This window comes from Allonocardiopsis opalescens, from assembly GCF_003002095.1.
Classification (GTDB): Bacteria; Actinomycetota; Actinomycetes; order Streptosporangiales; family Streptosporangiaceae; genus Allonocardiopsis; species Allonocardiopsis opalescens.
On record NZ_PVZC01000009.1, the window covers coordinates 56,729 to 278,909 of the forward strand.

Below are 222,181 nucleotides of genomic sequence, written 5' to 3' on the forward strand. Positions count from 1 at the left end.
CGCGGACCGACCTCGCCTTCGCGCGCGCAGCGCGGGGAGAACTGGAAGGAGCCGAGGAAGCCATATCACCCGTCTTGGAGCTACCCGTTGAGCAACGGGTGGCTGGCGTGGTCGCCAGCGCGATGCGGGTCCACGGGGTGCTCCGGAGCGCGCAGTACGCCGGAAACCGGCGGGCCGGACAAGTGCGTCAGGCAATCGAGTCGTACAGCCGGACACCGGCCGCCTCGATCACGTCGGGGCGTTAACCTCTGAGACCGTGTACCCGATCGATCTGTCCAGTGCCCGCCTTCAGCTGCGTGAGTTGGTCCCTTCGGACGTCGCGGATCTGGTGAAGGTCTACGGGGACGATGCCACCGTTCGGCACCTGTCCTTCACCCCGCGAACCGTCGACCAGTGCACTGTGATCGTCGACTCTGCGGTCGCGGACGCGGCGGCTGAGCCGCGAACGGTGTACATGCTCGCCGTGGCGAAGGAAGGCGGACTGGTCGGAACGGGACGGCTCGGGATCGATGACCGGCCCCACAGCGCCCAGATCGGCTTCGCCGTGCGATCGGACCTGTGGGGTCAGGGCCTGGGCGCGGAGACCGTCCGGCTCCTCTTGCGCCTAGGGTTCGACGTCCTCGGGCTCAAGCGGATCTGGGGCGCGCGATCCCCGCTCAACGAAGCGTCGGCGCGCGTAATGAACGGGGCCGGGATGGTCGAGGAAGGGCGCATTCGCCGACACCTGTGGACGCGCGGAGCATGGCGCGATTCCGTCGTCCACTCGATTCTGGACGACGAGTGGCACAGGGACAGCGCTCCCGAGCGCCAGCGCCTCTGATCTGAGCCAACTCCTTCTGAGCCAGCAGTCTGACCTGTGCCACTTCCGCCTCCGGCACGCCGACGGGCCGCGCGCCGGAGCGGGCGGCCCGTCATGCGGTCCGGGAGGCCGGTGGGTCAGGCGCCGGCGACCGGGGCGTTGTTGCCCGGGTCGGCGGTGGTGCCGGCCAGCTTCCAGTTCGGGTTGGCGAAGTAGGCGCGGGTCTCGCGCGCCACCAGGCCGGAGAGCAGCACCAGGCCGATCAGGTTCGGCAGCGCCATCAGGCCGTTGGCGATGTCGGAGAAGAGCCAGACGGTGTTCAGCGGGATCACCGAGCCGACGAAGACGACGAGTACGAACACGACCCGGAAGGGCACGACGGCGACCCGCCCGAAGAGGCGGTCCATGCACCGCTCGCCGTAGTAGCACCAGCCCACCAGGGTGGTGAAGGCGAAGAACACCAGGGCGATCGCCACGATCATCTCGCCCGAGGTACCGGGCAGGCCGACGGAGAAGCCCTCGGCGGTCAGCGGAGCACCGGTCAGCAGCACTCCTTCGTCGTCGGTCCGCGTCCACACCCCGGTGGTGACGATGACCAGGCCGGTGATGGTGACGACGATCAGGGTGTCGATGAAGGTCTGCGTCATCGACACGAGCGCCTGCCGGACCGGGTTGGTGGTCTTGGCGGCCGCGGCCGCGATACCGCCGGTGCCCAGGCCGGACTCGTTGGAGAACACGCCGCGCGCCACACCGTACTGGATGGCGAGCAGGATGCCGGAGCCGACGAAGCCGCCCGCGGCGGCGGTGCCGGTGAAGGCGTCGGTGAAGACCTGCCCCAGCGCGGCCGGCAGGTTGCCGATCTGCAGCACGATGACGGCCAGGCCGCCCAGGATGTAGGCGATGATCATGAACGGCACCACGCCCGCGGCGAAGCGGCCGATGCTCTTGATGCCGCCGAGCAGCACCGCGCCGGCCAGCACCATCATGACCGCGCCCGACAGCCAGAACGGCACGTTGAAGGTGCTGTTGAGCTGGTCGGCGACGGAGTTGGCCTGCGACATGTTGCCGATGCCGAAGGCCGCGATACCGCCGAAGACCGCGAAGGCGATGCCCAGCACCGTACCCAGGCCCGCGCCCCAGCCGGGGAAGACCTCCTTGAGGCCGTAGGTCAGGTAGAACATCGGGCCGCCGCTCTGCTCGCCCTTGGCGTCGGTGCGGCGGTAGCGCACGCCGAGGAAGGCCTCGGAGTACTTGGTGGCCATGCCGACCAATCCGGTGACCCACATCCAGAACAGCGCGCCGGGGCCGCCGATGGAGATGGCCGTGGCCACACCGGCGATATTGCCGACGCCGACCGTGGCGGCGAGCGCGGTGGCCAGCGCCTGGTAGTGCGAGATGTCGCCTTCGACGCCGTCGCCGGGCTCCTTGCGCTTGATGAGCGCGTACCAGAGCGCGTAGCCGAGCTTGTGGAACTGCAGGCCGCGCAGCATGACCGTGAGGTACAGGCCCGCGCCGACCAGCAGCGGGATGAGCAGGAAGGGACCCCAGACGAAGCCGCTGACTTCGCCGAGGACCGCGTCGATGGCTTCCAAGTGGTTCCCTCCGAGTCAGTGTCTCCGACACCGTGCATGGGACCCACCGAACGTTAACGGCCCTTCCGGGCTGATGCACTACACGCGCGGTCTCTTTGCGTCACTACTTGGTCGCGTTCCCATAAAGGCCGAAACGCCCCGATCGCGCCGCACGTTGGTAACGACCGCCCCGCACCGGGCGGAAGGCTGACACACTGCGGTCATGGCCGAGCACGCAGCAGCGCGCGGCGGGCGGGCCGGGGAGCGCGGACATCCCGCCCCCGGGGCGCTCCGCCCCGCCGCGGCGCTGGCGCCGTGGGGGCTGGTGCCCGAGCGCGCGCAGCGGGTTCCGGGCGGCGAGCTGAAGGAGACCTGGCTGGTCGACTGCGCCGAGGGCCGCTTCGCGCTGCAGGCGTACCCGCCCGGGTCCGGCACCGAGGTGGCGGTGATGGCCGGCTGGCAGCGCCGGCTGGCCGAGGAGCTGCCCTTCGTGCCCCCACCGCGCCCCACCCGCGCCGGCGCGCTGTCCGCCGCTGCCGGCGGCCGCCCCGTCACCCTCGTCCCCCATGTCGGCGGTGCGCCCGCCGACGTGCGCCGCCCGGCCGAGGTCGCCGCCGCCGCCCGGGCGCTGGCCGCGGTGCACGCCCGCACGGCGGCCTGGACCGGTGCCGCGCCGCGCCCGCCCTACGCCCGGTTCGCCGACCTGGACTGGTGGCGCAACCCGCTGTGGGACCTGGCCGAGGTCGAAGGGCTCTGCCGGGCGGCCGGGCGCAGCGGCCTGTGGCTGCGGCTGCGGGCCGGGGTCGGCGCCGCCGTCCTCGAACTGTCGGCCTTCGCCGCGCTCGACCTGGTCGAGCAGGTGGTGCACAACGACTTCCACCCGGGCAATGTGCTGGTCGACGGCGGCCGGGTGGCCGGGGTGCTGGACTGGGCCGAGGCGACGGTGCAGTGGCGGGTGCTGGAGGTGGCCGACGCCGCCTGGGCCTTCGGCGGCCGCGCGCCGGACGGGAGCCTGGACGCGTCCGCGGCCCGCGCCTTCCTGGACGCCTACACCGGCGCGGGCGGGCGGATCACCGGGGTGGAGGCGGGGCTGCTGGTGCGGGCGCTGCGGCTGCGCCGGCTCTGGGAGTCCTGCTACCAGCTCGGCCTGGCCTGCCGCGAGGCCGAGCCGCCCGCCCCGGAGCGGCTGTCGGCGGTGGAGCGGCTGCTGACGGCGCTGGACGCCGTCCCCGACGACGCCCTGCGCTGAGCCGGGCCGCCCGGCCGGAACGGACACGGGCCGCGCCGGAGCGGTGCTCCGCTCCGGCGCGGCCCGCACGTGACCGGCCCCTCGGGCTCAGCCCTCCCGCTTCTCGCCGTCCTCGCTCCCCGCCTGCGCCAGCGCCAGCCGCGACAGGGCGGCCGCCGCCTGCTCGGGGTCGGCGCCGCGGCCCACCGCGATGCCGAGCAGGTAGGCGGTGAGCGGCGCGGACGGGCGCGCCACCGAGTGCGCGGCGTCCTTGGCCAGGTCGAGCACACGGTCGACGTCGGCGCGGGTCATCTCCTCGTCGAGCCCCAGTTCCGCCGAGACCAGCGCGGCCCAGTCCGTCAGCTTCATCTGCGCGCTCCTCCTCAGGTCCGGCCGGGCACCGGCCGGGTCGGGTGGACGCCTCAGCCGGTGAACAGCTGGGACGCCGTGATCACGATGTTTACCACGCCGTACCCCAGCAGCAGCGCCACCAGGGTCCAGGCCACGACCAGCAGCACCCGGTACCGCGGCGCGATACCGGTGGTCTCGGTCCCGTCCTGCCCATCGCCGGACACCTCGTCGGCCATCGGCTCCGTCCTCCGCTCGGGTCGCGGTTCCTGGTCGGTCATTCCGCCTCCTTGCCCGCGCCGGCGCCGGACGCGGCCGGCTCCGGCTCGTGGAAGCGCGCGGCCACCGGCCGCACCAGCAGATTGGCCACGAAGCCGACGGCCAGGATCCCGACCATCGTCAGCAGCGGCAGGGTGTAGGCGTCGTAGGTGAGGGTGCCGGGCTCGCCTTCGGCGTCCAGGAAGGTGTTGACGATGGTGGGCCCGGCGATGCCCGCCGCCGACCAGGCGGTGAGCAGCCGACCGTGGATGGCGCCCACCTGGTAGGTGCCGAACATGTCGCGCAGATAGGCGGGGATGGTGGCGAAGCCGCCGCCGTAGAAGGAGAGGATCACGCACGCGAAGAGCACGAACAGGGCGACGGAGACGTGGCCGAAGAGGGCCAGCAGCACGTAGAGCACCATGCCCAGGCCCAGGTACAGCATGTAGATGGGCTTGCGGCCGATCACGTCGGAGGTGGAGGACCACACGAAGCGCCCGGCCATGTTGAAGATCGACAGCAGCCCCACGAAGCCGCCCGCCGCGGCCGGAGCCACCGCCGAGACGCCGCCCTCGCGGAAGAAGTCCTGGATCATCGGGCTGGCCTGCTCCAGGATGCCGATGCCCGCGGTGACATTGGTGAACAGCACCACCCACAGCAGCCAGAACTGCGGGGTGCGGATCGCGTTGTTCGCCGAGACGTTGGCGGTGGTGATCATCGGGGCGGCGCGGAGCTTGGCCGGGTCGAAGCCGGCCGGCCGCCAGCCCGCCGGCGGCACCCGCACGACGGCCACACCGACCATCATCAGCACGAAGTAGACCACGCCGAGCGTGGCGAAGAGCCCCACGAGCGCGCCGCCCGACGCGACCGAACCCGACTGCCCGGCCACGTACTGGGGGTCGTAGAGCGCCATCAGCTGGCCCGATAGCGGAGTGGCCACCAGGGCGCCGCCGCCGAAGCCCATGATCGCCAGGCCGGTGGCCAGGCCAGGGCGGTCGGGGAACCACTTGATCAGGGTGGAGACCGGGGAGATGTAGCCGAGGCCGAGCCCGATGCCGCCGAGGAAGCCGTAGCCGAGGTAGACCAGCCACAGCTGGCTGGTGGCGATGCCCAGCGCGCCGACCAGGAAGCCGCCGGCCCAGAAGCAGGCGGAGGCGAACATGGCCCGCCTCGGCCCGTTGTTCTCCACCCAGGTGCCGCCGATGGCGGCCGAGAGGCCGAGCATCACGATCGCGATGCTGAAGATGACGCCGATCGCCGTCTGGCTCGCGTCGAAGTGCTCCACCAGCGAGGTCCGGTAGACGCTGGTGGCGTAGACCTGCCCGATGGACAGGTGCACCGCGAGCGCGGCGGGCGGGATCAGCCAGCGGCTGTAGCCGGTCGGTGCCACCGCGTGGTCGCGCCGGAGCGCGGTGATGCCGAGCACACGCCACCTCCCCTAGACCGTCACGGACGGTCGCTCGTGTATGCGGAATACGGCAAGCAACGATCATCCACCCGACGCAAGCGAAGCGCCACCCCCTGTGCGCGTCCCGGCGCGTCGCGGCCCGGCCGACCGGCCGTCCCCGCCGCAGCGGCGAAGCCGGCCCGGCGCGGAGCGGCCGGTACCGCCGACGTGCGCGGCGGGGAGCGCGCCCTTCCCCGCCGGCGGCCGGACCAGGCCCGATGCCGGGGGCGGGCCGCCGGCGGCCGCATTCGCGGGAACGGCACACAGCCGGTGCCGCGCGTTCACGAACTGGACCGCGGCGTGTTCGCTTCGCTCTTTAGCGTCATAGCCGCGGGCCCAGGCCCGTCCGCCGGCGGGCGCCCGGCCCGGCCGGCCCTCCTCCCGACCGCCCGTTCGAGGAGAAGCCCGATGGCCACCCCCACCGCACTCCCCGCGCTCCCCACGGCCGCGCCCGCGCACGGCGACCGGCCGCTGCGCGTCGCGATCGTCACCGAGTCATTCCTCCCCCAGGTCAACGGCGTCACGAACTCCGTGTGCCGGATCCTCGACCACCTCGCCGACAACGGGCACCAGGCCATCGTGCTGGCCCCGGGCCAGGGCCAGGACGTGTACCGGGGCTTCCCGGTGCTGCGGCTGCCCGGCCTGCCCCTGCCGCTGTACCGCTCCTTCCAGCTGGGGCTGCCGTCCCGGCGGCTGATCGCCACCGCGCTGCGCAGCTTCGCCCCCGACGTGGTGCATCTGGCCTCGCCGGTGGTCTTCGGCCACGCAGCGGTGGCCGTGGCGCGGCGGCTCGCGCTGCCCACCGTCGCGGTCTTCCAGACCGACCTGGTCGGTTTCTCGCGCCGCTACGGCCTGCCCTACGCCGACCGGGTGCTCTGGCCGCACCTGCGGCAGCTGCACGCCGCGGTGGACCGCACCCTGGTTCCCTCGGTGGCGACCCTGCGGCAGCTCGCCGACCAGCGCGTCCCCCGGCTGTCGCTGTGGCAGCGCGGGGTGGACACCGAGCGCTTCCACCCACGCGAGCGCAGCGAGGAGCTGCGGCGCCGGCTGGCCCCCGACGGCCGGGCCCTGGTCGGCTACGTCGGCCGGCTGGCCAGGGACAAGCGGGTCGACCTGCTGGCCCACGTCGCCAAGCTGCGCGGGCTGCGGCTGGTGATCACCGGGGACGGCCCCGACCGCAGACGGCTGCGCGCGCTGCTGCCCGACGCGGTCTTCCTCGGGCAGCGCACCGGCCGGGAGCTGGCCCGCGTCTACGCCTCGCTGGACGTGTTCGTGCACACCGGCGCGGACGAGACCTTCTGCCAGGCGGTGCAGGAGGCGCTGGCCTCCGGGGTGCCGGTGGTGGCGCCCGCGGCCGGCGGCCCGCTCGACCTGGTCGACCCCGAGCGCACCGGCCTGCTGTACGAGCCGGACTCCGTCACGCAGCTGCGCTGCGCGGTGGGGCGGCTGGTGCACAGCCCGCAGCTGCGCGCCCGGCTGGCCGCCGCCACCCGCGACTCGGTCGAGCACCGCACCTGGCATCGGGTCAACGCCGAACTGGTGGAGCACTACCGCCAGGTGGCGGGTCTGGGCGCCCCGCTGGGCGTCACCCCGCCGGTGGTCATGCCCTCGCGCGGGCCCGGCGCGCGCTGACGGCGCGGTCCCGGCCGCCGGTCCGCACCTGCACCGGCGGCCGGGCCGCGGCTCAGGGCCGGGCCAGCAGGTCCAGCGCGACAGCGGCCGACCAGGACTGCGGCTGGGCGCCCAGCGGCCGGCCGGTGAAGGGCTCGTAGTACTCCGCGAAGAGCCCGTCGGCGAGCTGGGCGGAGGTGGCGGCGCGCAGCCGCGCGGCGGCCGCCGGCTCGCCGCAGCGCTCCAGGCCCCAGGCCAGCAGCCAGTTCATCGGCGGCCACTGCGGGCCCCGCCAGTAGCGGCCGGGATCGAAGCCCTCGGCGCCGGGACGGGTGCTCGGCGGCACCGCGAAGGCCAGCGACGGGTTCCCGCACCACTGCGGGCCCTCCAGCAGCTCCACCAGCGCGCGCTGGCGGGGCGCGTCCAGGCCGCCGCAGATGAGCGGCGCGAAGCCCGCGATGGTCGGCGCGGGCACCGCCTGCTCGGTGCGCAGGTCGATGTCGGCGGCGAAGCCGTCGTCGCCGGCGGTGCCGACGACGCCCTTGCGGTAGCGGTCGGCGTACTCCAGCAGCTCGCCGGTGGCGCCCAGGCCCAGCTCGTCGCCGATGGCGGCCAGCTCTTCGTTGGCGGCGGCGAAGATCGCGCTCATGAACACGTCGCCGACCCGGAAGCTGAGGGTCCGCGCGGCCGCGGCGTCGTCGTAGCGGGCGGCCCGCAGCTCCTCCACCAGCCACAGATAGCGGTCGTACTCGGCGTCGCTGGGCCGCTGCCGGCTCTCGCCCAGCGCGCTGAGGTCGGCGCGGCGGTAGGGCGGCAGGCCGGGGCCGGGGCGGACGGCCGCGTAGGGCCCGTCCCAGCGCGGCGAGTTGTCCATGCCGCTCTCCCAGCTGTGGTAGATCGTGACCAGCCCGCTTGAGCCGGGATCGCGCTGTTCGGCCAGGTAGCGGTGCCAGGCCAGCAGCCTGGGCCACAGCAGCCGGATGCGCAGAGTGACCTGGCGGCGCTCGGCCGGGGTGGCGTAGCGGGTGGCCTCCAGGATGCGGCGCACCGCGATGGCGTGCACCGGCGGCTGGATCAGGCCGCTGGTGGCGCGGGTGCGCGGCGCGTCGGTGCAGACCTGCTGGCAGCGCCAGCGGTCGGGGCCGGGCACGTAGTCGTGGATGGTGTCGGCGAAGACGATGTGCGGCACCATGCCGGTGCGCCACTGCGCGCCGAACAGGGTCTCCAGTTCGGCCAGGGCGCGGCCGGGCGAGAGCCTGGCCAGGCCGATGGCGATGAAGGCCGCGTCCCAGCTCCACATGTGCGGGTACAGCCGCGGCGCGGCGACGGTCAGGGCGCCCTGGTCGTGGGCGCGCAGCACGTAGGCGGCGCGGGCGGCCACCTCGGCCGAGGTGCGGTGCGCCGGTGCCCCGGCGTCCACGGTCATCGCGCGGTCACCGATTCGGACACGCGGGGTCGGCAGGCAGGAACTGTGCGAGTGAACCCAGCCACGATGGCGCTCCTTGGGAACGACGCGGACGCAACGGATGCAGAAGTGGTGCGGAAGCTACGGAGACCGGAGAAACCGAAGAAACCGTGGAGTATCCGAGAGGATCCGAAAAATCTGCCGGTGCATCTACAGAGAGGAACGATAGGTATCAGCTTGAGAATCAGGCACTTCGTCCGCGATGTAGGACATAGTGACGCGAAGGAGCGCCTTAAGTCAACATATTGAAACCTGCGTTAACACGCCAGCAACACAAGGACACCGGAGCGTTTCGTGGCGTGTCGCGAATGCGCGTTCACGCGACCGTTTGATTACGGCTCGCCCCAGATGCCCCACCGGAACCGGGGCCGGGCGGAAAGGAGCGGATCCGGGCCGGTCAGCGGCCCGCCGCCGGCTCAGGCCGGACGGACCAGGGTGGACTCCGCTTCGACGCCAAGCAGCCGGGCGTCCACGGCCTCGGCCGACAGCACCCGGTCCACCACCATCGCCACCGTGCCGACCACGCCGGCCCGCTCGGCCAGCCGGCCCTGGATGATGCGCAGGCCGTGGGTCGAACGGTGCTGGGCGGCCTGGAAGATGACCTCGCTGACCCCGCCGAGCAGCACCTCGCCAGTGCGCGCCAGCGCGCCGGAGACGATCAGGGTGCCGGGGTTGACCACGCTGACCACCGTGGCCAGCACCTCGCCGAGCACCTGGCCCGCCTCGCGGGTGAGCCGCACCGCCCGCGGGTCGCCCTCGGCCACCAGCCGCACCACCGCGTGGGTTCCGCCCACGCCCAGCCGCCGGGCCAGCGCCGCACCGCCGGCCACCGCCACCAGGCAGCCGGAGGCGCCGCACTCGCAGCGGACGTCGTCGTGGCCGCGCACCCGGACGTGCCCGATCTCGCCGGCCGCGCCGCCCACGCCGTGCAGCAGCCGCCCGTCGGCCACGATGCCCGAGCCGATCGCGGTGCCCACCTTGACCAGCAGCAGGGTGGACCAGTCGGGATCGGCCACGGTGTACTCGCCGAGCGCCATCACATTGGCGTCGTTGTCGACCAACACCGGACCGGGGAAGGCCTCGCCCAGCGCGGCCCGCAGGTCGAAGCCCGGCCATTCGGGCATCAGCGCGGTCGGCATCACCCGGCCGGTGTGCGGGTTGACCGGGCCGGGCACGCCGACGCCCACCCCGCACACCTCGTCGACGGAGCGGCCGACCCGGTCCAGCAGCACGGCGAAGCGCTCGGTCATCCACCGCACCACCGGCTCGGGCCCGTCGCGCAGGCTCAGCGGACTGGCCGACTCGGCCAGGTTCCGGCCGCCCAGGTCCATCACGGCCAGCCGCCCGTGGGTGGCGCCGATGTCGGCGGCCAGCACCACGGCGGAGTCCTCGTCCACGTGCAGCACATTGGGGCGGCGCCCGCCAGTGGAGACGTCGACGCCGCCCTCGCGCAGGTAGCCGGCGGTGACGAGCTGGTCGACCCGCTGCGCCACGGTGGAGCGGGCCAGGCCGGTCAGCTCCATCAGGTCGCGGCGGGTGCGCGCCTGGCCCCGCCGGATGTACTGCAGCAGGTGGCCTGCTGACACTCCGCTGACCTGGGGCATCGCCCTCACCCTCCGCTACGGCGGCGAACCGCCTCGCGGCGGCGGCGCGCCCGGCGCCGCGCCGCCGCCCTTCCGTCCGCCGTCAACAGCCTCGCATGCGGCCGAAACGGTACGGCCGCCGGGATCAGACGGTAAGGGCTTCACGTTAACGGCGAAGGCGCCGTATGCAACGCGGCCGATACATTCGGTGCGATCGGCCGCCGGAGGGTGTGGCCTCGGTCACAGAACGTGCCGGCGGCCGAGGGCGCCGGCCTCCGGGTCAGCCGGCCACGTCGGCCAGCACCTCGCTCAGCCGGTCCAGGGAGCCGGCGATCCACGGCAGCGCGACCGGGTCGTCGGCGGCCAGCGCCTCCTCGCGCTGCTCGGCCGTCTCGCCGTACAGCAGGCTGGTGGCGACCCGCAGCCGCAGCGCCCGCTCCCCCTCGCCGAACTCCACGGCCGGCAGCACGCCCAGGCCGTAGGCGCGCAACAGGTGCCTGCTCAGCCCGGCGCCGGTGTCGATGCCGTGGTCGGCGCCCAGGCGGGCGCGCCAGGCCTCCAGGTCGGGATACAGGTAGAAAGCGGCCTGCGGCGGCACCACGATGGCGCCGGAGCCGACGAAGCGGTCGGTGACCGCCGCGGCGACCCGGGCGTGCAGCCGCCGGCTGGCCGCCACCCGCGCCACCACCTCCGGTGGCTCCGCGAAGGCGTAGGCGGCGGCCTGCTGGACCGGGCCCGAGGCGCTGGACCAGATCTCGCTGCCGATGCCGAGCAGTTCGGCGCGCAGGGCCTCGCCCAGCTCGCTGTCGGGCAGCCGGGCCACGCCGAGCCGCCAGCCGCCCAGGGCGAGGTTCTTGCTGAGCGCGGTGGTGACCACGGTGCGCTCCGGCGCGAAGGCGGTGGGGCTGACGAACGGGGGCTGCCCCTCGTACACGAGGTCGCGGTAGATCTCGTCGGAGATGACCACCAGGTCCAGGTCTCGGGCGGCGCCGCACAGCCGGCGCACCGCGCCCCGCGAGGCGAGCGTCCCGGTGGGGTTGTCGGGCAGCGTGACGATCACCGACCGCACGGTGCGGCCCGCCCTGCGGGCCTCGACCACCGCCCGGGTCAGCAACTCCGGCTCGGGCACCCCGCCCTGGCCGGGCGGAGTGGGCACCCCGATCGGCCGGCCGCCCAGCATCCGGGCCTGAGCGGCGTAGCTGACCCAGCTGGGACGCGGTACCACCACATCGCCGCCCAGGGCGAGCAGCAGCGCGAACAGCAGCGGCTTGCTGCCCGGGCCGCTCACCACCTGGCCGGGGTCGGTGGGCAGGCCGCGCCGCTCCCAGTACCCGGCCGCGGCGGCGCGCAGGTCGGGGCCGCCGGCCACCGGACCATAGGCGTTGCGGTCGCCGCCCGCGGCCAGCGCCTCGCGCAGCTCGGGCAGCACCGGCAGCCCGGCCTCGCCGAAGGCCATCGGCAGCACCGGCGCGCCGGCGCGGCGCCGTTCGGCGATCTCCTCATTGGCGGCAAGAGTGGCGGACACGGTCACAGGCATGAGAACTCCGTTTGGAGATAGAGGATCGTTCGGGACGGCCGCGCCTGCCCGGGCCCAGGCCCCCGCGAAAAACCAACCGGTTGCCTACCACACTGCCCCGTAGAATCCGTCAGTACCAGCGAGTCTTCACGACGGTGACTTTAAGGAAAACTGATGCTCGATCTACGGCGGCTCCGCCTGCTGCGGGAGTTCGCCCACCGGGGGACCATCGCGGCCACCGCCGCGGCCCTGGGCTACACGCCCTCGGCCGTCTCCCAGCAGCTGGCCTCCCTCGAGCGCGAGGCCGGCACCCCGCTGCTGGACCGCACCGCGCGCAGCGCCGCGCTCACCGACTCCGGGCGCCGGCTGGCCGAGCACGCCGAGCGCATCCTGGCGATGGTGGAGGCGGCAGAGGCGGACCTGCTCGCGCAGAACACGATGCCGCTGGGCCGGGTGGAGGTCACCGCCTTCCCGACCGCCGCCGTCGCCTTCGCCCCCGCCCTGGCGCACAGCCTGCGCGACCACCCCGGCCTCCAGCTGCTGCTGCGCCAGACCGGCCAGGACAGCGGCGCGCGCCAGGTGCGGTCGGGCGAGGTGGACATCGCGCTGGTCGACGACTGGACCGGCACCCTGGCCGGACGGCGCGCCAACGGCCTGCAGTTCGTGCACCTGTGCCGTGATCCGCTGGTCCTCGTGGTCCCGCTCGGCCACCGGATGGCCGACCCGGACGTGCCGGTGGACCTGCGCGAGCTGCGCGACGAGCCGTGGATGGCGGCACCCGAGGGCGAGCCCTCGCGCCAGGCGGTCGACCGGCTGCTGGCCGACGTCGGCGGGGCGCGGCCGGTGCCCTGGGAGTTCGAGGGGCTCGGCACGATCCTCAGCCTGGTGGCGCGCGGTATCGGCATCGCCGCGGTGCCCGCGCTGGCGCTGTCGGCGGGCGACGCGGGGGTGGCCGTGCGCGAGCTGCCCGACGCGCTCGCACGCGACGTGTGGGCGGTCGTGCGCACCTCCAGCGTGCGCCGCCCTTCGGTGGCCGTCACCCTGCGTGCGCTGCGCTCGGTGGCCGCCGGCCACTCCGGACCGGATTCGCAGCCGTAACGGTCGGCTAACGGTCGGGCGTCGATGCCGCCGCGGCGGCATCGACGCCCGCGCCTCCCACGTTGTCCGGGTGGAGGTTATGGGGCGATCCGGGGCGACCCCGGCACCGCATCGGGGACGAATCGGGGCTTTCCAGGGAGTCCACCCGATGCGCGGACGTCCGGGGAAAAGCCATCGTGAACACCGTGAACAGCATGGACACCGAGGACGGCGGACCGCCGTTCGCCGCCCATACCGCTCGCGAGCGGCGCAGGGCCCGGCTGCTGGCCAGGATCGCCGCCGGCGGTATCGCCGTCTCCGTGCTGGCCGTGGTGCTGGTGCACCTCACCGCCGGGCCCGGCTACAGCATCCTCGACAACGTCATGAGCGAGTTCGTCTACTCGCCCAACGGCACCCTCATCGCGCTGGCCATGTTCACGATGGGCCTCGGCTCGCTCGCCCTGCTGCTCGGCCTGCACCTGCTGCGGCTGATCCACCGCCCGCTGGTCACCGTGCTGCTGGCCGTGTGGGGCGGCGGGCTGGTGATCGCCTCGGTGATCCCGGCCGACCCGCCCGGCTCGGTGCAGACCGGGCTGACCCTCACCGCCGAGATCCACCGCTGGGCCTCCACCGGCGGCTTCATCTGCCTGCCGCTGGCCGCCCTGATGATGACCGGCCAGCTGCGCGCCTCGCCCGACTGGCGGCTAACGGCCGGGCGGATGCGCGGCCTGGCGCTGTGCGCCGCGGCGATCCTGCTGCTGATGGCGCTGGTGAACTGGCCGGGCGGCCGCGTGATGATCGGCCTGGTGCAGCGGGTGCTGCTGGCCATCGAGGCGGGACTGGTGACCGTGCTGGTGATCGGGGTGCTGCGCGCCACCCGGCCCGGCCGGCGCGACCGGGTTGCGACGCCGCCGGCGGCCGGCCGACTGGACCCGCCGCGGGACGCCGCCCCGGCCGCCGGGTCCGAGGAGTGCGGCGCCGGCAGCGCCGGCTCTAGCGGTCCGGCCGGTCCGGCGCCACGGTGAACCTGCGGTGGCGCAGGCTGGGCAGCTTCGCGCGCACCTCGGCCAGGCGCTCGCGGTCGACCTCGGCCATCGCCCAGCCCGGCGTCTCGCCGAGGCCCGCCAGCACCACGCCGAAGGGGTCCACCAGCGTGCTGCGGCCGCAGTTGGCCGGGCTCACCTCGCCCGAGCCCGCGACGTAGACGGTGTTCTCGATCGCACGGGCGCGCAGCAGGGTGGTCCAGTGGTCCTCCTTGTACGGGCCCGCCACCCACGCGGCCGAGACGGCGACCAGTTCGGCCCCCGCGTCGGCCAGCCGCCGGTACAGCTCGGGGAAGCGCAGGTCGTAGCAGGTGCTCAGGCCCACCACCGTGCCGTCGAGCGTGAAGGTGACCGCGTCGGGCCCGCCGGGGGTGACGTTGTCGGACTCGCGGAAGCCCAGGGCGTCGTAGAGGTGCATCTTGGTGTAGGAGGCGAGCAGTTCCCCGCCGTCGACCGCGACCGAGGTGTTGAGCACCCGGCCGGCGCCGCCGCCGTCGTCGGGCCGGTGCATGCCGGCCACGATCGCGATGCCGTGCTCGCGGCTCAGCGCCCGCAGCCGGGTGGTGAAGGGGCCGTCCAGCGGCTCGGCGGCCGCCCTGATCGCCTCGGCGCCGGTCCAGAAGCGGGCCATGGAGCCCTCGGGGAAGACCGCCAGCCGCGAGCCGGCCGCCGCGGCCGCGCGCACGCCCTCGGCGATCCGCTCCAGGTTCGCCGCCTTGTCCTCGCCGACGGCGAACTGGTGCACGCTGACCCGCATACCGCCTCCCATCGGACGGGCGCCGCCCCCAGCGGCGGCACCGCGCCTCAAGGGTACGCGCGGACGCGGCGGGCCGGGCGGCGCCGCGGTCAGCCGACCCTGCGGGGCCGCCCGCGCAGCCGGGCGATCCGGCGGTGCAGCCGCCGGATCAGGTGGTGGGCGTGGTCCCGGTCCTCGCGGGCCTGCCACCACTCCCGGTAGTGCCGCCTGGCCTCGTCGCGGGCCAGCGCCAGTTCGCGTTCGAGCTCGGCGACCCGGGCGCGCCCCTCGGCCTGCCGCCGCTCGTAGGCGGCCATGGCGCCTTCGCGGCACCAGACCTCTTCCTGTGCACGCCCCAGTTCCGCGGCCAGCTCACGCAGCCAGGCGGACCGCTCCGTGCGAAATCCCCCGACAAACCACACAGCTGCCATCTAGCCCGCGCGTTCGGCGCGTAACCGGCGCCCACCGGCAAGAACACCCAAGTACGGGCAAGAAAGCGGCAAGCCCACCGCTCCGGGCCGCGCCGCGCCCGCTCCGGCGGGGCGGCGCGGCCCGGGCGGTCAGCGGGTCAGCTCGCGGGCGCGGGCGCGCTCCACCACCACCGGCGAGCCGGAGCTGACCGCCACCCGGCGGCGCCTGCGGTCGATGCCCACCCCGGGGCGCACGGTGTCGTAGATCTCCTCGAAGCGCGCCAGCGAGCGCTCGTGGTCGTGCCGGCGGGCGATCTCCAGGCTGGCCTCGGCCATCGCGGCCCGCTTCGGCCCGGACTCCAGGATGCTCAGCACCCGGTGCGCGAAGGCGCCGTGGTCGCCGGGCGGGTACAGGTAGCCGTTGCGGTCCTCGTCGACCAGGTGCGGCAGGGCCATGGCGTCGGCGGCCACGACGGGCAGGCCGCTGGCCATCGCCTCCAGGGTCGCGATGCTCTGCAGCTCGGCGATGCTGGCGATGCCGAACACGTCGGCGGCCTGGTAGGCCATCGGCAGCTCGTCGTCGGGTACGAAGCCGAGGAAGCGCACCCGGTCGGCCACGCCCAGGCTCGCGGCCAGCTGCTCCAGCGCGGCGCGGCGCGAGCCGGTGCCGACCAGGGCCAGCTGCGCGTCGCGCACCTTGGCGATCATCGGCAGGGCGCGGACCATGTCGTCGATGCGCTTCTCGTCGTCCAGGCGGCCGACGAACATGACGGTCTCGCGCTCGGGCAGGCCCAGCATGGCGCGGGCCTTGGCGCCGCGCTCGGGGCGCGGGTGGAAGCGGGACAGGTCGATGCCGCAGGACACCGCCTCGACCGGGTGGCCGAAGCCCTTGTCCAGCAGCAGCCGGGCCGCCTTGGCGGTGGGGGTGGTGACGTGGTCGACCGTGCCCATCACCCGGACGAAGTCGCGCCAGGCCAGCCCGCCGGTGGGGCCCTGGAGCGGGCCGGGCACGTGGGCGTAGTGGAACAGGTTCTCCGGCATGAAGTGGTTGGTGAGCACCACCGGAGTGCCGTTGCGGCGGCCCGCGGAGATGAGGGTGCGGCCGATCACGAAGTGACCCTGGGCGTGGATCACGTGCGGGGCGAAGCGGTCGAGCAGCCGCCGCAGCGTGCCGGCCAGGCCGAGCGGCAGCGCGGTGCGCATCGTCGGGTGCACCAGCACCGAGGCGGAGCGCACCCGGTGCAGGGTGACGCCGTTGCGCCGCTCGATCCGCGGCGGCCCGTCGGGCGACGGGCAGACCACATGCACGTCGTTGCCCCGGGCGGACAGCCCCTCGGCCAGGCGGGCGGTGAAGTAGGCGGCCCCGTTGACGTCCGGCGGGTAGGTGTCGGTGCCGATCAGGATCCTCTTGCGGGTGGGCTCGGCCGGCACGGCCTGGTCCACCGCCGACATGCGCGGCGCGGAGGAACCGGAAGGGGAGGTCATGAGTGGTCTCCAGAGAAGAATGTGGTCAGGTTGGTGTCCGAGGACCCCGGGCGCTGTTCGGACGCACCGCGCTCCGGCGCGGTCGCGTCCGGCGCGCCGGGGCGGGCGCCGCCCTCCTCGGACGCCGGTTCGGGATCGGGATGCGTGCCGCGGGTCGCCCTCGCCAGGCCGACCGTGCCGGCCACCGCGACGACCGCCGAGACGGCGGCGACCACCCGGGCGGGCAGGTCGCCCGGCAGCGGCTCGCCGAGGACCAGGGCGCCGATGCCCACGCCGGTGACCGGGTCCATCACCATCAGGGTCGCGTAGGCGGCGGCGAAATAGCCGGTGCGGTAGGCGTTCTGGATCAGCAGCCCGCCGAAGACCGCCAGTCCGATCGGGGCGAGCGTCATCCAGCCGATCAGGCTCGCCGGATCCTGCGTCGCCTCGTAGCCGAGCACCCGGGCGAACGCCGAGGTGGCGCCCATCGCGAGCCCGGCCAGCACGGCGAGCAGCAGCGCCCGCCGCGCCCCGTGCACCCAGTGCGCCGCGGCGAAGCCCCCCACGCCCACCGCGACGACCGAGAGCAGCAGCACCCACGCCTCCGTCGTGCTCAGGTCCGGCGCGATGCTGACGTGCGGGAAGGCGAGCAGCAGGCCGGTGAGGCCGAGCATCACCGCGACCGAGGCGACGACGTCGCCCAGGTGCACTCTGTGGCCTTTCAGCACGGCGGCGAAGACCACCGCGAAGAGCAGGGCCGACACTCCGATGGGCTGCACCACGGTGAGCGTGCCGTGGCTCAGCGCGAACAGGTGCAGCCCCACGCCCACCGCCACCGACGCCGTGCCGATCAGCCAGCGCGGCCGGCTCAGCAGGTGCAGCAGCAGGCTGAGCCGGGCCAGGGTGCGGCCCGGCGCGCCCACGGCGTCGCGCTCCTGCAGCGCCGACCCGAACGCGAAGAAGAACGCGCCCGCGAAGGCCGAGCCGATGGCCCATACCGACATGTCAGCTACCTCGCGCTCAGTGAAGTGGACGGCGGGACACGGGGACGGGCGGGCACCAGGCCGGCGCCGCCGCTCCCACGGCGCGGGGGCGGCTGGCGAACACTGGTACCACCGGCAGCGGGCCGGCCGGCGGCGCCCCGGTGGTGCCGAGCTGAAGTTCCGGCGTCGGGAGGGTCAACGCGCCGGCTCGGCCGGCACGCCACCGGCCTGCCCGAAGATCGGTCATGTTCCTAGCTATGTCCATCCGCGGCGCCATCGTCAACGCGCTCCGAAGGAGGTCAGGGAAAGCTCAGGGGCGGGTGCGGACCGGGCCTCAGGGGTTCCCCGATGCCGGCCTCCGGCACCGCCCCGCGCACCGCGCGGGCGGGGTGCCGCCGCGGCGGCCGGTGCCGGTGGAGAGTCGCCGTGTCCGGCGCTAGGGCGCCGCATAGCCCTCCCCGTCGTTCGACCGTGCCGTCTCGCGGACCGCCCCCGCGGTCACGGGCGACGGCGGGCTGCGGCCGCCGCGCCGCAGGGTCCATGATGCCCCTCGCGTCCGGCGTTACACGCGCGGCCGCGCCGCTCAGCCGCTGTGGCGCGCGGCGGAGATCTCGGCCGCCGGACCCGCGTCAGAGCTGGACGAACCGGTGTTGGTGCTGGTCAGACCAAGGATAATCGCGATGATCAGCGAGAGGATCAGCGCCCCGGTGCCGACGGCGGCGATGATGACGGGGACCCGGCTCTGCCGGACGGGCGGCGGCGCGGACGAGGGGCGCACCGCCGCCGGGAAGTGCGGGCCGGTGCCGCCGAAGGGGACGGGCCGGGCGGCCGGATGCGGTCCGGACGGGCCCGCGGGGTAGCCGGGGACCGTCCGCATCGGCGGGCCCGCGGGGTAGGCGGCGGGCGGCGGGGTGTGCGGGCCGGTGCGGGCCGGCTGGGGCCCAGTGCCGGGCCGGACGGTCTGCGGACCCGTGGGCGCGCGGCCGCCCTGCGGCGGGGCGGGCGGTGGTGCGGGGCCGTCGTCGCCGATCAGCCGGGACAGCAGCGTGGCGGCGGACGGGCGCGCGGCGGGCCGCTTGTCCAGGCAGGCCAGCACGATGCCGCGCAGCGGTTCCTCCAGGGCACCGAGATCGGGGCGGCCGTTGAGCACCCTGTTGATGACCGCGGGCACACTGTCGGAACCGAAAGGAGCCTTTCCAGTGGCGGCGAAGGCGATCACGCAGCCCCAGGCGAAGATGTCGGCCGGGCGGCCCAGTTCGCCGCCCTCGATCTGCTCGGGCGCCATGTAGGACGGGGTGCCCAGCACCGAGCTGGTCTGGGTGGCGGCGCCGTCGACGGCGCGGGCGATGCCGAAGTCGATTACGCGGGGCCCGTCGGGGCCCAGCAGCACGTTGGCGGGCTTGAAGTCGCGGTGCACCACCCCGGCCTTGTGGATGGCGACCAGCGCCGTCGCGGTGGCGACCGCGAGGCGGTCCAGGGCCGAGCCGGTGCGCGGCCCGCCGTCGGCCACGGCCTGCTGGAGCGAGGGGCCGTCGATGAACTCGCTGACGATGTAGGGGAACTGCGCCTGGAGGTCGGCGTCGAGCACGGCGGCGGTGCAGAAGGCCGACACCCGCTTGGCCGCCTCGACCTCCTTGGCGAAGCGCTGCCGCAGCCGCGGCTCCTCGGCCCACTCCCGGTTGAGGACCTTCACGGCGACCTTGGCCGCGGTGCCGTCGCCGGAGTCGCGGTGCCCCAGGTAGACCACGCCCTGGCCGCCCTGGCCGAGCCGGGCGGTGAGCTGGTAGGCACCGAGCCGAGTGGGATCACCGGCCCGCAGCGGCTCCGGCATCGGGCTCCTCCACGGGGGCTGTGCGGGGATTCGTCCCGGCAGTCACGATTTCGTGCGGACTACCACAGTACCGGCCGGTCCGTGCCGATCCGCGGCGCTCGCCGCGCCGGGGGGCGGCCGGTACGGGCCGGGGGGTGACGGGCACCCGGCGCCGTGGCAGGATTCCGGGAAGTCCGGTCTAGACCAGGGACCGTTCCGCGCCGACGACCCCAGGAGCCGCAGCAGCCATGGTCATCCCCCTTCCGATGAGCAGCGCCCCCGAGCAGGGCCGGTTCACCCTCACCGCGGACACCCGGCTGGCGGCCGACCCGGGGCTGGCCGCGGCCGCGCGCCGGCTGCGCGCCGCGGTCGGCCCGGCCACCGGCTTCGCGCTGGCCGACGGCGAGCCGGGCCCCGGCGCCGTCGTGCTCGCCCTCGCCGCGCCCGCCGCGGCCGAGGAGCTGGGCCCCGAGGGCTACGAACTGGACGCCGGCCCCGACGGCGTCCAGGTGCGCGCGGGCGGTCCGGCCGGCGCCTTCTACGCCGTGCAGTCGCTGCTCCAGCTGCTGCCGCCGGGGATCCACCGCCGGGCGCCGGTCGAGGGCGCCGACTGGAGCGTGCCCGCCGTCCGGATGCGCGACCGGCCCCGCTTCGGCTGGCGCGGCTGCATGATCGACGTCGCCCGCCACTTCCTGCCCAAGGCCGCCCTGCTGCGCGTCATCGACCTGCTCGCCCTGCACAAGATCAACGTGCTGCACCTGCACCTGACCGACGACCAGGGCTGGCGGATCGAGATCCGCCGCTACCCCAGGCTCACCGAGGTCGGCGGCTGGCGGCGTGAGACCCAGATCGGCGGGCGGCGCGACTCCCCCGGCGACGGGCGGCCGCACGGCGGCTTCTACACCCAGGACGACATCCGCGAGATAGTCGCCTACGCGGCCGAGCGCTTCATCACGGTCGTGCCCGAGGTCGACGTGCCCGGCCACTCCCAGGCCGCCATCGCCGCCTACCCGGAGCTGGGCAATCCGGCGGCCGACGGGCGCTCTGAGCCGCTGGAGACCGGCACCCGCTGGGGCATCATCGAGACCGTCCTCAACGTCGAGGACGCCACCGTCGACTTCTACCGGAACGTGTTCGACGAGGTCATGGAGCTGTTCCCCGGCAGCTACCTGTGCGTGGGCGGCGACGAGTGCCCCAAGGGCGAGTGGCGCGCCAGCCCGCGTGCGCAGCAGCGGATGCGCGAGCTGGGCCTGGCCGACGAGGACGAGCTGCAGAGCTGGTTCATCCGCCGCTTCGACGGCTACTTCGCCGAGCGCGGTCGCCGCCTGATCGGCTGGGACGAGATCCTGGAGGGCGGGCTGGCGCCCGGCGCCACCGTGCTGTCCTGGCGCGGCACCGAGGGCGGGATCACGGCCGCCAGGGCCGGGCACGACGTGGTGATGTGCCCGGTCGACACGGCCTACCTCAACTACCGCCAGGCCGACTCCGAGGCCGAGCCCGTCCCGGTGGGCACGGTGGTGGACCTGGCCACCGTGCACGGCTACGAACCGGTCCCGGCCGAGCTGACCGAGGCCGAGGCCGCCCACGTCCTGGGCACGCAGGTGAACCTGTGGACCGAGCACATCGACTCCCCGCGCGGCGTCGACTACATGCTCTTCCCGCGGCTGGCCGCCTTCGCCGACATCGCCTGGGCGCAGCGCACCGCCGACGGCGTGCGCGACCACGCCGGGTTCCTGGACCGCCTCGGCCCGCACCTGGAGCGCCTGGACGCCCTCGGTGTGGAGTACCGGCCGCTGGACGGCCCGCGCCCCTGGCAGCGCAGGCCCGGCGTGCCCGGCTGGCCGCCGCACTAGCGTCCCGGCGGCGCCGCGCCGCGGCCGCCCGCGCACGGCCGTGGCGGTATATGAGAGCCTGCCGAGGGTACGGTCGGCGGCGACCCGGGAGGCACCTGTGACGGAACAGCGGGCGGCGCTGGTGCGCATGGAGGTCGAGCGCGGCGCCGCGAGGATCGTGCTCGACTCCCCGCGCAACCGGAACGCGCTGTCCGCGCGGCTGCGCACCGAACTGGCCGCCCGGCTGCGCGAGGCGGCCGCCGACCCCGGGGTGCGCGCGGTCGTGCTGACCGGCGCGGGCCCGGCCTTCTGCTCCGGCATGGACCTGTCGGAGGTCGAGGCCGAGCTGCGCGGCGAGTCCCCCGATCCGTCGGCGCCCACCCTGCCCGAGCTCATCGAGCAGGTGATGGACTGCCCGGTCCCGGTGGTGGTCCTGCTGAACGGGCCGGTGCGGGCCGGCGGGGTGGGCCTGGTCGCGGCGGCCGACATCGCCATCGCGCCCGACACGGTCACCTTCGCCTTCACCGAGGTGCGCATCGGCGTGGTGCCCGCGATCATCTCGGTCCCGGTCGCGGCGCGGATGCACGACCGCCAGCTCAGCCGCTACCTGCTGACCGGCGAGACCTTCGGCGCGGCCGAGGCCGCCGCGGCCGGCCTGCTGACCGCGGCCGTCCCAGCGGAGGCCGTCGACGCCGCCGTCGAGGGAGTGCTCGACGGCCTGCGGCTGGCCGCCCCCCGGGCGGCGGCGCGCACCAAGGAGCTGCTGCGCGAGCTGCGCGGGATGGACCGGACGGCGGCACTCCACCTGGCCGAGCGGATCTCGGCCGAGTTCTTCGCGAGCGACGACGCCGCCGAGGGGCGCGCGGCCTTCTTCGGCAGGCGACCACCACGATGGGCGGTATAACGGCGTGGACCAGCGACTCTCCGATTCCCCGGCCGGCGGCGAGCGGACCCGTGTGTACGTCGGCGGCTACACCGACGGGCTGCCCGAATCCGGCGCGGGCGTGTGGGCCTTCGACCAGGACCCCGCCACCGGCGCGCTGTCGCCGGCGGAGCCCGGCTCCGAGGCGCCGGCCGTGCGGGCGTCGAACCCGTCCTACCTCGCGCTCAACGCCGACGGCACCGTGCTCTACGCGGTGCACGAGGACGCCCCCGGCACCGTCTCCGGCTTCGCGGTGTCCGAGGGCGGGCTGCGCGCGATCGGCCGGGCGCCCACCGGCGGCGACGGGCCCTGCCACCTGGCGGTGACCGAGGACGGCCGCCACCTGCTCACCGCCAACTACGACTCGGGCGGCTTCAGCCTGCACCCCCTCGACGACGACGGCGCGCCGGGAGCGCCGCTGCAGACCGTGTACGGCGACGGGCCGCGCGGACCGCGCGAGGACCGCCAGGACGGGCCGCACGCCCACCAGGTGGTAGTGGCCGCGGCCGGCGCGGGCGGCCCGCTGCTCGCGGTGGACCTCGGCACCGACTCCGTGTACGCCTTCCGGCTCGACCCCGCGGCCGGGCGGCTCGAAGCCTCGGCCGCGTCCCGGCTGGCGCCGGGCAGCGGACCGCGCCACCTCGCCGCCGCCTCCTCGGGACTGGCCTACGTCCTGGGCGAGCTGGACTCCACGGTGACCACGGTGCGGATCGACCCGGCCACCGGCGCGCTCGACCCGCTCGGGTCCGTTCCGGCCAGCCCGGCGGCCGTCGGCACGAACCACCCGGCGGCGATCCGGCTCTCCCCCGACGAGCGGTTCTGCTACGTGACCAACCGCGGCAGCGACACCGTGGCGGTCTTCGCGGTCGAGGGCAGCGGGCTGCGGTTCGCGGCGGAGGTGCCGTGCGGCGGCGCCTGGCCGCGCGACATCGCCCTGGTCGGCGGCTTCGCGTACGTGGCGAACCAGCACTCCGACCAGGTCGCGGTCTTCCGGTGCGGCGCCGACGGCAGCCTCGCCCCCACCGGCGCGGCCGCCGCCGTCCCCCGGCCCGCCTGCGTGCTGGCCGCCGCGGTGTGAGCGGGGCGGGCGCTGTCCCCCCGTCGGGGGTCATGCGGCCGTCGAACGGACTTCTCCATACTCGGCTCGGAAGGCGGGGACGGGTGCCGGGGACGGCGGCATCCGCTCCCGCCCGACTGCTTTTCGCGGCGCGGCAGCCCCGGCCCGACACCGCGATCCGCGAGAGGCGGCCCGGATGACACGGCCACCGCCGCCCCGCCCGTCGCCGGCCGCCGCGGCCACCGGGCTCGGCGAACTGGAGCAGGCTCTCAGCCGCATCGCCGTCCTGCTGCGCGCCGGGTCCACCGCGGCCGGAGCGGTGATCGCCCTCGCCGGCCTGGCGCCCCCGGCCGAGACGGCGCCGACCCTCGCCGCACTGGGGCTGCTGGCGGTGTGGACCTGCGTGTTCGCCGCGCGGGTACGGGTGGGCGGGCTCACCCCCGCGCTGTGCTGGCTGGACCTCGGTGTGGTGTCGGCCGTGGTGCTGGCCGAGTCCCGCGTCACCTCGGCCGCGGCGAACGGCACCGGCGGCAGCTGGGTGATCATGGTCGCCACCGCCTCGGTCTTCATCCTCCAGGGCCGCTTTCCCGACACCCTGTCGCCCTGGGCGTGGCTGCTGCCGCTGGCCGGCGGGCCGGTGCTCGGCATCGCCTGGTACGCCGGATCCGGCGGGCACGCCGCCATGCCCGTGGTGCTGGTCGTACAGGCCGTGCTGTGCCGGCTGGTCGCCTACACGCTGTACCGGGCGGCGACGAGCCTGGACCGCTCGCTGGACCGGCGCACCCGGGTGCAGGCCGAGGCGGCGGTGCGCGCCGCCGTCCGGGCGGCCGAGCGCGACCGCCGGCGCGAGCTGCACGACACCGTGCTGGCCACGCTGACGATGGTCGCCACGGGCGCCGTGCGCTCCTCCTCCGCCCAGCTGCGGGAGCGGGCCCGGCTCGACCTGGCCGTGCTGGACGCCGTCGCCGCCGGGGGCGGCGCGGCCCCGCCCGAGGGGCCCGCCCGGCTCGACCTGGCGCTGCGCGGCGCGGTCCGGGCGCGCGGGGCCGATGCCGGGCTGCGGGTGGCGCTGGACGCGCCGCCCGTCGAGCTGCCCGGCCGGGTGGTGGCGGCGATCGTCGGCGGCGTCACGGAGGCGCTCACCAACGCGGTCCGGCACTCCGGCGCCCCGTCGGTGGACGTCCGGGTGGCCGAGCCGCCCGGCGCGGGTCCCCGGCACGGGGTGCTGGTGACCGTCAGCGACGCCGGACGCGGCTTCCGGCCGGAGGCGGTGGCCGGGCACCGGCGCGGCGTGCGGGAGTCGATCCTCGGCCGGATGAGCGACGTCGGCGGGCACGCGCGGGTGCTGGCGGAGCCGGGAGTCGGCACCCGCGTCGAACTGCGCTGGCCGGCGCCGGATTCGGAGGCCGAGGACCGCGGCGGGGCCGCCGCGGCGGAGCCCGCCCCGTGACAGCCGGGCGGGCCGCTCCGGCCGGCGCCGCGCCCGAGGACGGCGGCTCGGAGCCGTCCGGGCGGTTCACCCGCGGCATCGCGCTGAGCGCGGCCACCATCACCTGCGTCTGGCACGCCACCATCGACACCGTCAACCTCGCCGCCACCTGGTCCGAGCACCGCTCGCAGGCCGGGCAGCTCGCCGCCTGGCTGGCGGTCGCCGCGCTGGCCGCCGTCGGCACCTGGATCCTGGTGCGCTCGCCGGCGGGAGAGGAGCGGCCGGGGGCGTCGCGGGCGGACACCGCCCGGATCTGCGCGGTGCTGGCGCTACTGGCCGGGGTGCTGGCCGGGCTGAGCGCGCCGCACGGCGACGCGATCGGGGTCGGCGGCTGGGCGTGGAGCGGGGTCGGCTGGCTCGGGGTGCTGTTCCTGCTCTTCCACCCGCTGCGGGAGCTGATCGCCTTCCTGGCCGCGCACCTGGCGCTGACGGCCGGGGTGCTGCTGGCCGACGGGGTGCTCGACGGCGCGATGGCGCCGCTGCTGGCGGTGAACGTCATCACCACGTCGGGTGTCTTCCTCAGCCTGCGGTGGGTGGCCGGGGTGCTGGCCAGGGGCGAGGAGCGGGCCCGCGCGGCCGTACGCGACCGCGCCGCCGTGCTCGCCCGGGCGCGCGCCTCCGACGAGCTGCACGCCGGGCGCGGTGAGCGGTACGCCGAGGTGCGCGAGGGGGCCGGGGCGGTGCTGGCCGGGCTGGCCGGTGGAAGGCTCGACGCGGCGGCGCCCGAGGTGCGGCAGCTCGCCGCGCTGGAGGCGGCCCGGCTGCGCCGGCTGTTCGCCGAGTCCGACGACGCGCCCGACCCGCTGCTGCACGAGCTGCGCGCCTGCGCCGACGTCGCCACCGTACGGGGCGTACTGGTCGACATCGCGGTGGTGGGCGAACCGCCCGAGCTGCCGCCGGGCGTGCGCCGCGCGCTGGTGGAGGCGCCGATGCGGGCGCTGGCGACCGCACGCGCCGGCGCGCGGGTCACGGTGGCGGCCCTGCCGGGCGAACTCGCCGTCGCTGTGGTGGCCGACTGCGATCCGGCGGCCCTGGCGCAGGTCAGCCGGGCCGTGCTGAGCGAAGAAGGCTCTGGGAGCGCCGACGGGATCGGCGATGGGGGTCGGCCCGGTGGCGGCGGCTCGCTACGATCGGGACGTCGGAATGGGGCCGACGCCGCCGGTGCTGACGGCGTTGTGTCCGTGACCATCCAGGCCGGGGAGGCGCAGTGCTGGGTGGAGGCCCGCTGGAGCCGCCCGGGGGTGTGAGCCCGCGGCCGCCGGGTCGCTCGCGTGCCGTTCTCGACGGCGAGGTGCGGGTCGCGCTGGTCGACGACCATCCGGTGGTGCTCGACGGGGTGGCGGCCTGGCTGTCGGCCGAGGACCGGCTGCGGGTGGTGGCCACCGGCGACAGCGTCTCGGCCGTGCTGGAGGCCTGCGCCCAGTGCCCCGACGTGCTGCTGCTCGACCTCAACCTGCACGGCGACCTGGTGGTCGGCGAGGTGGAGCGGCTGGCCGGGCGGGGCGTGCGCGTCGTGGTGTACTCCCAGCACGCCGAACCCGAGCTGGTGCTGGCGGTGATGGACGCCGGCGCGAGCTCGTTCGTCGCCAAGCACGAGGGGCGGGGCGAGCTGGTGCAGGCGGTGCTGGCCGCCGCCGCCGACCGGCCGCACGTCTCCCCGACCACCGCAGGCGCCCTCGCGGCCGACCAGCGCCCGCAGCGGCCCCGGCTGTCGCGGCGCGAGCTCGAAGCGCTGCTGCTGTGGTTCCAGTCGATGTCGCGCGAGTCGGTGGCGCGGCGGATGGGGATCTCCCCGCACACCGTCAAGGAGTACATCGACCGGGCGCGGGTGAAGTACGCCGAGGTGGGGCGGCCCGCGCCGACGAAGTCCGACATGCTGGCGCGGGCGATCGAGGACGAGCTCATCGAGGCCGACGACGTGCGGGGCTACCGCTCGTGGGCGGCGCGCGGCCGCTGAGCCGAGCGGGCGCCGCCGTCCGCCCCGTTTCACAAACCCGGCATTTCCCGCAAAGGCCGAATAGGGCTGAACAGCGGGGAAATTTCACTAATCACCGCACATAATGGCAATCGCCCTGGGCTGCTTGCGCCATAGCGGGCTCCGCGTTTCATTTGGCGGAAGTTTTCCCGATCACCTTGCTCGCCGCCCTGGCCACGGCCTATGTTGTCCGCATCGGCAGCCGTTCCATTACCGGGTCAGCCCCGGTAATGGAACTCGAAACGGGATGCGGCTTCCGGCCTCTGTTTGTCTCCTCCTCCCGGCCGGTAGCAGCATCGCGGTGTCCACGGGCCTCGGCAGCCCGGGTTGTCCGATTCAGAAGCGTCCCCGCCGCACCCAAATCCCCTCCTGGGCGGCGGGGGCGCTTTCCGCTCTCCCCTCCCCGGCGGCATCTAGCACGCCCTTCGGCCCGGCACCAGGCACCGCCCGGTTTTCCACAGATTCGGGCGGCCGGCGGGTGCAGTCGTCCACAGGCCGCCGCGCTCCGGTACCGGTGCGCGACCGCCCCGGACAGGCTTCTCCCAATGCCGGCCCGCGAGGGGCCGGCGATGAGGAAAGGCACCCCATGTCCCCTTCCGTCCGCGGCCTGCTGGTCGCGATCTCCGCTCTGCTCGTCCTCTCCGCCGCCGGGCCGGCCGCACCGGCGCTCGCTTCCCCGCCCGCCCGGGCCCAGGCGCTCCCGGGCGGTGTGCTCGACGGCTTCGGGATCGGCCGGCTGCCGCCGGGCACCGGCGGGCTCGTCACCGACTTCGCCTTCGAATGGGGCGGCACCCGCTTCGCCAGCCGGGTCTGGGAGAGCGGCCCCGGCCCGTCTGGCGGTTACCGCGTCGACGTCAACATCAAGGTGCTCCGCTCGCCCGGACTCGACTCACCACAGGCGCTGCGCGACTTCCTGCTCGGCTACTACGACGTCCACCTCTCGGTCGCCGAATGGGGCCTGCACCCGTTCGGCGCCGACGGCTACACGGCCGAGGGCGAGGTCTTCTGGCTCGCGGCACCCGGGGTGGGGGTCTCGGTGCGCACCGATCCGCGCCGCTTCGACCGGGCCGACCTCCTCGCCACCGCCTGCGGCGTGCGCCCCTGGCCCGCCGCGGCACCGGCTCCGGGCGGCTGTGCGGGACATCCCTGAGTTTCCCCTAGGTTCAGCGTTCGCGCCGGTCAGTGGGGGTAAATCCCAGAGGTGAAGGGCATAGCCTGCCCGCGGGACGAGCGAAGACGAGTACGAGGAGGTGCTCATGGGTCTGCCGATCGTGTTCGTGCACGGCATCCGGTTGAGCGGCACCATGTGGCGCCCGCAGATCGAGGCGCTGGAAGCGCGCGGGCACCGGGCCGTGGCGCTGGACATGCCCGGCCACGGATCGCTGCTCGACGAGGTCTTCAGCGCCGACGCGGCCGTCGAACTGATCGCGCGCAGCATCGACGAACTCGGCGGCCGGGCGCTGCTGGTCGGGCTGTCCATGGGCGGCTATCTGGGCATCGCCGCCGCGGCCGCCCACCCCGACCGGGTGGCCGGGCTGGTGGCCGCCAGCTGCACCGTGCGGCTGCGGCGGTCGATGACCCTGCCGTACCGGTGGGCCACCTCGGCGCTGCAGCGGCTCCCCGACCACGGCGAGGCGGTCAGCCGGCGGCTGATGGCCCTCACCCTCGCCCGCGAGGCCAGTGAGGCGCTGCACGCCGGAGGCATCGCCACCGCCGCCAGCCCGGTGGCCGCCCGCGAACTCGCCGATCTGGACCCCATTGGATCACTGCGCCAGTACCTGGGCCCCGTCTGGCTGGTGAACGGCGCCCGCGACACCTTCCGGCTGGACGAGCAGCGCTTCCTGAACGCCTGCTTCGACGGGCGGCTGCTGGTCGTGCGGCGGGCCGGGCACCTGGTCAACCTCAACCAGCCGGAGCGCTTCACCTCGATCGTCACCCAGGCCGCCGAGGAGGTTGACCGGATCTACGCGTGAACGGGCGCCGCGCGCCGCCCCGGCGGCGCGCGGCGGCGGGCTCAGACCTGCGGGGTGATCCGGACGATCCCGGCGAAGTTCGGGCCCAGCTCGACCTCGCGGATCTTCACCACGTCACCGGTGCGCGGCGACTCCAGCATCATGCCCTCGCCGAGGTAGAGGGCGACGTGGGAGATGTAGTTGGGGCGGGCGGGGTCGTGCCGCCAGAAGATGAGGTCGCCGCGGCGGGCGTCCTCGTAGGACACCTGGACGCCGGTCTCCCACTGCTGGTGGGTGACCCGCGGCATCATCACCCCGGCCTGCCGGTAGGCCCACTGCACGATGCCGGAGCAGTCGAACGCGCCCGGCGCGGCGCCGCCCCACACGTACGGGGTGCCGAGCTGGCTCTCGGCCGCCTCGATGGCGATCTCGATCCGCTCGGAGCTCAGGCCGTCGGCGGTGTCGGTCTCCCGTACCTCGGCGCCGCCGCCCGGCTCTTCCACCTCGACGTCTCCGCCGCCACCCGGCAGCACCTGCACGCCCGCGCCCTCGGGCAGGATCTCGGCCAGCTCCTCCTTGAGCGCGAAGGCGTCGCCCCGCGGCGCGCTGATCACCAGCGCGTTGCCCTCGGGCAGGCCCAGCTGCCGGGAGAGCTCGGCGGAGACCATGGCGTCGATGCCGGCCAGGCCGGTCTCGGCGTATTCGGCGAGCGGCACCTCGCGGGTGGTGGCGCCCTCGACGGCGGCGTCGGCGCCCGGTTCGAGCTCGTGCTCGGCACCGAAGTCCTCGGTGACGGCGATCTGGCCCTCGGCCAGGCCCTGCCAGAGCTCGTCGGACTCCGCGTGCTCGGTGGGCGCGTAGGCGCGGAAGGCCGAGGGCTCGACACCGAGCAGCGACAGTTCCTCGCCGTCGATCCGCAGCCGCGCCGCGTCCACCTGCTCGACCTCGTCGACGCCGTCGAGTTCGCGGATCTCGGCCACCACGTCACTGGGCAGGCTGCGCTGCGCCGCGACGAAGAGGTCGGCGCTGCGGGTCTCGTCCAGCGGCGCCACCTCGGTGGCCGAGGGCGAGGGGGTGCCGTTCGGCGCGGGCGTGCCCTCGGCGGCGGAGCCGGGGGCCGGGGCGGGCTGGCCCGCCGGGGCCACGACCGGTTCGCGCTGGTCGGCGGCGGCCGGCTGCGGCAGCACCGCGACCGCCGCGGCGCCCACCAGGAAGGTGGCGACCCATGCGGACCTGCGACCCGTCAGCGAACGTGCCTGGCGATCTGCTTCCCGCACAGTCCACGGCCCTTTCGTCGTTCCACCGCCCGCCGCGGCGGGCCCCAGACCGGTCTTCGTGCCGTGGCGGTCGGCGCCAGGCCGTCCGATGGGCACGTAGCAACGGTGCCGCAACATCGGCGCGCAGGCAACCGGCAGGGCCGAAATCCGGCTGTGATTCACCGTCGATTCCCGCCGCGGTCCACCGTCCGACATGGTCGGCCCTGCGCGGCGGCCGGGTCCGGCCGCCGGGGTGTCAGCCGCGGGGCGGCCGCTCGTCGTCGCCGCGCACCCAGGCGCGGTACTCCTCGGGCACCAGCGGCAGGTACTCGTCGCCCCGCTTGCGGATGAAGCGGGTGATGAACGGGCACACCGGCGCCACGGAGAGTCCGGCGGCGCGGATGTCGTCCAGCGCCCCCGACGCCAGCTTGCCGCCGATGCCCTGGCCCTCGTAGCCGCCGAAGACCTCGGTGTGGATCAGCGCCACCCGGTCGCCGCTGCGCCGGTAGGCGACATATCCGGCCACCTTGCCGTCGACCGTGATCTCGTATCGGGATTCCGCCGTGTTGTCCGCTACCTGAGTCGTCACGGCCCCCACGCTAACCCGCGGCGGCCGCCGCCGCGCGGGCGGGGAGTGTTCCCGCGCGCCGCGGCGGCCGCCGGGCGGCTAGCCGCCCAGGGCGCCGGGCCCGCCCACCACGGGCAGGGTGATCCGGCTGTGCCCCGGCGTGACGGTGAAGCGGGTGCCGGGCGCGGGCCGCTGGGTGTACTCCCGGTCGGAGGCGATCACGACCAGACCGATGCGGTGGCCGGCCTCGAACACGTAGTCGTCGGGCTGCATCTCCACGGTGAACCGGTAGTCGGCGCCCTGCCGCACCGGGGAGGTGAAGGCCGGGGAGTGCCGGTTGTTGGGATCGGTCCAGCCCCGGGTGACGATCTCGTAGTCGGTGCTGCGCAGCTCGCCGGAGCCGGCGTCGTAGTCGAGTCGCTCGGCCGTGCCGTAGTCGACCAGCAGCGCGGTCAGATTGGCCGCCGGGCGGTTGTCCAGGGAGGCGCGCAGTTCGACGGTGGGCGTGCCGCTGATGCGGACGTCCTCGGCCAGCGGCGGCGAGAGGTAGGCGAGCCGGTTGGGGTCGGCCGCCTCCGGATCGGCGGCCAGTTCCTCGGCGGTCCGCGCGGCGTCGTCGGTGAGCGGCTGCCCGCCGGAGGCCGCGCGGCCGGGGACCGGGCCGATGGCGCCGGCGCCGCCGGTGCCGGCGGTCAGGCCGAGCCGGACGTCGCGGGTGCCCGCCGCGGGCCATGCGTCGGCGGTGGTCCAGCTGAGGTCCTCGCGCTGGATCTCGACGGCGGGCTCGGCCATGACGCCGTTGTCGACGCCGTACAGCCAGTGGTCCATCCAGCGGGTGATCGCGGTGAGCCATTCGTCGCGCCGGACGCTCGCCGGGTCGGCGTGGCCCGACTGGTGCAGCCAGAGCCTGCGGTCGACGCCGTTGCGGCCGAGCGCGTCCCACCACTGCGCGAAGTGGCGGGTCTTGACGTTCCAGTCGTTGAGGCCGTGCACGACGAACACGCTCGCCTCGACGCGGTCGGCGTCGCCGAGGTAGTCGCGCTCACGCCAGAAGCCGGTGAGGTCGCCGCTGTCGCGGTCCTGCCCGGCCTCCAGTTCGTCCATCAGCGCGGCGCAGACCTCGCGGTCCTCGCGGGTGTAGACGGCGCGGGCCAGGACGTCGGCGTCCTCGCCCTGGTACCCGCCCGGTGCCACCACCAGGCCGTCGGAGCGGTAGTAGTCGTACCAGCTGGAGATGGCGGCGATCGGCACGATGGTGCGCAGCCCCTCCACTCCGGTGGCGGCGACGGCGTTGGGCAGGGTGCCGTTGTAGGAGACGCCCATCATGCCCACGGCGCCGGTGGTCCAGTCGGCGGTCAGCGGCTCGCCCGCCGCGGTGAAGCCTTCGGCCCGGCCGTTGAGCCAGTCGACGACTGCCGCGGCCGCCAGGGTCTCGCTGCGGTCGCCCGCGGTCGGGCAGCCCTCGGAGGCGCCGGTGCCGATGCTCTCGGCCAGCACGACGGCGTAGCCGCGCGGCACGAAGTGGTCGTCGTAGTAGGTCTGGGTGAACAGGTCGCGCTGCTGGGCGCGGAGCACGGACGGCGCCGGCTCGGGGCGGCGCTGGCCGGGCGGCGGCAGCTCCCGGTCGACGTCGTGGAACTCCAGCTCGTTCAGGCCGGCGCGGTACGGCGACATCTCGTACACGACCGGCACCCGCATGCCCTCGGCGGTCTCGGCGGGCCGCATGATCTGGGCGTAGACGCGGTCGGGGCTGCCGTCGGCGTCGCTGTCGACGCCGGTCTCGACGTAGACCTCCTCGCGGATCGCCTCGGCGTGGGAGAACACCGGCTGGGTGGTTCCGCCGACGACGGAGACGCCGCCGGTGTCGGAGCGCGCGGCCGCCGGGGCGGGGGCGGCGAGGCCGGCCGCCAGGGCGGTGACGAGGATGATCACGGGGAGTGGTCGCTTGGGCACGGGGCAAGCGTGGCGGGTCCGCCCGGGCAAGTCAATGCCGGATACGAGCGCCGCGCACCGTGTCGCCGCTCAGTGCTGTCGGACCCGGGCGGGACAATCGCGGCATGCGGATCGCGGTGGTGCCCACGTGGGACGGCGGGGGCGTGCTCCGTCCGCTGGCCCCCCACGGCACCCCGCTGGGACCGCCCGAGCCGGTCGCCGACCTCGCCGCGGCGGTGGCCGAGCGGGAGCGGGCCGGGGTCGACCGCTGGGTGTGGGCCGACGCCGACGACGTCTACCCGCCGCTGCTCGCCGCCGGGGTGCGGGTGGAGCGCTGCCACGACGTCGCGCTGGTCGAGGCGCTGCTCCTCGGCCACGAGCGGCGCTTCGGCGAGCCACGCTCGCTCGGCGCCGCCTGGGCCCGGCTGCACGGCCGCCCGGTGCCCAAGGACGTCGGCCTGCCCGCCACCCACGGCGCCGACGAACCGGCCACCCTGTTCCTGCCCGACCGCTCCACCCTGCCGCCCGGCACCGACCGCCTGGACGCGCTGGTCGAGGTGCACGCCGACCAGCTGCGGCGCATCGCGGCCGCCGGCCGGCCCGGGCGCTTCGCGCTGCTGTGCGCGGTGGAGTCGGCGGGTGCGCTGGTCGCGGCCGAGATGACCCGCACCGGCCTGCCATGGCGTCCCGACGTGCACGACCAGGTCCTCACCGGGCTGCTGGGGCCCAGGCCGTCGGGTGGACGCCGCCCCGACCGGCTGGAGGAGCTGGCCGGCCGGATCTCGGCGGCCCTGGGCCGGCAGGTGAACCCCGACTCCCCCGCCCAGCTGCGGGCCGCCTTCGGCGCGGCCGGGCACCCGGTCGAATCCACCCGGTCCTGGGTGCTCAAGCAGGTCGACCACCCCGCCGTGGCGCCGCTGCTGGAGTACAAGGAGCTGGCCCGGGTGCACGCGGCGCACGGCTGGAACTGGCTGGACGCCTGGGTGCGCGGCGGCCGCTTCCGCCCCGACTACGTGGTGGGCGGGGTGGTGTCGGGCCGGTGGGCCACCCGGGGCGGCGGCGCCCTCCAGATCCCCCGGCCGCTGCGGCGGGCCGTGGTGGCCGATCCGGGCTGGCGCCTGGTGGTGGCCGACGCGGGGCAGCTGGAGCCCCGGGTGCTCGCCGCCGTCTCCGGCGACCGTGGGCTGGCCGAGGCGGCGCGGGCCGACGACCTCTACACCGTGCTGGGCGGCGCCTTCGGCGGCGACCGGCAGCGCGCCAAGATCGGGCTGCTGGCCGCCATGTACGGCCAGACCGGCGGCGACGCCGCCCAGGTGCTGCCGGTGATGCGCTCGCGCTTCCCCGACGCGATGGCCTACGTCGACAGCGCCGCCCGCACCGGTGAGGACGGCGGCGTGGTCCGGTCCTGGTTGGGCCGCACCAGTCCGCCGGGCGACGCCTGGGAGCCGTCGGGCTCCGACCCCGCCGCCGACGACGGCGCCCGGCGCCAGGGGCGCGCCGCGCGGGGCCGGTTCACCCGCAACTTCGTGGTGCAGGCGACCGCGGCGGAGTGGGCTCTGGTGCTGCTGGCAGCGCTGCGCCGCGGCCTGTCGGCGCTCCCGTCCGACGACGGCCGCCCTGAACTGGTCTTCTACCAGCACGACGAGGTCATCGTGCACTGCCCGGCCGTCCGCGCCCCCGATGTGGTGGCCGCCCTGCGGGCGGCCGAGGCCGAGGCCCGCCGCCTGCTGTTCGGCGACACCCCGGTGCGGTTCCCGCTGGAGGCCGCCGTGGTCGACTGCTACGCCGACGCGAAGTAGGACCCCGCTTCAGGCGCCGTCGGAGAGTTCGGCGGTCGCGTCGCGCTGCCGGGCGGCCGCCTCGCGCAGGAAGCCGGTGATCAGCTCCAGTTCCGCGTCCGTGTACCGGTCGTACAGGGTGCCGAGCCGCCGGGCGAGCCCGGTGAGGTGCCGCTCCATGTCGGCGATGGCCGCGTCGTCGATCCGCACCACCACCCGGCGCCGGTCGCGCGGATCGCGCTCCCTGCTGACGAAGCCGCGCCGCTCCAGCCGGTCGATCACCCCCGTGACCGACGCGGGCGCCAGCCCCGAGCGGAGGCCCAGTTCTCCGGCGGTGAGCGGACCGTGCTGCTGCAGCAGCCCGAGCGTCTTCTCCTCACTCGCCCCCAAGCCCAGCCGCGCCGCCACCACGGCGTGGAACATGACCGCCGCGTCGCTCAGCTCCCGCCCCGCCGCGGCGACCGCCCTCGTCCGCTCGGACCGCCCGCGCGCCACCCGCTCCTCCACATTTCGTTCGCCCAAAAGAAACACTCACTCTTGAGGCTAGCACGCGACGCCGAAGGGCCTCGGGCGCTGATCCGCACCGGTCGGGGCGCCATCGCGGAGCGGTGACGCGCCGCCGTGCGGCGCGCCAGGCGCGATGCCTCAGGCGGGTCGGGAGCCCGCCTCACCTGGCGGACCTGAGCCACGGCGCCGTCGGCCTCGTGGTGGGGACGCCGGAGTCCGGCACCGATGCGCGCGGGTACGGGCGCCGCCGACTACGGTCCAGGCGATGCGGTCGGCGTCCATCACCGGCGCTCCTGACCGCAGCACCGTCCGAGCGATCATCACGGCGCCCGGAGCCCGGGCTCGGGCATCGGCTCGGTGGAGAACACGACCGGGCGGGCACGTCTCCCGGCTCTCCCAGCCGGAGAGCAGGTCGACCCATATGCCACCCCGGTCGAACGGCCATCCGCGATACCGGGAGTCCAAGCCGAGGCATCGGCTCGGCGCAGCACTCCGCGGCGCGTACCCGTGCACGGCGCCGCCGTTTCGCTGCGGACGCCGGCTCCCGCTCCGGTACCGCACGCGATCAGGCGCCGGGCCCGAGGATGTACCGCTTCCGCCGCCTCACGCCCCCGCCGCGATGAGGCGCAGCACCTCGTCCGTCGGACGTACGTCGCCGAAGGAGCGGTAGACGGTCCGCAGCGAGGCGTTGTGCAGCCGGTCGGCACCGCCCGCGGTCGCGTCGGCGACCACGATCACCCGGTAGCCGAGGGTGCTCGCGTCGCGTGCGGACGACTCGCAGCACACACCGGTCACCGTCCCGGTGATCAGGACCGTGTCCACACCGCGTTCCCGCAGCAGCTCCGGCACAGGAGACCGTCCGGGGAAGAAGGCGCTGGACGCGGACTTGTCGGCCCACAGGTCGCCCGCCTCCGGCCTCAGCCCCGGCCACAGGCGTGCGGAGGGCGTCCCGCTGCCGCCCGACCGGGCGTAGGCGGCGGCCACGCGCGGGCCGAAGAAGCCGACCGCCCAGTCCGACGGGACCGCGTCCGCTTCGGGCAGCACCCACACCACGGTGCCGCCCGCGCTCCGCAGCGTGCGGGCGAGCCGGTCGACATTGGGCACGATGCCCCGGCAGTAGGCGTCTCCGGCGACGAAGAAGGCGACCATGTCCACGACGACCAGCGCCGTGCGCGCCGGGTCCAGGTCCTCGTAGGCGTACCGGCGACCGCGCCGTGCCTCATGGCGGGCGTACTCCTCGGCGTCGATACGCCAGTCGTGCAGCTTCGGCACGATCCCGGACTCCGTGCCCCCCGCGTCCGCCATAGCCGCCGTCCACCTCCTTGCTCGGCCCGCCGCCGGCCACCGCGTGCCCGCTGCGCCCCGAGCGGCCCCGTACCGGCCAGCGTCGCACGGCACCGAGCCGCACTGCCCGCACCGACGCGGCCCACCAGCACATTCGGTCCTTCCGCGGCGTGCTGACGCCCTCGCCGCACCCGCGAGCCGGCCCGCACGCCGTCCGCCGTACCCGCGGGCCGGAGATGACAGGCGGCGGTTGCCGGACGCTTCTGCTTCGGCGGACGAGCGCGGCATGTGCGGGAGGACGAGCACCGGCCCACACGTCCGGCCCACCGCGCGGGCCGAGGAGGCGGCGCCCGGCGATCTCACCCGTACGGATGTCATGTGATCATGTGACGCGGCCTCGGAGCCGGACGCGGATCGGGGCGAGGTCCGCCCTGCGCCGGTGGATGCGTCGGCGCTGCGGTCGCGGCAGGCATCCCGCTCCGCAGGGTGGCGCCGTCCTCCTTGGGCGCCGCGGTCGAGCCGGTGGGCGGCCCGGTCCCTCCCAGCGAACATGACGGCCTCAATACTGTCGGCGCTTGCGGCGGGATGAACGGGCCGGGTCGGTCAGGACGCGGGCGGACCGGGTCCCGCCCGCCGCCTCAACGCGGCCGGTGGGATCCGGTCAGCATTCGCGCCCGGCTTCCGTCCAGGGCGTCGCCGAGGCCGGTTGCCGATCTTCCGGTCCTTCCATGACGCGCGGGCAGCTCGCGTCAGGTACACGACATCCGGAATCACGGTCACCGCCGGGTGGTCGCGCGATCGACGCGCCCCGAACCGCGTTCGCCTACCGCGGTAACCGCCTCTGATCGGCCGGGTGAGGGGGCATCAGAGCGTCCTCATCGGCAAGGACCGGCCCGCTCTAGGAGAGGCGGGCCAGCAGGTGGGCGTCGAGGAAGCCCCGCTCGGAGACCGGGTCGTGCACCAGCCGGGTGAAGGGGACGAGCCCGGCCCCGGCCAGCAGTTCGGCGAACCGGTCCACCGGCCAGCTGTAGGCGGGCGACACCTTGTGGTCGAAGCGGACCGGCTCGGCTCCGTCGGTCGCGAAGAACGAGACCAGCAGCAGCCCACCTGGTGCCAGGACACGCACCTGCTCCGCGAGCAGCGCGGGCAGCTCGCCGGGCGGGGTATGGATCATCGAGTAGCGGGCCAGCACACCGCCGAGCACCCGGTCTCCGACCGGCAGGGCCTCCATCCGCGCCTCTTCGAACCGCAGCGCCGGATGCGCCCGCCGGGCGTGCTCGACCATGGCCGGGGAGAGGTCGAGCCCGAAGGCGTCCAGCCCGAGGTCGTGCAGCATGGCCGTCAGATGCCCCGGCCCGCACCCGACGTCGGCCACCCGCGGGTTCCCCGTCCCGCGCACCAACTCGGCGAAGGTCCCGACCATGACCCGCGCGTACGGCTGCGACTCCAGCCGGTCGGCGAACATCGACGCGTACAGCTCCACGACCCCGTCATAGGCCGCCCTGGTCTCCTCCTGATGCCCCAACACAGCCAGGAAGCTAGCACCCGCGCACGTCCGGTGGTCCCCCGGCCCGTGCCGACCCCGCGCCCGGAGACCAGCCGTCCGATCACCTGGTCACGAGACAGACCCAGGCGCGCCGGGCCGCGACAGTTCCTGTCCCGTTTACTCGGCACGGCCGACACGTCCCGAGAGACTGCGCCTTACAAGTCGGTCTGGACCGATCCGCGCCTCCGCTCCGAACACAGCCGCAACGCCTCAGCCGGGAAGGGCCACGCGTCGCCTGCCAAGCACCGCTCACTCCGGGAGCCATCGACGGCACGCGTCGGCAGTACGAGTACCGATCCACCCGTGCCACGCATCGTGCGACCGAGGAAACCGCGCCTGACTACCGCGCCCGCACGGAGCCCGAACACGGACGATCCGACCGAGTACCCCGCAGCGCTCCGTGTCGCGGCGGCCCGAGCGCAAGTGACGTTCCACTCTGGCGATGACGTCCGCTGCCGAACGCCAGCCCGCTCCAGCGTCCATCGACGGCATGCCGGCAGGACGAGCACCGATCCGCCTGCGCCTCTCATCGTGCGGCAGAGCGGACCATGCCTGACGCCCCACACCCCCGGACCACGGGCGCGGGGGGTTTCGGCGATCGCGCACGCGCCAGGCGATGCGACCGGGAATCCGTAGCGCTCCCTGTCGCGGCGCTGCGACCGCACGCACGTCCCGCCTCTGGCGATGTCTTCCGCCGCCAAGCGCGCTGCTCGCTTCGGCATCCATCGATGGCGCGCCGGAAGGACGAACACCGACCCGCAAGTACGCCACACCGCGTGACAACCATGGGGACCTCACCGCACGACCACACCCCCGCACGGATCACGAACGCGGTGCACGTCGGCGATCGCACACGTGCCGGGTGGTCCGACCGGATACTCGCGGCTCTCCGTGTCGCGACGTTCCGCCCACGGAGACGCCCACGCTGCCAAGCAGGTCGGATGGCCCGCGCGGGTGATCCGTGTGGGTGCGGGTTCGTCTGGCGGTCCCTCGGCCGCGGTGTGGCGTACATGAGGATCGCTGCCCGTCCTGCCGGTGCGTGCCGTCGACGGCTGCCGGACTGAGCGGCGCCCGTAGCGCTCCGACCGCGCGCACGTTCGCTTCTGGGCGGCGACTCCCGCTCACGTGCGGTTCGCGCGGTGGAGGCACGTCCTCCGCAGCGCTCTCCAGACAGAGTCGGGTGTTCCTCGGAGCGAAACACTCTCCCCCGGGCGAGACGGCTGCCGTGGCACGCCAGTTGGTCCCGGCACGTCGGACGGTCCAGCGGTGCGCGGCGGCGCGGTCACCCACGATTCGGTCGCACGGGGCCGGAGGCCGTCCGGTCAGCCCGTTCTGACCACGTTGGCGAGCGGCTCACCGGTGGCGAAGCGGCGCAGCTGCTCGGCCACCAGCCGCTTGGCGCGCGGGTAGAAACTGGCCGAGCCGCCCGCGACGTGGGGGGTGATGAACACCCCGGGCGCGTGCCAGAGCGGGTGGTCGGCGGGAAGCGGTTCGGGGTCGGTGACGTCGAGGGCGGCCCGGACGCGGCCGTTCTCGGCGAGCAGCGCGGCGGTGTCGAGCACCGGGCCGCGGCCGACGTTCACCACCAGGGCGTCGTCGCGCAGCAGGGCCAGCTCGCGGCTACCGATCAGGCCGCGGGTGTCGGCGGTGAGCGGGGCGATGAGCACCACGATGTCGGCGCTGGGCAGCAGCCGGGGCAGGTCGGCGATGCCGTGCACGTCCTCGGCGGGACGGGGGCGGCGCGCCACGCGGACCACCTCGGCCTCGCAGGCGCGCAATCTCGTGTCGAGCGCCGCCCCGATCGAGCCGTACCCGATGATCAGCACCCGGCTGTCGGTGAGCGAGCGGGTGTGCTCGGTGTCCCAGCGGCCTTCGCGCTGGGCGTCGCGCCAGCGGGGGAAATCCCGCTGGGAGGCGAGGATCAGGCCCAGCGCGTGCTCGGCCGTGCTGGCGTCGTGCAGACCGCGGCCGTTGCAGAGGGTGACGCCCGGACGCAGCAGCGGAAGGAGGTCGTCGTAGCCCGCGTTGAGCGTCTGGAGCACGCGGAGGCGGGGCATCGAGGGAACCAGCTTGGGCGCCTGGCGGCGGTAGTACGGCAGTACGAAGAACACCACGTCGGACAGGTCGCCCGGCGGCTCGGAGTCCCCGTCGTAGACGTCGACGGCGAGGTCGCCGGGCGCCCCCTCCCGCGTCTCCTGCCACGGCACCAGCACCCGCTCGTCCACTGCGCCCCTCCGTTCCGACCCGCGCCGCCCTCCGGCCACAGGCTCCAGTGATCCCGGCACCACACCGCACCACATCGTGCCGTACGACATCACACCAGGCCACACCGCATCACAGCGTGCCACATCACACCACGCCGCCACCTCGCGCCACCGCACCACCCCCGGCCGGCCAACCCCGCCCCATCCACCGCCCCGGCCCATGCCCCACCCCTACCGGGGGCAGACCACCCCAGGCAACGCGATCGCGGGCTCAGTCTGGCGGGCGACCGGGCCGCGGCGCCACCGCGGACCGGCGCGCCTGTGGAAAGCGCCGGAGTTGTCCACAGGCACGGCCTGCGCGCCGCGGGCGCCGCGACGGGCTGGGAGACTGGACCGGATGGGCACCACTGAGATCACCGATCCGGCCGACCCCCGGCTCGCCGACTACGTCCGGCTGCGCGATGTGAGCCTGCGCCGCAGCCTCGAAGCCGAACACGGTCTCTTCCTGGCCGAGGGGGAGACCACCATCGAGCGGGCCCGCACCGCGGGCTACCGGCCCCGCTCGTTCCTGTTCACCTCGCGGCGCGCGGCGTACGCGGGACACGTGGCCGCGAGCACCGACGCGCCCGTGTACCTGGTGCCCGACTCGGTCGCCGAAGGGCTGACCGGCTTCCCGGTGCACCGGGGGGCGCTCGCGTCCTTCCACCGAAGACGGCTGCCCGAGGTCGCCGACGTGCTCGCCGGTCGGCGCACCGCCGGGGTGCCCGGCCGGGCCCCCGCCGGCCCGGCGCGCCGCGTCTTGGTCCTAGAGGACCTGGTCGACCACGGCAACGTCGGAGCGGTGTTCCGCTGCGCCGCGGCGCTGGGCGTGGACGCGGTCGTCCTCGCGCCGCGCTGCGCCGATCCGCTGTACCGCCGGTCGGTGAAAGTCTCGATGGGCGCCGTCTTCGCGATCCCCTACGCCCGGATGGCCGACTGGCACGGCGGGCTGGCCGAGATCAGGGCGCACGGCTTCCAACTGCTCGCGCTCACCCCCGCCCCCTCCGCATGCTCCTTCGACGATGTCGCGCTGGACGAGCGGGTCGCGCTCATGCTCGGCTCGGAGGGGGACGGCCTGTCCTCGCACTGGCTGGAGGAGGCGGACCTCCCGGTGCGCATCCCGATGAGCGCCGAGGCGATGTCGATGGGCGTCGACTCCCTCAACGTGGTGGCCGCCGCCGCGATCGCCTGCCATAGTTTGACCCGCTGAACACCCGGCCGAGCCGCCCCGACGCGAACCGCTCGACCCCGCGACCGCGGTCGGCACCACCCCGCCGCCGGCGCTCTTCATGTCGCGGAGTTGCACGATCGTTGTTGTTCAACAGGGGCGTATCCAGCCGTTCGCTGGACGTGGTGACCTCTGTGTCGTCAAGCTGATCGCTATGCGTGTTTGGCGGCGGATACTCCGGGGGCGTCGGGAACGTGATCCGGTCGGGGACGTGGACGGTGCGCGGACCGCGCGTGCGCGGAACGGCGCCGCGCCCGGCCCCGAGGCCGCCGACACCGCCGCCGTCTGGGCGCTGATCACCGCCGGACTGCTCGCGAGCGGCCGGCCCGAGCTGCGCCGTACCGCGCTGCGGGCCGGACTGGCCGTGGCGGTCGCGGCGCCGGCCGCCTACCTGGTGGGCCGGCGGATGCTGCGCGGCGGAGCGGGCACGGCCGCCTGGCCGGCCAGCCATGCCGCCGCCACCGCTGCCTTCGCCGGGTCACTCCTGGGCGGCGGGCACCCCGCGCTGAGCCTGCCGGCCGCCGGACTGGCCGGCGCCACCGGCTACGTCCGGATGTACGACCACGGCCACCGTCCGCTCGACGTGCTGAGCGGCGTCGCCCTCGGCGGCGCGGCGGCGGTACTGGCGCACCGGGTGCTGCCCGGCGGGCCCCCGGTCGATTCCCAGGTACGGGTCGGCGAGGCGCTGCGCACCCCGCAGGACGCCGACGGCGCGGGCGTGGTCGTGGTGGTCGACGCGTTCTCCGGCCCCGACGCGCCCACCGGCCCGGCCGACCGCGCCGAAGCGGTGGCCACTGCGATGCGCTACCTGCTGCCCATGGCCGAGGTCGTCCCGGTGCACGACGCCGACGGCCTGGCCGACGCGCTCGACGAGGCGGCCGTGCGCGCCAAGGTGCTCGCGGTGGCGGGCGGCGACATCCAGGCCGGCGACGCGGCACAGGCGGCGCTGCGCCACGGCCGCCCGCTCCTGGTGCTTCCCGTCGGCCCGGACACCGCCTTCGCCTCCGCCCTCGGCCTCAACTCGATCGAGGACGCGGTCCACAGCTACCAGCGCGGGCGCCTCGGCCGGGTCGACGTCGGCGAGGTCGACGGCCGTGTCTTCCTCAACAGCGCCGGGATCGGCGAGCACCCGGGGTCGGCGGCGCACCCGCACCCGGCCGTGCGGCTGCCCGGCGGCGCCTGGACCGCTGAGGCGCTGGCGCTCGGCCGGCGGCTGAGCACCGCCGAACCGTTCTCGCTCATCATCGACGGGCGGCGCAGGCAGGTGTGGGGGCTCTTCGTGGGCAACGGCCGGTACCACTCGGACGCGCTGCTTCCGTCGGGTCGCGACCGGTTGGAGGACGGGCTCCTCGACATCCGCGTCCTGGAGGCGGCCTACCCGTTCCCCCGGGCCAGGGCGGTCGCTGCGGTGCTGCTCAACCGGCTCGGTCTGAGCACGCACTACCGCACCTGGTTCGCCGACACCCTCTCGGTCCAGCCGGTCACCGACCGGATGCCGCTGGTGCGCGACGGCGGCGCGGAGGTCTCGTGCGGGCCGGTGACCTTCCGCAAGCAGCCGCGCGAGCTGCGGGTGTTCACCGGATTCGGCGACTGAGCCGCACCCCCTCCGAGCGGTGGCCGCTCAGCGGTCCAGCAGCGCGCGGATGGTGGCGTGGTGCGCCTTCCAGGCGTCCCACACCGACCAGGCCCAGGCGCGCACGGCCGCGTGGTGCGCCTCGGCGTCGGCGGCCGACAGCGGGTGCTCCACGGTAAGCGTGCCGCTCAGCTGCGGCGCGGCCAGCGCTTCGAGCGGCGCGCCGGAGCGGCGGTGCGCCACCATCCACCGGGTGGCGGCGACCGGGCTGAGCTCGCGCTCCAGCACCTGGCACAGGGCCATCAGGTGCACGGTGACCTGCTCCGCGGAGGCCATCGGGGTGCCGTGCGGATGCTGGCACACATAGGCGTCCACCGTGAGCCGCTGCGCGCTGGCGTAGTCGGCGTCGCGATAGCCGCGGGCCAGCAGCCGGACGTAGGCGCGCCAGCATGCCGGGGCGGGCGTCGCCGCGGCCGGTCCTCGACCGGCCGCGGCCGACGTGGCGTCCTTGCGTGCGGACCGGCGGCTCGGGACGAAGGCCGCACAGGTGCCGCAGCGCACACCGTCATCGGGGGTCACACCGGCATTCCATCCGTAAGCCGCCGATGAGCGCAACTGTAGGGACATCCGAGCCGCGCGGGCGATGTGCGCTCATCGGTACAGGAGGTGCCGTTCACGCAGCCGGCGGAAGGCGGCGAGCTCGCCCTGCCAGCTCGCCACGATCTCGGGCACGCCGAGCCCGGCGTCGATCTGGGTACGCAGCCGGTCGGATCCGGAGAGCCGGTCGATCCAGTTGTCGGGCCGCCAGGCGAAGAGGTCGGGGTAGAGCTCCTTCGCGGTGACCAGGAGGGCGACGCCGGTGCGCACCGCGTCGAAGCGGGCGGGGTCGGACAGGTGCAGCTGGACGCCGCCGCAGACCTCGCCCCGGTGCTTGCTGCTGGTCGGCGAGAAGTACGCCTCGCGGAACAGCACCCCCGGGAGGTCCAGTTCGTTGAGGCGGCGGGCCCACCGCCAGTCGACCCCGGGGGCGCCGAGCAGCTCGAACGGACGGGTGGTGCCGCGCCCCTCCGACCAGGTGGTGCCCTCGAACAGGCAGCAGCCCGGATAGACCAGCGCGGTGTCGGGAGTGGGCATATTCGGGCTCGGCAGGATCCAGTGCAGGCCGGTGTCGGCGAAGAGCTCGCGTCGGCGCCAGCCGCGCACCTCCACCACGTCGAGCCGGTCCAGGCGGCCGCCCTCGTCGCCGGGCAGGAACTCCGCGTCGAAGAGCCGTGCGAGTTCGCCGACGGTCATACCGTGCTGCTGGACGATGGGCTTGAGGCCGACGAAGGTGGCGTAGGCGGGGTCGAGGGTGGGGCCGTAGGCGGTGCCGCCCACCGGGTTGGGCCGGTCGAGCACCACGAAGCGGGCGCCCACGCGCACGGCGGCCCGCATGGCCAGGTACAGGGTCCAGATGTAGGTGTAGAAGCGGGCGCCGACATCGGCGATGTCGAAGACGACCGCCTCCACCTCGGCCTCGCGGTACATCGCCTCAAGCCCGTCGACGTCGGCGCCGTAGGCGTCGTAGACCTGGATACCGGTACGGGGGTCGATGTGGTCGCCCTCGGACCCGCCGGCCTGCGCGGTGCCGCGGAAGCCGTGCTCGGGGCCGAAGACGGCGGCGATGTCGGCCCGACCGCCGGCGTGCAGGGAGTCCACCACGTGGGTGAAGTCGCGCAGCACGCCGGTGGGGTTGGTGACGATGCCGAGCCGGTCGCCGCTGAGCTGGGCCCAGTCGGCGGCCGCGGCGACGTCCGCTCCGGTGCTGACCTGCCGGCCGCCGGGCGAGGCCGCGGCCGGAACCGCCGCCCATGAGGCGCCGGCGACCGCGGCGCCGCCCAGCACCGAGCCGGTAAGAAACCTACGTCTGTTCACCTGATCCACGGCGGTTTCCTTCGTTCGGGGGTGTGGAGGCTGTACCCGTGGCGCGCCGCTTCGAATCCCGTCCGGGCGCCGAGCCACCGGGCACCGGATCAGGGCGGCGGGACGCGAGCGGTGTCCAGGACCAGTGCGGGCGCGACGGTCTCTGCCGCCGAGCGGGCGACGGTGAGGGTGTAGCCCTCGGGGTCGAGCCGCCAGCCCACCCCCGGCAGGTAGCGGGCGAGCGAGCGCCAGGCCACCCCGATCTCCGCGTCGGCGAAGCCGCCCGCCTCGGCGTGCACCGAGGCGAAGCCCACCAGCCGCGCCGGCTCGTCGGGACCGCCGACCGGACGGGCGTACACCTGGATCACCTCGCGGCCCGCCCGGTCGCCGGTGTTGTGCAGCCGCAGCCGTACGTGCGCCGCCAGAGTGCCGGGCTCCGCGCCCAGGGCGTCGGGGTCGGCCCCGATCGCGGCGAGATCTTCGGTGCCGCCGTCGGCGGACACCAGCACCGCCTCCTCGAAGGCCCAGGTGGTGTACCCGAGGCCGTGCCCGAACCAGAAGAGCGGCTCGGTCCCGCGGGCCGCGTAAGCCCGGTAGCCGATCTCGGTGCCCTCGCCGTAGTCCAGACGGCCCGCCACGGGCCGGGCGTGCAGCACCGGGGCGTCGTGCTCCTCGACCGGCAGGGTGGTGGGCAGCCGCCCGCCCGGCTCGGCCGCACCGAGCAGGACGTCGGCCAGGGCCGCCCCGTACTCCTGGCCGCCGAACCAGGTCCACAGCAGCGCCGGCACCTCTTGCGCCCAGGGCATCAGCACCGGGCCGCCCGCGTTCACGACCACGACGGTGCGAGGGTTGGCGGCCAGGACGGCGCTCACCAGTTCGTCCTGGCGCCCGGGCAGGCCCAGGCCGGTGCGGTCGCGCCCCTCCGTCTCGGTCTCGTCGTCGGTGCCGACGACCACCACCGCGGCGTCGGCCGCGCGGGCCGCCGCCACGGCCGCGGCGAACTCCTCCTCCGCGCTCGGGCCGGGACCGGCGTGGCCGAGGCCGATCGAGAACAGTACGTGCCCTTCGACCGGCTCCCGCACAAGGGTGAGTTCGGCGCTCGCGTCGGCACCGAGATCGGCCTCCGTGATCGCCAGCTCGAAGCGCTCCTCCACCGGGGTGGTGATGAGGTCGACCTGGTCGGCCGGATCGACGGACGCCTCGTAGCGGTGCACCTCGCTTCCGTTGAGCAGCACCCGGGTGCGGCCCGCGCCCAGCACGCCGAAGCTGTGGCGGCCGGGGCCGCCGAGCCGGACGCGGGACCGCCAGCTCATCCTCGCCGTGCCGGCCGGGACGTCGCCGAGCCACAGCAGCCGCCCGCCGCCCCGCCGCTCCGACAGGAGCGGGCGGTCGGCGGCGTCGAAGAACTCCACGCGCGCCCCGGGCAGGCCGTCGACCGGATCGGTGAGCTCGGCCGGCTCGAACGGATCGAGCGTTCTGCGGTACCGGACGCCGCGATGGACGGTGGGCGGCGCGGCCTCCGGCGAAACCGCGGCCAGCGCCTCGGCGAGCGCGTAGGCCGGGGTGACCATATGGGGCGGGCTGACCTGCGCCGACCCGCCGCCCTGCGGAGTGGGCTTGACGGCGTTCTCGCCGATCAGCGCGATGCGGGCGGTGCTCGGCAGCGGCAGCAGCGGCGCCGCGCTCCCAGTGGGCACGCGGTTGGCCAGCAGGACGAAGGACCGGGCCGTCAGCTCCCGGATCGCGGGGCGCACGCTCTCGGGCGGGGGCGCGAGGGTGTCCTCGGCGACCGGGGCGGCCGCACGGCTCGGGGAGTCGAGCGGACGCAGCGCACCGGTGCGGGCCGCCAGCCGCAGCAGCCGCAGCACCTTGTCGTCGACGACCTCGATGCCGACCCGGCCGGCCTCGACAGCGGCGGCCAGGGCCTCGCCCCACGGCCCGCGGGGACCCGGCATGACGAGGTCGAGCCCGGCCAGCGCGCTCGCCTCGGTGGAGTGGGTGGCCGACCAGTCGGACATGACCACTCCGTCGAAACCCCACTCGCCCTTCAGCACCCCGCCGAGCAGCTTCTCGTTCTGGGTCATCGGAGCCCCGTTGACGCCGTTGTAGGCGGCCATGACCGCCCAGGCGCCGGCCCGGCGCACCGCCGCCTCGAAGGGCGCGAGGTACACCTCGCGCAGGGTCGGCTCGGCGACGGAGGCGTCATAGCTCATGCGCTCGGTCTCGGAGTCGTTGGCGACGTAGTGCTTGGCGGTGGCCGCGACCCCCTCGAACTGCACGCCCTCGATGTAGGCGGCGCCGAGTTCGGCGGTGAGCAGGGGGTCCTCGGAGAAGTTCTCGAAATGGCGGCCGCCCAGCGGGGTGCGGTGCAGGTTCAGGGTGGGGGCGAGCAGGACGTGCACGCCCCTGCGGCGCGCCTCCGCGCCGAACAGCCGGCCCGCCTCACGCACCGCGGCGGCGTCCCAGGTGGCGGCGAGGGCGCTGGCGCAAGGCAGCAGCAGGGCGTGGTCGCGCTCGTCCCAGCGGCGGCCGCGCACGCCGTTGGGCCCGTCGGAGAGCACGAGGGCGTCCAGACCGATCTCCGGCACGGCGTTGAGGGTCCAGAAGTCGGCGCCGGTGACCAGCGCGACCTTCTGCTCCAGGGTGAGCCGCCCGACGCGGTACCGGAGATCGGTCTCGTCGATGTCGCTGGCTCCGTTGGTTGGCACTGCTACCTCCCTGGTGGTCGGCGGACACGGCAAGTCTTGCACCGGTCCGCTCACACGAGGTGCGCAGCGTTCCACGGATTTCCGCGAGTCTCGCCGGCGCCCGCCCGACGGCGGCGCAGGCCGCGAACGCCGCCGCGCGGCGCGGCTCCGGCTGTCGGCGCCCCCTGCCACGCTGTCCGTATGACCCCGAATCCGCCGAAGCACACCTCGCCGCTGTGGGCCGACGACACCCGCACCCCGCCGCCCCTGGCCGCCGACGAGCGCACGACCCTGACCGCGTATCTGGACTGGCACCGGGAGACCTTCGCGCTGAAGTGCTCGGGCGTCGCGCCCGAGCGCCTGTCCGAGCGCGCGGTGCCGCCGTCGTCGCTCAGCCTGCACGGCCTCATCCGCCACCTGGCCGGAGTCGAGCGCTGGTGGTTCCGTATTCAGTTCGCCGGCGAGGACGTGTCGATGCTGTACTACTCCGACGACGACCCGGACCAGGACTTCGACCGCCTGGACGGCGATCCGGGACGGGCCCTGGAGCTGTGGCGGTCGGAGTGCGCGCTCTCCCGTGAGATCACCGCCTCCGCGGCGTCACTCGACGCGACCGGCACCCATCTCGCCTCGGGCGAGCCCGTCGCGCTGCGCAGGGTCCTGGTGCACCTGATCGCCGAGTACGCACGGCACAACGGCCACGCCGACCTGCTCCGCGAACGCCTCGACGGCGCCACCGGCCAGTGAGGCGGAGCGGCTCAGCCGCGCTCCAGCAGGCCGCTCAGGCGCTGCCAGCGCTCCTCCTCGCACGACCCGGCCCGCGTCACGGTCGTGCTGACCGCGCGGCCCTGCCACACCCCGGAGACGTCGGCGCGCTCGGTGCCGTAGACGCGCTGCAGGCAGACGGCGTCGGCGGGCACCTCGGCGAAGGGGTCCTCATGGCGGGCCAGGTCCTGGCAGAGTTCGGCGTCGGCGGCGCCCATCGGCCCCGCCTCGCACAGCAGCAACTCTTCACGGGTGCCGCCGTCGGCGTGCACGACCGCGCGGATCGCGCCGCTGACCGCCACCGCGCCCGCGTCCCCGATGCCGTCGATCGCCTCAGCGGGGCGGGCGACCAGCCACGCGCCGGCGATGACCGCCGCGAACAGCCCGCTCAGGGCGAAGGCGGCGACGCGGACGGTGTTCGTCATTCTCCACACGGCGAGAACTCTAGGGGCGCTCATGGCCTGACCAGGCCGGAACGCCGATTTCTGATCAACAAGGACTATGCCGCAGCGGCTCGCGGCTACCGTTCGTGCCATGACATTCACCGCGTCGCGGGCGTCCGGCGCATTCGGCGCACACCGTGCCGACGGCACTCTCCCCCCTTCTCGGACGGATCGCTCTGCCAGTACAGTTCGCAATCGACTCCGCTGAACCGGTAGCAGACCCGACGGAGATGGCGTGGCCACTGGACGGCACCGGATCGATCCGCGCACACGGCGGCGCGTCGCGATCACCGTCGCCACCGCCACCGCTGTGGCCGTGCTGCTCGTCGCCGGGGGCGCGGCGCTGCTGTCGCGCTGGCCCTTCGGCTGCGGCGAGACCCGGTACCTCAGGGTCGCCGCGACGGTCAGCATGGCACCGGTGCTGCAGGAAGCGGCGAGGGAGTTCAACGACGACCCGCCCACCTACGGCGGCGTGTGCGTCTACGCGCAGGTCAACGAGGCGCAGTCGGCCACCGTGCTCAACGGCCTGGCCGGGGCCGCCGGCACCGACCCCGCCGTGCCCGACGTGTGGATCCCGGAGTCGTCCGGCTGGGTGGAGCTGGCGCGCACCTCCGAACGCGGGGCTGAGGTGCTCAGCACCAGTCCCGTCCCGCTCGCCACCTCGCCGATCGTGGTGGCCGCGCCCGCATCGGCCGACGGGCTGCCCGACCCCGAGCGCGCCGACTGGGAGATGGTGCTGCCCGACGCCCTCGAACCCGACCGCGACCTGCGCCTGGTCGACCCCAACCGGGGGGTGTCCGGAATGGCCGCGGTCCACGCCGCCCGAGACCTGCTCGGCGACGACGACGCGGCCGACGTCGCCCTGACGGAGTTCGTCCGCGACGCCCAGCCCAGGGCCGCGGTCACCAGCGACATCGACCTGCGGTCGGTCTACGGCGCCGAGCCCGACCCCTCGGGTCCGCTGACCGTGGTGCCCGAGCAGTCGGTCTGGCAGTACAACGCCGGCGCCTACCCCGCGGGCCGCACCCCCGGCGGCGCGCTGGCCGCGCACTATCCCGACGGGCTCTTCCAGCTGGACTTCCCCTACGTCCGCGCCTCCACCGACCCGGTGAAGGTGCGCGCGACCGACGACTTCTACGCCCTGCTGCGCACCGAGCGCTACACGCAGGCGCTGCTCGCGGCCGGTTTCCGCACCCCCGAGGGCGAGCCGGGTGCCGCGCTGCGCTCCGCCGGCGGACTCGCCGAGGACCTGCCTTTCCCTGCCACCGGGCTCCCCGGCTCCGACCTGGTCGACGCGCTGTTCGACTGGAACCAGCTGGCCATGCCCACCCGCGCGCTCATCCTGGCCGACGTCTCCGAGCAGACCGGCGAACCGCTGTCGGACTCCGACTCCCGCAGCCGGCTGGAGATCGCCGTCGACGCGGCCCGGCTCGGGCTGCGGCTGTTCCCCGACGACACCGACATGGGCCTGTGGCTGTTCGCCGACGGGGTCGACGCCGACGACGGCCACAGCGAGGTGGTCGAACTCGGCCCACTGCGCGACGACGACCCGGGCACCGAACGCGACGACCGCCGCGAGCGGCTGCTCGACGCCGCGGACGGGATCGCCGTCGAGGGGGGCGGTTCACGGCTGTACGACACCCTGCTCGACGGCTACGAGGAGGCGACGGAGAACTTCCACGCGGGGCGCGTCAACAGCCTGATCGTGCTCACCGCGGGACGCGACGGCGGCAGCAGCGACATCACCGGCGACGAACTGGTCGAGGAGCTGTCGGAGCGCTTCGACCCGCAGCGGCCGGTGACCCTGTTCATCATCGCCTTCGGCGACCAGGGCGAACGCTCCGACCTGGAGCGGATCGCCGACGCCACCAGCGGCACGGTCTACGTCACCGACGACGCCTCCGAGATCGGCGACATCTTCGTCAACGCGATCTCCCGGCGACTGTGCGTGCCCGACTGCTCGAACTGAGCCCGCGGCGGCGGCGCTCCGCAGCGGGCACCGCGATAACGAATCAACCACAAATCGGTTCCCCATCCGATCGCTTTGCCCGCCGCCGGATCGGACCGGAATATCGGCACCGCCGCCGCTGAAGCCCTTTTCCGCTGATCGTCCGGTATCGACTGGACACGCCCGCTACGCACCGCTACAACAAGGTCACTTCGCAGCACTGCCCGTCGCCCCCGTCCGTTGAGTACGGTCCGTCCAATACGGCCGAACGGCCACCGGCGCGCCCCTCGGCGCCGGCCGACCGAACGCGAGGTCACTGTGGGACGCCACGACAGCAGCGACGACTACGGCCGCCGCGACGGCTCGCCCAACCGGCGCCGACGACGGCGGCGCGGCGGCGCGGCCGTGGGACTGCTGGTCCTGGCCGCGGTGATCGTGCTCGCGCTCGGCGCGGGCGGCTGGGTGCTGCTCAGCGGCGGCGAGGGCTGCCGTGGCGCCGCCATCCCCGTGCAGGTCGCCGCCTCCCCCGACATCGCGCCCGCCCTCACCAGCGCCGCCACCGCGTTCAACTCCGAGCAGCACCGCATCGACGGCCAGTGCGTGGAGGCGTCAGTGCGCCCGGTCGACTCGGCCACCGTCGCCTACAGCGTCACCGGCTCCGGCCCCACCCTGGGCGACCTCGACCCCGACGTGTGGGTGCCCGACTCCTCGCTGTGGGCCGAGTACGCCTCCAGCGCCGCAGCGAGCGACCAGCCGGTCAGCCTCACCGGCACCTCGCTCGCCAGCACCCCCTTGGTGCTGGCGTCCGCCTCGGCCGACGACGAGCTGTTCGCCGAGCCCTCCTGGGAGCTGCTGCTGCTCGATCCCACGGCGCCGGCGCCCCCGTACTCGGTGCAGCTGCTCGAACCCACCCGCTACTCCGCCGGCGTCGCGACCCTCACCATGATCCGGCGCGGCATCGGCGACACCCCCGACGCCGACAGCCGGCTCACCGCCGCCATCCGCTCGCTGCAGCAGTCCGTCGCCGCCAACGAGGAGGCGGCGCGCGGCCTGCTCTCCGCCGAGGACGGCGACACCCTGATGGTGCTGCCCGAGCAGCTGGTCTGGCAGCACAACCAGGACGCCGAGCGCACCGCGCGGGCCCTGTACCCGCGCGAGGGCACCGTCCTGCTCGACTACCCCTACACGGTGGTGACGGACGACAGCGTGCGGCAGCGCGCCGCCGAGGAGTTCCGGCGCTCGCTCGCGGCGGGCGCCGCCGACCGCCACATCCAGGCCGACGGGTTCCGCCGGCCCGACGGCTCGGCCGGCTCGGCGCTGGCCGAGGCGGAGGGCTTCCGCGCCGAGCCGCCCGAGCAGCTGCCTGCCCCCGGCTCCGACACCTTCGGCGAGGTCACCCAGGCGTGGAACCGGCTCAAGCTCGGCACCAGGATGCTGACCCTGATCGACGTCTCCGGTTCGATGCTGGAGACCATCCCCGGCAGCGAGATCACCCGCATCCAGGCGACGGTCGCGGCCGCCCAGGAGGGCCTGGAACTGTTCCCCGACGACTCCGAGATCGGCACCTGGACCTTCTCGGTCCGGCTCAACAACCAGCTGGACTACCAGGAGATCTCACCGCTGGTCCCGCTCTCCCAGCAGACCGAGGGCGGCGGCACCGCCCGCGACGAACTGCTCGCGGCGCTCAACTCCATCCAGGTCGACCCCGACGGCGACACCGGGCTGTACGACTCGATCCTGGCCGGCTTCCGCGAGGTGTCGCGCGGCTACCAGCCCGACAAGATCAACACGGTGCTGATCTTCACCGACGGCGTGAACGAGGACGACGACAGCATCTCGCTCGAAGACCTGGTCGCCACCCTGGAGAACGAGTTCGATCCCGAGCGCCCGGTCAGCATCATCGCGATCGCCTTCGGGCCCGACACCGACGCCGCGCCGCTACGCGAGATCACCACGGCGACCAACGGCGCCACCTACACCACCGAGGACCCCAGCGAGATCGGCGCCATCTTCCTCGACAGCATCGCCCTGCGCATCTGCGCGCCGAACTGCACCCCGCGCGACGGCGACTAGCGCTTCTGCCGTAGGCGGCTCGCGGCCGCACACCGCGCACGGCCGGGGCGCTACAGTCGTCCCGTCATTTCGCTGAGGACCACGAACGGGGCCGCGGCACCGGCCGAGCCGGCAGGGAGGGAGAACCGTGCGCACGCGTCGCATCGGCACGTCCATCGCGGCCGCGTCGGCGCTGCTCCTGGGCGGCTGCCAGGGCCAGGAGCTCGAGGCGGCCGAACCGGGTGCCGGAGCCGAGACCGGTGCCCTGACCACGGAGGTCGACGGCCGGCCGCTGCTGACAAACGCGCCCGACGCCTGCGCGCTGGTCCCGCCCGACCTGGTCTCCGACGCCCTCGGGGCCACTGCGGAGGGCGCCCCCCGAGAGCCGCGCGAGACCGTCGGACCCTACTCGGGCTGCACCTGGAGCGTCGGAGGCGCCCCCCAAGCTCCGCCCTCTGGCGGCGCCGCGGCCGAGCCGGGCGCGACGCGCACCCTGCACGTCGAGATCCACGTGTACGAGCCGCAGGACGGCATCGAGTACGGCGCGCTGGCCGCCTCCGACGACCTGGAGCGGCTGAACCTGAGCCACTATTTCGGCCGTCCCGTCGACGGCCTGGGCGAGGGCGCCTACTTCACCGACGCCCACCCGTTCGAGTTCGGCGGCGTCGGCTCGCTGCGCACCCTGTGGGCGAACACCGTGGTCGAGGTCTCCCTGGGCGGCGCGCTGCCGCCCGATGCCGAAGGCCGGATCGAGCAGGCCATGGAGCCCGAGCAGATGGAGGCGGCGTCGGTCGAGATCGCACAAGCGGTCCTGGACGGCATGCCCACCTGAGCTGCTCTGACGCGCGAGAGGCCCATTCGGTTTACCGCCGCATCGAAGATGTCCGGACCCGGCCGCGGTGGTAGCCCTGCGTGCACGATCGCCCGGCTCCGGTTCGGATGCCGGGCTTGTCGCGGGTCCGGCCCGCGCGGCGCCGTCACTCAGGGTCATCCAAGCGAATTCGTAGGTGCCGTCCAGTTTCGGACGGGGTATGCCTCCCCGCGTCCCCATGGGCGGGGTCCGCCTGCCGTCGACCGGTCCGCTGATATTCGGGCGGTGCACGTATGGACTCGGTCGGCACCTTGGCGTACTCAGGAATGACACGACCCACCGTCGCGAGAGGTGCCATCGTGCCCGAAGCGTGGATGCCGGCAGTCGGACGTCTTCGGAACGGCCAGGACGGAGGACCGGCCGGGACAGGCGCCCCGCGGGTCGTCTGGCAGGCGACGGAGAGCGACCCGCACGCCGTGTCGGCCCGCTCCGCGGCCGAGCGGCTGCACGCCGACGGCCTGGACGTCCACCTGGTCTGGAACCCGGTCACAGGCGAGACCGTGCAGATGCTCCCCGCCACCACCGCCGGGCTCGGGCTGCGCGGCGACGGCGGCGACCCCGGTCCCGGCCGGGAGGGCCGGGTGTGCTTACAGATCAAGGTGGTCGCGCAGTCCGCCCGCCCGTTCACGGCGGGGCCGCTGCTGGGCCTGGATCCGATCATGCGCTGGATCGACTCCTGGGCGGTGGTCCGCCGGTGGCGCGGTGGTCCGCCGATGGCGGCGCCCTCCGCCTACGACGACCCCGGCAGCCTGCGGCTGTGGGCGCTCGGCGGGCACTTCGGACACTCCCAGGTGCCGGGCCGCACCGCGATGGGCCCCGGCTCGGTCGACATCAGCAAGATCATCGGCCCCGCCCCGGCGGCTCCCTCCCCCGCGCTGCCCACGTTCTCGACCCGGCCGCACCACCATTCGGGCAACGGCCACGCCAACGGCAGGCTGCGCACCGCCGCCGGCGAGGGTCAGCGCAAGGAGCACCACCTGCTCGATCACGGCGCACGGATCCCGGTGTCCAGCGCCGCCGACAGAGGCGGCGACTGACACGCAGGGCAAGCGTGCCGAAACGGGCGTGCGCGGGGATCGAACGCGTCGTGACCGCCACAGCGCCCAGCGGGAGCCGTAGGGTTACACCATGAACGATCGTTTGGTGTGGATCGACTGCGAGATGACCGGTCTCGACCTTCATCACGACGCGCTGATCGAGGTCGCCGTCCTGATCACCGATGGCGAGCTCAATCAACTGGGTGAGGGTCTGGACGTCGTCATCCGCCCTCCCCAGGCGGCCCTCGACCAGATGAGCGAGGTCGTGCGGACGATGCACACCCACTCCGGTCTGCTCGACGTGCTCAGCGAGGGCGTCACGGCCGAGGACGCCGAGCAGCAGGTGCTCGACCACGTACGCGCCTTCATCCCCGACCCCAAGAAGGCGCCGCTGTGCGGCAACTCCATCGCCACCGACCGCTCGTTCCTCGCCCGCGACATGCCCAAGCTCGACAGCCACCTCCACTACCGGATGGTCGACGTCTCCGGCATCAAGGAGCTGGTGCGGCGCTGGTACCCGCGGGTGTACTTCGCCAGCCCGGAGAAGAAGGGCGGCCACCGCGCCCTGGCCGACATCACCGAGAGCATCCTGGAGCTGCGCTACTACCGGGCCGCCGTGTTCGTCCCGCAGCCGGGGCCCGACTCCGCGACGGCCCGCGACTACGCCGACAAGATCACCGCCTGGGGGCTCTCGGCCGGAGGCCCGGGCGGCAGCGGCGCCGCCGCGCACGGTTAAACGCGTATCGGTCCACTCCATCGGACCGCTACACTGATTTCTGCCGCCGCGACGGCGGTGCATGTACATGGTGGGTGTAGCTCAGTCGGCAGAGCACCTGGTTGTGGTCCAGGGTGTCGGGGGTTCAAGTCCCCTCACTCACCCCAGTCGAGAAGGGCGTACCGTTCCGGTACGCCCTTTCGCTTGCGCTCTCGCAGGTCACCGCCACTGTGAATCACCGAAACGCGCAGGCGTCAAGGTGATCGGCATGCCCTATTTCGGCCATCCGCGACCACAGCCCTCCCAGGCTGGCACGTCACGTGACGGGTAGGCTGATGCGGTCTCCCTCACACCACGTACTGTCATCGATTCGCCTGGGACAGCCGTCTGCCGAATGACCCTTCGTGCCCGAACTATCACCGGATGTGCCGCGCTCGTACCCACCGGAGCGAGCCCAGCCCGATGAGCACGCACGGAGCGTTCTGGTTGATATTTGAACGATCTTCACCGGGCGTCCCGGTGAATTCGTTCCGTGACGGGAGCGGGGGCCGAATGCGGCCGCCCCACGGCGACTGTTAGCCGGCCGGTCATCGATCGTTACCCTCCGGCGACGTCGAAGCGGCCCTGCGGTCACGTTTACGATTGCCCGGTTATCGGAGCGAGGGTGCCGCTTCACACAGGCGCACCTTGTTGCCCCTGTAAGTGACTAACATGCCATTCCAAACGACCCTATTCCCAGCCCAGGGAACCACCCCGGAGGTCGCGACGTCCCAACTCCTGTCCGCGCCCATGCCCTCACCAACCGTACTTCCCCTGCCCGACGACCAGCCCTCTCGCCCACCAAGGAGCCGGACGTGACCAGGCGGAGCACCCGCTCATGAAAGCCGCAGTACTGCTGCTGGCCGATGCCCCCACCACGGGGTACCTCGGCGCGGCCAGCGCGCAACGGCTCCCCCCGGGCGAGTTCGAGGAGACCTTCTCCTCCCTGATCGAGGTCACCGCCGCACGGCTGAACGAAGGCCTGGGCGTGGTCGCCCTCTACCCCTCCTGGCGCGGAGCGGAGCCCGAGCGCATCATCCAGCGGACCCGCAGGTACCTGCACACCGACAAGCTGGCCGGAGTCCCCGTGCCGCTCCCCCCGCTGGCTCTCTCGCTCATCGCCGACCAGCTCGCCTACCTCTCGCCGTACCTCCCGGCGGGCGTGATCGCCGCCCTGGCCGAGACCCTTCCGTACGAGATCATCGCGGGTGCCTGGCTGAACAGCGTCACCGGTCTGGAGCACATCCCCACCTCCGTCACCTCGCACCTGCGCTCCTACCTGCCGGGCAAGTCCTTCGTCGCCTTCGCCGCGCCCCGCCCCGAGCTGCGCAAGGCCAAGAAGGACGGCACCTTCGGCGTACTGCCCACCCAGATCCTCGACCCCGTGCACGTCCTCGCCTTCACCAGCGAGGGCAAGCCGCCCAAGTCCGACTGGTTCAACCAGCACCTGCTCCGCGGCCTGAACACCGCCAACAAGCAGATGCTCACCGACCAGCCCCTCTCCCGCGAGTACTGGGGCAAGGGCCAGTACATCGAGTTCGTCGCCTTCAGCGCCCACCCCCAGGCCCTCGCCAACGCGGCCAACTCCCTCCCCCTGGTCGACTGCACCTGGTGCGGCGTGCCCACCGTCGCCCAGACCTGCCTCTTCTGCGGCATGACCGGCGGCCGCTCCCCCATGATCAGCCAGCCCCTACGCCCCTGGCCCGGCCAACAGCCCGCCGCCCAGCAGCCCCCGTCCACACCAGGCACCCAGCACCAGCCGTCCACCCAACCCCCTCCCGCCGGCCCGCCCCCTCCCGCCGGCCACCAGCCCACTTCCCCACCTCCCGGCCCTTGGCCCGGCCAACAGCCCGAGCCCGCCTGGCCCGGCCGACCCGGCGCCCAGCCCACCCACCCACCCGCCGCCCCCCAACCGGCCCCGGGCGCATACCCCCCTGCCCACCCGCACCACCCCCCGTCGCCCCACCCTCCCGCCCCGGGCCCGCACGCGGCACCGGTTCCTCCTCACGCACCGCAGGGTCCGCACGGCCCTGGTCCCCGGACACCGGCCTCAGCGCCCCACGGTCCCGGCGCGGAAGGGCAGGTGCCGCCCCCGGCGCTCCACCGGCCCGACTCGGGCCCACAGGCGCCGTTCCCCTCGAACGTCCGTCCCGTCTCCGGACCGCAGGCACCCTTCGCGTCGCCGCCGCCTGCGCCCGCCGCCGAACCGCGGGTTCCGCCCCCGCCGCCTCAGGGCCCGCCCCAGGAGCCCCGCCCCGAACCCGCGTGGCCGGGTTGGCAGCCCCCTGCGGCACCGCCCCCCCAGCCGCCCGCCACGGCACCGCGGACGCCCGACCGCCCCCGGGCGTCCGAACCCGAGACCGAGCCGCCCGGCCACCACCACCGCGCCAACGGCACCGCCGACGGCGCACCGGAGGGCCGGGTCAACGGCGCCTCTCATCCCCAACCCCCGGGCGCGCCGGAGGAGTCGCAACCCACACGAACCCAGCCAGTCCGCGGCGTCCGCCCCCGCATCAGCGGTCGCGGCTCCCCGCCCCCGGCCCGCCCGGACTGGCGCTCCAAGTAGCGCCTCCTCCGCCCGACCGCCCGAACCACCCATCCCCGAGAAAGCAGGAGCGTCATGAACCCCCGTCAACGGCGTGGTGTGCTGCTGATGATCATCGCCGGGATCATCGCCATCGCCGTCTTCTTCACCACGCTCAGCTACATCAACAGCGCAAGGGCTCAGTGGGGCGAGACAGGAACGGTGCTGCAGCTGACCACCGATGTACCGGCGAACCAACGTCTCGACCCCAGCCAGGTCGTCGAGGTCTCCGTTCCGCAGCAGTTCATCGAGGAATCCTTCATCCTCAATCCGGAGGACCTCAGCGGCATGATCGCCGCCGGCGACTTGACCGCGGGCTCGTACATGCAGCGCGGCATGGTCATCCCCCAGCCCGACCTGGACCGGGGCGAGCGCGAGATCGCCATCATGATCGACGTCGAGACCGGCGTGGCCGGCCAGGTCGTGCCGCGCTCGCGAGTGGACATCTACGCGACCTACGCCGGCGACGGTGACCAGCGCCCGAGCTGCGCCACCCGCGTTCTCACCGACGTCGAGGTACTGCAGGTCGGTGTGAGCCGTGAAGAGGTCGACGGCCAGACGGGCGAGGTCGGCGAGGCCCTTCCGGTCACCTTCCGGCTGAGCCAGGCCGACACCCTTCGACTGATCTACGCCGAGGCATTCGCACAGAACACCCGTCTGGGTCTGATCAGCGCGGCCGGTGCCGGCGAGCCCAGCAATGTGCAGTACTGCGGCGAAGACAACGAGGACTCCGAAAGCACGGAACCGCAGGGAGGAGGGGCCCAACAGTGAACTACCGGGTCATCCTCGGATCGCCGACCGCGGAGATCGAGGCGTCGTTGATCTCCAAGTTCGCCGAACTGGGCGACTGGGAGATCCTGAGCACGTACCGGTCCTCCCGCGACCTCGCGGAGGCGTCGGGGCGGCATGCCCAGCTCGACGTGGCGCTGGTCCACGAGGAGCTCGGGCCGCTGCCGGTGCTCGATCTCATCCGCGACCTCTCCCGCAGCTTCCCGCAGCTCGCCGTCATCCTGGTGGTCAACGAGGTCCTGCCGGACACCTTCAACGGAGCCATGGAGGCGGGCGCCCGGGGCGTGCTGTCCGTCGACGCGTCACTGGAGGAACTGGGCACCCGCGTCACCACGGCCGCCGAGTGGTCGCGGACGCTCCGCCAGCACCTGGACGCGGCGTCGTCCAATGTGCCGGTCGCCGGCCGCCGTGGCTCGATCGTCGCGCTCAGTGGCGCGAAGGGAGGTGTCGGCACCACTACCGTGGCGCTGCACCTGGCGCTGAACGCGGCCCGCGCCGGTCGTACGGTCTGCCTTGTCGACCTCGATCTGCAGACCGGCGACGTCCCGACCTATCTGGACGTGACCCACCGGCGCAGCAGCGTGGACCTGGTGGAGGGCGCGGAGACGATCAGTGGCTCCATGCTCGCCGACACCTTGTACGTCCACCCGAGCGGCATGCACGTACTGCTCGCCCCCCACGACGGTGAGCGGGCCGAGGACGTCAGCGCCCGGGCCACCCGGCTCATCCTGGGAGCGCTGCGCTCCCGCTACGAGGTCGTGATCGTCGACTGCGGCTCACACCTGACCGAGGCCGGCGCGATGGCCATCGAACTGGCGGACCGCATCGTACTTCTGGTGACGCCGGACCTTCCCGCGATCCGGGCGGCGCTTCGCACCCTGGAGTTCTGGGGTCGGCTGGAGGTGCGCAACCGGAGCGACGTCGAGGCGCTGCTCACCCGCCACAACAAGAAGAACGAGGTCCAGCCCGACTTCGTTCGCAAGCTTCTCGGGATCAAGCTGCTTGATACCAAGCTGCCGGCGGCGTACCGGCTGCTGGAGGAGGCGGCGAACACCGGGAAACCGGACCGGCTGACCGACGAGGCGATGCGCAAGGCCCTGACCCAGCTCGGCGGCGAACTCGGCACTCTGGACACCCCGTCCGAGAACGACACGGACGAGAAGAAGCCCGGTGAGACCGGCGTGCTCGGCGCCGTAGGCGACCGCGGCGCGACTCTGGTCGAGTTCGCGGCTCTCGTGCCCATGTTCGTGTTCACCGCGATGCTCGGCTTCCAGCTCATCCTCTTCGGTCTGGGCGGTATGTACGCCAGCCACGCCGCCGCCGAAGGCGCCCGGCAGGCCGGTGTGACTCCCTACAGCATCACCCGGATCACCGAGGAGGCGCAGCGGCGCATCCACCCGCCGTGGAACGAAGACGACCGCTTCCAGGTCGAATTCAACGGCGACCAGGTCCAGGTCACCATCCGGGTTCCCAGCGTGCTTCCCGGAGTGGACACGCCCTGGGACGTGTCCGCGCAGGCCGCAGTCGTGAACGAACGGACCAGGTACTGACCATGTCCACCCCCGCATGCCCCCCTCGCAGGCGCGATGACCGCGGAGCCGAAATGGTCGGCTACGCCTCGATGATGCTGGTCTTCCTCACCTGCTTCGTGATGTTCTTCGAGGCGTTCGCCGCCTTCACCGCGATCGAGCGCGCCGAGAACGCGGCCAGGACCGGCGCCCGGGTGGCGGCGCGGCAGGGGTCACTGCCGGCCGGCGAGGCCGCGATCGGCGCGGCGCTCCCCGGTTGGCTGCGTGCACAGAGCCAGTACTCGCTCGAGGACTCCGGCGACGGCTTCATCGCGAGGGTCAGTTTCGACGTGCCCCTGCTGTGGAGCAACGCCCCACTCGACATCACCATCGATCGAGAGGTTGAAATGCCCAACGTCGGCTGACGGACGAGGGAAACCATTCATCTCATTCGAGTAGGTCAAGGGGCGTCATGGGACTGAAGGACCGGCTGGACGAGGATCGGCAACTCGATCAGCAGGATGAACGGCTCGGCGTCAGCCACTGGCGGCGCCGGCTACTGGATGAAGTCAACCTTGACGACCTGGCACTGCTCAACCTCGCTCAGCGGCGCGTGCGGCTGGAGAAGGTCGTCGGACACATCCTCTCGCGCGAGGGGCCGGTGCTGTCCGACCGCGAACGCGGCAGCCTCATCCGCCGGGTCGTCGACGAGGCTCTCGGCCTCGGTGTGCTCGAGCCGCTGCTCGCGGACGAGACCGTCACCGAGATCATGGTGAACGGCCCGAACACGATCTACATCGAGCGCCGCGGCCAGGTGCAGAAGAACGAGATCGTCTTCGCCAACGAAGACCAGCTCATGCAGACGATCGACCGCATCGTCTCCACGGTCAACCGGCGTGTCGACGAGTCCAGCCCCATGGTGGACGCGCGCCTGCCCACCGGCGAACGCGTCAACGTCATCATTCCGCCGCTGTCGCTGTCCGGCCCGATCATCACCATCCGGCGGTTCCCGCGGGCGTACACGCTCGAGGAGCTGATGCAGCGCGGCGCCCTGGACCAGCAGACGAGCGTACTGCTCGCCTCCCTGGTACGGGCCCGCTTCAACATCGTGGTCGCGGGCGGTACCGGTACCGGTAAGACGACGTTCCTGAATGCCCTCTCCGGGTTCATCCCCGGGGACGACCGCATCATCACGATCGAGGACTCCGCCGAACTGCAACTCCAGCAGGAGCACGTCATCCGGTTGGAGACCCGCCCGGCCAACATCGAGGGCAAGGGCCAGATCACCATCCGCGACCTGGTCCGCAACTCGCTGCGTATGCGCCCCGACCGCATCATCGTGGGTGAGGTCCGAGGCGCCGAGACCCTCGACATGCTGCAGGCGATGAACACCGGACACGACGGCTCACTGGTGACGGTGCACGCGAACACCGCCTTCGACGCGGTCCACCGCCTGGAGACGCTGGCCTCGATGAGCGAGGTCAAGATCCCGTACGAGGCGATCCGCGACCAGGTGAACAGTGCCATCGACTGCATCGTGCACCTTGGCCGCTGGCCGGACGGCAGCCGACGGATCAACGAGCTCGCCGTCGTGTCCTCGTCGCACCGCGAGCAGTTCAAGCTCGAGACACTGATGAAATTCGAGGCCGAGCCCATGAGCCCCGACCGGAAGGTGCGCGGCAAGTTCCGCACGTTCCCGATCCCGCGCACCGTGGCCAACCGCATCATCAACGCCGGCGAAGTCGTGCCCGCCGCCTTCGGTGTCGCCCCGGCCGAACCGGTCTTTCCGCCCGCACGCCCCGCACACTGACGAGGAACGCCAGTGAACAACTATCTGCTGATCATGATCGGCCTGCTGGTCACCGTGGTTCTCGCGGCGTGGGGGAGCATCGACTACCTGCTCGGCCTCCAGCAGCGCCGCGAACTGGCGTCCCGCAGTGCGCTGGCCCATGTCGAGTACCGGGCGAGCCATCCGCTGGAGCGTCTCGACGTGCTGCTGCGGCGGTACAAGTGGGGCAAGCAGATCGAGCTGCGAGTCGCCCGTTCCGGCATCAAGATGAGGACCTCGGCCTTCGTACTGCTCCTGGCCGCCGGCGCGCTCGCCTCCATCGTGATCGTCTGGAACCTGCTCGCGCCGCTCTTCGGCATCGCTTCCGCGGTCGGCGTGGGCTTCCTGTTCTTCAGCTTCCTGCGGAACGCCGAGCAGCGCCGGGTCGAGCTGTTCACCCAGCAGCTGCCCGATCTGGCCCGCGTGCTGTCCAACGCCACGTCGGCGGGCTTGTCGCTGCCGACCGCGATGGCCATCGCAGCCGATGAACTGGAGGATCCCGCGGGCAGCGAACTGCGGCGCATCTCCGAATCGCTGAAGGTCGGGCAGCCGTTCGAAACCGCCGTCAACGACCTCCGTGAGCGGATGCCCTCCCGCGAGCTGGGCGTGCTGATGAGCACCCTGCTCGTCGCCGCCCGGTCGGGCGGTGGCCTGGTCACCGCGCTCCGGCACATCTCCGAGACGCTCGAGGACCGCAAGGAGACCCGTCGCGAGGTCCGCACCATTCTCAACGAGTCGGCGACGACCGCCTGGGCCCTCGGCTTCCTCGGTCTGGGCAGCGTCTTCCTGATGAGCTTCCTGATGCCTGACGCCGTACGGAACATGACATCGTCATTCATCGGCCAGCTCGTGCTCGGTGCGTCGGTCGCCTTTTTCGTCGTCGGTCTGATCGCCGCCCGCAGGATGACCCGGATCAAGTTCTAGGAGCACGTGTCCCGGCCATGTTCACTCTCATGCCGACCTACCTTCCCACCTGGGCCGTACTACTCATATCCAGCGCCGGTTTCGCCTGCGTGATCCTTGCGGCCTGGGGCCACCATCTCGCGACCGCAGAGAGCCGGGTCGCCGCCAGCGCTCAGTTCGAATTGCAGAAGCCGAAGAAGAAGGAAGAAGAGATCTTCATCCTTTACCGGATCACCGAGCTTCTCGGAAAGCCTTTCGGTGACACGGTCCTGCGCTTCTTCAATACCGAGCAGCAGCGCAAGCTCCGACGGCGTATCGAGGCCGCCGGCCGGCCTGAAGGGCTGACCAGCGTCGAGCGCTACGCGCAGCGGAAGGCCGGCGAGATCATCCTCTACGGGATCTTCGCCCTGCTCATTTCGCTCAGCCAGGGACCGATCGGCCTGGCGCTGCTGATGTTCATCTTCATGAGCGACATGCTGCTCTGGCAGGCGGCCCGCAAGCGCCAGGACGAGATCCAGCAGCAACTGCCCGACTTCCTCGACGTCCTGGCGGTGACGGTCGGGGCCGGCCTGTCCTTCCGTCAGGCCCTCGACCGCACCACCGAGTCGATGCCCGGCGCGATGGCCGAGGAGTTCAACATCGCGCTCCGGCAGATGGATCTCGGCACCCCGCGGCGCGAGGCCTTCGCCGCCCTCCGGGAGCGCAACAGCAACGAGGCGCTGGCCAAGTTCATCTCGGCGCTCCAGCAGTCCGAGGAACTCGGCGCACCGCTGGCCACCACGCTCAACACCATCAGCGAGGACATGCGTCGCTCCGACGCCCAGTTCATGCGGCAGAAGGCGCAGAAGCTCAATCCGCAGGTCACCATGGTGAGCGCGTTCTTCCTGGTACCGGGGCTGATTCTGCTGGTCATCGGGGTGATGATCTTCGGTCTGAACACCGAGGAGGGAGGCTTCTCGCAGATCTTCGGCGGCCAGGGCCTCTAGCCGCGGTCCGCTCCGTCGGACGTACTTTCAGGGACGGTGATTCGCACGGCAAGGCACTGCGGAGGCGCCCGGAATCATTCCTTAGGGAACCCATACGGATCGACCATCGTCCGAGAACGGGAGGAGCTGATCCGTGTCTGACGTAACGGCGGCCACCCGTTTCGGTGGCACACTGCAACTACTCATGCATCTGCGGTTGATCCTGTCGGGAATCGGACTTCTCCTCATTCCCCAAGCCAGGGTCAGCCTGACCCTGCTGTGCGTGGTGTCCGGATTCGCCGTGCTCACCTGGCTGGTCTCACGCTATTGGGAACGCCTGACGCCCTATTTGGTACACCACCCGCTGCTCACCGTTCTCGACGCGTTCATCGCCGCGGTCGTCCTCACCGTCGCGGGTCCGAGCAGCCCGTTCTTCATCGCGACAGTACTGACCGCGACCGTCGCCGGTCTACTGCTGAACGGGTGGGGTGTACTCATCATCGTCGGATTCCAGACGATGTGCTATGCCGCCGCGCTCACCTTCTATCTCCTACTGGTAAGTCCTGGTCCAGACATTCTGAGCATCCAAGACGTGCTCATCAATCCGGTGCTCTATCCGGTGGCCGGATTCGTCGGACTGCGGCTGCGCCGGATCTTCGACGAACTGGAGTCAGAACAGCGCGGCCGGCAGATCGCGGAGCGCGACGCGGCGGCCGCCCAGGAACGCGCCAGACTGGCCCGGGAAATGCACGATTCCCTGGCGAAGACTCTCCGCGGCATCGCGATGACCGCTCAGGCCCTGCCCGTCTGGATCACCAAGAATCCGGAGCGGGCGGCGACCGAGGCCGCACGGATCGCCTCCGCCACCGAACTCGCCTCCGCGGAGGCGCGCGAGTTGATCAGCGAACTGCGGATCGACAATGTGCCGCAGCCGTTCGGCGAGACGGTCCGGCAGATCGCGACGGAATGGGCCTCCACCGGTTCGGTCGAACTGGACCTGCGGGTGGATGAGCTGAGCGATGCCCTGCAACTCGAAGCACTGGTGCGGCACGAGGCCGTGTCGATCCTGCGCGAAGCCCTGGTGAACGTGGATCGACACTCCGACGCCACCAGTGTCTCCGTCAGCCTGGAGACGACCCAGACCGAGGCGACCTTGCACATCCACGACAACGGCTCGGGCTTCGTTCTCGACGACGGCGCTGCGGAGTGGTTCCGAAAGGGCCATTACGGCCTGGTGGGGATGTACGAACGGGCCGAGCGGGCCAAGGCCCGCCTCGACATCGACTCCGCCCCCGGGAAGGGCACTTCGGTGCGTCTTCAACTGCCCGGCACGGTCGATGGACTCAAGCTCAGCGATCCCGTCGCGCCGCCGCGCGCGATCTCCCCCATGCCGATCGCACCGGGGCTCCTGCGGGACGAGTTGACGGAATCCTCAATCTCCACGGAGGCCAGATGAGTGCGACACGCCCCGATCCCATCCGCGTTCTCGCCGTCGATGACAACCCCGTGGTACGCGCGGGCCTGGTCGCGCTATTGGAGATCAACGATGACATCTCCGTCATCGCCGAGGCGGGAAACGGCCAAGAGGCACTGGAACTGGCGGAACGGCTGCGCCCTGACGTCACCCTGCTGGACGTGCGGATGCCGCTGGTGGACGGAGTCACCGCTCTGGAACGGCTGACGCAGTTCACCACCGTCATCATGCTCACCCACACCGAGGACCCGCAGGTCATCCAGACCGCGCTACGCCGCGGCGCCAAGGGATACCTGGTGCACGGAGCCTTCACCGCGGCCGAACTCAGCAATGCCGTCCATGGCGTGGTCGATGGCAATGCCAATCCGCTGTCGCCGATCGCGGTGCAGGCCCTGCTGAGCGCCGTCCAGGCCGGACCGGCCGAACCGCCGCCGTCTCCCGCCACAGCCGGAAACCACGGCGTGATGCTGGGCCTGTCGCGCCGGGAGACGGAGGTCATGGGCTTGATCGCCCAAGGACTCTCCAACGCCGCCATCGCCCACGAGCTCTACCTGTCCGAAAAGACCGTCAAGAACCACGTCAACCGGATCTACGCCAAGCTGCAGGTCGAGTCGCGCGCCGCCGCGGTCGCCCATTGGCACCGCTCGGCGGACAGGTCCGACGCACGCCGGGACGGCCCGGTTCCACCGTCCAGGACCCAGAAATCTTGGGCCCCCTGACCGCAGCGCAATTGGGTCCATGGACCCTTGGGGCCACTTCGCCACTCGCGTAGATTCTCCTTAACAGCAGCAAAGAGACGAAAAACAAAGCAGCAGTCGGAACCACATTCTTGACGAGGCCAGCAATGAAGATGATCACTCTCCTCCAGATCCAGGCCAGCAACTTCATCTACGAGCGCAAGCAGGCCCTCCGCAGCGCACTGCACCGCGACGGTGAGCGCGGCGCCGGCATCGTCGAATACGGCGCCCTGATCGTCCTCGCCGGCCTCCTCATGCTGCTCCTGTACAACGCCTTCGACGACACCATCCAGGACGCCGTCGAGGACGGCCTGGAGAACCTGTTCGACATGGACGAGTTCTAAACGAGCCTTCTAAACGAAGGAAAGGTTTCCTTTCCTTCATTCCAGATCTCGCCCGGCTACCGAGTCAATGAGGCCAGCAATGAAGATGATCACTCTCCTCCAGATCCAGGCCAGCAACTTCATCTACGAGCGCAAGCAGGCCCTCCGCAGCGCACTGCACCGCGACGGTGAGCGCGGCGCCGGCATCGTCGAATACGGCGCCCTGATCGTCCTCGCCGGCCTCCTCATGCTGCTCCTGTACAACGCCTTCGACGACACCATCCAGGACGCCGTCGAGGACGGCCTGGAGAACCTGTTCGACATGGACGAGTTCTAGGATTCTCCCGACTCGGGCAGATGACCAGATGCCGAGCCGGTGCGGGGGAGCGGTACACCGCTCCCCCGCACCGGCATGTCCCGTACCCGTATCCGATTCCTTGAGTTGCACGCCCCAGCATGCGTTCCGGCAGTGGACGAACGGTCGGCTGCCTCCCCTACCAGGGACCGCTCATGATTTTTCGCTTTCCCAGCTCGTCCTCGCGTGACCAGGGCAACGCGTCGATCCTGTTGATGACCGGACTGACACTGGCGCTGGTCGCGCTCTCTGTGCTGTTCGTCCGGATCGGTAATGCCAACGACATGCGCAGCAATGCTCAGACGGCTGCCGACGCCGCGGCGCTGGCCGGCGCTCAGGCGATCCGTGACGCGAGCGCCGAGATCATGGCAGACAGCGGCTTTCTGCACTTTGCCATGGTCAGCGAGGGCATGGTCGAGACTCGGGCGAGCCAGTATGCCGAGCGCAATGGTGCCGTCCTGCAGGATGTGCGGCTCAGTTCAGGGCTCGGTACGGCCGTGCGAGTCGAGGTGACCGGACCGGGCTGTCAACGCTCGCTGGAAGAGGGCGGCGAACGTGAGTGGGGGGACACCGAGTGCCAGGGAAACGAGGAGGAGGACGACATCCCGACGATCGGCAGCAATGCCGCCGCGGTGGCCCGAGTGATCATGCCGGACTGTGAGCCGGTATGGAATCAGGTACTCAACCGCTTCGTATCGTACTGCAACGGTATCCCCATCTTCCAAGCGTCGACCGCGTACCCGTTCTTCGAAGTCGAACTCGTTGACGAGGAGGAGCCGTACGCTTACTCGGCACTCGCCAATCTCGGATCACATGTGATGCCTGGCAGCCCGATGGGGAATTGCACCGCCCCTGACCCCTATAACGTCACCGGCCAGGTCACCGCCCAGATGTGCGCGACCCACAACGTCATCGTCTCCAATTTCGACTTTCCGCACGGCGTGGGCTGCTTTCGCCATGGTCCACCTGAGCACGGCATCGGCCAGGCGTGCGACTACATGATCTCCAATTACACCACACCGACCCAAGAGCAGTTGGCGTACGGAGACCAGGTCGCGCTTTCCATTATGCACAGCGCTGCAGGGCTAGGAATCAAGTACATTATTTGGCGACAGCGTATCTGGAATCACGAGAACCTCGAACCACCCACCCAGTCGGTCGATCAATGGCGGCTGATGGAGGACCGTGGCAGTGTCACGCAGAACCACTACGACCACATCCACGTCTCAGTGGTTCGTTAGGCTCGCGATCGACTTACGAGTACCGTATGACTGCCATGACGAGATCCGAGGGAGAGGGAACAAGACCGTGCTGATCCCCAACCGGCCCTTGCACACCGAACGCCATCGGTTGCGCACGCTCAAGGTAGGAGTAGCACTCACACTCACCACCCTCGTGCTTAGTAGCTGTGTATCAGGCTCTGAGGGTGGTGCTGACCCCAATGGCACCGCGTCACCTGGTGCCCCATCTGGAGAGGGACAGAGCCAGGCGATCGCGACGACCAGCATCTCCTCGCTCTCTCAACCCGCGAGGATCGAAGTACAGGCCCTGGAACGCGGCGGGGAAGACATGGTGACGCTGCGCTTCGAGGTCTTCAATGACGGTGACGACCAACTGAACCTTCAACGCGCCTTCACTGGCGACGAAGGCAGCGGCCGACGGCCGAGCGATGTCACGTTGGTTGATACCAGGAATGCACAGCGCTATCTGCCTCTCCAGACCGACGACGGTGAATGTTACTGCAACGAGTTCGAAGCCCGAATCGACCCCGGCCAGAGCCAGGAAGCGTGGGTGACTTTCCCTGCACCACCCGCCGACCTGGACTATCTCACCGCGCTTATTCCTCCTGCTGCACCGTTCTTTGACCTTCCGGTAAGCGAGGGAAGTGGTCCGCCTGAGGAGCCCGCTGGCTCTTTGCAGGATCCCCGTATCCTTGATCTGCGTTTCCTCCAAGACGACCTCAGTGGTGAGAGCTCTACTGATCAGACAGGTGATCAGCTAAGCATCATGCTTTCGTCTGACGTCTTGTTCGACACAAACGAATCGACCCTCACGAACCGCGCCCAGGAAGCGATCGCGGAAGCTGCTGGCCAGATCGACGAATCGGGAGCGACGCAGGTTCAAATCGACGGCCACACCGATGACACCGGCGATGACGATATCAATGACCCACTATCCGAAGCCCGGGCCGAATCTGTAGAAGCTGAACTTAGCAGCGCAGTGACAAACGACGTCACCTTCGAGACCGCCGGTCATGGTTCTTCGGACCCTGTGGCCACGAACGAGACCGAGGAGGGGCGGCAGCGCAACCGACGAGTCACCATCACGTTCGAACGTGCCCAGGCCCCTACGTCGAGCAGCCCTTCCGCGGCCATTCCATCGTCCGGGACCGCCGCACCGCCCAACACCGCAGGTCCACAGGTCAACCAAGGGGAACTTCCGGTTCTGGGTACCTCGGAACATGAGGAGCAGGCCGGCGTCAATGCCCAGGTGAACCATTTCTCGCGTTCCCGTGACGGATACGTGGCGCTTCTGTGGACCATTCAAAACGAAGGTACCGAGCGACTCAACACCGGTGCCGGCTTCCGCAACGAAGTGTACGAATACAGTCCCGACGCTGACAGCGGCGCCACGATCACCGATCCGACAGCGCAGTTGCGCTATCACCCGTTGATGGATGCCGAAACCGGATGTCTCTGTTCACCAGATCTCGGCCGCGGTGAGACCAACTCTGTAGAACCAGGACAGTCGGTGGTGCGGTGGAGTATGTACCGGTTGCCGGCTGCGGTTGCGAGTTCGAGCATTGATATTGAGCATTTCGGAACCATTGAAGACATAGCGATCCCGTAAATCTTCACCTGTGAAGCCAGGAGTGTGGACCGTGTCACCCCCTAGATATTGCGCCCATGATGACAGGGGCGCTGGCATGGTTGAGACCGCCAGTGCTGTGCTGCTCGTTTCGGTGATCATCGCCGGGGTTCTGGCGACCGGTGCCGGCGACACGCTCAATGATGGTGTTCGCTCGGCGGTCTGCCTGGTCCAGGGACCCGCCTGCGACGAGACATGGGTGGATGAGTTGCGTCCTGAGGAGCCCGAGCAGGCCTTCTTGCCGCTCGGGATTCCTCCGGGGGGCGTTCAGAATGAAGGGAACCGGCAGCTCGGGCGGCAGATGGCGCTTGAGCGGGGTTGGGACGGGGCCGAGTGGGAGTGCCTGGACAACCTGTGGCAGCGGGAGAGCGGGTGGAACCATGAGGCGGAGAATCCGTCTTCAGGGGCCTACGGCATTCCGCAGGCGCTGCCGCCGGACAAGCTCGCCACCGCGGGGTCTGACTGGCAGAGCAATCCGGCAACCCAGATCACCTGGGGGCTGGACTACATCGAGGATCGGTACACGACTCCATGCCAGGCTTGGGCGTTCTGGCTGAATCCGGACGACTCCGTGCCGGGAGCCAGTACCCACTGGTACTGAGCTGCCGGATAGGAGAGTCACTGGAAGAGTGTTGTCCGATGGACGGCCCCCTACAGCAGATGGGCCGATCAATAGAGCTTTTCCAATGACTCCCCAGGAAACACGAAAGGGCTCCCCGATAACATCGGGGAGCCCTTTCTCTGTTCTTCTGTCAGCGCCGGTTGCGGAATACCGGGCCGAGCAGCCAGCCGGCGATCGCGCCGACCGCGGCGAGAAGGCCGTTGACGATGACCACAGGGGGGTTGCCGCCGATCGGGGTGGCCAGAGCGACCAGTTCGATGACGATGGCGAGCAGGGGGATGGCGAAGACGGCGAGTGCGTGCCTGCCGGCGCGAGTGCGCTCAGGACGCCGGTGTACCAGGCCGGCGGCGAGGGCGACGAACAGACCGACGGCGAACTGGACCGGACCGGTCCACATGATCTCGCCGCCGACGGTGTCCATGGCGGCCGGGTCACCGTTGAAGATGACCACGCCCAGGCCGATGAAGGCGACGAGGAACCAGGTGACGATGCCGACGAGCCATGACCAGAACAGGTCCATGCGCTTCTTTCCTTCGGGTGTCTGCGGGGATCGGCTCAGCCCTCGAGGGCGACGCTGCCGGTGATCTGGTCGAACAGGGCGTCGTTGGTGTGCTCGGCCAGCGCGGTGATGCGCAGCAGCCAGTAGGTGCCCTGGTCGTTGACCATCGTGAGGTCGAGGCCGCGCCGGTCGAGAGGCGGCTCCTCGTCGAAGAGGGTGTAGGTGTAGTGGACCTCGTGGGCGCTCGAAGCGCCCGGCACGATGGCTTCGCCGCGTTCGCCGCGGTCCATCCGGACCTCCAGGGCGAGAGCCGACATGATGCCCTCACCGCGGGACCGGGCATCTTCGTTGGCTTCGGTCGGGCCGCTGAGGACGGTCACTCGGGCGATCTCCTGATCGCCTTCGAAGCCCGCGTAGCCGCCGACGACCGGGGATTCCAGCTCCTCCGAGGCCGTCTCAGTCCACCCCTCGGGGACCGCGAAGCTCAGGCGGTCGACGGTGACCGGGGTGAAGCCCTCAGGGACCTCCACCTGTCCGGCCGCTTCCGGGGGCGCTTCCTCGCCGGCCGTACCGGCGGCCGGAGGGGCCGGGTCGGCACCGGACGAGCAGCCGCCGGCGAGCAGGACCCCGAGGGCCAGCACTGTGGCGGATACGGCGGTCGTACGCATCTTCAGAGACTTCCGTTCTGGTGAGGGCTGTGGGGTGCCGGTCATCAGGCGCAGGCTTCCCAGTCGACGTACTCGCGGCTGCCGTCCCGCGGCGCTCCGAGGTACTCGGCACCGGTGACGTCCCAGTTCTCGCTCGTGACCCCGCCGGAGAGGCCGAGCTTCAGACCGAGCTTGATCGACGCTCCGATCGTGAACTCGTCGCCTTCGACGTCATAGGTGACCCGGGAACTCCGCCCATTATTGAACAGCAGCTGCTCGAACTCGGAGGCATTGGGGTCGAGCTCGGTGGGAGCCATGTCATCCCAGGTCAGACCGAGTGCGTCGTCGTGGCCCATGTTGCCGACCCAGTCTTGCAGGATCGCCCGCTCCTCATCGGTCTCGGCCCGGACCTCGGTGCTGACGACTTCGGCCTCCCCGTTGACGATCGTCGTCTGCACCAGGGTCACACCGACGACGTTTCCGTCGGCGTCGTAGTCGACCTTGAGTGCGCCTTCGCGGGCTGCGTCGCCTTCAGGGCCCACGGATTCGGTGCCGAGACTCGCGGTGGCGCCACCGGCGACATTGCCGCCGATGGTGTAGGTGTGCGAGTAGCTCCCGTCGCGGTTCTCCTCGACGCTGTATACGGCGTTGCCCTCACCGTTCACTTCGAGTGCGACCTCGGGAAGCCCGTCTTCCACCTGCCAATCGCCTTCCTGCTCACCTTCCTGGTTTTCCCCGTTCTCGGTGTTCTCGCCGTTCTCCGTGTTCTCGCCGTTCTCGTTGTTGTTGTCGTTGTTGTTATTATTGTTGTCGTTATTGCCGTTACCGTTACCGTTGCCGTTGACGTTGCCGCCGACGTCGACCCCGGCGTTGACGCCGGCGTCGCCCTGTACCGAGAGCTCGCCCTCGTAGCGGGTGACGTCGGGCTCGGGCAGGTCGGCGCCGCCGAAGAGGTCCCAGGCACCGCCGATGAGCCAGCCCACCGGTCCGCCGTCCTGAACGGCCTCGATCTGTGCGTACTCCTGGAAGTCGCTCTCGAAGCTGTCCGCCTCGCCGGCCGGCACGATCCAGGTGTCACCGAGGCGGAGCGAACCCGAGACACCGATGTTCGCCTCGGCTCCGAGGCCGACGGGCCCGGCCTCCAGTTCGGCGCCGATGCCGGCACTCACACCGATCATGCTCTCGTCGACGAGCGTGAACTGGCTGGTGCCGTCGGAGAAGTCCTCACGGATGAGGTGGTAGCCGCGGCCGAGATCGACGATCAGGATCTCGACGCCCGCCTGGTAGCTGTCGCTGTCGCGGTTCTGCATACAGGAGCTGGGCTCGTAGTAGTCATCGAGCACCGCCTCGCAGTTCTCGTCCGGGCTGAAAAGTTGGCAGAGCGCCACTTCGACGCGCGGTTGGAAGTTCGGGTAGACGATGGGAATGGTCACGAGACCAACGAGGGCGCCGGCCAAGGTGATGAGCGCCGCATACTGGAGGGTGCTCGCTCCAGTGTCCCTGAACCTGTGCCGCGCTGACCACATCTTCCCGCCACTTCCGCTAGACCAGAAATCTGCGCGATCAACCTATCGGCGGCAGAATGACCTTGACAGGGCCTACGGTCCCGTTCCGGTTTGGGCCCCTGTCGGCACTGATAGAGTTCTGCGTTATCGGGATACTTGCTTCGCTTTCAGGGGATGCGGATGGAGCGGTTTCGAGCCGTAGCGCTCATCGTGCTGGCACTGATGGCCGAGGTGGTCATCATGGTGACGGGCCTGGTGCTGTTCTCGATCGGGGCGCTTGTCGTTGCCACTGGGGGTTCACCGGCGCCGAGCGCTGATTCGTTCAATCTCGGTGTCGCGGTCGCCGGCTTCCTGGTGATCGCGGTGTCGAGTGCGCTCGCGGCCTTGGTGGCGGTGCTGCTGCTGCGGTTCGCTCGCTCGCTGTCGGGTGTCGCGGTCGCCGCGACGGCGATGGCGGGGCCGCTCGCCACGGCGCTCGCCAGCGTTCTCATGTTCGGTGGCGCGGCAGGCGAGGTGGTCCTCTACGTCGGCGCCACCGTGGTCGGCTGCGCGCCGGTGGCGGTGTTCGCGGCGCGGAGGCGCCGCTGACCCGGCATGGACTCTGGGCCCTGATTTGGGTCCCCTCCTCACGGCATTGGGTCTACGGACACTGCTCTTGAGTATCCGATAAACGATACAGTCAGACTGTCTTATCCGATTCGCGACGATCCTGTTTGATCCGTCGCTCCCCCTCGGGTTTGGGACTCTCTGATGTCTGCTTCCGTCCGCCGCCGGGTCCGTGACGAGGGCGCCTCCAGTGTGCAGTACGCGGGGCTGATCGTCCTGTCCGGTGTCCTCGTCGTCGCTGTCGGCACCGCGGCCACCGTGCCGACGGTGCGCGACGGGGTCGCGAACGCCTTGTGCCAGTTGTTCAGCGGGATCACCGGAGCCGAATGCGAAGGCGGGGAGCAGGCCGGGCCGCCCCGACCACCCGAGAACCACACCTGCACGCTCAGCTACACCGACACCGGGGCGACGGCATCGGTGCGGTTCCCGGTGCGTTATGTGGACATCGGCGTGGGGGTCACGGCTGCGGTGCAGACGACGCAGGTGGTCCGGCCCGACGGCTCGATCGGGTACGACGTCACGATCTCCCTGCAGGGGGAAGGGCTTGTCGCACTGCCTCGGACGCAGATGCAGAACATCGATCCGGACCTGTATGGGGGTCTGCTGGCCGGAGGGTCCCAGAAATGGGAGTTCGCGTCCGAGGCCGACGCTGAGGCCCTCCCCGCCCTGTTCGCCGAACGGATGGCGCACGATGTCGCGCGGGCGAACCTTCTCACCGGTCCCGGCCTCGCCGTCGCGGACCGGGTACCGGGTCTGCGTGAGGCCGTGGCGCCGCCGGAGCTGCCGCCTGTCACGGAGACCAGTGGACAGGGCGGGATCTTCATCGGCGGTGGCGTCGAATTGGAGGGGGCACCCGGTGATCTCGAGATCCAGGCGGCAGTGGAAGCGCGCGGTGCCCTGGTTCTGGGCGGCACCCACAACCACACCACCGGCGAGACCAAGGTGAGAATGGAACTGGGTGCTGAGGGCTCGGGCTCGGCTGGGGTGAATATCGGCAGCCTGTACGAGAATCTTCCGGAAGCCGCGCGGAACGCGAGCGGCACCGCGGTCAGCGGCGCCATCACCGCACTGGAGGCGGCCGCCTCGGCCTCGGCCGGATACCCCGTCACCTTCCCACCTCAGGTCGTCACCTATCTGTCCGATAACTGGCCCAACGTCGAAGGCGCCATCTCCGGAAAGATCACCACTACTACGGAGCTCACCTTCAATGACCAGGGTGAACTCATCGGAGAGCAGCGTCAGACCGATATACAGTGGAACTTCGCCGTGGGAGCCGATATCGCCCCGGCCGAACTGGAGAACCTCGACGAACTCGAGTTCGGCGCCAATATGGTCCTGGCGGGCAGCCGGTCCCAGGAGACCGAGACGGTCGACCTCTCGGACCCCGCCGACCGTGAGATCGTCGAAGACTACTACGGCCAGTCTGTCACCACCTCCCAACCCGACGCCTTCGGTGACGCCGCCGACGCAAGGGAGAGCCTCTACGACCGGGAAGGGGAACGGACCCGTCAGGAGTGGGACCTGTCCGGTGGCAATGGTTTCATCGGAGCCGACCGCAACAGCGTCGCCGCCGACGCAGGGCTTACCCAGTCCACGGGCGAACTGAGTAGTGCCGAGTACTACGACCGTTCCACTGGATCATGGATTCCATGGGACGGCTGCACGCTATAGGGCGGATATGCGAGTTCTCTATCTGATTGTTTCGGCAACCCGACTCGTCTTCATCGTCGGAATCTTTCCGGTCTTCCTGCTGATCTGCGTGAACGAGTTCGTCCGGCCCTTCACGGAGACGCGCGTCATTGGAGCGGTCTTCTGCGGCGCCGTTGCTTTCATCCTCTGGCAGGAGATGCTGGTCGGCGCTCCGGTGAACCGGTACATCGAGCGTCGTCAGGTGCCTTCGACGGCCGAGGTCGTCGATGTGCGACTCGTCAATAACGGCCGCAACCGCTACACCCTGAGCTACATCGACTTGGCCGGCGCGCAACGTACCCGCAAGGTGCGGTACCCGACTCTTCTCCGCGTCGGGCAGACGGTGCCGATCTTTCTCGAACCGAACCGGCCCGATTTCGTGAAGGTCGTTCGCCCGAAGCCGACCGCGATCGGGTGGACCCTGTGGCTCCTGGCCCCGATCGGGTTCACCACGGCCACAGTGCTACTGCTGGCCTCGGGGCCATGAGCGAGGACCCCGGCTCTACTCCAATAGGTCTCCAGACCCAAGGGAAGGGGCGCGATCATTGGGTCCGGAGGCCGTACCACCGCGGCTAGGAAAGGTTTACCGTTGGTTCATTCCAACGGTCCCCGCTCCCGTTTGAGGCGAATCTATGCTCTTCTCCGCTCAGTTTCGTGTACGCCGTCGCCGTTCGCGTCGCGCGGCGGCGGACGGCGGTGCGCTGAGCGTGGAGGGTGTGCTCGGCACCCTCTTCGTGCTCGTGCTGGCCGTCGCGCTGTTTCTGCATTTCTTTCCGATGGAGTTGTGAGGGGCGGGACGCGCCCGAAGTGAGCGGTGCCCGCCGGAGTCGCTCCGGCGGGCACCGTTCGTGTGCTGGTGTTCAGTTGTGCGACGGGGGATGCGTCACTGGGCGACGCGGCCGATGTCCTGGTAGCGGATGCTGGCCAGGCCGCGGGCTCCGTAGTTGACCACGTCGGAGTCCACCGCGAAGATGCCGGGGCGCTGGAAGAGGGGCAGGCTCATGCCGTTCTCCCAGAGCATCTGGTCGATCTCGTTGATGGTGGCGGCGCGGGCGGCCGGGTCGGCCTCGGTGAGCGCCTCGGCGAAGGTGGCGTCGATCTCCGGGGTGCCGGTGAAGCCGGTGTTGTTGCCCCAGTCCTCGGAGCCCTCCGGCGGCATGACCCAGTTCTCCTCGGAGTCCGACTGGAAGGGGTTGGAGGAGATGAGGACGAAGCCGGCGATGTCGAAGTTCGCGGCGTAGATGTAGTCGGTGAAGTAGACGTTGACGTCCTGGGCCTCCGGCTCCACCGCGATGCCGATCTCGGCCAGCATGGCCTGGACCAGCTCGGCCTCGTTCTGCGAGGTCTGGATGCCGGCCGGGTAGACGTAGCGCAGCCGCAGCTCCTCGCCCTCGGCGTTGGTGCGCACCTCGGCGCCCTCGGCCAGGGTCCAGCCGGCCTCGTCCAGCTTGGCGCCCGCCTCCTCGGGGTTGTACTCGGCCAGGTCGCCGCCGTTGTCCTGGTAGTGCTCGGCCGTGCTCAGCAGCAGCCGGTTGTTGAGCAGCACGCTCGGCCAGTCCAGGCCCTCGAAGGTCGAGGAGGCGATGGCCTCGCGGTTGATGCCCTGCGAGACGGCCTGGCGGACCAGCGGGTCGGACATGATCTCGCTGCTGCCGTTGTACTGCAGGAAGCGGAAGCCGTTGTCCGGGGCGCGGCGGATCACGCCGTGCGGTGCCTCCTCCTGGACGCGCTGGTACGCGGTGGCGTCCGTGGCGATCTCGAAGGCGTCGATCTCCTCGTTGATGAAGGCGCCGGCCATGGCGTCGGTCGCCATGCCGCGGAAGATCAGCCGGTCGAGGAGGGCCGGGTCGCCCCAGAAGTCCTCGTTGCGCTCCAGCGTGATGGTCTGGGAGGTGTCGTCCCGCTCGACGAAGTTGAACGGGCCCGCCGTGACGGGGATGTCCTCCAGGTAGCCCTCGTTGAAGCGTTCGGGGTCGGAGGTGTACTCGCGCGGGTACAGCTGCGCGAAGGTGTGCTGGTACTCGCCGAACGGCTCGGCGTAGGTGACGACGACCTGGTACTCGTCCTCGCCCTGCTCGATGCTCTCGATCCGGTCGTAGCCGGTGGTCGAGCCGACCTGGTAGCCGTCGTCGGCCCCCATGACGGCCTCCCACTGGGACTGGAAGTCCTCCCAGGTGATGGGGTCGCCGTTGCTCCACACGCCCTCGGGGTTGAGGGTGAGGGTCAGCACGGGGGTCTCGCCCGACTCGTCGTACTCGAAGTCGACGAGGTAGTCGGGGTCGGGGGTGACGGCGCCGGTCTCGTCGTAGTCCCAGATGGTGGGCAGCACCGCGTTCATGATGCGGTCCACATTGGCGAGGTTGCCGTCGGGGTGGAGCAGGTTGTACTGCGAGTCGTACGCGCTGAGCGCCCACACGAACTCGCCGCCCGGCTCGATCTCCTCGCGGGGGGTCGCGGCGATGTCGATGATGGGGATGTCACCGAAGTCGGGGCCCTGGGACTCGGCCTCGCCGCTCTCGCCACCACCGCCGCCGCAGGCGCTGGCCAGCAGCGCCAACGCGGCCACGGGCGCCGCGAACGACACCCATCGGCGATACCTTCTCATCTGCTCCTCCTGAATGGGGTTCCGCTTGGACTGCCCCAGCGCGGGATGCGGGCCGGCCGGGTCAGGTTCTTCGAGCCGCCGGGGTTCAGACGACTTCCCTCTCCTCGGCGTAGTGGCAGGCCGCGCCGTGGTCGGTGTCGCCGATCCCGCGGAGGGGCGGCTCCGTGTCGATGCACGCCGTCCGCTCGTCCTCGGAGAGGGTGAGGAACTTCGGGCAGCGGGTGCGGAAGCGGCAGCCGGACGGGGGGTTCGCCGGGCTCGGCAGGTCGCCGGAGAGCAGGATGCGGGAGCGGCCGCGCTCCTTCTCCGGGTCGGGGATCGGGATGGCCGACAGCAGCGCCTGGGTGTAGGGGTGCGCGGGCGCGCCGTAGACCCTGTCGACCTCGCCCTGCTCGACGATCTTGCCGAGGTACATCACGGCGACCCGGTCGGCGATGTGGCGGACCACGGAGAGGTCGTGCGCGACGAACAGGTACGACAGGCGCAGCCGGGCCTTGAGGTCTTCGAGCAGGTTGATGATGCCGGCCTGGATCGATACGTCGAGGGCCGACACCGGCTCGTCCAGCACCACCAGTTTGGGCTCCAGGGCCAGGGCGCGGGCGATCCCGATGCGCTGGCGCTGGCCGCCGGAGAACTCCTGCGGGTAGCGGCCGGCGTACTCGGCCGACAGGCCGACCAGGTCGAGCAGTTCCATCACCCGGGAGCGCAGCCGGTCCTTGGGGTGGTTGTGGGCCAGCAGCGGCTCGGCGATGATGTCGTAGGCGGTCATCCGGGGGTCCAGGGAGGCCATCGGGTCCTGGAAGACGACCGAGAGGTCGCGGCGCACCCTCATCCGCTCGCCGGCGCCGATCCGGTCGGTGGAGCGGCCGAGCACCACGACCCTGCCCCTGGCCGGCCTGCGCAGCTCCAGGATCTCCATCAGGGTGGTCGTCTTGCCGCAGCCGGACTCGCCGACCAGCCCCAGGGTCTCGCCCTCGCGGATCTCCAGGTCGATGCCGTCGACGGCGTAGACGGTGCCGACGCGGCGCCGGAAGACCACTCCCTTGGTGAGCGGGTGGTGCTTGATCAGCCCCTCGATGTCCAGCACGACCTGGCGGTCGGCCCTGGGCACCTGGGCGATGGTGTCCTCGGGGATCTCCGGCACCGGGTAGATGTCGGTGACGCCCCAGTTGTTGGCCTCGATCTCGCCCGCCCGGATGCAGGCGGCCTGGTGGTCGGAGCCGGGCACCGCGACCAGCTCGGGCTCACGCTCGCCGCAGGCGTCGATGGCCAGCGGGCAGCGCGGCTGGAAGGGGCAGCCCGGCGGCAGCCGGGTCAGCGAGGGCGGGTTGCCCTCGATCGGCACCAGCGGAGCCCGCTCGCCCAGGTCGAGCCGGGGCACCGAGCCGAGCAGGCCCATGGTGTAAGGCATCCGGCCCCGGTAGTAGATGTCGTCGACGGCGCCGGTCTCGACCGGACGGCCCGCGTACATCACCAGCACCCGGTCCACGAAGCCGGCGATGACCCCGAGGTCGTGGGTGATCATGACGATCGCGGCGCCGGTCTCGCGCTGCGCGGCCTTCAGCACCTCCAGCACCTGCGCCTGGATGGTGACGTCGAGGGCGGTGGTCGGCTCGTCGCAGATGATGACGTCGGGGTCGTTGGCGATCGCCATCGCGATCATGACCCGCTGCCGCATGCCGCCGGAGAACTCGTGCGGGAAGGCCTTGGCCCGCTGCTCGGCGTTGGGGATGCCCACCAGTTTCAGCAGTTCGACCGCGCGGGCCCAGGCCTGCGCCTTGGTGCGGCGGGAGTGGATCAGCACCGCCTCGGCGATCTGGTCGCCCACGGTGTAGACGGGGGTGAGGGCCTGCAGCGGGTCCTGGAAGACCATCGCGATGCGCTTGCCGCGCACCTTGGCCAGCTGCTCGTCGGACCGCCCCAGCAGCTCCTCGCCGTGCAGCCGCACCGAGCCGGTCACCTCGGCCCCCTCGGGCAGCAGCCCCATGACCGCCAGCGAGGTGACGGACTTGCCTGAGCCGGACTCCCCCACGATGCCCAGGACCTCGCCCTTGCGCAGCTGGTAGCTGACGCCGCGCACGGCCCGCACGTCGTCGGGCTCGCCGGGGAAGGTGACGTGCAGGTCGGTCACCTCCAGCACGGGGCCGTCGGCTCCGACGGTGTCCGCCGCCGCGGTGATGCCGGTCTCTGTGGTCGTCACGGTGCCTTCCCCGCTGCCTTCTCGCTGGTTCCCTGGACTCGGCCGGTGCCGGCGGCCGGGCGGACGGGCCCGGCCGCAGCCGCCGGGGCGGGCCGCCGCCGCTTGCGGCGGCGCGCCTTGGCCCTGGGGTCGAGCGCGTCGCGCAGTCCGTCGCCGACCAGGTTCACGGCGAGCACCGTGACGATGAGCAGCACGGCGGCGAACCAGAAGGTCCACGGGTGGGTGGGGGCCGGCCGGGTGCCCGCGGCGATGAGGCTGCCGAGTGAGACGTCGGGCGGCTGGATGCCGAAGCCGAAGTAGGAGAGGCTGGTCTCGGCCAGGATCGCGGCGACCACGTTGATGGTGGCGTCCACGATCAGCAGCGAGGACATGTTCGGGATGATGTGCCGGAAGATGATCTTCCAGGCGGGCAGCCCCATGTACCGGGCGGCCAGCACGTACTCGCGCTCCTTCAGCGAGATGGCCATGCCGCGCACCATCTTGGCGGTGACCATCCACAGGAAGGCCGAGAGCAGCACCACGAAGATCAGCCATGAGCCGCTGTCGAGCCGCGGCGCCAGGATGGACAGGATCACGAAGGTCGGCAGCACCAGCAGCAGGTCGGTGACCCACATCAGCGCCTTGTCGGTGAGGCCGAGCAGGTAGCCCGCGAAGGCGCCGACCACGGCGGCGACGGTGGTCGACACCACCGCCACCAGCAGGCCGATGATCAGCGACTTCTGCAGGCCGACCATGGTGCTGGTGAAGATGTCCTGCCCGGTCTGGGTGGTGCCCCACCAGTGCTCGGGCGAGGGCGGCTGGTAGAAGGCGGTGAAGTCGGGTTCGCCGAACTCCCACGGGCTGATCAGCGGCCCGATGTAGGCCATCAGGAAGAGTACGGCAAGGACGGCGAGGCCGATCATGGCCTGGCGGCTCTTGAGCAGCTGGCGCCAGACCGTGCGCCAGCGGCCCGGGGTCTCGAACTCGCTCTCCGGCCCCTTCTCCTGGTCGTCGACCAGGAGTTCGGCTTGCTGGGTCATGGCGTCTCCGGCGGGGTCGCTGCGGCTGCGGAACTGCGGTCGGGCATCTCAGCTCACCCGCACCCTGGGGTCCAGCCACGCGTAGGCGACATCGGAGGCGAGGGCGGCCAGGAGCACGCAGACGGCGGAGAATCCGGCCACCGCGACCACCGAGTTGATGTCGTTGCCCGCGATGGAGTGGACCAGCAGTTCGCCCATGCCGTGCCAGGCGAAGATGGTCTCGGTGAAGATCGCTCCCGCCATCAGCACACCGAAGGTGAAGGCGAAGTAGGTGACCACCGGGATGAGCGCGGTGCGCAGGGCGTGCCTGCGCATGGCGACCCGGCGGGTGAGCCCCTTGGCCATCGCGGTGCGCACGAAGTCGGCGTCGAGCACGTCGAGCATCATGTTGCGCTGGTAGCGCATGTAGGCGGCGAGCTGGCCGAGGGCGAGGCTGAGGGTGGGCAGGATGAGGTGCTGCAGGCGGTCCACCAGGGTGCCCCACCAGTCGGCCTGCAGCCCGGCGGAGTACTCCCCTGAGTACAGCAGCAGCCGCATCCCGAGCAGATCGTTGATCATGACCGCGCCGATCTGCAGGATGACGGCGAGCACGACGGTGGGGATGGACAGCAGCACGAAGGCGGTGACGGTGGAGACGCGGTCGAAGATCTTGTACTGCTTCACCGCGGCGTAGGCGCCGATGGCGACCCCGCTGACGCTGCCGATCACCGCGCCCAGCACGATGAGCCGCAGGGTGACGCCGATCCTGCGCTGGACGTCGTCGTTGACGGAGGTGCCCTGTACAGTGAGGCCGAGATCGCCGGTGACGACTCCGCCGAGCCAGCGCACGTACCGCTCGGCCAGCGGATCGTTGTCGTTGAGGTTGCGCTCCGTCAGGATCATCTCGACGGCGGCCGGGTCGGGGCGCGGGGTCTGCGACTCGAAGTAGGTCCGAGCGTCCAGGCTCGTCGCGGCCAGCACATAGGCGAAACTGGTCGCCACGAATACCAGCAGAACGTAATTGGCAAGCCTGCGCAGCAGGAACTTCGCCACCCGTGTCCTCCAACCATCTACGCCATGACGGCCATACCGGGAGTCACGGTAGGCGCTCCCCCGCAGGAGAGCGGACGGCTATGGCGACTCGGCCGTCCGCGCTCCGGATGCCGAGCGTCCACGACCGCCGCCGAGGTCCGGAGGTTCCTCCGGTGCCGCGGAACGCGCAGCCGCATCCCTGAACTAGCGATGGGGTTCGTTGCCAGTTCACCCGATTGTGGGGCACGCGAAGTGGCCGTTGGCTCAATGTACCGTCACAAATCAATCACGCTCAGCGCTGAAAAGACCGGATCTAAGGTCCGGTATGCCCGATTAGCAGGGCTAGTTGCTCAATCCTTTGATCAGTGACGGCACGGCTACGTACGGGTGTGCGCCCGGCCGCGGACGGCGCGTGCGGCCGCCGCGGCCGGGCCCGGTCCGGTACGCGTCAGTCCTCGAACTCGACGAGTTCCACGTCGACGTCGAGGCCGAGCCGAATCTCCTGCCCCGGCTCCACCGGCTCGGCGTCCTGGATGCGCCGGCCGTCGACGTAGGTGCCGTTGCTGGACCCGGTGTCGGAGAGGAACAGCGTCCTGCCCTCCCAGTACAGCCGGGCGTGCTGCCGGCTGATCTGCGCGAGCTCCGCCATGCCCGGCATGTGCCGGAACTCCGGCGCTCCTCGGCCGATCTCCAGCCCTGATGAGGGGATCTCCACGATCTGGTCCAGGCTGATGATGCGCAGCCCCCAGTCGTAGGGAGGCGGCGGCGACCACGTCTGGGTGGACTCCGCCGGGGACTCCTCGGGCTCGTCGTCGGTGAACGGGTTGAAGAACTGGGTCTCCTCCCCGCTGGAGCCCTCGGGTCCGAAGGCGTCCCGGCGCCGGTGGCGACCGTCGGGGTAGTGATCCATACGGCTCCCTCGGATCTGTGTCGCCCGTTGGGCGCACCCTGCTGAGCAGTAGGTAATCTAGTCCACCCGCCCCGGCGGGCGCGCGCGCCCGGCCGGTCCGCGCTCCCGCGCCGCGCGGCCGCGTACCGGGACGAAGCCCCGCCTGGCAGACTGCGGATCATGAACTATCGCGCCGCCGAGGACCGCTACCAGCGGCTCCCCTACCGCAGGACCGGCCGCAGCGGGCTCAAGCTGCCCGTCGTCTCGCTCGGCCTGTGGCACAACTTCGGTGACGACCAGCCCCTGTCCGAGCAGCGCGCGGTGCTGCGCCGCGCCTTCGACCTGGGCGTCACCCACTTCGACCTGGCCAACAACTACGGACCGCCCGCCGGTTCGGCCGAGCGGAACTTCGGCCGCATCCTCGCCGAGGACTTCCGCCCGTACCGCGACGAGCTGATCATCTCCACCAAGGCCGGCTACGACATGTGGCCGGGCCCCTACGGCGAATGGGGCTCGCGCAAGTACCTGCTGGCCAGCCTGGACCAGTCGCTGGCCCGGATGGGCCTGGACTACGTCGACATTTTCTACAGCCACCGCTTCGACCCCGACACCCCGCTGGAGGAGACGGTCGGCGCGCTGGACCACGCCGTGCGCTCGGGCAGGGCCCTGTACGTCGGCGTCTCGTCCTACTCCGGCGAGCGCACCCGCCAGGCCGTCGGCCTGCTGCGCGAACTCGGCACGCCGCTGCTGATCCACCAGCCGTCGTACTCGATGGTGAACCGCTGGATCGAGGCGGACCTGCTCGACGTGCTCGGCGAGGAGGGCGTGGGCTGCATCGTCTTCTCGCCGCTGGCGCAGGGCCTGCTCACCGACAAGTACCTCGACGGCGTGCCGGAGGGCTCACGCGCGGCCGAGGGCAAGTCCTTCCAGCGCGGCTGGCTGTCGGAGCAGAACCTGGCGCACGTGCGGGCGCTCAACGAGCTGGCCGCCGAGCGCGGCCAGTCGCTGGCGCAGCTCGCCATCGCCTGGACCCTGCGCGACGAGCGGGTCACCTCCGCGCTGATCGGCGCCCGCACGGTCGCCCAGCTGGAGGACAGCCTCGCCGCCGCGCAGCGGCTGGAGTTCAGCGAGGACGAGCTCGCCCGCGTGGACCGGCACGCGGTGGAGCTCGGCGTCAACATCTGGCAGCGCTCCAGCGACTCCTGAGCGCGGCGGCCACCACCGCGCACGCGGCCCCCGGCGCACCGCGCCGGGGGCCGCTCGCCTGCCGCGGGGTCAGTAGACCGGCTGGTCCTGCGGGTTGTAGTCCTCGGGGAAGACCACGTCCGCGGCCGGATCGGTGACCGGGTCGGAGATGGCCAGCACGTCCAGGCCCTCCTGGATGTCGCTGGAGTAGATGTGGCCGTTGTAGTAGTACGCCGACCACGAGCCCCCGGTGACCAGCCGCTCCGCTGAGAAGGGGCCGCGCTGCCAGTAGCCGATCTCCACCGGGGCGGTGGAGTCGGTGAAGTCCCAGACCGAGACCCCGCCCTGGTACCACGCCTGCACCATGATGTCGCGGCCCTCGACCGGGATCAGCGAGCCGTTGTGGGCGACGCAGTTGGCCATCCGCGACTGCATGCGCGGGATCTTGTAGTACGCCTGGAAGCTCAGCCGCGCGTCGGCGCCCTCACCGGTGATCTCGTAGATCCCGTTGGCGCCCCGGGTCGGGCCGGTGGCCGCGTCGCAGGTGGGTGCCATGCCGCCGCCCAGTTCGTCGGTGAAGACGATCTTGGTGCCGTCGTTGTTGAAGGTGGCGGAGTGCCAGAAGGCGAAGTTCTCCTCGTCGCGCACCCGGTCGATCACCACCGGCTCCAGCGGTTCGGAGATGTCCAGCAGCAGGCCGTCGCCCATGCACGCCCCGGCGGCCAGCTCCAGCTCGGGGAAGACGGTGATGTCGTGGCAGCCGGTGCTCTCGCTGTCGGCGTCGAACAGCTCCGGCTCGGCGACCACGCTCGCCGACTCGGGGTCGTCCAGCGGGATCTCCACCACGGAGATCTTGTTGTGCGGCGGTTCGCAGCCGGGCTGGCCCGGATACGGGTCGTAGGAGGACACGTAGATGTAGGCGCTGCCGGAGTCGGGGCCGCCCGGCACCAGCGTGTTGGTGTGCGAGCCGCAGTCGGTGCGCACGTCGGAGACGTAGCGCGGGTCGGTGGGATCGCTGACGTCGAAGACGCGGATGCCCTCCCACGGCTCGGGGTCGCCCTCGCTCGCGTAGTCGGCGCCGCACTCGGAGTCGGCCATCATGTAGTCGACCGAGTAGAACAGCAGGTCGCCCGCGATGGTGACATCGCCCTGCCCGCCCGGGCAGACCACCTGGCTGAGCAGTTCGGGCGCGGCGGGGTCGGCGATGTCGTAGACCAGCAGGCCCATCTCGTTGCCGACGAAGACCCGGTCGCCCTGGAAGGCCATGTCGGTGCCGAAGGCCTCCTCGGTGTCGAAGGGCTCGGGCTTGGGGGCGTTGGCCAGCAGCTCCATGTTCGGGCTGGCCGCGATCTCCCCCGGCGCCAGCGCCGCCGTGTCGGCCGAGGGTGCGGGGCCGGCCGCCGACGGGGACGGCGCCGGCTCGACGCCGCCGCCCGTGCCGCAGCCGGCCAGGGCGACGAGCACGCCAGCGGCCAGGGCGGCGAGCGGCCGGCTCACCGGTCTCGCTAGGGGCACGGGGACCTGCCTTTCTCCGGACACGTGCGGACAGGATCATCCACGGCAGATCTGACAATACGGTCCGGACGGCACCGCTCGGACCCGCAGCGCCGCCCGCGGACGGGCCGGACCTGGCCGAAGCGGCGGAAGGGGCCCTCCGGGCGGCCTGGGCCGGCCCGGAGGGCCCCTCGCTGGTCACGCTGGAGGCGCTTGGCCTCTCAGCAGCGGCGCGGTGTCACCACCGTCCGCGGTACCGCCTTCGGACGGTGTCACCACCGTCCGCAGTACCGCCTTCGGACGGTGTCACCACCGTCCGAAGTGCTGCTGCGTCTGCGGCGTGAACTCGTCGAACCGGTAGCGCTGCGCGCCGGCCGTACGAGGGTCGCGGATGCGGAGCACGTCGAAGCCGCGGGCGATCTCGTTGGAGTAGATGTAGCCGTTGTAGTAGTACGTCGACCACGGTCCGCCGGACACCAGCCGCTCGTCGTTGACGGGGCCGCGGTCGAAGTAGGCGATCTCCTCCGGGTTGGCGGAGTCGGTGAAGTCCCACACCGAGACGCCGCCCTGGTACCAGGCCTGCACCATGATGTCGCGGTCGGGCACCGGGATCAGCGAGCCGTTGTGCGCGACGCAGTTCTCCACGTCGGCCTGGTGGCGCGGGATCTTGTAGTAGCTCTGGAAGACGAGTTCGCGGTCGTCTCCCTCGCCCTCGATGTGGTAGATGCCGTTGCCGCCCCGGTTCGGGCCCACCTCGGTGTTGCAGGTGGCCGCGCCGCCGCCGCCGAGTTCGTCCATGAAGACGAGCTTGTCGGCGTCGTTGCTGAACGTGGCGGAGTGCCAGAAGTAGAAGTTCTCGGTGTCGCGGACCTGGTCGATGACGTACGGTTCGAGCGGGTCGGAGATGTCGAGCAGGAGGCCGTCGCCCATGCAGGCGCCGGCCGCGATGTCCAGCTCGGCGTAGGCGGTGAAGTCGTGGCAGCCCGCCGTCTCGTACGAGTAGTTCCCGTCCGGGTTGCCCCCGTCGGGGAAGAAGTTCGGCTGCGCCGCCACGGCCGCGGTCTCGGGCGCGTCCACCGGCACCTCGATGATGGACACGAGGTCGTGCGGCGGCTCGCAGCCCGGAGCGCCGCGGCTGATGTCGTAGGACGAGACGTAGACGTAGTCGGTCTCGCCGTCGTCGCTCGGGATCACCGTGTGGGTGTGCGAACCGCACTGGGTGGCCACGGCCGCGACGTACTGCGGGTTGCGCTTGTCGGAGATGTCGAAGATCCGCACGCCCTCCCAGGCGGTCGCGCCGCCGGGAGCCCAGGCCGCACTCGCGCAGGACTCGCTGTCGCGCGGGTAGTCCACCGAGAAGTACAGCAGGTCGCCGCTGACGGTCACGTCGCCCTGACCGCCCGGGCACAGCACCTGGCTGACCGTGCGGGGACGGCGCGGGTTGCGGATGTCGTAGATGGTGAAGCCGTTGTAGTTGCCGGCCACGGCGTAGTCGCCGGTGAAGGCGAGGTCGGAGTTGGTGGCCGTCAGCGGGTCGGCCTTCCCGAGACTGGCCAGCAGCGTGATGTTGGCGCTCTGCTCGATGTCGTCCCCGGGCGGGGTGTCGGCGGTGCTGGCCGAGCCGGGGACGGTCGCGACGGTGAACACCATGGCGAGGGCACTCAGCACCACGGCGGCGGCGCTTCCGGCGCGCCGCCGCAGGGACCGTCTTGAGGACGGTGCTGAGGACGGTGGCATGCGGGTTCTCCTCTCAATCACGCACAGGACGTGAAATGAATGCGACGATACGGGTACGAACCCGTTCTGACCAGACACCCGCTCCCCCGACCGGAGCGGTACCGGGACGTTGCCCCAGGTGACCTGCGGTATGTGACCGGGAATGGACGCGATGTGATCAATATGATCTGGACACCGCCGCCGTCCGCGGAGTAGAAGGTGGCAGCGGTGCGGACCTACGGAGGGAGCCGGGTGGGATCAGCTCGGACGGTGGCGGCGGTGGTGCTGGCGGCGCTCTGCCTGGGGGCCGCGGGATGCGCTGCCGAGGAACCGGACCCCGACGCCGTGCCGGTGCTCAACCCCGGCGCGCCCGGCGACAGCCCGCAGCCCGCCGACCCCGAGCGGATCGAGGAGCTGAACGACCCGATCCAGCACAACGAGGCCGACGTGGAGTACATGCGGGCGATGATCGCCCACCACGGCCAAGCGCTGGAGATGACCGCGCTCGTGCCCGACCGGGCCGAGGACGACGGCGTCGTGGCGATCGCCGAGCGGATCGAGGCGGCCCAGGGCCCCGAGATCGACGCCATGGACGCGTGGCTGGAGAACAATGTCTACCAGCACGCCCGCGCGAACCCCAACCACCGCAACTACTGCGGACTGGACGGCGCCGCCGACCACCACGGCAATACCGACTGCGATCCCGTCGACCACTCCGCCATGCCGGGGATGATCACCCCGGAGCAGCTCGCCGATCTGGAGGCGGCCGAGGGCGCCGCCTTCGACGAGCTGTTCGTGCAGCTGATGATCGCCCACCACGAGGGGGCGATCGAGATGGCCCAGGACCTCCTGGTGGAGGGGCGCGACACCCAGGCCAGGCAGATGGCCGCCGACGTGGTCGCCGACCAGACCGCCGAGATCGCCCGGATGCACGAGCTGCCGGGCGGCTGAGCCGCGGCGGACCGCCTCAGAACAGCACCGACATGAAGGTGCCGACCTCGGTGAAGCCCACCCTGCGGTAGGTGGCGCGCGCCGCGGTGTTGTAGTCGTTGACGTAGAGGGTGACCACCGGCGCGATCGAGGTCTGCGCCGCGGCGACCACGGCGGCCATGCCGTGCACCGAGTGGCGGCGGCCGCGCTGCTCGGGCCGCACCCACACGCCCTGCACCTGGCAGGCCTGCGGGGTGACCGCGCCGATCTCGGCCTTGAAGGTGACATCGCCGTCGTCGAAGCGGGCGAAGGAGCGGCCCTTCCTGATCAGCTCCTCCACCCGGGCCCGGTAGAGCGCGCCGCCGTCGCCGCCGCTGTCGGGGGCGACGCCGACCTCCTCGGTGAACATGGCGACGCAGGCGGGCAGCAGCACCGGCAGCTCGGTGGGCCGGACCCGGCGCACCCGCGGATCGGCGGTGACCGCGGGCGCCGCGGAGATCGCCAGGACCGGCTGGCGGCCGCGCACCGCGCGGGCCGGCCCCCAGTACGGGCGGAGCAGCTCCCACATCGGCGCGACGGCGCGGACGTCGCCGACGATCGAGGAGCAGCGCCGGCCGCGCCAGCGGGCGTGCTCGGCGAAGAGCCGGACGGCGTCGGGCGTGGCCTGGATCGGGATCAGGTTGGCGCCCGCGTAGCAGAGCGAGACCAGGCGGTCGCCCTTCAGGAAGCCCCAGACCTCGCCGCCGAGCCGGTGGGGGTCCAGCCCGGCCGCACGGACCCGCGACGCGACGAAGACGTTCGCGATCGGGTCCTGGTCGAGGATGTCCAGGACACGGTCCAGGTCGTCCTCGGCCAGCACCCGCACCGGAGAGGTGCGCAGCACGACCATCACCAACCATCGCGGCGGTGCGCGCCGGTCGTCGGCGCGCTGGTCACCTCAGCCTAAGCGACGGCGGGGGCGGGCGGCCCGGCGGCCGCGCCGCCGGCTCAGCCGACCGAGACGGTCGGCTCGCCGCTGGCGCCCTCGGCCTGCATCTGCTCGGCCAGCCGCATGGCCTCTTCGATCAGGGTTTCCACGATGCGCGACTCCGGCACCGTCTTGACGACCTCGCCCTTGACGAAGATCTGGCCCTTGCCGTTGCCGGAGGCGACGCCGAGGTCGGCGTCGCGCGCCTCGCCGGGGCCGTTCACCACGCAGCCCATGACGGCCACCCGCAGCGGCACCTCCAGGCCGTCCAGGCCGGCGGTGACCTCCTCGGCGAGGGTGTAGACGTCGACCTGCGCGCGGCCGCAGGAGGGGCAGGAGACGATCTCCAGCCCGCGCTCGCGCAGCCCCAGCGACTCCAGGATGGCGTTGCCGACCTTGACCTCCTCGGCGGGCGGCGCGGACAGCGAGACGCGGATGGTGTCGCCGATGCCCTCGGCCAGCAGCGCGCCGAAGGCGACGGAGGACTTGATGGTGCCCTGGAAGGTGGGTCCCGCCTCGGTGACGCCGAGGTGCAGCGGGTAGTCGCAGGCCGCGGCGAGCTGCCGGTACGCCTTGATCATCACGACGGGGTCGTGGTGCTTGACGGAGATCTTGATGTCGCGGAAGCCGTGCTCCTCGAAGAGCGAGCACTCCCACAGCGCCGACTCCACCAGCGCCTCGGGGGTGGCCTTGCCGTACTTCTCCAGCAGCCGCTGGTCCAGCGAGCCGGCGTTGACGCCGATCCGGATCGGGGTGCCGGCCGCCTGCGCGGCCCGGGCGATCTCGCCGACCTTGTCGTCGAACTTCTTGATGTTGCCCGGGTTCACCCGCACGGCGGCGCAGCCGGCGTCGATGGCGGCGAAGACGTAGCGGGGCTGGAAGTGGATGTCGGCGATGACCGGGATCTGCGACTTCTTCGCGATGATCGGCAGCGCGTCGGCGTCGTCCTTGCTGGGCACCGCGACCCGGACGATCTGGCAGCCCGAGGCGGTCAGCTCGGCGATCTGCTGGAGGGTGGCGTTGATGTCAGAGGTCACGGTGGTGGTCATGGACTGCACCGAGACGGGCGCGTCGCCGCCCACGGGGACGTTCCCGACCATGATCTGCCGCGACTTGCGCCGCCGCGCGATCGGTTCCGGGCGCACACCCGGCATTCCCAGCTGGACAGTCACGATCTTCCCTCCACGTGTTCAACGGGGACTCAGGAGGTCACCGGCGGACGGCATGCCCATCGCGGTCGATCCGCGTCAACGGCACCATTTCGCGGGATACGGCCCAATCACGAAGCGTACCGGGTCGACCGGGCGCACCTGGCCGGTTCCAGCGAAGACGACGCTCAGCGGTCGCATGTCGTTCACCCACAGTCACCATTGGGATGACTTGCCGCATTCCGGACCGTCCACGAACCGCTACTGGACGAGCCGGATCGGGTTCACGATGTCGGCGACCAGCACCAGCAGCGAGAACGCGATGAACACGATCGCCACCACGTAGGCGACGGGCATCAGCTTGGCCACGTCGAAGGGGCCGGGGTCGGGGCGGCGGAACAGCCGGGCCGTCCAGCGCCTGACCGACTCCCACAGCGCCCCGGCGATGTGGCCGCCGTCCATCGGCAGCAGCGGAATCATGTTGAACAGGAAGAGCGAGAGGTTGAACGCGGCCAGCAGGTTCACCATGATCAGCGCGCGGTCCAGCACCGGGATCTCCTGGGCCAGGATCTCGCCGCCGATCCGCGAGGCGCCCACGATGCCCACCGGCGACTCCAGGTCGCGCTCCTCGCCCTGGAAGGCGGCCCCCCACAGCCCGGGGATCCGCGAGGGCAGCTCGATCAGGGCGTCGAAGGTCATGCCGACGTATCCGGCCATCGTCTCGGCGGCGGCCGCCGGGGAGAGCCGGACGTAGTCGTAGGTCGGGACGATGCCGAGGAAGCCGGCCTCGACGTAGGAGCCCTCGACCGGGTTGCCGTACTCGTCGAGCTCGACCACCTGGTTGCTGATCAGCGACGGGGTGAGGGTCAGCGTCTCGCCGCCGCGGACCACCTGCATCTCGGTGGGGCCGCTCAGGCCGCGGATCGCCTGCTGGAGGTCGGTCCAGCTCTCGATGGGCCGCCCGTCCATCGACACGATCCGGTCGCCCGGGCGCAGGCCCACCTCGGCCGCGGGGGTCGGCGGCGCGTCGTCCGGGCAGTCCTGGCCGGCCTCGGCCGCCGGCACGGCGCACTCGCTGACGACGCCGACCACGGTGGTCGGCCCGAACTGGCCGAAGCCCATCAGCACGACCGAGAAGAGGCCGATGGCCAGGATCAGGTTCATCACCGGCCCGGCCGCCATCACGATGACGCGCTTCCAGGGGCGGCGGGTGTAGAACAGCCGCTTCTCGTCGCCGGGCTCCAGGTCCTCGAAGGACGCCTGCCTGGCGTCCTCGATCATCGCCCGCCACGGGGAGCTGCTGCGCTGCTTGAGCTTGCCGTCGTCGCCGGGCGGGATCATCCCGACCATGCGGATGTAGCCGCCCATCGGGATGGCCTTGATGCCGTACTCGGTGTCGCCGCGCTTGGTGGACCACAGGGTCTTGCCGAAGCCGACCATGTACTGGGTCACCTTGATGCCGAACAGCTTGGCGGTGGAGAGGTGGCCGAGCTCGTGCCAGGCGATCGAGAACAGCAGCCCGATCACGAAGATCACGATCCCCAGCGTGGTGAGCACCGCTTCCATTGGTCCAGACCTCCGTGCCCGCAGGCGGCTTGCCGGGCGCTCCCGGCCGGCGGGTCAGCCCGTACGGCGCGCGATCTCCCCCGCGACCCGGCGCGCCCACGCGTCGGCGGCGAACACGTCGTCCAGGGTCGGCCGTCCAACGCCGGATTCCTGATGTTCCGACACTACCCGTGCGACGGTGTCCACGATGCCCGGGAAGCGCAGCCGCCCGGCGAGGAACTCCGCCACGCACACCTCGTTGGCGGCGTTGTACACGGCCGGGAAGGTGCCGCCGGCCGCGCCCACCTCGCGGGCGAGTTCGACGGCCGGGAAGGCGTCGTCGTCCAGCGGCAGGAACTCCCAGGTGTGGGCGAGGGTCCAGTCGACCGGGGAGGCGGCGCCCGGCACCCGGTCGGGCCAGGCCAGCGCGAGGGCGATCGGCAGCCGCATGTCGGGCGGGCTGGCCTGGGCCAGGGTGGAGCCGTCGACGAACTCGACCATGGAGTGCACCACCGACTGGGGGTGCACCACGGCGTCGATGCGGTCGAAGGGGAGGTCGAAGAGCAGGTGCGCCTCGATGATCTCCAGGCCCTTGTTGACCAGGGTCGCGGAGTTCACCGTGATGACCGGGCCCATGGACCAGGTGGGGTGGTTCAGCGCCTGCTCGGCGGTGACCTCGGCCAGCTCGGCCCGGCTGCGGCCGCGGAAGGGCCCGCCGCTGGCGGTGACGACGAGCCGGCTGACCTCGCGTCCGGCCGCGCCCCGCAGGCACTGCGCCAGCGCGGAGTGCTCGGAGTCGACCGGCACGATCTGGCCGGGCGCGGCGGCGGCGCGCACCAGCGGGCCGCCGATGATCAGCGACTCCTTGTTGGCCAGCGCCAGCGTGCTCCCGGCGCCCAGCGCGCTCAGCGTGGACGACAGGCCCAGGGCGCCGGTGATGCCGTTCAGCACCACGTCGCAGGGCCGGGCCGCCAGCTCGGTCACGCCCTCGGGCCCGGCCAGCAGCTCGGGCGGGGCCAGGCCGGCCTCCTTGGCGGCGTCGGCCAGCGCACCGGACAGCTCGGCCGCGCGGCCGGCGTCGGCCACGGCGACCGCCGCGACGCCCAGCCGCACCGCCTGCTCCACCAGCAGGTCGGGATTGCCGCCGCCCGCGGCCAGCCCCACCACCCGGAAGCGGTCCGGATTGCGCAGCACCACGTCGACGGCCTGCCGCCCGATCGAGCCGGTCGAACCGAGGAGCACGATGTCACGGCGGGCCGGGGCGGGGGGTTCGGGGTGCGGGTCTGCGGTGGGAGGCACGGCACCCATTGTGGCGGACCGGGCGGACCGCCGGGGCCCGGGCCGAGAGGCCCGCCCCGCAGGGCACCGACATTCACCCGAAGTAGCGGACCGGACGCACTCCGTAGGCCATAATCAAGGCCCATGAATCCGCCCGTCCTGTCCACGCTGGTGGCGGGAGCCGCCAGCGCCGTGTTCGCGGTGACCGGCGCGCCCCTTCCGGTTTCCCCCGCCGCCTCCCCCGCGCCGTCCTCGTCCGCGGCCGCCGCCCCGGCCGCCGCGCCCGAGCGCGGCACCGGGCCGGCCGCCGCCGCGGCGGCCCCGCCCGAGGGCGCGGTCGTGCACAGCACCGGCGACGGCGGCGGCCCCGCGGACGTGCTGGCGTACTGGACGCCCGAGCGGATGGCCGAGGCGACCCCGCTCGACCTGGCCACCGGGCTGACCGGCGGCGCCACGGACACGGTGCGCGGGCTGCTGGACTCCGAGCGGGAGCAGCAGGCCGAGGGCGCGGACGCCTCCCGCGTCCGCGAGCAGACCGACGGCTCGATCTGGCCGGGCGGCGGCCGGGTGACCAGGACCGTGGGCCGGGTCTTCCTCACCATCGCCGGGCGCGACTTCGTCTGCTCGGCGGCCGTGGTCGACGCCGCGAACCGCGACACGGTGATCACCGCCGGCCACTGCCTCAAGAACGGCCGGGGCGCCTGGGCCGACAACTGGACCTTCGTGCCCGGCTACACCGACGGCCGCGAGCCCTACGGCAGCTACGTCGCCCGCGACATGGCCGTGCCGCGCGGCTGGGCCGAGCAGGCCGACGACGACTACGACTTCGGCTTCGCCGTGCTGCACCGCAGCGGGCGGCGGCACGTCGCCGACAGGGTCGGCTCGCACCCCCTGGCCTTCGAGCGGCCGGCCGGCGACCAGGTGTACGCCTTCGGCTATCCGTCCCGCCGGCCCTACAGCGGCGACGATCTCGTGTACTGCGCCGGGCGGAGCTTCCGCGACACCGCAGGCACCTCCGACTACGGGATGGGCTGCGCGATGACCTCGGGGTCCAGCGGCGGCCCGTGGTTCGCCGATTTCGACCCGGCCTCGGGTGAGGGCGTGATCATGTCGGTCGTCAGTTTCAAGTACAGCGACGATCCGCGCACCCAGTACGGCCCGTTCCTCGGCCCCGAGGCGCGCGAACTGCACGCCTATGCCGCGCGCCTCTGAGACTGCCGCAAGCCGCCCGGCCGAACGCATCGCACACAATTCGGAAATTCCACCGGAAACCGGCTCTGACCAGCATGTTCGACACTCCACAGAATGACGCGTTGCCGATAATTTACCGGACTACCGGACAATTTCACGCCCAGGTACTGGTCAGTGCGGGGCAAGGGTCTGATTGAATGGCGTCCGGGGATATAGCCAATCCGCTGTACCGTCCTAACTACGGGGGGAACGGACGTTGAGCGGTCAAACCGTCATGCGCGAGATCAGTGAATCGGACATCGGCTACATCGTGGACGCGGACGACCTGACACCGGCCCAACTCGCCGGCGACGCCTGTGTGGTCTGCCATGTGCGCTGGCCTCGGCCGCGCCATCGAATCGGGTCGCTGCCCAACGGCCGGCCCGCCCGCGGCTGCGGAGAATGCGCGGGCGCCATTTCGGACTATTTGCGGCGAAACGACGGAATTGTCGCGGTCGGTCGGCCGGTCGCCGTCTATTAGCGGCGGCCGCACCGCCGGTGCGCACAGGCGGACGTCCCGGGCTCTGGGGGGGTTAGAGCCCGGGACGTCCCTCTGTACAGCACACCCGCTTCCGTAGGGGGAGGAGGATAGCGAGCGCGCCTTATCCGGATGATGTTGTGGGGCCGCCGGGTCGTCCGAGGGGCAGGGGACGCCGGGATCGGCTCGGCGCCGCCCTCCAGCGGCACCGTAAAAGTTCCAGTGCTCCCACCTTACGCGATGGCAACGTTGTCGCGCCACGCTGCATACAGAACCGGTTCCACGGAGTGCCCGGCGGCGGGCCGTGCGGCCGCAGGGCGAAGGCTCTGAGCTGCCATCCGGCATAAGCGGGCCGCCCAATTTGCGGAAAGAAATCTTTGCCCCGCAGGCATAAACGGCCGACCGGAGCGGTACTTCTTTACCCGACGGCGAACGCGCTTCACCCCCCGAGAAGCGCGTTCGCCGTCGTTTCGGCCCGGCTCAGCCGCCGGGCAGTACGCCCAGGGTCTGCGCGGCCATCCCCGGCGCGAAGAGCAGCAGCGCGAAGCGCGCGGTGCGCCCCACCATGCAGACCGCCACGAACCAGCCCACGTGCATCCGCACGCTGCCGGCGAGCACGCTCGTCACCATCAGCGGCGGCAGCCCCGCGAAGGCGCTGAGCAGCATCAGCCCACCGGTCCACACCGGCCGGCCGTGCGCCGCCTCCCGCCAGCGGTCGACCCGCTCCGTCCAGCGGCCGGGCCGCTCGGCCTTGCGACGCAGCCACGGCAGCCGCAGCACGCCCCGGCCGACGTAGTAGTAGGCGAGCTTGCCGACGACCTGGCCGGCGCCGACCGCCAGCGCCAGCGGCACCAGCAGCGCCGGGTCCACCACGGCGCCCATCACCACGACATAGCCCTCTACCGCGAGCAGCGGCACCAGTGCGGCCGCCGCCCCGTAGACGAAGGTCCCCGCGATCTCCAGCACCGTGCCCCTGTCCGCCGCCCGTGTCCCGCACCGCCCTCCGGCGCGGGCGCCTCAGGCCGCTCCCCCGCGCTCGTGCCGCTCCAGCGCCGCGGCCACCTCCTCCAGCAGGGCGTCGACCGCGGCGGTGTCGTAGCCGGGGCGCAGTCGGGTGGTGCTGAAGCGGGTGGCGCGGACCTGGGCCGCGTTCAGCGGCTGGGGGTCGGTGCCGCGCAGCGTGCGCACCACCCGGTCGAGGAAGGTGTCGACGTCCTGCTCGTCATAGCCCTCGCGGAAGCGGGTGGTCGGGAACTGCGAGCGCTCGACGCGGTCGGACAGCTCCCACAGCGCCGAGGAGACGGGGACGCGCCTGGGCTCGCGGCCGCCGCGCTCGCCCCCCTCCAGCCGCGCGATGTACACGCCGATCAGCCGGTCGACCGTCTGGGGATCGTAGCCGCGCAGCACGTAGGGGAAGCGCACGGCCTGCACCTCCGCGATGGTGACGGGGAAGGCGTTCTCCAGCCCGGCGAGCGTCGCCTCCGTGCGCTGGATGAACGCGTCCACCGCCGTGGGCTCGTAACCGCGCAGCACGAGCGGGATCTGCGGTGTCCGCTGTGGTGGGGAAGGGGGCGTATTTTCCACGTCTGGCATTCTGTCACGGCTGTGCCGTGGATCACCGGTCATGATCGGCCGACAGCGGACTCAGCCCCGGCCCCTGCCCCGCGCCTCAGCGCTCCGCGGCCGCCAGCTGGCCGCAGGCGCCGTCGATCTCGCGGCCGCGGGTGTCGCGCACCGTGACGGCGATGCCGTGGTCCTCCAGCGCGCGCACGAAGGCGCGCTCGTCCTCCGGCCGCGAGGCGGTCCACTTCGAACCGGGGGTGGGGTTCAGCGGGATCAGGTTGACGTGCGCGAGCCGGCCGCGCAGCAGCCGGCCGAGCAGCTCGGCCCGCCAGACCTGGTCGTTGATGTCGCGGATCAGGGCGTACTCGATCGAGACGCGGCGGCCGCTGGTCTCGGCGTACCGCCAGGCCGCGCCCAGCACCTCCTCGACCTTCCAGCGGTTGTTCACCGGCACCAGTTCGTCGCGCAGTTCGTCGTCGGGGGCGTGCAGCGAGACGGCGAGCCGCACCGACAGCCCCTCGGCGGCCAGCCGGTCGATCGCCGGCACCAGCCCGACGGTGGAGACGGTGACGCCGCGCTGGGAGATGCCCAGGCCGTGCGGGGCCGGGTCGGTGAGCCGCCGGACCGCGCCGAGCACCGCCCGGTAGTTGGCCAGCGGCTCCCCCATGCCCATGAAGACGATGTTGCTGATCCGGCCGGGCCCGCCGGGGACCTCACCGCGGGCGAGCGCCCGGGAGCCCGCGACCACCTGCTCCACGATCTCGGCCGTGGAGAGGTTGCGGGTGAGACCGGCCTGCCCGGTGGCGCAGAACGGGCAGTTCATCCCGCATCCGGCCTGCGAGGACACGCACATGGTGACGCGGTCGGGATAGCGCATCAGCACCGACTCCACCAGCGCGCCGTCGAAGGCCCGCCACAGCGACTTGCGGGTGCTGCCGCGGTCGGCGGTGCTCTCCCGCACCGGGGTGAGCAGCGGCGGGAGCAGCTGCTCGGCGAGGCGCTCGCGGACGGCCGCCGGAAGGTCGGTCATCTCGGCCGGGTCGCTGACGAGCCGGGCGAAGTAGTGCCGGGCCAGCTGCTCGGCCCGGAAGGGCTTCTCGCCGAGCTCGGCCACTGCCGCGCGGCGCCCCTCGGGGTCGAGGTCGGCGAGGTGCCGCGGCGGCTTGGCGCGGCGCGGGGCGATGAAGGTCAGCTCGGCAGGCATAGTCCCTTCAGTCTGCCACCGCGCCCGGAGTGTTCGGTCCGGTCGCCCGCCGCCGCGGGGAGCCGGCGCGGCCGCTACTCGGTGTCGTCGCCGGCGGCCAGCAGCGGTTCGAGGGTGAGCCCGGGGTTCTCCCGGCGGACGACGCGCAGCCGCCAGCGGTCGCTGAACAGGGCCAGCAGCTCGCCGTCGAGGCGGCGGCGCAGCACCTCGGCGCCGGGCAGCACCGCGAGCTTGGGCGCCGAGTCGGCGTCGGTGCGCCGGGCCAGCGAGTAGCCCAGGGTGTTCAGCTCGATCGGCGAGCGGAACTCGTGCTCCATGCGGTGCTTGACCACGTCGAACTGGAGCGGCCCCACCGCGGCGAGCACCGGCGCCTGCTCGCCGCGGACGTCGGAGGTGAGCACCTGCACCACGCCCTCGGTGTCGAGCTGCTCGATGCCGCGCTGGAACTGCTTGTAGCGGCCGCTGTCGACCGCCCTGGCCACCGCGAAGTGCTCGGGGGCGAAGCTCGGGATGGGCGGGAACTCCACCTTGGGGCCGTCGAACAGGGTGTCGCCGACCCGCAGCGCGGTGGCGTTCACCAGCGCGATCACGTCGCCGGGGTAGGCGGTGTCGATGGTCTCGCGCTCGCGGCCGAACACGGCCTGGGCGTACTTGGTGGCGAAGGGGCGGCCGGTGGCGGCGTGGGTCAGCACCATGCCGCGCTCGAAGCGACCCGAGCAGACCCGGACGAAGGCGACGCGGTCGCGGTGCGCCCGGTCCATGTTCGCCTGCACCTTGAACACCAGGCCGGAGAAGGGGGCGTCGACGGCGCGCTCGCGGCCGGCCGCGTCATGCGGGGCGGAGGGCGGCGGAGCCAGCTCGACCAGGGTGCGCAGCAGCTGGGCCACCCCGAAGTTGGGCAGGGCCGCCCCGAACAGGACCGGGGTGGACTCGCCCTCCAGGAAGGACTTGAGGTCGAGGTCGGCGCCGATGGCGGTGAGGAGGTCCAGCTCCTCGTTGGCCTGTACCCAGGCCGGGCCGTCGGCCTCCAGCGCCTCCTCGGGCGTGAGCGGGGTCTCCACGGCGCGGTGGGCGCCGCCCGGGGTGCGCCGCTGCTTGACGTAGCCGCCCTCGCGGCGGTCGATCAGGCCGCGGAAGTCGCCGGCGATGCCCACCGGCCAGTTCAGCGGGGTGGGCCGCAGCCCGATGCGCTGCTCGATCTCGTCCAGCAGCTCCAGCGGCTCGCGGCCGGGGCGGTCCCACTTGTTGACGAAGGTGATCACCGGGGTGCGGCGGCTGCGGCAGACGTCGAACAGCTTCAGCGTCTGCGCCTCCAGGCCCTTGGCGGAGTCCAGCAGCATGATCGCGCAGTCGACGGCGGCCAGCACCCGGTAGGTGTCCTCGGAGAAGTCGGCGTGGCCGGGGGTGTCCAGCAGGTTCAGCACGCACCCGCCGTAGTCGATGCGCAGCGCCGCAGAGGTGATGGAGATGCCGCGCGACTGCTCCATCTCCATCCAGTCGGAGGTGACGCCCGACCGGCCCGCCTTGCCGTGCACCGCACCCGCCTGGGTGATCGCGCGGGCGTGCAGGGCCAGCGCCTCCGTCAGCGTCGACTTGCCCGCGTCGGGGTGGCTGATCACCGCGAAGGTACGCCGCCGCGCGGCCTCGCCGCCGACCGACGCGGCTCCGTCGGCGTCGCTCATCGGGGATCACACTCCAGAGGGTTCGTCGCTGCGGCCGGGGGACAGAGGGCCGAGGGGGTTCGGCGGCCAGGGTGCGGCGCGCCCGCCGCCGGCGTCCGCCCCGCCTGCGAATCTACCTCAGCGCCGGGGCCCGTTCCGCCTGCTGCGCCGAGCCCGGCGCGACGGATCGTCTCCTCGCGATAACCCGCTATTCACGCTTCTCCCAGCGAGAAGGAGCCGGTCAGGACTACATTCGGTAGCCGAGGGGGCGTTCGCGGGGCTGGTCCGGCGCCCGCCTCGCCCGTCCGGCCTTCGTGCGGCCCTCGTCCGCCGCTCGTCCGGGGCCGGCTACCTTCATCCGGCTCTACCGAGAACCCACACCACCACGGGGGAAGCCATGCCCACCTATCGCGTCCAACTCACCGACGGCACCCAGCGCACCGTGGACGCCCTGCGCGTGCGCGCCGACAGCCGGAGCCTGCTGCTGGAGAACCGCACCGCCGGGGTGTGGAGCCCGGTGCTCTGCCTCGGCCTGGACCAGGTCAGCCGGGTGCAGCGCCGGCTCAACGAGTCCGACGGCAGCTGGACCTGGCTCACCGAGTCGGTGCCCTCGGCGGTCACCGGCATCAAGTCCTGGGCCTGACGGCTCCTCGACGGCCGCGGGCGTCCGGACATGGCCGCACGCGCCCGCGCCGCGCCCGCCGGCCGCGAGCGGGGCTCAACTACAGTGCAGCATGTGCGCACCCGTGACTCCAGACGCTCCCGGTGACCGTTCCCCGGGTGCTGTTCGACCAGAGCAGCCCGTACCGCAGCCGCCGCCTGGTCATCGAGTACGACGGCACCACCACCGCCGCCTACCTGCTCGACGACCGCGGTGAAGTGGTGGTCCCGGTCTGGCTGGCCAACCACCGCCCCGCGCCGTCCGACGGCGAGGCCGCCCGCCGCTGGTCCGGCGAGGCGCCCGCGATGCCGGCCGAGCACACCCGCCATCCCGGCGGCCGCCCGCCGCTGGACACCACCCGCCTGGAGGTGGTCTGGTTCGAGGAGGGCGACGGTGTCGCGGTGCTGGAGGAGGGCGCGCTGCTCGCGGTGGTCCCCGGCTGGGCCGACGCCTCGGCGGGCGAACCCGGCTACGCCAGGGACGCCCTCGGCGACACCCCCTTCGCTCGCGAGCTGGCGCCGATGGAGAAGCGCTTCGCCGAACGGGTCGAGCGTTCCCGGGCCTTCTGGCGGTGGCGGCGCCACCCCGACTCCTGGCCCCAGGTGCAGGTCTCGGTGCTGCGCCATCTGGAGGAGCACGTCATCGGCCCCTCGGGCCGCTACTGGGAGGCGGGCACCGAGCAGCCGCCCCGGGTGGCCGTCACCGAGCGCAGGGCGGCGCCGTGGCGGCCCTACACGGTGCTGAGCACGGTCGGCATGTGCGCGCAGCGGATGCCGGCGGTGGAGCGCTACCACGACGACGTCCGGCCGCACGCCCGCGTCGAGCTGGCGCTGGCCACCACCCAGCCGAGCGAGAACGCGCTGCAGGTGTTCCTCTGGCTGGCGAAGTACCCGTGGCGGGCCGTCACCTGGTTCGGCCCCGGGCACCGGGTGAAGTGGTACCTCGACCCGAGCAGCTTCCCGCTCGGCTCCGGCTACGCCGGGGTGCTGATGCTGGACGACCCGTCCATGCTGGCCGGGCCCGAGGTGCCGGAGACCGCCGGCTTCGAGGTGGCCGGCGACCCGGTGCGCTGGCTCTGGCTGGTCCCCGTCACCCAGGCCGACCGGGAGCTGGCGCGCGAGGCCGGCGCCGCCGAGCTGACCCGGCGGCTGGCCGAGCAGGGCCGCGGCTGGGTGGTGACCTGAGCGCCGCCGCTAGCCCGGAGGCAGGGTGAGGGCGAGGAACAGCCAGGCCATCGGGGCGGTGATCAGCAGCGCGTCCACCCGGTCCAGCAGCCCGCCGTGCTCGGGCAGGAAGGACCCCATGTCCTTGATGCCGAGGTCGCGCTTGATGGAGGACTCCACCAGGTCGCCGAGGGTGGCGATCACCGCGACGGCCAGGCCGAGCAGCACGCCCAGCCACGGCGGGCCGCCCAGCATCAGCGCCACGCACAGCGCACCGGCGACCGCGCAGCTCAGGGCGGAGCCGGCGAAGCCCTCCCAGGTCTTCTTCGGGCTGATCGTCGGAGCGAGCCGGTTCCGGCCGAACAGGATGCCGGCGAAGTAGCCGCCGATATCGCTGCAGATCGTCACGATGACGAAGGTCAGGAAGCGCACCGGGCCGTCCGCGGGCGCGGCGAGCAGCAGCATCCAGAAGCCGACCAGGAAGGGCACGTACACGGCGGCGAAGACCCCGGCCGTCACATCGCGCACGTAGCCGTTGGCGGGGCCGGGCAGCCGCCAGATCATCACCACGACGACGGTGACGACCAGGGCGGCGGTGAGCCCGGTCGTCCCGGACACGTAGGCGGTGACCGCCATCGCCGCGCCGCCCGCGGCCACCGGCACCACCGCGAGGTGGATGCCGCGCGCGCCGAAGGCCCGTTTGAGCTCCCACAGCGCCAGCACCTGGCCGATGCCCACCACGGCGACCAGCGCCGCCGGCGCGAACAGCACCGGGATGAGGATCAGGGCGCCGAGCGCCAGGCTGGTGGCGACCGCGACCGGCAGGTTCCGACCGGTTCGGATGCGCGGAGCCGACGTCTTGCCCGACGCTCCGTCTCCGGCTTCGGGCGGGATCTCTGCCAAGCCGCTAGACCTCGAGCAGCTCGGATTCCTTGTGCCGCAGAAGCTCGTCGACCTGCGCGACGTACTTGTGCGTGAGGTCGTCGAGCTCCTTCTCCGCGCGCCGGACCTCGTCCTCGCCGGCTTCGCCGCCCTTGACCAGCTTCTCCAGCGCGTCCTTGCCGTTGCGGCGGATGTTGCGGATGGAGATGCGGCTGTCCTCGGCCTTGGTGCGGGCCAGCTTGACGTAGTCCTTGCGGCGCTCCTCCGACAGCTCGGGGAAGACCACCCGGATGATGTGGCCGTCGTTGGCGGGGTTCACCCCGAGGTCGCTGTCGCGGATGGCGCGCTCGATCGCGGGCAGGGAGCTGCGGTCGAAGGGCGAGACCACGACCATGCGGGGCTCGGGGACCTGGAAGGAGGCGAGCTGGTTGATCGGGGTGAGGGTGCCGTAGTACTCGGCCACGATCTTGTTGAAGGTGGCGGGGCTGACCCGGCCGGTGCGGATCCCGGCGAAGTCCTCCTTGGCGACCACGACGGCCTTCTCCATCTTCTCCTCGGCCTCGAGGAGGGTTTCATCGATCATTTCGGCTCCCGTGCGTCGCGTTGTCTGCAAGGTCCTACTCGTCAGCCGGACACACCAGCGTGCCGATCTTCTCACCACGGACGGCCCGCACGATGTTGCCCTGACCCATGAGGTCGAAGACCACGATCGGCATTCCATTATCCATGCACAGGCTCACCGCCGTGGCGTCCATCACCTTCAGGCCGCGGGTGAGCACCTCGTTGTAGTCGAGGCGGTCGAACTTCACGGCGTCGGGGTGGGTGCGGGGGTCGGCGTCGTAGACGCCGTCGACCTGGGTGCCCTTGAGCACCGCCTCGGCGCCGATCTCCAGGGCGCGCTGCGCGGCGGTGGTGTCGGTGGAGAAGAACGGGGCGCCGAGACCGGCCCCGAAGATGACCACGCGCCCCTTCTCCAGGTGCCGGATGGCACGGCGCGGGATGTACGCCTCGGCGACCTGGCCCATGGTGATGGCGGTCTGCACGCGGGTGTCGACCCCGCGCTTCTCCAGGAAGTCCTGGAGGGCGAGGCAGTTGATGACGGTGCCGAGCATGCCCATGTAGTCGGCGCGGGAGCGGTCCATCCCGCGCTCGGACATGGCGGCGCCGCGGAACATGTTGCCGCCGCCCACCACCACGGCCACCTGCACGCCCTGCTTGACTACCGAGACGATCGAGGACGCGACGTGGGCCACCACGTCGGGGTCGATGCCCAGCGACTCACCGCCCGCGAAGGCCTCGCCGGAGAGCTTCAGCACCACCCGGTTCCAGCCGTGTGTACCGGCTGCGGACGACGCGAACTCTTCGGACTCCTCCAGGCCGTGCGGTGCGCCGGATGCGATCTCTCCCACGGTGGGCCCCCTTCTGCGGTTCTTGGCGATGTGTGGCGGTCGGCCCCCGCCCGGGGCCGCTTCGCGGCGGCCGGGCGGTGGACCGGGGGAGCCGGCCGGGAGGGACGGCCCCGCCGCGAGCGGGGCCGCCCTTTCCGTGCGTACGAACCGGCCGGTCACTACCCTGCTTACCGCCGTGCGCGGATTTGGAACACCGGCGCGGCGGAGCGGCAGGCTAGGACTGGCCGACCTTGAACCGGGCGAAGCGGACGACCTGCACGCCCGCCGCATCCAGGACCTTCTGGACGGTCTTCTTGTTGTCCTTCACGAACGGCTGCCCGAGGAGGGTGAAGTCCTTGAAGTAGCCGTTCACCCGGCCCTCGACGATCTTCGGCAGGGCCTGCTCGGGCTTGCCCTCCTCACGGGCGGTCGCCTCGGCGATCCGGCGCTCGTTGGCGACCGTCTCCTCGGGCACGTCGTCCTTGGAGAGGTACTTGGGCGCCAGCGCGGCGATCTGCTGGGCGATGTCCTTGGCCACCTCCGGCGCGGGGGTGTCCAGTTCCAGCAGCACGCCCAGGCTCGGGGGCAGGTTGGCGTCGGCCTTGTGCAGGTAGTGCGCGACGTAGGTGCCCTCGAAGCGGACGAAGCGGCGCAGCTCCAGCTTCTCGCCGAGGACCGCGCTGGTCTCGTCGATGGCCTGCTGCACGGTGGTGCCGGACTCGATCTCGGCGCCGAGCAGCGCGGCCACGTCCGCCGGCCGCTCCGTGGCCACGAAGGCCGCGATGCGGTCGGCGAGCTGCTGAAAGCGCTCGTTCTTGGCGACGAAGTCGGTCTCGCTGTTCAGTTCGAGCAGCACGGCGGCGCCGTCGCCCTCGGTGTGCACGGTGACCAGGCCCTCGGCGGTGGAGCGCTCGGCGCGCTTGCCGACGTCCTTGGCGCCCTTGATGCGGAGGAACTCGACGGCCTTGTCGAAGTCGCCGTCAGCGTCTTCGAGGGCCTTCTTGCAGCTCATCATGCCGGCGCCGGTGAGCTCGCGGAGCCGCTTGACGTCGGCGGCGGTGAAGTTAGCCATATCCCTGAATCTCGCTTCGTCTGGGTCGGTTCTCAGCCCTGGCGGTCGGCGTCGGCCGGGGCCGCCTCGGGGGCGGACTCCTCGGCGGCCGGAGCCTCCGGGGCGGCGTCGGCGGCGGCCTCGGCGGTGGCGGGCTCGGCGGCGGCCTCATCGGCCGGCTGCTCCGCCGCCTGCTCGGCCTCGGCGGCCGGCTGCTCGGCGGCACCCTGCTCGCGCGCCAGCAGCTCGCGCTCCCACTCGGCCAGCGGCTCCTCGGCCGGCTTGTCGGCGCCGCCGGACGCGCCGGAGCGCGCCATCAGGCCGTCGGCGACGGCGTCGGCGACCACGCGGGTCAGCAGGCTGACGCTGCGGATGGCGTCGTCGTTGCCCGGGATCGGGTAGTCGACCTCGTCGGGGTCGCAGTTGGTGTCGAGGATCGCGACGACCGGGATGTTCAGCTTCCTGGCCTCGTTGATCGCGATGTGCTCCTTCTTGGTGTCGACCACCCACACCGCGCTGGGCACCCGCGCCATGTCCCGGATACCGCCGAGGGTGCGCTCGAGCTTGTCCTTCTCGCGCTTGAGGCCCAGCAGCTCCTTCTTGGTGCGGCCGGAGCCGGCGACATCGTCGAAGTCCAGCTCCTCGAGCTCCTTGAGCCGCTGGAGCCGCTTGTGCACCGTGGAGAAGTTGGTGAGCATGCCGCCCAGCCAGCGCTGGTTCACGAAGGGCATGCCGACGCGGCGGGCCTGCTCGTCGATCGCCTCCTGCGCCTGCTTCTTCGTGCCGACGAACAGGATCGAGCCGCCGTGCGCGACCGTCTCCTTGACGAACTCGTAGGCGCGGTCGATGTAGTCGAGCGACTTCTGCAGGTCGATGATGTAGATGCCGTTGCGCTCCGTGAGGATGAAGCGCTTCATCTTCGGGTTCCACCGGCGGGTCTGGTGGCCGAAGTGCACACCGCTCTCGAGCAGCTGCTTGATTGTCACGACAGTGGCCATGACGGGTCCTCCTCAGGCAGGGCCCCTGACGGGCGCCCGCGTCGGTTTTTGTCCTGACGCCCCGACGCGTCCGCCACCGCGCGGCTGCCGAGCCGCTCGCGGTGGACCGATGGACGCGACCCTCCGCTCACATGGACCGGAGGCGCGAAGGCGTGCGAAATATGACTCCTTGGAGCCAGTACGACAGTCTACTGCCGCGAAGCAGGTGCTGGGGGCGCCCCGGACACCTCGCGGCGGGCCCTGCGAGGCCCGCCGCCCCGCCGGCGACGTCCGCCTGGCGGGGACCCGGTCGGCCGGACCACGGACGCCGGACATCTGGGCACAGGCAGCCGGTCCTGGATGGTCCGGGCCTGACCAGATGTCAGCCCCAGCCATCCGGCCGTCCTGGACGCTCGTTGCAGGACGCTCCGGGCCGACGGACGCGTCGGGCAGCCGCATGTGTCCGGTGGGCGGACGCGGCCGACGGCGGACGCGTCGGAAAGGCGGGCGCGTCGGGTCCCAGGCGGGACGGGCACCCAGACGGATCGGGTTCGGACGAGCAGGGCGGGCACCCTGACAGGACCGACAGGCAGACGCCCGGACGACCGGACACGGACACCCGCTCCCGACCGCCCAGGTCCGGGCCCCCTGTCCCGGACACACGCCCGCCCGGGACCAGGGGGAGCCCCCTTGCATTCCAGTCTTGCCGACCGCGTCCGCCGCCACCAGGCCGAATCGGCGGGCTGTGGACAGCCGGGCGGCGTCGAGCCCGCTTATCCACAGCCCGCCGATTCGGCCTGGTGGTGGCCGCCGCCGCGCGGACAGGCTGGCCGCATGACAGCGCACCCACCCCTCCCCCGCCCGTCCCGCCCCGCTCCACGGGCGCGCGCCGCACCGCCCGCCGGCACTCGCCGAACCCGGCGGCGGCTCCCGGCCCCGTGCCTCCCGCCGCGCGGCGGCCGCCCTCGGCCGCGGTCCCGCCTCGGCGCCGCGCTCGCGGCGCTGCTCGGGCTGCTGGCCGTCGCCGCCTCCGCCGTGCCGCTGAGCCCCGTCCAGGCGCACGCCCGCCCTCATCCGCCCCTGGCGGCCGGCGACCCCGAAGTGTGGAGCTGGCCGCTGGACGGCGAGCCCGAGGTGCTGCGCGGCTTCGACCCGCCGCCGCTGCCCTGGCTCCCGGGCCACCGCGGTGTCGACCTCGCCGCCCACCCGGGCGCGCGGGTCCTGGCGGCCGCCGCGGGCCGGGTCTCCTTCGCCGGGCAGGTGGCGGGCCGCGGCGTCGTCACGGTCGTCCACGGCGAGCTGCGCACCACCTACCTGCCGGTCGACCCCGAGGTCCGGGCGGGCGACGAGGTGGCGGCAGGCGCGCTCATCGGCAGGCTCGCCGACCGGCCGCCGCACTGCCTCACCCGCGCCTGCCTGCACTGGGGGCTGCTGCGCGGCGAGACCTACCTCGACCCGCTCGCCCTGCTCGGTCTCGGCGCGCTCCGGCTGCTCCCCCTGCTCGGCCCGGCCTGGACGCCGGAGCCGCCCGCCGCCGCGCGGTCAGGCGCGCGGGTGGGCCTGGTTGTAGGCGGCCTTCAACCGCTCGATCGAGACGTGCGTGTAGATCTGGGTGCTCGACAGCGCCGAGTGCCCGAGCAGCTCCTGCACACTGCGCAGGTCGGCGCCTCCCTCAAGCAGGTGGGTGGCGGCGCTGTGCCGCAGTCCGTGCGGCCCCGTGTCCACGACCCCGCCGACGGCGGCCAGCAGGGCGTGCACGTCGCGCCGCGCGGTCGACGGGCCCAGCCGACCGCCCCGCGCGCCCAGGAAGAGGGCGGCACCGCTGCGCGGCCCCACCAGCTCCCCGCGGCCGTCGTCCAGCCAGCGGCGCAGCGCGTCGGCGGCGGGCCCGCCGAACGGCACCACGCGCTCGCGTCCCCCCTTGCCGAGCACCCGCACGGTCCGGCGCTCGCCGTCCACATCGTCCACGTCGAGCCCGCACAGCTCACCGACCCGCACCCCGGTGGCGTAGAGCAGTTCCACCACGGCGCGGCGGCGCAGCCAGACCGGCGAGCCGTCGCCGTCGGCGGCCGCCTCCAGGGCGGTCACCGCCTCGGCCGCGCCGAGCACTTCGGGGAGCTTGCGGTGCGCCTTCGGGCTGCCGAGCGTCACGGAGGGGTCGGTGCCGAGCACACCGGTGCGGTGCAGCCAGCGGGTGAACACCCGTGCGGCCGAGATCCGCCGCGCCATGGTCGAGCGCGCGGCTCCCGCCGCGCGCAGCCCGGCCAGCCACTCCCGCAGAAGCGCAAGGTCCAGCTCCTCGATCGGGCGCCCGGTGCCCGCCAGGTGGTGCAGCAGGCCGCCGACATCGCCGAGGTAGGCGCGCACGGTGTGCGCGGAGCGGCCGCGTTCGAGCGCGAGGTGCCGGCCGAAGTCGTCCAGCGCGGCCGCGAGGCGGTCGGGCAGTCCTCCGGCCGGCTCCTCCGCTCCTCGGTCCGGCTCGGCCGCGTCCGGATCACCGGGCTCCGTGCCGGTGACGGGCGCGGACCGCGGAGCGGACGCCTTCCGAGTCGGCGCGGACGCTTCGGGTGGCCGCCCGCCCCCGTCGGCGGTGTCGGGGCGGGTGCCGGGCGTGACCGGACGGGCGGTGCCGGCGGTGCGGCCGGTGTCGGCAGGGCCGTCCATATGACTCCTTCGGCTCGGCTCCGGGACCACGTCGCGCGCGGCCCTCGGTCCATCGGCTCCGGTCAGGGGCCGAGGGAGGCGACGGCCTCGATCTCGACCAGGAAGCGGGGGTCGATCAGGCGGCTGACCTCCACCAGGCTGCTGGTGGGCCTCGGTTCGCGAGTGATGAACTCGTCACGCGCCGCGCGCACCTCGGCCAAGTCGCCGATCCGGCACAGGAAGAAGGTGAGTTTGACGATCTGATCCATCCGGGCCTGCTGCCCGGCGAGCGCCAGCTCGATGTTGCGGAACACCTGGCGCGTCTGCTCAGCGGCGTCGCCCTCGGCCACGGACCCGTCGGCGGCGACCGGCACCTGGCCGGAGACGAACACCAGCGGGCCGGACACGGTGAGGGCGGCGCTGTACCCGGGTGTGGTTGCCATGGGGGCCACGCTATCGCCGGCCTCCACCGGCCGCTCCGCGCCGCTCCGGGCGACCGCTCCCGGCGGGCCCGCGCCATGCCCGGATACGGCACCGCCTGATCCGGCTCGGATCCGCCCGGTACGGACGGCCGCCGCGCCCGACGGCTGTGCGGCGGAGGCCGCTCACCGGTCCGCGGACTCCGGTCCGGGCCGCAGCGCGCGGAGCACCAGTTCCGTGTGGCGATCGACGTCGGAGGCGGCGGCGTTCGGGATGAGCTGGAGGATGCGGACGAGTGCGACGAACTGGTAGGCGATGTCGGTCGCGGTGACGTCGGCGGCCAGCGTGCCGTCATGCCGGGCCCGCTCAACAGCCTGGCGGCCGACCTCTGTCAGGTGGTCCAGGCACCGCCGCATCTCGGCGTCGGCCGGCTCTGAGTTGGCGAGCAGGTCGACCATCGCCTGGTTGCCGACGAGGCGGCCGAGAGCCGAGGTGAAGAAGGCCCGCAGCGCGTCGAGCGCCGGCAGGCCGGGCGGCAGGGCTGCGGCGGCGAGCGCGCCGAGATCGGTGCCGGTGACCTCGCGGACGAGGTCGTCGCGGGTCGGGAAGTGCCGGTAGAGCGTGCCGATGCCGACACCCGCCGCCTTGGCGACGGCCCGCATATCGGCGCTCAGGCCGCGCCGCTGGAACAGCGCGGTGGCGGCCGCCACGATGCGGGCGCGGTTGGCGACCACATCGCGGCGCTGCCTGCCGCCCTCTGCCATGGCCCCGACCCTATCAATACGGAACACATGTTCCGATGTGTGCTAGGTTGAAACGGAACATATGTTCCGATATGGAGGTGCGCGATGAAGACCGTGGTGGTCACCGGCGGAACCGACGGGATGGGCGCGGCACTCGTCCGCCACTACCTGCGGAACGGCGACCGGGTCGTGGCCGTGGGGCGCAGCCGCGCCAAGTTCGCCGCCCTCCTCGCCTCGGTCGCGGCCGACACTCCCTCGGCCGCCGACCGCGCGGAGTTCATCGGCGCCGACCTCTCACTCGTCGCCGAGAGCGGGCGCGTGGCGTCGCGCATCCGATCCGGCTTCGAGCGCGTCGACGCCCTCGTCCTCGCCGCGTCGTTCATCCGGCAGCGCCGCCACGTCACCGCCGAAGGCCGCGAAGCGTCGTGGGTGCTGTTCTTCGTCTCCAAGTACGTCCTGGTCACCGCGCTCGCCGACCGGCTCGCCGCGGCCGAGCGGCCCGTGGTCGTCAACACCTCGGTGCCCGGCGCCAAGGCCGGCGCACTGGACTTCGCCGACCTCGAACTCGAACACGGATTCACCTTCACCAGATCCAACGCACGGCAGCGCCGCGCCAATGAACTCCTCGGCATCCTCGCCACAGATCGGAACCCCCGGCTCGGCTATGTCACCTGGGGCCCCGCCAAGCTGGTCAAGACCGGCTTCGCCGGCGAGGTCGGCCCCGCAATGAAGTACACCGCCGCCCTGCTCGCCCCGCTCGTCGGACAGAGCGCCGACACCGCGGTGCGCCCGATCATCGAACTCATCGCCGACCCGCCCACCGGCCGCGCCGCCTACCGGGGCTCCAGGCGCGTCCCCCTGATCGAAGGCGCCGACGACCCCGGCGACGCCCACCGCCTCGCCGCCGCCGTCACGGCACATCCCACCGACCGCTGAGCGCCGGACGAGCCGGACCAACGTGCCCCGCTTCCGCGCTCACTTCCGCACGACGGCGAGGGCGGCCCACTGGCGCGGCGGGGACGGCGCGCCGGTGGGCCCGAACGGTGCGCCGACCTACCGCACCCGCCGAGCGCGACATCGTCCAGCTCCAGCACACCACATCGCCGACGGCCCACGGAAGCACGACGGCCGGAGGGACCATCCTTCGCGCAGCGGCGGGCACCCCGAGCGCACGGTCGACCCAGGCCCCCGGCCGGTCCCGCGACGAGCAGTCCCGATGGCCGCGAGCACCGACGCAGCGAGAACCACCACGTCGGCGAAGTCCGAAGGCCCGCACCACATATCGCTGCACACCCCGTCACGCACCCCCGAACGTGCGCATGCCGCCCGGCTCCGCGTGCTCGGCGAGCACGACGGCGACGATGCCAGTCCGTCCGTACCGGCAAGAGAATGCGCGCCGCCTCGCGACGGTATCGCCCTCTACCGGGCCGAGGCGGGGGTCCGCGGCCGAGTCCTCGACTCACCGCCGGATCCACCGCGACGGGTTCCCGTCAGGGCATTTCCGCCGTCCTTGGAGGCGGCCGGAGTCACGGCGCCGGAAGCGGAGGCCCGCCCGGCAGGACGGTGGAAGGGGACACCACCGAGACCAGGCCCTGGCCGAGCCGTACCCCCGTACGCGGCGTCCTGGCGCGGTCCGGTCCGGCCGAGTCGCCCACTGTCCGGTCAACCGGCCGCCGGAAACCACCACCACGGATCCGCCGAGGCGCTGCCCGCTGTCCATGGAGGTGGCCGCATGGGAGCCGGGTGTATTCGCGGCGCTCGGGCGGTCCCCAGGCGGGCAGAGCACGGCATCCGCTGCTCCCCGACAGCTCGCCGCCGCCCCCGACCATCGCAGCCACGCACCAACGCGGCGAAGGAGGCATGTTCCATGCCCTGGTGTTCGAGCGGCGCACCCCGCACCGCCGAGGTCGGGTGCCCGCAGCGACAGGATGCGGGCGCCGCGGCCGGCTCCCGACCGGCCCCGCCGCGATGTCGAGGTCGCCATCGCCCGGTCGGCCGACCGGCGCGCCGACCATCGCGGCCGCGGACCGCGCGCTCGCCGCCCGATACGACGAACGGGCCACCGTCCGTGGCGGAACCATCCAAGGCGCGACCCGCGTGCGCCCGAAGTCGGTTGCGCGAGCCCGCCACCCAGGACGCGCTGTTCGGTCGTCTGTGCCATGCGGCGGATACGGGTCTTGACCGGCTCAAGGCTCTGCTGACCCGCGGTCGTGAGAACCGCCGGCCGTCCTGCAGGCCGTCCGTGTCACGAACGTCCGGCACAAGGCGTTGTTCGACAACCGGCGCCCGCGTCGCCGCCCTGACCGCGAGACACCAGTCACAGGACTGGTGGACCCAGGTGCGACCGCGGCCCTCCCCGTGCCGATGACGCGTCCAGGTCTCGTCGCTCACAGCGTTTTCGGAGCGCTCGTACCGCCTGTTCGGAGCGGTGTCCGGTGCGTGCGCACGTCCTCCGGTCGCGGTGGCGTGCGGGATCTGCCGCCGCGAGCTTGACCCTGACGCAGGGTCAGGCGCGCAGCATGGTGGCCATGACCGAGAGAACTGATGCGAGTGGGTTGGCCGGACCGGGCGGCGACCATGAAGTGGCCGAGGTAGAGGGCCGGCGATACGGCGGGCGGGTGATCGCTGGAACGGCAGGCGGCGCTGGGAGGCGAACTGGGAGTGGTGACGGGGCGGTGCGGCAGTTCACCGTGCGCCATGGCGGGGTCACGATCCCGGTGTCCCGGGGCGGGCGGGGACGGCCGGTGGTCCTGTGCCCCGGGCTGAACTCGACACAGGCCGACCTGTACGAGCTGATCACGCTGCTGCGGCGCGATCACGAGGTGGTGGCCTTCGACCTCAGGGGACACGGCCTCGCCTCGGCGGCCGACCGCTACTCCTTCGACGCCTTCCTCGGCGACCTGGCCGCTGTGCTGGCCGAGCCGGGGTGCCTCGGCCTGGACGCGGCGCCCGTGCTCGTGGGCTACTCACTCGGCGCCGATCTGGCGGTCCACTACGCTTCCGAGCATCCTGGCACCGTCGCCGGACTGGTCCTGATCGACGGGGCGAATCCGCTGCCCGAGCCCTTCATCACCGAGTCCGACCTGGCGGCCTTCCGCGCGATGGCGGACGGGCTGGCGGCGCGGCACGGGACCGAACATGCCGGGGACGCGGCACGCCGGGTGCTGCTCAGCGCCCAGGACATCCACCGGCTCAACCTGGAAATCGACACGGTCCGGTCCGCGATCCTCGACCGGTACCGGAGGATCGACCGCCCCATCAGCATGATCATGTCGACCTCCATCGCCGGAGACGGCGCCGGAGAGCGTGCGTCACGGCACAACCGGCTCTGGCGCGCCGGTGTCGACCGGCTCGTCCGCGAGCGGCCGGACATCTCCGTGCGCCGGCTCGACGCCGATCACCGGCTGGTGTTCACCCATGCCGCGGAGATCGCCGAGATCATCCGGAGCGCGGTCGGCGGGCCGGCCTCCTGACCGGTGCCTGAGAGACTGGCCTGATGCTGACCATCGGTGAGCTGGCGTCGTACGCCGGGGTGACGGTGCGCGCGGTGCGGCACTACCACGACAAGGGGCTGCTCCCGGAGCCGGAGCGGGACCGCTCCGGCTACCGGCGGTACGACGCCGGCGCCGTGGTCGAGCTGATCAGGATCCGGACCCTCGCCGCGGCCGGGGTCCCGCTGGCGCGGGTGCGCGAACTGCTCCATGCCGGCGAGGCGGAGTTCGCCGTGGCGGTCGCGGACATCGACAAGCGGCTGCGGGCGGAGATCCGGGAGCGGCAGCGGCACCGCGAGCGCATCGCCCGCCTCGCCGCCGGGGACAGCCTGGCGCTGCCCCCGGAGGTCGTCGGCTTCCTCGACCGGCTGCGGGCGCTGGGGGTCGACGAGCGGATCGTGCGGGTCGAACGCGACGGCTGGATCCTGCTGGCCGCGCACTCACCCGAGCGGGTGCCCGAGTGGACGGCACGCAAGTGGGAGCAGATCGCCGATCCGCGGCTCATCGACTTCTACCTCACCCTGGGCCAGGCGCTCGACCGGACCGGCGACGATCCACGGCTGGCCGAGCTGGCCGACGAGCTGGCGGCCTACATCACCCGGATGGCCGAGGAGCGCGGAGAGGACTATGTGGACGATGCCGATATCGAGCCGTCGTTCACCCGGCTCATGGACGCCCTCGCATTCGACACCGCGCCACCGGCCCACCGTCTGATCGAACTGCTGAAGGAGCGCGGCTGGGAGGGCTGGACCAAACTGGTGCGCGTCGCCGCGCCACCGTCCGCCGCCGGAGCACGGCGAGAAGGCACCGCGGCGCGGTCGCCCCGGCGCGAGCGGTGAGGACGGACAGGACCCCACCGGACGCGTAGGCGCCCGCGGCTCCGCTGGGAGCGGGCCGGTACCGGCCGACCGGACCGCCGCGATATTCGACGTCATCCGCGACGCCCGTGTAATCGGCATCCGTGGATTTCCGTGGTCACCCCACCGCCCCGACAGTCGAATCCACCGGTCTTGCCGCGTGAGACCGGTGTGCGACGCGGCCGGACCTGAGCGCCCGCGGCACCAGATCCGCGAGCACGGCCAGCCCGGGTCTCGGCAGTGCTCCCTTCTCCTTTCCGCCGGTCGGGCGTCCGCCAGAGCCGCGACTGCGACGCTCCCTTCCGTCGACAGGGGAGGGCCGGACGGAGACCCCATGTCATCCACGGTGCCGTGAGACCGGCACCCATGAACCTTGACGATCACCCCCGCCGCAAGGCCGAGCCCACCGCCCGCCGCCGGGGACCGGTGTACGGGCTCGGCCTGGCCTGACCTCGCCCGCAGCATTCGTATCCCGAGCACGGCTCGGCCGGTCTCAGAGACGTTCCCTTCGCCGTCCCGCCGGGCGGGCGTCCGCCAGAGCCGCGACTCCGGCCCACCTTTCCGTCCACAGCGGGGAGCCCATGCCTCCTTGTCGTCCACGCTGCCGTAAGACCGGCACCCGAGCACCTCCGTGACCACCTCCACCGCCCCGACGGCCGAGCACACCGGCCCGCCGGTGCGCGGCTCGGCGGGACCGGACCAGGCCCTCGGCACCCGTATCACGGGCTTGGTCGGGTCGGGTTCTCGGAGGCGTCCTCCCCCAGCCCGACGGGGGGCGTCCACCGTCGGAGCCGCGACTCCGGTCCGCCTTTCGATGGCGCGGAAGGTTCGGACGGGGATCTGGGGCATCCACGGGTGCCCGTGAGACCGGCACCCGTGGACCTCCGCAACCACTCCGCCGCCCTGACTGCCGAGCACACCGGCCCGCCGCCTCGGGCCGTGGGCGGCTCCGCCTGACCTGACCGCGCCCGGGCAGCCGTACCGCGAGCAAGTCTCAGCCCGGTCTTGGGGGCGTTCCCTTCCCCGTCCCGCCGGGTCGGCGTCCGCCCTCGGAGCCGCGGCTCCGGCCCACCTTTCGTCGAGCCCGGACGGGACCCGTGTCATCCACGGTGCCGTGGGACCGGGCCCATGGACCTCCGTGACCACCCCCACCGCCCCGACAGCCGAGCCCACAGGTCCGCCGATGCGCGGCTTGGCCTGACCTGATCGCGCCCTCGGCACCCGTACCGCGGGCTTGGTTCGGCCGGGTTCTCGGAGGCGTCATTCCTCATCCCGACAGGCGGGCGTCCGCTGTCAGAGCCGCGACTCCCACCAGCCTTTCCATCGACGGCGGGGAGGGCTCGGACGGGGAACCGTGTCATCCACGGTGCCCGAGGGACTGGCCCTCGCGGACCTCCGTAACCACTCAACAACCCCGACGGCCGAGCCCACCAGCCCGCTGCCTTGAGCCGGTCGGCGGCTCGGCCGGATTGGAGTCCGGGCACCCGTACCGCGAGCAGGACTCGGCCCGGTCTTGGGGGCGTTCCCTTCTCCGTCCCGCCGGGTCGGCGTCCGCCCTCGGAGCCGCGACTTCGGCCCGCCTTTCCGTCCCTTTCTCTCGAGTCCGGACGGGGAGCCGTGTCGTCCACGGTGCCGTGGGACCGGCACCGTGGACCGCCGTGCCCGCACCGCGCCGACAGCCGAGCCCACCGATGCGCCGCCGCCTGGGACCGGTGTGCCGCTCGGCCGGACTTGACCGCGCCCACGGAACCCGTACCGCGAACACGGCTCGGCTCGGGTCTCGGAGGTGTTCCCTTCCCTGTTTCGCCGGGCGAGGGTCCGCCGCTGGAACCGCGACTCCGGCCCACCTTTCGGTCGATGTCGGGGAGGGCCCGCCCGGAGCCCCGTCGCGGCGGTCTCCGGCGACCGGTCGGCGACATGGCAGCGAACGGCCCTCGCGTCCGCCCGGTGGACGGTGATGCCATCGCGGCGCGGCACGCATGGCGGCCGCCGGCCTCCCGGAGCGGGGGCGTGCTCTGCTCAGGTGGGCTACAGCGCCGGTCCGGTGGCGTTCGGCCGGTCATGGGGCCGCTCTCCGGGGGAGCCGCCAGCCGGTCGGGGCGCGTTCGACGAAACCGCCTGCGGCGAGTAGGCCGAGGCAGCGGAGGGTGGTGTCGAGGTCGTGTCCGGCGGTGACCGCGATGGTCGCGGGTCCGGCGGCGCCGCGTGCGGGGACCGCGTCCAAAATGGCGGCCGAGGTGGGGTCCAGGCGGTCTCTGGGCAGCACGGTGGCGTCGGGCGGGGGCGCCATGTCCTCACCGATCAGGCCGACCTGGTCGAGCACGTCGGCCGCCCCGGTGACGCAGCCGGCCTGCCACTCCCGCAGCAGCAGGTGGCAGCCGGCCGACATCTCGCCGGTCACCGGGCCGGGGACCGCCATGACCGCCCGGCCGAGCTCGCGGGCGTGCCGCGCGGTGTTCAGCGCCCCGCTCCTGGTCTTCGCCTCGACCACGACGGTGCCGCGCGACAGGGCGGCGATGACCCGGTTGCGGATCAGGAACGCGTGCCTGCTCGGCACGGTGCCCGGGGGCCACTCGCTGAGGATGACGCCGTCCGCGGCGATCCGCTGGAACAGCGAGCTGTGGCCGCACGGATAGGGCACGTCGACGCCGCAGGCCAGCACGACCACGGTGGGCCGGTCCGCCGCGAGCGCGCCCCGGTGCGCTGCGCCGTCGATGCCGTAGGCGCCGCCCGACACGGTGGTCCAGCCGCGCTCACCGAGCCCGTGGCACAGCTCGGCCGCGACGTGGGCGCCGTAGGCGGTCGCGGCGCGGGCGCCGACCACGGCGACGGAGCGCAGCGCGGCGAAGCGGAGGTCGCCGCCGCCGCGGGTCCACAGCGCGTAGGGGCGGGCCGCGCCGAGGTCGTCGAGCTGGGTGGGCCACTCCGGATCGCCCGGGCAGACCAGCCTGGCGCCGATCGCCTCCGCGGCGGCGCGCATGGCGTCCTGGTCCAGCCGCTCGTACCGGGCCCGCCACCGGTCCAGCCGGGTGCGCAGCTTCTCGGCCGCTCCGGCGGCGAGTTCGGCCGACGCGGCCGGCTCCGCCCCGGTGCCGGCGATCCAGGCGACCACCGGGGCGGCACCGCACCGGTCGAGCAGCCGCCCGAGCAGTTCGTCGGCGGGATTCGCCACCGCGGTCAGCACCGCCCGCGCCCACGGGTCGTCAAGGCCCGCCGCCACCGCAGCCACCTTCCCGCCGCCGGAGCGGCCACCGCACATCGAGGTCCTGTTCCGTCCGCGCCGTGGGAGCCGCGCCCGGCAATCGGCCCGGGCCGCGCATCCCCCGGCCCGTCTTCGCCCGGTCCCGGCCGCCCGGCACCCGGGGAGGCCGCGGCTCACCGGGCGGCTCCGAGCCAGAGGGCGAGCGCCAGGGCGGTGTCGTCAGGGGTGGGGCGCTCATGGCCGGCGAGGTCGGCGACGCTCCAGGCGACGCGGAGGGCGGACTAATAGCTGATGTCGAGGCCGCGGCTCCGTGACCCCAATCGGCCACCGCGCCCCGGTCGGCGCCTCCGAGTCCTACAGTTCGGGAATCCCCGGAAGAGGAGAAAAGTCGTGAAGATCATCCATGCTCTCATAGCGGTCCTGGCCGTGGCGGCCCTCACCGCCTGCGCGCCGCTGGGCGCCCCGCCCGTCGCCGACCTGCCGCCGACCGAACCCCTCGCCGACGAGGCGACCGTTGACGCGGCCGAGGCGGCGGAATCGCCCGTCGAAGAGGGGCCAGCCGAGGCCGAGCTCGGCAGCACGCACACGTGGAACGACGGACTCGCCATCGAACTGTCCGGCGTGGAGCGGGCGCTCAGCGGCGAGTACGCGATGCCCGCCGGCGAGCCCTACGTCCGGTTCACCATGCAGGTGCAGAACGACACCGGTGGCCCCGTCGACCTCTCGCTCGTCTGGATCGAGTGCCAGGTCGGCGAGGACGGCCGGATCGGGGACCTCGTCTACGACTACGACGCGGGCCTCGGCGACGGGTTCTCCTCGACGGTGATGGACGGCCGCGACGCCACGGCCGACTTCGGCTGCGCGATGCCCGAGGATGAGAGCTACCTGCAGATCGAGGTGCACCCGCAGGACGAGGCCATGCTGCGGCAGCCCGTCTTCTTCATCGGCGACGTGCCGTAGCCAGCGTCAGGGCGGTCCCGTAGACTTCGTCTTGGACCGCGTATCAGGCAACGCGCACGAAGGCCCCCGACACACGTCGGGGGCCTTCGCTGTGGGGCTGCTACGACTGCTTGACGTGGGCGACGAAGGCGGACCACGCCTGGCGATCGAAGGACAGGTGCGGCTGGGCCGGGTTCTTGGAGTCCCGGACCCGAACGGGCTCGGGGGGGCCGTCGGCGACTTCGACGCAGTCGCTACCAGTGGGCTGGGAGTAGCTGGACTTGCGGTACTGGGGACCGGACTCAGGCATCGCGGTGGCTCTCTACTCGGACTGGATCATGCGTTCGATCAGCGCACGCGACTCGTCTACCGAGAGCGCGTCCGCCTGGACATAGGAGTACATGGTCTCGTAGTACGCCAGGTCATCCGGGTGCTCGAGGAACACTTCAGACCTCGGGTTCTCGATATATACCGCAGCCGGGTCGGACGGGAAGTCCATGATCACGAAATGGGCGCCCGCTGCGGCGTGCAGGCCGGCGCCGTTGGGCAGGATCTGCACCCGGAGTCCCGGCCGCTGGATCGCCAGCAGGTGTTCCAACTGGCCGGTGCGCGGAGGAATCTTGAGCAGCGCGGCCTCGTCTATCACCGCCCAGATCGCCGGTGCGTCGGGGCGACTGAGGATGCCCTGCCTGATCATGCGCGCCTCGACGCGGCGCTCGGCCTCCTCCTCATCGGTGATGCCGCCGTCGCGCATCAGGGCACGGGCGTATCCCTCAGACTGGAGCAGGCCGGGAATCAACAGGCCCTGGTAGGACCGCAGGCGCGATGACCCGTTCTCCAGGTCGACATAGGTGTTTCGGCCGAAAACATCCCTATACCCCACCCACCAGCCCTGCTGGCTGGCCTCGCGTGCGGTGCGCGCCAGCTCGGCGCGCTCACGCTCATCGTCCACGCCGTAGACGTCGAGCAGCGCAAGCAGGTCCCGCTCGCGGAGCCTGACCCACTTCCCGGCGACGAGACGGCTGGCCTTCGACTCCGACCATGAGACGCCCGTCCGCTCGCCGACTTCGCGCGCGACCGCTTCATGGGTGAGTCCCGAGCGCTCGTGCAGCTGGCCGAGGCGAGCGACGATGCGGCGCTTGCGCAGGGTCGGGCTGGCGGCCACTGGGTCCGGACTCCTCTGGCGAGATCGACGCTGCCCAGATCCTACGGTCTGTGACGAATCCCGAGACATTGTGCGCATCTCCCGTGGTCGACTGCCATCGTCGCCGACGATTGTCGCATGTACGAGTTCTTGCATCTTGCAAAAACAGGCACGCTGCGCGACGATGGGACCACCTGATACGCGAGCGGGACCGTCCATCCCGCCGATGATCCGAGGTGACCTATGCCTGCTCTGGCATGTCCGGCGCCCCCGCGCCGACCGTCGACCACCGCTCCCCCTCGCCTGCTGCGCGCCCTCCCCGGTGACCCGGCCCGCGCGCCGTACCGCCCCCGCCACGCCCGTCCGCGCCGGACGCGCCCCTACATCAGCGACGCCTGGGAGCGCCAGCAGCTCGCGGCGCTGGAGCAGCTGGCCGCACTCGGCAGCCCCGGGCCGCTCGCCCGCCGCGCCGTCGGTCAGCCGATCAGCCGCGCGTTCGGCGAGCGGATCATCGCGGGCCTGGAGCGCGCGCTCGGGCGGGCCGCGTGATGCTGATGCTCATCGACATCCCGCCCGAGGTCCGCGGCCTGCGCCGGGAGTACCCGTCCTGGCTGATCGGCACGATCGACACGAACACCGGCGGCCGGATGTGGATCGCGGTCTGGCAGGGCGCTCTGCTCACCGCACGCGACCACGGCCGCGGCCTCATGGAGGTCGTGGACGCCGACAGCATGGAGCAGCTGGCCGAGCGGCTGTGGACCCAGGAGTACGTCCGTAGGCGCCTCGCCGCGGAAGACGCGGCCGCCGCCGACCCCGGCTGACCCCTGATCGCCCCGCGCCGGGGGCGGGTCAACCCCGGTGGGCCCGGCGCGGGGTCGCTCTCCCGGCCGCGGGCTGGAGCCGCGCCCCTCCCGAGGTGGCGCCCGGGCGGCTCCCCCGCGGCCGGGGCACCACGCCGCCGACGCGGCATCCCCCGTCGGCGGCAGCGGGCCCGGCCCAATCCAGCGCAGGACGGCCGGGCCCGCCCAGACCCGCCGCACCGCCTCGACCACCACCGCCCCGGGCGGTGCGGCATCCCAGCGGGCCCGGCCCGGCCACCCGACCCGCCAGGGCCGGGCCCGCACCCCCGCCGGCGCGCGCCCAGGAGGAGGAGCGCGCGCCGGCCACCGAACAGGAGGCCCCGATGGTGTTCCGAGCGATCGTGATCCGCGCCGCTGAAATCGACGACGCGGCGCCCTACGACCCGGCCGTGCCCGAGCCGGCCGCCGGGCTCATCCTGGCCGCGATCCCCGGCGCCCAGCAGTTGGCCGACGGGCAGATCCGCATCCCCTACGAGTACTCCGCCGAACTGCTCGGGCTGTCCACGCAGCGGTGGTCATGGAGCGGAGTCGTCTTCGGCTACTGGCTGCTGATCTCCGGATGCTCCCTGGAGGCCGACGACGCCGACGTCCACGTAGCCCGACCGAACCCCTGAGGAGCAGCCCGTGCCCGTCCCGCCCTGCCCGAGCCGCCCGCCGGGCGCCGGTGGTCCGCCCGACGCGCACCGGTTCACCAAGACCGGCGTCACCATCACCCGCGACGGGGAGACCGAGCACTACCGGTGCGACTACTGCGGCCAGACATGGAACCCGACCGTCCCACATATCCGTCCGAAGAAGCGGTGAGCCGCCGCCCGCCCGCCGGGCTACGGTGGCGCACACGAGGAGGACCGCCATGCTCGACCTGATCCTCACCGAGATCCTCCGCCGCGGCCACAGCGTCACCATCGGCGCCCTGGGCGCCAGCGCCTCGCTGGCGGCCGACGGCGACACCATCCCCGCCGGCACCGGGCCCGGCGTGCTCGTCCAGGTGCTCGACTCCGCCGGCACCGTGGTCGCGGCCGGTGTCCACGACGACGCCGCCGAGGCGCTGCGTAAGGCCGCCCGCGCCATGGACCCGCCCTACCCGCCGCCCCCGCCACCCTCCGACGGTCCCGACGACCGGCCCGGCGAGGGGCGCATCGACCTCCCCGACGGCTACGCGATCCTGCGGATGCGCGACTCCCGCACCTCCCATCCCGACCTGGATGACCACCGCACCGTCCAGGTCGGCGGCTGGATCGTGCGCACGAGCGGCCAGATCCCGGCCACCTACAGCGGCCCCCTGACCGTCACCCTGCCCACCGGCCGCACGCTGAGCGGCGACGGCTCCATCTACCACACCCGCTACGGGACGCCGCAGACGTGGATGGGCATCACCATCCACCAGCCGCCGCCGGGGCGCCGGTAGATCCCGGACACGCCGAAGCGCCCCCGCTCCGAAGAGCGGGGGCGCTGTGCTGGGCGGGGAAACGTCAGGCGACCGCCTGAGGTTGCGGCCTACTCGCCGCCCTCCCGGCGGGTGTGCGGCGCCAGGTACCCGGCGGCCGCGGCCACCAGGGTCACGGCCGCGGCCGCCGCCGTCTCGGGGACCTCCACGCCGAACAGGCCGGCCAGGTAGATGATCAGGGTCACCGCGGCGGCCGACAGTCCGGCGGCGGTCACCTTCGTCTCGATGGGCATGGGCTCTCCAGGTGCTCTGTGGACCATCGGGTCCTCCGGGCATAGATCAGCCCCGGGCCGGTGGCGCCGGGGCGGTGGTGCGCCCAGCAGTCGCAGGCGGCGACCGGGGCGCGGCAGCGGGGGCAGTACTCGGTCAGGAGTCGTCGTCCTGGGCGGCGCGGGCGCGCTCGGCCTGCACCAGCTCGTCGCTGTTGCGGGAGGCGCGCCGCAAGTGCAGGCCCGCCTGGCTGCGAGAGTCGGGCCCCTTCACGGGGTCGGGGAGCAGGTGCTCCCAGACCTTCGCGGCGGCGGCTTCGGCGATCTTGTCGATGTCCTCGCGGCTGAGTGCCACGTCTTCCTCCTCAGGGTCGGAGCCGCCCGCGGCGGGCGGCCGGGTGAAGGTGCCGTTCTCCACGAGCGCGTAGAGCACGTCGCCGGGGCACTCGGTGGCGATGAAGTCGCGGTGGCCGCGCACCGCGCCGGACACGCCGCGCTCCATCAGGTAGGCCCGCAGGTCGCGCACCCCCCGCACCTGCTCGTCCGTCGGCCGCTCGCTGCCGCCGAGCATCAGCGTGACGGAGTACCAGTTCGCGTTCCCCGAGGTCGTCCCCTGCGCCGCCTGGTACCGGTTGAGTCCGCGGCCGGTGAAGACCTCGCCGTGGCGGCAGGCGGCGTAGGAATACCCCACGTCCGCCCATCCGTTGCCGCGCATGTGCTGGGAGCGGCAGTCCTTCCAGTACGCGACGCACTCGTCGTGGCCGTCGAGGTCGGTGGCGGGTCCGTTGTAGTGGACGACGAGGCCGGAGCGCGGGTTCGCGTAGTCGGCGCCGGACGGGCCCCAGCCGAAGTAGCTGCGTGGGCGGATGATCATGTGCGTCTCCTGAGTGCGGACGTGGGAAGGCCCGTTACGGGCCGTCGCCGGGGGTGTCGAGGTGGCGCTGTCGCTGGAGTCGCCACCGCTTCACCAGCAGGTACAACCGGTGCGCGAACACCGCTGGGACGGTGGCGAACAAGATCAATCGGATGACCTCGTAGCCGGGGAACTCACCGATCAGGTTGCGGATGCTCACCCACACCAGCACGGCGGCCAGCGACGCCATGAAGCTCATGACGTGCCGCCCGGCCTCGGACTCCCACCAGCGCGCAGTCAGGCCGTGCCAGATCACGCAGGCCAGGGCGAGGACGGTGGTGGTGTGCACGAGCAGGTCACCGGCCAGGTGGAGCATCGGGGTCACCTCCCAGCAGCCAGTCGCTGAAGCCGTTCTGCTCTCGGATGCGGCGGAGCCGGTGGCCCACCGCGCCCATGGCGCGGCTGATCTGCTCCACCTCCCCGGCCTGCTGCTCGGCGGCGCGCAGCGCCTCCTCGGAGCGGGCGATGGCGTCGCGGTCGGGGCAGTGCCGGCGCCGTCGCCGCCAGGGGATGATCCGGTTCAGCCACGTCATGGGGAGTCACCGGCCCTGCTCGACGTCTGCTGCTGGCGGGCCTCGGTGAGGATCGCCTCGACGGTGCGCATGGTCTCCAGCACGGCCCGCATCGACTCCACCAGGTTGGCGTGGGTCTCTTCGGCCGTCTTCCACGCCTTCTCGTAGTTGGCGGCCCGCTCCTGCACCTCGGCGATCCGGGCGTCGCGGTCGGCTCGCACGTCGTTGAGGGTGCGGCGCGGCACCAGCCACCCCATGAGCACGAGCAAAACGCCGATGCCGACCAGGCCGACGAGGCCGCCATCAGCCCACGTCAGCCCGATTCCGGGGATCGTCATCGCGAGCACGGCTGCTCTCTCATGGGTGGCACCTCCAGGGGCGGGTGGCGGGGGCGGGTCGGTCTCGGTCAAGGACGGTCTTCTCTAGATCAGGTCACCCGTCGTAGGGCGGGTCGGGCGGGTACTCGGGGGGAACCACCGGCTCCTCGGGGATCTCGGGCGGGTCCACGGGTGGCTGTGCGGGCGGCGGTGGAGGCGGGGGGGCGATGTCGTCGTTCAGTTCGGGCGGTGGGGTTCCGGGCTGCTCGGTCACGGTGCCTCCTACATGAGGGGTTCGACGGTGATCGCGTTGTCCAGGGCGGTGTCGATCCATAGATCACCGCCCGTGCTCGTCCAGGTCTGAGCGGGCGACGACACAGCGGAGCCGCTGGTGCGCCACTGGGGGGTGAGGGTGTAGTCCGCATTGGCCGCCACGCCGAGGTAGACCACAGCGGTGGTCTGGATGCTGCTGCCGGTCCCGGTGCCGGTCGACCGGATCAGGGCGCACCGGGTGAGCGACGCCGCCATGGTCGAGCCGCCCGACAACCGGAATCCCAGCGCCAAACTGGACGTGTCGGTGTATTTGTTGATCGCGCAGAACGCGAGGACGATTCGAACGCGGCCGCTGTCGCCGGTCGTGAATGTCAGCGCCGGGAACTGGGGGCCCGTGAAGTCGTTCCAGGCGCCGTTGCTGGGGCTCGCGGCGGTCGGCTGGGACACCAGCTCCGTCCGCGTGTACTGGTGGCGCGGCGCATTGACGCTCAGGTTGTCGGCGAGCCGCACCCGCCCCAGCGTGGCCGTGTCGGCGGACCCGTCGGCGAGGATCTGCCCGTTGAGGTCGTAGTCGCGGGCGTAGCCCACCATCCGGGTATAGGCGCGGCCGTCGGTGGCACCCTCCATGAACAGCCCGGACCGCAGCCCCGCCCCGGCGCCGGACACCGACGCGGGAGACTGCAGGAACCAGGCGGGCACGTCGGTGCCGGTGCGCCGCAGCGCGAACAGGCTGCCGTAGTCGGCGGCGGGGTTGCCCAGGGTGGAGGGCGGGGTGGTCATCTCCACCACCGAGTAGGTGCCGTCGGCGCGCAGCCGCATACCCGCGCCGCTGCCGGCCTGGTACACGGTGATCACCTCGTCGGCGGTGGCCACGGTGTCGCAGCGGGGCGCGGTCAGGTCCGCGACCGCCGAGCGCACGGCCAGGAAAGCCTGCGTCGGGTCGGCGCGTCCGGCCACCGCGGGGATGTTGCCGCCGGCGTTGTCGGAGTTCAGCACGAAGCTGACGTGACTGGGAGCGGCGATGAAGCCGGCGGCCGGAGCGTTGGGGTCGCCGGAGTCGGAGAACGCCGAGAACTCCGCCTGCAGCTCGGCCGCGCGGATCTGCGCGCGGGAGTTGTTGGCGGCGGTGACCATCGAGTACACGGCGTCGCCGGACGCCTCGGTGACGCCGGTCGCGCCGGGCGCCTGCCCGACCTGCATGCTGGATCCGCTGATGGTGCTGCCGGTGATGTCGCCGGAGAAGACCGCGTTGCCCGCACTGTCGATGGCGAAGATCAGCTCGTCGCTGGCGTTGTAGCCGCGCAGCCCGCCCGCGTCGAGCTCCACGCGGGCGCCGCCGGGGATGCCCGCGAGGATGGTGGTGGCCAGCACCAGCAGCGCTTCGAGCTTGTCGGCGGTCACCGATCCGGCGGCCAGGTGTGCGGTGGTCACCGACCCGGCCACCAGGTCGGGGCCCTCCACCTGCAGCGGGGTGGCCGACGCCGGCGCGCTGGGGGTGCCGGTGACGCCGCCGGTGGTGACCGGGACGAGGACGACGTGGTGCTCGGTGTAGGGGAGCCGGACGACGGGGAGGGTGCCGCCGCCGCGGCGGATCGTCCCGGCGAAGGTGCCGGGGGCGGGGGTGAAGCCGGGCGTGGTGGACACGTGCACGTTGATGTGGTCGAAGTCGGCGGGGATCACCGCGTCGGCGCCCGCCCCGTCGACGAGGCGCCCGTCCCAGGCGACGCGCAGGCCGCCGATAGAGGGGGTGAGGACCGGGGCGGAGGGCGCGGGCGGCGCCTCGCCGCCCTCGGTGACCAGCGCCACCGACCCGTCGGGCTGCCAGCCGATGCGCATCCGCGTCGCGCCGTCGGCGTCGCGGACCTCCAGGGCGCCGGTGTCGATGCTGGAACGGCCGATCTGGGGGGTGCGCTGGCCGCGGACCAGCTGGTTGATCGTGCGCTGCTGGTCGCGGATCAGCCGGGTGAGGCCGCTGATCGCCCGCTTGGTCTCGGTGTCCACCTAGGTTCCTCCGCCGGAGTAGTCGAAGCCGTCGCTGCGCGAGCAGGTGACGGTGATGCGGGCGCTGCCGGGCTCGTAGTCGAAGCCGGTGATGCGCACCCGGATGGCCGTGGCGCGCCGCCACCCGGTGCGGGTGCGCACCAGCACGTCGTCGCCGGGCGCGAAGCTGCCGATGGGGGCGTGGGGGTGGGAGGCGTCGACGGTGAAGCCGGTGATGTCGGTGAGGGTGCTGCGGCGCATCAGCTCCTGGGTGGCGGCGGCGCGCAGCGCGGACGCCGAGGTGATGTCGGAGCGTTCGATGGTCACGGCGCGGCGCAGCCGCCCATCGGGCACGCTGGCCGTCTGCACGAGCTGCTTGGAGCCTTCGCCGGCGCCGCGGGCGACGACGACGTTGGCGTAGTCGGCGCCGTCGCGGTCCACCGTGACGACCTCGGTGACGTTCTCGCCCTCGACGAACCGCAGGGCGGGGCGGTACGCGCCCAGGCGGGGGTAGCCGAAGTCCAGGCGCAGCGCCACGCCACCCTTGCCGTCGGGGCCCGAGCCGTCCCAGGCGTAGTGCTCGCGGTAGTCGAACGGCACCGTCCGGGCGAGCTCGTCGACGGTGCCGCCGATGTCGACGTTGTCCCAGTGGGCCAACTCGTAGCGCCAGTACACGATCTTGCCGGAGGCCGCGGCGGGCTTGGTGTCGGAGTTGGTCCACACCTTGTTGATGGGGATCTCCGGCTCCACCTCGTTGGCGGGCGGGTTCGGCTCGGCCTCGGTGGGCAGGCGGCGGGCGTTGAACCAGGAGCCCAGCCGGAACGGGGTGGTGGTGGCCTCGTAGGTGACGCCGAGGTCGCCGTTGGGTTGCGCCTGCAGGTGGTCCCACAGGGCGCGGACGACGGTGAGGGGGTCGACGCCGTTGCCGGTGGTGCCGGCCACCGAGCCGCCCCAGGTGTGGGTGCTCATCAGCGGCTGCCCGGCGGCGTGGCCGGTGAACCCGGTGGCGGTGATCTCCATGGTGGGGCCGGTGGCGGGGGCGGCGGTGACGATGCCGCCGCCGCGCACCACCCCGTCGGCCTCGGCGAGGATGAGGGTGGAGTGCTCCTGGATGAGGGGTTCGCCGTCGGCGTCGAGCAGGTCGGCCCGGTCGGGGTCCAGGGTGGCGGTGAGCCGGTAGGGGCCGGAGACGGCCGGGGACAGCCGCACGTCGCGCAGGGGCAGGCCGCGGCTGATCCAGGTGCGGTCGGGCAGCCGCAGCGCGTGGTACCGCCACGTCATGCGAGGTCCAGCACGGGCACCTCGTTGAAGGTGATCTCCACGGCGCCGACCGCCCACTCGTCGAAGCCGAGCCGCCCGTCGAATCCGGCGGTGCCGCGGGCTTGCATCGCCAGGGCGGCCGACACGCCGCGGAAGACGGCGGGGATGTCGATGGTGTCGGCGAAGAACAGGGTGGTGCGGTACCCGTTGGTGGGGCTGGTCTGGTTGACGTTGTAGGCGGTGGCCTGGGTCAGCAGCTCGTCGGAGCCGTTGTAGAACCGCACCCGGACCTGGCCGCGCGCGTCGTTGCCGCCGCCGGTGCCGCCGGTGGGCCCCAGCAGGGTCTGGCCCCAGGTGGCGCGGATCTGCGCCTGGGTGGCCCACGCCGGGATCGGCACCCGCGCCCCGGCCAGGCTCCACGGGCTGTTGGGCCAGTTCTCGAAGGCCGCGGTGACGTCGCCGGCGTAGTCGATGGGGGTCATACCGCGCTGGATGCGGGTGAGCGAGGCGGTGCGGGGGGCGAGCATCCGCCGCAGGTCGGTGATCATGCCCTGGGTGATGGTGGCGGTGGAGGCGGGCCAGTCGATGCGGGCGAGCGGGATCGCGGAGTTCGCCGCCAGGTAGCTGGCGGGCACCTCCTGGGCGTCGGCGGCCACCCCCTGGATGATGTGGACCTCGATCGGGTCGGCGGGGTTCGCGGCGACCCGGGCGACGACCATGTCGGAGCGGCCGCCCCCCGACCCGGTGCCGGCGACGCCGGTCACCTCGTGGTCGCCGATGTTCAGCCCGTAGTAGGAGCCCTCCCAGGCGCTGAGCCGCCCCAGGATCGCCGCGGCGCCGTCGGTCACCCGGAACCCGGCGCCGGGCACCTCCAGGGCCAGCACCTGCAGGTCGCCCGGCTCGATGATGCCCTCGGCGCCGCGGGTGGCCGACTGGTACTGGCGGCGCAGCAGGATGCCGTTGATGGGGCCGCCGTCGACGAACGCCGCGTTCTGGAACGTCACAGGGTCTCCTCAGGGGGTGGATCGGGCGTCGCGCCAGGCGATGGTGCAGCGGGCGTCCCCGGTCAGGTCCTGGCCGCGGAAGACGACCTCGGTGGAGCCGGGCGGCAGGGCGAAGTCGGCGAGGTCGGGGCCGGTCAGCGTCCCGGCGAGGCTGGCGCCGTCGTTGCGGAGCGCGGTGCGCGCCCAGGGGCGGGTGTCGACGGTGGCGGTCTGGTCGAACGCCAGCGTGGTGGTGAGCTGCAGGGTGGTCCCGGTGGCGGCGAGGCGCACCCCGGGGTTGGTGACCGGCCCCAAGAAGGTGATGATCGGCCAGGCGGGCGCGTCGCCGGTGTTGGTGAGGAACGTGGTGTCGGAGTCGCCCAGGTCGGTGAGGACCGCCGGGAGGGTGAAGGGCAGGATCAGGCCCTCGCCGATGGCCGGGAGCAGGTCCAGGGTGACCTGGTGTTCGGTGTCGGAGTAGAAGGCGGCGTCGGCGGTCTCGAAGCTCGCGGTGAGCGCGACGGTGCCCCGGTCCAGCAGCGCGGTGGACACCGGGTCCAGCCGGCGGGGTCGCCCGTAGACGACCACGGTGTCCATCCCGTGGTCGCGGATGCGCAGCGCGGTCACCGCGCGGGGGCTCAGCCGCACCTGGGGGGCGTTCCACGCGGCGGCGAAGGCGTTCCACGCCGCCCGCGCGGTCGCGCCGTCCTCGCGGTCCACCGCCAGGGTGAACGCCAGGGAGCGGCCGCCGGCGTAGTCGTAGCCGAACACCCGGCCGTCACCGCCGGGGACGGGTGTGTCCCCGGCGGTGATGTCGGCGCCGCCGATGGTGAAGTCGGGGACGATGACGCCCTGGCCGGCGCCGAAGACCAGGCCGCCGATCTCCCACTGGCCCTCCAGCAGCTCAGCCATCGCCGTACTTCCCGGCGGTGGCCATCCGGTGGACCTCGTACTCCAGTTCGCGGAACGCGGTGCGCACGGTGGCCTCCCCGTTGTGCAGGTGCAGCTCGGCGGAGACGGCCGGGGCGGGGGCGGCGCCGCGCGACAGCGCGGCCAGGGCCTGGCGCTGGGCGGCCGACAGTTCCACCGGGGCGGCGGTGGCCGCCATGATGCCGTTCAGGGAGCCGGAGTTCAGGGCCTCCAGCAGCCCGGCGTTCTCCCGGGCCGCTCGGGCGTTGACGACGAACTCGCCGTCGGCGCCCAGCAGCAGGTTCCGGTCCCCGGACAGGCCCCGGATCCACCCGCCGGTGCTGTAGCCGCGCAGGCTGCGCACCAGGGGGGTGTCGCGGTCGTGCGGGTCCTGGCGGGCGATGCGCCCCAGCAGCGCCCGGGTGACCAGGCCGCCCTGGGCCAGGCCCGACCAGAACGGCCGGAAGATCGCGCCGCCGCGCCGGTTGGAGATGCGGACGTTGTCGCCCTCGTTGCCGCCGATCCGCGAGGAGGGGCCGGTGACGAGGTTGACGTGGCGGGTGCCGTACACCGCGACGTCGCCCGGCTGCCGCGCCGATTCGGGGACCTGCCGCATCCCGGAGGTGTAGTAGTCGCCCGTCCACGCCGTCCTGGCCGCGCGCCCCAGGGACCCCGACGCGCCCGCCTGAGCGAACAGCCAGGAGATGAACATGGCGCACCACGGCGCGCCGTTCATGCCGAACCAGCTGGTGATGGCGTTGCGGTTGGAGCCGCCGGGCACCTCGGGGTAGCGGCCCACGCTGGCGGCGGCCAGCCGCACCACGTCCCCTGCCTGGCCGCGGGTGCCGGTGATGACCGGGCCCGCGCCGCCGCCGAAGAAGGAGGTGAGGCCGGTGACGAAGTCGCGCACCTGGGTGTTGGCGAGACCCACCAGGTCGTAGGGGACGCCGGGCAGCCCCTCGGTGCCGAAGGCGCGGGTCGCCTCCCGCATGGGGCGGAACACGGTGTCCACGGCGCCGCCGAAGTCGCCGGTGAACACGTCCACCGCGATGTCGCGCACGAAGGTGGCGACCGCCGACAGGATGTCGCCGACCGGCGGCGCGACGTCGCCGATGCCCAGCCAGCCGCCGCGGGCGAACGCGCCGCCGCCGCTGCCCGCCGCGAGGGAGGGCGCCGTGCCGGTCGGACCGGCCTGGAACGCGTCCAGTGGCCGGCCCATCATCGCGGCCCGGTTCACCGCCAGCAGCCGGGCCCGCTCGTAGGGGTCGCGCATCGCCTCCGACACGTAGACGCCCTCGCCGCGGCGCATCGGCACCAGCTGGTCGTCGCCCTGCCGCCAGGTGGAGAAGCCGGGCAGGATGCCGCCGCGGGCGAACCCGGCCGGCAGCCGCACCGTGGGCAGCGGGTCGGCGCCGACCAGGTCGGCGACCTTGTCCCACATCGGGACGATGCCGCGGTTGTACACGGTGTTGACCAGGAACCGCACCGGGACCTTGGCGGCGTCGCGGATGGCGTTCCAGGCGGTGCCGATGTGGTCGCGCGCCGTCTGGAAGGCCCGCCACAGGGTGCGGACCGCGTCGCGCACCAGGTTGAAGGTGGGGCGGATGGTGGTGGTCCAGGCGGTGCGCACCGCCGAGGAGATGCCCTGGAACACCGGCACCACCACGTTGCGCCACAGGAACCGGAAGACGGGGATCAGTACGTCCTGGATGAAGCCCCACACCAGCCGGAACGTGGGCCGGATGATGGTGGTCCACGCCCAGCCGATGACCGCGGCGATCCCCCGGAAGACGGGCACCGCCACGTGCCGCCACAGGAACAGGGCGATGGGGATGAGGAAGTCGGTGATGTAGCTGGTGAACGCCATCAGCGCGGGCTGGATCAGGTTGGTCCACGCCCACTGGGCGACCCGCCCGATCTCCCGGAAGGCGGGGGCGGCGTAGTCCTGCCAGAACTCGCGGATGGCGGGGATGATGTCCTCGCGCAGCGCCGCGCCGAGCGCGTCGAAGATCGGCGACAGCACGTTGAGCCACACCCACTGCGCGCCGGCCTGGATGGCCTCCCAGGCGGCGGTGGCGGCGGCCCGGAACCCGTCGAAGGTGTTCCACGCCCACACCACCCCGGCGACCAGGGCGGCGATGCCCGCCACCACCAGGCCGATGGGGTTGGCGATGGAGGCGATGGCGGCGCCGATCGCCACCGCCTTGATCGCGAGGATCACCGCGCCGATGCCCACCGCGATCGCGGTGATCGCCTCGGGCGGGACGGCGGCGATGAGGTCCAGAAGCCCGGTGGCCAGGGTGAGGACCACCCCGCCCAGCGGGGCCAGCCCCCGCAGCAGCCCCGCGGCGGCCGGCCCCAGGGAGTCGAAGAAGTCCATCACCTGCGGCGCGATCTCGGCGACGTAGCCCATGAACTCGGCGAACACCGCCGACTCGCCCAATCCGGCGCCCCAGTCGGCGAAGGCGGCCGCGGTGTCCTCGACGAAGGCGAGGACCGCCGGGGCGTAGGGGATGAAGGCGTTGAAGATCCCCGCGAAGCCGGTCGCGATGGATCCGGTGGCGCGGCCGAAGGCGAGGATCGCCGGGCCGGTCAGCTCCTCCGTCCCCTCCCGGAAGGCCACCCAGGCCGGGGAGCGGGCGCCTGCCTCCAGGTCGTCCAGCAGGGTGGACACCGCGTCGGCGGCGGCCACCACGAACGGGGTGGCCAGTCCGAGGCTGCCGCGGATCAGGTCGATGCCCTGGGAGAACAGCGGCAGCACCGTCGGTTCCAGTTCGCGCTGCCAGGCGCCGAACTCGCCGGCCAGGCCCTGCCAGTCGGACATGAGGGTGCGCGCGGCCGGGGACAGCTCGGCCAGCGCCATCCCGTAGCGCTGGGTGGCGGCCGAGGCGGCGCCGGCGGACGCGGCCTGGGCCTGCTGCTGCAGCCGCAGCATCTGCACCTGGTCGCGGGCGGCGGCGACCTGGCGGGCGCCGTCGCGGTCCGCGCGCGCCACGCCCGCGCGGGCCTGCGCGAGGGAGCGCTCCTGCTCGGCCAGGCGCCGGTTGGTGTCGGCGAGCCGGTCGCGGGCGTCGCGCACCCGCTGGGAGCCGTCCACCCCCGCCTTGTCGGCGGCGGCCACCTCGGTGCGCAGTCGCCGCATGATCCGCTGCTGCTCTTGGGCGCGCAGCTTCGCCTGCCGCAGCGCCAGCTCGGCCTGGCGGACGTCGGTGGCGTCGGCCGTCCCGGCCGCGGCGCCGGCGCGGGTGTCGCCCAGCGCCTCCTGGGCGCGCACCACGTCCAGGGCGGCCTGCTCGGAGTCCAGGGCGGCGCGGGCGGCCTGCGTCCGCAGGTCCTCCATGTCGCGGCGCGCCTCGGACCGGGCCCGGGTGAGGTCCTCCTGGGCGCTGCGGGCCGCGCGCTGGGCGTCGGCGACACCGAGTTCGGCGGTGCGGACCCGCTCCAGCGCGTCGGCGTGCGCCTGCGCGGCGGACTCCTGGGCGCGCTCCACGGCGGCGCGCGCCTGCGCCATCTGCATGGCCTGGATCTGCGCCTGGGCCTGCACGGCCGCGCTGGAGCGGGTGGCCGATGTCACCTGCTGCTGGGCGGCCTCCTGGGCTTGGAGTGCTTCGCCGATGCGGGTGATGGAGGGCACCGCGACGGCGGCCAGGCCGCCGAAGCCGGCGCCCGCGGCGGCCAGGGACGGCCCCAGCGACAGCAGCCCGGCGCCCAGGGTGGCGCCGATGGGGATCGCGCCCAGCCCGGCGATGGCGATGGCCAGGGTGCTGACCCGCACCATCGCGCCGGAGGTGTCGACGTCCACCCGGGCGGTGCGCCCGTCCAGCGCCGACACCTGCGCCTGCACACCGGCCAGCGCGGCGGCCGCGCCGGCGGCGTCGGTGTCGACCTCCACCGTGGCGGTGTCGGCGTCGAGCCGGTCGACCTGCTCTGTCACCGCGCGCAGCTGGGTCAGGGCCGCGGCGGCGTCGGCGCGCACCGTGATGTCGGCGGCGGACTCCAGCCGCTCCAGCTCGCCCTGGATGGTGCGCAGCTGGGCGAGGGCGTCGGCGGCGGAGATGTCCACGCCGACCGTCTGGTCGTTGAGCGCCTCAAGCTGCCGGCGCAGCTCGGCGACCTTCCGGTCGGCGTCGCTGCTGTCGGCGGTGATCTCGGCCTGCGGCAGGGTCCGCAGCGCCGCGGTCAGACGGCGGCGGAACCCCTGGGCGAACGCGCCGCCCTGCTCCTCGCCCTGCTTGGGGGCGCGCCGCTTGGCGGTCTCGTGGTCGCGCCGGATCGGCTCGGAGATCGGGCCGCCGCCCGCGGTGCCCAGGCCCCTGCGGATGCCGTCGGCGAACTGCTCGCCCATCTCCTGGCCGAGTTTGCGCACGACCGGGGTGAGCTGCCCGAACTCCCGGGCGATGGTTTTGTGGAAGCCCTTGAAATCGGGGCGGACGGGGATCCACGCGGACCCGGACTGGTACTCCACGATGCACCCCCTTCCGCCTCACCTGTTGGGCAGCAGCCGCGCCACGAGCTGGTTGTGCCGGTCGAATCGGCGCCGCCGGCGGCGGCGTTCCAGTGCGGTCACCGGCCGCGGGTAGGGGTCGAACCGGGGCGGCCGCCCGCCGGCCCGGCTGATCTGCACGCTGATCAGGTAGGACAGCCGGTCCACCAGGGTGGCCAGCGCCCGTACCTCGGGGCCGTACTCGGTCAGCCGGGGCGGCTGGGGCGCCTCGTCGACGACGCCCTCGGCCAGCAGCAGGTCGGCGTACTCCTCGTCCTCGGCGACCGCCGCCGCGAACGCGCTGTCGGACGGCAGGTGGTCGATGTAGTCCAGGAGTGCGTCGCACGTCATCTCGCCGCGGAACACGGCGAGGACGTCCACGCCGTAGTGGTGCCTCAGCGACGCCCGGATCGGTCCCCGGTACCGCTCCAGGAGCCAGGTGAGGCGCTCTACCCCCCCAGGCCGTAGTGCTCCCGGACGTCGCGGGCGACCTGCATCATCGCTCCGGCGGGCAGCGGACCCAGCGCCGCGACGAACTCCTCGGCGTCCTCGGCGGACTCGGTGAACGCGTCGGCGAACTGCTCCACGCTCATCGCGGCGGTGAGGGTCCCCATCTCGGCGACCGTGGGCTGGCGGAGCTTGATGGAGCGCTCCTCGTCCAGGAACAGCTCGAACGGCTCCTTGGTGGCCTCGGCGGCGTACCGCTCGATGCTGTAGCGCCGGGGCGCGCCCTTCTTCGACATGGGCTCCTACTTCTTGTCGGCGGCGGTCGGGGTGGTGGAGGTGGTGGAGCGCCGGGGTGCGGGCTCGGGCGGCTTGGGCGTCCAGCCCTGGAAGCGCAGCTGCACCTCGCGCTCCTTGGAGCCGACGATCTGCTCGCGGGTGCCGTCGGGGCTGACGTACACCGGGTAGGGCTTCTTCTCGGCCATGCTGGGTGCTCCTTACGGGGTGGGGTCGGGGGCGCGGGAGAAGCCCATGTCGGTGAGGATCGCGTCCCAGCCCGGGCCGCCGAACAGCCACCGCTCGGAGAAGCCCAGCGTGGAGTCGGTGAACGCGGTCAGGGTGACGGGCCAGGTGATGGGGTTCTCGCCGTCGGAGGTGAAGGTCTGCTCGTCGAAGTTGGTGACCTTCGCCCGGGGGAAGAACCGGGCGATGTAGATCTCGCCGTCGTCGCCGAGGTCCACCGAGATCTTCAGCAGCCGGTAGTACTGGCCGCGGGGCCGCGACGGCTTGTCAATGACGACCTCGCCGGTGTCGAAGTCGGCCAGCACCCCGGCCATGTTCGCCCCGGTGTACAGGCCGATGGTGTTGAGCTTGGTCTCCAGGCACTGCACGGTGAGGGTGCTGGAGTCGGCGGTGATGTCGGAGCGGACGGGGTCGGTGGCGCCGTGCGCCCGGATCTGCGCCTCCTCCACCTCCCGGCCGAAGCTGAACCCGTCGGTGGAGACGTAGCCGAGGTCCTCGTAGCCGGCGGGCAGCGCCACGAGCAGCTTGTCGGCGGGGTCGGTCAGGGTGCTGATGGCGGTCGAGGAGATCGGCGCCAGGAACGCGCTGCCGTCCAGGGCCTTGCGGATCAGCTCGGTCTTCTTGTCTTTCAGGTCGTCGTAGACCGTTCCGGCCACGGGTTGCCTCCTTGGGCATGAGAGAAGCCCCGACGAGGCGGGGCCGGATGGGTGCTGCTCGGGCTATCGGCGCAGGTAGACGCGGTAGATCGCTTCGCGGGCGCGCACCCGGTCGGGGTCGGCGGTCGGCGCGGCCTGCGGCCCGACCTCGGTGGCGGCGCGGTCGATGACCCCGGAGGGGGTGCGCAGCGGCCCCGAGGTGAGGCGCTGGCGGGCGGCCTCGGCCAGGGCCTTGGCCTGGGCGGTGGTGGCGGCCAGGGCCGCCACCGCGACCCGCGCGGCGTCGGTGACCCGGTCGTCGGGGCCGCCGATGCGGCGCACCCGGAAAACGGGCAGGTCCTCGGCCGTGTCGGTGCCGGTCCACGCCACGGCGGGGGCGATGTCGCCCAGGGCGTCCATGACGGCGTCCTCGGCGTCGGTGTAGGGGGCCAGGTCGGCCATCAGCCCCCCTTGCCTTCCAAGCGGTCCACGGTCCGCCCCAGCACCCGGTGGCGGATCTCCACCTGGGGGGCGTAGGGGGCGGTGTTGCGCAGGACCGCCTCGGCCCGGTCATCGGCGGCGCCCGCCTCCACCGTGAAGGCGGTCGCATAGGTGCCGGAGTCCCGCGGGCTGATGGACTCCGCGTAGCGCCGCCCCTGCTCGGCGATCTCACCGAGCAGCGCCTGCATCTCCGGCGAGCGCATCAGCTTGCGGGTCTTGCGGATGTCCTGGCCGTAGCGGGGACGAAACGACACCTCACACCCCCTGCACGCGTTCCAGTGCGGCTTCCAGGCCCGGGGCCCAGCCGGTGAGCGGGCTCGACCACGGCCCGGTGTCGCCGACCACCGACCACAGCGACCCGTCGGGCAGCACTACCTGGTCGTCGGGGGCGATGTCGGCGCCGATCGGCGCGAGCAGCGTCCGCCCGGTGATGACCGTGGTGCCGGTGACGGCGGTCTCGGTCGAGGTGCGCGGGTAGACCGCACAGCCCTCCACGGTGTGCTCGGTGCCGGGCAGCGGGTCGCCGTAGCGGTCCCGGGCGCCGGGGCGGCGCACGGTGACCGTGATCGGGTGGGCGAACATCAGGCGATCCACCCGCAGTCGGCCCACCCTCCGCGGTCGCGGCTCCGCCAGTCGCGGCGGTTCGGGTGGCGCAGCGCGTCGTCGGCCTCCGACAGGGAGACGGTGGCGGCCCGCCCCCGCAGGCCCAGCAGCCGCCGGTCCTCGCGGGTGGTGAACAGCTTGCCGCTGGCCACCGCCGCGTCGAATGACCGGCTGAACGGGCCGGCGGTCTCCTGGGTGACGCCGTCGGCGTTGCGCAGGACCCGCAGCACCATGCTGCACAGCACGATCTTGACCAGCTCGGCGGTGGTCTTCCCGGCCGCGATGCGGTCGGCGAGGTCCCCGGCGTGCTGGGTCAGGATCGCCTCGGCGTCGTCCAGGCGCACCTGGACGCGCGCCTCCAGGTCCGAGCCCGCCTGGAGGTCGCCCTCCCAGCGCGCCCGCACATCCTCCACGTCGGCGTAGGTCGCCACAGCGGTCTCCTCACTCGGAGCGCTTGCTCCCCTGCCGGGACTTGGGCTCGTCGTTGACGTTCGCCGTCTGACCGGTGCTGGTCTGCCCGGCGACGGTGTAGGTCTCGTTGGGGTCGTCATCCTGGACGGTGCCGTAGTACCCGTGCTCGGTGCCCTCGGCGGGCGGGACGACCTTCTCGGTCGGCTTCTTGTCGGCCATGCCGGTCTCCTCTACCTTCGCTCGACGGTGACGCGGACGATGCCGCCGGGGTCGGCCATGCCGGTGCCGTTGGGAACGGACCGCCACTGCAGGGTGTCCCCGGCCGCGAGGTTCAGGTTGGCGGCGGTACCCGACAGGGTCAGGTCCCGGTCGTCGTTGGCGGCCGCGTTCGTGCCGGACCCGAACGTGAGGGTGGCCACGGTGGTCGAACCCGCCCCGTCGGCGCCCTTGTTGACCAGGGACACGGCGCGGTTGTTGGTGGCGGCGCCGGTGATGGCGGCCTCGGGCACGTACTCCACCGAGGTGACGGTGCAGTCGAACGGGGCCTGGCCGATCACGGTGTCGTCGGTGGCGCCGGCGGTGGACACCGCCGGGACGTCGGCTTCGATGACCCGCTGCAGCGGGGCTGCGTCAGCCATGGTCGGACTCTCCTCAGTAGGTCAGGACGGCGGCCGGGTACCGGGTCGCCTCGGTGGGCTGGTCGTTGTTGATGGTGTTGGCGACCTGCCAGCCGAACCGCGCCTTGATCCGCAGCGCGACCATGTCCTGCTGGGCGAGGTTGTATACGATCGCGCCGGTGTTGTCCTGGATGACGGCCTCGGTCAGCACCTTCAGGGTGATGTCCTGGCGGACGCCGACGATGAACTGGTTGGAGAAGTCGCCGGCGAGCAGCCGCACGTTGGAGCCCACGGCGCCGCCGGTGGGCCACTGGCCGCGCATCGGGTAGGCGATGGGGAGTCCGTCCAGGGTGGCCAGGTCGGCCGAGACGCGGCCGGCGTCGGTGCGCTGGCCGGTGGTGTCGCGGGCGGCGCGCAGCAGGCGCCGCGCGGAGCGGGCCGCGGCGAAGCCGGTGACGTCGTAGCCGTCCTCCTCCACCTCGGCGATCAGGTTGTCCAGGTCGCCCATCACGCCGCCCTGGGCGGCGGTGGCGGTGCCCTCGGCGACGTCGTTGCCGGCGGCCAGTGCGGCGGCCACCACGTTGGTGGGGAAGCTCGCGGGTGCGTTGGTGCCGAAGAACACCGCGCTGTCGAGGGTGCGCGCGAACGCCTCTTCGATGTAGGGCATCACCTCGTCCCAGATGTCGAGTTCCACGTCGTCCACGACGTTCTCGGGCACCGGGACGATGGTCGCGATCTCCTCGATGTTCATGAACTTGTTGGTCCAGGCGACCTCGGTGGTCTGCTTGAGGCCGGTGTCGCCGGTCACCCAGTAGGCCACGGGCAGGGCCGACAGGACCGGGAACCGCACGGCGTTGCGGCTGACCGGCACCCGCCGGAACAGCTGCAGGACCGCCGAGGACTCGGTGGCCTTGCCCAGCAGCTCCCGGGACACCTCCTCGGGGATGAGGGCTTCGGCGTCGCTGCGCGACGTGATGTTGTTGTACGGCACGGGTTACCTCCAAGTGTCCAGCGCAGCGGTTGCCGTGCCGCTGACGTGGCCTGTCAGTGCCGTCCGGCCGCCTGCCGGATCAGCGAGTTCATGTCGGCCGGGGCGGCTCCGCCGCGGCGGCCCTGGTCGGGGTCGGGGGTGGCGCGTCCGGCCACCCGGGTGAGGGACTCGGCGAGCCGGGCGACGGCCTTGTCGTCGACGTCGCCGGCGTCGAGCAGCCGGGCCGGGTCCACGTGCTCCAGCAGCGGGGCCGCGTCGTCGGCCTTGATGCCGCGCTCGGCGAGCAGCGCCTTGACCTGGGTCATGGCCATGCGCCCGGCCCGCTCGGCGTCGGCCTGCTCCCGCTGCTGCATCTGCTCGCGCATCTCGGCGAGCTGCTGCTCCAGGGTCTTGGCGGCGTCGGCCGCGCCCTTGTTCTCCTTGGCGCGCGCCTCCCAGGTGCGGGCGTGCTCCAGGCGCTTCTTGATCTGCGCCGGTGTCAGCCCGGTCTCGGCGGCGAACTCCTGCCACGGCGAGGCGTCGAACGCGTCGCCCTGGCCCTGGCCGTCGCCGCCCGTTTCGGTGCCGGCGCCGGGCTCGGTGTCGCTCATGCGGTCTCTCCCGTTCCGGGATCGGTCGCGCCCCGTTGCGGGGCGCGGACGTCTACAGGTCGCCCGGGCCGGTGAAGCGGTCGCGCGGGCGGGCGAGCATCGGCCCCAGTTCGCCGTGCTCGCGGATCATCTCCACGGTGATGCTGCGGTAGTCCACCGCGCGGGCGCCGCGGTCGGAGGCCCCGGTCAGCTCCTCCACGGCCTCGTGCACCCGCTCCAGCAGCTCCGGGTCGATGACCTGGCCCGGGTCGGCGCCGAAGATGCCCGCGACCTCGCAGTCGCATCCGGGGTGGATCGGGTTCAGGTCCTCCACCCGGTAGCGCTGCGTGCTCGCCACGACGCACAGCCCGCAGTTCTCCGAGCCGACCAGGACCCGCCGCCAGAACCGGGGCCGGTCCGCCGCGGGGACGTCGACCGCCTCCATGGCGGCCTGCGCGGCGTGGGCGTAGGTCTGCTGCAGGTCGGCCTCGGCGATCTCGGCCAGCCGGGTCGCGCCCCGCTGCAGCGCCTCGTCCAGCTGCTCGCCGCGCCCCAGGTGCGTGTACACGGTCGCGAACGGCCGGTGGTACACCAGCTCCCCCGGCACGCCCCGCAGGTCCACCAGGACGTCATCGGGCAGGCCCGGCGGCGTGACCGGTACGCCCAGGGCGGCGGAGGCGAGTTCGGCGGTGCGGGCGGCCACCAGGGCGCCCATCATCTGCTGGGCGCCGTGCACCATCGGCACCGCCTGCGCGGCGAACTCCGCCGCCTGAGGCTCGTGCCAGGCCCCAAGGCTGCGAAACAGCGCCAGCAGCGCGTCGATCAGCTGCTCGGTGAGGCCGCGGCGCTGCGCGGCGAACTCCTGCGGCGTCACGACTCGGCCGGTTCAGCGCCGCCGCGGCCCGGGGTTGGCGCCGGTGCGGTGGGGCGCGGTGCGGCCATGGCGGTGCGCAGCGCGTCCGCGGCCATCTCGGTGCGCAGCTGGGCGATCTGCTGGGGGGAGTCGCCGATGCGCTCGGCCACGACCGGCAGCGGGTACCCGGCGCCGCGCAGCTTGGTGGCGTAGTCGGCGACCTGGGCAGGGTTGAAGTTCTCCGGGCGCGCCCACACCACCTCGGAGCTGGACAGGTCGCGGTCCAGACCCGCCACCTCGGCCATCAGCGCCAGCACCTCCTCCACGCCCTCGCCGAACCGGGCCGACGCCTGGCGGATCTTGGCGGTGTGGCCGGCGTCCAGCGCCATCACGGCGTCGGCACTGAGGTTCACCATGTCGCCCGGCAGGTAGTACACCGGGGTCAGCGTCACCGCCGCGAAGGCCCGCATGTCGGCCTCCACGGCGCGCAGCATCGTGGAGGTGTCGGTCTGGGGCAGCGACACCAGGCGGGGCTCGGGGTCGCCGGCCTCTCCGGGCGGGATGGTCCAGATCTGGTCGGCGCCGGGGTTGAACGGGGCCACCGGCAGCCCGGTCACCTCGTCCTCCTCCGGTGTGAAGTTCAGCAGCGCGTTCTGGCGGAACGCGGCGTAGCGGTCGGCGGTGAGCCGGTTGAGGAGGGTCAGGTTGTGCCGGTTCTGCACGTCGATGCCGGCGTCGAACTCGGCTGCGGGCTCCTCGCCCTCGTCGCCGTTGAGGAACGGCACCACCGGCACCTCGGGCAGGGACCGCCCCGACTCCTGGCGCGCCTCCCAGGCGTCGGGTTTGAACGACAGGCGGCGCGGGGAGGACCGGCGGTCCTCGGCGCGGGTACGCCAGTGGTGGCGCTCCCCGGGCAGGTACAGGGTGGCCATCCACCGCTTGAGGATCGGGTCGTGCCACAGCCGCAGCGCCGCCAGCCGCCGGGACGGGTCGGCGGGGTCGGTCTCCACGATCACCGTCTCGGGGCCCTCGATGGTGACCCGCGGCCGCTGCGCGTCGCGCGGGTCGACGCCCACGGTGACGTAGGCGGCGCTGACGCTGAGCGCCCTGCGCCAGATCCCCAGCTGCCGGGCGTCCAGCTTCGCCTGCTGCCACAGGCCCCACACCGGGTTGTCGGTGGCCGATCGGGCCGAGGCGTCGCGGTAGCCGATCACCTGCATCCGGTGCACCATCGACTCCACGGCCAAACGGCACAGGTTCGTGCGGGCCAGCCGCTGGAAGCGCCGGAACGCCTCCTTGTGCTGGGAGGGCCCGGCCGGCAGGTCGTGGTCGCCGTCGTAGTAGCGGCGCCAGTAGTCCACCTGGCGGCGCCGCGCCAGCAGCTTGGGGCCCAGGCGGCCCAGCCACTCCAGCGCCGACAGGTCATCGGACTCGGCCACGGCTCACCGCCCTCCTTCGTCAGAATCCGGCCGCGCGGCGGGTGCGTCGGGGCCGGTGCAGGCCGCGCGCCACCGCGTCGGAGCGGCACTCATAGGCGAGGACCGCCGCCATGGCCGCGTCGATCTTGCGCGGGCTCTTGGCGTACTCCTTGCCGATGGTGACGCCGACCTTCCCGGCCAGCCGCCGCCTCGCGTTGAGCACGTGGCGGGTCAGCACCGCGTCGGCGTCATGGCTGAGCCGCTTGGCCTCGTCGCGGTCCACGATCGCGTCATGGAGGCGCTCCACGGCCCGCACGATCAGGGTGGGCCGGTTGGTCCACCACTCCAGCGGGCGGGCCTGGGTGGCCTTGACGCGCATGCGCTTGCCGAAGGCGGACTGCCAGCGGTCCAGGTAGTCCTGCCAGTGCGCGGGGTCGGCGTACATGCCCACCACCTCGTAGCGGTCCACAGCGGCCATCACAGCGGCGTCCACGGCCTCGCGGTCCACCTGCCAGTCATCGCCGGCCGGGCCCGGCGGCTTCTCCCAGCAGCCCAGCAGGAACAGGTGCCCGTCGGACACCCGGCACCCCACCAGGGCGGTGGAGTCGTCGCGCACCGACCCGTCGAAGCCGAGCGTGATGCGCTCGCCGTCGGCCACGACCTTCGAAGCGTCCGCGCAGGCCGCCCACGCCGAGGCGTTCACCCATGCGTCCGACGCCGAGGTGCGGGCGTTGAGGAAGAAGCGGCGGGAGTCGTCGACCTCCTTGCGGGGGTCGTAGAACTCGTCCAGGATCGCCTCGACGTCGTTCCACTCCACCGCCTCGCCGAACGCCTCGGTGATGGCGGCGCGCAGCGCCTCTTCGGCGGTCAGGTCCTCGCATTCGCCCCACCGGTGGTCATAGACCAGCCGGTGCCGCAGCCGCTTGTACTTGCGGGTGCCGTCGGCGTTGAGCTCGGCGAGCTTCTCCGCGAACTCGTAGGTGGACTCCGCCACCGACTCCTCGCCGGGGGCGAACATGGTGGTGGTCTCCAGGAACCAGGTGCCCGCGTTCTTCTTGCGCTTGCGCAGGTTCCGGGTGACGGTGGCGTACATCCGCCGCAGCTCCGGCGTGTTGTACAGGTGGGACTCGTCGAAGACCACGAAGGTCTCCTTGCCGCCGTCCTTGCTCGCCGAGGAGGCGGTGGACGGGGTGATCTCCCCGCCGCCCGGCAGCAGGATGCGGGTCAATCCGACCTCGTGCCGGGAGCACACCCCCGACAGCGGGGTGCCCTCGTCGGGGTCGAGGTTGAAGTGGACGGAGTCGTAGACGTTGCCGGTCTGGCCCTCCTCGGTGGCCATGATCCGGATGTAGGGGGTCTGGACCGGGCGGCCCATCGGCTCACCCGGTTCGTAGACGTAGGTGAAGCCCGCCCCCCACGGGTCGGTGTAGACCTCGCCGCCGTCGGCGAAGCCCGCGAACCGGCACGGGCCGAGCGCCTCGAACAGGCTCAACCGCGCGCCCAGGCCGGACTTGTCCGCGCCCTTGGGCCTGCTGAAGAAGGCGCTGTCGTACAGCAGCCTTCCATGCTCGTCGAGCGCGTAGCAGTCGGCCACGAAGCCCGAGTACTCGTCGCCGTGGCGCACCGGCTGCCCCTGCACGTCGCCGGGGCCGTGGACGACGAAGTACTCCATCCACGCCAGCGCCAGCCAGCCCAGCGACCTCAGCCGGTCGTGGGCGGGCGAGCGCACCAGGGTGCGCGGCACCGGTTCACCCCGACAGGCGGGAGCGCCGCGAGGCGATGTCGGTGACCGACCCCCGCGGCTCGGCCGCGTCCGGCGGCGCGTCGGAGGGGACCTCCACGGTGATGCGCAGCCGCATCCGGTCCTCGGGGGTGGCGCCGAACTTCGCGGCGCGCAGCCGCAGCTCGCTCGCGAACTCCCAGCGGCCCTTCGTCCACATCACGTGGTGCATCAGGGCGGTGTCGAGCAGGAAGTCCCAGTCGGTGTCGGTGAACGTCTGGGACTGCGCCGAGCGGCGCCAGGTCGACCACCACGCCCGGGTGCGCGGGTGCCAGCTCTCACCGTCGGGCACCACGTCGTCGGGCAGGTCGGGGCCGCGCAGCTCGCCGTCGGCGGCCACGGCCGTCATCTCCGCGGCCCTGCGTTCGGTGTCGCGGCGCCTGGAGCGGGTCGCCTTGGGGGCGAAGCCTTGGCCGGCCATCACTCGCTCCGGGCGTTGTTCAGGTGCCGAAGCTCGTCCTGGACGACCCATTCCGGATCGTCGTCGTGGGGCAGCTCGACCCGGAAGGGGAAGGCCAGGACGGCCGCCGCGGCGGTGTCCTCCATCAGGCCCTTCCGCCGCTGAACCACCCACTGCACCTCGTCGTCGGTCAGCAGGTCGAAGACCAGGGCGTGGACGTGGGTGCCGCCCTGGTCGACGCCGAGGCTCATGCTGCGCAGTCGCGCCATGGTGTTCACTCTCCCGTTTCGGGACGCGCACGGCCCCGTTCCGGGATCGTGCTAGGTCAACAGCCAGCGGATGACGCCGGACAGGTCCCCCAGGACCGACGGCGCGCCGCCGTGCGGGCGGCCGGTCACCGTGATGTAGCGGCCCGCGCCGTAGATCTCAGCCTTGCCGCCGCCGCGGCGCAGCCGCCGCCCCCGCGCCACCTCGCCGCGGCCCCACACGTGCAGGCCGCGCCCGCTGGGCGAGACCTCGACGTAGGTGGGCGGGCAGCGCCTCAGCAGGGCGGTGGCGAGCGGCGACAGGGCACCGCCGGCGTCCAGGCAGTCGTCCAGGTCGATGCACACGATCCCGTCGCCGTCCAGGACGAACCCCCGGCGGGGTCGGGACCGCACCGTGCTGAAGCGGGACCAGGTGGCCGGGTCGGTCACCGACGCCGGGGCGCCGCCGGGGGTGCGGGGCGCCTTCGCGGCGTCGTGGAGGACCCACCGGTCGCGCTCGCGCAGCTCGGCGGGGACCGTCGAGGCGCGCCGGGCGCGGGACAGGGCCATGCGGCACCGGTTGGAGCAGGTCGTCGTCTGCGCCCGCCGGGTTCCGCCCAGGGGGGCGCCGCAGCGGGGGTTCGCGCAGGTGCGGGACATGCCCCCATACTACCCCGCGTGTTACAGTTTAGGCGATCTACCTGCACAGATGCCGGGGTCACGATTCGGTGGAGCGCTCAGGCGCATCAGGCTGGGCGGGGGTGCGGATCACCCCGGCCGACGGCCCGCAGACGTTCCCGTGGGCGCCTCCGGCACTCCCGGGGAGGGTTCGGCCAGAGTCGTGCGCACCGCGAGGACCAGCACTTCTTCGGGCGGCCCTACCCCCGGGAGGGGGAGGCTCCCCCACCCTGACCAGCGCAAACGTCACGCCAGCCCAGGATGTGCCTCGGGGGGGCGCCGCGTGGTGGGGTTCCGGCGCGCGGCCGCCCCCTCGGCCGAGGACTTGCGTGCGTGGTGCCAGCGGCACAGCGCTTGGAGGTTCTCGGGGCGGTGGTCGTGCCGGTCGCCGATGTGGTCGACCTGGTTGGCGTGCGCTCCGCACCGCTGCCCGTCGGTCCTCCACTGGCAGGCGTACCCGTCGCGCTGGAGGATGGCGGGGCGGATGCGGCTGTACCAGTCCGTGGGAAGTTCGGCCCTGCGGGTGCTGGTGTCCCATGCCATCGGCGCCCCCTGTGCGCGTGAGCCTTGGGCTGGTGCCCGCCGCACCGCACGAGGGGAGACGGCGCGGCGGGGGTTTCAGGGCCCGCCGCCGTTCCGGAGTTGCACCGGTGCTGGCCAGCTGTGCGCGGCACTCCCGCGTGCCGGCGGCGTCCCCGTCCGTGGGCGGACATGACGAAGGCCCCGAGGGAGCGTCCTCGGGGCCTTTCGACTGCTCACGCCATTTGATCACATGATGGCGTTTCACTGGGTGGAACGCAAGTCGATCAGTCGAGTGTGGGGACAGTCGCAGTGTCCACCCACCATGCATCGTGGCCTGTGCCCTCACGGTGCGTGCTGGCCCACCGGCCGCGCTCGGCTGGTGAGTTGAACGGGATCTCGGTACCGCGAGGGAGCGCGCCGTCGGCGTCAGGCGGCGTGCACACGCGGCACCAGAGCAGGTAGGCCGTTCCGCTCACGGTGCCTCGCTTCCGATGCTCGGCAGCAGGGTGGAGGTGTCCTCCACCCATGCCCGGTAAGGCTCGATCCCGGCGGCCCGAAGCGCCTCGACGGCTCGCTCCATGGTGCGCTCGGCTTCTTCTGGGGTGTCGCCGGCGCCGGTGATGGCGATGTGCAGGATGCTCACGGCCGCCACCGCACCGCATTCGCGATCACGGACCACGACGTCGCCAGGACGCGTACCGACCGCGACCGTGCCGAGGGCGCCCGGTGAACCTCATCCGCCGCTGCCAGCACGACCGCGATCGCCGTGACGGCCACTGCGGCGACGATGGCGATCTCCATCTCGCTCATACCCTCTCCTCTGTTCGTCCTTCAGTCTGGCGCACCAGTCCGGCGACGTCGCCGACCCGGTATCTGGTCTGTCCGTCGGCGCTGCGGTGGGCGGTGAGGCGTCCGCGTGCCACCCAGGTGCGCAGGGTCGCGGCGGTGACGCGGCCGCGCAGCGCGGTGACGGCGCGGACGACTTCGCTCGCGGTGCCGAGGTAGTCCTCGGCCTGCTCCAGCAGCGACGCCCGGACGGCGCCCACCTCCCATTCCTGGCCGCACGGCGCGCACCGCACCCAGGCGGCGCCAGGACGGGCGTACAGGTCCGTGCCGCAGGCGGTGCAGCGCCCGGCGTACCAGCGCTCGCCCGGCCGGTCCACGGCCCTCCAGGCGCCCCTCAGCCGCTCGGTGATCTCGTCGTGGATCTCGGCGGCCGCCGGGTGCGTCTGGATGCGGGCGGTGCGCTCGGCCAGCCAGGTGGCCATGGCGCCCAGCGTGTCGGCCGGCCATCCCTGGGCGCGGATGCGGGCGCACTCCAGGTGCAGGCACGCCGCGCACGCGGGGCCGTGCAGGGTCGGCGGCTCGGCCTCCATGAGCACCCGCACCCAGCCCACCAGCGCGGCCCTCAGTGCGTGCTCGGCGTCGCTCGCGGCGAGGTTCACCGCGAGCGGCTGCTCGGCGCCGCGACGGCCGCCGGTGCCCGCGCCGATGCGGTCCTGGCGCGTCACCGTGGTGCGCAGCTCGGCGGCCAGGGCGCCCACCCGGCGCAGCGCGGCCCGCAGGCCGTCGGCGCACCGGTGGCACAGCTCGGTGGTGTGCACGGGCCGGTCGCACCGCTCGGCCGCGCACAGGCGCTCGGTGCGGTTCACCGGCGCCCCCCGAACGCCTGAGCGAGGAGCTGGTGGTGCAGCTCCACCGCCATGGCCTCGGCGGCCGTCGCGCTCCAGCCGTCGCGCTCCAGCTTGCGGCGGTAGCCCAGGGCGTGCTCGTCGATGGGCGCCACCAACTCGGCAACGTTGTGCATGCCCTCGGCCACCTCGGCGGCCGCCCGGGTGATCTCGTCCCGGTCAGGTCGGTCGGCCACCGCGCACCTCCCGGGCGTACTGGGCGACTATGGAACCCAAGATCTCGATTGCCGCCGGACGCGCCGTGGTCGTCTGAGCCGTGGCCGGCGCCTGCCCGGCGATCTCCGCCAGGTCGCCGCGCGCCATCGTGTCCCACCCGCACCAGATGTTGGCGTACTGCGAGTACAGCGCCGGGTTGCGGCAGCTGGCGCGGGTGCCGTTGCGGTAGAAGCGGATATTGGCCTGGCCGACCCCGGAGGTGAAGCCCGCGCTCCACTGCCCGTTGGCCAGCGTCTCGTCCAGGTGCACCCATCCCGACAGGATCGGCAGGGTGCGCCCCTCGGCGTCGCGCTGGAGGTGCACCACCAGCTGCCCGGAGTCGTCCACCGACAGGTGCGTGACGCCCACCGCGATGTGGGACTCGTTGTGGTGGATGCGCGGCATCCGGCCCGACACGTCGTCGAAGCGGATGCACACCCGGTGGCGGTAGATCGGCAGCGTGGGGCTGGCGGCGATGATCATCGAGTGGGCTCCTCGGTGGCGCGGTGGGTGGCGGCGTGCTGGCGGGCGCCCTCGCGGGTCTGGGTGGGTCCGTCGTAGCCCAGCTCGACGGTCAGGCAGCGGGCGCAGCGGAAGCCAGAGCCACTGACCTCGATCCAGTCGGGCAGTGGCTCCTCGCCCGGTGGCGTCTCGGTGGTCGGGGGCGCCATGAGCGCCCGGGCATCGGCGCACGGCCATGGCACACGGTCGCCGTTCTCGTCGTGGCAGGTGGAGCACACCTCGGCGCACCCTGGGCACCACACCGGAGCGCCGTGGTCGGGGATGCACGGGAGCCCCGAGGGGATGGCATGGTGCAAATCGCGGAGGGCGTCCCTCGCCTCCGGCGGGGTCCACCCGAGCCGCACCAGCAGCTCCTGGGTGGCGTCGGGCAGGTGGACGTCGGCCGTGCCCTCGATCTCGGCCAGGTCCAGCGCCAGCACGTCGAGGGTGAGGCGGGGGGCGTCTCCGGGCTCGGCGGTCAGCGCCAGGCCCGAGATGATGTCGCGGGGCACCTCGGCGCCGTCGATGGTGATCCGGGCGTCGTCGTATCCGGGGGCGAGGCCGGTGATGCGGATCTGGTGGGCCATGGGTCAGTGCTCCTCGGGGTCGATGAGGTCGGCGGCTTCGAGGACGTTCTCGTGCGAGCCGTACTCGGGTGCGTTCAGGTCACCGGCGGCGGCCGCCGCGCGGATGCGGTCGGCCAGGTCGTGGGCGATGGCGCGGCGGACGTCCTCGGCGGGCGCACCGAGGACGCGGCGGACGGGCGGCCCGGCGTGGGTCGCCTCGTGCTCGGCGACTGCTTCGGTGATGTCGGGCCACCGGTCGTCGTGGTCGAGGTCGATGCGGTGGCCGCAGCCGCACCCCCAGTACGGCGTCGGGATGATCAGGCGCATCATGCGGGGACCTCCTGGTCGCCGAGGTCGAGCACGCCCTGGGCGAAGCGCGCCACGGCGAGGTCGTGGTACCTCGGGTTGATGTCGATGCCGATGTAGTTGCGGCCCAGGCGGCGGGCCGCGTCCCCGGTGGTGCCGGAGCCGCTGAAGGGGTCGAGCACGGTGCCGCCCGGCTTGCAGCCGGCGGCGATGGCGCGCAGCGGCAGCGCCAGCGGGTAGGGGGCGGTGTGCCCGTGGGAGGCCGCCGCGCGGTCGGTGCCGATGGTCCACACGTCGGTGTCGGATCCGGGCGCCGACCGGTCGTAGTGGTAGCGCGGCCCGGCGGCGAGCAGGTAGATCCGCTCCGTGCTGCGGCCGGGCCGGTCGTGCGCGGTGGGCTCGGGCTGGGCGCCGGGGCGGCGCCAGATGATCTCTGCCCGCAGCGTCCACCCGTCCGCCTGGAGGGCGATGGCGACCCGGGCGGGGATCATGAGCAGGCTCTTGCGGGGGTAGCCGAGCCCGGAGCGGTCCAGCGGCCGGACCGCGTCCCAGCGGCGGGCGCGCTGGGAGCGGTCCGCGCCCACGGGCGCGCCCTTGGCGGAGTAGTAGGAGTCGCCGAGGTTGAGCCACAGGGTGCCGGCCGGGTCGAGCACGCGGCGGACCTCGGCGAAGACGGCACGCAGCCGCTGCACGTACTCGTCCGGGGTCGCCTCCAGCCCGTACTGGCCCTCGGCGCCGTAGTCGCGCAGCCCGTAGTAGGGCGGACTGGTGACGCAGCAGTCCGCGGAGGCGTCAGGGAGGGTGCGCAACTGCTCCAGCGCGTCACCGAGCAGGAGGGTCACCTGCTCGTCGGCGAAGTAGGTGCTCACCCCTCACCGCCCGGGGCGGGGGTGCGCACCGGGGCGGCGGGTCCGCCGTAGCGGATGTGGATGTCGTCCTGGTGCAGCCCGGTGTGTCCGGCGTCCAGGGTGCAGCTCCACGGCTTTCCGCCGGCCAGGGGGGTCCAGGTCGCGCCGCAGCGCGCCGGGTCCTCGGCGGCCCGGTGCGCCTGGGCCAGGGCGCCGCGCAGCCGGTCGAGCTCCCGGTCGCGGCTGGCGATCCGGTGGTGCAGCTCCTCGAGGGCTGTCATCGCGCGCTGCCAGTGGGTGGCGTCGGTGGGGTCGACGTCGGCGTCGGACTCGCCGAGCAGGGCGGCGAGGGTCAGGCGCATCCGGCCGTAGGCGGCGCCCGCGACGAGGGACACGTCCCGGCGGCCGGCGGCGGTGAGGATGGCTTCGGCGAGCCGGGGCGCCGTGGACGCGGTCACGGTGACGACGTACTCCTCGAGGCGGGGATCGTCGCCGCCGCCGATCCAGACGTAGGCCCGGCCGTCCCTGCTGGCGCTGGCGATGACGCCGAGGGTGTCGCCGTCGGGGTCGGTGTGGATGTAGGGCTTGGTCACGGTGTCGGGTCCTCTCCGGGGATGGGGCCGCCGTGGATGGCGGCGCGTGCGGCGGCGGCGCGTGCGTGCACGGTGGCGTCGTCGGCGCGGCGGCGGGGGTCGGGCTGCGTGGTCATGAAGCGCGGGCCTTCGCGGCGAGGTGGTCGACGGCCTCCTTCATCCCGGGCTCATGTCCCAGGGCGGCGGCCACCTCCTTGCGGATGCGCTTGCCGCGCTTGACCCAGGAGTCCGGCAGGGTCATCCCGGGCTCGCCCTGGGCGGCCTGGCGCTGCCACTCGGCGCGGACGGTCTCGGGCGGCATGTCGATGAGCAGGGCAACGGCTTCGTGGGAGAGCACCGGCTCCCCGTCGATCAGCGTGTAGAGCGGCTGGTTCGCCATGTGTTCGGCTCCGTTCAGAAGAGGGTGGGCGGGCTGGTGCGGGGGCATCGGTGGGCGCGCAGCACGGGGCCGTCGCGGGGTCGGGCGCGGCGGTGTTCGTCGCGGTATTCGAGGTAGGTGCGGGCCGGCCAGGTGAGGAAGACGGCGTCGTAGGTGGATCGCCCTTCGGCCACCGCCTGCTCCTCGGCCGCGGCGTCCAGCGGCACCGGGTCGACGCGGATGTCGACGCCGTCGGCGTGGGCGCGCAGCACCCAGGTGTCGCAGCGGACGCACAGCCGCGGCTCGGCGGGGGTGGTGTAGAGGGTCACGGTCAGCCTCCGGGGATGCGGAGTGCGGCGCGAAGGTCGGCGAGGGTTCCCCGGATCTCTCCGGTATCGGGGTCGATGAGGTCGTCTCCCGCCGCGGTGAGGGGGCGGCCGGTGGCGCTGTCGACGACCGATCCGTCGACGACGGCGACGGGGTTGGAGGGGTCGAGTTCGCCGCCGGGTCCCGGGTCGGGGCGAGTGAGTGCGCCAGTGCGCCGCCCCCCTTTAGGGGGGCGCACTGGCGCACTCGCCCCCGACTGCGCTGGCGCACTCTCGGCGCACTGGCGCACTGAGTCTGTGACCTGGGGATTCAGTGCGCCGGAGGGTCGGCGCACTGGCTCGCTAGGAGCGGCGATTAGACCAATTTCGCTCGGCGCACTGGCGCACTGGGCGCCACCTGCGGAAACAGTGTTTAGACCAATTTGGTCGGCGCACTCGTCGGCGCACTGAATCGGGTGGCTCGGCGCACTCGCCGGCGGGGTCGGCAGGAGCCCGGCGGCGCCGTCCCGCCACGTCTCGTCGACGCTGTGGAGGACGGACCGGCGGGGCCCCGGCGCGGTGCGGATCTGCCCCTCGGCGACGGCCCGCTTGAGGGCGGCGCGGACGTCGGCGCGCTTGAACTCCTCGCCGAGTTCGTCCTCGATACTGCGGCCGGACAGGCCGGGTCGGGTGGCGAGCAGCTCCACGATCGCCTCGCGGGCGCCGCGCAGGGCCGCCCCGGCGCGGGACCCTCCAGTGAGGGTGAGGCGCCGACTCGCGGGGTCGAAGGCGAGGGCGGACTCGGGCACGTCGACGTCGCGGCCGTAGGCGGAGAAGTAGCGGGGCGCGGACGGGTCGTCGGCGCCGCCTTCGGTCTTCTCGCGGACCAGGCGCCATTCGACGTCGGGCCAGTCGCGCAGCCGGGACGCGCCGCGGCTGCGCTCGCCGCTGTGCCCCATGTGGTGGACGACCACGGCCTCGGCGACCCCGGCTTCGCCGAGCAGCTCGTCGAAGGCGACCAGCAGCTGCCCGGCCTCCTTGTCCTCGCTCAGCCCCAGGGCGTCGAGGAGGGGTGCGAGGCAGTCCAGGATGACGACCTCGGCGCCGGCCGCGCGCAGGGCGGCGGCCCACTGGGTGCGCACCTGCGGGTCGAGGATGTCGAAGCTGCTGAGCTTTCCGCGCAGGGACAGGACGGCGGCGCGGTCGGGGTTGGCGATGCCCTGGTCGCGGAGCCAGGCGCGGATCATCCGCTCGTCGAGCTCGTCGTCGATGACGACGACGCGCCGCTCCTCGGCGAGGGGTTCGACGGTGAAGCGGCCGAGGAACGGGTCGCCGTCGACGAGGGACCGCACGAGGTTGCCGACCATGGTGGTCTTGCCCGCCTTGAACTGCGCGGCGAGCATCGCGCGTCCACCGAGCGGCCACAGCCCTTCCAGGCGGTAGCGCTGGGGCGGGTCCTCGATGGCGAGGAACTCGTTCAGCGCGGTTATGCGGGGCGGCTCGGCGGGGCGCTGGCGGGCGCGCAGTCGGCGCTTCGCCTCCTCGCGCACCTCCAGTTTCAGCGCCTCTTCGGCGATCATCCGCTCGCGGGTGAGGCGCCGCGCCTCTTCGGCGGTGGCGGCCTGGGGGTTGAGGTGGTGGACGGTGGCGAGTGCGCCGTCGGTGCTCGGCGCACTCGGCGCACTGGGTGCGGGGGGCGCGATGAGGTCGCTGAGGTCGCGCTCAGCGGGGGCGCGCTCCTCGATGCCTTCGGCGAGTTCGGCCATCTGGGCGGGGGTGGCGGCGCGCGCCTGGGCGATGGCCCAGGCGAGGATGCCGCCGAACTCCGCGCGCGCCCACGAGGCCGACAGGACCCGTTCCACACCGTCGCGGCTGCGGGAGGTGGCGTCGACGAACAGCGCGCACAGCGCCTCGGCGGCAGAGCGCGCCGGGTACATCCCGGCGCGGGCCTCGCGCATGGCGTTGGCGCACGGCAGCAGCATCGAGTCGTGGCGGGACCGCCCGGCGGCCACGTCGGCGGTGAACCGTGCGGTGATGGCGCGCAGCAGCGCGGGGCGCTCGGCTCGGGTGTGCTCGGCGAGGAACTGGGTGACCTCGGGGTCGGTGGCGGCGTCGGCGGATTCGGAGGCGTCGCGCAGCCGCTCGGCGAGCGCCGGCGGCAGGGCGGGCAGCGGCCCGGTGCGCACCCAGGCGTACCGGCCGCCGTCGTCAGCCTTGGCGTGGACGCTCGGCGCGACGACGATGATGCCGTTCTTGCCGCGCACCTCCCCCCAGCCGCCTTCGAACCCCGCCGCACTGTTGCCGAACATGCGCCCGGGGGGCACCTGGAACAGGTGGTGGCCCCGGCCCTGGACACCCTCGCGGGTGGACTGGTGGGGCGCGCCGGCGCCGGCGAGCGCCGCGGCGAGGTCCGGCGGCAGAGCGGCCGGGTCGTCGACGTCGAAGGCGACCGCGCCGCTGCGGCCGACGTGCAGCGCGAGGGCGTGCGGCTCCAGCAGGAACCAGTCAGCGATCACCTGCGGGTCGCGGCTGCTCTTCGCCGGCCACCCCTTGCCCAGCACCGACCCGGGGTGCTTGGTGCCGGGGTCGACGGGCAGCACGTACCAGCCGGCGGCGGCGTAGGCGAGCGCCGCGGCGATGACTCCGCCCTCGGGGTCGAGGTCGGGGATGGACAGGGTCACGAACGCCCCTGCCTGGGCGCGAGCGGGTCGGTCACGGTATCTCCCCCGAGATCGGTTGCGGATCGGTCTGGGCGCCCGCCCCGGGCGTTGCACCCGGGGCGCCGGCGTGGGTACCGGGCGGGCTGGCGGGGCCGTCAGAACGGCGGCTTCGCGGCCTGCTGCTGTGCCTGGGCGGCGAGCAGCTGCTGGATCTGCTCGGGGGTGAGGGCGCTCAGGTCCGGCGCGGCCTGGGCGACCGGCGCGGCGGGCGCCGGTGCGGGCGCCGCCTGCGGTGCGGGCGCGGCGGGGGGTGCCGCCGGAGTGCCGACCGCGAGCAGGTCGGCGGCCGAGGCGGCGGCGGGCGGGGTGTAGGCGACGCTGTAGAACTTCGGCGGGTTCATTCCACGCCCCGGCACCTCGCCGTCGCCGGTGTAGGTGACGGACAGGACTCCGCCGACCTCCAGCCCCTTCGCCCCGGCGGAGCGGATGGCCTGCCTGGTGGCGGCGAGCATCTTGCCCTTGACGTAGACGGCCCGCTGGCCGTCGTCGTGCGGGTCCTCGGGGTCGCGCTCGCTCGTGGCCAGGACGACCTTCAGCTGCTGCATCGGCTTGCCGTCGTCCCAGGTCTTCAGCGCGCCGGTCTTCAGATCGCGCTGCTGCTGGACTTCCGGCGTCATGGTGATCGCTCCGGACACGGTGGTGCCGACCGTCGGGAACTTCGCCGACGGGATGCCGCCGCCCATCAGGAAGTCGTCTGCGCTGCTCATGGTGTGATGTGCTCCTTATGCGATGAGTGATTCGATGGGTGCGCGGCGGGTGACCGCGCCGGGCTCGCTCGGGCAGCCGAGCGAGAGATCGGATGAGGCGGGCCGGTACCAGTCGCAGTAGGTGCAGGCGTGCGACGGGGCCTTGGGGAATACGGCCCACATGGCGGGGTTGGCCTCGGGGTCGACGGTGAGCAGCGCCTCGCGCACGGTGGCGACCCGCTCCAGGGCGTCGAGGGCGAGCTGCCGGTCGTAGGGGGCGGTCCACACGTGCAGGTCCTTCATCGCGCCGCCGCGCGGCCAGAACGCGATCGCCACGTTCTTCGGGGTGCGGCCCGCGTTCTCCCAGCCGAGCCCGTAGCAGTGGATCTGCACGATGTACTGGCGGGACGGCCCCTTGGACCGGTAGGTCTTCAAGCTGGAGGGTCCGACGAACTTGTGATCGAGCACCGTGTCCGACGGCACGTGGTAGGCGTCGCACGATCCCGACAGGCCGGAGGCGACGTGCACCCGCTCCTCCAGCAGCCAGGTCCCGGGCGCCTGCTCGTTGACCCGCTCCAGAGCGGCCTGGGTGGCCGCGTGCGCCGCGGTGCCCACGAAGCTCGGCAGCGGGTCTCCGGCGGCCGCCGACTTCGGCCAGTCCAGCAGGGTGCGGGCGAGGCGCTGCGTGCACTCCAGCCCCACCTGGCTCGGGCCGATCTCCGCCTGCAGCGACCGCGGGTAGTTCGCGGCGGCGTCGCGCACCGCGCCCTGGAGCAGGTCGGTCAGTTCCACTCCGAGGCCGTTCTTCACGCCGCACCGTCCCCGGGGAGCGGGTCGCCGTACCCGGCGGCGCGCAGCACGGGCACCAGCTGGCCGAGGTGCAGGGTCGCCGGCCACAGGTCGACGCTGGCCAGGCCCATGCCGTCGGGCCGGTGCACGACGATCGGCAGGCCGCCCCCGGTGCCGGCGGCCTGCCGCAGCCACGCCATGAGGCTGAGGTCGCGGCGCGCCTTCACCTCGATGTCCAGCCCCGGCGTGCCGAGGATGTCCACGCCGCCCCGTCCCGCTCCGGCGTCGGTGGCGTAGCCCCAGCCGTTCTCGGCCAGGTAGGCGGCGACGGCGCGCTGGGTCTCGGCGCCGCGGCGCTTGCGGTGCGTGGTCACAGGCACCTCCATATCTGTACGTACCGTAACGAGAGTTGACCGCTCAGACAGTGGGTTTGGGTGCCCGGCCGCGCCCCCGAGCGCGGTCGGGCAGGGAAGGCCGCGCCACCGGAGTGCGGCGTAGCGGCCGAGGTGGAGGAGGGGCCTCACCGGACACCGTCCCGCCCGCGGTCGGCGAGGTAGGCGGCGACCTCGGCGATGGCCTGGCGGTCGCCGTCCGTCAGCGACACCGCCCCCGGGCAGCGCGACGGGCTGGCACGACATCTCCGGGGGTGTGAGGCAGCACGCCCCCGGGCCGTCGTCCTCAACGGCCGGGCACCCCTCCAGGCACCAGGCGCACCCGGCGTCGTAGCAGTGCTGGCCGCTGTCGTCGGCCTCGCAGGCGTCGGGGTCGCAGCGGCAGCACGTCGGCGTCGGGGCGTTCACGCGGCCAACTCCTGCGCGGCGCGCAGCGCGGCCCGCTGCTGGGGGGTGGTGCCGCCCCACACGCCGTGCTCCTCGCCGTACTCCAGGGCGGCCTCCAGGCACGCCGCGCGCACCGGGCAGGTGCGGCAGATCGCCAGCGCGCGGCCCTCATCGGCGAAGAACACCTCGGGGTCGACCGTGCGGCAGGCGGCCCCCGACGCCCATGCGGCCGTCACCGCGGTCCGCTGCGGCCGCGCGGCGAGCGCCTGGCGGTAGGCGGCCTCGTAGCGGTCGATAGATCTGTTATTGGCCACCAGACCCGCCGCCTCGGCCGCGGCCGCCGGAGCGGAGCCGGCGTCACGCGCAGCGATGTAGAGGCCGAGGCGGCGCGCCTTCGCGCGGCGCGGCGGCGGTGGCCCGCTCTCCGGGCGCCCGGCGGCGTACCAGCGCTGGTAGCAGGAGTTGCACCAGCCGCGGGCCCACGCCCGGGCGCCCGGATGCGGGCAGCTCGGCGCCGAGCACACCCGCGCCGCAGGCGCCGCAGGCGTGGGCGGGGCCGAGGGCGAGGGCGCGGCCGGGACCAGGGGTGGGGGTGGGGAGGCGGCGCGCACCGCCTCGGCCGCGCGGACCGGCCGGCTGGCCGCCGGGGCGGGTGGGTCCAGCACCGTCAGCCGCACCGTGCGGCTGGGCAGCCGCACACCGACCTCCTCGCCGCGCACCCGCACCCGCAGCGCCGCCCCGCGCGGCGTGGGGCGCACGGCCACCACCGTGCCGGTACGCACCGGGCCACCGTCGCGGACCAGCCGCACCCGGTCCCCCACGGCCACGGCGGCGCTCACCGCGCACCCCCGGTGTCGCGTTCGTGCTCGGCGATCGCCCACAGCGCCCGGCGCGCCATGGCGCCGTCGGGATCCATTCCGGCCACGATCGCCGCCCACTGGATCCGCTCCGCCTGCGCCTGGGCGCGGGCCCGGCGGCGCTCGACCAGCGCGCGGACCGCGAACCCGGCGGCCGCGGCGGTGAGCGCCACCACGGCGGCGCCGGCCGGAGCGAGCAGGATGACCAGGTCACGCATCGCGGGCCTCCCTCCGCCGCACCCGGGTGAGGCGGTGGCGGTCGGCGGTGTAGGCGCTGTGGGCCGCGCGGCACTCCCCGCACGCCGCCTCGCCGCGCCGCTGATGGGCGACGTAGCCGCGGTGGGTGCCGTGGGCGATCGGCCGAGGCGGCGCCGGAGGGGCCGGGTCGGCGCTCCTCAGCCCCAGCATCGCCAGCAGCTCGCGCTGCTCGGCGGCGCCGGCGACGCGGCGGCGCACGACGCGCTCGGCAGCCGCCGCCTCGGCCCGCGCGGCGGCCGGGTCCACCTGCGGCACGACCAGCGCCTCGGCGTGCGCCAGCTCCAGGTCCACACCCGAGTGCTCCCGGCCGGCCATCGCGGCCCGGTCCGCCATCGTGACGCGGCGCGGCGCCGCCCGGCGGCTCACCGGGAACCCCCCTCGCGCAGCCACCTGAACCGCCCCGGCTGGTCGTCGAACGCGCGCACGAACTCGCTGATGACGATCAGGTCGCCGGGCGCCCGCGTCAGGTGCAGGGTCCGCGCGTCGCGGGACGTGCCCACCAGCACCTCGGTGCGGGTCACCAGGACCGGCTGCCCACCGGAGAACGTGCCCAGGTGCCGCGCCAGCGGGCAGTGCGCCATCCGGCACCTGACCCCGCGGGCGCCGAACCGGCGCAGCTCCTGGGCGATGCGGAGCGCCCCGTCCCTCCCGGAGCGACCGACCTCGGCGAGCCGCTTCACCTCGGCGAAGACGGCGCGCGCGCTCACCGCGCACCCCCGGTGTCGCGGGCGCTGGCGTCGGCGATCATCCGGTCGACGGCGTCGGGCCAGCGGATCCCGCCCTCAGGGCGGGTCTCGCGGACCGCGTCGACGATCGCCTCAAGCGGGCCGGAGTCGGCGGCGGCGAGCTTCGCCTTCAGCGCCGCCCGCCGGTCGTCGCGCTGGCGCTCCAGCCGCCGCAGCCGCGGCAGCAGCGCCCAGTGCATCGACGCGGCGCCGATGGCGATCCCGGCCACCAGCACGGCGGCGAGGATGCCCAGCGTGCCGCCGGCGACCCAGGTGACGGCCTCAGCCACGGGGACCACCGCCCATCCCCAGGGCGTCGGCGATCTCAGCGACGGTCGGCTCGGAGTAGCGGGCGCCGTGGGCCAGGGCGCGCTCGACGATGCACTCGACGTGACCGAGCTGCCCGCGCAGCCGCTCGACCTCGGCGCGCAGGTGCGGGATGTCGATGGCCCGGTAGGCCAGGACGGCGCCGTCCAGGTCCTCGGGGGCGCATGGGGGCGCCCACTCCGCGGCGTATGCGCGGGTGACGCTGTCCCTGTCCTCCCTGATCCAGTAGTCCGTGCCGTCGTGGGTGACGACGTCGCCGGGCCGCATGTCGGCGGGGGCGATTTCCGGGGCCAGATTCAGTTCGTTCTCGCTCATCGGCTGCTCTCCTCGCTGGCCGGGGCGGTGTCGGTGGTGTCCATGCGGACGGTGGCGCCGGCGCCCAGCACCACGGCCAGGGCGATCCCGGCGGCGGCACCGGCGGCGAGCCACGCGGTCAGGCCGCGGGCCGGGCGCTCCTCCTCGCCGGGCAGCACCGGCACCCGGCGGTGGCGGTGGGCGCGGCGGGGCCGCGCCTCGGGCGGCTCGGCCAGCCGCCAGGCGGCGGCGCCGGCCGCGACGGTGACGGCGGCGATGGCCAGCCACAGGGCGGCGGGGGTCATGAGCGCGGCGATCACCGGGGCACCTCCCAGCCGTCGAGCTCGTCACGGACCGGGTAGTCGACGGGCGCCTCGGCCAGCTGCTCGCGCAGCTCGGCCGCGAGGGCGGCGAGGCGCCGCTCGTCGGCGCCTTCGGCGAGGGCGCGGCGGATGCAGGTGCGCGCAGCCTCGGCGCGGCGGCGCTGGACCGCGCGGTGCCGGTCGATCGCGCGGAACTCGATCGCCGGCCGCGGGATGTCCAGCGCGGCGGCCACCGTCTCCAGCAGCGCCCGGGCACCGGGCGCGATGTCGGCGCTCATCGGGTCACCTCGCCGTCGGCCTCGGCGTGGCCGGCGCCGGTGGTGATGGGCGTCCACACCCGCACCTGGATGCCGTCGATCACGGCGTCGATGTCCAGGGAGCGCCCCAGCGGGTAGCCGCCCGGGGCGGGCGCCGCGCCCAGCGCCACCGCCCACTGCTCCAGCTCGGCCAGGGCGTCGCGGTCGAGCTGGCCCGTGAGCCGGTCGTCGTAGCGGGCCGTGTACCAGGTCGCGGGCGGCAGGTCGCGCAGCAGCAGACCGGCCAGCACGATCGCCGAACGGCGCTGCCGCTCGCGGGTGTCCGCGACCGCCGGGGCGGCGGGCTGTACCATGTCGTTCATCCCGATGTCCTCTCTTCGTGTTGGTGTCGGGATCTCGCCCCCCGGTCGCACCCGGGGGGCTTCTTCGTGTGGGGGTCAGGCCGCGCTCGGGCGGCGGGGCGCCGTGGCGGCGGGGCGCAGGAGCACGGCGAGCCGCGCCCGCTGCTCGGGGGTGAGCGGCGGCGCCGCGTCCACGGTGGCGACGACGTGGTCACGCAGTTCGGGCGACAGGCGCGCCAGGTGCGCGGGGACGGCATCCCCGTAGCGGTCCGCGGCGGCGCCCATCACGACCGCCCGTATCGGGCGTCGGCGTACTCGGGAACAAGATCGCCGATCTCCATGCCGTAGATCTCCAGTAGCTCCCGCAGCGCGTGCGGCTGCGGGCGGACGTTCTCGCGTTCGTGCTTGTAGACCGAGTACGGCGACTTCCCAATGCGGCCAGCGACCTCTTCGACTGAGAGACCGAGTTCGAGGCGCCGCCGTCGGGCGGCCTGCCCGTTGAATCGCGGTGGGCTCATGGCCTCACGGTACCAAGAATCAGAGCTGAATGGAACTTTTTGGAAGCTAGAAGATCTAGAAGCTCTGTGTAGCGCCATGGTGACAGAGATGAGACCTGAAGTTACGGGCTTAGGCCGCACTAAGTTAGAAGAAGTTGGAATACATTGGATTCATGAGCAACGACCGAACGGCCGTTGAGAAGGCCCTGGACGCTCGCCGCATCCAGTTGGGCCTCCTGTGGCGCGAGGTACTAGTCCGCGCCGACACCATGGCGGCTGAAACCCTCAGGCAAGTCCGCGCCCACGGGACGAAGGTCGTGGGCGCGATGTCAGTTGCCCGCGTCGAGCGCGCGCTCGAACTGCCGGCCGGGTCCATCGCGCGATTCGAGGCGGGCGAATCGCTCAGCGACGTGCTCGCCGGAGAGCGTGACGCCGAACCGCCGCAGCGAGCGCGTGAACCGACCGCGACACCGGAGCGTCCCACCAGGTGGGAGGAGCGCGACGCCGATGGCCTCCTCGTCGTGGGCCGCATGATCGGTGGAGGCCCGGTCTGGGCGCGGCAGATGGTCGGCGAGGACGAAGCCACGGCGAGAGCGCGTATCGACCAGACGCTCGCCATCGCCGAGAGCGTGTTCGTCGGCCTCAATCGGGAGGCGAATGGCGGACCGGGGTCGACTGCTGCCTAGTAGCGGGCACGCCGAGTTATTTCCGCTCACCAGCTAAAAATAGTATGACCTAATCCTGAAATCTGTCCGAAATTCTTTGATCATCCCCCTTTACCACGCGTGACTTTCGGTCGTATGTTCGAGGTCCCACCGGGGCTCAGACCGCGAGGCCGATGAGGAGGCGGGGGATGGTCGTTGCCCTACATGCGCAGGTGGTCAGCAAGATCGCCGTAGTTGTGACGGCGGAGTTGACTACGGCGGCCGCCAGCGCATACCAGTCACGCAACGTGACGACTCTCATCATCAGAGAGGGGGCCACTTGGGCCGAAATGGCCCGACAGGCTGCCCGGCAAATGACACCGTGTGAGCGCAGAATTGCATTGGTCCGGTGCGGCATTCCCCCCGTGACCACAGAGAGTGACCTGTGGCTCTATGTCGATCCCGACGAGCAGATCTACGCGCACATGGTGCCCCACATTCTCAGGCCCGCTCCCTGAGTTCTGGCGGCCGCCTGGACGCCCGGCCGTCCCCCGGGCGTCCAGGCGCTCGCCTACCCCTTCCACTCCACATGCAGCGACTCCGGCCGGAATGTGCGCGTGCCGCGCTTCACCGGCAGGATGCGCACCGTCATCAGCGCGCCGATGACCAGCCGCCGCCGCGAGGTCTCGTACCCCTCCCATTCGGCGCGCGTGTCGTCGGCGTGCACGAGCGGGCCGAGGATGTCCACCCGCCCCGCGTCTGCCATCGCCGCCTCGATCTCCACCAGCCGGGTGCGGATGCGCATCGTGCCCGCGTGCAGCTGGGCGCGGCTCACCGCCCCCTCGGCGTAGTCCACCGCCAGGTCGTCCAGGCGCGAGCGCAGCGTCAGCGACTCCTCCCGCAGCGCGTCGACGTCGGGCCGCTCCCGGTCCACCAGCAGCTCGCGGGCGTCGGGACGCGAGCACCGCTCGACCACCAGCGCGGAGACGTACTCCTCAATGGGCTCTCCCTTGCGCCCTACGTGGCCCAGGGACGCCGAGCAGCGGTACATGCGGTACTTGCGCACGGCGCCCCCAGCGTGGACGTGAGCGTCGCACACGCCGCACAGGGCGACGCGGGTCAGCAGGGCGACGGGGGCACCGCGCCGACCGGAGACCCGGGACGGGTCGTCCAGGACAGCGCAGGCCGCGCGCCAGGTCTCCTCCGGGACGATCGCGGGCCACGCGGCCGCGCCCACCACCTCCTTGTGGTAGGCCCGCAACCCCGCGTTGCGGGGGTTGCGCAGCACCGCCCGCACGGTTGACCCCTGCCACTGGGCGCGCTGCGCGCGGTGCCCGGCCGAGGTCCATGCCCGCGCGATCTCCCCCAGCGACGCACCCGCCAGCAGCATCCGGTACCCCTCCCGCACCGCCTCGGCCTCCGCGGGGCGGACGGTCATGCCATCCTGCTCGTAGCCGAACGGACGGCGTCCGCCGACGCGCCGCCCGGCCCGTGCCGCCTGGAGCTGGGCGCGGTGCTGGCGGTAGGACTTTCGCTCGATCTCACCGCTGGCCACCGATGCGAGGATGCGACCCACCATTCGGCCGACGTCCGTGGACAGGTCCAGGTCGCCGAACACGGTGACGATCCGCACGCCCGCTCGCTCGGCGAGCGGGATCAGCTCCTCCAACTCGATGTTGCGGCGGAGCAGCCGGTCGAGCGCCTGGGCGACGACCGCGTCGACCTCCCGCCGGCGGATCATCTGCAGCAGCTCCTGGTAGGCGGGGCGCGGGCGGCGGCCGGATGCGGACACGTCGTTGTCGGTGAGGGTGCGGACCACGGTCCACCCCCGGTCAGCGCACAGGCGGGCGCAGTCCTCACCCTGCCGCTCCACCCCGTACTCGGTGGCGTCGCGGTCGGAGGACTGGCGGCGGTAGATGACAGCTCTCACATCTGCCAATATATGATCCAGGCGACGCGGACGATGCGGTCGACGCCGCGGGCGCTGATCTGGCCGCGGTCCATGGCGGCGGCCAGCGGGGTGAGGGCGTCGGGCCGCGGCGCGTAGCGGCGGCGGAGCTCGCCGCCGGGCACCTCGGCGTTGGTTCGCCACGGGGTGCCCTCCAGGCGCCGGCGGGCGCGGCGCCTGGCCTCGCCGACCCGGTCGGCCACCACCGCGCTCGGTTCGGCGAAGGCGCGGTCGGCCAGGAGTTCGGCGCGGCCCACCGGCTGCAGCTCGACCTTGACGTCGATGCGGTCCAGCAGCGGACCGGACAGCCGGGCCAGGTAGCGGCGGCGGGTGGCGGGCGGGCACTCGCAGCCGCTCGGGCCGACGGGCCGCGCGCACGGGCAGGGGTTGGCCGCCATGACGAACAGGAAGCGGGCCGGGAGCCGGGCGGTGGTGGTGGCGCGCGAGATCAGCACCTCCCCGGTCTCCAGGGGCTGGCGGAGCGCGTCCAGGACGCCGTTGGAGAACTCGGGCGCCTCGTCCACGAACAGGATGCCCCGGTGGGCCTGGCTGGCCGCGCCCGGGCGGATGGCGCGGGAGCCGCCGCCCACGATGGCGGCGCGGGTGGCGGTGTGGTGCGGCGCGCAGAAGGGCGGGGTGGTGATCAGCGGGCGGTCGTCCGGCAGGGTGCCCATGATCGAGTGGATCTTGGTGACCTCCAGGGCCTCGGCCCCCTCCAGCGGCGGCAGCACCGAGGGCAGCCGCTCCGCCAGCATGGACTTGCCGGTGCCGGGCGGACCGACCATCCAGAGGTTGTGCGCGCCGGCCGCGCACACCTCCACGGCGCGCCGGGCCACCGGCTGCCCGGCGACGTCGGCGAGGTCGGGCGGCGGCATGTCGGGGGCCGCGGCCCGCGGGGCGGACCGCGGCTCCGGCGGCGGAGGCGGCGGCACCGGGTCGCCGCGCAGCCGGGCGAGGAGTCCGCCCAGCGACCACACCTCCGTGACGGTCAGCTCCGCGACCAGCCGCGCCTCGGCGGCGTTCTCGGCGGCCACGACCATCTCGCGGAAGCCGGCCCCCACCGCGGCGAGCGCGGCCGGGAGCACCCCGCGCACCGGACGGGTCCGGCCGTCGAGCGCCAGTTCGGCCATGAACACGGTGTCGGCGACCGCCTCGACCGGGAGCTGGCCGTCGGCGGCGAGCAGGGCGACGGCGATGGCGAGGTCGAAGCCGCTGCCGCGCTTGGGCAGCGAGGCCGGGGAGAGGCTGACGGTCATCCTGGCGTCGGGCCAGTCCTCCCCGGTGTTGAGCACGGCCGCCCTGATGCGGTCGCGCGCCTCGCGCAGAGTGGTGTCGGGCAGGCCCACCAGGTTCAGCCCGGCGGTGCCGTTGCCGACGTGCGCCTCCACCTCGACCGCGTGGCCGTCGACCCCGACCAGCGCCATGGCCCGGGTGCGTGCGAGGCCCATCAGCCGATCCCCCGGACGTGGCGGACGCGCACCCCGCCGCCGGGGTCGGTGAGCAGCCCGATGACGTCGATGCGAAGCCTGCCGCGCACGGACCGCTCGGCGCGCCACAGCGCGCCCAGCCGCCGCAGCCGGGCCACCCGGCGGGCGTCGACCGCCTCCAGCGGGCTGCCGTAGCGGGTGCCCGACCGGGTCTTGACCTCGCAGACCACCAGCTTCGCGCCGCACCGGGCGACGATGTCGATCTCGCCGGCCGGGCAGCGCCAATTGCGGTCCAGGATCCGCATCCCCAGGGAGCGCAGATGCCTCGCCGCGAACTCCTCGCCCAAGCGCCCCAGCTCCCTGGGACCGGCGGCCCTTCCGAGACCTGCCTCGCTGGGACCGGCCGGCGGCCGGCGCGGGTTGCCGTGCATGGCCATCACCTCCGCGCACCAGCCTGCCGGGGCCGCACGCGGACCGGCCAGGCCGGACGGGCGCCTGTGCACAACCGGGGCGGCGGCGGCCCGCCTGTGGACGACCGCCTTGACACCGCGCCGCCCGCCGGCGCCGAACAGCCGTACGGCCCCGTGAGCGGCTGTGCTCACGGGGCCGTACGGCCGCTCGAACGGTCGCCGAGGCCGGGCCGGGGCCGCTAGGGCGTGTCGGAGCCGGTGGCCGGCTGCCGGGGCCGGGTGTCGACCTCGCCGTCGGGCTGTCCCGGCACGGCGTTGGACACGTCGCGCGCCCAGGGGCGCCCTTCGTCGTCGGTGCCGCCGGTGGTGACCTGCACGCCCGGCGCGCTGCTGGGCGGCTCGGTGGCGGGGGCGCGCTCGGGGACCGGGCTGTCCTCGCGCCGCTCCCGGTCCACCGGCCGCACCGCGTCGCGCTGGTCGCCGCCGTGCGGGTCCGTGCCCCGGTCGCTCAGTTCGTCGGCTCGGGCCGGGTAGGCGTCACGTCGCTCGGCCATCATGGCCTCCTCTCGGGCGGTGGGGCCGTGCACCCCCTCGGGCTACCCGCGGCCGAGCGGCGTGAACATCGCCTCAGCCGCCGCCGCTCCGGTCGTCGGGGATCTCGAACTCGCTCTTGGCCAGTTCCTCGACGTTGACGTCCTTGAAGGTCACCACGCGCACGTTCTTGACGAACCGCGCCGGCCGGTACATGTCCCACACCCACGCGTCCTGCATGGTGACCTCGAAGTACAGCTCGCCCGTCTCGGTGCTGCGCGGTTGCAGGTCGACCTGGTTGGTGAGGTAGAACCTGCGCTCGGTCTCAACGACATAGCCGAACAGCCCCACGACGTCGCGGTACTCGCGGTAGAGCTGCAGCTCCATCTCGGCTTCGTACTTCTCAAGATCCTCTGAGCTCATCTGTCGCTCGACCTCCTCTCGATGCCCGCCCGCCACCTGCGGACGGCGGCGCGCCCGGCCAGAGTAAGCGGAACCGCCCCGGCGAGGCCAAGCCCCAGCGGGGTGGCGGCCGCCACGTGGCCCGGTGCGGCCAGTGCGGTCTGCTCGAAGGTGCCGGGCGCCGCCAGCACCGTCCACCGCTCGAACGGCCACACGATGACGAACGCGCTGCCCAGCACCCGCTCTTCCGGGATGGTGCCGCCGCCCGGGTCGTTCTGGTGCCGGCGGGAGTCGTAGGAGATCGAGCGGTGGTCGCCCATCACCCAGTACTGCCCCGCACCCACGGTCACCGGGCCGAACGGCTCCTGCGACGGGGCGTCGCCGGGGAACAGGTACTCCTCCTCGTCCAGCGCCGCGCCGTTGACCGTCACCCGCCCCTGGTCGTCGCAGCAGGCCACCACGTCGCCGGGCACGCCCACGACCCGCTTGATGTAGTCGCGCCCGGTCGGCACCACCCCGAAGGTCTCCCCCACCCAGCGCAGCGCCGCCGACACCGGGTCGCCGGGCGCCTCGGCGGCGGGGGCGGGCTCGTCCCAGGAGTCGGTGCCGTTGAAGACGATGACCTCGCCGCGCTCGATGTCGCGGAAGTGGTGGATGAACTTGTTGACCAGCACCCGGTCCCCGACGAGCAGGGTGTTCTCCATCGACTGGGACGGGATGAAGAACGCCTGCACCACCCAGGTCTTGATCACCAGCGCCAGGCCGAGTGCGACCAGGATGAGTATCGGCAGCTCCCGCCAGAACGAACCGCTCTTCGAGCGGCGGCCGCGGCGGCCGCGGGTCCGCTCGGCCCTGGGCGCACCGGACGGGGCGCCCTCCTCGGTCTCCGCTTCCCTGGCTTCGGCGCCCCCCGCGCCCGCCGGGTCCTCCGCGCCGACTGACGCGGGGCGGCCGTCGGCCGCTGGTGGACGTGATCCCCCCGTGTCATCACTGGTCACCGGACCAGCGTACTAAGGGAGGCCGCGCCGTCCCGGTATTGGCGCGGCCGGGACCAGGGCGGATACGCGAACGGGCCCGGCCGCGCCGGACAGGCGCGCGGACCGGGCCCGCGGCGGCGGCGCGCTGGGCGCGCCCGCCGTCAGAAGTCGCGGCGCTCCTTGATGCGCGCGGCCTTGCCGCGCAGCTCGCGCAGGTAGTACAGCTTGGCGCGGCGCACCCGGCCCCGGCTGACGACCTCGATCTTCTCGATCGCGGGGGTGTGCACCGGGAAGGTGCGCTCGACTCCCACGCCGTAGCTGATCTTGCGGATCGTGAAGGTCTCACGGATGCCGGAACCCTGGCGGGCGATCACGACGCCCTTGAATACCTGGATGCGGGAGCGGTTGCCCTCCTTCACCCGGACGTTGACGTTGAGCGTGTCGCCCGGGCGGAAGGCCGGGACGTCTTCGGCGGAGCGCAGCCGGCTCTGCTCGAGCTCCTGGATTGCGGTGTGCATCTCGGCGGTTCCTCATCTGAGCGCGCCGCAGCCGGCATCAGGGCTGCCGGTGGGCGGGTGGTCTGCCGGGGCGCGGGCCGGCCGCGGATGGCCGGGCGGCGCCCCTCGGACTGCCGTTCGTCACGGCCTCCTGAGTGCGCATGAGAGGAACGACCTAGTCAGTCTGCCACATCCTGGACGGTGCCCGGAACGCGGACGGAGTCCAGCACCTCCAGGTCCCGCCGGTCCAGATCGTCGGGACCGCGCCCGGCGAGCAGCTCGGGCCGGTTGGCCGCGGTGCGCAGCAGCGCCTGGTCGCGACGCCAGCGCGCGACCGCGCCGTGGTCGCCCGACAGCAGCACCGCGGGCACCTCGTGCTCCCGCCAGCTGGCCGGCTTGGTGTAGACGGGTCCTTCGAGCAGTGCGGACATGGGCCCGGCCGCGAAGGAGTCGTCCACGACGGAGTCGGCGTTGCCGAGCACGCCGGGCAGCAGCCGGCTGACGGCCTCGATGATGACCAGCGCGGCCGACTCGCCCCCGGCCAGCACGTAGTCGCCGATGCTCAGCTCATCGACCGGCATCCGCTGCCGCGCGTCCTCGACCACCCGGGCGTCGATGCCCTCGTAGCGGCCGCAGGCGAACAGCAGCCACGGCTCCGCCGCGAGTCGCTGCGCGTGGACCTGCGTGAACGGGCGCCCGCTCGGTGTCGGCACCACCAGCCGGGGCACCGGCGCCGCCGGGCCGGCCTCGCGCCCGGCCGCGAGCACCGCGTCCAGGGCCCGCCCCCACGGCTCCGGCTTCATCACCATGCCGGGCCCGCCGCCGTAGGGGGTGTCGTCCACCGTGCGGTGCCGGTCGGTGGTCCAGTCGCGCAGCTGGTGCACCTCGATGTCCAGGATGCCCGCGGCACGGGCCTTGCCCAGCAGCGAGACGTCCAGCGGAGCGAAGTACTCCGGGAAGATGCTCACGATGTCGATGCGCATTGCCGCTCCGTAGTGGCCACACCCGGCGGGGTGCCGCCGGGTGCCGGTTCCGTCAGCCCAGTTCGAGCAGGCCCGGCGGCGGGTCGAGCACCAGCCGGCCGCCGTCGAGGTCGACCTCGGGCACGATCGGGCCGACGAAGGGCACCAGCGCCTCGCCGCCGTCGGGCAGCCGCAGCACCAGCACGTCCTGGCTGTGGTGCAGCACGTCGACCACCTCGCCCACCCGGGTGCCGTCGGCCAGCTCGGCCGCCAGGCCGATCAGCTGGTGGTCGTAGAACTCGTCGGGGTCGCCGGTGTCGGGCAGGGTGGCGGAGTCCACCGCCAGCAGCACGCCCTTGAGCCGTTCGGCGGCGTCGCGGTCGGCGACGCCGGCGAACCTGACCAGCAGGCTGCCCGAGTGGTTCCGGACGGACTTCACCGTGAGCGGCCCGGCCTCGGCCGGTTCGGTGAGCAGCCGCGCCCCCGCGGTGAAGCGCTCCTCGGGGGTGTCGGTGCGTACCTCGACGACGACCTCGCCCCGGATGCCGTGCGGGCGGCGCACCTGGCCGACCACGAGGATCACCTCAGCCACCCCGCACCGCTCCGGACGGCGCGCCCCCAACGGACGAGGGGTCCGACCGGGCGGACGCGGCCGCCTGGCAGGACCCCTGGTCCGACGAGGGTCGGACCTCAGCGGACCTCATGGAGGTCCAGCAGGTCGACCCGGACGTACCGGCCGCCGCCGAGCGCGCCCACGACGGTGCGCAGCGACTTGGCGGTTCGGCCGTTGCGGCCGATGACCTTGCCGAGGTCGTCGGGGTGCACGCGCACCTCGATGACCTTGCCCTTGCGGAGGCGCCGGGTGCGCACCCGGACCTCGTCCGGGTGCTCCACGATGCCCTTGACCAGGTGTTCAAGAGCCTCTTCGAGCACTTCAGGCCCCGCCCTCGGATGCCGGGGCGTCGCCCTCCGCCGCAGGGGTCTCGGCCGGCTGCTCGCTCGCCTTGGCCTTGGGCTCGGACTTCTTGCCGCCCCGGCCCTTGTTGTCGTCGCCGCTGTTCAGCACGAGCTCCTTGAGCACGGACTGGAACTCGGCCTCGCGGTCGGGCTTGGGCTCGGCCTGCTTGAGCGGCCCCGGGGCGGGCAGGCCCTTGAACTTCTGCCAGTCACCGGTGAGCTTGAGCAGGTGCAGCACCGGCTCGGTCGGCTGCGCGCCGACCCCCAGCCAGTACTGGGCGCGCTCGGAGTTCACCTGGATCAGGCTGGGCTCTTCCTTGGGGTGGTACTTGCCGATCTCCTCGATCGCGCGTCCGTCGCGCTTGGTGCGGGAGTCGGCGATGACGATGCGGTACTGCGGCGTACGGATCTTCCCCATACGCTTGAGCTTGATCTTGACGGCCACGAGTGCGGTCTTCTCCTGATAAGGCGGTGATTGGCCGCGGCGCCGGAGCCCGTGGGGTTGGGCTGCGCCGCGTCCGGTGGACGTGGATGCCGTGAGAAGTAGAGGGCCGCTCAGGACACCGTTAGTCAGCAACCTATTGTGCCAGACGCCCGGGGGTGCCGTGCGCCACGCGCGGACCGGGGCCGGCGGGGCGGCTCACTTCTTCTTCGGCTGGCGCAGCGCGGAGAGGTCGGGCAGCCCGAGACCGGGCGGCAGCTGCGGTACCGCGCCGGGCGCGCCGCCACCGAGGCCCGGCGGCAGCTGGGGCGGGGCGTCGGCCTGCTCCTCGCGCCTGGCCTGGCGCTCGGCGGCCTTCTGCGCCTCGCGCTCGGCCGCCTTGGCGGGGTTGCCGATCCGCTGCTTGCCCTTCTTCTTGGCCTGCTGCTTGGCGGCCTTGGTGGCCTTGCGGCGGCCGCCGCCCATGCCGGGCAGCCCGCCCATGCCGGGGAGGCCGCCGCCCGCCGACATCTGCTTCATCATCTTGCGGGCCTCGAAGAAGCGGGTGACCAGGCCGCTGACGTCGCCGATCTGGGTGCCGGAGCCGGCCGCGATCCTGGCCCGCCGCGAGCCGTTGATGATCTTGGGGTCCTGCCGCTCCCCCGGGGTCATCGAGCGGATGATCGCCGCGACGCGGTCGAGGTCCTTGTCGTCGATATTGCTGATCTGGTCGCGCATCTGGCCCATGCCGGGCATCATGCCGAGCAGGTTGCCGATCGGCCCGAGCTTGCGGACCATCATCATCTGCTCGAGGAAGTCGTCGAGGGTGAAGTCGTCGCCGGAGGCCAGCTTGCCGGCCATCCGCGCCGCGTCCTCGGCGTCGAAGGTGCGCTCGGCCTGCTCGATCAGGGTGAGGATGTCGCCCATGTCGAGGATCCGGCCGGCCATGCGGTCGGGGTGGAAGACGTCGAAGTCGTCCAGCTTCTCACCGGTGGACGCGAACATGATCGGGCGCTCGGTGATGTGCCGGATGGACAGCGCCGCACCGCCGCGGGCGTCGCCGTCGAGCTTGGTGAGCACCACGCCGTCGAAGCCGACGCCGTCGGCGAAGGCCTGCGCGGTGTTCACCGCGTCCTGGCCGATCATGGCGTCGACCACGAACAGGATCTCGTCGGGCCGGACCGCGTCGCGGATGTCGGCGGCCTGGCGCATCATCTCCTCGTCGATGCCCAGGCGGCCGGCGGTGTCGATGATGACCACGTCGTGGTTGGCGCGCCGCGCGTGCTCGATGGAGTCGCGGGCCACCTGCACGGGGTCGCCGACGCCGTTGCCCGGCTCGGGCGCGAAGACCGCCACCCCGGCGCGCTCGCCGAGCACCTGGAGCTGGGTGACGGCATTGGGCCGCTGGAGGTCGGCCGCCACCAGCAGCGGGGCGTTGCGCTGCGCCACCAGCCAGGTGGCGAGCTTGCCGGCCAGGGTGGTCTTACCGGCGCCCTGCAGACCGGCCAGCATGATCACCGTGGGCGGGGTCTTGGCGAAGCGGATCCGCCGGGTCTCGCCGCCGAGGATCTCGATGAGCTCCTCGTTGACGATCTTGACGACCTGCTGGGCCGGGTTGAGGGCGCGCGAGACCTCCTCGCCCCTGGCCCGCTCCTTGACCCGGGCGATGAAGGCGCGCACGACCGGAAGCGCGACGTCCGCTTCGAGCAGGGCGATCCGGATCTCGCGGGCGGTCGCGTCGATGTCGGCGTCCGACAGGCGGCCCTTGCTCCGCAGGCCGGAGAAGACCGAAGTGAGGCGGTCGGAGAGCGTCTCGAACACGAGTCAGGCCATCCCTCTCGCAGCGGCTGGTGCACGAACAACTAAGGGTATCGGCTTCCCGCCGGACGGGGCGCCCTCCCGCCCGCCGGACCGGCTCAGCCCAGCGCCTGCTCGACCGCGTCGAACTCCTCGCCGACCGCGCCCTGCAGCTCGTCCAGCTCCTCGCCGTTGAGCGCCCGGGCCACGACGTAGGCGTCGGCCTGGATCTGGTACTCGACGCCCGGGGTGAGCTCCCACTCGGCGCTGCACGACAGGGTGGCAGTGGCGTCGGGCTCGATGGTGCGGGTGTCGTTGCAGTCGCGGTCGTCCAGCCCCTCGGCGGTGAACTGCACCTGGAGCCGGGCGTGGACGGGGGTCGGCTCGACGCCGGCGGCGAAGCTGCTGCTGACCTCGGCCGCGGCCTCGCAGCTGCCGGACTCGCTGTCGCAGTTGAGGTCGAGGTCGCCCTCGACGGTCAGCCGGGGCAGCACGCTGTAGGCGCCGTCGAGGGAGCCGACCGCCCCCACGACCTCCTCGCGCAGCGCGGCCACGCCCTGGGCGTCAAGCGGCTGGACGTCCAGCACCGCGGGCGAGGCGGGGTCGGCCTCGGCGCCGGCGACCGGGGGCAGCAGGGTGGGATCGTCGACGCGGACGACCTGGTGCGGCTCGGCCTCGGTGACGAAGACGAAGCCGCCGGAGGTGGGCACCTGGAAGACCGGGACCTCGTTCAGCGAGGTCAGCTCGGGGGCACTCGTGGCCGCGGAGTCGGCGAGCGCCCCCTGGACCTGGGCGCCCACCGTCTCGGGCAGCAGCGCCTCGCGCGGGTCGAAGCTCAGGTAGTCGGGGGTGACCCGCACCCAGCGGTCCTCGTAGCGGGACGCGACGTCCTCGGCGGCGCCGTGGCCGGTCCAGAACTCGGCGTCGGAGCGGACGTAGGTCTGATCGGCCGCGCTCAGCACCCGGATCTCGCGGCCGCCCTGGTCGAAGGCGCCGTAGACCACGCCGCCCTGGGTGACCTGGAGTTCGATGCGGTCCTCGGGCTCCTCGCTGTCGTCGGAGCTCCAGGTGTAGCTCACCGCGGGGGCGCCGGCCAGGCCGGCCGCCGCCTCGTTGGCGGCCTGCCCGCCGGCGACGCGCAGCGGGTCGGCGGTCGGACCGGAGTCGCCGCCGAGGCCGTCGAGGATGCCGCAACCGGTCGCGCCGGCCAGCACGACCGCTGCGGCCAGCGCCCACGCGGACCGGACACGGGTGCTGCTACCAGCCATGGTTCTGGTTCCTCCCGGAAGGGGTCGGCCCGGGGAAGCAGGGCCTGATGTGCAGCCCAATGTACCGAGCGGAGCGGAGTGATGATGACCATCGCGGTCCGGCGGCGGTGGTCGCGGCCGGCGGCCCTCCGGCCACTGCGACGCGCGGCGGCTTGCGCGCGTTCCCGCCGCGGCGCGGGCCTTCCGCAACGGAGGAGAGGGCGCCGGCCGACCGGCCGGCGCCCTCTCCGCGCCCCCACGACGGTCGCCGTCGACCGGATCGCGGTTGTCTCCGCTTGCCCGTCCGCTACAGGGCCGCCGCGCCCCGCTCACCGGTGCGGACCCGGTGCACCTCGTCGACCGGGACGACCCAGACCTTGCCGTCGCCGATCATGCCGGTGTGGGCGGCCTTGAGGATCACGTCGACCACGGTTTCCACGTCGGAGTCCTCGACCAGGATCTCCAGGCGGGTCTTCGGCAGCAACTCCACCCGGTGGGCGGTGCCCCGGTAGACCTCGGTGTGCCCGCGCTGGCGGCCGTAGCCGCTGGCCTCGCTCACGGTCACCCCCAGGATGCCGAAGGCGTCGAGGGCCGCTCGTACGTCGTCCAGCTTGTAGGGCTTGATGACCGCGGTGATCAGTTTCATGGCTACGCCTCGACCTTCTGCTCGGTCTTGACGGGCTCGCCCGGGGCCGTGCCATTGGAGCTCGCCGGCGTCTCGGCGCCGAAGGCGCCGGTGCCGTGCATACCGGTGAACTCGTAGGCGCTCTCGTTGTGGACCTGGTCGATACCGTCCACCTCGACCTCCTCGCGCACCCGGAAGCCCATCACCATGTCGATGACCTTAGCGATGATGAACGAGGCGACGAAAGAGTAGAGCAGCACGGCCACGACCGCGATCACCTGCGTGATCAGCACGCTCAGGCCGCCGCCGAAGAACAGGCCGTTGGTCTCCTCGGCCATGGTCACGCTGGTCACGGCGCCGGTGGCCAGGAAGCCGATGGCGATCGAGCCGATGACGCCGGCCACCAGGTGGATGCCGACCACGTCGAGCGAGTCGTCGAAGCCGAGCCGGTACTTGAGGCTGACCGCGAAGGAGCAGACCGCGCCGGCGATCAGGCCCAGGATGATCGAGCCGATCGGGTCCAGGGTGGACGCCGCCGGGGTGATGGCGACCAGGCCGGCGACGGCGCCGGAGGCGAAGCCGAGCGAGGTCGCGCCCTTGAAGCGCAGCCGCTCCACCAGCATCCAGGCACCGGCCGCCGCGGCGGTGGCCACCTGGGTGTTGACGAAGGCGATCGAGGCGGTGGTGTTGGCGGCGACGGCGGAGCCGGCGTTGAAGCCGAACCAGCCGAACCACAGCAGCGCCGCGCCGAGCAGCACGAAGGGCAGGTTGTGCGGCCGGAAGCCGTCGTCGGTGCCGAAGCCCTTGCGGCGGCCGACCACCAGCGCGACCGCGAGCGCGGCGGCGCCGGCGTTGATGTGCACCGCGGTGCCGCCGGCGAAGTCGATCGCGCCGAGGTTGAAGATCCAGCCGTCGGCGGACCACACCCAGTGCGCGATCGGGAAGTAGACCAGCAGTGCCCAGACCGGCGCGAAGACCATCCACGCGCCGAAGCGCGCTCGGTCGGCGATGGCACCGCTGATGAGGGCGACCGTGATGATGGCGAACATCATCTGGAAGGCCGCGAAGGCCATGTCCGGCAGGCCCTCGATCGCGTTGTTCTCGCCGGTCAGGATGCTGGTGAGACCGACGGTGTCCAGGCCGCCGATGATGGGCGACAGCGGACCGCTGCCGCTGCCGAAGGTCAGCGAGTAGCCGACGAGGACCCACAGCACGCTGATGACGGCGATACTGCCGAGGCTCATCATCATCATGTTGAGCACGCTCTTGGCGCGCGACATGCCTCCGTAGAAGAAGGCCAGTCCCGGCGTCATGAGCATGACGAGGGCCGCACAGGTCAGCACCCATGCTGTGCTGCCGCTATCAATCTCCATCTGGGTCTCCCGCTCCCACTCAGGTCCTCCGCTCAGGGTCGCCCTTGATCCCTTCCGCTGTTAGGCGACGACTCTTCCCGAGGGGTGTTTCACGGCCTGGTGAGGTCTGTTGCGCGGGCGTGAAGATTGATCACCTGGTGTTTCGCTTCGATGACCGGATATGGCGGCGAGATTTCACCATCGTTAACGCGCCAGGTCAGCCGCTTCCCGTTCCGGGCACTTCGGAGGAACCGAACCGAATCAGACCCGCAGCTGTAGGGAACTTTCGGGCCGGATCCGACGTTCCTCGCGCCGGGCGGCGGCGCGGCCGCCTCGGCGCGCGCCGGTGCCGGTCAGCGGTGCGCGGCGGCCTCCGGGCCGCCCGGTGGACGGGAGCCGGCGGCTCAGGCGTCGCCGAGGATGGCGTCGACGAAGGCGTCGGTCTCGAAGGGCGCGAGGTCGTCGGGGCCCTCGCCCAGGCCGACCAGCTTCACCGGCACGCCCAGCTCGCGCTGGACCGCGATCACGATGCCGCCCTTGGCGGTGCCGTCGAGCTTGGTGAGCACGATGCCGGTGACCGCCACCGCCTCGGCGAAGACGCGCGCCTGCCGCAGGCCGTTCTGCCCGGTGGTGGCGTCCAGGACCAGCAGCACCTCGTCGACGGGCGCCTGCTTCTCGATGACCCGCTTGACCTTGCCCAGCTCGTCCATCAGGCCGGTCTTGGTGTGCAGCCGGCCGGCGGTGTCCACGATGACGGTGTCGGCGGAGTCGGCGATACCGCGCGCCACCGCGTCGAAGGCGACGCTGGCGGGGTCGGTGCCCTCCTGGCCGCGCACCACCGAGGCGCCGACCCGCGAGCCCCAGGTCTCCAGCTGGTCGGCCGCGGCGGCGCGGAAGGTGTCGGCGGCGCCCAGCACGACGGTGCGGCCGTCGCCGACCAGCACCCGGCCGAGCTTGCCGCAGGTGGTGGTCTTGCCGGTGCCGTTGACGCCGACGACCATCAGCACGGCCGGGCGGCCGCCGCCGTCGGTGCGCAGGGTGCGGTCCATGCCGGTGTCGATCTGCTTGACCAGCTCGTCCTTGAGCATCGAGCGCACCTCGACCAGGTCGCGGGTGCCGAGCACCTTCACCTGGGTGCGCAGGTCGGCGACGATCTGCGCGGCGGGGGTGACGCCGACGTCGGCGGTGATGAGGGTGTCCTCGATCTCGTCCCAGTCGTCGTCGGTGAGCACGTCGCGGGAGAGCAGGTTGAGCAGGCTGCGGCCGAAGGTGCTCTGCGAGCGGGCCAGCCGCGCCCGCAGCCGCACCAGCCGGCCCGCCGAGGGCGGCGGGGTCTCGACCGGCGCCTCGGGCACGACGGTGTCGCCGGCCCGCGGCGGCGGCGCGGGCCGCTCGGCCTCCAGGGTGTCGGAGCCGGTGGCCCCTCCGGGCAGGATCTCGTCGATCGACGCCGACGGCGGCGCCTGCTCGTCGGTGGGGGCGCCACCGCCCGAACCGCGCCCCGGCCGCAGCAGGTAGAAGCCGACGGCCAGTACGGCGACGAGCAGGATGACGACGGAGAGGATCACGAATTCCATAGCCCCACCAGTCTTGCAGATCCGGCGACCGCTCCACATTAGGCGGGCGGCCCGGGCAGGAGGGGCGCGGCTCAGTCGCGCCCGGAGCGGTCCAGCTTCTGGCTGATCACCTGGGAGATCCCGTCGCCCTGCATGCTGACGCCGTACAGGGCGTCGGCGACCTCCATCGTCTTCTTCTGGTGGGTGATCACGATGAGCTGGGAGCTCTCCCGCAGTTCCTCCATGATCATGATGAGCCGCTGGAGGTTGGTGTCGTCCAGCGCCGCCTCGACCTCGTCGAGCACGTAGAAGGGCGAGGGCCTGGCCTTGAAGATCGCGACCAGGAAGGCGACCGCGGTCAGCGAGCGCTCGCCGCCCGAAAGCAGGGAGAGCCGCTTGACCTTCTTGCCCGGCGGCCGCGCCTCGACCTCCACGCCGGTGGTCAGCATGGACTCGGGGTCGGTCAGCACCAGGCGGCCCTCGCCGCCGGGGAACAGCCGGCCGAAGATGCCCTCGAACTCGCCGGAGACGTCGTTGTAGGCGGCGGTGAAGACCTGCTCCACCCGATCGTCGACCTCCTTGACGACGGTCAGCAGGTCGCGCCTGGTCTTCTTCAGGTCCTCCAGCTGGGTGCTGAGGAAGGCGTGCCGCTCCTCCAGCGCCGCGAACTCCTCCAGCGCGAGCGGGTTGACCTTGCCGAGCTGCTTGAGCTGGCGCTCGGCCTGCCGCAGCCGCTTCTCCTGCTCGGCACGGACGTAGGGGCGGCCGGGGCGCGCGGCGGGGGCGGTCCCCTCCCCCTCGGGCCCGGCGGGCGCCTCCTCGGCCTCCTCCGACGGAGGCAGCGGCACGGCCGGGCCGTACTCGGCGACGAGCACGTCGACCTCGATGCCCAGTTCGTCGACGGCGCGGGTCTCCAGCTGCTCCAGCCGCAGCCGCTGCTCGGCGCGGGCCACCTCGTTGCCGTGCACCACGCTGACCAGCTTCTCCAGCTCGGTGGAGAGTTCGCGCAGCCGGGCGCGGACGGTCTTGGCCTCCTCGTCGCGGTGCGCCCGCTCCGCCTCGGCCCGCTGCCGCTGGGCGTCGGCGGCGGCCAGCGAGACCTCGATGCGCTCCAGCGCGCGCTCGGCGCCGGTCAGCACGGCGGCGGCGATCGCCGCCTGGCGCTCGCGCAGCGCCCGGCGGGCGGCGGCGCGCTCGCGCGCCTCGCGCTCCTTGGCGGCGGCCCGCAGCAGGCCGTCGGCGCGGCCGGCGATGGCGCGGGCGCGCTCCTCGGCGGTGCGGACGGTGAGGCGGGCCTCCATCTCGGCGGAGCGGGCGGCCGCGCAGCGGTCGGCGAGTTCGTCGCGGGCGTCGGTGTCGGCGTCGGAGTCGTCCACGGGCTCGGCCTCGGCCTGGTCGAGCCGCTGCTCCAGTTCGGCCAGCTGGGAGAGCCCGGCCGCCCGTCCGCTCTCGGCCTTGGCCAGCGCCGCCTCGGCGCGCTGGGTCTCGGCCAGCGCGGCGCGGTGCTGGCCGCCGAGGCGGCCGATCCGCTGCGCGACCTCGTTGCGGCGCTTGTCGGCGGCACGGCGGCGGCGGGCGATGTCCTCGACCACGGCGGCGGCGGCCGCGCGCCGCTCGTCGGCCTCGGCCAGCTCGGCGCGGAGCCGCTCCCCGGTCGCGGTGGCCGACTCCAGGCTCTCGGCCGCCTCGTCGACGGCGGCGCGCACCTCCAGCAGGCTGGGTACGGCGGTGGAGCCGCCGGCCACGAAGCCGGGGGCGAACAGGTCGCCTTCGCGGGTGACGGCGCGCACGCCGGTCTCCAGCAGGGCGGCGGCCTGCTCCAGGTCGTCGGCGATCGCGACCCGGTCCAGCAGCGCGGCCAGCACGCCGCGCAGCCGCGGCGGCGCCAGCACGGCGTCCACGGCGTAGCCGACGCCCTCGGGCAGCGCCGGCCAGCGCTCGCGCGGCAGCGCGGACCCGGCCTGCTCCCCGGCGACGACCAGGCCGGCCCGGCCGCCATCCTCCTTCTTCAGCGCCCGGACCGCCTCGACGGCGGTGTCCAGGTCGGCGACGGCGACGGCGTCGGAGGCGGCGCCGAGCGCGGCGGCGACGGCGGTCTGCGCGCCGGGTTCGACGGTGAGCATCGCGGCCAGCGAGTCCAGGACGCCGGGCAGCCGCTCGGCGCCGTCCAGCAGCGCGGCGGCGGCGTCCTTGCGGTTGAGGCCGAGTTCCAGGGCGTCGCGGCGGGCGGCCAGCGCGGCCCGCTCCCGCTCGGCGGCCCGCTCGGCCCCGCGCAGTTCGGCCAGCTCGGCCTCTGCCTCGGCCAGCGCCGTCCTGGCCTGCTCGTTCTCCTCGTCCAGCCGTCCTTCGCCCTCGTCGGCGCCCTCCACCTCCGCCTCGGCCTGCTCGTACTCGACCCGGGCGGTCTCGGCCCGGCCGCGCGCCTCGCCGGCCGCGTCGGCCAGCCGCTGGATCTCGGCCTCGGCAGCGGCCAGCCGGCTGCGCGCCGCCTCGACCCGGCCCCGCAGCGTGGCCAGGCCCTCGCGCCGGTCGGCGGCGGCCCGCGCGGCGGCGGCGATCCTCGCCTCCTCGGCGCGCAGCGCCGCCTCGGCCGCGGTGCGCTCGGCGACGACCGCCTCCAGCGACTCCCGCGACGCCTCCAGTGCCTCGGTCAGCTCCTCCTCCTGGGCGCGCACCTCCTCGGCCTCGCGCTCCAGCTCCTCGGGCTCGCGCCCGCGCCGCTCCTCGCCGGAGTCGCCGGTGAGGTGGCGGCGGCGCTCGGCCGCCAGCGAGGCGGCGCCGCGCAGCCGCTCCCGCAGCCGGGACAGGCCGTGGAAGGCGTCATTGGCGGCGGCCAGCCGGGGCGCGGCCGCCGCGGCGGCCGCCTCCAGCTCGGCCTCGCGGGCCTGCGCCGCCGCCAACTCGCGCTCGACGGTCTCGCGCCGCTGCCGGACCGCGTTCTCGTCGGCCTCCTCGCGCTCCAGCCGCTCCCGCAGGGTGACGATGTCGTCGGCGAGCAGCCGCAGCCGCGCGTCGCGCAGGTCGGCCTGGATGACGGCGGCCCGCCGGGCGATCTCGGCCTGCCGGCCGAGCGGCTTGAGCTGGCGGCGCAGCTCGGCGGTGAGGTCGGTGAGCCGGTTGAGGTTGCCCTGCATCGCGTCGAGCTTGCGGAGGGCCTTCTCCTTGCGCTTGCGGTGCTTGAGGATGCCGGCCGACTCCTCGATGAGCGCTCTGCGCTCCTCGGGGCCGGCGTGCAGCACGGTGTCGAGCTGCCCCTGGCCGACGATGACGTGCATCTCGCGGCCGATCCCGGAGTCCGACAGCAGTTCCTGGATGTCCAGCAGCCGGCAGGTGTCACCGTTGATGGCGTATTCGGAGCCCCCGTTGCGGAACAGGGTGCGGGTGATGGTGACCTCGGCGTAGGAGATCGGCAGGGCGCCGTCGGTGTTGTCGATGGTGAGGCTCACCTCGGCGCGGCCCAGCGCCTGGCGGGACGAGGTGCCCGCGAAGATGACGTCCTCCATCTTGCCGCCGCGCAGCGACTTGGCGCCCTGCTCCCCCATCACCCAGGAAAGGGCGTCCACCACATTGGACTTGCCGGAGCCGTTGGGCCCGACGACGCAGGTGATCCCGGGTTCGAAGCGCAGGGTGGTGGCGGACGCGAAGGACTTGAACCCGCGCAGGGTCAGGTTCTTCAGGTACACGCGTCCGCTCTCCCTTTCCTCCGCTGGACGGCCGGGGCGCCGCCCGGCCCCGGGGCGCGCCGGGCCGCGGCGCGCCGCCGCGCACGGCGGCTCATTGCGCCGACCTTACCCGCGGAGTGCCGCTGATCTGTGGACGCGGCTCGAAATGGGGCGTAGGCAAAGGCGGGATGCGCGGGATGGTCTAGAGATGTCCGGCGGTACGCGCGACCATTGGCCGGGGTATGGCGGGAACGGCACGGGTACGGCCGGCAGGAATGGCGGCCGGTTCCAGGGCAGCGAAAAGGGACGCCATTTCCTTGACGTCCCTGATACGTGTCGCTACTGCCCGACCTGCGATTACTCAGGTCAGCGCCGGCTCGCGCTCGGAGGTCCTGACCGTGACGACGGCCTCGGAGATCGCGTCGTGCTGAGCCTGCAGACGTACGAGCTCGGCTTCGAGGTCGCGTACGCGCTGCTGGAGGCGGCGCATCTCCTGAACCATCCGCGGGTCAGGACCACCAACGTGGCCAAGTAGAGCCTTCGCCATGATGTGGGTCCTCCACACTGAGTGACCAGACGGATCCTGCGCACAAGGAACTGACGGAGCTCGAATGTCCGTATTGGCGCGCGCGGTGTACTACCAGAGTCTCACCGCGAAACCCATGGGTCAAGTTGAACAACTGTGAGATGTAACGCTGATTTAACAGGGCTTTGCCGCGCCGCACCTGCCCGTGTCGGCTCCGCCTGGTCCCCGCGTCAGCGCTACCGCCTCAGGATACTCAACGTTCGACGAAGCCGGTGTAGGAACCGCCATATTCACGCCAGCGTTCGGTCACGTCGACCACCCGGCCCGGGGTGTCACCCGTCCGCAACAGCTCGAGCAGCCGCCGGCAGGACTCCTCCGGCCCCTCGGCCACCACCTCCACCCGCCCGTCGTCGAGGTTGGTCGCCGCCCCGGTGAGGCCCAGCTCAAGCGCCCGGGACCGCGTCCACCAGCGGAAACCCACCCCCTGGACCTGGCCCCGCACCCACGCGTTCAGTCGGACGTTCCCCATCGGGCCATGGTAGCGAGCACGGCCCCGCGCACCGCGGCGCGGACGCCCGCGGCCCGCCGCCGCTCACAAGCGCGCGCCCTCCGGGACCGGCTGGCAGGTGGGGCAGCTGAAGGACGAACGGTTCATGAACACGTCGCGGCGGATCGGGGTGCCGCAGCGCACGCAGGGCTCGTCGCGGCGGCCGTAGACGCGCAGCGAGCGGTCGAAGTAGCCGCTCTCGCCGTTGACGTTCACGTACAGGCTGTCGAAGGAGGTGCCGCCCTCGCGCAGCGCGGCGCTCATCACCGTGCGGACGGAGTCCAGGACGCCGGCGGTCTCCGCGGCGGTGAGCGTCTCGGTGGCGCGGGCCCAGTGCTGGCGGCTGAGCCACAGCGCCTCGTCGGCGTAGATGTTGCCGACGCCGCTGATCAGGGACTGGTCGAGCAGGGCGCGCTTGAGGCCGGTGCGCCTGCGCCGCAGCGCCGCGGCGAAGGCGTCGGGGTCGAAGGCGGACTCGAAGGGGTCGGGCGCGATGTGCGCGATCGGCGCGGGCAGCTCCGCGCCGCCGGGCACCACCATCAGATGCCCGAAGGTGCGCTGGTCCACGAAGCGCAGTTCACGGTCGGCGCCGCCGGCGCCGCCCGGCCCGGTGAACACGATCCGCACCCGCAGGTGCTTCTCGTCGGGGCGGTCGGGCGGCTGCACCAGCAGCTGGCCGCTCATGCCCAGGTGCGCCAGGACGGCGTCGCCGGTGTCCAGCGGCAGCCACAGGTACTTGCCCCGGCGGCGCACGGCGGTGACGGTGAGCCCGCGGAGCCGGTCGCCGAAGTCGGCGCCGCCCGCGGTGTGCCGCCGCACCGACCTGGGGTTGTACACGCTGACGCCGGCGATGGTGCGGCCGACGACCCACTGCTCCAGCCCGCGCCGGACCACCTCGACCTCGGGCAGCTCGGGCACCGGCTCAGCCCGCGGGCTTGTCGGGGGGCGTGCCGCCGGCCGCCTCTGCGCGGGCGCGGATCGCGGTCCACGCCGCCTCGGCCGCCTGCTGCTCGGCCTCCTTCTTGCTGCGGCCCTCGCCCTGGCCGAAGCTCTCACCGGCCACCCGGGCGGTGGCCCGGAAGGTCTTCTGGTGGTCGGGGCCGCTCTCCTCGACGTGGTATTCGGGCACCCCGAGCAGCTCGGCCGCGGTCAGCTCCTGGAGCGAGGTCTTCCAGTCCAGGCCGGCGCCCAGCCCGGCCGCCTTGGCGATCAGCGGGTCGAACAGGCGGTGCACCAGCTCCGACGCCGCGGCCAGGCCGCGGTCCAGGTAGACGGCGCCGATCAGCGCCTCCAGGGTGTCGGCCAGGATCGAGGACTTGTCGCGCCCGCCGGTGCCCTCCTCGCCGCGCCCCAGCCGGATGTAGCCGCCCAGCCGCAGGCCGCGGCCGACATCGGCCAGCGCCCGCATGTTCACCACGGCGGCGCGCAGCTTGGCCAGCTGGCCCTCGGGGAGGTCGGGGTGCTCGCGGTACAGGGTGTCGGTGACGACCAGGCCCAGCACGGAGTCGCCCAGGAACTCCAGCCGCTCATTGGTGGGCAGCCCGCCGTTCTCATAGGCGTAGGAGCGGTGCGTCAGCGCCCGTTCGAGCAGGACGGGGTCGACCGCGACGCCGATGGCGGCGCCGAGCTCCTCGGCGATCCGCCGCGGGTCCGCGGGATTGTCGGCAGTGGTCATCGCCTGTACACCTCTTCGTTCGCGACGCCGGCCCACCGGGTTCGTCCGACCCGGACCGGCTCCGTTGACCGGGATCAAGGCAGCGGCGACGCGTAACCGTACCGCGGGCGCGCTCGCGCGGCACGACGGGGAGGTTCCACGGAAGCGAGGTGAGCGCCGGGGAAGGCGGGCGGTTCGCACCGCGCCTCAACCGGCGGCCACCACGGTCCCGGGGAGCATCACCACTGGAGCGGGTTGCGCGCCGCCCGCCGGCGCCGGAGGCTTCCGGAGCCGGCGGGCGGCGCGCCACCGGGCGCTTCGGGCTCAGGCCGGGTCGACGACCTGGCGGCGGTTGTAGGTGCCGCAGTTCGGGCACGCGGTGTGCGGCAGCTTGGGGTCGCGGCACTGCGGGCAGGTCACGAGGGTCGGCGCGGACGCCTTCCACTGCGCGCGGCGTGACCGGGTGTTGCTCCGCGACATCTTCCGCTTCGGGACGGCCACGTCAGCCCTCCTGGGTCTCGTTGTCGTGATTCGTTAGCTTGCGCAGCGCCGCCCACCGGGGGTCGGCGCCGTCGTGCCCGTGATCGGGCGGGGCGTCGGCGAGCCGGACGCCGCACTGCGCGCACAGGCCGGGGCAGTCGTCCCGGCACAGCGGCGACAGCGGCAGCTCCAGCACGACCGCGTCACGCACCACGGGTTCGAGGTCGATCAGATCGCCCTCGAGGCGGTGGGTCTCGTCCTCGTCCGCGTCCTCGGCCGCGGAAAGGTCATCCGCAGGATAGACGAAGAGCTCCTGGAACTCCGCATCGACGGAGTCGGCCAGCGGCTCCAGGCAGCGGGCGCACTCCCCGGACAGGGGGGCGCGCACCGTGCCGGACACGAGCACGCCGTCGACGACCGACTCCAACCGGAAATCCAGTTCGAGTTCGGCGCCCTCGCGGACGCCGACCAGCCCCGCCTCGAGGTCGGCGGGGGCCGGCACGATCCTGGACTGGGTCCGCATCGCGCCCGGCTGGCGCCCGAGCGGCCGGGTGTCGACCGTGTAGGGGGCTTTGGGGTTGAGGCGAGACAGGGCAGTCCTGCTTTCGTGAGGGCGGCGGCGGTGTCGACCGGTCGCGGCCGGACGGCGCCGGCCGGTGCTCGGCTGCTCGGCCGCGGGTCGGGCGGCCGCTCGGCGCGCTCGCGCACGCTGAGGAGCAACCACTGAGTTTACCAGCGGCCGGAGCCGCTTCCGCCGCCTCGGCAGGGGCACGGGCGCCCTCAGGAGGGCGGCGCGCCGCCCAGCCGCTCGCGCAGCCGCTGCCCGACCAGTTCCGGCACCGCGGAGGACACGTCGCCGTGGTAGCGGGCGATCTCCTTGACCAGGCTGGAGGAGAGGAAGGAGACCTGCGGGTTGGTGGCCATGAACAGGGTCTCCACCCCGGCCAGCCGGTAGTTCATCTGGGCGATCTGCAGCTCGTAGTCGAAGTCGCTGACGGCCCGCAGGCCGCGCACGATCGCGGGGATGTCGTTGGCCTTGCAGAAGTCGACCAGCAGGCCGTGGAACTTCTCCACCCGCACGTTTCCGTAGCCGGCGGTGACCTCCCGCAGCATCTCCACCCGCTCCTCGACGGTGAACAGGCTGGTCTTGGAGACGTTGATCAGCACGGCCGCGACCACTTCGTCGTACTGCCGCGAGGCCCGGCTGATGATGTCGAGATGTCCGTTGGTGACCGGGTCGAAGGAACCCGGGCAGACGACACGGCGCACGGTGCGGCCTTTCGCGCGGGGACTCGGGCCGGGGCCGGACCGGGTCGCGGACCGTCGCCGACTAGTCCGCGGCCGGGGTGGCGCCCGCGGCGCGACCGTACCAGAGTGCCGCCTCGCCGTATCGGCGGCCCCGGTCGGGCCGGTAGCCCTCGGGCCAGGCCAGGTCGGGCTCACGGGCGGAGCGCTCGACCACGACGACGGCGCCGGCCGCCAGCCAGCCGCCGTCGCGCAGCGCGCGCAGCACGGCGTCCACCTCTGCGGCGCCGACGGCGTAGGGCGGGTCGGCGACCACCAGGTCGAAGGGCTCCCCCGGCGGCCGGGCCAGCACCCGCTCGACCCGGTCGGCGAGCAGCCGCGCGCCGTCCAGCCGCAGTTCGGCGATATTGCGCCTGATCACCTCGGCGGCGCGCCGGTCGGACTCCACCAGCAGGGCGTGGGCGGCGCCCCGCGAGAGCGCCTCCAGGCCGATCGCGCCGGAGCCGGCGTAGAGGTCGAGCACGCGGGCGCCGTCGAGGCCGCCGAGCCGGGAGACCACGGCCGCGAACAGCGCCTCCCTGGCGCGGTCGCCGGTGGGCCGGGTGGTGCGGCCGGGCGGCACCACCAGCCGCCGCCCGCCCGCGCTGCCGGCGATGATGCGGGTCACGCCTTCTCCAGGTACTCGGCGCGGTCGTCGCCGAGCAGTTCGTCGACGGCGTCGGCCAGGGCGGGATGCCGCTCCAGCGCGGGGTCGGCGGCGACGAGTTCGGCCGCCGCCTCGCGGGCGTCGCCGATCAGCTCCTCGTCGCGCAGCAGGGTGAGCATCCGCAGCGAGGACCTGCGCCCGGACTGCGCGGCGCCCAGCACGTCGCCCTCCCGGCGCTGCTCCAGGTCGACGCGGGACAGCTCGAAGCCGTCGGTGGTGGCGGCCACGGCGGCGAGCCGGTCACGGGCCTTGGAGGGCTCGGCCGCCTCGGTGACCAGCAGGCACAGCCCCGGCACGCTGCCCCGGCCGACGCGGCCGCGCAGCTGGTGCAGCTGGGAGACGCCGAAGCGGTCGGCGTCCATGATCATCATGGTGGAGGCGTTGGGCACGTCCACGCCCACCTCCACGACGGTGGTGGCGACCAGCACGTCGAGCTCGCCCTCGGCGAAGCGGCGCATCACCGACTCCTTCTCGTCGGGGGGCATCCTGCCGTGCAGCGGGGCCACCCGCAGGCCGCGCAGCGGCCCCTCGGCCAGCATCGGGGCCACATCGAGCACGGCCAGCGGCGGGCGGCGCGGCGGCCCCGCCTCGGCGTCGTCGGTGTCGGCGGCGCCGTCGCCGGTGCCCGCCTCGTCCGGTGCGTCGGGCTCGTCGCCGCCGATGCGCGGGCAGACCACGTACACCTGGCGGCCCTTGCCGACCTCCTCGGCGAGGCGCTCGTAGGCGCGGCGCAGGAAGTGCGGCTTGTCGGCGGCAGGGACGACGTGGGTGGCGACCGGGGAGCGCCCGGCCGGCAGCTGGGTGAGCGCGATGACGTCCAGGTCGCCGAAGACGGTCATCGCGACGGTGCGCGGGATCGGGGTGGCGGTCATCACCAGCACGTGCGGGCGCCGGTCGGTGCCGGCCTTCTCGCGCAGCGCGTCGCGCTGCTCGACGCCGAAGCGGTGCTGCTCGTCCACCACGACGAGGCCGAGGTCGGCGAACTGGACGTTCTCCTGCAGCAGGGCGTGGGTGCCGACGACGATCCCGGCGTCCCCCGAGGCGGCCTCCAGCAGGGCGGCGCGCCGGGTCTTGGCGCCCTGCGAGCCGGTGAGCAGGGTGACGCGGGTGGCCTGCTCGGCGCCGCCGAGCATGCCGCCCTCGGCGAGCGGGCCGAGCAGCGCGGTGATGGAGCGGTGGTGCTGCTGGGCCAGCACCTCGGTGGGGGCCAGCAGCGCGGCCTGCCCGCCCGCGTCGACGACCTGGAGCATGGCGCGCAGCGCCACGAGGGTCTTGCCGGCGCCCACGTCGCCCTGGAGCAGGCGGTGCATGGGGTGCTCGCCGCCCAGGTCGGCGGCGATGGCGGCGCCCACCTCGCGCTGGCCCTCGGTGAGGGTGAAGGGCAGCGCGGCGTCGAAGGCGGCGAGCAGGCCGTCGGGCCGCGGCGGGCGCGGCCGGGCGGGCAGCGCCTGCGCGGCCAGCCGGCGCTGGGCCAGCGCCACCTGCACGCCGAAGGCCTCGTCCCACTTGAGCCGGCGGCGGGCCCTGGCCAGCTGGGCGTCGTCGTGCGGGCGGTGGACGCCCTCATAGGCCTCTGCCAGCCCGACCAGCCGCTGCCGGGCGCGCAGTGCGGCGGGCAGGGGGTCGTCCAGCTCGCCGAGGCCGTCGAGGGCGACGCCGACGCTCTTGGCGATCCGCCACGACGGCAGCGAGGCGGTGGACGGGTAGACGGGGATGGGCCGGGCGGCGTACTCCTCGGCCACCGAGGCGTCGACCGACTCGTCCAGCAGCTCGTACTCGGGGTGGGTGAGCTGGCGGGTGCCGCCGTAGCGGGAGACCTTCCCGGCGAACAGCGCCTGGCGGCCGGGCACCAGCTCGCGCTCGTAGTGGGCGGTGCGGCCGAAGAAGGTGAGGGAGAGCCTGCCCCGGCCGTCGGTGACGGTGACGGTGAGCAGCCGGCCCCTGCGCTGCTTCATCGGGCGGCTGATCGCGCTCTCGACCTCGGCGAGGACCGTGACGTGGTCGCCGACGGCCAGCGAGGCGAGGTCGGTCAGCTCGCCCCGCCTGGCGTAGCGGCGCGGGTAGTGGCGGAGCAGGTCGCCGAGGGTGTGCAGGTCGAGGGTGCGGGCCAGGGTGGCGGCGGTCCGGTCGCCCAGGGTCTTGCTCAGCGGTTCGCGTCGTCGGTCCACGGCATTCCAGGTGGGTGCGGGAAGAGCTGGAGCGGGGTCCGGCGGATCGGGCCGGCCGCCGCCGGGCGGGCGCACACGGTGCCCGCCTCCCTATCTTGCCCGTCCCGGCCGACAGTGCGCCGAGGGGCGGGCCGGGGCGCGCCGGAACTGGGCTATCCTGGAGTGCGTCGTCGGCACTGGCGCGCGTCTCACCGCGTTCGCCTACCCGGGTCCGCTCCGATAGCCTCGGCTTTTCGGGCGCCGACGGCCCGCAATCGATCCAGTCCCCCTCGGGTGCCCGCCGTGTCCGGCGCGCCACCCCGAGCCTTGCGAATGGAGTTAACCGTGGCTTCCGTATGCGACGTCTGCGGCAAGAGGCCGGGGTTCGGCAACAGCGTCTCGCACTCCCACCGCCGCACCCCCCGCCGCTGGAACCCCAACATCCAGACGGTGCGCACCTCCATCAACGGCACCCCCAAGCGGCTGAACGTGTGCACCTCGTGCATCAAGTCCGACAAGGTGAGCCGCATCAGCAAGATCTGAGGCCCGCAGGCGCCCCGCGCGGGCGCCGGTGCCGCTTCGCGGGGCCGGACGGCCTGGTCGTCCGGCCCTTCGGCATGTCCGGGGCCGACCGGAGGCGGTACGGCCCGGCTCGCTCGGCGGCTAGCAGCCGGCGCCGTTGATGGTGCAGCCGCGCAGCTCCGGTCCGTCGCCGGAGGCGTTGAAGCCGATCACGGCGGTCTCGCCCGGGTCGAGCCGCCCGCCGGCGCCGGCGCGGAAGCCGTCGCGCTCGCGGTCCCATTCGTCGGCGCCCCACAGGTCGTTGACGTAGGCGTCGTCGAGCCGGACCGTGACGTTCCAGCCGTCGAGGGCGCGGTCGCCCTGGTTGGTGATGACGAGCTGCCCCTGGAAGCCGTACCACCAGTCGTCGACCACGGAGTAGGACACGACGGGCCGGGCCTGGGCCTCGCCGGCCGAGGTGGACCGGGGGTCGGGCCGCGGGGTGTCGTCGGGCTCCTCGGTGTCCTGCCCCTCGGGCGCGCCGCCGGAGTCCTGCTCGGGCTCGGCGGAGGGCGAGGGCTCGCCGGAGGGCTCGGCCGAGGCCGGGGCCGAGGGGGTGGCGACCGCGCTGGCGCCCTGGTCCAGGCCGCTGAGGCCCGGGCTGCTCTCGGGGCCGGTGACCGCTCCGGGCATCGCGTAGGAGCTGTCGCCGTCGAGCGGCGCGTTGGTGAAGCGCAGGTAGATGTGGCTGGTGCTGTAGGCCAGGAGCAGCAGGCCGAAGACGAGGCCCGAGCTGAGCAGCGCACCGGCCAGCCGCGGCCGCCGGGACCGATCGCGGGCGGTGCGCGCCTTGGCGCGCTCCGCCGGGACGCTCACGGACGGCGGCTCGGCATCCTCGTCGGCGCCGGGCAGGGGTTCGGCTCTGCCGTGCCGGCCCATGCGGTTCATCCTCTCGGTCGCGGTGCGTCCTTCGCGCGGCCCCGCCCGCGCGGGGCAGCGGCGTGTCGGGCACGCGGTGCGGCGTCGCGGGAGAGCTTATGACAATCCTGCGGCCGGTACCGAGCCCGGAACGCCGATACCACAGGAAAGATAAGATCGACTACTCCGGGTGACCGCTTTGCCCGCTCTTGACCGCTCCCTCCCCGATCGTTGACTTTCAGCCCGGCGCGCCACGGCCGAAATGGTCCCATCCGGACGGGTTCACCGGTGATCCGTCCAGCAGCACCCCGGATCCGATCCCGATCCGGCCGACGGTGCGCCAGTGGCGGGGCAGCGGGGTGCCCGGCCGGAAGCTCGCGGCCAGCGCGTGGTCCTCGCCGCCGTTGAGCATGAACGCGAGCGGATCGGCGCCGTCCAGCAGCGCGCACGCCGCGGCCAGTTCAGGATCGGGCCGCAGCGCGGCGGAGTCCAGTTCGACGCGCACTCCGCCGGCCGCGGCGATGTGGCCGAGGTCCTGCACGAGGCCGTCGCTGACGTCGATCATCGCGGTGGCGCGCAGCCGGGCCGCCTCGGGCCCGGCCGGGTAGGGCGGACTCGGCCTGCGGTGCTCGGCGACCACGGCCGCGGCGGCGGGGTCCGCAGGGTCGGCGGGCGGATCGGCCAGCAGGGCCAGGCCCGCCGCCGACCAGCCGAGCCGTCCGGCCACCGCGACCAGGTCGCCGGGGCGGGCGCCGCCGCGCCGCACGGGGGCGGCGCCGGCCAGGTCGCCGAGGGCGGTGATGGCCAGCGTCAGCTCGCTCGCGCGCACCACGTCGCCGCCGACCACGGCCGCGCCCGCCGCGGCGCACTCGGCGGCCAGGCCCTCGGCCAGCTCCTCGGCCCAGCTGACCGGCAGCTCGGGCGGGGCGGCGAAGCCGAACAGCAGCCCGGTGGGGCGGGCGCCCATCGCGGCCACGTCGGCGAGGTTCTGCGCGGCCGCCTTGTGGCCGACATCGCGCGGCCGCGACCAGTCGCGGCGGAAGTGCCGGCCCTCCACCAGCAGGTCGGTGGTGGCGACGACCCGCGAGTCGGGCGCGCGCAGCAGCGCGGCGTCGTCGCCGGGGCCGATCAGGACGTCGTGGGTGGGCGCCAGCCGGGAGGTGATCCTGGCGATGAGCTCGAACTCGCTGAGACTGCCGATCGTGGTGGGCACGGACGGCAGGATACGATCCAGTGCACGTTTCTCCGGCGGGGGCGGGACGGTGTGGCCTTCGATGGCTGCGGCCCGCGTCCCGGCGGCTCCGTCCGACCGCAGCCTCGTCCGAGGAGCTGGTTATGGTCCAGGCGTACATCCTGATTCAGACCGAGGTCGGCAAGGCGGCCGAGGTGGCCGGGCAGGTGGCGGCCCTCGAGGGGGTCCTGCAGGCCGACGACGTGACCGGGCCCTACGATGTCATCGTGCGGGCGGAGGCGCCCAATGTCGACGACCTCGGCCGCCTCGTCGTGGCCAGGATCCAGGCCATCGACGGCATCACCCGCACCCTCACCTGTCCCGTGGTCAGACTCTGAAGCCTCCGAGGTGGCGCATGCGGCCGTCGGCCCCCGTCCGTCCGGTGCCGGGCCGCGCCGCCGCCTCACCCAGGGCCGCGCTGGCGGCCGGCTGCGCCGCGGTGCTGCTGTCCGGCTGCGCCGGGAGCGGCGCGGTGAGCGTGCCGGCGCCCACACCCGACGCCGCCGCGGCGGCGCTGTGCGCGCAGCTGGTGGCGGCGCTGCCCGAGGCGCTGGACGAGCGGCCGCGGGTCCCGGTCAGCCCTGAGTCGGAGCTGGTGGCCGCCTACTCGCAGTCGCCGGGGGCCCCGGCCGTCGCGGTGCGCTGCGGTGTGCCGCGCCCGCCCGACCTGCGGCCGGAGTCGGAGCTGTGGGTGATGAACGAGGTGTCGTGGCTGCCGCAGCCGGCCGGCGCGCCCACCCAGTTCACCGCGGTCGGCTTCGGCGCGTACGTGGAGGCGATCGTGCCGCCCAGCGAGGACGAGCCGCAGGCCGTGCTGGTGCCGCTCTCCGACGCGATCACCGCGAACCTGCCGCCGCTGGAGCCCGGAGCGCTGTAGCGCGGGCGGGCCGCCGCGGCCCCGTCGGAGATCACCCGGATTCCGCGGCGATCCGGCGTCCGCTTTTCTACTACGTCTTGTAGTACTACGAGCCTTAGAACTACAATTCGTAGTACGACGTGCCGTCGTCTTGAGGACGGCGGCGGCAGGAACGGGGGCTGACCGGGATGGACGCGCTGGATCTCGCACGGTGGCAGTTCGGGATCACCACGGTCTACCACTTCGTCTTCGTGCCGCTGACGATCGGACTCTCGGTGATCGTGGCGGGCTTCCAGACCGCCTGGCACCGGACCGGCGACCCGGTCTACCTGCGGCTCACCCGCTTCTTCGGCAAGCTCTTCCTGATCAACTTCGCGATGGGGGTCGTCACCGGCATCGTGCAGGAGTTCCAGTTCGGGATGAACTGGAGCGAGTACTCGCGCTTCGTCGGCGACGTGTTCGGCGCCCCGCTGGCCCTGGAGGCGCTGGTCGCCTTCTTCCTGGAGTCCACCTTCATCGGACTGTGGATCTTCGGCTGGGACCGGCTGCCCAGGCGGGCGCACCTGGCCGCCATCTGGCTGGCCGCGATCGGCAGCAACCTGTCGGCCTACTTCATCCTCGCCGCCAACGCCTGGATGCGTCACCCGGTCGGCTACCGCATCGACCCCGAGACCGGCCGCGCCCAGCTCACCGACATCTGGGCCGTCCTCACCAACCCCACCGCGCTGGCCACCGTCCCCCACGTCCTGGCCGGCTCCTTCCTCGCCGCCGGCGGCTTCGTCATCGCGGTTTGCGGCTACCACCTGCTCAAGAACCGCACCGGCCCCGACACCCGCCTGTTCCGCACCGGGCTGCGCGCGGCGCTCGCCGTCACCGCGCTCGCCGGGGCCGTCTCGGCGGTGTCGGGCCACACCCAGGCGCAGCTGATGCACGAACTCGCGCCGATGAAGCTGGCCGCCGCCGAGGCGCTGTGGGAGACCGAGAGCGGCGCGGGCTTCTCCGTGTTCGCCGTGCCCGACCCGGAGAACGAGCGCAACGTGGTCAGCGTCCAGATCCCCTACGCCCTCAGCTTCCTGGCCACCAACGACCCGAACGCCGAGGTGCAGGGACTCAACGACCTCCAGGCCGCCTACGAGCAGGAGTTCGGGCCGGGCGAGTACCGGCCGAACGTGCCGGTGATCTTCTGGTCGTTCCGCTTCATGATGGCCTTCGGGATGTCGGTGGCCGCCCTCGCCGTACTCGGGCTGTGGCTGACGCGCCGGGGCGGGCTGCCCGCGGGCCCGTGGTTCTACCGGGCCGCGCTGCTCGCGCTGCCGCTGCCGTTCCTGGCCAACATCTTCGGCTGGATCATGACCGAGATGGGCCGCCAGCCGTGGACGGTCTTCGGCGTGCTACAGACCGCCGCCAGCGTCTCCCCCGGCGTCAGCACCGCCACCGTCGCGATCACCCTGCTCACCTTCACCGTGCTGTACGGGGTGCTCTTCGTCGTCGAGGCCCGCCTGCTGGCCCGCTACATCGCCGCCGGCCCGCCGCCGGACCCGGCGCGGGAGGGCACCCGCCCCTCCGGCGCCCCCGACGGCGAGCGCACGACCGGGACCGCCGCCCCGATCGACGCCGAACCCCAGTACACCCTGTAGACCGCGCCGCCCACCCTTTGACGGGAAGCACCATGGAACTCGACCTGCCGCTGATCTGGTTCGCCCTCATCGCCGTGATGTGGACCGGCTACTTCGTGCTGGAGGGCTTCGACTTCGGGGTCGGCGTGCTGCTGCCGGTCCTCGGCCGCCACCCCGACGACCGCAGGGTCATGCTCACCGCGATCGGCCCGGTCTGGGACGGCAACGAGGTGTGGCTGATCCTCGCCGTCGGCGCCACCTTCGCCGCCTTCCCGCCCTGGTACGCCTCGCTGCTCAGCGGCTTCGTCCTGCCGCTGCTCGCGGTGATCGTCGCGCTGATCCTGCGCGGCGCGGCCCTGGAGTACCGCGGCAAGCGCGACGACGCGCGCTGGCGCGCCCGCTGGGACCTGGCCATCACGGCGGGCAGCGCGGTGCCCGCGGTGATGTGGGGGCTCATCTTCGCCACGGTGGTGCGCGGCGTGCCGATGGACGCCGACGGAGTCGTCTCGCTGGGCCTCGCCGAACTGCTGCACCCGCACAGCCTGCTCGGCGGGCTCGCCACCCTCGCCCTGTTCACCCTGCACGGCGCCGTCTTCATCAGCCTCAAGACCGACGGCGCCATCCGCGCCCGCGCCCGCGCCACCGCCCTGGCCACCGCCGCCGTAGCGGTCCCCGCCACCGCCGCCTTCGCGGTGTGGACCGCCTACGGCCAGGGCTGGCCGCTGGCCGCGGCACTGTGCGCCGCCGGACTCGCCACCCTCGGCACCGGCGCCATCGCGGTCGGCCGCGAAGGCTGGGCCTTCACCGCCACCGCCGCCGCCATCGCCCTCACCACCGCCACCGTCTTCGGCGCGCTCTTCCCCGCCGTCCTCCCCTCCAGCACCGACCCGGCCTTCAGCCTCACCATCGCCAACGCCGCCTCGGCCCCCTACACCCTCACCCTGCTGAGCTGGGTCGCCCTCGCCTTCACCCCGATCGTCCTCGCCTACCAGGGCTGGACCTACTGGGTCTTCCGCCGCCGCCTCATCCGCACCGACGTCACCGCCCCCAGCGAGGCGCTTACGCGGTACTGACGGGGTGCGCTCACGCGTCCACGATGGCGACGTCGTAGCGCCGCACCGCCGGGTCGCGGGTGAAGGTGGAACGGGAGCGTGCCCGACTCGCGTGCGTGCTCCCAGCTCACCGGCAGCGGTAGGAAGCCGCTCTGGTGGACCGCGTCGAGGTAGCCGTCCGGGACCGACAGCTTGCCCGTCGACCGCTTGATCTCGATCTCCCAGATGGAGACGGCGCTGACGAGGACCTGCGGCGCGTACCGGATGCGCTCCACGACGTCGTCCTTGAGTTGATCGCCGCCCATCAGCGCGCACAGGAGGACGTGGGTGTCCAGCAGCAGCCTCATGGGGCCAGCCCGAAGCGGCGCTCGATCTCGGGATCGGCCTCGTCGAAGTCGTCGGCGATGGTGATCCGGTCGCGGAGCAGGCCGAGGCGGCGCGGTTCGGAGCGGCGCAGCGGGACGACCTTGGCGACAGGTCGGCCGGCCTCGTCGATCACGACCTCTTCACCGGACCGGACTCTGTCCAGGATCTCGTCGAGCCGGGCGTGGGCCGCGTCGTAGTGCGGTGTCGTCATGCCACTCTCCTGGTGCGCCGCTCGGCCGCTCCTGTCGCATCCAGGCTAGCCCCGCATGGCACCGCACTGTCTTTCATTTCATCGCGCTGCGCTGCACGGTGCGGCGCACCGAGGTCCGCGCCGCCGCCGATTGCCGATATCGTCGCCCCCGTGGGTCATGCGATTCGGGAAGTACTCGGCGGTGTCGGTACGTTCGTCCGGGGGTTCGGGCTGATCGTGCGGAGTCCGAAGCTGTTCCTGCTCGGGGCGATCCCGGCGCTCATCACCACCGTGCTGTTCATCGCGTCGCTGGTGGCGCTGCTGCTGAACATCGACACGCTGGTCGCCTGGATGTCGCCCTTCGCCGAGGGGTGGGACGAGACCTGGCGGGCCGCGCTGCGGGTGGCGCTGGGGGTCGCGGTGGTGGCGGCGTCGGTGATGCTGATGGTGGTGGCCTTCAGCACGATCACCCTGGCCATCGGCTCGCCCTTCTACGACCTGATCGCGCAGGACGTGGAGCGGCGGCTGGGCGACGCTCCGCCCGAGGCCGAGGAGCCGCTGCCGGCGATGGTGTGGCGGGTGGTCCGGCAGGCGCTCGGCATGATCGCCGTCTCGCTGCTGGTCACGATCGTGCTGTTCTTCTGCGGGTTCATCCCGCTGGTGGGCCAGACGGTGGTGCCGGTGGTGGCGGCGCTCATCGGCGGCTGGCTGATCGCGATCGAGCTGGTGGGCTCCGCCTTCGACCGGCGCGGACTGATGCGGATCAAGCAGCGCCGCGCCCACCTGGGACGGCACCGGCTGCGCACCCTGGGCTTCGCGGTGCCCGCCTACCTGCTGCTGGCGATTCCGCTGCTGTCCATCGTCGTCTTCCCCGCGGCCACCGCGGGCGCCACCGTGCTGGCCCGCCAGGTGCTGGGCGAGCCCGACGGGCGGCCGCGCAAGGCCGAGCCGCTTCCTTAGGCCGGCCCGCCACTCGCGCGCCGGTGTCCGGACCGGCGACGGAGCGGGCTCCCGGACACGGGTGCCCGGGTGCGGGCACCCCGGACCCCGGGTCTGAGAGGGCCCGAGCCGCGCCGGAGGCGCGGGGCGCGTCAGCGCAGCCCGAGCGGGCGGCGCAGCGCGGTCTGGAGCAGGCGGTCGACCAGGGCGGGGTAGTCGACGCCGGTGGCCGCCCACATCTGCGGGAAGGCCGACGACGGGGTGAAGCCCGGCATGGTGTTGACCTCGTTGATCAGCACCCGGCCGTCGTCGGTGTAGAAGAAGTCGACCCGTGCCAGGCCCTCGCAGCCCAGGGCGTCGAAGGCGCGCACGGCCAGCTGCCTGACCCGCTCGGTGACCCCGGCGGGGAGTTCGGCCGGGATGGTCAGCGAGCTGCCCTCGCCCAGGTACTTGGACTCGAAGTCGTAGAAGGCGTGGTCGCCGGAGATCTCGATGCCGGCCGGCAGCGACGCCTCCGCGGCCCCGCCGTCGCGCCCCTCCAGCACGCCGCACTCGATCTCGCGGCCGCTCACCGCCGCCTCGACGATCACCTTGAGGTCGTGGGCGCGGGCCGCCTCGATGGCGGCGTCGAGCTCGTCGGGGCCGTCGACCTTGGAGATGCCGATACTGGACCCGGCCCGCGAGGGCTTGACGAAGACCGGGAAGCCCAGCGCCGCGATGTCGTCGCGGACCCGCTTGGGCTCGGTGCGCCAGGCGCGGTCGGACACCACCGTGTACGGGCCGCACTCCAGGCCGTTTCCGGCCAGGACGGTCTTCATGTGCGCCTTGTCCATGGCGGCGGCGCTGGCGAAGACGCCCGAGCCGACATAGCGGACGTCGGCGAGTTCGAGCAGGCCCTGGATGGTGCCGTCCTCGCCGTAGGGGCCGTGCAGCAGCGGCAGCACCACGTCGACCTCGCCCAGGGCGCTGGGGATGGCGCCGGGGGTGTGCACCAGCAGCCCGCCGGGCCTGGCGTCCAGCGGCAGCGCCAGCGCGGGGCCGGAGCCGTCGACCTCGGGCAGCCGGCCGTCGGCGATGGCCAGTTCGGCGGGGTCGGCGGTGGCCAGCACCCAGCGCCCGTCGGTGGCGATGCCGACCGGCACCACCTCGTAGCGCTCGGTGTCGATGGCGGCGAGGACGCTGCCCGCCGTCACGCAGGAGATGGCGTGCTCGGAGCTGCGCCCGCCGAAGACGACGGCGACCCGGATCCTCTGCTGCTCGGCCATGGTGAAAACCTATCCCTCCAGGTCCCCGCCGGCCGTGCAGCGCGCGCCGCCGAAGGTGATGTTTTCCCGGTGAAGTCGGACATTAGACACCAGCGGCTACGAGGGCCGCAAGCGGTCCAGAGCGGCCGTGGCGTCGGCGATGAGGTCCTCGGGATCCTCGATGCCGATGGAGAACCGGACCGCCCCCGGGTCGATCCCGGCCGCCGCCAGCGCGGCGTCGTCGAACTGGCGGTGGGTGGTGGAGGCGATGTGCCCGGCGAGGGTGTGGGTGCCGCCGAGCGAGGCCGCGACCTGCGCCAGCCGCAGGCCGTCGGCGAAGCGCATACCGGCCTCGCGGCCGCCGTGCGGGGTGATGGTGACGCAGGCGCCGAAGCGGGTGCCCTCAGGGCCGCTGTCGAAGAGCCGGCGCGCGGTGTCGTGGCCGGGGTGGTCGACCAGTCCGGGGTAGTCGATGCGCAGCACCATCGGGTGGCGGTGCAGCGCGGCCGCGAAGACGCTCGCGTTGGCGCACTGGCGGCGCACCCGCAGCGGCAGGGTCTCCATGCCCCGGCGGAGCAGGAAGGCGTCGTCGGGGGCGAGGCCGCTGCCGGTGTCGACGCGGACCGAGCGCACGTCGCGCATCAGCTCGGGCGGGCCCACCACCACGCCGCCGGTGGCGTCGCTGTGGCCGCCGATGTACTTGGTGGCGGAGTGCAGCACCAGGTCGGCGCCGTGTTCGAGCGGCCGGCACACCACCGGCGAGGCGAAGGTGGAGTCGACCACGAGCAGGGCGCCGGCGTCGTGGGCGATCCGGGCCAGCGCCGGGAGGTCGGACACGGTCATGGTGGGGTTGGCCAGCGTCTCGGTGAACAGCACCCGGGTGTTCGGGCGGATCGCGGCGCGCACCGCGTCGTGGTCGGTGATGTCGACGAAGTCCGAGCGCAGGCCGAAGCGGGCCAGCAGCCCGGTGAGCAGCGAGCGGGTGTTGCCGTACACGGCGGCGGGCGCGAGGACGTGGTCGCCCGCGCCGGTGGTGGCCAGCAGCACGGCGGTGATCGCGGCCATGCCGGAGGCGAAGGGCTGGCCGGTGACGGGCCGGTCCAGCCCGGCGCCCTCGGCGGCGGCGACCGCCTGCGCGAAGGCGTCGGCGGTGGGGTTGTCGATCCGGCTGTAGGAGTAGCCCTCGGCGGCGCCGTCGAGCACGTCGGCGAACTGCTGCGAGCTCTCGAAGGCGTAGGTGGTGCTGCGGTGCACCGGCAGGCCGAGGGGCCGCGCACCGGCGGCCGGAGGCGCGGGCGGGTGGGCGGCGCGGGTGTTCTCACCAGGGAATCGAGACATCGTCGGGAAGACTACACGCCGCGGCACATATCCGACCTGCGGCGTCGCCGGTGCGGCGGGCGGCGCCGGTCGGGCCGTCCGCGCCTCACACGCCGTACCGCTCCGGCTTTGCCGAGCGGGTCATCAGCGCCTGCATGGCGTCGGCCGGGCTCAGGCCCTTGTGCAGCAGCCCGACGACGGCCTCGGTGATCGGCATCTCCACGCCGTGCGCGGTGGCGAGCTGGAGGATCGACTCCGAGGACTTGACGCCCTCGGCGGTCTGCCGGGTGGTGGAGATCACCTCGTCCAGAGTGTGGCCCCGGCCCAGCTGCTCGCCGAAGGTGCGGTTGCGCGACAGCGGCGAGTTGCAGGTGGCGACCAGGTCGCCCATGCCCGCCACCCCGGCCATGGTGTGCTCGTCGGCGCCCAGCGCCACCGCGAGCCGGACCGTCTCGGCCAGCCCCCGGGTGATCAGCGCGGCCTTGGCGTTGTCGCCGAAGCCCATGCCGGAGGCGACGCCGACGGCCAGCGCGATGACGTTCTTGACCGCGCCGCCCAGCTCGCAGCCGATCAGGTCGGTATTGGTGTAGGTGCGGAAGTAGGGGGTCATGCACGCCTGCTGCAGGCGCTCGGCCGTCGGCTGGTCGGCGCAGGCGGCGACGGCGACGGCGGGCTGGCGCTGCGCGATCTCCCAGGCCAGATTGGGTCCGGTGAGGGTGGCGACCCGCTCGGGGCCGACGCCGAGCACGTCGGTGACCACCTCGCTCATCCGCTTGGCGGTGCCCAGCTCGATGCCCTTCATCAGGCTGACCACGGTGGTCCCGGCCGGGATGTGCGGCACCCAGTCGAGCAGGTTGGCGCGCAGGGTCTGCGAGGGCACCGCGAGCACCACGAAGTCGGCGCCGCGCAGCGCCTCGGCCGCGTCCGTGGTGGCGCGCACCCCCGCGGGCAGCTCGACGCCGGGCAGGTAGTCGGGGTTGGTGTGCCGCTCGTTGACGGCCCGGACCAGCTCCGGGCGCCTGGCCCACAGGCTGACCTCGGTGCCGGCGTCGCTGAGCACCATGGAGAAGGTGGTGCCCCAGGAGCCGCCGCCCAGGACCGCGGCGCGGTACCGCGCGCTCACCGGCGGGCCGCCGGGGCGGGGCGGTCAGCCGCGAGCGTCATGGGCGGGGTCGTGCGGGCGGTCATCGGTCTCCTCGGCGCGCTCGGCGGCGGGTTCGGCCGACGGCGCGGGGCCGTCGGAGTTCGTGGCCGCCGGGGCGGTGCCGGCGGGCGGTGCGGCGGGCGGCTCCGGGGGCGTCTCGACCGCCGCCGTCCCGGCGGCCCCGGCGGCGCGCGCCCGGCGCGGGTCGTAGGGGACGGCGGGCGGGGTCTCGCCGCGGATCCCGGCCTGGAGCTCGGTGACGGCCCGCATCACGTCGGCGGTGGCCGCGCGCAGGGTGGCGGCGCTCAGCGGCATGTCGCGGTAGGCGGACAGGTCGACGGGCGGCCCGGCGGTGACGCGCATGGTCTTGCGCGGGAACAGGCGCGGCCGGACGGAGCCGTAGGGCAGCAGCTCCTGGGGCCCCCAGTTGGCGATCGGGACCACCGGCACGCCGGTGCGCAGCGCCAGCCGGGCGATGCCGGTCTTGGCGGCCATCGGCCACAGCTCGGGGTCGCGGGTGCAGGTGCCCTCGGGGTAGACCACGATGGCGGCGTCGTTGTCGCGCAGCGCCTTCTCGGCGTCGCGCAGCGCCAGCCCCGCCTCGGCCCGGTCGCGGTACACCGGGATCTGCCCGGCGGAGCGGATGATCGGGCCGACCACCGGGATCCGGAACACACCCGACTTGGCCAGGAAGAACGGCCAGCGCCCCGCCTCGTAGACGAAGTGGCCGACCGCCAGCGGGTCGGCGTTGGACAGGTGGTTCACCGCGAAGATCACCGCGCCGGTGCGCGGGATGTGCTCCTGGCCGCGCCAGTCGCGCTTCAGCAGCCCGAACAGCAGCGGCCTGAGGATGACCACGATGACGAACCGCCAGAACGCCGAGTAGCCCCGGCGCTTGGCCGGCTGCGGCGTGCTCTCCGTGCCCTCCATGCTGCCCGCTCCCTCGTCTCGACCGCCCGGCCGACGCTCCGGGACGATCCCCCACGATAGAGGGTACGGAGGGGCGCGCCGCATCCGTCGGGGCGCTCATCACGCGGTGCGCGCGGCCGCCTAGGTATACCTGAGGCATGAGCACCCGCACGGGGCCGTCCGCGCCCCCCGGACCCCACGCGCTCGCGGCGCCCCGCTGGTCGGTGGTGGTGGCGGTGAAGCGGCTGGCGGAGGCGAAGTCGCGGCTGGCGGACTTCGCCGGCGCGCACCGCGAGCCGCTGGCACTGGCCTTCGCCTGCGACACGGTCGCCGCCGCCCTGGCCTGCGACCGCGTCGCGGCGGTCTACGCGGTGACCGACGATCCCGTGGCCGCGGCGCGGCTGGCCGCGCTGGGCGCCGCGGTCACCGGGGACGAGCCGGGCGGCGGGTTGAACGCGGCCTACCGGCGGGGCGCGGCGCGCGCCCGGTCGGAGCGCCCGGCGCTGGGGGTGGCCGCGCTCCAGGCCGACCTGCCCGCGCTGCGCCCGGCCGAGCTGGCGCGGGCGCTGGACGCCGCCGGGGCGGGCACGGCCTTCGTGGCCGACACCCCGGGCACCGGCACCGCCCTGTACGCGGCCGGGCCGCTCGCCGCCTTCGAGCCGGCCTTCGGCGGCGCCTCGGCCGAGCGGCACCGCGGGGCGGGGGCGCGCGAGCTGCGGATCACGGGCGTCGAGAGCGTGCGCAGGGACGTGGACACCGCCGAGGACCTGCGCGAGGCGGTCGCCCTCGGGGTCGGCCCGCGCACCCGCGAGGTGGCCGGGGCGCTCGGCGTGGCCGCCGCGGCGGCCACCCCATGCCCCTGAGGCGCCGGGCGCCGCACGGCTTCGTCACTCACCGTCACGAACCGGAAGCGGGCCGACGCTGCCAGCTGCGGCGATCACCATTCGTCCGCATCATATGCATCCATGGCGTTATATTCGGCCGCCGACTTAGCTAGAGAGCATTTCTCTAGGGAACCGAAAACGGCGCCCGTCGCCCGGACGCCGTTTCCTCCAGCGTTTGACGGCGCCGTCCACCGATGGGGCCTGGCGTGGCGGAGCCGAACGATGCCGCGGTGCGGCATCTTCTCTATTTACTTTTTCTTTTCGCCGTTTACCAGAGCCTTGAAGTCGGCACCGGCCCGGAACTTGGGCACGAAGCTGGCGGGCACGTTGATCGCGGCGCCGGTGGCGGGGTTGCGGGCTGTGCGTGCCGCACGCTCCGACTTCTCGAAAACCCCAAATCCGGTGATTGCCACCTTATCGCCCTTGGCGACCGTCTCCTGGATGGTATCCAGGATGGCGTTTACGGCCTCGGTCGCCGTCTTCTTGTCCCCCAGCCGGCCCGAGATTGCATCGATCAGATCACGCTTGTTCATGGATTCCTCCGGTTCCCCCTTGCTCGCTCGAAATTAGGGGACGGATGGGCTCCCGCACAAACACCACGCCCGAAAAATTCAGCGTGTCGGCCCGTCAGGGGCGTCGGGAGGGAGCCCGGCGAGCAGCTCGTCGAGCCGGGCGGAGGCGCGGGCCGGATCGCGTTTGACCATCTCGGTGACGCCCAGGAGCCTGCGTATCACCGGAATCCGGACATCGGCCCCAAGCGCCGCGGCCCGGCGGTGCGCGTCGCGCAGCCGCCGGGCCAGGTCGTCGTAGAAGGCGGGGTCGGCGGGCCGGTCGGGCCCGCCCACTCCGGCCGGTGGGCCGGTCACACGGTCGTCGGCAGCCATGGACTCCGGTGTCGCTCGAACTCGGCGATGGCGTCGGTGTGCCGGAGGGTCAGCCCGATGTCGTCGAGCCCCTCCAGCAGCCGCCAGCGAGTGTAGTCGTCGAGTTCGAAGGGGACGTCGACGGCGTCGCCCTCCCCCGCCCGCACCCGGCGCCGCTCCAGGTCGACGGTGACCGGCGTGGCGGGGTCGGCCTCGACCAGCGCCCACAGCCGCTCGATCGTCTCCTGCGGCAGCACCACGGTGAGCAGGCCGCCCTTGAGGGAGTTTCCGCGGAAGATGTCGCCGAAGCGCGAGGACAGCACGGCGCGGAAGCCGTAGTTCTGCAGCGCCCACACGGCGTGCTCGCGCGAGGAGCCGGTGCCGAAGTCGGGTCCGGCGACCAGCACGCTGGCGCCGGCGTGCTCGGGCCGGTTCAGCACGAAGTCGGGCTCGGCCCGCCAGGCGGCGAACAGGCCGTCCTCGAAGCCGGTGCGCGACACCCGCTTGAGGTACACGGCCGGGATGATCTGGTCGGTGTCGACATTGCTGGCGCGCAGCGGCACGGCGGTGCCGGTGTGCACGGTGAACTTCTCCATCGGGGTCAGGCTCCTTGGCTCACAGGTCGGCGGGGGAGGCGAGGGTGCCCTTGACGGCGGTGGCGGCCGCCACCAGCGGCGACACCAGGTGGGTGCGGCCGCCCTTGCCCTGCCGTCCCTCGAAGTTGCGGTTGGAGGTGGAGGCGCTGCGCTCGCCCGGCGCCAGCTGGTCGGGGTTCATGCCCAGGCACATCGAGCAGCCCGCCTCGCGCCACTCCGCGCCCGCGGCGCGGAAGACCACGTCCAGCCCCTCGGCCTGCGCCTGCTCCTTGACCCGCATCGAGCCGGGCACCACCAGCATCCGCACCGAGTCGGCGACGGCGCGGCCGCGGATGACCTCGGCGGCGGCGCGCAGGTCCTCGATCCGGCCGTTGGTGCATGAGCCGACGAAGACCGTGTCGACGCTGATCTCGCGGAGCGGGGTGCCGGGCGCGAGGTCCATGTAGGCCAGCGCCTTGGCGGCCGCGGCCCGCTCGGTGGGGTCGGCCATCGCCTCGGGGTCGGGGACGGCCGCGTCCAGCGGGGCGCCCTGCCCCGGGTTGGTGCCCCAGGTGACGAACGGGCTCAGCTCGGCGGCGTCCAGCACCACCTCGCGGTCGAAGGCGGCGCCGTCGTCGGTGCGCAGGGTGCGCCAGTAGGCGACGGCGGCGTCCCAGTCGGCGCCCTTCGGGGCGTGCGGGCGCCCTTCCAGGTAGGCGAAGGTGGTGTCGTCGGGCGCGATCATGCCGGCCCGGGCGCCCGCCTCGATGGACATGTTGCAGATGGTCATCCGCGCCTCCATCGACAGCGCGCGGATCGCCTCGCCCCGGTACTCGATGACGTGGCCCTGGCCGCCCGCGGTGCCGATCTTGGCGATGACGGCCAGGATGATGTCCTTGGCGGTGACGCCGGGGCGCAGCGCGCCCTCCACCGTGACGGCCATGGTCTTGAAGCGGTCCATCGGCAGGGTCTGGGTGGCCAGGACGTGCTCGACCTGGCTGGTGCCGATGCCGAAGGCCAGCGCGCCGAAGGCGCCGTGGGTGCTGGTGTGGCTGTCGCCGCAGACCACGGTCATGCCCGGCTGGGTCAGGCCCAGCTGCGGGCCGATGACGTGCACGATGCCCTGCTCGGCGTCGCCCATCGGGTGCAGCCGCACGCCGAAGTCGGAGGCGTTCTTGCGCAGGGTCTCCACCTGGGTGCGCGAGACCGGGTCGGCGATCGGCCGCAGGATGTCGAGGGTGGGGACGTTGTGGTCCTCGGTGGCGATGGTGAGGTCGGGGCGGCGCACCGGGCGGCCGGCCAGCCTCAGGCCCTCGAAGGCCTGCGGGCTGGTCACCTCGTGCACCAGGTGCAGGTCGATGTAGAGCAGGTCGGGTTCGCCCTCGGCGCGGCGCACGATGTGCGCGTCCCAGACCTTCTCCGCCAGTGTGCGTGCCATTCGCCGGCGCCTCCTCGCATCCGCTCCGCACGTGGCCGTGCTGAACTTGCTTCCCAAATAATGAGATGTCAATATCAAGCTATGGACAACTCTAGCGGATCCAGCGGCGTCGGCGTACTGGACAAGGCGATGTTGGTGCTCAACGCGCTGGAGGCCGGGCCCGCGTCGCTGGCCCAGCTGGTGCAGGCCACCGGGCTAGCCAGGCCCACCGCACATCGGCTCGCGGTCGCGCTGGAGTACCACCGGGTGGTCTCCCGCGACGGCCGCGGCCGCTTCGTGCTCGGCCCCCGGCTGGCCGAGCTGTCCACCGTGGCCGGCGAGGACAGGCTGCTCACCGTCGCCCAGCCGGTACTGGTGCAGCTGCGCGAGCACACCGGCGAGAGCGCCCAGCTCTACCGGCGGCAGGGCGACACCCGGGTGTGCGTCGCCGCCGCCGAGCGCGCCTACGGCCTGCGCGACACCGTGCCGGTGGGCAGTGCCCTGCCGATGGGGGCGGGCTCGGCCGCGCAGATCCTGCTGGCCTGGGAGGACGGCGAGCGGATGCAGCGGGTGCTGCGCACCGCCAGGTTCACCGCCAACACCCTCGCCCAGGCCAGGCGGCGCGGCTGGGCCCAGAGCGTCGCCGAGCGCGAGCAGGGCGTGGCCTCGGTCTCGGCCCCCGTACGCGGCGCCAGCGGCCGCGTCATCGCCGCCATCTCGGTCTCCGGCCCCATCGAGCGCCTCACCCGCGCCCCCGGCCGCCGCCACGGCCCGGCCGTCCTCGCCGCGGGCGAGAAGATCAGCGAAGCGCTCCGCCACACGGGGGCGGGGTGAGAGGGCGCGGGGCGGGGCGACTCATGCTCGGCACCTCGGCGCGCGGTGACTCGGTTCGACGCCGGCGACTCACCTCGGCACAGGCTTGCCCACCCCGGCTCGGGGCGGCTCGGCCGCCACAGGGCGCCTACCCGGCACGGTGTGACTCGGCCTGCCGCGAGGCGAATCAGCGCGGTGCGAGGCAACTCGCTCGGGCACGGGTGAGTCGGCCCGGCACAGGGTGACTCGCCCCGGCGCGAGGCGCGGCGCACCGTCCGCCGCTCCGCATGGCGACGTACGTGCGGCCTTCCGCCCGCCGCCGGGCAGCGCCGTCAGCGGCGGACGGGCGGCTCGTGGGCGGGGAACAGTTCGCCGATGCGGTCCGCCACCCGGGCCCCCCGCTTGGTCGGCTCGCCGCCGCGGGCGCGCACCCAGCCGGAGACGGCGCGGGCGGGCAGGACCACGGCCTCCTTGACGGTGATCTCGGTGCCGCGCGGCAGCCGGGCCCGGTGCACGGCCAGCACCGTGGTCACCCGGACCTTCCACCCCAGGTCCTCCTCCAGCACCCGGGCGATCCGCTCGGTGTCGGACAGGGCGGAGCCGACCAGCTGGTTGCCGGTGGAGTCGCCGATCCGCAGCCGGTCCTTCTCGGCGTCGTAGCCGACCGGGCCGCCCCGCAGCTTGGAGTCCACGTTGAACACCCGTCCGCCCGGGGAGAGCAGCAGGTGGTCGATGTGCGCCGCGCCGCGCCCGAAACCCCGGTCGTGCAGGACCGTCCAGCCCTCGCGCTCCAGCCGGTCCAGCAGCCGCCCGGTACGCCGCTCGCCCCATGAGCCCAGCCACCACCGCACCGCGTCGCTGCGCCGCCACCGCTCCACCGCGACCGCCACCACCATGCCGAGCCCGACGACCGCCCCGGCCTCCCAGCCGAAGAACCAGCCGCTCACACCACCGGCAAGCAGCCCCGCCGCCACTCCCAGCCCGAGGATCCACGGCCCCTCCCGCCGCGCCAGTTCCGCCGCCCGAACCGCGGCCGACCGGCCGGCCTCGGGCTCCTCGGGCTCAGCGGCCCCCGCGGGCTTCTCCTCGGTCGTGGTCATGGCCGGACACACCTCACAGCTACAGGACGGACACCACCGGGCCCGACGGACACCCCCACGCCGCCCCGAACCCACCCCGAAGGTAGCGGTCCAGGCCCACGATCCCGGCCAGAACGGGAATTCCCCCGTACCGTGTCGAGGCCGGCTTCCGTGAGGCCACGCACCCCCATCCCCGGCACCGGCCCCCAGGGGTAGGGGACCGAGGTCCCCACTCACGATCATTCCAGCCCGGTCGCGTCGCGCGGTGCGCTGCGATCCGGCTGTGGACGACTCGCCTCAGCCGCCCGATCTGTGGACGGCCGGTTCGACACGGCTCGTGCGGACGGTCGGAGTCAGCCCGAGATCGCGGTCTCGGGCAGCGCCGCCGGGCGCTCGGCGTGGTCGGGGAAGAGGCGGCCCGCGGCGGCGGTGATCGCGTCGGCCGCGGCCGACGCGGCCCCGGTGCGCTTGCGCAGCCAGCCGCGCACCTGCTTCGCGGACAGCACATGGACCTCCTTGAGCCGGATCCGGTGCCAGTACGGCAACCGGGCCCGGTGCACGGCGAGCACCGATGTCACCTCGACCGGGCGCCCCAGCTCCGCGGTCAGGGCCTGCACGATCTGCCCGGACTCCCAGACCGTGGACTTCACCAGCGTGAAGCCGCCGACCCGGCCGATGCGCAGGAAATTGCGGCGCGCGTCGAAGCGGACGGCGCCGCGCCGGTACTTGGAGTCCACGTTGAACACCTGCCCGTCCGGGGCGATCAGCAGGTGGTCCACATTGGCGTTCCCCTTCGGCAGCCCCCGGTCGTGCAGCACGGTCCAGCCCTCGCGGCGCAAGGGGTCCAGGCGCCGGCCGGTGCGCCGCTCGGCGAGCCCGCCCACCAGCCAGCGCGACGCCTCGCCCCGGTACCAGCGGCGCATGCCGACCGCCACCGCCACGGCCACGCCGACGAGCAAGCCGAGCTGCCAGGCGGCCAGCCCGCCCGCGACGAGTCCGGTCGGCAGCCCGGCGGCCAGGGCCGGCGCGACGGCCTTCGGCAGCTCGCGCCGCGCCAGCTCCCCCGCCCGGGCCAGCGCCGAGCGTCCGGCGGGTGAGGTGGCGGGGTGGGACTGACCGGGGGCGGTGGCGGAGCGGCCGTCTGCTGTCGTCATGGGGTGGCGGACCTTCGCGTACGAGGGGACACGGTCGTATCACAGCGACCGTAATAGCCGGATTGCGCGATCTTCAGCCGATCGACGACAGTGGCCGGATCCGGCTGGACGGGTGTGGCTCCCGGGCGGAGAGGGAACGGCGCCCGCCGCTCGGCGCGACCCCGCACCGAACCGCACCCGGTCAGCGGCCTGAGTCGGCGACCGCCCCTGCCCCGAGCAGTTCCGTCGCCGGGCCCGCCAGGGCGGCGGCCCAGTGGTGGTAGCCGGTCGGGCCGGGGTGGAAGCCGTCGGCGGCGAAGAAGGCGGTCGCGTCCGGGCCGGCGGCCGGGGTGGGGGCGGCGCGGGCGGCCGGGAGGCGGGCGGCGACGCGGGCGATGGCGAGGTCGAGCGCGTCGGCGCGCAGGCCGAGGACGGAGCGCAGCGGCTCGGGGAGGGTCGGGAAGCGGCGCATCGGCGGCATGAGGGTGTAGACGAGCGGTACCGGGCCGTGCGCCGCGCGCAGGCCCCGCGCGAGTTCGGTGAGCGCCCGCTCGAAGCGGCGCAGCGGGGTGAGGCGCAGCAGGTCGTTGACGCCGTGGGCGAGCAGCACCAGGTCGGGCCGCTCCCCCGCCGACGCGGGCGGCAGCAGCAGCCGCACGCTGTCGGCGGCGGTGGCGCCGCTGCGCGCCAGCACCGACCAGGTGACGGCGCGGCCGGTGCGGGCCGCCAGTTCGGCGGCGAGGCCGCCGGCCAGGCCGTCGCGGTGCGAGTCGACGCCGACACCGGCCGCCGTGGACTCGCCGAGCACCAGCAGCCGCAGCGGCTCCGCCCCGGCGCCCGCCGGACCCGCCGCCGCGCCGGTGCGCTCGGCCGCCGCCTCGGGCAGCCGGGGCACCCGGCCGCGCACGCCGCGCCCCTGGGCGTACAGCAGCGGAACGCTCAGCCAGACCAGCGCCTGGGCGGCGGCGGTCAGCGCCGGACGGCCGCTCATCCGCCCGCCCTGGCCGACGTCGACGGGGCCCCGGACGCGCCCCCGTCGGCGCCCGGGACCGACGCGCGCAGCCGGTCGGCCGCCTGGCGGGTGGCCGGGGTGACCGCGGCGGTGCCGGTGGCGGCGCCCAGCCCGAAGGCGGGCATGTTGACGTACACGGCCTCGTGCGGCGCCGTGCCGAGCCGGTAGGTCTCGTGCCAGATGCCGACGGCGCCGCCCTGGGCGGCGCGGCGGTAGTAGCGCAGCCAGGCGGCGCGGTGCAGCCGGTCGTGGGCGTAGTCGATGACGGCGTCGGCGTCGCGCCAGTACTGCACGACGGTGATGCCGCCCTGGCCCATCAGGGTGCGGCTGTGCAGCAGGCCGCGTCCGCGCTCCGCGGCGAGTTCGCGCTGCATCGCGCCCATCGCGGGCAGGATCCACAGCCAGCGGCCGGGCCGCCACCAGCGGTTCACCCGCATCCCGATCAGGAAGAGCGCGCCGCCGCGCGCGGGCAGCGCCGTGCGTCTGCCTTCCTCGACCTCGGTCATGCCTTCCGTCCCCTCTCCGTGGCACCCGGTTGCGCGCACCACGGGAAATCTCGCGAACTCTCATTGGATAGCTGAACTACCCAAAACTGGAGAGTAGTACTATCCAAGGAACCCGTCAATATCGGGACTCATCGGCAGGTCGGGCGCCGCGCCGGCGCGATCGGGGCCAGGATGGACGGACCCACAGGAGCCCACAGGAGGAGGAGCCGGATGCTGATCTCCGAGCTCAGTGAGCGGGCCGACGTGTCCATCGCGACGATCAAGTACTACATCCGCGAGGGCCTGCTCCCGAAGGGCACGTCCACCTCGCCCACCCGGGCCGAGTACGGCGAGCAGCACCTCCAGCGGCTGCGGCTGATCCGCGCGCTGGTGGACGTCGGCGCCCTTCCCCTCGCCGGCGTGCGCGCCATCCTCAATGCCGTCGACGACGACAGCGTGAACCTGCACTACCTGCTCGGCACCGCCGCCTACGCCCTGGAGCCGCGGCCCGAGCGGCCGGTCGGCGACCCCGAGTGGGACCGCGCCGAGCGCACCACCGACGAACTCCTGGCCGAGTTCGGCTGGAAGGTCACCGAGCACGCCCCGGCGCGCCTCAAGCTCACCCGCACCCTGGCCACGCTCGACCGGCTCGGCTGGCACATCGACCCCGGCCTGCTGCGCGCCTACGCCGACAGCGCCGCCCGCATCGTGCGGCACGAGTTCGGTACGGTCGACTTCGACCGCCCGCGCGCCGAGGTCGTCGAGTACGCGGTCGCGATGACCGTGCTGATGGAGAACGCGATGACCGCGCTGCACCGCCTGGCCCAGGAGGACATGTCCGGGCGGGTGCTCGACACCGCCGGGCAGGCGCCCGACGCCCCGCACGTCTGATTCCCGCTCACAGCAGCCCGCGCCGCTCGGCCTCGGCGATCGCGGCCCGCCGCGAGTCCACCCCCAGCTTGCGGTAGACGGACCGCAGGTGCGTCTTGACGGTGTTCACCGACAGGTACAGGTCGGCGGCGATCTCCTGGTAGGTCTGGTGGGAGGGCAGGAAGCGCAGCACGGTCCGCTCGCTGCCGGTCAGCCGCTCGCCGTCCGGGACCGGCCGCCGGCGCGGCGCCGCCGTCCCCGCGAAGCGGCGCAGCACGGTGCGGCGGAAGGCGTGGAACCGGTTACCGGGCGGCACCAGCGCGGTCAGCAGCGCACGCGCCGGGGCGCCGGCCGCCAGGAAGACCCGCACCGCCCCGTCGGCTTCGGCCGCCGCCAGCGCCCGCTCCAGCAGCGCCGCCGCCTCCTCGTCCCGCCCCTGCCGCCACCGGGCGGCGGCGGCCGCCAGCAGCGCGGCGATCCACTCGGTGCGCCGCGCGCCGGCCCGCTCCGCGCCGGCCTCGTCCAGCAGGCCGGCGACGGCGCGCAGCGCGGCGCCGGGGTCCCCGGGCAGCGCCGCGCGGGCGCGCGCCACGGCGCGGGCGGCGGCGAACTCCGGCGGCCACGGCCCGCCGGCCCTGTCCGGGAGACCGTCCGGGTCGAGCAGCCGGACCAGCGGGTGCAGCAGCGGGAGCCGGGTCCCTTCGGCCTCGCGCAGCCGGGCCAGCTCGCGGACCGCCTCCGCCCTGCGGTCGCCGAAGCCCGCGGCCAGCCGGGCCAGCTGCGCCGCCGGACCGGGCGGCGGCTCGCCCAGCAGCGGCTCGGCCGCCCACTCCTCCAGCTCGCCGGCGGTGGCCGCCGCCGCGGCCGCGTCGCCGCGCCCCAGCAGCACCGCGACCTCGGCCAGCCGCACCGGGGACCGCCCCTCGCCGACGGACTCGGCCAGCGCCTCGGCCGCGGTGTAGCGCCCGTCCAGTGCCTCGGCCACCGCTCGCCAGGCCAGCACCCGGCGGGCCAGGGCGGGCAGTCCTCCGGCGGTGAGCTCGCGGTCGGCCAGTGCCAGGCAGCGCCGCGCCGCCGCCAGCCGTCCCTCCCGCAGCCGGGCCAGCCCGACCACGGCGAGCAGCCAGCCGGGCGCCCGGCGCCGCCGGCCGGCCCGGCCGGGATCGGCGCCGCCGGTGGCGAGGGCGGCGGCACGGTCCAGCTCCGCGTGTCCGGGGTGGCCGGGCGCGGTGAGCAGCCGCAGCGCCCGGTGCTTGACTTCACGCGTCCACCGGTCGCCGTCCCCGCCCCGGCAGGCGACGGCCTCGGCCAGCTCCAGGTGCGCGGCGGCGGCCGCGGTGTCCCCGGCCCGCACCGAAGCGATGGCGAGGGCGGTGGGCAGGGCCGCGTCGTCGCCGACGAGCCCGGCGGGCAGCGACCGCAGCAGCCGCGTCCCCCGCTCCCCGGCCAGGATGAGTGCCAGGTCGTCCTCGGCGAGCAGCCGGCGGATCCGGGCGCCGTCGCCGGAGCCGGCGGCGCAGGCGAGCGCGTCCGCGAGCGCCCCCCTGGACCGGTGCCAGTCCGACAGCGCGCCGCGCAGCGCCGGGACGGACGCGGGCTCGCGGCGCTCCAGTTCGGCGCGGAGCACCCGGCGGACGACCGGCGGCTGCCGGTACCGGTCCGGCTCACCGGATGAGCCGGGGACCGCGGCCAGGAACCCGTTGCCCCGGCTGAGCCGTTCCAGGGCGGCCGCGCCGCCGGGCTCCCCCGTCAGCACCTCGGCCAGTTCGCCGGTCAGTTCCTCGGCCACCGAGGCGCGCAGCAGGAAGCGCCGGTCGGCAGGGGAGCTCGCCGCCAGCAGCTCCTCGCGCACGTAGTCGGTGACGACGGCGGCGGGCAGCCCGGCCAGCCGCACTCCGGCGATCCAGCCGGCGGTGTCGCGCAGCACGCGCCGCGCGTCGGCGCCGGCGGCGGGCCGCCCGGCCGCGGCCAGCAGCCGGCGCACCTCTTCCTCGGTGGCGGCCAGGTCCGCGGCGTCCAGCACGGTCAGTTCGCCGCCCAGGCGCAGCCGGGCGGCGGGCAGCGCCTCCAGCGCGCGGCCGCTCAGCACCAGCCGCGGGGCGCCGGGGCCGCGCAGGGCCAGGGCCACGATTTCGGCGAGGGCGGCGGAGCCGTCGATCTCGGCGACGTCGTCCAGCACCAGGGCGACCGGCCGCTCCGGCGGCGGTCCGGCCCCGGTCGGCGTCCGGGGCCGGACGCCTACCGCGCCGAGGCTCGCCTCGGCGCGGGTCCAGAACCGCTCGGGCTCGCGGTCGAGCGCGTCGACGGTGAGCCAGGCGACGGGCAGCGGGGCGCGCGCCGCCCAGGAGGCGCACAGCACCGTCTTGCCGTAGCCGCCGGGCGCGCGCACCAGGGTGACGGGGCGGCGCACGGCGTCGTCCAGTGCCCGCCACAGCCGCGGCCGGGGCACGGTGCCGCGGGCGAGCGGGGCCGGCCGGGCCGCCGGGCCGGCGGCGGGCCGCGTCCGCTGCGGCGGCACGATCGTCATTCGTCCTCCGGACCGCCTCGGCGCCGTCGTCCCCCCAGTGGACCGGGCGGCCGGGCGCCGCGGCGGCGGGACACCGGCGCCTTCACGCAGTCGGCACCCGTTCTTGGCGCCGCCTTGACGGTGCGGGCGCGGGTTCGGCCGCCCGCGCCGCATCACCCGCCACGGGTGAGGTGTGCGGGGGTGTGCCGGGGAAGGCTGCCGGTATGCGAGAGACACCGAACGGCTGGGCCGTGTTCGCCGCGACGATGATGCTGGTCGGCGGCGCCTTCAACATCATCCACGGTGCCGTCGCCCTGTTCGCGCCCTCCTATTTCCTGGTGGCGGAGAACGCCCTGCTCTTCCTGGACTTCTACCGGTGGGGCCTGCTGCTCGGCGGCTGGGGCGTCGTCATGGTCCTGGCCGGCCTGGCCCTGCTGTCGGGCCGCATGTGGGCCCGCGTCTTCGCCATCCTGCTGGCCTGCCTCAACGCGGTGGCCCAACTCGTCTTCTCCTCGGCCTACCCGCTGTGGACGGTGGCCGTGATCGCCGTGGACATCGTCGTCGTCTACGGCCTGACCGCCGGCTGGTCCCGCGGCCGCATCGACCGCGAAGCCACCACCGCCTACCAAGGCGGCCGCACCGACGCCACCACCCCCCGCCCCCAAGGCGCCCACGCCAAACGCCAAGAAGAGTCCCCCCACCCCTAAGCCCAACCCACCCAAGCCCACGACACACCAACACGGGACACCGAACCCCAACGCACCCAAGCCCGGGACACACCAACACGAGACGCCGAACCCCAACGCACCCAGGCCCAGGACGCGCCAACACGAGACGCCGAACCCCAACACTCCCAAGCCCGGGACACACCAACACGGGACACCGAACCCCAACGCACCAGGCCGGGGACACACCAACACGAGAGGCCGAACCTCAACGCACCAAGCCGGGGACACAAAAAAACAACGACCCCAACACCAGCCCCCCAACAGAAGAAACCCCCACCAAATGGAGGTGGGGGTTCGGGGGTGTGGGGGCGCAGCCCCCACATCGGGGGTCCGGGGGTCGCCCCCCGGAAGAAACGCGAAGGGCTCCCCATGGAAGCAAGCACAGCTTGCGAACAGGGGAGCCCAGAGCCCGTAGCCCCGACCGGATTCGAACCGGCGCTACCGCCTTGAGAGGGCGGCGTCCTAGGCCACTAGACGACGGGGCCGTGCATTTTCTGTTGTGTTCTCGGTTGACCGGTCTGTCGTTTCCGACTCCGTCAGCGTACCGGAGTTTTCGGACTGCTCGGACCGTTCAGCTGGGGTACCAGGACTCGAACCTAGACTAACTGAACCAGAATCAGTCGTGCTGCCAATTACACCATACCCCAGTGCTACCGGGGGTTTCGTGCCCCCGATCGGCGCTTGACTACTGTAACCGACCCACGGCAGTGGTCGCGAATCGTTTGGGCGGCGCGGCCCTCGCCGGGTGGTCCGGGCGAGGGCCGCGCGCCGGTGCGCGGGCTAGTCCCGGTCGGGTCCGGGGCGGGCGTCGAGCCGGGCGAGCGCGGCCCTGAGCCGGGCAAGGGTGCGTTCGCGGCCGAGGAGTTCGAGGGATTCGAACAGCGGCAGGCCGACGGTGCGGCCGGTGACGGCGACGCGGACGGGGGCCTGGGCCTTGCCGAGTTTGAGGCCGTGGGCGGCGCCGGTCTCCTCGGTAGCGGCTTTGAGGCTCTCGGTGGTCCAGTCGGCGTCGGCGAAGCGTTCGAGGGCTCCGGTCAGCATCTCGCGGCCGATGCCGGGCTTCATCGCCTTGTCCCAGCTGGCGGGGTCGTCGACGGGTGCGTCGAGGAAGAGGAAGTCGACGTTGGGCACGATCTCGGACAGCACGCTGATGCGGGTCTGGGCGAGGGGCGCGACGGCGGCGAAGACGCCGGGGTCGTAGGCGTCGGCCGGCCAGGGGGTATCGGGGCCGGTCAGCCAGGGGCGGCAGCGCTCGATGAAGGCGTCCAGGGGCAGGGCGCGGATGTACTCGCCGTTGAAGGCGCGCAGCTTCTTCTCGTCGAAGAAGGCGGAGGCGCTGTTCACGTCGTCGACGCTGAACTGGCGCTCCATCTCGGCCCAGGGCAGGATCTCCTCGCCGTCGGCGGGGCCCCAGCCCAGCAGCATGAGGTAGTTCACCATCGCCTCGGCGAGGTAGCCCTCGGCCTGGTAGGACTCCAGCGCGACCTTGTCCCTGCGCTTGGAGAGCTTCTGCCGCTTCTCGTTGACGATGACGGGCAGGTGCGCCCAGACCGGCGGCCGCTCGCCCAGGGCCTCCCACAGCAGCTGCTGCTTGGGGGTGTTGGAGAGGTGCTCTTCGCCGCGGATGACCTGGTTGACGCGCATCTCCACGTCGTCCACGACATTGGCGAGGATGAACAGCGGCGAGCCGTCGGCGCGGGCGATGACGAAGTCCTCGATGGCGGCGTTGGCGAACTCCACCCGGCCGCGGACGCGGTCGTCCACGACGGTGGTGCCATCGTCGGGGGTGCGGAAGCGCAGCGCGCGGCCGGGGCCGGGCTCCAGGCCGCGGTCGCGGCAGTGGCCGTCGTAGCCCTTGTGCTCGGAGCCGGTGCGCTCCTTGACCTGCTCGCGGGTGCAGTCGCAGTAGTAGGCGAGGCCGTCGGCGCGGAGCCGTTCGGCGGCCTTGCGGTGCGCCTCCAGGTAGGCGGACTGGAAGTAGGGCCCTTCGAAGTGGGGGTCGTCGGCGCCGATGCCGATCCAGGCGAGGGCGCGGATGATGCCCTCGGTCCATTCGGGGCGGTTGCGGGCGGCGTCGGTGTCCTCGATGCGCAGGACGAAGGCGCCGCCGGACCGGCGGGCGACGGCCCAGTTGAACAGGGCGGAGCGGGCGCCGCCGACGTGGAACATGCCGGTGGGCGAGGGCGCGAAGCGGACGCGCACGGCGCTTGGATCAGTCACGGGTGACCACCCGGTTCGTGAGGGTGCCGAGGGATTCGATGGAGACCGAGACCTGCTGGCCGACCTCGAGCGGGCCGACGCCGGCGGGGGTGCCGGTCAGGATGACGTCGCCGGGCAGGAGGGTCATCACCTGGCTGATGTAGGCGACCAGCGCGGGGACGTCGTGGATGAGCTGGGAGGTGCGCCCGGACTGCCGCAGCTCGCCGTCGACGCTGGTGGTCAGGGCGAGGTCGGCGGGGTCGGCGCCAGTGGTGATCCAGGGGCCGAGCGGGCAGAAGGTGTCGAAGCCCTTGCCGCGCGTCCACTGGCCGTCCTTGCGCTGGAGGTCGCGCGCGGTGACGTCGTTGCCGATGGTGTAGCCGAAGATCACGTCGCCGGCCTTCTCGGCCGGGACCTCGCGGCAGAGCCGTCCGATGACGACGGCCAGCTCGCCCTCGAAGTCGACCCGCTCGGACAGCGGCGGGTAGATGACCGGGTCGTTGTGGCCGACGACGGAGGTGGACGGCTTGAGGAAGAGCACCGGCTCCTCGGGTACCTCGTTGCCGAACTCCTTGGCGTGCTCGGCGTAGTTCCTGCCGACGCACACGACCTTGCTGGGCAGGATCGGGGCGAGCAGCCGGACGTCGACCAGGGGGTGGCGCTCGCCGGTGAACTGGATCCCGGTGAAGGGGTGCCCGGCGATGCGGGAGACGTAGTCGTCCTGGCCGTCGTTCTCGACGACGCCGAAGGCGACCTCGTCGGCGATGGAGTATCTCGCGATGCGCACTGGAAGCCTCATTGATCTGGGTGGACTACCCCGAGCGTAGCCACCCGGCGCCCCCGCTCCGAACCGGAACCGGCGCGCCGGGCGGCGTGTCGGGGTGCCGGCGGGGGTTCGGTCGCCGCTGAAGGGCGGAGTGTGGGGACGGCGGACCGGGGGTCGGCTGTTGGAGAGTCGACCCGTCGGAGAGCGGGCCGTTGAGAGCCGACCGTTGGAGAGTGGACCGTCAGAGGCCGGCTGAAGGCCGACTGTTGGGGAGCCGACCGTCGCGGCCCCACCTGTCAGCGCCCCACCCGTCAAGGCCCTGGTCGGGCCTGTGGACGACGGCGGCGTCGTCCACAGGCCCGGCCGCCATCAGCTGGTCTCCGCCCTTGACAGCGGGCAGGCTCTGGGGCGGCGGGTTCCTTTGGGGTGGTCAGCCCCCTGGTCGGGCGGGGCCTGGGTGAGGGGCCTGCGTGAGGAAACTGAGCGACGGACCCGACGGCTCAGCCCCGGCCGGTGCGGAGGAGGCCGTAGGCGACGGACTGCTCCAGGGCCTGCCAGGAGGCTTCGATGACGTTCTCGTCGACGCCGACGGTGGTCCACTCCCCCTGGCTGTCGCTGGAGGTCAGCAGCACGCGGGTGACGGCGCCGGTGCCGGAGGTGCCCTCCAGCAGGCGTACCTTGTAGTCGATCAGCTCGACGCGGCCGAGTTCGGGGAAGAAGGAGCCGAGCGCGAGCCGCAGCGCCTTGTCCAGCGCGTGCACCGGGCCGTTGCCCTCGCCGGTGGCCACGATCCGCTCGTCCTTGACGTACAGCTTGACCGTCGCCTCGGCTACCTGGGCGGTGCCCTGGCGGCTCTCGGCGATGACCCGCCAGGACTCCACCTCGAAGGGGCGCTCGGCCGAGCCGTCCAGCTCCGCGCGGATCAGCAGCTCCAGCGAGGCGTCGGCCGCCTCGAAGCTGTGGCCGCGCGCCTCCAGCTCCTTGACGCGGTCCACGATGCGGCCGAGCAGCGCCCGGTCGGCCGACAGGTCGAAGCCCAGCTCGCGCGCCTTCAGCTCCACCGAGGCGCGCCCGGCCATGTCCGACACCAGCATGCGCATGTCGTTGCCGACCGCCGCGGGGTCGATGTGCTGGTAGAGGTCGGGGTCCACCTTGATCGCGGAGGCGTGCAGGCCCGCCTTGTGCGCGAAGGCCGAGACGCCCACGTAGGGCTGGTGGGTGGCGGGTGCGATGTTGACGACCTCGGCGATGGCGTGCGACACCCGGGTCGCCTCGCGCAGCAGGCCCTCGGGCAGCACCCGGCGCCCGTGCTTGAGCTCCAGCGCCGCCGCCACCGCGAACAGGTTGGCATTGCCGACGCGCTCGCCGTAGCCGTTGGCGGTGCACTGCACGTGGGTGGCCCCGGCGTCGACGGCGGCGAGCGTGTTGGCCACGGCGCAGCCGCTGTCGTCCTGGGCGTGCATGCCCAGCCGCGCCCCGGTCGCCGCGCGCACCTCGCCCACGATCGCGCTCACGTCGGCGGGCAGCATGCCGCCGTTGGTGTCGCACAGCACCACCACGTCGGCGCCCGCCTCGGCGGCGGCGCGCACCACCTCGGCGGCGTAGCCGGGGTCGTGCCGGTAGCCGTCGAAGAAGTGCTCGCAGTCCACGAAGACGCGCCGGCCGGCCGCGCGCAGGTGCGCCACGGTGTCGCGCACCATCTCCAGGTTCTCCTCGCGGGTGGTGCGCAGCGCCAGCTCGACGTGGCGGACGTCGCTCTTGGCGACGAGGGTGACCACGGGCGCGCCCGAGTCCAGCAGCGCGGCCACCATGGGGTCGTCGGCGGCGCGGCCGCCGGCCCTGCGGGTGGAGCCGAAGGCGGTCAGCAGGGCGTGTTCGAGCCGGAGTTCGTCGCGCGCGCGGGCGAAGAACTCGGTGTCCTTGGGGTTGGAGCCCGGCCAGCCGCCTTCGATGAAGCCGACGCCGAAGCCGTCCAGCAGCTTGGCGATGGCGAGCTTGTCGGCCACGGTGAGGTTGACGCCCTCGCGCTGGGCGCCGTCGCGCAGCGTGGTGTCGAAGAGGTGGAAGCTGTCGTCGGTCATGGGCCGGGCCCTCCTGCGGAGTAGTCGGTGGCTTCCGGCGCGGGCGGCCGAGCGGGTGCCGGCCAACAAAAAGACCCCTCGTGGACACGAGAGGTCTGCGCGCCGGCGGGGAAACGGGTCAGCCGGCGCGCCGGTGAATAATGATCACCTGGAGCGGCACGGAATCGAGTCTGCCACAAGTCCACGATCCACGCAGGCGGGTCCCGCGATGTGAGATGGCAGGCCGGAGACGTGCGGATTCGCACGCCTTTCCCTGCTTTCCTGACGCATTGTCGCCTTCGCGCGGGCCTTGGGGCCCGCCGGGCGCCGGGCCGCCCAGCGGTCCGATTCGGCTCCGTCGCAGCGGAGACATACCATTTCGTCCGCATGATCGGCCGACTCCCCGACGGATGCCCGGCCGCGTCCCCGTCCGCCCTCACCCACCGAAGGCCCTCCACAGCGATGACCCAGTTCCCCGATCCGGAGACCTACTGGCACAGCCGCCGCAACCTCGGCTACCTGATGTTCCTGAGCCGCTGGTTGCAGGTGCCGCTGTACCTGGGCCTGATCGTCGCCCAGGCCGTGTACGTCGTCCATTTCATGGTGGAGCTGTGGCACCTGATCGAGGACTTCTCGGTGCTGGACGCCACCGACATCATGCTGCTGATCCTCGGGCTGGTCGACGTGGTGATGATCGCCAACCTGCTGATCATGGTGATCGTGGGCGGCTACGAGACCTTCGTCTCGCGGATCAACCTCTCCGGCCACCCCGACCAGCCCGAGTGGCTGGACCATGTGAACGCCAACATCCTCAAGGTCAAGCTGGCCACCGCGATCATCGGGATCTCCTCGATCCACCTGCTGAAGACCTTCATCGACGCCGACCGGATGACGGTCGAGGTCATGCTCTGGCAGACCGTCATCCACCTGGCCTTCGTGGTCTCGGCGGTGGCGCTGGCGCTGATCGACCGCATCCTCCAGCCCTCGATGCACAGCGTCAGCAAGCGGCGGCGGCCGCGCACGGGTGCCGAGGAGCAGCCCGACGCGGTGCGGGCGCCGGCCGGCGCCGACCGGGCCGAGAACGGCGAGGCCGCCGACGCCCGGTCGCTGCCGGCCTAGCGGGCCGCGATCCGCTCAGCCCAGGGCGCGCACCCAGCCGTAGGGGTCGGGGCGCAGGCCGTACTGGATGCCGACCAGTTCCTCGCGCAGCCGCAGGGTGACCGGGCCCGGGGTGCCGTCGCCGTGCTGCCAGTCGCCGCTCGCGCTGCGCACCGAGCCCACCGGGGTGATGACCGCGGCGGTGCCGCAGGCGAAGACCTCGGTCAGCTCGCCGGACTCGGCGGCGGCCCGCCACTGCTCGGTGGAGATGCGCCCCTCTTCCACGCTCCAGCCCAGCTCGGGGGCGAGCCGCAGCAGGGAGTCGCGGGTGATGCCGGGCAGCAGCGCGCCGTTGAGCTCGGGAGTGACCAGCCTCGCGTCCGCCCCCGACCCGAAGACGAAGAAGAGGTTCATGCCGCCCATCTCCTCCACCCAGCGGTGCTCGGCGGCGTCCAGCCAGACGACCTGGTCGCAGCCGCGCTGCACCGCCTCGGCCTGGGCCAGGAAGCTGGCGGCGTAGTTGCCCGCGCACTTGGCCTCGCCGGTGCCGCCGGGGGCGGCGCGGGTGTAGTCCTCGCTGAGCCAAACCCGCACCGGCTTGACCGCGCCGGAGAAGTAGGCCGCCGAGGGCGAGGCGATGACGGCGAACAGGTAGCTGGCGGACGGGCTGTTGACGCCCATGCCGACCTGGGTGGCGAACATGAAGGGCCGCAGGTAGAGGCTGTGGCCCTCGCGGGAGGGCACCCAAGCGGAGTCGTGTTCGAGCAGCAGCTCGATGGCGCGCACGAAGACGTCCTCGGGCAGCTCCGGCATGGCCATCCGGCGGGCGCTGCGGTTCAGGCGGGCGGCGTTGGCCTCGGGCCGGAACAGCGCGATGGTGCCGTCCTCCCGCCGGTACGCCTTCAGCCCCTCGAAGATCTCCTGGCCGTAGTGCAGCGCCGCCGTCGCAGGGTCGAGGCTGAGCGGGCCGTAGGGCTCCAGGCGCGCGTCGTACCACCCCTTGCCGCTCTCGTAGCGGATGGTGACCATGTGGTCGGTGAAGATCTGCCCGAAGCCGGGGCTCTCCAGCAGGGCGGCCCGCTCGTCCGGGCTGCGGGGCCGGTCGGACGGCCGCACGTCGAAGTCGAGTCCGCCGACAGAGCCGCTGGCGGTGGGACCGGTGGTAGCCATGAGGGTTCCTCTCAACGGTGCGGGCGGCGCTGCCGCGCACACTAGTCCTCTTCGTATCAGAAAGGTGGACGACCGGCATAGCGGGCAGGCCGTTCGCCCAGGTCACAACGCTCGGTGACGAGCATGTCGGAGGCGGCGGACCGCAAGGCGGCACAAGCCGACGACCGGGCGCGCCGCAGGCGCGCCCGGTCGTGGAGGATGCGGTTGTCCGCCGGGTGCGCCGCTGCGCGGGCCCGGCGTGCGAGGTCGCCTAGGCCCGCTCGGCTACTCGCTCGGCGATGGCCTCGCCGGTCTGCGCGGTGGTGCGCGGCGCGGAGCGCTCGGCGAGGTCGGCGGCGACGGCGCGCTCGACCTGGGCCGCCGCCTTGTCGTGGCCGAGGTGGTCCAGCAGCAGCGCCACCGACAGGATGGTGGCGGTGGGGTCGGCCTTGCCCTGCCCGGCGATGTCGGGGGCCGAGCCGTGCACCGGCTCGAACATGCTCGGGAAGCGGCCGGAGGGGTTGAGGTTGCCGCTGGCGGCCAGGCCGATGCCGCCGGCGATCGCGGCGCCGAGGTCGGTGATGATGTCGCCGAAGAGGTTGTCGGTGACGATCACGTCGAAGCGCTGCGGCTGGGTGACGAAGAACATCGCGGCGGCGTCGACATGGCAGTAGTCGACGGTGACCTGCGGGTACTCCTCGGCGACGCGGCGCACGGTGCGCTGCCAGAGGTCGCCGGCGTAGACGAGGACGTTGTCCTTGTGCACCAGGGTGAGCTTGCGGCGCGGCCGGTTGGCGGCGCGGGCGAAGGCGTAGCGGACCACGCGCTCGACGCCCATGGCGGTGTTCACGCTGTCCTGGGTGGCGATCTCGTTCGGGGTGCCCTTGCGCATCACGCCGCCGGCGCCGGCGTAGGGGCCCTCGGTGCCCTCGCGGACGACCAGGATGTCGACGTCGTCGGTGCCGACTCCGGCCAGCGGGGTGGAGACCCCCGGGTAGAGGCGGACCGGGCGCAGGTTGACGTAGTGCTCGAAGCTGAACCGCAGCCGCAGCAGCAGACCGCGCTCCAGCACCCCGCTGGGGACCGACGGGTCGCCGATGGCGCCCAGCAGAATGGCGTCGTGGCCGGCCAGCTCTTCGAGCGCGGAGTCGGGCAGGGTCTCGCCGGTGGCGTGCCAGCGTTTGGCGCCGAGGTCGTACTCGGTGGTCTCGACCGCGAGGCCGTGCGGCCCGCTCACGGCGGACAGCACCTTGAGCCCTTCGGCGACCACCTCGCCGCCGATGCCATCGCCGGGAACCACGGCGAGCCGAATCGTCTGCGCACCCATGCGGTCGAACCTCGTCTCATTGAGTGAGACGCCGCGCTCTGCTGCTCTGCGCTGCTCCGTGCGGCTGCTCTCATTCGGTGGGAAGTCGTGTCCAGAATACGGGCTTCCCGTGGTGTCGGCGACCCGGCGGCGGCCGGGATGCGGAGTGCCGCTCAGCGGCGCGGGTCTCCGCCGTTGTCGCGGCGGTCCAGTGCGGCCTGCAGCGCGCGGGCGGCCTCCTCGGCCGGGTCGACGTCGGGCTCGGTGTCGGTGCCCTCGTACATGACAGTGCTCCCCATTGGTCCTCATTGCTCCTAGGTCGTCAGGCGAAAGGCCGGTTGACGTGCGAAAACGATGCGCGGCACGGATGGGCGGCGACGGATCCGCCCCGGTGGTCCCGCCGGTCGGGCGGGGTGGCGGGGCGCCGCCCGGGCACGCGGGTGGGCGTGGTCGGGCGGACGGGTCGGCGGTTCACGCACTCGGCACGGCCGGCACCGGACTCCGCAGCGGGGCCGGCTCGCTCGTCCGGGGGTTCAGATCCCGCTGCGGCGAACAAGGAGTACGTCGCGCCACATGATTGGACGTCATACTAATTCGCCGTTCAGCGATCAGGCTAGTTGGAAGTCCGACTTTCTCAGATAATGAGATGCCGGGGCGGGGACGGCGGAGTTCTCGCGCTTGCGCGCTCCCCGCGTCCCCGCCCCGGCGTGTCGCCGGCGGCGCGGCGGCTCAGCCGGCGGCCGGCGCGGGCCGCTCGATCGCCTCGATCACCCGCTCGAAGCCGGAGTCTCCGTGGCCCTCGGCGATCACCTGGGCGACGAGGCGGAGCGCCGCCTCCTGCATCCCGACGTCCAGGCCGCGGTCCCGCCCGGCCTGGACGATGTGGCGCAGGGTCGCGGCCTGGGACCGGATCGCGGAGTCGGTGTCCGGGTCGAACCGGCGCTCGTCGATCTGCCGCACGTACTCGGGGGTCATGACCGAGTTGACCAGCGCGACGATGCCGGCGGAGTACGGCAGCAGGTCCTCGGCCGTCACCCCCTCCGTGCGGGCCAGTGCGATGGCGTGCATGTAGCCGTACACGGTGGTCCAGAACAGGTCGAGCAGGGCGACGTCGTAGGCGGCGGCCCGCCCGGGGTCCTCGCCGAGGAAGGTCGCGGTGCCGCCCAGCGCCGCCAGCGCCGGGCGGGCCGCATCGTAGACGTCCTGCGGCCCGCTGTAGAGAACGACCGCGTCGTCGCCGCCGATCGTGATGGTGGGCGTCATGATGGCGCCGTCGAGGTAGGCGGCGTCGCGCTTGGCCGCCCATTCGGCCATGGACCGGGCGCGGGCCGGGGTGTCGGCCGTCAGGTTGACCACCGTGCGGCCCGCGAGCCGGTCGGCGGCGCCGTCCAGGATGTCCTGGACGGCGTCGTAGTCGAGCACGCACACGACGATGAGGTCGGCGGCCTCCGCCGCCTCGGCAGGATCGGCGGCGAGTGTCGCGCCTCGCGCGACGAGTTCGTCGGCCTTGCCGGCCGAGCGGTTCCAGACGGTGGTGGGGTGGCCGGCCGCCACGAAGGCGCCGGCGAGGGCCCGGCCCATCGGGCCCAGGCCGAGGACCGCGACGGAGTCGCGGCCGGTGTCGGTGGATCGCTTCGCTGACATGCCCGTTAAGCTAAACCTTCACGTTGACGTGAGAGTCAAGTCGACCGTGGAGGAAACATGCGCATCGGGGAGCTGTCCCGCCGGACCGGCGTCAGCGAACGGGGCCTGCGCTACTACGAGGAGCAGGGCCTGCTCAGCCCGCGCCGACTCCCCAGCGGCTACCGCGAGTTCGCCGAGGCCGACGTGGTGACGGTCCGCCGCATCAGGAGCCTGCTGGCCGCCGGCCTCAGCACCTCGGTGATCGCCCGGGTCCTGCCCTGCATGGACGAGGACGGCGAGGTCCTGATCCCCACCTACGCCGAGCAGCTCGCCGACCTGGTCGCCGAACGCGACCGCATCAGCGGCGCCATCGCCGACCTCCAGGCCACCCAGGCCGCCCTCGACGCCATCATCGCCGCCGGCCAGGCCGTCGACCTCCCCGACCTCGCGGACGCCTGCCCACTGGGCTACGCAGAGGCCGAGGCGGTGGCGGGCTAAGGGCGCGCACCCGCCCCGCTCCACGGCACCCCACCCACGCCCCGCCCCGTCCGGGGGCAGACCACCCCCACACCTCAACCGCGCGGGTCCAGCATCCAGGTTGTCAAGGGGGGTGGCGAGGCCGGACGGGTCCAGGTTGGGGATGGCCGCCGGCCCGTCCCCAACCCCCGTGTGGCTCTTGACAGTGCGCGGCGGTGTGATGCGGCGGTTCCGGACAGGTGAAAGGGCCGACGGGCGCGGCGGTGGTGCCGTGCCCGTCGGCCCTTCGGCTCAGTCCAGGTCCACCGCGTGGGTCGACTCGGCGCCGATCTCGGTGGAGATGCGGTCGAGGACCTCGGCGGGGATGCGGGAGTCGACGGTGAGGGCGATCAGGGCGCGGCCGCCCTCGGTGTCGCGGGAGACCTGCATGCCGGCGATGTTCACCTCGGCCTCGCCCAGCAGGCGGCCGACGATGCCGACGATGCCGGGGCGGTCGTCGTAGAGCAGGAAGGCGAGGTGCTCGTCGGGGAGGATCTCCATGCGGTAGCCGTTGAGCTCGACGATCTTCTCGATCTGGCGCGGGCCGGTGAGGGTGCCCGAGACGGAGACGGTGCGGCCGTCGGCGAGGGTGCCGCGGACCGTGATGAGGTTCCGCCAGTCCAGGCTCTCGTCGCTGGTCACCAGGTTCACCTCGACGCCGCGCTCCTTGGCGATCAGCGGGGCGTTGACGTAGGTGACGGCCTCCTCCACCACCGAGCTGAACACGCCCTTGAGCGCGGCCAGCTCGATGATCTTGACGTCGTGCTTGGTGATCTCGCCGCGCACCTCGACGTCGAGCCGCACCGCGACGCCGCCGGCGACGGCGGTGAAGACCCGGCCCAGCTTCTCGGCCAGCGGCAGCCCGGGCTTGACGTCCTGGTCGAGCGCGCCGCCCTCGATGTTCACCGCGTCCGGCACGAACTCGCCCGACAGGGCCAACTTGACCGAGCGCGCCACCTGGGTGCCGGCCTTCTCCTGCGCCTCGTGGGTGCTGGCGCCCAGGTGCGGGGTGACCAGCACGTTGTCCAGGCCGAACAGCGGGCTTGAGGTGGTGGGCTCGGTGGCGAACACGTCGATGCCCGCGCCGGCCACCCGGCCCTCGCGGATCGCCGCGGCCAGCGCCTCCTCGTCCACGATGCCGCCGCGGGCGGCGTTGACGATGCGCACGTTCGGCTTGACCTTGCGCAGCTCGGCCTCGCCGATCAGCCCGAGGGTGTCCTTGGTCTTGGGCAGGTGGACGGTGATGAAGTCGCTGCGCTCCAGCAGTTCGTCCAGAGTGACCAGCTGCACGCCGATCTGCGCGGCGCGGGCGGCCTGCACGTAGGGGTCGTAGGCCAGCAGCCGCACGCCGAAGGCCGACAGCCGCTGCGCCACCAGGACGCCGATCCGGCCGAGGCCCAGCACGCCGACGGTCTTGTCGTACAGCTCCACACCGGTGTACTTGGAGCGCTTCCACTCGCCGTTCACCAGCGCGTTGTGCGCCGGGGCGGTGTTGCGCGCATTGGCCAGCAGCAGGGTGATGGCCTGCTCGGCGGCGCTGACGATGTTGGAGGTCGGCGCGTTCACCACCAGCACGCCCGCCTTCGTGGCGGCCGGCACGTCGACGTTGTCGAGGCCCACGCCGGCGCGCGCCACCACCTGCAGGCGGGGAGCGGACGCGATGGCCTCGGCGTCGACCTTGGTCGCGCTGCGGACGATCAGGGCGTCCGCCTCGGCCAGCGCGGGCAGGAGCTGCGAGCGGTCGGACCCGTCGGTGGAGCGGACCTCGAAGTCCTCCTCCAGCAACGCGATACCGGCTGGCGACAGCTCTTCGGCGACAAGTACGACGGGCTTGCTCACAGGTGTTCCTTATGTGGATGCGGCACCGCCGCCGCGGCGGCGGCTGCTGACCGCCCGCGCCGCGCGCTGCGCCCGGTGCCGGTGGGGACCGCGCTCCACCGGGCTCAGGGCGGTCCGGGACGCCTGGAATTCTAGCCGCTGGGGTCCTGACCGTTATGAAGAGGCCGGTA

228 protein-coding genes, 3 tRNA genes and 1 pseudogene (1 of these 232 only partly in view) are annotated in these 222,181 nt (G+C 73.1%); 71 read left to right on the top strand and 161 right to left on the bottom strand.

Annotation, left to right across the window (positions count from 1 at the left end):
- Both CLV72_RS25990 and CLV72_RS25995 read left to right on the top strand, forming a co-directional pair.
- Window positions 1-245 carry the end of a hypothetical protein gene (locus tag CLV72_RS25990; protein ID WP_245930457.1) on the top strand. It extends 1,243 nt beyond the left edge of the window, so the window shows 245 of its 1,488 coding nt (coding positions 1,244-1,488); its start codon lies beyond the left edge, outside the window; its stop codon occupies window positions 243-245.
- Between the two features lie 11 nt (window positions 246-256).
- Entirely contained in the window at window positions 257-820 is a 564-nt protein-coding gene (locus CLV72_RS25995; protein ID WP_106251518.1) for a GNAT family N-acetyltransferase, read from the top strand.
- Between the two features lie 116 nt (window positions 821-936).
- On the opposite strand, the gene CLV72_RS26000 is transcribed toward CLV72_RS25995, so the two are convergent.
- The gene (locus CLV72_RS26000) at window positions 937-2,391 is read right to left on the bottom strand and encodes an alanine/glycine:cation symporter family protein (RefSeq protein WP_106251520.1); all 1,455 of its coding nucleotides are present in this window, start codon (window positions 2,389-2,391) and stop codon (window positions 937-939) included.
- A gap of 202 nt (window positions 2,392-2,593) precedes the next feature.
- On the opposite strand from CLV72_RS26000, the gene CLV72_RS26005 reads away from it, so the two are divergent.
- Window positions 2,594-3,619, top strand: a complete 1,026-nt coding sequence (locus CLV72_RS26005; protein WP_106251523.1) for a phosphotransferase — start codon at window positions 2,594-2,596, stop codon at window positions 3,617-3,619.
- A gap of 87 nt (window positions 3,620-3,706) precedes the next feature.
- Here CLV72_RS26005 and CLV72_RS26010 read toward each other — a convergent pair whose 3' ends face one another.
- From CLV72_RS26010 to CLV72_RS26020, 3 genes are read right to left on the bottom strand one after another with little or no spacing between them, the layout of a single operon-like run.
- A complete protein-coding gene (locus CLV72_RS26010; RefSeq protein ID WP_106251525.1) occupies window positions 3,707-3,967 on the bottom strand; it encodes a DUF6457 domain-containing protein in 261 nt (86 codons plus the stop codon).
- 53 nt (window positions 3,968-4,020) lie between these two features.
- Entirely contained in the window at window positions 4,021-4,227 is a 207-nt protein-coding gene (locus tag CLV72_RS26015; protein ID WP_106251527.1) for an MFS transporter small subunit, read from the bottom strand.
- A complete protein-coding gene (locus CLV72_RS26020; protein ID WP_106252233.1) occupies window positions 4,224-5,621 on the bottom strand; it encodes an OFA family MFS transporter in 1,398 nt (465 codons plus the stop codon). The genes CLV72_RS26015 and CLV72_RS26020 overlap by 4 nt, the downstream gene beginning before the upstream one ends.
- Before the next feature lie 438 nt (window positions 5,622-6,059).
- On the opposite strand from CLV72_RS26020, the gene CLV72_RS26025 reads away from it, so the two are divergent.
- The gene (locus CLV72_RS26025) at window positions 6,060-7,283 is read left to right on the top strand and encodes a glycosyltransferase family 4 protein (RefSeq protein WP_106251529.1); all 1,224 of its coding nucleotides are present in this window, start codon (window positions 6,060-6,062) and stop codon (window positions 7,281-7,283) included.
- Between the two features lie 52 nt (window positions 7,284-7,335).
- Here CLV72_RS26025 and ggh read toward each other — a convergent pair whose 3' ends face one another.
- The 3 genes from ggh to CLV72_RS26040 form a co-directional block, all read right to left on the bottom strand.
- Complete coding sequence (gene ggh, locus CLV72_RS26030; protein WP_106251531.1) at window positions 7,336-8,688, bottom strand: glucosylglycerate hydrolase; 1,353 nt, start codon at window positions 8,686-8,688, stop codon at window positions 7,336-7,338.
- Between the two features lie 455 nt (window positions 8,689-9,143).
- On the bottom strand, window positions 9,144-10,331 hold the full coding sequence (locus tag CLV72_RS26035) for an ROK family transcriptional regulator (RefSeq protein ID WP_106251533.1): 1,188 nt from the start codon (window positions 10,329-10,331) through the stop codon (window positions 9,144-9,146).
- Between the two features lie 259 nt (window positions 10,332-10,590).
- Complete coding sequence (locus tag CLV72_RS26040; RefSeq protein ID WP_106251538.1) at window positions 10,591-11,847, bottom strand: pyridoxal phosphate-dependent aminotransferase; 1,257 nt, start codon at window positions 11,845-11,847, stop codon at window positions 10,591-10,593.
- A gap of 153 nt (window positions 11,848-12,000) precedes the next feature.
- Here CLV72_RS26040 and CLV72_RS26045 point away from each other — a divergent pair, with 153 nt between their 5' ends.
- Window positions 12,001-12,924, top strand: a complete 924-nt coding sequence (locus CLV72_RS26045) for a LysR family transcriptional regulator (RefSeq protein ID WP_106251540.1) — start codon at window positions 12,001-12,003, stop codon at window positions 12,922-12,924.
- A gap of 194 nt (window positions 12,925-13,118) precedes the next feature.
- Window positions 13,119-13,928: a DUF998 domain-containing protein gene (locus CLV72_RS26050; protein ID WP_245930478.1), complete on the top strand. Its 810-nt coding sequence runs from the start codon at window positions 13,119-13,121 to the stop codon at window positions 13,926-13,928.
- Here the strand turns inward: CLV72_RS26050 and CLV72_RS26055 are convergent.
- The 5 genes from CLV72_RS26055 to CLV72_RS26075 all read right to left on the bottom strand — a co-directional run bounded on the left by CLV72_RS26055 (window position 13,897) and on the right by CLV72_RS26075 (window position 19,370).
- The gene (locus CLV72_RS26055) at window positions 13,897-14,703 is read right to left on the bottom strand and encodes a carbon-nitrogen hydrolase family protein (RefSeq protein ID WP_106251545.1); all 807 of its coding nucleotides are present in this window, start codon (window positions 14,701-14,703) and stop codon (window positions 13,897-13,899) included. The two genes, CLV72_RS26050 and CLV72_RS26055, sit on opposite strands and share 32 nt — an antisense overlap.
- Window positions 14,704-14,792: 89 nt before the next feature.
- Window positions 14,793-14,999 carry a hypothetical protein gene (locus CLV72_RS26060; RefSeq protein ID WP_106251547.1) on the bottom strand — a complete coding sequence of 69 codons (207 nt, stop codon included), beginning with the start codon at window positions 14,997-14,999 and terminating at the stop codon, window positions 14,793-14,795.
- Window positions 15,000-15,242: 243 nt separating this feature from the next.
- The gene (locus CLV72_RS26065; RefSeq protein WP_106252235.1) at window positions 15,243-16,544 is read right to left on the bottom strand and encodes a glycosyltransferase; all 1,302 of its coding nucleotides are present in this window, start codon (window positions 16,542-16,544) and stop codon (window positions 15,243-15,245) included.
- A 29-nt stretch (window positions 16,545-16,573) separates the two neighbouring features.
- Entirely contained in the window at window positions 16,574-17,560 is a 987-nt protein-coding gene (locus tag CLV72_RS26070; RefSeq protein ID WP_170141116.1) for a DMT family transporter, read from the bottom strand.
- A gap of 562 nt (window positions 17,561-18,122) precedes the next feature.
- The gene (locus CLV72_RS26075; protein ID WP_106251550.1) at window positions 18,123-19,370 is read right to left on the bottom strand and encodes a serine/threonine-protein kinase; all 1,248 of its coding nucleotides are present in this window, start codon (window positions 19,368-19,370) and stop codon (window positions 18,123-18,125) included.
- A 227-nt stretch (window positions 19,371-19,597) separates the two neighbouring features.
- On the opposite strand from CLV72_RS26075, the gene CLV72_RS26080 reads away from it, so the two are divergent.
- The 8 genes from CLV72_RS26080 (at window position 19,598) to CLV72_RS26115 (ending at window position 28,597) form a co-directional block, all read left to right on the top strand.
- The gene (locus CLV72_RS26080; protein WP_106251552.1) at window positions 19,598-21,202 is read left to right on the top strand and encodes a beta-N-acetylhexosaminidase; all 1,605 of its coding nucleotides are present in this window, start codon (window positions 19,598-19,600) and stop codon (window positions 21,200-21,202) included.
- A 127-nt stretch (window positions 21,203-21,329) separates the two neighbouring features.
- The gene (locus CLV72_RS26085; protein ID WP_106252238.1) at window positions 21,330-22,085 is read left to right on the top strand and encodes an enoyl-CoA hydratase-related protein; all 756 of its coding nucleotides are present in this window, start codon (window positions 21,330-21,332) and stop codon (window positions 22,083-22,085) included.
- Between the two features lie 4 nt (window positions 22,086-22,089).
- Window positions 22,090-23,181 (top strand): lactonase family protein, encoded by a 1,092-nt coding sequence (locus CLV72_RS26090; RefSeq protein WP_106251554.1) that lies wholly within the window; start codon window positions 22,090-22,092, stop codon window positions 23,179-23,181.
- Window positions 23,182-23,356: 175 nt separating this feature from the next.
- Window positions 23,357-24,610, top strand: a complete 1,254-nt coding sequence (locus CLV72_RS26095) for a sensor histidine kinase (RefSeq protein WP_106251556.1) — start codon at window positions 23,357-23,359, stop codon at window positions 24,608-24,610.
- Complete coding sequence (locus CLV72_RS26100; RefSeq protein WP_106251559.1) at window positions 24,607-25,896, top strand: hypothetical protein; 1,290 nt, start codon at window positions 24,607-24,609, stop codon at window positions 25,894-25,896. Before CLV72_RS26095 ends, CLV72_RS26100 begins: the two co-directional genes overlap by 4 nt.
- Window positions 25,893-26,606 (top strand): response regulator transcription factor, encoded by a 714-nt coding sequence (locus CLV72_RS26105; protein ID WP_245930458.1) that lies wholly within the window; start codon window positions 25,893-25,895, stop codon window positions 26,604-26,606. Before CLV72_RS26100 ends, CLV72_RS26105 begins: the two co-directional genes overlap by 4 nt.
- Window positions 26,607-27,210: 604 nt before the next feature.
- Complete coding sequence (locus CLV72_RS26110; RefSeq protein ID WP_106251561.1) at window positions 27,211-27,774, top strand: hypothetical protein; 564 nt, start codon at window positions 27,211-27,213, stop codon at window positions 27,772-27,774.
- 106 nt (window positions 27,775-27,880) lie between these two features.
- Entirely contained in the window at window positions 27,881-28,597 is a 717-nt protein-coding gene (locus CLV72_RS26115; protein ID WP_245930459.1) for an alpha/beta fold hydrolase, read from the top strand.
- A gap of 41 nt (window positions 28,598-28,638) precedes the next feature.
- On the opposite strand, the gene CLV72_RS26120 is transcribed toward CLV72_RS26115, so the two are convergent.
- The 3 genes from CLV72_RS26120 to CLV72_RS26130 form a co-directional block, all read right to left on the bottom strand.
- A complete protein-coding gene (locus CLV72_RS26120) occupies window positions 28,639-29,853 on the bottom strand; it encodes a C40 family peptidase (RefSeq protein WP_245930460.1) in 1,215 nt (404 codons plus the stop codon).
- Window positions 29,854-30,088: 235 nt separating this feature from the next.
- Entirely contained in the window at window positions 30,089-30,421 is a 333-nt protein-coding gene (locus CLV72_RS26125) for a GNAT family N-acetyltransferase (RefSeq protein WP_106251566.1), read from the bottom strand.
- A 78-nt stretch (window positions 30,422-30,499) separates the two neighbouring features.
- Window positions 30,500-32,353 carry a Xaa-Pro dipeptidyl-peptidase gene (locus CLV72_RS26130; RefSeq protein ID WP_106251568.1) on the bottom strand — a complete coding sequence of 618 codons (1,854 nt, stop codon included), beginning with the start codon at window positions 32,351-32,353 and terminating at the stop codon, window positions 30,500-30,502.
- A gap of 104 nt (window positions 32,354-32,457) precedes the next feature.
- Here CLV72_RS26130 and CLV72_RS26135 point away from each other — a divergent pair, with 104 nt between their 5' ends.
- Window positions 32,458-34,131, top strand: coding sequence for a bifunctional 3'-5' exonuclease/DNA polymerase (locus CLV72_RS26135; protein WP_106251570.1), 1,674 nt, complete (start codon window positions 32,458-32,460; stop codon window positions 34,129-34,131).
- 9 nt (window positions 34,132-34,140) lie between these two features.
- Here the strand turns inward: CLV72_RS26135 and CLV72_RS26140 are convergent, their stop codons facing one another.
- From CLV72_RS26140 to CLV72_RS26155, 4 genes are all read right to left on the bottom strand, one after another.
- A complete protein-coding gene (locus CLV72_RS26140; RefSeq protein ID WP_245930461.1) occupies window positions 34,141-34,632 on the bottom strand; it encodes a MarR family transcriptional regulator in 492 nt (163 codons plus the stop codon).
- A gap of 588 nt (window positions 34,633-35,220) precedes the next feature.
- Window positions 35,221-35,922, bottom strand: coding sequence for a cysteine hydrolase family protein (locus CLV72_RS26145; RefSeq protein ID WP_106251572.1), 702 nt, complete (start codon window positions 35,920-35,922; stop codon window positions 35,221-35,223).
- Window positions 35,923-36,799: 877 nt separating this feature from the next.
- Window positions 36,800-37,429, bottom strand: a complete 630-nt coding sequence (locus CLV72_RS26150) for a class I SAM-dependent methyltransferase (RefSeq protein WP_106251575.1) — start codon at window positions 37,427-37,429, stop codon at window positions 36,800-36,802.
- Between the two features lie 1,340 nt (window positions 37,430-38,769).
- Window positions 38,770-39,672, bottom strand: coding sequence for a 2-hydroxyacid dehydrogenase (locus tag CLV72_RS26155; RefSeq protein WP_106251577.1), 903 nt, complete (start codon window positions 39,670-39,672; stop codon window positions 38,770-38,772).
- A 376-nt stretch (window positions 39,673-40,048) separates the two neighbouring features.
- On the opposite strand from CLV72_RS26155, the gene CLV72_RS26160 reads away from it, so the two are divergent.
- Window positions 40,049-40,900, top strand: coding sequence for a TrmH family RNA methyltransferase (locus CLV72_RS26160; protein WP_106251579.1), 852 nt, complete (start codon window positions 40,049-40,051; stop codon window positions 40,898-40,900).
- A 229-nt stretch (window positions 40,901-41,129) separates the two neighbouring features.
- Window positions 41,130-42,512: a diacylglycerol/lipid kinase family protein gene (locus tag CLV72_RS26165; protein ID WP_106251581.1), complete on the top strand. Its 1,383-nt coding sequence runs from the start codon at window positions 41,130-41,132 to the stop codon at window positions 42,510-42,512.
- A gap of 27 nt (window positions 42,513-42,539) precedes the next feature.
- Here the strand turns inward: CLV72_RS26165 and CLV72_RS26170 are convergent, their stop codons facing one another.
- From CLV72_RS26170 to CLV72_RS26180, 3 genes are all read right to left on the bottom strand, one after another.
- The gene (locus CLV72_RS26170) at window positions 42,540-43,070 is read right to left on the bottom strand and encodes a DUF5946 family protein (protein WP_106251586.1); all 531 of its coding nucleotides are present in this window, start codon (window positions 43,068-43,070) and stop codon (window positions 42,540-42,542) included.
- 72 nt (window positions 43,071-43,142) lie between these two features.
- Window positions 43,143-44,414, bottom strand: coding sequence for an exo-beta-N-acetylmuramidase NamZ family protein (locus CLV72_RS26175; protein ID WP_211303128.1), 1,272 nt, complete (start codon window positions 44,412-44,414; stop codon window positions 43,143-43,145).
- 89 nt (window positions 44,415-44,503) lie between these two features.
- Window positions 44,504-47,101, bottom strand: coding sequence for a glycoside hydrolase family 3 protein (locus CLV72_RS26180; protein WP_245930462.1), 2,598 nt, complete (start codon window positions 47,099-47,101; stop codon window positions 44,504-44,506).
- Between the two features lie 180 nt (window positions 47,102-47,281).
- On the opposite strand from CLV72_RS26180, the gene CLV72_RS26185 reads away from it, so the two are divergent.
- On the top strand, window positions 47,282-47,827 hold the full coding sequence (locus tag CLV72_RS26185) for a DinB family protein (protein ID WP_106251588.1): 546 nt from the start codon (window positions 47,282-47,284) through the stop codon (window positions 47,825-47,827).
- 11 nt (window positions 47,828-47,838) lie between these two features.
- Here the strand turns inward: CLV72_RS26185 and CLV72_RS26190 are convergent, their stop codons facing one another.
- Window positions 47,839-48,279 (bottom strand): hypothetical protein, encoded by a 441-nt coding sequence (locus tag CLV72_RS26190; RefSeq protein WP_146159564.1) that lies wholly within the window; start codon window positions 48,277-48,279, stop codon window positions 47,839-47,841.
- A 244-nt stretch (window positions 48,280-48,523) separates the two neighbouring features.
- Here CLV72_RS26190 and CLV72_RS26195 point away from each other — a divergent pair, with 244 nt between their 5' ends.
- The 20 genes from CLV72_RS26195 to CLV72_RS32950 all read left to right on the top strand — a co-directional run bounded on the left by CLV72_RS26195 (window position 48,524) and on the right by CLV72_RS32950 (window position 69,885).
- Window positions 48,524-50,257 carry a substrate-binding domain-containing protein gene (locus tag CLV72_RS26195; protein WP_106251593.1) on the top strand — a complete coding sequence of 578 codons (1,734 nt, stop codon included), beginning with the start codon at window positions 48,524-48,526 and terminating at the stop codon, window positions 50,255-50,257.
- Between the two features lie 297 nt (window positions 50,258-50,554).
- Window positions 50,555-52,309 carry a substrate-binding domain-containing protein gene (locus tag CLV72_RS26200; protein ID WP_146159565.1) on the top strand — a complete coding sequence of 585 codons (1,755 nt, stop codon included), beginning with the start codon at window positions 50,555-50,557 and terminating at the stop codon, window positions 52,307-52,309.
- A gap of 127 nt (window positions 52,310-52,436) precedes the next feature.
- On the top strand, window positions 52,437-53,120 hold the full coding sequence (locus tag CLV72_RS26205) for a hypothetical protein (RefSeq protein ID WP_106251598.1): 684 nt from the start codon (window positions 52,437-52,439) through the stop codon (window positions 53,118-53,120).
- 455 nt (window positions 53,121-53,575) lie between these two features.
- Window positions 53,576-54,196: a hypothetical protein gene (locus CLV72_RS26210; RefSeq protein WP_211303129.1), complete on the top strand. Its 621-nt coding sequence runs from the start codon at window positions 53,576-53,578 to the stop codon at window positions 54,194-54,196.
- A 91-nt stretch (window positions 54,197-54,287) separates the two neighbouring features.
- Window positions 54,288-54,932, top strand: a complete 645-nt coding sequence (gene orn / locus CLV72_RS26215) for an oligoribonuclease (RefSeq protein WP_106251600.1) — start codon at window positions 54,288-54,290, stop codon at window positions 54,930-54,932.
- Between the two features lie 70 nt (window positions 54,933-55,002).
- A tRNA-His gene (locus CLV72_RS26220) sits at window positions 55,003-55,078 on the top strand.
- 710 nt (window positions 55,079-55,788) lie between these two features.
- Window positions 55,789-57,516 (top strand): hypothetical protein, encoded by a 1,728-nt coding sequence (locus CLV72_RS26225; RefSeq protein WP_106251602.1) that lies wholly within the window; start codon window positions 55,789-55,791, stop codon window positions 57,514-57,516.
- 87 nt (window positions 57,517-57,603) lie between these two features.
- A complete protein-coding gene (cpaB, locus tag CLV72_RS26230) occupies window positions 57,604-58,305 on the top strand; it encodes a Flp pilus assembly protein CpaB (RefSeq protein ID WP_106252249.1) in 702 nt (233 codons plus the stop codon).
- Window positions 58,302-59,873 carry a CpaE/TadZ family protein gene (locus CLV72_RS26235; RefSeq protein ID WP_106251605.1) on the top strand — a complete coding sequence of 524 codons (1,572 nt, stop codon included), beginning with the start codon at window positions 58,302-58,304 and terminating at the stop codon, window positions 59,871-59,873. The genes cpaB and CLV72_RS26235 overlap by 4 nt, the downstream gene beginning before the upstream one ends.
- A 53-nt stretch (window positions 59,874-59,926) precedes the next feature.
- Window positions 59,927-60,256 (top strand): pilus assembly protein TadE, encoded by a 330-nt coding sequence (locus CLV72_RS26240; RefSeq protein ID WP_106251607.1) that lies wholly within the window; start codon window positions 59,927-59,929, stop codon window positions 60,254-60,256.
- A 47-nt stretch (window positions 60,257-60,303) separates the two neighbouring features.
- Window positions 60,304-61,641: a TadA family conjugal transfer-associated ATPase gene (locus CLV72_RS26245; protein ID WP_106251610.1), complete on the top strand. Its 1,338-nt coding sequence runs from the start codon at window positions 60,304-60,306 to the stop codon at window positions 61,639-61,641.
- 33 nt (window positions 61,642-61,674) lie between these two features.
- The gene (locus CLV72_RS26250; RefSeq protein ID WP_106252251.1) at window positions 61,675-62,583 is read left to right on the top strand and encodes a type II secretion system F family protein; all 909 of its coding nucleotides are present in this window, start codon (window positions 61,675-61,677) and stop codon (window positions 62,581-62,583) included.
- 29 nt (window positions 62,584-62,612) lie between these two features.
- Window positions 62,613-63,548: a type II secretion system F family protein gene (locus CLV72_RS26255; RefSeq protein ID WP_106252253.1), complete on the top strand. Its 936-nt coding sequence runs from the start codon at window positions 62,613-62,615 to the stop codon at window positions 63,546-63,548.
- A gap of 133 nt (window positions 63,549-63,681) precedes the next feature.
- A complete protein-coding gene (locus CLV72_RS26260; protein WP_106251612.1) occupies window positions 63,682-64,983 on the top strand; it encodes a sensor histidine kinase in 1,302 nt (433 codons plus the stop codon).
- Window positions 64,980-65,720 (top strand): response regulator, encoded by a 741-nt coding sequence (locus CLV72_RS26265; RefSeq protein WP_106251615.1) that lies wholly within the window; start codon window positions 64,980-64,982, stop codon window positions 65,718-65,720. Before CLV72_RS26260 ends, CLV72_RS26265 begins: the two co-directional genes overlap by 4 nt.
- 125 nt (window positions 65,721-65,845) lie before the next feature.
- The gene (locus CLV72_RS26270; RefSeq protein WP_245930464.1) at window positions 65,846-66,082 is read left to right on the top strand and encodes a hypothetical protein; all 237 of its coding nucleotides are present in this window, start codon (window positions 65,846-65,848) and stop codon (window positions 66,080-66,082) included.
- Between the two features lie 79 nt (window positions 66,083-66,161).
- Window positions 66,162-66,398 carry a hypothetical protein gene (locus CLV72_RS26275; RefSeq protein WP_245930464.1) on the top strand — a complete coding sequence of 79 codons (237 nt, stop codon included), beginning with the start codon at window positions 66,162-66,164 and terminating at the stop codon, window positions 66,396-66,398.
- Between the two features lie 173 nt (window positions 66,399-66,571).
- Window positions 66,572-67,657 (top strand): VldE C-terminal domain-containing protein, encoded by a 1,086-nt coding sequence (locus CLV72_RS26280; RefSeq protein WP_170141117.1) that lies wholly within the window; start codon window positions 66,572-66,574, stop codon window positions 67,655-67,657.
- A gap of 67 nt (window positions 67,658-67,724) precedes the next feature.
- A complete protein-coding gene (locus CLV72_RS26285) occupies window positions 67,725-69,266 on the top strand; it encodes an OmpA family protein (RefSeq protein WP_245930465.1) in 1,542 nt (513 codons plus the stop codon).
- A 76-nt stretch (window positions 69,267-69,342) separates the two neighbouring features.
- Window positions 69,343-69,885 (top strand): aggregation-promoting factor C-terminal-like domain-containing protein, encoded by a 543-nt coding sequence (locus CLV72_RS32950; RefSeq protein ID WP_211303130.1) that lies wholly within the window; start codon window positions 69,343-69,345, stop codon window positions 69,883-69,885.
- Between the two features lie 151 nt (window positions 69,886-70,036).
- On the opposite strand, the gene CLV72_RS26295 is transcribed toward CLV72_RS32950, so the two are convergent.
- The 3 genes from CLV72_RS26295 to CLV72_RS31890 are packed head-to-tail and all read right to left on the bottom strand — an operon-like array spanning window position 70,037 to window position 72,485.
- On the bottom strand, window positions 70,037-70,426 hold the full coding sequence (locus CLV72_RS26295) for a hypothetical protein (RefSeq protein ID WP_106251621.1): 390 nt from the start codon (window positions 70,424-70,426) through the stop codon (window positions 70,037-70,039).
- 35 nt (window positions 70,427-70,461) lie between these two features.
- Window positions 70,462-71,073 (bottom strand): hypothetical protein, encoded by a 612-nt coding sequence (locus CLV72_RS26300; RefSeq protein WP_146159566.1) that lies wholly within the window; start codon window positions 71,071-71,073, stop codon window positions 70,462-70,464.
- Between the two features lie 44 nt (window positions 71,074-71,117).
- Complete coding sequence (locus tag CLV72_RS31890) at window positions 71,118-72,485, bottom strand: hypothetical protein (RefSeq protein WP_146159567.1); 1,368 nt, start codon at window positions 72,483-72,485, stop codon at window positions 71,118-71,120.
- A 246-nt stretch (window positions 72,486-72,731) separates the two neighbouring features.
- Here CLV72_RS31890 and CLV72_RS26310 point away from each other — a divergent pair, with 246 nt between their 5' ends.
- The 4 genes from CLV72_RS26310 to CLV72_RS32425 all read left to right on the top strand — a co-directional run bounded on the left by CLV72_RS26310 (window position 72,732) and on the right by CLV72_RS32425 (window position 75,640).
- On the top strand, window positions 72,732-73,145 hold the full coding sequence (locus tag CLV72_RS26310; protein WP_146159568.1) for a hypothetical protein: 414 nt from the start codon (window positions 72,732-72,734) through the stop codon (window positions 73,143-73,145).
- Between the two features lie 162 nt (window positions 73,146-73,307).
- Window positions 73,308-74,834, top strand: coding sequence for a hypothetical protein (locus CLV72_RS26315; RefSeq protein WP_146159569.1), 1,527 nt, complete (start codon window positions 73,308-73,310; stop codon window positions 74,832-74,834).
- Window positions 74,835-74,841: 7 nt separating this feature from the next.
- Complete coding sequence (locus CLV72_RS26320; protein WP_106251632.1) at window positions 74,842-75,339, top strand: hypothetical protein; 498 nt, start codon at window positions 74,842-74,844, stop codon at window positions 75,337-75,339.
- A gap of 145 nt (window positions 75,340-75,484) precedes the next feature.
- Entirely contained in the window at window positions 75,485-75,640 is a 156-nt protein-coding gene (locus tag CLV72_RS32425) for a hypothetical protein (protein ID WP_170141118.1), read from the top strand.
- Between the two features lie 95 nt (window positions 75,641-75,735).
- Here CLV72_RS32425 and CLV72_RS26325 read toward each other — a convergent pair whose 3' ends face one another.
- The 5 genes from CLV72_RS26325 to CLV72_RS26345 all read right to left on the bottom strand — a co-directional run bounded on the left by CLV72_RS26325 (window position 75,736) and on the right by CLV72_RS26345 (window position 82,597).
- Complete coding sequence (locus tag CLV72_RS26325) at window positions 75,736-77,457, bottom strand: ABC transporter family substrate-binding protein (protein ID WP_106251635.1); 1,722 nt, start codon at window positions 77,455-77,457, stop codon at window positions 75,736-75,738.
- Window positions 77,458-77,542: 85 nt separating this feature from the next.
- Window positions 77,543-79,657, bottom strand: a complete 2,115-nt coding sequence (locus CLV72_RS26330) for a dipeptide ABC transporter ATP-binding protein (protein ID WP_211303131.1) — start codon at window positions 79,655-79,657, stop codon at window positions 77,543-77,545.
- Window positions 79,654-80,676, bottom strand: a complete 1,023-nt coding sequence (locus CLV72_RS32955) for an ABC transporter permease (RefSeq protein ID WP_106251640.1) — start codon at window positions 80,674-80,676, stop codon at window positions 79,654-79,656. Before CLV72_RS32955 ends, CLV72_RS26330 begins: the two co-directional genes overlap by 4 nt.
- Before the next feature lie 48 nt (window positions 80,677-80,724).
- Window positions 80,725-81,708: an ABC transporter permease gene (locus CLV72_RS26340; protein ID WP_106251643.1), complete on the bottom strand. Its 984-nt coding sequence runs from the start codon at window positions 81,706-81,708 to the stop codon at window positions 80,725-80,727.
- A gap of 427 nt (window positions 81,709-82,135) precedes the next feature.
- A complete protein-coding gene (locus tag CLV72_RS26345; RefSeq protein WP_106251645.1) occupies window positions 82,136-82,597 on the bottom strand; it encodes an FHA domain-containing protein in 462 nt (153 codons plus the stop codon).
- A gap of 159 nt (window positions 82,598-82,756) precedes the next feature.
- Here CLV72_RS26345 and mgrA point away from each other — a divergent pair, with 159 nt between their 5' ends.
- On the top strand, window positions 82,757-83,782 hold the full coding sequence (gene mgrA / locus CLV72_RS26350) for an L-glyceraldehyde 3-phosphate reductase (RefSeq protein ID WP_106251647.1): 1,026 nt from the start codon (window positions 82,757-82,759) through the stop codon (window positions 83,780-83,782).
- Between the two features lie 69 nt (window positions 83,783-83,851).
- Here mgrA and CLV72_RS26355 read toward each other — a convergent pair whose 3' ends face one another.
- A complete protein-coding gene (locus tag CLV72_RS26355; protein WP_170141119.1) occupies window positions 83,852-85,276 on the bottom strand; it encodes an LVIVD repeat-containing protein in 1,425 nt (474 codons plus the stop codon).
- A 285-nt stretch (window positions 85,277-85,561) separates the two neighbouring features.
- The gene (locus CLV72_RS26360) at window positions 85,562-86,992 is read right to left on the bottom strand and encodes an LVIVD repeat-containing protein (RefSeq protein WP_106251652.1); all 1,431 of its coding nucleotides are present in this window, start codon (window positions 86,990-86,992) and stop codon (window positions 85,562-85,564) included.
- 231 nt (window positions 86,993-87,223) lie between these two features.
- On the opposite strand from CLV72_RS26360, the gene CLV72_RS26365 reads away from it, so the two are divergent.
- Window positions 87,224-87,922, top strand: coding sequence for a DUF305 domain-containing protein (locus CLV72_RS26365; RefSeq protein WP_106251655.1), 699 nt, complete (start codon window positions 87,224-87,226; stop codon window positions 87,920-87,922).
- A gap of 16 nt (window positions 87,923-87,938) precedes the next feature.
- Here CLV72_RS26365 and CLV72_RS26370 read toward each other — a convergent pair whose 3' ends face one another.
- The 4 genes from CLV72_RS26370 to dxr all read right to left on the bottom strand — a co-directional run bounded on the left by CLV72_RS26370 (window position 87,939) and on the right by dxr (window position 92,803).
- Window positions 87,939-88,784 carry a GNAT family N-acetyltransferase gene (locus tag CLV72_RS26370; protein WP_106252259.1) on the bottom strand — a complete coding sequence of 282 codons (846 nt, stop codon included), beginning with the start codon at window positions 88,782-88,784 and terminating at the stop codon, window positions 87,939-87,941.
- A 104-nt stretch (window positions 88,785-88,888) separates the two neighbouring features.
- Window positions 88,889-90,040, bottom strand: a complete 1,152-nt coding sequence (ispG, locus tag CLV72_RS26375; RefSeq protein ID WP_106251657.1) for a flavodoxin-dependent (E)-4-hydroxy-3-methylbut-2-enyl-diphosphate synthase — start codon at window positions 90,038-90,040, stop codon at window positions 88,889-88,891.
- A gap of 237 nt (window positions 90,041-90,277) precedes the next feature.
- Window positions 90,278-91,582: a M50 family metallopeptidase gene (locus tag CLV72_RS26380; protein ID WP_106251659.1), complete on the bottom strand. Its 1,305-nt coding sequence runs from the start codon at window positions 91,580-91,582 to the stop codon at window positions 90,278-90,280.
- Window positions 91,583-91,636: 54 nt separating this feature from the next.
- A complete protein-coding gene (gene dxr, locus CLV72_RS26385; protein ID WP_211303139.1) occupies window positions 91,637-92,803 on the bottom strand; it encodes a 1-deoxy-D-xylulose-5-phosphate reductoisomerase in 1,167 nt (388 codons plus the stop codon).
- 180 nt (window positions 92,804-92,983) lie between these two features.
- Between dxr and CLV72_RS26390 the strand changes: the two genes are divergently transcribed.
- The gene (locus tag CLV72_RS26390) at window positions 92,984-94,051 is read left to right on the top strand and encodes a trypsin-like peptidase domain-containing protein (protein ID WP_106251665.1); all 1,068 of its coding nucleotides are present in this window, start codon (window positions 92,984-92,986) and stop codon (window positions 94,049-94,051) included.
- A 253-nt stretch (window positions 94,052-94,304) separates the two neighbouring features.
- The gene (locus tag CLV72_RS26395) at window positions 94,305-94,550 is read left to right on the top strand and encodes a hypothetical protein (RefSeq protein ID WP_106251668.1); all 246 of its coding nucleotides are present in this window, start codon (window positions 94,305-94,307) and stop codon (window positions 94,548-94,550) included.
- Window positions 94,551-95,027: 477 nt separating this feature from the next.
- Here the strand turns inward: CLV72_RS26395 and CLV72_RS26400 are convergent, their stop codons facing one another.
- The 4 genes from CLV72_RS26400 to CLV72_RS26415 all read right to left on the bottom strand — a co-directional run bounded on the left by CLV72_RS26400 (window position 95,028) and on the right by CLV72_RS26415 (window position 98,996).
- Window positions 95,028-95,513: a YqaA family protein gene (locus tag CLV72_RS26400; protein ID WP_106251670.1), complete on the bottom strand. Its 486-nt coding sequence runs from the start codon at window positions 95,511-95,513 to the stop codon at window positions 95,028-95,030.
- Between the two features lie 51 nt (window positions 95,514-95,564).
- Entirely contained in the window at window positions 95,565-96,131 is a 567-nt protein-coding gene (locus CLV72_RS26405; protein WP_146159570.1) for a DivIVA domain-containing protein, read from the bottom strand.
- Between the two features lie 85 nt (window positions 96,132-96,216).
- Complete coding sequence (gene rlmN / locus CLV72_RS26410; RefSeq protein ID WP_106251674.1) at window positions 96,217-97,314, bottom strand: dual-specificity RNA methyltransferase RlmN; 1,098 nt, start codon at window positions 97,312-97,314, stop codon at window positions 96,217-96,219.
- A 74-nt stretch (window positions 97,315-97,388) separates the two neighbouring features.
- A complete protein-coding gene (locus CLV72_RS26415) occupies window positions 97,389-98,996 on the bottom strand; it encodes a peptide chain release factor 3 (RefSeq protein ID WP_106251676.1) in 1,608 nt (535 codons plus the stop codon).
- Between the two features lie 376 nt (window positions 98,997-99,372).
- On the opposite strand from CLV72_RS26415, the gene CLV72_RS26420 reads away from it, so the two are divergent.
- A complete protein-coding gene (locus CLV72_RS26420; RefSeq protein WP_106251678.1) occupies window positions 99,373-99,618 on the top strand; it encodes a hypothetical protein in 246 nt (81 codons plus the stop codon).
- Window positions 99,619-99,740: 122 nt separating this feature from the next.
- Window positions 99,741-100,820 (top strand): suppressor of fused domain protein, encoded by a 1,080-nt coding sequence (locus CLV72_RS26425; protein WP_106251681.1) that lies wholly within the window; start codon window positions 99,741-99,743, stop codon window positions 100,818-100,820.
- Between the two features lie 9 nt (window positions 100,821-100,829).
- On the opposite strand, the gene CLV72_RS26430 is transcribed toward CLV72_RS26425, so the two are convergent.
- The 5 genes from CLV72_RS26430 to rpsB all read right to left on the bottom strand — a co-directional run bounded on the left by CLV72_RS26430 (window position 100,830) and on the right by rpsB (window position 105,118).
- Entirely contained in the window at window positions 100,830-101,702 is an 873-nt protein-coding gene (locus tag CLV72_RS26430) for a phosphatidate cytidylyltransferase (RefSeq protein WP_106251683.1), read from the bottom strand.
- 4 nt (window positions 101,703-101,706) lie between these two features.
- Entirely contained in the window at window positions 101,707-102,264 is a 558-nt protein-coding gene (frr, locus tag CLV72_RS26435) for a ribosome recycling factor (RefSeq protein ID WP_106251685.1), read from the bottom strand.
- Window positions 102,265-102,298: 34 nt separating this feature from the next.
- Window positions 102,299-103,057, bottom strand: a complete 759-nt coding sequence (pyrH, locus tag CLV72_RS26440) for a UMP kinase (protein ID WP_106252261.1) — start codon at window positions 103,055-103,057, stop codon at window positions 102,299-102,301.
- A 247-nt stretch (window positions 103,058-103,304) separates the two neighbouring features.
- Complete coding sequence (tsf, locus tag CLV72_RS26445) at window positions 103,305-104,141, bottom strand: translation elongation factor Ts (RefSeq protein WP_106251687.1); 837 nt, start codon at window positions 104,139-104,141, stop codon at window positions 103,305-103,307.
- Between the two features lie 32 nt (window positions 104,142-104,173).
- A complete protein-coding gene (rpsB, locus tag CLV72_RS26450) occupies window positions 104,174-105,118 on the bottom strand; it encodes a 30S ribosomal protein S2 (RefSeq protein WP_106251689.1) in 945 nt (314 codons plus the stop codon).
- An 813-nt stretch (window positions 105,119-105,931) separates the two neighbouring features.
- Here rpsB and CLV72_RS26455 point away from each other — a divergent pair.
- Window positions 105,932-106,543 (top strand): annotated as a pseudogene (locus tag CLV72_RS26455) (murein hydrolase activator EnvC family protein); the annotation flags it as partial.
- Window positions 106,544-106,639: 96 nt separating this feature from the next.
- Here CLV72_RS26455 and CLV72_RS26460 read toward each other — a convergent pair.
- The 3 genes from CLV72_RS26460 to CLV72_RS26470 form a co-directional block, all read right to left on the bottom strand.
- Window positions 106,640-107,542, bottom strand: a complete 903-nt coding sequence (locus CLV72_RS26460; RefSeq protein WP_245930479.1) for a tyrosine recombinase XerC — start codon at window positions 107,540-107,542, stop codon at window positions 106,640-106,642.
- 281 nt (window positions 107,543-107,823) lie between these two features.
- On the bottom strand, window positions 107,824-108,183 hold the full coding sequence (locus tag CLV72_RS26465; protein ID WP_106252263.1) for a RidA family protein: 360 nt from the start codon (window positions 108,181-108,183) through the stop codon (window positions 107,824-107,826).
- 162 nt (window positions 108,184-108,345) lie between these two features.
- A complete protein-coding gene (locus CLV72_RS26470; RefSeq protein ID WP_106251694.1) occupies window positions 108,346-108,924 on the bottom strand; it encodes a TetR/AcrR family transcriptional regulator in 579 nt (192 codons plus the stop codon).
- Window positions 108,925-109,008: 84 nt separating this feature from the next.
- Between CLV72_RS26470 and CLV72_RS26475 the strand changes: the two genes are divergently transcribed.
- The 3 genes from CLV72_RS26475 (at window position 109,009) to CLV72_RS26485 (ending at window position 113,233) form a co-directional block, all read left to right on the top strand.
- Window positions 109,009-109,839, top strand: coding sequence for an SDR family NAD(P)-dependent oxidoreductase (locus tag CLV72_RS26475; protein WP_106251696.1), 831 nt, complete (start codon window positions 109,009-109,011; stop codon window positions 109,837-109,839).
- Between the two features lie 1,808 nt (window positions 109,840-111,647).
- Window positions 111,648-112,376, top strand: coding sequence for an alpha/beta fold hydrolase (locus CLV72_RS26480; RefSeq protein WP_245930466.1), 729 nt, complete (start codon window positions 111,648-111,650; stop codon window positions 112,374-112,376).
- A 23-nt stretch (window positions 112,377-112,399) separates the two neighbouring features.
- Window positions 112,400-113,233 (top strand): MerR family transcriptional regulator, encoded by an 834-nt coding sequence (locus CLV72_RS26485; RefSeq protein ID WP_106251699.1) that lies wholly within the window; start codon window positions 112,400-112,402, stop codon window positions 113,231-113,233.
- Between the two features lie 2,077 nt (window positions 113,234-115,310).
- Here CLV72_RS26485 and dprA read toward each other — a convergent pair.
- Window positions 115,311-116,471, bottom strand: a complete 1,161-nt coding sequence (dprA, locus tag CLV72_RS26490) for a DNA-processing protein DprA (RefSeq protein WP_245930467.1) — start codon at window positions 116,469-116,471, stop codon at window positions 115,311-115,313.
- A 372-nt stretch (window positions 116,472-116,843) separates the two neighbouring features.
- Here dprA and CLV72_RS26495 point away from each other — a divergent pair, with 372 nt between their 5' ends.
- Window positions 116,844-117,413, top strand: a complete 570-nt coding sequence (locus tag CLV72_RS26495; protein WP_106251704.1) for a hypothetical protein — start codon at window positions 116,844-116,846, stop codon at window positions 117,411-117,413.
- A 100-nt stretch (window positions 117,414-117,513) separates the two neighbouring features.
- On the opposite strand, the gene CLV72_RS26500 is transcribed toward CLV72_RS26495, so the two are convergent.
- Together CLV72_RS26500 and CLV72_RS26505 are read right to left on the bottom strand one after the other, a co-directional pair.
- Window positions 117,514-117,702 carry a DUF397 domain-containing protein gene (locus tag CLV72_RS26500; RefSeq protein ID WP_106251706.1) on the bottom strand — a complete coding sequence of 63 codons (189 nt, stop codon included), beginning with the start codon at window positions 117,700-117,702 and terminating at the stop codon, window positions 117,514-117,516.
- Between the two features lie 12 nt (window positions 117,703-117,714).
- Window positions 117,715-118,557 (bottom strand): helix-turn-helix domain-containing protein, encoded by an 843-nt coding sequence (locus CLV72_RS26505; protein WP_106251709.1) that lies wholly within the window; start codon window positions 118,555-118,557, stop codon window positions 117,715-117,717.
- Between the two features lie 222 nt (window positions 118,558-118,779).
- Between CLV72_RS26505 and CLV72_RS26510 the strand changes: the two genes are divergently transcribed.
- The 5 genes from CLV72_RS26510 to CLV72_RS26530 all read left to right on the top strand — a co-directional run bounded on the left by CLV72_RS26510 (window position 118,780) and on the right by CLV72_RS26530 (window position 120,804).
- Window positions 118,780-119,085 (top strand): hypothetical protein, encoded by a 306-nt coding sequence (locus tag CLV72_RS26510; RefSeq protein WP_106251712.1) that lies wholly within the window; start codon window positions 118,780-118,782, stop codon window positions 119,083-119,085.
- A 5-nt stretch (window positions 119,086-119,090) separates the two neighbouring features.
- Complete coding sequence (locus tag CLV72_RS26515; protein ID WP_146159571.1) at window positions 119,091-119,357, top strand: hypothetical protein; 267 nt, start codon at window positions 119,091-119,093, stop codon at window positions 119,355-119,357.
- A gap of 362 nt (window positions 119,358-119,719) precedes the next feature.
- On the top strand, window positions 119,720-120,010 hold the full coding sequence (locus tag CLV72_RS26520) for a hypothetical protein (protein ID WP_106251717.1): 291 nt from the start codon (window positions 119,720-119,722) through the stop codon (window positions 120,008-120,010).
- A gap of 10 nt (window positions 120,011-120,020) precedes the next feature.
- Window positions 120,021-120,200, top strand: a complete 180-nt coding sequence (locus CLV72_RS26525; RefSeq protein WP_106251719.1) for a hypothetical protein — start codon at window positions 120,021-120,023, stop codon at window positions 120,198-120,200.
- A 49-nt stretch (window positions 120,201-120,249) separates the two neighbouring features.
- Window positions 120,250-120,804, top strand: coding sequence for a hypothetical protein (locus CLV72_RS26530; RefSeq protein WP_106251721.1), 555 nt, complete (start codon window positions 120,250-120,252; stop codon window positions 120,802-120,804).
- 89 nt (window positions 120,805-120,893) lie between these two features.
- Here CLV72_RS26530 and CLV72_RS26535 read toward each other — a convergent pair whose 3' ends face one another.
- From CLV72_RS26535 to CLV72_RS26780, 56 genes are all read right to left on the bottom strand, one after another.
- The gene (locus tag CLV72_RS26535) at window positions 120,894-121,076 is read right to left on the bottom strand and encodes a hypothetical protein (protein WP_106251724.1); all 183 of its coding nucleotides are present in this window, start codon (window positions 121,074-121,076) and stop codon (window positions 120,894-120,896) included.
- Window positions 121,077-121,209: 133 nt separating this feature from the next.
- A complete protein-coding gene (locus CLV72_RS26540; RefSeq protein ID WP_106251726.1) occupies window positions 121,210-121,926 on the bottom strand; it encodes a peptidoglycan recognition protein family protein in 717 nt (238 codons plus the stop codon).
- A 34-nt stretch (window positions 121,927-121,960) separates the two neighbouring features.
- Window positions 121,961-122,281, bottom strand: a complete 321-nt coding sequence (locus CLV72_RS26545; RefSeq protein ID WP_106251729.1) for a putative phage holin — start codon at window positions 122,279-122,281, stop codon at window positions 121,961-121,963.
- Window positions 122,262-122,498 carry a DUF7620 family protein gene (locus CLV72_RS26550; RefSeq protein ID WP_106251732.1) on the bottom strand — a complete coding sequence of 79 codons (237 nt, stop codon included), beginning with the start codon at window positions 122,496-122,498 and terminating at the stop codon, window positions 122,262-122,264. The genes CLV72_RS26545 and CLV72_RS26550 overlap by 20 nt, the downstream gene beginning before the upstream one ends.
- Window positions 122,495-122,815: a hypothetical protein gene (locus CLV72_RS26555; RefSeq protein ID WP_146159572.1), complete on the bottom strand. Its 321-nt coding sequence runs from the start codon at window positions 122,813-122,815 to the stop codon at window positions 122,495-122,497. The genes CLV72_RS26550 and CLV72_RS26555 overlap by 4 nt, the downstream gene beginning before the upstream one ends.
- Window positions 122,816-122,909: 94 nt before the next feature.
- Window positions 122,910-123,068, bottom strand: a complete 159-nt coding sequence (locus CLV72_RS32430; RefSeq protein ID WP_170141120.1) for a hypothetical protein — start codon at window positions 123,066-123,068, stop codon at window positions 122,910-122,912.
- Window positions 123,069-123,076: 8 nt separating this feature from the next.
- Entirely contained in the window at window positions 123,077-125,068 is a 1,992-nt protein-coding gene (locus CLV72_RS26565; protein ID WP_106251737.1) for a hypothetical protein, read from the bottom strand.
- Window positions 125,069-126,328: a hypothetical protein gene (locus CLV72_RS26570; protein ID WP_106251740.1), complete on the bottom strand. Its 1,260-nt coding sequence runs from the start codon at window positions 126,326-126,328 to the stop codon at window positions 125,069-125,071. It abuts the gene before it with no gap.
- Complete coding sequence (locus CLV72_RS26575; RefSeq protein WP_106251742.1) at window positions 126,325-127,311, bottom strand: hypothetical protein; 987 nt, start codon at window positions 127,309-127,311, stop codon at window positions 126,325-126,327. The genes CLV72_RS26570 and CLV72_RS26575 overlap by 4 nt, the downstream gene beginning before the upstream one ends.
- 9 nt (window positions 127,312-127,320) lie before the next feature.
- Window positions 127,321-128,202 (bottom strand): phage tail family protein, encoded by an 882-nt coding sequence (locus CLV72_RS26580; protein ID WP_106251743.1) that lies wholly within the window; start codon window positions 128,200-128,202, stop codon window positions 127,321-127,323.
- Window positions 128,195-132,664, bottom strand: a complete 4,470-nt coding sequence (locus CLV72_RS26585) for a hypothetical protein (protein WP_106251744.1) — start codon at window positions 132,662-132,664, stop codon at window positions 128,195-128,197. Before CLV72_RS26585 ends, CLV72_RS26580 begins: the two co-directional genes overlap by 8 nt.
- A gap of 18 nt (window positions 132,665-132,682) precedes the next feature.
- On the bottom strand, window positions 132,683-133,063 hold the full coding sequence (locus CLV72_RS26590; protein WP_106251746.1) for a hypothetical protein: 381 nt from the start codon (window positions 133,061-133,063) through the stop codon (window positions 132,683-132,685).
- A gap of 68 nt (window positions 133,064-133,131) precedes the next feature.
- Window positions 133,132-133,425 carry a hypothetical protein gene (locus CLV72_RS26595; RefSeq protein ID WP_106251749.1) on the bottom strand — a complete coding sequence of 98 codons (294 nt, stop codon included), beginning with the start codon at window positions 133,423-133,425 and terminating at the stop codon, window positions 133,132-133,134.
- A 6-nt stretch (window positions 133,426-133,431) separates the two neighbouring features.
- Window positions 133,432-133,611, bottom strand: coding sequence for a hypothetical protein (locus CLV72_RS26600; protein ID WP_106251751.1), 180 nt, complete (start codon window positions 133,609-133,611; stop codon window positions 133,432-133,434).
- 12 nt (window positions 133,612-133,623) lie between these two features.
- On the bottom strand, window positions 133,624-134,304 hold the full coding sequence (locus tag CLV72_RS26605) for a phage tail tube protein (RefSeq protein WP_106251754.1): 681 nt from the start codon (window positions 134,302-134,304) through the stop codon (window positions 133,624-133,626).
- Window positions 134,305-134,367: 63 nt separating this feature from the next.
- Window positions 134,368-134,745 carry a hypothetical protein gene (locus tag CLV72_RS26610; RefSeq protein WP_106251757.1) on the bottom strand — a complete coding sequence of 126 codons (378 nt, stop codon included), beginning with the start codon at window positions 134,743-134,745 and terminating at the stop codon, window positions 134,368-134,370.
- A complete protein-coding gene (locus CLV72_RS26615; protein WP_106251759.1) occupies window positions 134,745-135,038 on the bottom strand; it encodes an HK97 gp10 family phage protein in 294 nt (97 codons plus the stop codon). The genes CLV72_RS26610 and CLV72_RS26615 overlap by 1 nt, the downstream gene beginning before the upstream one ends.
- Window position 135,039: 1 nt before the next feature.
- Window positions 135,040-135,366 (bottom strand): hypothetical protein, encoded by a 327-nt coding sequence (locus CLV72_RS26620; RefSeq protein WP_106251761.1) that lies wholly within the window; start codon window positions 135,364-135,366, stop codon window positions 135,040-135,042.
- Window positions 135,366-135,818, bottom strand: coding sequence for a Gp19/Gp15/Gp42 family protein (locus CLV72_RS26625; RefSeq protein ID WP_170141121.1), 453 nt, complete (start codon window positions 135,816-135,818; stop codon window positions 135,366-135,368). Before CLV72_RS26625 ends, CLV72_RS26620 begins: the two co-directional genes overlap by 1 nt.
- Before the next feature lie 10 nt (window positions 135,819-135,828).
- On the bottom strand, window positions 135,829-136,017 hold the full coding sequence (locus tag CLV72_RS32435; protein ID WP_170141122.1) for a hypothetical protein: 189 nt from the start codon (window positions 136,015-136,017) through the stop codon (window positions 135,829-135,831).
- 11 nt (window positions 136,018-136,028) lie between these two features.
- Complete coding sequence (locus CLV72_RS26630) at window positions 136,029-136,436, bottom strand: hypothetical protein (RefSeq protein WP_106251766.1); 408 nt, start codon at window positions 136,434-136,436, stop codon at window positions 136,029-136,031.
- Window positions 136,437-136,449: 13 nt separating this feature from the next.
- On the bottom strand, window positions 136,450-137,406 hold the full coding sequence (locus CLV72_RS26635) for a phage major capsid protein (RefSeq protein ID WP_106251769.1): 957 nt from the start codon (window positions 137,404-137,406) through the stop codon (window positions 136,450-136,452).
- Window positions 137,407-137,459: 53 nt separating this feature from the next.
- Window positions 137,460-137,996 carry a hypothetical protein gene (locus CLV72_RS26640; RefSeq protein WP_106251772.1) on the bottom strand — a complete coding sequence of 179 codons (537 nt, stop codon included), beginning with the start codon at window positions 137,994-137,996 and terminating at the stop codon, window positions 137,460-137,462.
- Between the two features lie 52 nt (window positions 137,997-138,048).
- On the bottom strand, window positions 138,049-138,849 hold the full coding sequence (locus CLV72_RS26645) for a hypothetical protein (RefSeq protein WP_106251774.1): 801 nt from the start codon (window positions 138,847-138,849) through the stop codon (window positions 138,049-138,051).
- Complete coding sequence (locus CLV72_RS26650; RefSeq protein ID WP_106251776.1) at window positions 138,846-140,267, bottom strand: phage portal protein; 1,422 nt, start codon at window positions 140,265-140,267, stop codon at window positions 138,846-138,848. The genes CLV72_RS26645 and CLV72_RS26650 overlap by 4 nt, the downstream gene beginning before the upstream one ends.
- A gap of 19 nt (window positions 140,268-140,286) precedes the next feature.
- A complete protein-coding gene (locus CLV72_RS26655) occupies window positions 140,287-141,990 on the bottom strand; it encodes a terminase (protein WP_106251778.1) in 1,704 nt (567 codons plus the stop codon).
- Between the two features lie 4 nt (window positions 141,991-141,994).
- On the bottom strand, window positions 141,995-142,447 hold the full coding sequence (locus CLV72_RS26660; protein WP_211303132.1) for a phage terminase small subunit: 453 nt from the start codon (window positions 142,445-142,447) through the stop codon (window positions 141,995-141,997).
- Entirely contained in the window at window positions 142,447-142,695 is a 249-nt protein-coding gene (locus tag CLV72_RS26665; RefSeq protein WP_146159573.1) for a hypothetical protein, read from the bottom strand. Before CLV72_RS26665 ends, CLV72_RS26660 begins: the two co-directional genes overlap by 1 nt.
- A gap of 51 nt (window positions 142,696-142,746) precedes the next feature.
- Entirely contained in the window at window positions 142,747-143,331 is a 585-nt protein-coding gene (locus CLV72_RS26670; protein WP_106251783.1) for a bifunctional DNA primase/polymerase, read from the bottom strand.
- Window positions 143,332-143,595: 264 nt separating this feature from the next.
- Entirely contained in the window at window positions 143,596-143,892 is a 297-nt protein-coding gene (locus CLV72_RS26675) for an HNH endonuclease (protein ID WP_106251786.1), read from the bottom strand.
- A 451-nt stretch (window positions 143,893-144,343) separates the two neighbouring features.
- Window positions 144,344-144,514 carry a hypothetical protein gene (locus tag CLV72_RS32440; protein WP_170141123.1) on the bottom strand — a complete coding sequence of 57 codons (171 nt, stop codon included), beginning with the start codon at window positions 144,512-144,514 and terminating at the stop codon, window positions 144,344-144,346.
- Window positions 144,511-144,681 carry a hypothetical protein gene (locus CLV72_RS32445; RefSeq protein WP_170141124.1) on the bottom strand — a complete coding sequence of 57 codons (171 nt, stop codon included), beginning with the start codon at window positions 144,679-144,681 and terminating at the stop codon, window positions 144,511-144,513. Before CLV72_RS32445 ends, CLV72_RS32440 begins: the two co-directional genes overlap by 4 nt.
- Window positions 144,678-145,523: a DUF1922 domain-containing protein gene (locus CLV72_RS26685; protein WP_106251794.1), complete on the bottom strand. Its 846-nt coding sequence runs from the start codon at window positions 145,521-145,523 to the stop codon at window positions 144,678-144,680. Before CLV72_RS26685 ends, CLV72_RS32445 begins: the two co-directional genes overlap by 4 nt.
- Complete coding sequence (locus CLV72_RS26690; RefSeq protein WP_106251796.1) at window positions 145,520-145,738, bottom strand: hypothetical protein; 219 nt, start codon at window positions 145,736-145,738, stop codon at window positions 145,520-145,522. Before CLV72_RS26690 ends, CLV72_RS26685 begins: the two co-directional genes overlap by 4 nt.
- Window positions 145,722-146,240 carry a hypothetical protein gene (locus CLV72_RS26695; protein WP_106251798.1) on the bottom strand — a complete coding sequence of 173 codons (519 nt, stop codon included), beginning with the start codon at window positions 146,238-146,240 and terminating at the stop codon, window positions 145,722-145,724. Before CLV72_RS26695 ends, CLV72_RS26690 begins: the two co-directional genes overlap by 17 nt.
- Window positions 146,237-146,845 (bottom strand): hypothetical protein, encoded by a 609-nt coding sequence (locus tag CLV72_RS26700; RefSeq protein WP_106251800.1) that lies wholly within the window; start codon window positions 146,843-146,845, stop codon window positions 146,237-146,239. The genes CLV72_RS26695 and CLV72_RS26700 overlap by 4 nt, the downstream gene beginning before the upstream one ends.
- Before the next feature lie 3 nt (window positions 146,846-146,848).
- Window positions 146,849-147,154 (bottom strand): hypothetical protein, encoded by a 306-nt coding sequence (locus tag CLV72_RS26705; protein WP_106251803.1) that lies wholly within the window; start codon window positions 147,152-147,154, stop codon window positions 146,849-146,851.
- Window positions 147,151-147,999, bottom strand: a complete 849-nt coding sequence (locus CLV72_RS26710) for a DNA-methyltransferase (RefSeq protein ID WP_106251806.1) — start codon at window positions 147,997-147,999, stop codon at window positions 147,151-147,153. The genes CLV72_RS26705 and CLV72_RS26710 overlap by 4 nt, the downstream gene beginning before the upstream one ends.
- Entirely contained in the window at window positions 147,996-148,571 is a 576-nt protein-coding gene (locus tag CLV72_RS26715; protein WP_106251809.1) for a hypothetical protein, read from the bottom strand. Before CLV72_RS26715 ends, CLV72_RS26710 begins: the two co-directional genes overlap by 4 nt.
- Before the next feature lie 112 nt (window positions 148,572-148,683).
- Complete coding sequence (locus tag CLV72_RS26720) at window positions 148,684-148,950, bottom strand: hypothetical protein (protein ID WP_106251811.1); 267 nt, start codon at window positions 148,948-148,950, stop codon at window positions 148,684-148,686.
- 14 nt (window positions 148,951-148,964) lie between these two features.
- Window positions 148,965-149,258, bottom strand: a complete 294-nt coding sequence (locus tag CLV72_RS26725; RefSeq protein ID WP_106251814.1) for a hypothetical protein — start codon at window positions 149,256-149,258, stop codon at window positions 148,965-148,967.
- 2 nt (window positions 149,259-149,260) lie between these two features.
- A complete protein-coding gene (locus CLV72_RS26730; protein ID WP_170141125.1) occupies window positions 149,261-151,915 on the bottom strand; it encodes an AAA family ATPase in 2,655 nt (884 codons plus the stop codon).
- 134 nt (window positions 151,916-152,049) lie between these two features.
- A complete protein-coding gene (locus tag CLV72_RS32450) occupies window positions 152,050-152,661 on the bottom strand; it encodes a hypothetical protein (RefSeq protein WP_170141126.1) in 612 nt (203 codons plus the stop codon).
- A gap of 15 nt (window positions 152,662-152,676) precedes the next feature.
- Complete coding sequence (locus CLV72_RS32455; RefSeq protein WP_170141127.1) at window positions 152,677-153,432, bottom strand: hypothetical protein; 756 nt, start codon at window positions 153,430-153,432, stop codon at window positions 152,677-152,679.
- Between the two features lie 14 nt (window positions 153,433-153,446).
- Window positions 153,447-153,809 carry a hypothetical protein gene (locus CLV72_RS26735; protein WP_146159574.1) on the bottom strand — a complete coding sequence of 121 codons (363 nt, stop codon included), beginning with the start codon at window positions 153,807-153,809 and terminating at the stop codon, window positions 153,447-153,449.
- Window positions 153,810-154,225: 416 nt separating this feature from the next.
- Window positions 154,226-155,047 (bottom strand): WhiB family transcriptional regulator, encoded by an 822-nt coding sequence (locus CLV72_RS33730; protein WP_281262442.1) that lies wholly within the window; start codon window positions 155,045-155,047, stop codon window positions 154,226-154,228.
- A complete protein-coding gene (locus CLV72_RS26745) occupies window positions 155,044-155,283 on the bottom strand; it encodes a hypothetical protein (RefSeq protein ID WP_106251820.1) in 240 nt (79 codons plus the stop codon). The genes CLV72_RS33730 and CLV72_RS26745 overlap by 4 nt, the downstream gene beginning before the upstream one ends.
- A complete protein-coding gene (locus tag CLV72_RS26750; RefSeq protein WP_106251823.1) occupies window positions 155,276-155,689 on the bottom strand; it encodes a hypothetical protein in 414 nt (137 codons plus the stop codon). Before CLV72_RS26750 ends, CLV72_RS26745 begins: the two co-directional genes overlap by 8 nt.
- The gene (locus CLV72_RS26755; RefSeq protein WP_106251825.1) at window positions 155,686-156,030 is read right to left on the bottom strand and encodes a hypothetical protein; all 345 of its coding nucleotides are present in this window, start codon (window positions 156,028-156,030) and stop codon (window positions 155,686-155,688) included. The genes CLV72_RS26750 and CLV72_RS26755 overlap by 4 nt, the downstream gene beginning before the upstream one ends.
- On the bottom strand, window positions 156,027-156,338 hold the full coding sequence (locus CLV72_RS26760; RefSeq protein WP_146159575.1) for a hypothetical protein: 312 nt from the start codon (window positions 156,336-156,338) through the stop codon (window positions 156,027-156,029). Before CLV72_RS26760 ends, CLV72_RS26755 begins: the two co-directional genes overlap by 4 nt.
- Window positions 156,331-156,690 carry a hypothetical protein gene (locus CLV72_RS32460; protein WP_170141128.1) on the bottom strand — a complete coding sequence of 120 codons (360 nt, stop codon included), beginning with the start codon at window positions 156,688-156,690 and terminating at the stop codon, window positions 156,331-156,333. The genes CLV72_RS26760 and CLV72_RS32460 overlap by 8 nt, the downstream gene beginning before the upstream one ends.
- Window positions 156,687-156,989, bottom strand: coding sequence for a hypothetical protein (locus CLV72_RS32465; RefSeq protein WP_170141129.1), 303 nt, complete (start codon window positions 156,987-156,989; stop codon window positions 156,687-156,689). The genes CLV72_RS32460 and CLV72_RS32465 overlap by 4 nt, the downstream gene beginning before the upstream one ends.
- Window positions 156,986-157,270, bottom strand: a complete 285-nt coding sequence (locus CLV72_RS26765; protein WP_106251831.1) for a hypothetical protein — start codon at window positions 157,268-157,270, stop codon at window positions 156,986-156,988. Before CLV72_RS26765 ends, CLV72_RS32465 begins: the two co-directional genes overlap by 4 nt.
- On the bottom strand, window positions 157,267-157,611 hold the full coding sequence (locus CLV72_RS26770) for a hypothetical protein (RefSeq protein ID WP_106251834.1): 345 nt from the start codon (window positions 157,609-157,611) through the stop codon (window positions 157,267-157,269). The genes CLV72_RS26765 and CLV72_RS26770 overlap by 4 nt, the downstream gene beginning before the upstream one ends.
- 75 nt (window positions 157,612-157,686) lie before the next feature.
- The gene (locus CLV72_RS26775) at window positions 157,687-157,875 is read right to left on the bottom strand and encodes a hypothetical protein (protein WP_106251836.1); all 189 of its coding nucleotides are present in this window, start codon (window positions 157,873-157,875) and stop codon (window positions 157,687-157,689) included.
- On the bottom strand, window positions 157,875-158,108 hold the full coding sequence (locus tag CLV72_RS26780; RefSeq protein WP_170141130.1) for a helix-turn-helix domain-containing protein: 234 nt from the start codon (window positions 158,106-158,108) through the stop codon (window positions 157,875-157,877). Before CLV72_RS26780 ends, CLV72_RS26775 begins: the two co-directional genes overlap by 1 nt.
- A gap of 152 nt (window positions 158,109-158,260) precedes the next feature.
- On the opposite strand from CLV72_RS26780, the gene CLV72_RS26785 reads away from it, so the two are divergent.
- Window positions 158,261-158,773 (top strand): hypothetical protein, encoded by a 513-nt coding sequence (locus CLV72_RS26785; RefSeq protein ID WP_106251840.1) that lies wholly within the window; start codon window positions 158,261-158,263, stop codon window positions 158,771-158,773.
- Window positions 158,774-159,302: 529 nt separating this feature from the next.
- On the opposite strand, the gene CLV72_RS26795 is transcribed toward CLV72_RS26785, so the two are convergent.
- The 26 genes from CLV72_RS26795 to recG form a co-directional block, all read right to left on the bottom strand.
- On the bottom strand, window positions 159,303-160,661 hold the full coding sequence (locus CLV72_RS26795) for a recombinase family protein (protein ID WP_170141131.1): 1,359 nt from the start codon (window positions 160,659-160,661) through the stop codon (window positions 159,303-159,305).
- A complete protein-coding gene (locus tag CLV72_RS26800; protein ID WP_106251846.1) occupies window positions 160,658-162,127 on the bottom strand; it encodes a YifB family Mg chelatase-like AAA ATPase in 1,470 nt (489 codons plus the stop codon). Before CLV72_RS26800 ends, CLV72_RS26795 begins: the two co-directional genes overlap by 4 nt.
- Entirely contained in the window at window positions 162,127-162,543 is a 417-nt protein-coding gene (locus CLV72_RS26805) for a YraN family protein (RefSeq protein ID WP_425428128.1), read from the bottom strand. Before CLV72_RS26805 ends, CLV72_RS26800 begins: the two co-directional genes overlap by 1 nt.
- A gap of 212 nt (window positions 162,544-162,755) precedes the next feature.
- Complete coding sequence (locus CLV72_RS26810) at window positions 162,756-163,070, bottom strand: hypothetical protein (RefSeq protein ID WP_106251848.1); 315 nt, start codon at window positions 163,068-163,070, stop codon at window positions 162,756-162,758.
- A 73-nt stretch (window positions 163,071-163,143) separates the two neighbouring features.
- Window positions 163,144-163,470, bottom strand: coding sequence for a DUF2469 domain-containing protein (locus tag CLV72_RS26815; protein WP_106251851.1), 327 nt, complete (start codon window positions 163,468-163,470; stop codon window positions 163,144-163,146).
- Window positions 163,467-164,447 (bottom strand): signal peptidase I, encoded by a 981-nt coding sequence (gene lepB, locus CLV72_RS26820; protein ID WP_106251854.1) that lies wholly within the window; start codon window positions 164,445-164,447, stop codon window positions 163,467-163,469. Before lepB ends, CLV72_RS26815 begins: the two co-directional genes overlap by 4 nt.
- A 140-nt stretch (window positions 164,448-164,587) precedes the next feature.
- On the bottom strand, window positions 164,588-164,944 hold the full coding sequence (gene rplS, locus CLV72_RS26825; protein ID WP_106251856.1) for a 50S ribosomal protein L19: 357 nt from the start codon (window positions 164,942-164,944) through the stop codon (window positions 164,588-164,590).
- 158 nt (window positions 164,945-165,102) lie between these two features.
- Window positions 165,103-165,906, bottom strand: a complete 804-nt coding sequence (gene trmD, locus CLV72_RS26830; RefSeq protein ID WP_106251858.1) for a tRNA (guanosine(37)-N1)-methyltransferase TrmD — start codon at window positions 165,904-165,906, stop codon at window positions 165,103-165,105.
- A gap of 52 nt (window positions 165,907-165,958) precedes the next feature.
- The gene (rimM, locus tag CLV72_RS26835) at window positions 165,959-166,468 is read right to left on the bottom strand and encodes a ribosome maturation factor RimM (protein ID WP_106252275.1); all 510 of its coding nucleotides are present in this window, start codon (window positions 166,466-166,468) and stop codon (window positions 165,959-165,961) included.
- 107 nt (window positions 166,469-166,575) lie between these two features.
- Window positions 166,576-166,818 (bottom strand): RNA-binding protein, encoded by a 243-nt coding sequence (locus tag CLV72_RS26840; protein WP_106251860.1) that lies wholly within the window; start codon window positions 166,816-166,818, stop codon window positions 166,576-166,578.
- A gap of 1 nt (window position 166,819) precedes the next feature.
- Window positions 166,820-167,287: a 30S ribosomal protein S16 gene (rpsP, locus tag CLV72_RS26845; protein ID WP_106251862.1), complete on the bottom strand. Its 468-nt coding sequence runs from the start codon at window positions 167,285-167,287 to the stop codon at window positions 166,820-166,822.
- Between the two features lie 195 nt (window positions 167,288-167,482).
- On the bottom strand, window positions 167,483-169,084 hold the full coding sequence (gene ffh, locus CLV72_RS26850; RefSeq protein WP_106251864.1) for a signal recognition particle protein: 1,602 nt from the start codon (window positions 169,082-169,084) through the stop codon (window positions 167,483-167,485).
- Between the two features lie 95 nt (window positions 169,085-169,179).
- Window positions 169,180-170,328 (bottom strand): hypothetical protein, encoded by a 1,149-nt coding sequence (locus CLV72_RS26855; RefSeq protein WP_106251867.1) that lies wholly within the window; start codon window positions 170,326-170,328, stop codon window positions 169,180-169,182.
- 286 nt (window positions 170,329-170,614) lie between these two features.
- On the bottom strand, window positions 170,615-170,953 hold the full coding sequence (locus CLV72_RS26860; protein ID WP_106251869.1) for a P-II family nitrogen regulator: 339 nt from the start codon (window positions 170,951-170,953) through the stop codon (window positions 170,615-170,617).
- 2 nt (window positions 170,954-170,955) lie between these two features.
- Window positions 170,956-172,305, bottom strand: a complete 1,350-nt coding sequence (locus CLV72_RS26865) for an ammonium transporter (protein WP_106251871.1) — start codon at window positions 172,303-172,305, stop codon at window positions 170,956-170,958.
- A 383-nt stretch (window positions 172,306-172,688) separates the two neighbouring features.
- Window positions 172,689-173,861, bottom strand: a complete 1,173-nt coding sequence (ftsY, locus tag CLV72_RS26870; protein ID WP_106251874.1) for a signal recognition particle-docking protein FtsY — start codon at window positions 173,859-173,861, stop codon at window positions 172,689-172,691.
- A 71-nt stretch (window positions 173,862-173,932) separates the two neighbouring features.
- Complete coding sequence (gene smc, locus CLV72_RS26875; RefSeq protein ID WP_106251877.1) at window positions 173,933-177,523, bottom strand: chromosome segregation protein SMC; 3,591 nt, start codon at window positions 177,521-177,523, stop codon at window positions 173,933-173,935.
- Window positions 177,524-177,863: 340 nt separating this feature from the next.
- Window positions 177,864-178,049, bottom strand: a complete 186-nt coding sequence (locus tag CLV72_RS26880; protein WP_106252278.1) for a hypothetical protein — start codon at window positions 178,047-178,049, stop codon at window positions 177,864-177,866.
- 232 nt (window positions 178,050-178,281) lie between these two features.
- Window positions 178,282-178,557 (bottom strand): acylphosphatase, encoded by a 276-nt coding sequence (locus CLV72_RS26885; protein WP_106251879.1) that lies wholly within the window; start codon window positions 178,555-178,557, stop codon window positions 178,282-178,284.
- A gap of 63 nt (window positions 178,558-178,620) precedes the next feature.
- The gene (gene mutM / locus CLV72_RS26890; RefSeq protein ID WP_106251882.1) at window positions 178,621-179,493 is read right to left on the bottom strand and encodes a bifunctional DNA-formamidopyrimidine glycosylase/DNA-(apurinic or apyrimidinic site) lyase; all 873 of its coding nucleotides are present in this window, start codon (window positions 179,491-179,493) and stop codon (window positions 178,621-178,623) included.
- A gap of 4 nt (window positions 179,494-179,497) precedes the next feature.
- A complete protein-coding gene (rnc, locus tag CLV72_RS26895) occupies window positions 179,498-180,250 on the bottom strand; it encodes a ribonuclease III (RefSeq protein WP_106251889.1) in 753 nt (250 codons plus the stop codon).
- 303 nt (window positions 180,251-180,553) lie between these two features.
- Entirely contained in the window at window positions 180,554-180,730 is a 177-nt protein-coding gene (rpmF, locus tag CLV72_RS26900; protein WP_106251890.1) for a 50S ribosomal protein L32, read from the bottom strand.
- A gap of 1 nt (window position 180,731) precedes the next feature.
- Entirely contained in the window at window positions 180,732-181,232 is a 501-nt protein-coding gene (locus CLV72_RS26905) for a YceD family protein (protein WP_106251891.1), read from the bottom strand.
- A gap of 257 nt (window positions 181,233-181,489) precedes the next feature.
- Window positions 181,490-181,978, bottom strand: a complete 489-nt coding sequence (gene coaD / locus CLV72_RS26910; protein ID WP_106251893.1) for a pantetheine-phosphate adenylyltransferase — start codon at window positions 181,976-181,978, stop codon at window positions 181,490-181,492.
- 61 nt (window positions 181,979-182,039) lie between these two features.
- Window positions 182,040-182,621: a 16S rRNA (guanine(966)-N(2))-methyltransferase RsmD gene (rsmD, locus tag CLV72_RS26915; RefSeq protein WP_106251896.1), complete on the bottom strand. Its 582-nt coding sequence runs from the start codon at window positions 182,619-182,621 to the stop codon at window positions 182,040-182,042.
- Entirely contained in the window at window positions 182,618-184,828 is a 2,211-nt protein-coding gene (recG, locus tag CLV72_RS26920; RefSeq protein WP_106251898.1) for an ATP-dependent DNA helicase RecG, read from the bottom strand. Before recG ends, rsmD begins: the two co-directional genes overlap by 4 nt.
- 324 nt (window positions 184,829-185,152) lie before the next feature.
- Between recG and rpmB the strand changes: the two genes are divergently transcribed.
- Window positions 185,153-185,350 carry a 50S ribosomal protein L28 gene (gene rpmB / locus CLV72_RS26925; RefSeq protein ID WP_106251901.1) on the top strand — a complete coding sequence of 66 codons (198 nt, stop codon included), beginning with the start codon at window positions 185,153-185,155 and terminating at the stop codon, window positions 185,348-185,350.
- A 120-nt stretch (window positions 185,351-185,470) separates the two neighbouring features.
- Here the strand turns inward: rpmB and CLV72_RS26930 are convergent, their stop codons facing one another.
- Window positions 185,471-186,247: a cellulose binding domain-containing protein gene (locus tag CLV72_RS26930; protein WP_146159576.1), complete on the bottom strand. Its 777-nt coding sequence runs from the start codon at window positions 186,245-186,247 to the stop codon at window positions 185,471-185,473.
- Window positions 186,248-186,464: 217 nt separating this feature from the next.
- Window positions 186,465-187,439: a thiamine-phosphate kinase gene (locus tag CLV72_RS26935; protein ID WP_106251907.1), complete on the bottom strand. Its 975-nt coding sequence runs from the start codon at window positions 187,437-187,439 to the stop codon at window positions 186,465-186,467.
- Window positions 187,440-187,561: 122 nt separating this feature from the next.
- Here CLV72_RS26935 and CLV72_RS26940 point away from each other — a divergent pair, with 122 nt between their 5' ends.
- The 4 genes from CLV72_RS26940 (at window position 187,562) to cydB (ending at window position 191,002) form a co-directional block, all read left to right on the top strand.
- Complete coding sequence (locus tag CLV72_RS26940) at window positions 187,562-187,795, top strand: Lrp/AsnC family transcriptional regulator (protein WP_106251910.1); 234 nt, start codon at window positions 187,562-187,564, stop codon at window positions 187,793-187,795.
- A 17-nt stretch (window positions 187,796-187,812) separates the two neighbouring features.
- A complete protein-coding gene (locus CLV72_RS26945) occupies window positions 187,813-188,334 on the top strand; it encodes a DUF3515 family protein (RefSeq protein WP_106251914.1) in 522 nt (173 codons plus the stop codon).
- A 167-nt stretch (window positions 188,335-188,501) separates the two neighbouring features.
- Entirely contained in the window at window positions 188,502-189,950 is a 1,449-nt protein-coding gene (locus CLV72_RS26950) for a cytochrome ubiquinol oxidase subunit I (protein ID WP_106251917.1), read from the top strand.
- Between the two features lie 32 nt (window positions 189,951-189,982).
- The gene (cydB, locus tag CLV72_RS26955) at window positions 189,983-191,002 is read left to right on the top strand and encodes a cytochrome d ubiquinol oxidase subunit II (RefSeq protein ID WP_106251919.1); all 1,020 of its coding nucleotides are present in this window, start codon (window positions 189,983-189,985) and stop codon (window positions 191,000-191,002) included.
- Here the strand turns inward: cydB and CLV72_RS31895 are convergent.
- Both CLV72_RS31895 and CLV72_RS26960 read right to left on the bottom strand, forming a co-directional pair.
- Window positions 190,930-191,328 (bottom strand): type II toxin-antitoxin system VapC family toxin, encoded by a 399-nt coding sequence (locus CLV72_RS31895; protein WP_146159577.1) that lies wholly within the window; start codon window positions 191,326-191,328, stop codon window positions 190,930-190,932. The two genes, cydB and CLV72_RS31895, sit on opposite strands and share 73 nt — an antisense overlap.
- Complete coding sequence (locus tag CLV72_RS26960) at window positions 191,325-191,558, bottom strand: type II toxin-antitoxin system Phd/YefM family antitoxin (protein WP_106251921.1); 234 nt, start codon at window positions 191,556-191,558, stop codon at window positions 191,325-191,327. The genes CLV72_RS31895 and CLV72_RS26960 overlap by 4 nt, the downstream gene beginning before the upstream one ends.
- 216 nt (window positions 191,559-191,774) lie before the next feature.
- Here CLV72_RS26960 and CLV72_RS26965 point away from each other — a divergent pair, with 216 nt between their 5' ends.
- Complete coding sequence (locus CLV72_RS26965) at window positions 191,775-192,497, top strand: EI24 domain-containing protein (RefSeq protein WP_245930468.1); 723 nt, start codon at window positions 191,775-191,777, stop codon at window positions 192,495-192,497.
- A gap of 131 nt (window positions 192,498-192,628) precedes the next feature.
- On the opposite strand, the gene CLV72_RS26970 is transcribed toward CLV72_RS26965, so the two are convergent.
- The 4 genes from CLV72_RS26970 to CLV72_RS26985 form a co-directional block, all read right to left on the bottom strand.
- The gene (locus tag CLV72_RS26970) at window positions 192,629-193,741 is read right to left on the bottom strand and encodes a D-alanine--D-alanine ligase family protein (protein ID WP_106251927.1); all 1,113 of its coding nucleotides are present in this window, start codon (window positions 193,739-193,741) and stop codon (window positions 192,629-192,631) included.
- Between the two features lie 96 nt (window positions 193,742-193,837).
- Entirely contained in the window at window positions 193,838-195,058 is a 1,221-nt protein-coding gene (locus tag CLV72_RS26975) for a trans-sulfuration enzyme family protein (RefSeq protein WP_106251930.1), read from the bottom strand.
- An 85-nt stretch (window positions 195,059-195,143) separates the two neighbouring features.
- The gene (locus tag CLV72_RS26980; RefSeq protein ID WP_106251932.1) at window positions 195,144-196,160 is read right to left on the bottom strand and encodes an NAD(P)H-dependent glycerol-3-phosphate dehydrogenase; all 1,017 of its coding nucleotides are present in this window, start codon (window positions 196,158-196,160) and stop codon (window positions 195,144-195,146) included.
- Window positions 196,161-196,184: 24 nt separating this feature from the next.
- Complete coding sequence (locus CLV72_RS26985) at window positions 196,185-197,111, bottom strand: lysophospholipid acyltransferase family protein (RefSeq protein ID WP_106251935.1); 927 nt, start codon at window positions 197,109-197,111, stop codon at window positions 196,185-196,187.
- Window positions 197,112-197,248: 137 nt separating this feature from the next.
- On the opposite strand from CLV72_RS26985, the gene cofC reads away from it, so the two are divergent.
- A complete protein-coding gene (gene cofC / locus CLV72_RS26990; RefSeq protein ID WP_106251937.1) occupies window positions 197,249-197,953 on the top strand; it encodes a 2-phospho-L-lactate guanylyltransferase in 705 nt (234 codons plus the stop codon).
- Window positions 197,954-198,222: 269 nt separating this feature from the next.
- Here the strand turns inward: cofC and CLV72_RS26995 are convergent, their stop codons facing one another.
- From CLV72_RS26995 to leuC, 4 genes are all read right to left on the bottom strand, one after another.
- On the bottom strand, window positions 198,223-198,507 hold the full coding sequence (locus CLV72_RS26995; RefSeq protein ID WP_106251940.1) for an HU family DNA-binding protein: 285 nt from the start codon (window positions 198,505-198,507) through the stop codon (window positions 198,223-198,225).
- 78 nt (window positions 198,508-198,585) lie between these two features.
- The gene (locus tag CLV72_RS27000) at window positions 198,586-198,840 is read right to left on the bottom strand and encodes an SCO5555 family protein (RefSeq protein WP_245930469.1); all 255 of its coding nucleotides are present in this window, start codon (window positions 198,838-198,840) and stop codon (window positions 198,586-198,588) included.
- On the bottom strand, window positions 198,837-199,433 hold the full coding sequence (gene leuD, locus CLV72_RS27005; protein WP_106251943.1) for a 3-isopropylmalate dehydratase small subunit: 597 nt from the start codon (window positions 199,431-199,433) through the stop codon (window positions 198,837-198,839). Before leuD ends, CLV72_RS27000 begins: the two co-directional genes overlap by 4 nt.
- 19 nt (window positions 199,434-199,452) lie before the next feature.
- Window positions 199,453-200,850 (bottom strand): 3-isopropylmalate dehydratase large subunit, encoded by a 1,398-nt coding sequence (gene leuC / locus CLV72_RS27010; protein WP_106251945.1) that lies wholly within the window; start codon window positions 200,848-200,850, stop codon window positions 199,453-199,455.
- Between the two features lie 81 nt (window positions 200,851-200,931).
- Between leuC and CLV72_RS27015 the strand changes: the two genes are divergently transcribed.
- Window positions 200,932-201,663: an IclR family transcriptional regulator gene (locus CLV72_RS27015; RefSeq protein WP_106251948.1), complete on the top strand. Its 732-nt coding sequence runs from the start codon at window positions 200,932-200,934 to the stop codon at window positions 201,661-201,663.
- Between the two features lie 311 nt (window positions 201,664-201,974).
- Here the strand turns inward: CLV72_RS27015 and CLV72_RS27020 are convergent, their stop codons facing one another.
- From CLV72_RS27020 to CLV72_RS27035, 4 genes are all read right to left on the bottom strand, one after another.
- Window positions 201,975-202,742, bottom strand: coding sequence for a nuclease-related domain-containing protein (locus CLV72_RS27020; protein WP_146159578.1), 768 nt, complete (start codon window positions 202,740-202,742; stop codon window positions 201,975-201,977).
- A gap of 332 nt (window positions 202,743-203,074) precedes the next feature.
- Window positions 203,075-203,875, bottom strand: coding sequence for a nuclease-related domain-containing protein (locus CLV72_RS27025; protein ID WP_106251953.1), 801 nt, complete (start codon window positions 203,873-203,875; stop codon window positions 203,075-203,077).
- A gap of 181 nt (window positions 203,876-204,056) precedes the next feature.
- The gene (locus CLV72_RS27030) at window positions 204,057-204,845 is read right to left on the bottom strand and encodes an SGNH/GDSL hydrolase family protein (protein ID WP_106251956.1); all 789 of its coding nucleotides are present in this window, start codon (window positions 204,843-204,845) and stop codon (window positions 204,057-204,059) included.
- Window positions 204,842-205,372: a DUF4188 domain-containing protein gene (locus CLV72_RS27035; RefSeq protein ID WP_106251959.1), complete on the bottom strand. Its 531-nt coding sequence runs from the start codon at window positions 205,370-205,372 to the stop codon at window positions 204,842-204,844. The genes CLV72_RS27030 and CLV72_RS27035 overlap by 4 nt, the downstream gene beginning before the upstream one ends.
- A 210-nt stretch (window positions 205,373-205,582) precedes the next feature.
- Here CLV72_RS27035 and CLV72_RS27040 point away from each other — a divergent pair, with 210 nt between their 5' ends.
- The gene (locus CLV72_RS27040; RefSeq protein WP_170141132.1) at window positions 205,583-206,242 is read left to right on the top strand and encodes a MerR family transcriptional regulator; all 660 of its coding nucleotides are present in this window, start codon (window positions 205,583-205,585) and stop codon (window positions 206,240-206,242) included.
- A 7-nt stretch (window positions 206,243-206,249) separates the two neighbouring features.
- Here the strand turns inward: CLV72_RS27040 and CLV72_RS27045 are convergent, their stop codons facing one another.
- Window positions 206,250-208,748: a winged helix-turn-helix domain-containing protein gene (locus tag CLV72_RS27045; protein WP_106251963.1), complete on the bottom strand. Its 2,499-nt coding sequence runs from the start codon at window positions 208,746-208,748 to the stop codon at window positions 206,250-206,252.
- A 203-nt stretch (window positions 208,749-208,951) separates the two neighbouring features.
- Between CLV72_RS27045 and CLV72_RS27050 the strand changes: the two genes are divergently transcribed.
- Window positions 208,952-209,434 (top strand): DUF7144 family membrane protein, encoded by a 483-nt coding sequence (locus CLV72_RS27050; RefSeq protein WP_146159579.1) that lies wholly within the window; start codon window positions 208,952-208,954, stop codon window positions 209,432-209,434.
- Window positions 209,435-209,867: 433 nt separating this feature from the next.
- On the opposite strand, the gene CLV72_RS27055 is transcribed toward CLV72_RS27050, so the two are convergent.
- The 5 genes from CLV72_RS27055 to cimA form a co-directional block, all read right to left on the bottom strand.
- Window positions 209,868-209,940, bottom strand: a tRNA-Glu gene (locus CLV72_RS27055).
- A 90-nt stretch (window positions 209,941-210,030) separates the two neighbouring features.
- Window positions 210,031-210,102, bottom strand: a tRNA-Gln gene (locus tag CLV72_RS27060).
- Window positions 210,103-210,235: 133 nt separating this feature from the next.
- Window positions 210,236-211,675 (bottom strand): glutamate--tRNA ligase, encoded by a 1,440-nt coding sequence (gene gltX, locus CLV72_RS27065; protein WP_106251968.1) that lies wholly within the window; start codon window positions 211,673-211,675, stop codon window positions 210,236-210,238.
- Window positions 211,668-212,441, bottom strand: coding sequence for a fumarylacetoacetate hydrolase family protein (locus tag CLV72_RS27070; protein ID WP_106251971.1), 774 nt, complete (start codon window positions 212,439-212,441; stop codon window positions 211,668-211,670). The genes gltX and CLV72_RS27070 overlap by 8 nt, the downstream gene beginning before the upstream one ends.
- Before the next feature lie 479 nt (window positions 212,442-212,920).
- On the bottom strand, window positions 212,921-214,501 hold the full coding sequence (cimA, locus tag CLV72_RS27075; protein WP_106251974.1) for a citramalate synthase: 1,581 nt from the start codon (window positions 214,499-214,501) through the stop codon (window positions 212,921-212,923).
- Window positions 214,502-214,942: 441 nt separating this feature from the next.
- Between cimA and CLV72_RS27080 the strand changes: the two genes are divergently transcribed.
- Window positions 214,943-215,599, top strand: a complete 657-nt coding sequence (locus CLV72_RS27080; protein ID WP_106251977.1) for a TIGR00645 family protein — start codon at window positions 214,943-214,945, stop codon at window positions 215,597-215,599.
- Between the two features lie 15 nt (window positions 215,600-215,614).
- On the opposite strand, the gene CLV72_RS27085 is transcribed toward CLV72_RS27080, so the two are convergent.
- From CLV72_RS27085 to CLV72_RS27095, 4 genes are all read right to left on the bottom strand, one after another.
- Window positions 215,615-216,748, bottom strand: coding sequence for a branched-chain amino acid aminotransferase (locus tag CLV72_RS27085; RefSeq protein WP_106251979.1), 1,134 nt, complete (start codon window positions 216,746-216,748; stop codon window positions 215,615-215,617).
- 250 nt (window positions 216,749-216,998) lie between these two features.
- Window positions 216,999-218,054 carry a 3-isopropylmalate dehydrogenase gene (locus CLV72_RS27090; RefSeq protein ID WP_106251980.1) on the bottom strand — a complete coding sequence of 352 codons (1,056 nt, stop codon included), beginning with the start codon at window positions 218,052-218,054 and terminating at the stop codon, window positions 216,999-217,001.
- Between the two features lie 152 nt (window positions 218,055-218,206).
- Window positions 218,207-218,332 (bottom strand): hypothetical protein, encoded by a 126-nt coding sequence (locus CLV72_RS33735; protein WP_281262443.1) that lies wholly within the window; start codon window positions 218,330-218,332, stop codon window positions 218,207-218,209.
- A gap of 430 nt (window positions 218,333-218,762) precedes the next feature.
- Window positions 218,763-219,677, bottom strand: coding sequence for an NAD(P)-dependent oxidoreductase (locus CLV72_RS27095; protein ID WP_106251982.1), 915 nt, complete (start codon window positions 219,675-219,677; stop codon window positions 218,763-218,765).
- Window positions 219,678-219,734: 57 nt separating this feature from the next.
- Between CLV72_RS27095 and CLV72_RS27100 the strand changes: the two genes are divergently transcribed.
- Complete coding sequence (locus CLV72_RS27100) at window positions 219,735-220,154, top strand: MerR family transcriptional regulator (RefSeq protein WP_106251984.1); 420 nt, start codon at window positions 219,735-219,737, stop codon at window positions 220,152-220,154.
- 270 nt (window positions 220,155-220,424) lie between these two features.
- On the opposite strand, the gene serA is transcribed toward CLV72_RS27100, so the two are convergent.
- Window positions 220,425-222,011, bottom strand: coding sequence for a phosphoglycerate dehydrogenase (serA, locus tag CLV72_RS27105; protein WP_106251987.1), 1,587 nt, complete (start codon window positions 222,009-222,011; stop codon window positions 220,425-220,427).
- Window positions 222,012-222,181 lie beyond the last annotated feature (170 nt).

Excerpts from the sequence above, each read along its gene's own strand:
- CLV72_RS26160 (WP_106251579.1), top strand. The coding sequence starts at position 40,049 with ATGGGCACCACTGAGATCACCGATCCGGCCGACCCCCGGCTCGCCGAC.
- CLV72_RS26075 (WP_106251550.1), bottom strand. The coding sequence starts at position 19,370 with ATGCCGGAGCCGCTGCGGGCCGGTGATCCCACTCGGCTCGGTGCCTAC.
- CLV72_RS26515 (WP_146159571.1), top strand. The coding sequence starts at position 119,091 with ATGCTCATCGACATCCCGCCCGAGGTCCGCGGCCTGCGCCGGGAGTAC.
- CLV72_RS26360 (WP_106251652.1), bottom strand. The coding sequence starts at position 86,992 with ATGCCACCGTCCTCAGCACCGTCCTCAAGACGGTCCCTGCGGCGGCGC.
- CLV72_RS32445 (WP_170141124.1), bottom strand. The coding sequence starts at position 144,681 with ATGAGCGAGATGGAGATCGCCATCGTCGCCGCAGTGGCCGTCACGGCG.
- CLV72_RS26050 (WP_245930478.1), top strand. The coding sequence starts at position 13,119 with ATGGACACCGAGGACGGCGGACCGCCGTTCGCCGCCCATACCGCTCGC.
- CLV72_RS26855 (WP_106251867.1), bottom strand. The coding sequence starts at position 170,328 with ATGGCTGGTAGCAGCACCCGTGTCCGGTCCGCGTGGGCGCTGGCCGCA.
- CLV72_RS26255 (WP_106252253.1), top strand. The coding sequence starts at position 62,613 with ATGCCGACCTACCTTCCCACCTGGGCCGTACTACTCATATCCAGCGCC.
- leuC (WP_106251945.1), bottom strand. The coding sequence starts at position 200,850 with ATGGCACGCACACTGGCGGAGAAGGTCTGGGACGCGCACATCGTGCGC.
- CLV72_RS32460 (WP_170141128.1), bottom strand. The coding sequence starts at position 156,690 with ATGAGCGAGAACGAACTGAATCTGGCCCCGGAAATCGCCCCCGCCGAC.
- CLV72_RS26640 (WP_106251772.1), bottom strand. The coding sequence starts at position 137,996 with ATGAGCGACACCGAGCCCGGCGCCGGCACCGAAACGGGCGGCGACGGC.
- CLV72_RS26595 (WP_106251749.1), bottom strand. The coding sequence starts at position 133,425 with ATGTCGAAGAAGGGCGCGCCCCGGCGCTACAGCATCGAGCGGTACGCC.
- CLV72_RS26700 (WP_106251800.1), bottom strand. The coding sequence starts at position 146,845 with ATGGCCCACCAGATCCGCATCACCGGCCTCGCCCCCGGATACGACGAC.
- CLV72_RS26070 (WP_170141116.1), bottom strand. The coding sequence starts at position 17,560 with ATGTCGGTATGGGCCATCGGCTCGGCCTTCGCGGGCGCGTTCTTCTTC.
- CLV72_RS26930 (WP_146159576.1), bottom strand. The coding sequence starts at position 186,247 with ATGGGCCGGCACGGCAGAGCCGAACCCCTGCCCGGCGCCGACGAGGAT.
- mgrA (WP_106251647.1), top strand. The coding sequence starts at position 82,757 with ATGAACTATCGCGCCGCCGAGGACCGCTACCAGCGGCTCCCCTACCGC.
- CLV72_RS26110 (WP_106251561.1), top strand. The coding sequence starts at position 27,211 with ATGTCCCCTTCCGTCCGCGGCCTGCTGGTCGCGATCTCCGCTCTGCTC.
- CLV72_RS26705 (WP_106251803.1), bottom strand. The coding sequence starts at position 147,154 with ATGATGCGCCTGATCATCCCGACGCCGTACTGGGGGTGCGGCTGCGGC.
- CLV72_RS26975 (WP_106251930.1), bottom strand. The coding sequence starts at position 195,058 with ATGTCTCGATTCCCTGGTGAGAACACCCGCGCCGCCCACCCGCCCGCG.
- CLV72_RS26780 (WP_170141130.1), bottom strand. The coding sequence starts at position 158,108 with ATGAGCCCACCGCGATTCAACGGGCAGGCCGCCCGACGGCGGCGCCTC.
- CLV72_RS27095 (WP_106251982.1), bottom strand. The coding sequence starts at position 219,677 with ATGTCAGCGAAGCGATCCACCGACACCGGCCGCGACTCCGTCGCGGTC.
- CLV72_RS26415 (WP_106251676.1), bottom strand. The coding sequence starts at position 98,996 with ATGAGCGACGCCGACGGAGCCGCGTCGGTCGGCGGCGAGGCCGCGCGG.
- CLV72_RS26250 (WP_106252251.1), top strand. The coding sequence starts at position 61,675 with ATGATCGGCCTGCTGGTCACCGTGGTTCTCGCGGCGTGGGGGAGCATC.
- CLV72_RS26245 (WP_106251610.1), top strand. The coding sequence starts at position 60,304 with ATGGGACTGAAGGACCGGCTGGACGAGGATCGGCAACTCGATCAGCAG.
- CLV72_RS26670 (WP_106251783.1), bottom strand. The coding sequence starts at position 143,331 with ATGTCCCGCACCTGCGCGAACCCCCGCTGCGGCGCCCCCCTGGGCGGA.
- ggh (WP_106251531.1), bottom strand. The coding sequence starts at position 8,688 with ATGACCGTGGACGCCGGGGCACCGGCGCACCGCACCTCGGCCGAGGTG.
- CLV72_RS26775 (WP_106251836.1), bottom strand. The coding sequence starts at position 157,875 with ATGGGCGCCGCCGCGGACCGCTACGGGGATGCCGTCCCCGCGCACCTG.
- CLV72_RS26905 (WP_106251891.1), bottom strand. The coding sequence starts at position 181,232 with ATGCGGACCCAGTCCAGGATCGTGCCGGCCCCCGCCGACCTCGAGGCG.
- CLV72_RS26265 (WP_106251615.1), top strand. The coding sequence starts at position 64,980 with ATGAGTGCGACACGCCCCGATCCCATCCGCGTTCTCGCCGTCGATGAC.
- CLV72_RS26865 (WP_106251871.1), bottom strand. The coding sequence starts at position 172,305 with ATGGAGATTGATAGCGGCAGCACAGCATGGGTGCTGACCTGTGCGGCC.
- orn (WP_106251600.1), top strand. The coding sequence starts at position 54,288 with ATGAACGATCGTTTGGTGTGGATCGACTGCGAGATGACCGGTCTCGAC.
- CLV72_RS26240 (WP_106251607.1), top strand. The coding sequence starts at position 59,927 with ATGGTCGGCTACGCCTCGATGATGCTGGTCTTCCTCACCTGCTTCGTG.
- CLV72_RS26535 (WP_106251724.1), bottom strand. The coding sequence starts at position 121,076 with ATGCCCATCGAGACGAAGGTGACCGCCGCCGGACTGTCGGCCGCCGCG.
- CLV72_RS26860 (WP_106251869.1), bottom strand. The coding sequence starts at position 170,953 with ATGAAACTGATCACCGCGGTCATCAAGCCCTACAAGCTGGACGACGTA.
- CLV72_RS26420 (WP_106251678.1), top strand. The coding sequence starts at position 99,373 with ATGCCCACCTATCGCGTCCAACTCACCGACGGCACCCAGCGCACCGTG.
- CLV72_RS26880 (WP_106252278.1), bottom strand. The coding sequence starts at position 178,049 with ATGGCGAAGGCTCTACTTGGCCACGTTGGTGGTCCTGACCCGCGGATG.
- CLV72_RS26580 (WP_106251743.1), bottom strand. The coding sequence starts at position 128,202 with ATGGCTGAGCTGCTGGAGGGCCAGTGGGAGATCGGCGGCCTGGTCTTC.
- CLV72_RS26380 (WP_106251659.1), bottom strand. The coding sequence starts at position 91,582 with ATGGAAGCGGTGCTCACCACGCTGGGGATCGTGATCTTCGTGATCGGG.
- CLV72_RS26065 (WP_106252235.1), bottom strand. The coding sequence starts at position 16,544 with ATGTCGGCGGTGGACCAGGCCGTGCCGGCCGAGCCCACCCGCAAGAGG.
- CLV72_RS27015 (WP_106251948.1), top strand. The coding sequence starts at position 200,932 with ATGGACAACTCTAGCGGATCCAGCGGCGTCGGCGTACTGGACAAGGCG.
- CLV72_RS26800 (WP_106251846.1), bottom strand. The coding sequence starts at position 162,127 with ATGGGCCTCGCACGCACCCGGGCCATGGCGCTGGTCGGGGTCGACGGC.
- CLV72_RS26510 (WP_106251712.1), top strand. The coding sequence starts at position 118,780 with ATGCCTGCTCTGGCATGTCCGGCGCCCCCGCGCCGACCGTCGACCACC.
- CLV72_RS27025 (WP_106251953.1), bottom strand. The coding sequence starts at position 203,875 with ATGACGACAGCAGACGGCCGCTCCGCCACCGCCCCCGGTCAGTCCCAC.
- CLV72_RS26040 (WP_106251538.1), bottom strand. The coding sequence starts at position 11,847 with ATGCCTGTGACCGTGTCCGCCACTCTTGCCGCCAATGAGGAGATCGCC.
- CLV72_RS26765 (WP_106251831.1), bottom strand. The coding sequence starts at position 157,270 with ATGAGCGCCGACATCGCGCCCGGTGCCCGGGCGCTGCTGGAGACGGTG.
- tsf (WP_106251687.1), bottom strand. The coding sequence starts at position 104,141 with ATGGCTAACTTCACCGCCGCCGACGTCAAGCGGCTCCGCGAGCTCACC.
- CLV72_RS26545 (WP_106251729.1), bottom strand. The coding sequence starts at position 122,281 with ATGCTCCACCTGGCCGGTGACCTGCTCGTGCACACCACCACCGTCCTC.
- CLV72_RS32950 (WP_211303130.1), top strand. The coding sequence starts at position 69,343 with ATGGTTGAGACCGCCAGTGCTGTGCTGCTCGTTTCGGTGATCATCGCC.
- CLV72_RS26465 (WP_106252263.1), bottom strand. The coding sequence starts at position 108,183 with ATGGCAACCACACCCGGGTACAGCGCCGCCCTCACCGTGTCCGGCCCG.
- CLV72_RS26815 (WP_106251851.1), bottom strand. The coding sequence starts at position 163,470 with ATGAGCTCAGAGGATCTTGAGAAGTACGAAGCCGAGATGGAGCTGCAG.
- CLV72_RS26345 (WP_106251645.1), bottom strand. The coding sequence starts at position 82,597 with ATGGATCACTACCCCGACGGTCGCCACCGGCGCCGGGACGCCTTCGGA.
- CLV72_RS32955 (WP_106251640.1), bottom strand. The coding sequence starts at position 80,676 with ATGACCCAGCAAGCCGAACTCCTGGTCGACGACCAGGAGAAGGGGCCG.
- CLV72_RS26805 (WP_425428128.1), bottom strand. The coding sequence starts at position 162,543 with ATGGCCATGCACGGCAACCCGCGCCGGCCGCCGGCCGGTCCCAGCGAG.
- CLV72_RS31895 (WP_146159577.1), bottom strand. The coding sequence starts at position 191,328 with ATGAGGCTGCTGCTGGACACCCACGTCCTCCTGTGCGCGCTGATGGGC.
- CLV72_RS26300 (WP_146159566.1), bottom strand. The coding sequence starts at position 71,073 with ATGCGTACGACCGCCGTATCCGCCACAGTGCTGGCCCTCGGGGTCCTG.
- CLV72_RS26810 (WP_106251848.1), bottom strand. The coding sequence starts at position 163,070 with ATGGCCGAGCGACGTGACGCCTACCCGGCCCGAGCCGACGAACTGAGC.
- CLV72_RS26395 (WP_106251668.1), top strand. The coding sequence starts at position 94,305 with ATGCGCGAGATCAGTGAATCGGACATCGGCTACATCGTGGACGCGGAC.
- CLV72_RS26025 (WP_106251529.1), top strand. The coding sequence starts at position 6,060 with ATGGCCACCCCCACCGCACTCCCCGCGCTCCCCACGGCCGCGCCCGCG.
- CLV72_RS26960 (WP_106251921.1), bottom strand. The coding sequence starts at position 191,558 with ATGACGACACCGCACTACGACGCGGCCCACGCCCGGCTCGACGAGATC.
- CLV72_RS26270 (WP_245930464.1), top strand. The coding sequence starts at position 65,846 with ATGAAGATGATCACTCTCCTCCAGATCCAGGCCAGCAACTTCATCTAC.
- rlmN (WP_106251674.1), bottom strand. The coding sequence starts at position 97,314 with ATGCCTGCCGAGCTGACCTTCATCGCCCCGCGCCGCGCCAAGCCGCCG.
- CLV72_RS26295 (WP_106251621.1), bottom strand. The coding sequence starts at position 70,426 with ATGGACCTGTTCTGGTCATGGCTCGTCGGCATCGTCACCTGGTTCCTC.
- CLV72_RS27020 (WP_146159578.1), bottom strand. The coding sequence starts at position 202,742 with ATGACCACGACCGAGGAGAAGCCCGCGGGGGCCGCTGAGCCCGAGGAG.
- CLV72_RS26950 (WP_106251917.1), top strand. The coding sequence starts at position 188,502 with ATGGACGCGCTGGATCTCGCACGGTGGCAGTTCGGGATCACCACGGTC.
- CLV72_RS32450 (WP_170141126.1), bottom strand. The coding sequence starts at position 152,661 with ATGAGCAGCGCAGACGACTTCCTGATGGGCGGCGGCATCCCGTCGGCG.
- CLV72_RS26145 (WP_106251572.1), bottom strand. The coding sequence starts at position 35,922 with ATGGCGGACGCGGGGGGCACGGAGTCCGGGATCGTGCCGAAGCTGCAC.
- CLV72_RS26985 (WP_106251935.1), bottom strand. The coding sequence starts at position 197,111 with ATGGAGGGCACGGAGAGCACGCCGCAGCCGGCCAAGCGCCGGGGCTAC.
- CLV72_RS26630 (WP_106251766.1), bottom strand. The coding sequence starts at position 136,436 with ATGGCTGACGCAGCCCCGCTGCAGCGGGTCATCGAAGCCGACGTCCCG.
- rplS (WP_106251856.1), bottom strand. The coding sequence starts at position 164,944 with ATGCACACCGCAATCCAGGAGCTCGAGCAGAGCCGGCTGCGCTCCGCC.
- ftsY (WP_106251874.1), bottom strand. The coding sequence starts at position 173,861 with ATGGAATTCGTGATCCTCTCCGTCGTCATCCTGCTCGTCGCCGTACTG.
- CLV72_RS26620 (WP_106251761.1), bottom strand. The coding sequence starts at position 135,366 with ATGTTCGCCCACCCGATCACGGTCACCGTGCGCCGCCCCGGCGCCCGG.
- cydB (WP_106251919.1), top strand. The coding sequence starts at position 189,983 with ATGGAACTCGACCTGCCGCTGATCTGGTTCGCCCTCATCGCCGTGATG.
- CLV72_RS26530 (WP_106251721.1), top strand. The coding sequence starts at position 120,250 with ATGCTCGACCTGATCCTCACCGAGATCCTCCGCCGCGGCCACAGCGTC.
- CLV72_RS26720 (WP_106251811.1), bottom strand. The coding sequence starts at position 148,950 with ATGGCGAACCAGCCGCTCTACACGCTGATCGACGGGGAGCCGGTGCTC.
- CLV72_RS27035 (WP_106251959.1), bottom strand. The coding sequence starts at position 205,372 with ATGACCGAGGTCGAGGAAGGCAGACGCACGGCGCTGCCCGCGCGCGGC.
- CLV72_RS26015 (WP_106251527.1), bottom strand. The coding sequence starts at position 4,227 with ATGACCGACCAGGAACCGCGACCCGAGCGGAGGACGGAGCCGATGGCC.
- CLV72_RS27030 (WP_106251956.1), bottom strand. The coding sequence starts at position 204,845 with ATGAGCGGCCGTCCGGCGCTGACCGCCGCCGCCCAGGCGCTGGTCTGG.
- leuD (WP_106251943.1), bottom strand. The coding sequence starts at position 199,433 with ATGGAGAAGTTCACCGTGCACACCGGCACCGCCGTGCCGCTGCGCGCC.
- CLV72_RS26225 (WP_106251602.1), top strand. The coding sequence starts at position 55,789 with ATGAAAGCCGCAGTACTGCTGCTGGCCGATGCCCCCACCACGGGGTAC.
- CLV72_RS26970 (WP_106251927.1), bottom strand. The coding sequence starts at position 193,741 with ATGGCCGAGCAGCAGAGGATCCGGGTCGCCGTCGTCTTCGGCGGGCGC.
- CLV72_RS26035 (WP_106251533.1), bottom strand. The coding sequence starts at position 10,331 with ATGCCCCAGGTCAGCGGAGTGTCAGCAGGCCACCTGCTGCAGTACATC.
- CLV72_RS26945 (WP_106251914.1), top strand. The coding sequence starts at position 187,813 with ATGCGGCCGTCGGCCCCCGTCCGTCCGGTGCCGGGCCGCGCCGCCGCC.
- frr (WP_106251685.1), bottom strand. The coding sequence starts at position 102,264 with ATGATCGATGAAACCCTCCTCGAGGCCGAGGAGAAGATGGAGAAGGCC.
- CLV72_RS26010 (WP_106251525.1), bottom strand. The coding sequence starts at position 3,967 with ATGAAGCTGACGGACTGGGCCGCGCTGGTCTCGGCGGAACTGGGGCTC.
- rpsB (WP_106251689.1), bottom strand. The coding sequence starts at position 105,118 with ATGGCCACTGTCGTGACAATCAAGCAGCTGCTCGAGAGCGGTGTGCAC.
- cpaB (WP_106252249.1), top strand. The coding sequence starts at position 57,604 with ATGATCATCGCCGGGATCATCGCCATCGCCGTCTTCTTCACCACGCTC.
- CLV72_RS26540 (WP_106251726.1), bottom strand. The coding sequence starts at position 121,926 with ATGATCATCCGCCCACGCAGCTACTTCGGCTGGGGCCCGTCCGGCGCC.
- CLV72_RS26660 (WP_211303132.1), bottom strand. The coding sequence starts at position 142,447 with ATGGCCGGCCAAGGCTTCGCCCCCAAGGCGACCCGCTCCAGGCGCCGC.
- CLV72_RS26080 (WP_106251552.1), top strand. The coding sequence starts at position 19,598 with ATGGTCATCCCCCTTCCGATGAGCAGCGCCCCCGAGCAGGGCCGGTTC.
- CLV72_RS26555 (WP_146159572.1), bottom strand. The coding sequence starts at position 122,815 with ATGACGATCCCCGGAATCGGGCTGACGTGGGCTGATGGCGGCCTCGTC.
- CLV72_RS26325 (WP_106251635.1), bottom strand. The coding sequence starts at position 77,457 with ATGAGAAGGTATCGCCGATGGGTGTCGTTCGCGGCGCCCGTGGCCGCG.
- CLV72_RS27090 (WP_106251980.1), bottom strand. The coding sequence starts at position 218,054 with ATGGGTGCGCAGACGATTCGGCTCGCCGTGGTTCCCGGCGATGGCATC.
- CLV72_RS26095 (WP_106251556.1), top strand. The coding sequence starts at position 23,357 with ATGACACGGCCACCGCCGCCCCGCCCGTCGCCGGCCGCCGCGGCCACC.
- CLV72_RS33735 (WP_281262443.1), bottom strand. The coding sequence starts at position 218,332 with ATGGGGAGCACTGTCATGTACGAGGGCACCGACACCGAGCCCGACGTC.
- CLV72_RS26475 (WP_106251696.1), top strand. The coding sequence starts at position 109,009 with ATGAAGACCGTGGTGGTCACCGGCGGAACCGACGGGATGGGCGCGGCA.
- CLV72_RS26055 (WP_106251545.1), bottom strand. The coding sequence starts at position 14,703 with ATGCGGGTCAGCGTGCACCAGTTCGCCGTCGGCGAGGACAAGGCGGCG.
- CLV72_RS26500 (WP_106251706.1), bottom strand. The coding sequence starts at position 117,702 with ATGCCTGAGTCCGGTCCCCAGTACCGCAAGTCCAGCTACTCCCAGCCC.
- CLV72_RS26745 (WP_106251820.1), bottom strand. The coding sequence starts at position 155,283 with ATGCGTGACCTGGTCATCCTGCTCGCTCCGGCCGGCGCCGCCGTGGTG.
- CLV72_RS27050 (WP_146159579.1), top strand. The coding sequence starts at position 208,952 with ATGCGAGAGACACCGAACGGCTGGGCCGTGTTCGCCGCGACGATGATG.
- CLV72_RS26885 (WP_106251879.1), bottom strand. The coding sequence starts at position 178,557 with ATGGGGAACGTCCGACTGAACGCGTGGGTGCGGGGCCAGGTCCAGGGG.
- CLV72_RS27045 (WP_106251963.1), bottom strand. The coding sequence starts at position 208,748 with ATGACGATCGTGCCGCCGCAGCGGACGCGGCCCGCCGCCGGCCCGGCG.
- CLV72_RS26320 (WP_106251632.1), top strand. The coding sequence starts at position 74,842 with ATGCGAGTTCTCTATCTGATTGTTTCGGCAACCCGACTCGTCTTCATC.
- CLV72_RS26135 (WP_106251570.1), top strand. The coding sequence starts at position 32,458 with ATGCGGATCGCGGTGGTGCCCACGTGGGACGGCGGGGGCGTGCTCCGT.
- CLV72_RS26185 (WP_106251588.1), top strand. The coding sequence starts at position 47,282 with ATGACCCCGAATCCGCCGAAGCACACCTCGCCGCTGTGGGCCGACGAC.
- CLV72_RS26315 (WP_146159569.1), top strand. The coding sequence starts at position 73,308 with ATGTCTGCTTCCGTCCGCCGCCGGGTCCGTGACGAGGGCGCCTCCAGT.
- cimA (WP_106251974.1), bottom strand. The coding sequence starts at position 214,501 with ATGACCGACGACAGCTTCCACCTCTTCGACACCACGCTGCGCGACGGC.
- CLV72_RS26785 (WP_106251840.1), top strand. The coding sequence starts at position 158,261 with ATGAGCAACGACCGAACGGCCGTTGAGAAGGCCCTGGACGCTCGCCGC.
- CLV72_RS26610 (WP_106251757.1), bottom strand. The coding sequence starts at position 134,745 with ATGGCCGACCTGGCCCCCTACACCGACGCCGAGGACGCCGTCATGGAC.
- CLV72_RS26280 (WP_170141117.1), top strand. The coding sequence starts at position 66,572 with ATGATTTTTCGCTTTCCCAGCTCGTCCTCGCGTGACCAGGGCAACGCG.
- CLV72_RS26995 (WP_106251940.1), bottom strand. The coding sequence starts at position 198,507 with ATGAACAAGCGTGATCTGATCGATGCAATCTCGGGCCGGCTGGGGGAC.
- CLV72_RS26695 (WP_106251798.1), bottom strand. The coding sequence starts at position 146,240 with ATGATCATCGCCGCCAGCCCCACGCTGCCGATCTACCGCCACCGGGTG.
- CLV72_RS26045 (WP_106251540.1), top strand. The coding sequence starts at position 12,001 with ATGCTCGATCTACGGCGGCTCCGCCTGCTGCGGGAGTTCGCCCACCGG.
- CLV72_RS26770 (WP_106251834.1), bottom strand. The coding sequence starts at position 157,611 with ATGAACGACATGGTACAGCCCGCCGCCCCGGCGGTCGCGGACACCCGC.
- CLV72_RS26115 (WP_245930459.1), top strand. The coding sequence starts at position 27,881 with ATGGGTCTGCCGATCGTGTTCGTGCACGGCATCCGGTTGAGCGGCACC.
- CLV72_RS26390 (WP_106251665.1), top strand. The coding sequence starts at position 92,984 with ATGAATCCGCCCGTCCTGTCCACGCTGGTGGCGGGAGCCGCCAGCGCC.
- CLV72_RS26485 (WP_106251699.1), top strand. The coding sequence starts at position 112,400 with ATGCTGACCATCGGTGAGCTGGCGTCGTACGCCGGGGTGACGGTGCGC.
- CLV72_RS27080 (WP_106251977.1), top strand. The coding sequence starts at position 214,943 with ATGACCCAGTTCCCCGATCCGGAGACCTACTGGCACAGCCGCCGCAAC.
- CLV72_RS26060 (WP_106251547.1), bottom strand. The coding sequence starts at position 14,999 with ATGGCCGCCTACGAGCGGCGGCAGGCCGAGGGGCGCGCCCGGGTCGCC.
- rnc (WP_106251889.1), bottom strand. The coding sequence starts at position 180,250 with ATGACCACTGCCGACAATCCCGCGGACCCGCGGCGGATCGCCGAGGAG.
- cofC (WP_106251937.1), top strand. The coding sequence starts at position 197,249 with ATGAGCACCCGCACGGGGCCGTCCGCGCCCCCCGGACCCCACGCGCTC.
- CLV72_RS26520 (WP_106251717.1), top strand. The coding sequence starts at position 119,720 with ATGGTGTTCCGAGCGATCGTGATCCGCGCCGCTGAAATCGACGACGCG.
- CLV72_RS27040 (WP_170141132.1), top strand. The coding sequence starts at position 205,583 with ATGCTGATCTCCGAGCTCAGTGAGCGGGCCGACGTGTCCATCGCGACG.
- CLV72_RS26085 (WP_106252238.1), top strand. The coding sequence starts at position 21,330 with ATGGAGGTCGAGCGCGGCGCCGCGAGGATCGTGCTCGACTCCCCGCGC.
- CLV72_RS26275 (WP_245930464.1), top strand. The coding sequence starts at position 66,162 with ATGAAGATGATCACTCTCCTCCAGATCCAGGCCAGCAACTTCATCTAC.
- CLV72_RS26550 (WP_106251732.1), bottom strand. The coding sequence starts at position 122,498 with ATGACGTGGCTGAACCGGATCATCCCCTGGCGGCGACGGCGCCGGCAC.
- CLV72_RS26005 (WP_106251523.1), top strand. The coding sequence starts at position 2,594 with ATGGCCGAGCACGCAGCAGCGCGCGGCGGGCGGGCCGGGGAGCGCGGA.
- CLV72_RS26570 (WP_106251740.1), bottom strand. The coding sequence starts at position 126,328 with ATGACGTGGCGGTACCACGCGCTGCGGCTGCCCGACCGCACCTGGATC.
- CLV72_RS26600 (WP_106251751.1), bottom strand. The coding sequence starts at position 133,611 with ATGGCCGAGAAGAAGCCCTACCCGGTGTACGTCAGCCCCGACGGCACC.
- CLV72_RS32425 (WP_170141118.1), top strand. The coding sequence starts at position 75,485 with ATGCTCTTCTCCGCTCAGTTTCGTGTACGCCGTCGCCGTTCGCGTCGC.
- trmD (WP_106251858.1), bottom strand. The coding sequence starts at position 165,906 with ATGCGCATCGACATCGTGAGCATCTTCCCGGAGTACTTCGCTCCGCTG.
- CLV72_RS32435 (WP_170141122.1), bottom strand. The coding sequence starts at position 136,017 with ATGGCCGACAAGAAGCCGACCGAGAAGGTCGTCCCGCCCGCCGAGGGC.
- CLV72_RS26940 (WP_106251910.1), top strand. The coding sequence starts at position 187,562 with ATGGTCCAGGCGTACATCCTGATTCAGACCGAGGTCGGCAAGGCGGCC.
- CLV72_RS26470 (WP_106251694.1), bottom strand. The coding sequence starts at position 108,924 with ATGGCAGAGGGCGGCAGGCAGCGCCGCGATGTGGTCGCCAACCGCGCC.
- CLV72_RS27085 (WP_106251979.1), bottom strand. The coding sequence starts at position 216,748 with ATGGCTACCACCGGTCCCACCGCCAGCGGCTCTGTCGGCGGACTCGAC.
- CLV72_RS27100 (WP_106251984.1), top strand. The coding sequence starts at position 219,735 with ATGCGCATCGGGGAGCTGTCCCGCCGGACCGGCGTCAGCGAACGGGGC.
- CLV72_RS26310 (WP_146159568.1), top strand. The coding sequence starts at position 72,732 with ATGCGGATGGAGCGGTTTCGAGCCGTAGCGCTCATCGTGCTGGCACTG.
- CLV72_RS26675 (WP_106251786.1), bottom strand. The coding sequence starts at position 143,892 with ATGGCATGGGACACCAGCACCCGCAGGGCCGAACTTCCCACGGACTGG.
- CLV72_RS26665 (WP_146159573.1), bottom strand. The coding sequence starts at position 142,695 with ATGGCGCGACTGCGCAGCATGAGCCTCGGCGTCGACCAGGGCGGCACC.